Source organism: Pseudomonas sp. N040, assembly GCF_015637705.1.
In the GTDB taxonomy this organism is placed as follows: Bacteria; Pseudomonadota; Gammaproteobacteria; order Pseudomonadales; family Pseudomonadaceae; genus Aquipseudomonas.
In genome coordinates this window covers 113,415-318,910 of sequence record NZ_JADOBE010000005.1, presented here as the reverse complement: position 1 = coordinate 318,910, position 205,496 = coordinate 113,415, and the positions used below count along the sequence as shown (strand labels likewise).

At 62.9% G+C, this 205,496-nt stretch carries 194 protein-coding genes, 6 tRNA genes, 3 rRNA genes, 1 other RNA gene, 3 pseudogenes and 1 riboswitch (1 of these 208 only partly in view); of the genes and pseudogenes, 83 read left to right on the top strand and 124 right to left on the bottom strand.

Features of this window, described 5'->3' with window-relative positions:
* Positions 1-65 precede the first annotated feature (65 nt).
* From rrf to ISX93_RS10150, 9 genes are all read right to left on the bottom strand, one after another.
* A 5S ribosomal RNA gene (gene rrf, locus ISX93_RS10190) occupies positions 66-181 on the bottom strand.
* 142 nt (positions 182-323) lie between these two features.
* Positions 324-3,216, bottom strand: a 23S ribosomal RNA gene (locus ISX93_RS10185).
* Positions 3,217-3,458: 242 nt separating this feature from the next.
* Positions 3,459-3,534 (bottom strand) — tRNA-Ala (locus tag ISX93_RS10180).
* Between the two features lie 31 nt (positions 3,535-3,565).
* A tRNA-Ile gene (locus ISX93_RS10175) sits at positions 3,566-3,642 on the bottom strand.
* A 93-nt stretch (positions 3,643-3,735) separates the two neighbouring features.
* A 16S ribosomal RNA gene (locus ISX93_RS10170) occupies positions 3,736-5,272 on the bottom strand.
* The 16S, 23S and 5S rRNA genes sit together here with 2 tRNA genes alongside, the layout of an rRNA operon.
* Positions 5,273-5,778: 506 nt before the next feature.
* On the bottom strand, positions 5,779-6,621 hold the full coding sequence (pssA, locus tag ISX93_RS10165) for a CDP-diacylglycerol--serine O-phosphatidyltransferase (RefSeq protein ID WP_195778608.1): 843 nt from the start codon (positions 6,619-6,621) through the stop codon (positions 5,779-5,781).
* A gap of 157 nt (positions 6,622-6,778) precedes the next feature.
* The gene (gene ilvC / locus ISX93_RS10160; RefSeq protein ID WP_195778607.1) at positions 6,779-7,795 is read right to left on the bottom strand and encodes a ketol-acid reductoisomerase; all 1,017 of its coding nucleotides are present in this window, start codon (positions 7,793-7,795) and stop codon (positions 6,779-6,781) included.
* Between the two features lie 42 nt (positions 7,796-7,837).
* Entirely contained in the window at positions 7,838-8,329 is a 492-nt protein-coding gene (gene ilvN / locus ISX93_RS10155; protein WP_195778606.1) for an acetolactate synthase small subunit, read from the bottom strand.
* Between the two features lie 2 nt (positions 8,330-8,331).
* On the bottom strand, positions 8,332-10,056 hold the full coding sequence (locus ISX93_RS10150) for an acetolactate synthase 3 large subunit (protein WP_195778605.1): 1,725 nt from the start codon (positions 10,054-10,056) through the stop codon (positions 8,332-8,334).
* 441 nt (positions 10,057-10,497) lie between these two features.
* On the opposite strand from ISX93_RS10150, the gene ISX93_RS10145 reads away from it, so the two are divergent.
* Both ISX93_RS10145 and ISX93_RS10140 read left to right on the top strand, forming a co-directional pair.
* Positions 10,498-12,399: a pyrroloquinoline quinone-dependent dehydrogenase gene (locus ISX93_RS10145; RefSeq protein WP_195778604.1), complete on the top strand. Its 1,902-nt coding sequence runs from the start codon at positions 10,498-10,500 to the stop codon at positions 12,397-12,399.
* Positions 12,400-12,533: 134 nt separating this feature from the next.
* Positions 12,534-12,974, top strand: a complete 441-nt coding sequence (locus ISX93_RS10140) for a DUF4124 domain-containing protein (RefSeq protein ID WP_195778603.1) — start codon at positions 12,534-12,536, stop codon at positions 12,972-12,974.
* Positions 12,975-12,985: 11 nt separating this feature from the next.
* Here ISX93_RS10140 and ISX93_RS10135 read toward each other — a convergent pair whose 3' ends face one another.
* The 3 genes from ISX93_RS10135 to mrcB are packed head-to-tail and all read right to left on the bottom strand — an operon-like array spanning position 12,986 to position 16,366.
* Positions 12,986-13,318, bottom strand: coding sequence for a YqcC family protein (locus tag ISX93_RS10135; protein ID WP_195778602.1), 333 nt, complete (start codon positions 13,316-13,318; stop codon positions 12,986-12,988).
* Positions 13,318-14,013, bottom strand: coding sequence for a tetratricopeptide repeat protein (locus ISX93_RS10130; protein WP_195778601.1), 696 nt, complete (start codon positions 14,011-14,013; stop codon positions 13,318-13,320). The genes ISX93_RS10135 and ISX93_RS10130 overlap by 1 nt, the downstream gene beginning before the upstream one ends.
* A gap of 16 nt (positions 14,014-14,029) precedes the next feature.
* Positions 14,030-16,366 (bottom strand): penicillin-binding protein 1B, encoded by a 2,337-nt coding sequence (gene mrcB / locus ISX93_RS10125; protein WP_195778600.1) that lies wholly within the window; start codon positions 16,364-16,366, stop codon positions 14,030-14,032.
* Between the two features lie 115 nt (positions 16,367-16,481).
* On the opposite strand from mrcB, the gene ISX93_RS10120 reads away from it, so the two are divergent.
* The 4 genes from ISX93_RS10120 (at position 16,482) to ISX93_RS10105 (ending at position 20,176) form a co-directional block, all read left to right on the top strand.
* Positions 16,482-18,044, top strand: a complete 1,563-nt coding sequence (locus ISX93_RS10120) for a bifunctional aminoglycoside phosphotransferase/ATP-binding protein (RefSeq protein ID WP_195778599.1) — start codon at positions 16,482-16,484, stop codon at positions 18,042-18,044.
* A gap of 159 nt (positions 18,045-18,203) precedes the next feature.
* Positions 18,204-18,956 carry a class I SAM-dependent methyltransferase gene (locus ISX93_RS10115; RefSeq protein WP_195778598.1) on the top strand — a complete coding sequence of 251 codons (753 nt, stop codon included), beginning with the start codon at positions 18,204-18,206 and terminating at the stop codon, positions 18,954-18,956.
* 37 nt (positions 18,957-18,993) lie between these two features.
* On the top strand, positions 18,994-19,263 hold the full coding sequence (locus ISX93_RS10110; protein ID WP_195778597.1) for a TfoX/Sxy family protein: 270 nt from the start codon (positions 18,994-18,996) through the stop codon (positions 19,261-19,263).
* A 112-nt stretch (positions 19,264-19,375) separates the two neighbouring features.
* Positions 19,376-20,176, top strand: coding sequence for a Crp/Fnr family transcriptional regulator (locus ISX93_RS10105; RefSeq protein WP_195778596.1), 801 nt, complete (start codon positions 19,376-19,378; stop codon positions 20,174-20,176).
* A 47-nt stretch (positions 20,177-20,223) separates the two neighbouring features.
* On the opposite strand, the gene ISX93_RS10100 is transcribed toward ISX93_RS10105, so the two are convergent.
* The 6 genes from ISX93_RS10100 to ISX93_RS17300 all read right to left on the bottom strand — a co-directional run bounded on the left by ISX93_RS10100 (position 20,224) and on the right by ISX93_RS17300 (position 25,360).
* Entirely contained in the window at positions 20,224-21,114 is an 891-nt protein-coding gene (locus ISX93_RS10100) for a ChaN family lipoprotein (protein ID WP_195778595.1), read from the bottom strand.
* Between the two features lie 10 nt (positions 21,115-21,124).
* The gene (locus ISX93_RS10095) at positions 21,125-21,892 is read right to left on the bottom strand and encodes a heme ABC transporter ATP-binding protein (RefSeq protein ID WP_195778594.1); all 768 of its coding nucleotides are present in this window, start codon (positions 21,890-21,892) and stop codon (positions 21,125-21,127) included.
* A gap of 108 nt (positions 21,893-22,000) precedes the next feature.
* Positions 22,001-22,984, bottom strand: coding sequence for a FecCD family ABC transporter permease (locus ISX93_RS10090; RefSeq protein ID WP_195778627.1), 984 nt, complete (start codon positions 22,982-22,984; stop codon positions 22,001-22,003).
* A gap of 50 nt (positions 22,985-23,034) precedes the next feature.
* Positions 23,035-23,937 (bottom strand): heme/hemin ABC transporter substrate-binding protein, encoded by a 903-nt coding sequence (locus ISX93_RS10085; RefSeq protein ID WP_195778593.1) that lies wholly within the window; start codon positions 23,935-23,937, stop codon positions 23,035-23,037.
* Complete coding sequence (locus tag ISX93_RS10080; protein ID WP_195778592.1) at positions 23,934-25,004, bottom strand: hemin-degrading factor; 1,071 nt, start codon at positions 25,002-25,004, stop codon at positions 23,934-23,936. Before ISX93_RS10080 ends, ISX93_RS10085 begins: the two co-directional genes overlap by 4 nt.
* Before the next feature lie 14 nt (positions 25,005-25,018).
* Positions 25,019-25,360 carry an energy transducer TonB gene (locus tag ISX93_RS17300; RefSeq protein ID WP_195778591.1) on the bottom strand — a complete coding sequence of 114 codons (342 nt, stop codon included), beginning with the start codon at positions 25,358-25,360 and terminating at the stop codon, positions 25,019-25,021.
* A 586-nt stretch (positions 25,361-25,946) separates the two neighbouring features.
* Between ISX93_RS17300 and ISX93_RS10070 the strand changes: the two genes are divergently transcribed.
* Both ISX93_RS10070 and ISX93_RS10065 read left to right on the top strand, forming a co-directional pair.
* Positions 25,947-28,184 (top strand): TonB-dependent hemoglobin/transferrin/lactoferrin family receptor, encoded by a 2,238-nt coding sequence (locus tag ISX93_RS10070; RefSeq protein WP_195778590.1) that lies wholly within the window; start codon positions 25,947-25,949, stop codon positions 28,182-28,184.
* Between the two features lie 56 nt (positions 28,185-28,240).
* Positions 28,241-28,588, top strand: a complete 348-nt coding sequence (locus ISX93_RS10065; RefSeq protein ID WP_195778589.1) for a Rieske (2Fe-2S) protein — start codon at positions 28,241-28,243, stop codon at positions 28,586-28,588.
* 25 nt (positions 28,589-28,613) lie between these two features.
* Here ISX93_RS10065 and ISX93_RS10060 read toward each other — a convergent pair whose 3' ends face one another.
* The 4 genes from ISX93_RS10060 to ISX93_RS10045 all read right to left on the bottom strand — a co-directional run bounded on the left by ISX93_RS10060 (position 28,614) and on the right by ISX93_RS10045 (position 32,061).
* Positions 28,614-29,399, bottom strand: a complete 786-nt coding sequence (locus ISX93_RS10060; protein ID WP_195778588.1) for an MBL fold metallo-hydrolase — start codon at positions 29,397-29,399, stop codon at positions 28,614-28,616.
* A gap of 53 nt (positions 29,400-29,452) precedes the next feature.
* Entirely contained in the window at positions 29,453-30,346 is an 894-nt protein-coding gene (locus ISX93_RS10055; protein WP_195778587.1) for an acyl-CoA dehydrogenase family protein, read from the bottom strand.
* Positions 30,347-30,430: 84 nt separating this feature from the next.
* Positions 30,431-31,012, bottom strand: a complete 582-nt coding sequence (locus ISX93_RS10050; RefSeq protein WP_195778586.1) for an acyl carrier protein phosphodiesterase — start codon at positions 31,010-31,012, stop codon at positions 30,431-30,433.
* A complete protein-coding gene (locus ISX93_RS10045) occupies positions 31,009-32,061 on the bottom strand; it encodes an AraC family transcriptional regulator (RefSeq protein WP_195778585.1) in 1,053 nt (350 codons plus the stop codon). The genes ISX93_RS10050 and ISX93_RS10045 overlap by 4 nt, the downstream gene beginning before the upstream one ends.
* 122 nt (positions 32,062-32,183) lie before the next feature.
* Here ISX93_RS10045 and ISX93_RS10040 point away from each other — a divergent pair, with 122 nt between their 5' ends.
* Entirely contained in the window at positions 32,184-33,392 is a 1,209-nt protein-coding gene (locus ISX93_RS10040) for an alkane 1-monooxygenase (RefSeq protein ID WP_195778584.1), read from the top strand.
* 107 nt (positions 33,393-33,499) lie between these two features.
* Here the strand turns inward: ISX93_RS10040 and ISX93_RS10035 are convergent, their stop codons facing one another.
* Positions 33,500-34,315, bottom strand: a complete 816-nt coding sequence (locus tag ISX93_RS10035; protein WP_195778583.1) for an ATPase — start codon at positions 34,313-34,315, stop codon at positions 33,500-33,502.
* 200 nt (positions 34,316-34,515) lie between these two features.
* Between ISX93_RS10035 and ISX93_RS10030 the strand changes: the two genes are divergently transcribed.
* On the top strand, positions 34,516-35,580 hold the full coding sequence (locus ISX93_RS10030) for a saccharopine dehydrogenase family protein (RefSeq protein WP_195778582.1): 1,065 nt from the start codon (positions 34,516-34,518) through the stop codon (positions 35,578-35,580).
* Between the two features lie 217 nt (positions 35,581-35,797).
* Here the strand turns inward: ISX93_RS10030 and ISX93_RS10025 are convergent, their stop codons facing one another.
* Both ISX93_RS10025 and ISX93_RS10020 read right to left on the bottom strand, forming a co-directional pair.
* Positions 35,798-36,730, bottom strand: a complete 933-nt coding sequence (locus tag ISX93_RS10025; RefSeq protein ID WP_195778581.1) for an alpha/beta fold hydrolase — start codon at positions 36,728-36,730, stop codon at positions 35,798-35,800.
* A gap of 57 nt (positions 36,731-36,787) precedes the next feature.
* On the bottom strand, positions 36,788-37,690 hold the full coding sequence (locus tag ISX93_RS10020) for a LysR family transcriptional regulator ArgP (protein WP_195778580.1): 903 nt from the start codon (positions 37,688-37,690) through the stop codon (positions 36,788-36,790).
* Positions 37,691-37,795: 105 nt separating this feature from the next.
* On the opposite strand from ISX93_RS10020, the gene ISX93_RS10015 reads away from it, so the two are divergent.
* A complete protein-coding gene (locus ISX93_RS10015; protein WP_195778579.1) occupies positions 37,796-38,395 on the top strand; it encodes a LysE/ArgO family amino acid transporter in 600 nt (199 codons plus the stop codon).
* A 167-nt stretch (positions 38,396-38,562) separates the two neighbouring features.
* Positions 38,563-39,144 carry a superoxide dismutase [Fe] gene (gene sodB / locus ISX93_RS10010; protein WP_195778578.1) on the top strand — a complete coding sequence of 194 codons (582 nt, stop codon included), beginning with the start codon at positions 38,563-38,565 and terminating at the stop codon, positions 39,142-39,144.
* Between the two features lie 252 nt (positions 39,145-39,396).
* On the opposite strand, the gene ISX93_RS10005 is transcribed toward sodB, so the two are convergent.
* Both ISX93_RS10005 and ISX93_RS10000 read right to left on the bottom strand, forming a co-directional pair.
* Entirely contained in the window at positions 39,397-40,506 is a 1,110-nt protein-coding gene (locus tag ISX93_RS10005; RefSeq protein ID WP_195778577.1) for an NADH:flavin oxidoreductase, read from the bottom strand.
* A 45-nt stretch (positions 40,507-40,551) separates the two neighbouring features.
* Positions 40,552-41,145 (bottom strand): TetR/AcrR family transcriptional regulator, encoded by a 594-nt coding sequence (locus ISX93_RS10000; protein ID WP_195778576.1) that lies wholly within the window; start codon positions 41,143-41,145, stop codon positions 40,552-40,554.
* Positions 41,146-41,529: 384 nt separating this feature from the next.
* Here ISX93_RS10000 and ISX93_RS09995 point away from each other — a divergent pair, with 384 nt between their 5' ends.
* On the top strand, positions 41,530-42,354 hold the full coding sequence (locus ISX93_RS09995; RefSeq protein WP_195778575.1) for a lysozyme inhibitor LprI family protein: 825 nt from the start codon (positions 41,530-41,532) through the stop codon (positions 42,352-42,354).
* Between the two features lie 107 nt (positions 42,355-42,461).
* Positions 42,462-42,608: pseudogene (locus ISX93_RS09990) on the top strand (Txe/YoeB family addiction module toxin); the annotation flags it as partial.
* An 89-nt stretch (positions 42,609-42,697) separates the two neighbouring features.
* On the opposite strand, the gene ISX93_RS09985 reads toward ISX93_RS09990, so the two are convergent.
* The 5 genes from ISX93_RS09985 to ISX93_RS09965 all read right to left on the bottom strand — a co-directional run bounded on the left by ISX93_RS09985 (position 42,698) and on the right by ISX93_RS09965 (position 46,938).
* On the bottom strand, positions 42,698-43,435 hold the full coding sequence (locus tag ISX93_RS09985; protein WP_195778574.1) for a nitroreductase family protein: 738 nt from the start codon (positions 43,433-43,435) through the stop codon (positions 42,698-42,700).
* 249 nt (positions 43,436-43,684) lie between these two features.
* Positions 43,685-45,187 (bottom strand): GMC oxidoreductase, encoded by a 1,503-nt coding sequence (locus ISX93_RS09980; protein ID WP_195778573.1) that lies wholly within the window; start codon positions 45,185-45,187, stop codon positions 43,685-43,687.
* Between the two features lie 10 nt (positions 45,188-45,197).
* Positions 45,198-45,653: a DUF6632 domain-containing protein gene (locus tag ISX93_RS09975; RefSeq protein WP_195778572.1), complete on the bottom strand. Its 456-nt coding sequence runs from the start codon at positions 45,651-45,653 to the stop codon at positions 45,198-45,200.
* Positions 45,654-45,882: 229 nt separating this feature from the next.
* The gene (locus ISX93_RS09970; protein ID WP_195778571.1) at positions 45,883-46,365 is read right to left on the bottom strand and encodes a glutathione peroxidase; all 483 of its coding nucleotides are present in this window, start codon (positions 46,363-46,365) and stop codon (positions 45,883-45,885) included.
* Between the two features lie 87 nt (positions 46,366-46,452).
* Positions 46,453-46,938, bottom strand: coding sequence for an FKBP-type peptidyl-prolyl cis-trans isomerase (locus tag ISX93_RS09965; protein ID WP_195778570.1), 486 nt, complete (start codon positions 46,936-46,938; stop codon positions 46,453-46,455).
* Between the two features lie 133 nt (positions 46,939-47,071).
* On the opposite strand from ISX93_RS09965, the gene ISX93_RS09960 reads away from it, so the two are divergent.
* From ISX93_RS09960 to ISX93_RS09950, 3 genes are all read left to right on the top strand, one after another.
* Positions 47,072-48,259, top strand: coding sequence for an acetate kinase (locus tag ISX93_RS09960; protein ID WP_195778569.1), 1,188 nt, complete (start codon positions 47,072-47,074; stop codon positions 48,257-48,259).
* 12 nt (positions 48,260-48,271) lie between these two features.
* Positions 48,272-50,350, top strand: a complete 2,079-nt coding sequence (gene pta / locus ISX93_RS09955) for a phosphate acetyltransferase (protein WP_195778568.1) — start codon at positions 48,272-48,274, stop codon at positions 50,348-50,350.
* Positions 50,351-50,524: 174 nt separating this feature from the next.
* Positions 50,525-51,427: an acyltransferase gene (locus ISX93_RS09950; RefSeq protein ID WP_195778567.1), complete on the top strand. Its 903-nt coding sequence runs from the start codon at positions 50,525-50,527 to the stop codon at positions 51,425-51,427.
* 131 nt (positions 51,428-51,558) lie between these two features.
* Here the strand turns inward: ISX93_RS09950 and ISX93_RS09945 are convergent, their stop codons facing one another.
* Positions 51,559-52,143, bottom strand: coding sequence for a YajG family lipoprotein (locus ISX93_RS09945; protein ID WP_195778566.1), 585 nt, complete (start codon positions 52,141-52,143; stop codon positions 51,559-51,561).
* 412 nt (positions 52,144-52,555) lie between these two features.
* On the opposite strand from ISX93_RS09945, the gene mqo reads away from it, so the two are divergent.
* Positions 52,556-54,094 (top strand): malate dehydrogenase (quinone), encoded by a 1,539-nt coding sequence (mqo, locus tag ISX93_RS09940; protein WP_308705314.1) that lies wholly within the window; start codon positions 52,556-52,558, stop codon positions 54,092-54,094.
* Positions 54,095-54,239: 145 nt separating this feature from the next.
* Here the strand turns inward: mqo and ISX93_RS09935 are convergent, their stop codons facing one another.
* Together ISX93_RS09935 and ISX93_RS09930 are read right to left on the bottom strand one after the other, a co-directional pair.
* Positions 54,240-54,914 (bottom strand): OmpA family protein, encoded by a 675-nt coding sequence (locus ISX93_RS09935; protein ID WP_195778564.1) that lies wholly within the window; start codon positions 54,912-54,914, stop codon positions 54,240-54,242.
* Positions 54,915-54,991: 77 nt separating this feature from the next.
* Positions 54,992-55,636 (bottom strand): MBL fold metallo-hydrolase, encoded by a 645-nt coding sequence (locus ISX93_RS09930; RefSeq protein ID WP_195778563.1) that lies wholly within the window; start codon positions 55,634-55,636, stop codon positions 54,992-54,994.
* Between the two features lie 193 nt (positions 55,637-55,829).
* Between ISX93_RS09930 and ISX93_RS09925 the strand changes: the two genes are divergently transcribed.
* From ISX93_RS09925 to ISX93_RS09890, 8 genes are all read left to right on the top strand, one after another.
* Positions 55,830-56,435, top strand: a complete 606-nt coding sequence (locus ISX93_RS09925) for a TetR/AcrR family transcriptional regulator (RefSeq protein WP_195778562.1) — start codon at positions 55,830-55,832, stop codon at positions 56,433-56,435.
* 518 nt (positions 56,436-56,953) lie between these two features.
* On the top strand, positions 56,954-57,823 hold the full coding sequence (locus ISX93_RS09920; RefSeq protein ID WP_219841006.1) for an alpha/beta fold hydrolase: 870 nt from the start codon (positions 56,954-56,956) through the stop codon (positions 57,821-57,823).
* Positions 57,824-57,850: 27 nt separating this feature from the next.
* Positions 57,851-58,849: a VOC family protein gene (locus ISX93_RS09915; RefSeq protein ID WP_219841005.1), complete on the top strand. Its 999-nt coding sequence runs from the start codon at positions 57,851-57,853 to the stop codon at positions 58,847-58,849.
* An 11-nt stretch (positions 58,850-58,860) separates the two neighbouring features.
* Positions 58,861-60,585, top strand: coding sequence for a bifunctional 3-(3-hydroxy-phenyl)propionate/3-hydroxycinnamic acid hydroxylase MhpA (gene mhpA, locus ISX93_RS09910; protein WP_195778561.1), 1,725 nt, complete (start codon positions 58,861-58,863; stop codon positions 60,583-60,585).
* The gene (locus ISX93_RS09905; protein WP_195778560.1) at positions 60,582-61,382 is read left to right on the top strand and encodes a 2-keto-4-pentenoate hydratase; all 801 of its coding nucleotides are present in this window, start codon (positions 60,582-60,584) and stop codon (positions 61,380-61,382) included. The genes mhpA and ISX93_RS09905 overlap by 4 nt, the downstream gene beginning before the upstream one ends.
* A 63-nt stretch (positions 61,383-61,445) precedes the next feature.
* Positions 61,446-62,390, top strand: coding sequence for an acetaldehyde dehydrogenase (acetylating) (locus ISX93_RS09900; RefSeq protein ID WP_195778559.1), 945 nt, complete (start codon positions 61,446-61,448; stop codon positions 62,388-62,390).
* 11 nt (positions 62,391-62,401) lie between these two features.
* A complete protein-coding gene (gene dmpG / locus ISX93_RS09895; protein ID WP_195778558.1) occupies positions 62,402-63,424 on the top strand; it encodes a 4-hydroxy-2-oxovalerate aldolase in 1,023 nt (340 codons plus the stop codon).
* A gap of 42 nt (positions 63,425-63,466) precedes the next feature.
* Positions 63,467-64,339, top strand: coding sequence for a lysophospholipid acyltransferase family protein (locus ISX93_RS09890; protein WP_195778557.1), 873 nt, complete (start codon positions 63,467-63,469; stop codon positions 64,337-64,339).
* A 146-nt stretch (positions 64,340-64,485) separates the two neighbouring features.
* Here ISX93_RS09890 and ISX93_RS09885 read toward each other — a convergent pair whose 3' ends face one another.
* Together ISX93_RS09885 and ISX93_RS09880 are read right to left on the bottom strand one after the other, a co-directional pair.
* Positions 64,486-66,330 carry a DUF1302 domain-containing protein gene (locus tag ISX93_RS09885; protein WP_308705313.1) on the bottom strand — a complete coding sequence of 615 codons (1,845 nt, stop codon included), beginning with the start codon at positions 66,328-66,330 and terminating at the stop codon, positions 64,486-64,488.
* A gap of 80 nt (positions 66,331-66,410) precedes the next feature.
* Entirely contained in the window at positions 66,411-68,093 is a 1,683-nt protein-coding gene (locus ISX93_RS09880; RefSeq protein ID WP_195778555.1) for a fatty acid--CoA ligase, read from the bottom strand.
* Between the two features lie 180 nt (positions 68,094-68,273).
* Here ISX93_RS09880 and ISX93_RS09875 point away from each other — a divergent pair, with 180 nt between their 5' ends.
* A complete protein-coding gene (locus ISX93_RS09875; RefSeq protein WP_195778554.1) occupies positions 68,274-69,449 on the top strand; it encodes an acetyl-CoA C-acyltransferase in 1,176 nt (391 codons plus the stop codon).
* A gap of 827 nt (positions 69,450-70,276) precedes the next feature.
* Here the strand turns inward: ISX93_RS09875 and ISX93_RS09870 are convergent.
* Positions 70,277-70,906 carry a LysE family translocator gene (locus ISX93_RS09870; protein WP_195778553.1) on the bottom strand — a complete coding sequence of 210 codons (630 nt, stop codon included), beginning with the start codon at positions 70,904-70,906 and terminating at the stop codon, positions 70,277-70,279.
* A gap of 82 nt (positions 70,907-70,988) precedes the next feature.
* Here ISX93_RS09870 and ISX93_RS09865 point away from each other — a divergent pair, with 82 nt between their 5' ends.
* The 3 genes from ISX93_RS09865 (at position 70,989) to ISX93_RS09855 (ending at position 73,993) form a co-directional block, all read left to right on the top strand.
* Positions 70,989-71,942 carry a 2-hydroxyacid dehydrogenase gene (locus ISX93_RS09865; RefSeq protein ID WP_229732147.1) on the top strand — a complete coding sequence of 318 codons (954 nt, stop codon included), beginning with the start codon at positions 70,989-70,991 and terminating at the stop codon, positions 71,940-71,942.
* Between the two features lie 110 nt (positions 71,943-72,052).
* Positions 72,053-73,051, top strand: a complete 999-nt coding sequence (locus tag ISX93_RS09860; RefSeq protein WP_195778551.1) for a class I SAM-dependent methyltransferase — start codon at positions 72,053-72,055, stop codon at positions 73,049-73,051.
* A 146-nt stretch (positions 73,052-73,197) separates the two neighbouring features.
* Positions 73,198-73,314, top strand: a riboswitch (yybP-ykoY riboswitch).
* A gap of 91 nt (positions 73,315-73,405) precedes the next feature.
* The gene (locus tag ISX93_RS09855; protein WP_195778550.1) at positions 73,406-73,993 is read left to right on the top strand and encodes a TMEM165/GDT1 family protein; all 588 of its coding nucleotides are present in this window, start codon (positions 73,406-73,408) and stop codon (positions 73,991-73,993) included.
* A gap of 156 nt (positions 73,994-74,149) precedes the next feature.
* Here ISX93_RS09855 and ISX93_RS09850 read toward each other — a convergent pair whose 3' ends face one another.
* From ISX93_RS09850 to ISX93_RS09840, 3 genes are read right to left on the bottom strand one after another with little or no spacing between them, the layout of a single operon-like run.
* Positions 74,150-74,764 carry an SOS response-associated peptidase gene (locus tag ISX93_RS09850; RefSeq protein ID WP_195778549.1) on the bottom strand — a complete coding sequence of 205 codons (615 nt, stop codon included), beginning with the start codon at positions 74,762-74,764 and terminating at the stop codon, positions 74,150-74,152.
* A gap of 54 nt (positions 74,765-74,818) precedes the next feature.
* Positions 74,819-75,079 carry a putative signal transducing protein gene (locus ISX93_RS09845; protein ID WP_195778548.1) on the bottom strand — a complete coding sequence of 87 codons (261 nt, stop codon included), beginning with the start codon at positions 75,077-75,079 and terminating at the stop codon, positions 74,819-74,821.
* Positions 75,079-75,261, bottom strand: a complete 183-nt coding sequence (locus tag ISX93_RS09840) for a CPXCG motif-containing cysteine-rich protein (protein WP_195778547.1) — start codon at positions 75,259-75,261, stop codon at positions 75,079-75,081. The genes ISX93_RS09845 and ISX93_RS09840 overlap by 1 nt, the downstream gene beginning before the upstream one ends.
* Positions 75,262-75,362: 101 nt before the next feature.
* Between ISX93_RS09840 and ISX93_RS09835 the strand changes: the two genes are divergently transcribed.
* Positions 75,363-76,529, top strand: a complete 1,167-nt coding sequence (locus tag ISX93_RS09835) for a 1-acyl-sn-glycerol-3-phosphate acyltransferase (RefSeq protein WP_195778546.1) — start codon at positions 75,363-75,365, stop codon at positions 76,527-76,529.
* Positions 76,530-76,640: 111 nt separating this feature from the next.
* Here the strand turns inward: ISX93_RS09835 and ISX93_RS09830 are convergent, their stop codons facing one another.
* Positions 76,641-77,099, bottom strand: coding sequence for a flavodoxin (locus ISX93_RS09830; RefSeq protein ID WP_195778545.1), 459 nt, complete (start codon positions 77,097-77,099; stop codon positions 76,641-76,643).
* A 139-nt stretch (positions 77,100-77,238) separates the two neighbouring features.
* On the opposite strand from ISX93_RS09830, the gene ISX93_RS09825 reads away from it, so the two are divergent.
* Entirely contained in the window at positions 77,239-77,676 is a 438-nt protein-coding gene (locus ISX93_RS09825) for a PAS domain-containing protein (RefSeq protein ID WP_195778544.1), read from the top strand.
* On the opposite strand, the gene ISX93_RS09820 is transcribed toward ISX93_RS09825, so the two are convergent.
* The 4 genes from ISX93_RS09820 to secA form a co-directional block, all read right to left on the bottom strand.
* Positions 77,654-78,631 carry a Nudix family hydrolase gene (locus ISX93_RS09820; protein WP_195778543.1) on the bottom strand — a complete coding sequence of 326 codons (978 nt, stop codon included), beginning with the start codon at positions 78,629-78,631 and terminating at the stop codon, positions 77,654-77,656. The genes ISX93_RS09825 and ISX93_RS09820 overlap by 23 nt on opposite strands.
* Positions 78,628-79,254: a glutathione S-transferase family protein gene (locus ISX93_RS09815; RefSeq protein WP_195778542.1), complete on the bottom strand. Its 627-nt coding sequence runs from the start codon at positions 79,252-79,254 to the stop codon at positions 78,628-78,630. Before ISX93_RS09815 ends, ISX93_RS09820 begins: the two co-directional genes overlap by 4 nt.
* A 107-nt stretch (positions 79,255-79,361) precedes the next feature.
* Positions 79,362-80,579 (bottom strand): bifunctional glutamate N-acetyltransferase/amino-acid acetyltransferase ArgJ, encoded by a 1,218-nt coding sequence (gene argJ / locus ISX93_RS09810; protein WP_195778541.1) that lies wholly within the window; start codon positions 80,577-80,579, stop codon positions 79,362-79,364.
* A gap of 114 nt (positions 80,580-80,693) precedes the next feature.
* Entirely contained in the window at positions 80,694-83,447 is a 2,754-nt protein-coding gene (secA, locus tag ISX93_RS09805) for a preprotein translocase subunit SecA (RefSeq protein WP_195778540.1), read from the bottom strand.
* A 239-nt stretch (positions 83,448-83,686) separates the two neighbouring features.
* Here secA and ISX93_RS09800 point away from each other — a divergent pair, with 239 nt between their 5' ends.
* The gene (locus tag ISX93_RS09800) at positions 83,687-84,142 is read left to right on the top strand and encodes a DciA family protein (RefSeq protein ID WP_195778539.1); all 456 of its coding nucleotides are present in this window, start codon (positions 83,687-83,689) and stop codon (positions 84,140-84,142) included.
* 40 nt (positions 84,143-84,182) lie between these two features.
* On the opposite strand, the gene ISX93_RS09795 is transcribed toward ISX93_RS09800, so the two are convergent.
* The 3 genes from ISX93_RS09795 to ISX93_RS09785 all read right to left on the bottom strand — a co-directional run bounded on the left by ISX93_RS09795 (position 84,183) and on the right by ISX93_RS09785 (position 86,524).
* Complete coding sequence (locus tag ISX93_RS09795; protein ID WP_195778538.1) at positions 84,183-84,404, bottom strand: hypothetical protein; 222 nt, start codon at positions 84,402-84,404, stop codon at positions 84,183-84,185.
* Positions 84,405-84,579: 175 nt separating this feature from the next.
* Positions 84,580-85,851, bottom strand: a complete 1,272-nt coding sequence (locus ISX93_RS09790) for a sensor histidine kinase (RefSeq protein WP_195778537.1) — start codon at positions 85,849-85,851, stop codon at positions 84,580-84,582.
* Positions 85,841-86,524, bottom strand: a complete 684-nt coding sequence (locus tag ISX93_RS09785; protein ID WP_195778536.1) for a response regulator transcription factor — start codon at positions 86,522-86,524, stop codon at positions 85,841-85,843. The genes ISX93_RS09790 and ISX93_RS09785 overlap by 11 nt, the downstream gene beginning before the upstream one ends.
* 157 nt (positions 86,525-86,681) lie before the next feature.
* Here ISX93_RS09785 and ISX93_RS09780 point away from each other — a divergent pair, with 157 nt between their 5' ends.
* The gene (locus ISX93_RS09780) at positions 86,682-88,649 is read left to right on the top strand and encodes an LTA synthase family protein (protein WP_195778535.1); all 1,968 of its coding nucleotides are present in this window, start codon (positions 86,682-86,684) and stop codon (positions 88,647-88,649) included.
* Positions 88,650-88,772: 123 nt separating this feature from the next.
* Entirely contained in the window at positions 88,773-89,033 is a 261-nt protein-coding gene (locus ISX93_RS09775) for a YebG family protein (protein WP_195778534.1), read from the top strand.
* 110 nt (positions 89,034-89,143) lie between these two features.
* Here the strand turns inward: ISX93_RS09775 and ISX93_RS09770 are convergent, their stop codons facing one another.
* Complete coding sequence (locus tag ISX93_RS09770) at positions 89,144-90,922, bottom strand: acyl-CoA dehydrogenase C-terminal domain-containing protein (protein ID WP_195778533.1); 1,779 nt, start codon at positions 90,920-90,922, stop codon at positions 89,144-89,146.
* 175 nt (positions 90,923-91,097) lie between these two features.
* Positions 91,098-92,051, bottom strand: coding sequence for a MerR family transcriptional regulator (locus tag ISX93_RS09765; RefSeq protein ID WP_195778532.1), 954 nt, complete (start codon positions 92,049-92,051; stop codon positions 91,098-91,100).
* A 426-nt stretch (positions 92,052-92,477) separates the two neighbouring features.
* Between ISX93_RS09765 and folM the strand changes: the two genes are divergently transcribed.
* From folM to cysZ, 6 genes are all read left to right on the top strand, one after another.
* Entirely contained in the window at positions 92,478-93,188 is a 711-nt protein-coding gene (folM, locus tag ISX93_RS09760) for a dihydromonapterin reductase (RefSeq protein WP_195778531.1), read from the top strand.
* A 21-nt stretch (positions 93,189-93,209) separates the two neighbouring features.
* Positions 93,210-93,770 carry a GTP cyclohydrolase I FolE gene (gene folE / locus ISX93_RS09755; RefSeq protein ID WP_195778530.1) on the top strand — a complete coding sequence of 187 codons (561 nt, stop codon included), beginning with the start codon at positions 93,210-93,212 and terminating at the stop codon, positions 93,768-93,770.
* A complete protein-coding gene (gene folX, locus ISX93_RS09750; RefSeq protein WP_195778529.1) occupies positions 93,771-94,142 on the top strand; it encodes a dihydroneopterin triphosphate 2'-epimerase in 372 nt (123 codons plus the stop codon).
* Positions 94,143-94,162: 20 nt separating this feature from the next.
* Positions 94,163-94,459 carry a DUF1244 domain-containing protein gene (locus tag ISX93_RS09745; protein WP_195778528.1) on the top strand — a complete coding sequence of 99 codons (297 nt, stop codon included), beginning with the start codon at positions 94,163-94,165 and terminating at the stop codon, positions 94,457-94,459.
* Entirely contained in the window at positions 94,452-94,793 is a 342-nt protein-coding gene (locus ISX93_RS09740) for a HopJ type III effector protein (RefSeq protein ID WP_195778527.1), read from the top strand. The genes ISX93_RS09745 and ISX93_RS09740 overlap by 8 nt, the downstream gene beginning before the upstream one ends.
* A 90-nt stretch (positions 94,794-94,883) precedes the next feature.
* Positions 94,884-95,636: a sulfate transporter CysZ gene (gene cysZ / locus ISX93_RS09735; protein WP_195778526.1), complete on the top strand. Its 753-nt coding sequence runs from the start codon at positions 94,884-94,886 to the stop codon at positions 95,634-95,636.
* 48 nt (positions 95,637-95,684) lie between these two features.
* Here cysZ and lpxC read toward each other — a convergent pair whose 3' ends face one another.
* The 18 genes from lpxC to rsmI all read right to left on the bottom strand — a co-directional run bounded on the left by lpxC (position 95,685) and on the right by rsmI (position 115,005).
* Entirely contained in the window at positions 95,685-96,596 is a 912-nt protein-coding gene (gene lpxC / locus ISX93_RS09730) for a UDP-3-O-acyl-N-acetylglucosamine deacetylase (RefSeq protein WP_195778525.1), read from the bottom strand.
* 112 nt (positions 96,597-96,708) lie between these two features.
* Positions 96,709-97,905, bottom strand: coding sequence for a cell division protein FtsZ (ftsZ, locus tag ISX93_RS09725; RefSeq protein WP_195778524.1), 1,197 nt, complete (start codon positions 97,903-97,905; stop codon positions 96,709-96,711).
* A gap of 44 nt (positions 97,906-97,949) precedes the next feature.
* The gene (gene ftsA / locus ISX93_RS09720) at positions 97,950-99,194 is read right to left on the bottom strand and encodes a cell division protein FtsA (protein WP_195778523.1); all 1,245 of its coding nucleotides are present in this window, start codon (positions 99,192-99,194) and stop codon (positions 97,950-97,952) included.
* 14 nt (positions 99,195-99,208) lie between these two features.
* Positions 99,209-100,069 (bottom strand): cell division protein FtsQ/DivIB, encoded by an 861-nt coding sequence (locus tag ISX93_RS09715; protein WP_195778522.1) that lies wholly within the window; start codon positions 100,067-100,069, stop codon positions 99,209-99,211.
* Between the two features lie 3 nt (positions 100,070-100,072).
* Positions 100,073-101,020: a D-alanine--D-alanine ligase gene (locus ISX93_RS09710; protein ID WP_195778521.1), complete on the bottom strand. Its 948-nt coding sequence runs from the start codon at positions 101,018-101,020 to the stop codon at positions 100,073-100,075.
* Positions 101,017-102,486, bottom strand: a complete 1,470-nt coding sequence (murC, locus tag ISX93_RS09705; protein WP_195778520.1) for a UDP-N-acetylmuramate--L-alanine ligase — start codon at positions 102,484-102,486, stop codon at positions 101,017-101,019. Before murC ends, ISX93_RS09710 begins: the two co-directional genes overlap by 4 nt.
* A complete protein-coding gene (gene murG / locus ISX93_RS09700) occupies positions 102,479-103,549 on the bottom strand; it encodes an undecaprenyldiphospho-muramoylpentapeptide beta-N-acetylglucosaminyltransferase (protein WP_195778519.1) in 1,071 nt (356 codons plus the stop codon). The genes murC and murG overlap by 8 nt, the downstream gene beginning before the upstream one ends.
* Positions 103,539-104,750 (bottom strand): putative lipid II flippase FtsW, encoded by a 1,212-nt coding sequence (gene ftsW / locus ISX93_RS09695; protein ID WP_195778518.1) that lies wholly within the window; start codon positions 104,748-104,750, stop codon positions 103,539-103,541. The genes murG and ftsW overlap by 11 nt, the downstream gene beginning before the upstream one ends.
* Positions 104,750-106,096 (bottom strand): UDP-N-acetylmuramoyl-L-alanine--D-glutamate ligase, encoded by a 1,347-nt coding sequence (gene murD, locus ISX93_RS09690; RefSeq protein ID WP_195778517.1) that lies wholly within the window; start codon positions 106,094-106,096, stop codon positions 104,750-104,752. The genes ftsW and murD overlap by 1 nt, the downstream gene beginning before the upstream one ends.
* A gap of 6 nt (positions 106,097-106,102) precedes the next feature.
* Positions 106,103-107,185, bottom strand: coding sequence for a phospho-N-acetylmuramoyl-pentapeptide-transferase (gene mraY / locus ISX93_RS09685; RefSeq protein WP_195778516.1), 1,083 nt, complete (start codon positions 107,183-107,185; stop codon positions 106,103-106,105).
* Complete coding sequence (locus ISX93_RS09680) at positions 107,185-108,558, bottom strand: UDP-N-acetylmuramoyl-tripeptide--D-alanyl-D-alanine ligase (RefSeq protein WP_195778515.1); 1,374 nt, start codon at positions 108,556-108,558, stop codon at positions 107,185-107,187. The genes mraY and ISX93_RS09680 overlap by 1 nt, the downstream gene beginning before the upstream one ends.
* Positions 108,551-110,017 carry a UDP-N-acetylmuramoyl-L-alanyl-D-glutamate--2,6-diaminopimelate ligase gene (locus ISX93_RS09675; RefSeq protein ID WP_195778514.1) on the bottom strand — a complete coding sequence of 489 codons (1,467 nt, stop codon included), beginning with the start codon at positions 110,015-110,017 and terminating at the stop codon, positions 108,551-108,553. Before ISX93_RS09675 ends, ISX93_RS09680 begins: the two co-directional genes overlap by 8 nt.
* Complete coding sequence (locus ISX93_RS09670; RefSeq protein WP_195778624.1) at positions 110,017-111,750, bottom strand: peptidoglycan D,D-transpeptidase FtsI family protein; 1,734 nt, start codon at positions 111,748-111,750, stop codon at positions 110,017-110,019. Before ISX93_RS09670 ends, ISX93_RS09675 begins: the two co-directional genes overlap by 1 nt.
* Positions 111,750-112,043, bottom strand: a complete 294-nt coding sequence (gene ftsL / locus ISX93_RS09665; RefSeq protein WP_195778513.1) for a cell division protein FtsL — start codon at positions 112,041-112,043, stop codon at positions 111,750-111,752. Before ftsL ends, ISX93_RS09670 begins: the two co-directional genes overlap by 1 nt.
* Positions 112,040-112,981 (bottom strand): 16S rRNA (cytosine(1402)-N(4))-methyltransferase RsmH, encoded by a 942-nt coding sequence (rsmH, locus tag ISX93_RS09660; protein ID WP_195778512.1) that lies wholly within the window; start codon positions 112,979-112,981, stop codon positions 112,040-112,042. The genes ftsL and rsmH overlap by 4 nt, the downstream gene beginning before the upstream one ends.
* Positions 112,982-112,983: 2 nt before the next feature.
* Complete coding sequence (gene mraZ / locus ISX93_RS09655) at positions 112,984-113,439, bottom strand: division/cell wall cluster transcriptional repressor MraZ (protein WP_195778511.1); 456 nt, start codon at positions 113,437-113,439, stop codon at positions 112,984-112,986.
* A 309-nt stretch (positions 113,440-113,748) separates the two neighbouring features.
* Positions 113,749-114,107, bottom strand: an RNA gene (gene rnpB, locus ISX93_RS09650) — RNase P RNA component class A.
* Between the two features lie 40 nt (positions 114,108-114,147).
* The gene (gene rsmI, locus ISX93_RS09645) at positions 114,148-115,005 is read right to left on the bottom strand and encodes a 16S rRNA (cytidine(1402)-2'-O)-methyltransferase (RefSeq protein WP_195778623.1); all 858 of its coding nucleotides are present in this window, start codon (positions 115,003-115,005) and stop codon (positions 114,148-114,150) included.
* A 136-nt stretch (positions 115,006-115,141) separates the two neighbouring features.
* On the opposite strand from rsmI, the gene ISX93_RS09640 reads away from it, so the two are divergent.
* The 4 genes from ISX93_RS09640 to ISX93_RS09625 all read left to right on the top strand — a co-directional run bounded on the left by ISX93_RS09640 (position 115,142) and on the right by ISX93_RS09625 (position 118,573).
* The gene (locus ISX93_RS09640) at positions 115,142-116,938 is read left to right on the top strand and encodes a penicillin-binding protein activator (RefSeq protein WP_195778510.1); all 1,797 of its coding nucleotides are present in this window, start codon (positions 115,142-115,144) and stop codon (positions 116,936-116,938) included.
* Complete coding sequence (locus tag ISX93_RS09635; protein ID WP_195778509.1) at positions 116,938-117,306, top strand: YraN family protein; 369 nt, start codon at positions 116,938-116,940, stop codon at positions 117,304-117,306. Before ISX93_RS09640 ends, ISX93_RS09635 begins: the two co-directional genes overlap by 1 nt.
* Positions 117,307-117,449: 143 nt before the next feature.
* Positions 117,450-118,043, top strand: a complete 594-nt coding sequence (locus ISX93_RS09630) for a phosphoheptose isomerase (RefSeq protein WP_195778508.1) — start codon at positions 117,450-117,452, stop codon at positions 118,041-118,043.
* Positions 118,040-118,573 (top strand): BON domain-containing protein, encoded by a 534-nt coding sequence (locus tag ISX93_RS09625; protein WP_195778507.1) that lies wholly within the window; start codon positions 118,040-118,042, stop codon positions 118,571-118,573. Before ISX93_RS09630 ends, ISX93_RS09625 begins: the two co-directional genes overlap by 4 nt.
* Before the next feature lie 47 nt (positions 118,574-118,620).
* Here the strand turns inward: ISX93_RS09625 and ISX93_RS09620 are convergent, their stop codons facing one another.
* The 7 genes from ISX93_RS09620 to rplM form a co-directional block, all read right to left on the bottom strand.
* On the bottom strand, positions 118,621-119,031 hold the full coding sequence (locus ISX93_RS09620; protein WP_195778506.1) for a ClpXP protease specificity-enhancing factor: 411 nt from the start codon (positions 119,029-119,031) through the stop codon (positions 118,621-118,623).
* A 10-nt stretch (positions 119,032-119,041) separates the two neighbouring features.
* Positions 119,042-119,659 (bottom strand): glutathione S-transferase N-terminal domain-containing protein, encoded by a 618-nt coding sequence (locus tag ISX93_RS09615; protein ID WP_195778505.1) that lies wholly within the window; start codon positions 119,657-119,659, stop codon positions 119,042-119,044.
* Between the two features lie 87 nt (positions 119,660-119,746).
* On the bottom strand, positions 119,747-120,529 hold the full coding sequence (locus ISX93_RS09610) for a cytochrome c1 (RefSeq protein ID WP_195778504.1): 783 nt from the start codon (positions 120,527-120,529) through the stop codon (positions 119,747-119,749).
* Entirely contained in the window at positions 120,529-121,740 is a 1,212-nt protein-coding gene (locus tag ISX93_RS09605) for a cytochrome b (protein ID WP_195778503.1), read from the bottom strand. Before ISX93_RS09605 ends, ISX93_RS09610 begins: the two co-directional genes overlap by 1 nt.
* Positions 121,740-122,333 (bottom strand): ubiquinol-cytochrome c reductase iron-sulfur subunit, encoded by a 594-nt coding sequence (petA, locus tag ISX93_RS09600; RefSeq protein WP_195778502.1) that lies wholly within the window; start codon positions 122,331-122,333, stop codon positions 121,740-121,742. Before petA ends, ISX93_RS09605 begins: the two co-directional genes overlap by 1 nt.
* Before the next feature lie 246 nt (positions 122,334-122,579).
* Positions 122,580-122,972 (bottom strand): 30S ribosomal protein S9, encoded by a 393-nt coding sequence (rpsI, locus tag ISX93_RS09595; protein WP_195778501.1) that lies wholly within the window; start codon positions 122,970-122,972, stop codon positions 122,580-122,582.
* 14 nt (positions 122,973-122,986) lie between these two features.
* The gene (gene rplM / locus ISX93_RS09590; protein ID WP_195778500.1) at positions 122,987-123,415 is read right to left on the bottom strand and encodes a 50S ribosomal protein L13; all 429 of its coding nucleotides are present in this window, start codon (positions 123,413-123,415) and stop codon (positions 122,987-122,989) included.
* Positions 123,416-123,688: 273 nt separating this feature from the next.
* Here rplM and ISX93_RS09585 point away from each other — a divergent pair, with 273 nt between their 5' ends.
* Positions 123,689-124,726: an NADP(H)-dependent aldo-keto reductase gene (locus ISX93_RS09585; protein ID WP_195778499.1), complete on the top strand. Its 1,038-nt coding sequence runs from the start codon at positions 123,689-123,691 to the stop codon at positions 124,724-124,726.
* 49 nt (positions 124,727-124,775) lie between these two features.
* Here the strand turns inward: ISX93_RS09585 and ISX93_RS09580 are convergent, their stop codons facing one another.
* Positions 124,776-125,912: an acyl-CoA dehydrogenase family protein gene (locus ISX93_RS09580; RefSeq protein WP_195778498.1), complete on the bottom strand. Its 1,137-nt coding sequence runs from the start codon at positions 125,910-125,912 to the stop codon at positions 124,776-124,778.
* Positions 125,913-126,153: 241 nt separating this feature from the next.
* Between ISX93_RS09580 and ISX93_RS09575 the strand changes: the two genes are divergently transcribed.
* Entirely contained in the window at positions 126,154-127,080 is a 927-nt protein-coding gene (locus ISX93_RS09575) for a GlxA family transcriptional regulator (protein WP_195778622.1), read from the top strand.
* 5 nt (positions 127,081-127,085) lie between these two features.
* Here the strand turns inward: ISX93_RS09575 and zapE are convergent, their stop codons facing one another.
* The 3 genes from zapE to ISX93_RS09560 all read right to left on the bottom strand — a co-directional run bounded on the left by zapE (position 127,086) and on the right by ISX93_RS09560 (position 130,433).
* The gene (gene zapE / locus ISX93_RS09570) at positions 127,086-128,183 is read right to left on the bottom strand and encodes a cell division protein ZapE (RefSeq protein WP_195778497.1); all 1,098 of its coding nucleotides are present in this window, start codon (positions 128,181-128,183) and stop codon (positions 127,086-127,088) included.
* Between the two features lie 88 nt (positions 128,184-128,271).
* On the bottom strand, positions 128,272-129,618 hold the full coding sequence (locus ISX93_RS09565; RefSeq protein ID WP_195778496.1) for a tryptophan--tRNA ligase: 1,347 nt from the start codon (positions 129,616-129,618) through the stop codon (positions 128,272-128,274).
* Between the two features lie 185 nt (positions 129,619-129,803).
* On the bottom strand, positions 129,804-130,433 hold the full coding sequence (locus ISX93_RS09560; RefSeq protein ID WP_195778495.1) for an alpha/beta hydrolase: 630 nt from the start codon (positions 130,431-130,433) through the stop codon (positions 129,804-129,806).
* Between the two features lie 128 nt (positions 130,434-130,561).
* Between ISX93_RS09560 and ISX93_RS09555 the strand changes: the two genes are divergently transcribed.
* Positions 130,562-131,008, top strand: a complete 447-nt coding sequence (locus ISX93_RS09555; RefSeq protein ID WP_195778494.1) for a YhcB family protein — start codon at positions 130,562-130,564, stop codon at positions 131,006-131,008.
* Between the two features lie 79 nt (positions 131,009-131,087).
* On the opposite strand, the gene cysN is transcribed toward ISX93_RS09555, so the two are convergent.
* The 3 genes from cysN to ISX93_RS09540 all read right to left on the bottom strand — a co-directional run bounded on the left by cysN (position 131,088) and on the right by ISX93_RS09540 (position 134,785).
* Positions 131,088-132,989, bottom strand: coding sequence for a sulfate adenylyltransferase subunit CysN (gene cysN / locus ISX93_RS09550; RefSeq protein WP_195778493.1), 1,902 nt, complete (start codon positions 132,987-132,989; stop codon positions 131,088-131,090).
* A 1-nt stretch (position 132,990) separates the two neighbouring features.
* On the bottom strand, positions 132,991-133,908 hold the full coding sequence (gene cysD / locus ISX93_RS09545) for a sulfate adenylyltransferase subunit CysD (protein WP_195778492.1): 918 nt from the start codon (positions 133,906-133,908) through the stop codon (positions 132,991-132,993).
* A gap of 118 nt (positions 133,909-134,026) precedes the next feature.
* A complete protein-coding gene (locus ISX93_RS09540) occupies positions 134,027-134,785 on the bottom strand; it encodes a Nif3-like dinuclear metal center hexameric protein (RefSeq protein ID WP_195778491.1) in 759 nt (252 codons plus the stop codon).
* Positions 134,786-134,896: 111 nt separating this feature from the next.
* Here ISX93_RS09540 and ISX93_RS09535 point away from each other — a divergent pair, with 111 nt between their 5' ends.
* On the top strand, positions 134,897-136,045 hold the full coding sequence (locus ISX93_RS09535; protein WP_195778490.1) for a S1C family serine protease: 1,149 nt from the start codon (positions 134,897-134,899) through the stop codon (positions 136,043-136,045).
* A 16-nt stretch (positions 136,046-136,061) separates the two neighbouring features.
* Here ISX93_RS09535 and hisC read toward each other — a convergent pair whose 3' ends face one another.
* From hisC to ISX93_RS09485, 10 genes are all read right to left on the bottom strand, one after another.
* The gene (gene hisC / locus ISX93_RS09530; RefSeq protein WP_195778489.1) at positions 136,062-137,117 is read right to left on the bottom strand and encodes a histidinol-phosphate transaminase; all 1,056 of its coding nucleotides are present in this window, start codon (positions 137,115-137,117) and stop codon (positions 136,062-136,064) included.
* Positions 137,118-137,202: 85 nt separating this feature from the next.
* Positions 137,203-138,513 carry a histidinol dehydrogenase gene (gene hisD / locus ISX93_RS09525; protein ID WP_195778488.1) on the bottom strand — a complete coding sequence of 437 codons (1,311 nt, stop codon included), beginning with the start codon at positions 138,511-138,513 and terminating at the stop codon, positions 137,203-137,205.
* A 120-nt stretch (positions 138,514-138,633) separates the two neighbouring features.
* Positions 138,634-139,266, bottom strand: coding sequence for an ATP phosphoribosyltransferase (gene hisG, locus ISX93_RS09520; protein WP_195778487.1), 633 nt, complete (start codon positions 139,264-139,266; stop codon positions 138,634-138,636).
* Between the two features lie 72 nt (positions 139,267-139,338).
* Complete coding sequence (gene murA / locus ISX93_RS09515) at positions 139,339-140,604, bottom strand: UDP-N-acetylglucosamine 1-carboxyvinyltransferase (RefSeq protein ID WP_195778486.1); 1,266 nt, start codon at positions 140,602-140,604, stop codon at positions 139,339-139,341.
* Positions 140,605-140,630: 26 nt separating this feature from the next.
* Positions 140,631-140,870 carry a BolA family protein gene (locus tag ISX93_RS09510; protein ID WP_195778485.1) on the bottom strand — a complete coding sequence of 80 codons (240 nt, stop codon included), beginning with the start codon at positions 140,868-140,870 and terminating at the stop codon, positions 140,631-140,633.
* A 183-nt stretch (positions 140,871-141,053) separates the two neighbouring features.
* The gene (locus tag ISX93_RS09505; protein WP_195778484.1) at positions 141,054-141,362 is read right to left on the bottom strand and encodes an STAS domain-containing protein; all 309 of its coding nucleotides are present in this window, start codon (positions 141,360-141,362) and stop codon (positions 141,054-141,056) included.
* Positions 141,359-142,021: an MlaC/ttg2D family ABC transporter substrate-binding protein gene (locus ISX93_RS09500; RefSeq protein WP_195778483.1), complete on the bottom strand. Its 663-nt coding sequence runs from the start codon at positions 142,019-142,021 to the stop codon at positions 141,359-141,361. Before ISX93_RS09500 ends, ISX93_RS09505 begins: the two co-directional genes overlap by 4 nt.
* Complete coding sequence (gene mlaD, locus ISX93_RS09495; protein ID WP_195778482.1) at positions 142,021-142,494, bottom strand: outer membrane lipid asymmetry maintenance protein MlaD; 474 nt, start codon at positions 142,492-142,494, stop codon at positions 142,021-142,023. The genes ISX93_RS09500 and mlaD overlap by 1 nt, the downstream gene beginning before the upstream one ends.
* Positions 142,494-143,291 (bottom strand): lipid asymmetry maintenance ABC transporter permease subunit MlaE, encoded by a 798-nt coding sequence (gene mlaE, locus ISX93_RS09490; protein ID WP_195778481.1) that lies wholly within the window; start codon positions 143,289-143,291, stop codon positions 142,494-142,496. The genes mlaD and mlaE overlap by 1 nt, the downstream gene beginning before the upstream one ends.
* Positions 143,291-144,100: an ATP-binding cassette domain-containing protein gene (locus ISX93_RS09485; protein ID WP_195778480.1), complete on the bottom strand. Its 810-nt coding sequence runs from the start codon at positions 144,098-144,100 to the stop codon at positions 143,291-143,293. Before ISX93_RS09485 ends, mlaE begins: the two co-directional genes overlap by 1 nt.
* A 241-nt stretch (positions 144,101-144,341) precedes the next feature.
* Here ISX93_RS09485 and ISX93_RS09480 point away from each other — a divergent pair, with 241 nt between their 5' ends.
* From ISX93_RS09480 to ISX93_RS09435, 10 genes are all read left to right on the top strand, one after another.
* Complete coding sequence (locus tag ISX93_RS09480) at positions 144,342-145,316, top strand: KpsF/GutQ family sugar-phosphate isomerase (RefSeq protein WP_195778479.1); 975 nt, start codon at positions 144,342-144,344, stop codon at positions 145,314-145,316.
* Complete coding sequence (locus ISX93_RS09475) at positions 145,317-145,841, top strand: KdsC family phosphatase (RefSeq protein ID WP_195778478.1); 525 nt, start codon at positions 145,317-145,319, stop codon at positions 145,839-145,841.
* Positions 145,842-145,848: 7 nt separating this feature from the next.
* A complete protein-coding gene (gene lptC, locus ISX93_RS09470; protein ID WP_195778477.1) occupies positions 145,849-146,418 on the top strand; it encodes an LPS export ABC transporter periplasmic protein LptC in 570 nt (189 codons plus the stop codon).
* Positions 146,405-146,947, top strand: coding sequence for a lipopolysaccharide transport periplasmic protein LptA (gene lptA / locus ISX93_RS09465; RefSeq protein ID WP_195778476.1), 543 nt, complete (start codon positions 146,405-146,407; stop codon positions 146,945-146,947). The genes lptC and lptA overlap by 14 nt, the downstream gene beginning before the upstream one ends.
* Positions 146,947-147,672: an LPS export ABC transporter ATP-binding protein gene (gene lptB, locus ISX93_RS09460; RefSeq protein WP_195778475.1), complete on the top strand. Its 726-nt coding sequence runs from the start codon at positions 146,947-146,949 to the stop codon at positions 147,670-147,672. Before lptA ends, lptB begins: the two co-directional genes overlap by 1 nt.
* A gap of 132 nt (positions 147,673-147,804) precedes the next feature.
* Positions 147,805-149,304: an RNA polymerase factor sigma-54 gene (locus ISX93_RS09455; protein ID WP_195778474.1), complete on the top strand. Its 1,500-nt coding sequence runs from the start codon at positions 147,805-147,807 to the stop codon at positions 149,302-149,304.
* 82 nt (positions 149,305-149,386) lie between these two features.
* Positions 149,387-149,695: a ribosome hibernation-promoting factor, HPF/YfiA family gene (gene hpf / locus ISX93_RS09450; RefSeq protein WP_195778473.1), complete on the top strand. Its 309-nt coding sequence runs from the start codon at positions 149,387-149,389 to the stop codon at positions 149,693-149,695.
* A 15-nt stretch (positions 149,696-149,710) separates the two neighbouring features.
* Positions 149,711-150,175 carry a PTS IIA-like nitrogen regulatory protein PtsN gene (ptsN, locus tag ISX93_RS09445; RefSeq protein WP_195778472.1) on the top strand — a complete coding sequence of 155 codons (465 nt, stop codon included), beginning with the start codon at positions 149,711-149,713 and terminating at the stop codon, positions 150,173-150,175.
* Positions 150,176-150,186: 11 nt separating this feature from the next.
* On the top strand, positions 150,187-151,044 hold the full coding sequence (gene rapZ / locus ISX93_RS09440; RefSeq protein ID WP_195778471.1) for an RNase adapter RapZ: 858 nt from the start codon (positions 150,187-150,189) through the stop codon (positions 151,042-151,044).
* A 15-nt stretch (positions 151,045-151,059) separates the two neighbouring features.
* Positions 151,060-151,332 carry an HPr family phosphocarrier protein gene (locus tag ISX93_RS09435; RefSeq protein WP_195778470.1) on the top strand — a complete coding sequence of 91 codons (273 nt, stop codon included), beginning with the start codon at positions 151,060-151,062 and terminating at the stop codon, positions 151,330-151,332.
* A gap of 26 nt (positions 151,333-151,358) precedes the next feature.
* Here ISX93_RS09435 and pmbA read toward each other — a convergent pair whose 3' ends face one another.
* Positions 151,359-152,705, bottom strand: coding sequence for a metalloprotease PmbA (gene pmbA / locus ISX93_RS09430; protein WP_195778469.1), 1,347 nt, complete (start codon positions 152,703-152,705; stop codon positions 151,359-151,361).
* 94 nt (positions 152,706-152,799) lie between these two features.
* On the opposite strand from pmbA, the gene yjgA reads away from it, so the two are divergent.
* Complete coding sequence (gene yjgA / locus ISX93_RS09425; RefSeq protein WP_195778468.1) at positions 152,800-153,318, top strand: ribosome biogenesis factor YjgA; 519 nt, start codon at positions 152,800-152,802, stop codon at positions 153,316-153,318.
* Between the two features lie 58 nt (positions 153,319-153,376).
* Here yjgA and tldD read toward each other — a convergent pair whose 3' ends face one another.
* From tldD to mreB, 8 genes are all read right to left on the bottom strand, one after another.
* The gene (gene tldD / locus ISX93_RS09420) at positions 153,377-154,819 is read right to left on the bottom strand and encodes a metalloprotease TldD (protein ID WP_195778467.1); all 1,443 of its coding nucleotides are present in this window, start codon (positions 154,817-154,819) and stop codon (positions 153,377-153,379) included.
* Entirely contained in the window at positions 154,816-155,670 is an 855-nt protein-coding gene (locus ISX93_RS09415; protein WP_195778466.1) for a carbon-nitrogen hydrolase family protein, read from the bottom strand. The genes tldD and ISX93_RS09415 overlap by 4 nt, the downstream gene beginning before the upstream one ends.
* 30 nt (positions 155,671-155,700) lie before the next feature.
* A complete protein-coding gene (locus ISX93_RS09410; RefSeq protein ID WP_195778465.1) occupies positions 155,701-159,522 on the bottom strand; it encodes a YhdP family protein in 3,822 nt (1,273 codons plus the stop codon).
* Between the two features lie 45 nt (positions 159,523-159,567).
* A complete protein-coding gene (gene rng / locus ISX93_RS09405) occupies positions 159,568-161,025 on the bottom strand; it encodes a ribonuclease G (protein WP_195778464.1) in 1,458 nt (485 codons plus the stop codon).
* A gap of 12 nt (positions 161,026-161,037) precedes the next feature.
* A complete protein-coding gene (locus ISX93_RS09400; RefSeq protein ID WP_195778463.1) occupies positions 161,038-161,634 on the bottom strand; it encodes a Maf family protein in 597 nt (198 codons plus the stop codon).
* 38 nt (positions 161,635-161,672) lie between these two features.
* A complete protein-coding gene (mreD, locus tag ISX93_RS09395; RefSeq protein WP_195778462.1) occupies positions 161,673-162,158 on the bottom strand; it encodes a rod shape-determining protein MreD in 486 nt (161 codons plus the stop codon).
* Complete coding sequence (mreC, locus tag ISX93_RS09390) at positions 162,158-163,060, bottom strand: rod shape-determining protein MreC (protein ID WP_374987673.1); 903 nt, start codon at positions 163,058-163,060, stop codon at positions 162,158-162,160. The genes mreD and mreC overlap by 1 nt, the downstream gene beginning before the upstream one ends.
* A gap of 127 nt (positions 163,061-163,187) precedes the next feature.
* On the bottom strand, positions 163,188-164,228 hold the full coding sequence (gene mreB, locus ISX93_RS09385; protein WP_195778461.1) for a rod shape-determining protein MreB: 1,041 nt from the start codon (positions 164,226-164,228) through the stop codon (positions 163,188-163,190).
* 231 nt (positions 164,229-164,459) lie between these two features.
* Here mreB and gatC point away from each other — a divergent pair, with 231 nt between their 5' ends.
* The 4 genes from gatC to ISX93_RS09365 all read left to right on the top strand — a co-directional run bounded on the left by gatC (position 164,460) and on the right by ISX93_RS09365 (position 168,244).
* Positions 164,460-164,747 carry an Asp-tRNA(Asn)/Glu-tRNA(Gln) amidotransferase subunit GatC gene (gatC, locus tag ISX93_RS09380; protein ID WP_195778460.1) on the top strand — a complete coding sequence of 96 codons (288 nt, stop codon included), beginning with the start codon at positions 164,460-164,462 and terminating at the stop codon, positions 164,745-164,747.
* A 5-nt stretch (positions 164,748-164,752) separates the two neighbouring features.
* Positions 164,753-166,204, top strand: a complete 1,452-nt coding sequence (gene gatA / locus ISX93_RS09375; RefSeq protein ID WP_195778620.1) for an Asp-tRNA(Asn)/Glu-tRNA(Gln) amidotransferase subunit GatA — start codon at positions 164,753-164,755, stop codon at positions 166,202-166,204.
* 150 nt (positions 166,205-166,354) lie between these two features.
* Entirely contained in the window at positions 166,355-167,800 is a 1,446-nt protein-coding gene (gatB, locus tag ISX93_RS09370) for an Asp-tRNA(Asn)/Glu-tRNA(Gln) amidotransferase subunit GatB (protein ID WP_195778459.1), read from the top strand.
* A 72-nt stretch (positions 167,801-167,872) separates the two neighbouring features.
* Complete coding sequence (locus ISX93_RS09365; RefSeq protein ID WP_195778458.1) at positions 167,873-168,244, top strand: carboxymuconolactone decarboxylase family protein; 372 nt, start codon at positions 167,873-167,875, stop codon at positions 168,242-168,244.
* A gap of 77 nt (positions 168,245-168,321) precedes the next feature.
* Here the strand turns inward: ISX93_RS09365 and ISX93_RS09360 are convergent, their stop codons facing one another.
* Entirely contained in the window at positions 168,322-168,882 is a 561-nt protein-coding gene (locus ISX93_RS09360) for a response regulator transcription factor (protein ID WP_195778457.1), read from the bottom strand.
* A 19-nt stretch (positions 168,883-168,901) separates the two neighbouring features.
* Complete coding sequence (locus tag ISX93_RS09355; RefSeq protein WP_195778456.1) at positions 168,902-170,176, bottom strand: ATP-binding protein; 1,275 nt, start codon at positions 170,174-170,176, stop codon at positions 168,902-168,904.
* Between the two features lie 205 nt (positions 170,177-170,381).
* On the opposite strand from ISX93_RS09355, the gene ISX93_RS09350 reads away from it, so the two are divergent.
* On the top strand, positions 170,382-171,095 hold the full coding sequence (locus ISX93_RS09350; RefSeq protein WP_195778455.1) for an SIMPL domain-containing protein: 714 nt from the start codon (positions 170,382-170,384) through the stop codon (positions 171,093-171,095).
* Positions 171,096-171,121: 26 nt separating this feature from the next.
* On the opposite strand, the gene ISX93_RS09345 is transcribed toward ISX93_RS09350, so the two are convergent.
* The 4 genes from ISX93_RS09345 to ISX93_RS09330 form a co-directional block, all read right to left on the bottom strand.
* Positions 171,122-172,060 (bottom strand): biotin-dependent carboxyltransferase family protein, encoded by a 939-nt coding sequence (locus tag ISX93_RS09345; RefSeq protein ID WP_195778454.1) that lies wholly within the window; start codon positions 172,058-172,060, stop codon positions 171,122-171,124.
* Positions 172,057-172,734 (bottom strand): 5-oxoprolinase subunit PxpB, encoded by a 678-nt coding sequence (gene pxpB, locus ISX93_RS09340; RefSeq protein ID WP_195778453.1) that lies wholly within the window; start codon positions 172,732-172,734, stop codon positions 172,057-172,059. Before pxpB ends, ISX93_RS09345 begins: the two co-directional genes overlap by 4 nt.
* Positions 172,731-173,474: a 5-oxoprolinase subunit PxpA gene (locus ISX93_RS09335; RefSeq protein WP_195778452.1), complete on the bottom strand. Its 744-nt coding sequence runs from the start codon at positions 173,472-173,474 to the stop codon at positions 172,731-172,733. Before ISX93_RS09335 ends, pxpB begins: the two co-directional genes overlap by 4 nt.
* A 214-nt stretch (positions 173,475-173,688) precedes the next feature.
* Positions 173,689-174,852: a type III PLP-dependent enzyme gene (locus ISX93_RS09330; protein WP_195778451.1), complete on the bottom strand. Its 1,164-nt coding sequence runs from the start codon at positions 174,850-174,852 to the stop codon at positions 173,689-173,691.
* Between the two features lie 156 nt (positions 174,853-175,008).
* On the opposite strand from ISX93_RS09330, the gene ISX93_RS09325 reads away from it, so the two are divergent.
* Entirely contained in the window at positions 175,009-175,260 is a 252-nt protein-coding gene (locus tag ISX93_RS09325; protein WP_195778450.1) for a hypothetical protein, read from the top strand.
* Positions 175,257-176,840 carry a peptide chain release factor 3 gene (locus tag ISX93_RS09320; RefSeq protein ID WP_195778449.1) on the top strand — a complete coding sequence of 528 codons (1,584 nt, stop codon included), beginning with the start codon at positions 175,257-175,259 and terminating at the stop codon, positions 176,838-176,840. The genes ISX93_RS09325 and ISX93_RS09320 overlap by 4 nt, the downstream gene beginning before the upstream one ends.
* Here ISX93_RS09320 and ISX93_RS09315 read toward each other — a convergent pair.
* Entirely contained in the window at positions 176,773-177,243 is a 471-nt protein-coding gene (locus tag ISX93_RS09315; RefSeq protein WP_195778448.1) for an endonuclease domain-containing protein, read from the bottom strand. The two genes, ISX93_RS09320 and ISX93_RS09315, sit on opposite strands and share 68 nt — an antisense overlap.
* A gap of 60 nt (positions 177,244-177,303) precedes the next feature.
* On the opposite strand from ISX93_RS09315, the gene ISX93_RS09310 reads away from it, so the two are divergent.
* Both ISX93_RS09310 and ISX93_RS09305 read left to right on the top strand, forming a co-directional pair.
* The gene (locus ISX93_RS09310) at positions 177,304-178,119 is read left to right on the top strand and encodes a TatD family hydrolase (protein ID WP_195778447.1); all 816 of its coding nucleotides are present in this window, start codon (positions 177,304-177,306) and stop codon (positions 178,117-178,119) included.
* 56 nt (positions 178,120-178,175) lie between these two features.
* Positions 178,176-179,084, top strand: a complete 909-nt coding sequence (locus ISX93_RS09305) for an ROK family protein (RefSeq protein ID WP_195778446.1) — start codon at positions 178,176-178,178, stop codon at positions 179,082-179,084.
* Here ISX93_RS09305 and ampE read toward each other — a convergent pair.
* The 3 genes from ampE to ISX93_RS09290 all read right to left on the bottom strand — a co-directional run bounded on the left by ampE (position 179,077) and on the right by ISX93_RS09290 (position 183,055).
* A complete protein-coding gene (ampE, locus tag ISX93_RS09300; RefSeq protein ID WP_195778445.1) occupies positions 179,077-179,919 on the bottom strand; it encodes a regulatory signaling modulator protein AmpE in 843 nt (280 codons plus the stop codon). The two genes, ISX93_RS09305 and ampE, sit on opposite strands and share 8 nt — an antisense overlap.
* 16 nt (positions 179,920-179,935) lie before the next feature.
* Positions 179,936-180,484: a 1,6-anhydro-N-acetylmuramyl-L-alanine amidase AmpD gene (gene ampD / locus ISX93_RS09295; RefSeq protein WP_195778444.1), complete on the bottom strand. Its 549-nt coding sequence runs from the start codon at positions 180,482-180,484 to the stop codon at positions 179,936-179,938.
* Between the two features lie 243 nt (positions 180,485-180,727).
* Positions 180,728-183,055 (bottom strand): DUF1631 domain-containing protein, encoded by a 2,328-nt coding sequence (locus ISX93_RS09290; protein WP_195778443.1) that lies wholly within the window; start codon positions 183,053-183,055, stop codon positions 180,728-180,730.
* Positions 183,056-183,331: 276 nt separating this feature from the next.
* On the opposite strand from ISX93_RS09290, the gene nadC reads away from it, so the two are divergent.
* The gene (nadC, locus tag ISX93_RS09285; protein WP_195778442.1) at positions 183,332-184,180 is read left to right on the top strand and encodes a carboxylating nicotinate-nucleotide diphosphorylase; all 849 of its coding nucleotides are present in this window, start codon (positions 183,332-183,334) and stop codon (positions 184,178-184,180) included.
* 46 nt (positions 184,181-184,226) lie between these two features.
* Here nadC and ISX93_RS09280 read toward each other — a convergent pair.
* Both ISX93_RS09280 and ISX93_RS09275 read right to left on the bottom strand, forming a co-directional pair.
* Positions 184,227-184,302, bottom strand: a tRNA-Thr gene (locus tag ISX93_RS09280).
* Between the two features lie 103 nt (positions 184,303-184,405).
* Positions 184,406-186,235: a PglL family O-oligosaccharyltransferase gene (locus ISX93_RS09275; protein WP_308705318.1), complete on the bottom strand. Its 1,830-nt coding sequence runs from the start codon at positions 186,233-186,235 to the stop codon at positions 184,406-184,408.
* 136 nt (positions 186,236-186,371) lie between these two features.
* On the opposite strand from ISX93_RS09275, the pseudogene ISX93_RS17120 reads away from it, so the two are divergent.
* The 6 genes and pseudogenes from ISX93_RS17120 to yacG all read left to right on the top strand — a co-directional run.
* Positions 186,372-186,477, top strand: a pseudogene (locus tag ISX93_RS17120) (prepilin-type N-terminal cleavage/methylation domain-containing protein); the annotation flags it as partial.
* Positions 186,478-186,949: 472 nt separating this feature from the next.
* Positions 186,950-188,656 carry a type IV-A pilus assembly ATPase PilB gene (gene pilB, locus ISX93_RS09265; RefSeq protein ID WP_195778439.1) on the top strand — a complete coding sequence of 569 codons (1,707 nt, stop codon included), beginning with the start codon at positions 186,950-186,952 and terminating at the stop codon, positions 188,654-188,656.
* A gap of 3 nt (positions 188,657-188,659) precedes the next feature.
* On the top strand, positions 188,660-189,880 hold the full coding sequence (locus tag ISX93_RS09260; RefSeq protein ID WP_195778438.1) for a type II secretion system F family protein: 1,221 nt from the start codon (positions 188,660-188,662) through the stop codon (positions 189,878-189,880).
* 3 nt (positions 189,881-189,883) lie between these two features.
* A complete protein-coding gene (locus tag ISX93_RS09255) occupies positions 189,884-190,756 on the top strand; it encodes a prepilin peptidase (protein ID WP_195778437.1) in 873 nt (290 codons plus the stop codon).
* 56 nt (positions 190,757-190,812) lie between these two features.
* Positions 190,813-191,421, top strand: coding sequence for a dephospho-CoA kinase (gene coaE / locus ISX93_RS09250; RefSeq protein ID WP_195778436.1), 609 nt, complete (start codon positions 190,813-190,815; stop codon positions 191,419-191,421).
* Positions 191,418-191,618, top strand: a complete 201-nt coding sequence (gene yacG, locus ISX93_RS09245; protein ID WP_195778435.1) for a DNA gyrase inhibitor YacG — start codon at positions 191,418-191,420, stop codon at positions 191,616-191,618. Before coaE ends, yacG begins: the two co-directional genes overlap by 4 nt.
* On the opposite strand, the gene ISX93_RS09240 is transcribed toward yacG, so the two are convergent.
* The 3 genes from ISX93_RS09240 to ISX93_RS09230 form a co-directional block, all read right to left on the bottom strand.
* Positions 191,615-191,830, bottom strand: coding sequence for a hypothetical protein (locus tag ISX93_RS09240; protein WP_195778434.1), 216 nt, complete (start codon positions 191,828-191,830; stop codon positions 191,615-191,617). The two genes, yacG and ISX93_RS09240, sit on opposite strands and share 4 nt — an antisense overlap.
* Before the next feature lie 104 nt (positions 191,831-191,934).
* Positions 191,935-192,630 carry an energy-coupling factor ABC transporter permease gene (locus ISX93_RS09235; protein WP_195778433.1) on the bottom strand — a complete coding sequence of 232 codons (696 nt, stop codon included), beginning with the start codon at positions 192,628-192,630 and terminating at the stop codon, positions 191,935-191,937.
* The gene (locus ISX93_RS09230; protein ID WP_229732128.1) at positions 192,627-193,097 is read right to left on the bottom strand and encodes an FAD/FMN-containing dehydrogenase; all 471 of its coding nucleotides are present in this window, start codon (positions 193,095-193,097) and stop codon (positions 192,627-192,629) included. Before ISX93_RS09230 ends, ISX93_RS09235 begins: the two co-directional genes overlap by 4 nt.
* Positions 193,098-193,313: 216 nt before the next feature.
* On the opposite strand from ISX93_RS09230, the gene ISX93_RS09225 reads away from it, so the two are divergent.
* Together ISX93_RS09225 and ISX93_RS09220 are read left to right on the top strand one after the other, a co-directional pair.
* Positions 193,314-193,796, top strand: a complete 483-nt coding sequence (locus ISX93_RS09225) for an MOSC domain-containing protein (RefSeq protein ID WP_195778432.1) — start codon at positions 193,314-193,316, stop codon at positions 193,794-193,796.
* A gap of 42 nt (positions 193,797-193,838) precedes the next feature.
* Entirely contained in the window at positions 193,839-194,012 is a 174-nt protein-coding gene (locus ISX93_RS09220) for a DUF3094 family protein (RefSeq protein WP_195778431.1), read from the top strand.
* Between the two features lie 68 nt (positions 194,013-194,080).
* Here ISX93_RS09220 and ISX93_RS09215 read toward each other — a convergent pair.
* From ISX93_RS09215 to ISX93_RS09205, 3 genes are all read right to left on the bottom strand, one after another.
* Positions 194,081-194,156 (bottom strand) — tRNA-Lys (locus ISX93_RS09215).
* A gap of 5 nt (positions 194,157-194,161) precedes the next feature.
* A tRNA-Pro gene (locus ISX93_RS09210) sits at positions 194,162-194,238 on the bottom strand.
* Positions 194,239-194,248: 10 nt separating this feature from the next.
* Positions 194,249-194,324 (bottom strand) — tRNA-Asn (locus ISX93_RS09205).
* Between the two features lie 205 nt (positions 194,325-194,529).
* On the opposite strand from ISX93_RS09205, the gene ISX93_RS09200 reads away from it, so the two are divergent.
* Both ISX93_RS09200 and ISX93_RS09195 read left to right on the top strand, forming a co-directional pair.
* Complete coding sequence (locus ISX93_RS09200; RefSeq protein ID WP_195778430.1) at positions 194,530-196,875, top strand: DUF1631 domain-containing protein; 2,346 nt, start codon at positions 194,530-194,532, stop codon at positions 196,873-196,875.
* Between the two features lie 9 nt (positions 196,876-196,884).
* Positions 196,885-197,226 (top strand): PilZ domain-containing protein, encoded by a 342-nt coding sequence (locus tag ISX93_RS09195; protein ID WP_195778429.1) that lies wholly within the window; start codon positions 196,885-196,887, stop codon positions 197,224-197,226.
* Between the two features lie 178 nt (positions 197,227-197,404).
* Here ISX93_RS09195 and clpB read toward each other — a convergent pair whose 3' ends face one another.
* The 3 genes from clpB to rluD all read right to left on the bottom strand — a co-directional run bounded on the left by clpB (position 197,405) and on the right by rluD (position 201,804).
* Positions 197,405-199,969, bottom strand: a complete 2,565-nt coding sequence (gene clpB, locus ISX93_RS09190) for an ATP-dependent chaperone ClpB (protein WP_195778428.1) — start codon at positions 199,967-199,969, stop codon at positions 197,405-197,407.
* 120 nt (positions 199,970-200,089) lie between these two features.
* Positions 200,090-200,833, bottom strand: a complete 744-nt coding sequence (gene pgeF / locus ISX93_RS09185; protein ID WP_195778427.1) for a peptidoglycan editing factor PgeF — start codon at positions 200,831-200,833, stop codon at positions 200,090-200,092.
* Positions 200,830-201,804 carry a 23S rRNA pseudouridine(1911/1915/1917) synthase RluD gene (gene rluD, locus ISX93_RS09180; protein ID WP_195778426.1) on the bottom strand — a complete coding sequence of 325 codons (975 nt, stop codon included), beginning with the start codon at positions 201,802-201,804 and terminating at the stop codon, positions 200,830-200,832. The genes pgeF and rluD overlap by 4 nt, the downstream gene beginning before the upstream one ends.
* Positions 201,805-201,951: 147 nt before the next feature.
* Here rluD and ISX93_RS09175 point away from each other — a divergent pair.
* A pseudogene (locus tag ISX93_RS09175) lies at positions 201,952-202,876 on the top strand (outer membrane protein assembly factor BamD); the annotation flags it as partial.
* Positions 202,877-203,212: 336 nt separating this feature from the next.
* Here ISX93_RS09175 and ISX93_RS09170 read toward each other — a convergent pair.
* Positions 203,213-204,844 carry an NAD+ synthase gene (locus ISX93_RS09170; protein ID WP_195778424.1) on the bottom strand — a complete coding sequence of 544 codons (1,632 nt, stop codon included), beginning with the start codon at positions 204,842-204,844 and terminating at the stop codon, positions 203,213-203,215.
* A 165-nt stretch (positions 204,845-205,009) separates the two neighbouring features.
* On the opposite strand from ISX93_RS09170, the gene ISX93_RS09165 reads away from it, so the two are divergent.
* Complete coding sequence (locus ISX93_RS09165) at positions 205,010-205,240, top strand: PP0621 family protein (RefSeq protein WP_195778423.1); 231 nt, start codon at positions 205,010-205,012, stop codon at positions 205,238-205,240.
* On the top strand, positions 205,230-205,496 hold the start of the coding sequence (locus ISX93_RS09160) for a sensor histidine kinase (RefSeq protein ID WP_195778422.1). The gene runs 1,329 nt beyond the window's last position; 267 of the gene's 1,596 nt are visible here — the first part of the coding sequence; its start codon is at positions 205,230-205,232; its stop codon lies off the right edge, out of view. Before ISX93_RS09165 ends, ISX93_RS09160 begins: the two co-directional genes overlap by 11 nt.

Below are 205,496 nucleotides of genomic sequence, written 5' to 3'. Positions count from 1 at the left end.
TATAACCCTATCCTGCAAAAGCAAACCCCCGACCCGCTTACGCGGATCGGGGGTTTGGGATAGGTGCTTGACGATGACCTACTCTCACATGGGGAAACCCCACACTACCATCGGCGATGCATCGTTTCACTTCTGAGTTCGGGATGGGATCAGGTGGTTCCAACGCTCTATGGTCGTCAAGCAATTTTGTTGCTGTCTCGGGGTTAGCCGCTACAGCGAATCGGGTATGTGATATCGGTTGGTAATGCGTGTTCTGGCAAACTTTCGGTTTGTTGTCGACTTCAACCATCGAGCACGCAAACTACAAATTGTTTGGGTGTTATATGGTCAAGCCTCACGGGCAATTAGTATTGGTTAGCTCAACGCCTCACAGCGCTTACACACCCAACCTATCAACGTCGTAGTCTTCGACGGCCCTTCAGGGAGCTCAAGGCTCCAGTGAGATCTCATCTTGAGGCAAGTTTCCCGCTTAGATGCTTTCAGCGGTTATCTTTTCCGAACATAGCTACCCGGCAATGCCACTGGCGTGACAACCGGAACACCAGAGGTTCGTCCACTCCGGTCCTCTCGTACTAGGAGCAGCCCCTCTCAAATCTCAAACGTCCACGGCAGATAGGGACCGAACTGTCTCACGACGTTCTAAACCCAGCTCGCGTACCACTTTAAATGGCGAACAGCCATACCCTTGGGACCGGCTTCAGCCCCAGGATGTGATGAGCCGACATCGAGGTGCCAAACACCGCCGTCGATATGAACTCTTGGGCGGTATCAGCCTGTTATCCCCGGAGTACCTTTTATCCGTTGAGCGATGGCCCTTCCATACAGAACCACCGGATCACTAAGACCTACTTTCGTACCTGCTCGACGTGTCTGTCTCGCAGTCAAGCGCGCTTTTGCCTTTATACTCTACGACCGATTTCCGACCGGTCTGAGCGCACCTTCGTACTCCTCCGTTACTCTTTAGGAGGAGACCGCCCCAGTCAAACTGCCCACCATACACTGTCCTCGATCCGGATAACGGACCAGAGTTAGAACCTCAAAGTTGCCAGGGTGGTATTTCAAGGTTGGCTCCACGCGAACTGGCGTCCACGCTTCAAAGCCTCCCACCTATCCTACACAAACAAGTTCAAAGTCCAGTGCAAAGCTACAGTAAAGGTTCACGGGGTCTTTCCGTCTAGCCGCGGATACACTGCATCTTCACAGCGATTTCAATTTCACTGAGTCTCGGGTGGAGACAGCGCCGCCATCGTTACGCCATTCGTGCAGGTCGGAACTTACCCGACAAGGAATTTCGCTACCTTAGGACCGTTATAGTTACGGCCGCCGTTTACCGGGGCTTCGATCAAGAGCTTCGCTTGCGCTAACCCCATCAATTAACCTTCCGGCACCGGGCAGGCGTCACACCCTATACGTCCACTTTCGTGTTTGCAGAGTGCTGTGTTTTTAATAAACAGTCGCAGCGGCCTGGTATCTTCGACCGGCATGGGCTTACGTAGTAAATACTTCACCCTCACCGGCGCACCTTCTCCCGAAGTTACGGTGCCATTTTGCCTAGTTCCTTCACCCGAGTTCTCTCAAGCGCCTTGGTATTCTCTACCCAACCACCTGTGTCGGTTTGGGGTACGGTTCCTAGTTACCTGAAGCTTAGAAGCTTTTCTTGGAAGCATGGCATCAACCACTTCGTCATCTAAAAGACAACTCGTCATCAGTTCTCGATCTTGAACGCCCGGATTTGCCTAAGCATTCGATCTACCACCTTAAACACGGACAACCAACGCCGTGCTGGCCTAGCCTTCTCCGTCCCTCCATCGCAGTAACTAGAAGTACAGGAATATTAACCTGTTTCCCATCGACTACGCTTTTCAGCCTCGCCTTAGGGACCGACTAACCCTGCGTCGATTAACGTTGCGCAGGAACCCTTGGTCTTTCGGCGTGGGTGTTTTTCACACCCATTGTCGTTACTCATGTCAGCATTCGCACTTCTGATACCTCCAGCCAGCTTCTCAACTGACCTTCACAGGCTTACAGAACGCTCCTCTACCGCATCACTTACGTGATACCCGTAGCTTCGGTGTATGGTTTGAGCCCCGTTACATCTTCCGCGCAGGCCGACTCGACTAGTGAGCTATTACGCTTTCTTTAAAGGGTGGCTGCTTCTAAGCCAACCTCCTAGCTGTCTAAGCCTTCCCACATCGTTTCCCACTTAACCATAACTTTGGGACCTTAGCTGACGGTCTGGGTTGTTTCCCTTTTCACGACGGACGTTAGCACCCGCCGTGTGTCTCCCATGCTCGGCACTTGCTGGTATTCGGAGTTTGCATCGGTTTGGTAAGTCGGGATGACCCCCTAGCCGAAACAGTGCTCTACCCCCAGCAGTGATACATGAGGCGCTACCTAAATAGCTTTCGAGGAGAACCAGCTATCTCCGAGCTTGATTAGCCTTTCACTCCGATCCACAGGTCATCCGCTAACTTTTCAACGGTAGTCGGTTCGGTCCTCCAGTTAGTGTTACCCAACCTTCAACCTGCCCATGGATAGATCGCCCGGTTTCGGGTCTATACCCAGCGACTAAAGCGCCCTATTAAGACTCGCTTTCGCTACGCCTCCCCTATTCGGTTAAGCTCGCCACTGAATATAAGTCGCTGACCCATTATACAAAAGGTACGCAGTCACCCAACAAAGTAGGCTCCCACTGCTTGTACGCATACGGTTTCAGGATCTATTTCACTCCCCTCTCCGGGGTTCTTTTCGCCTTTCCCTCACGGTACTAGTTCACTATCGGTCAGTCAGTAGTATTTAGCCTTGGAGGATGGTCCCCCCATATTCAGACAAAGTTTCTCGTGCTCCGTCCTACTCGATTTCACTTCTAAGACCTTTTCGCGTACAGGGCTATCACCCACTATGGCCGCACTTTCCAGAGCGTTCCGCTAAAATCAAAGAAGCTTAAGGGCTAGTCCCCGTTCGCTCGCCACTACTAAGGGAATCTCGGTTGATTTCTTTTCCTCAGGGTACTTAGATGTTTCAGTTCCCCTGGTTCGCCTCTTGCACCTATGTATTCAGTACAAGATAACCATCTTATGATGGCTGGGTTCCCCCATTCAGACACCTCCGGATCAAAGTCTGTTTGCCGACTCCCCGAAGCTTTTCGCAGGCTACCACGTCTTTCATCGCCTCTGACTGCCAAGGCATCCACCGTATGCGCTTCTTCACTTGACCATATAACCCCAAGCAATCTGGTTACTGTCTCGAACGTGAAGACGACATTCGCCGAAAATTTGCACTTGAGAACACGCAAATTTTACCTTGACTCAAACAATCACCAGTGAAAGAGATTGTTTGGTCACTTCTATCACATACCCAAATTTTTAAAGAACAGTTCTGGCGCAAAGACCAGAACTCAACATCTCAGCCTATCCAGGCAGATGCTCAGTTCTGAGCTTTCAGCGATTTCGAGTTAATGGTGGAGCCAAACGGGATCGAACCGTTGACCTCCTGCGTGCAAGGCAGGCGCTCTCCCAGCTGAGCTATGGCCCCATCTAATGATCTGGCCACGACCCTTGACAATTGGTGGGTCTGGGCAGATTCGAACTGCCGACCTCACCCTTATCAGGGGTGCGCTCTAACCAACTGAGCTACAGACCCAATCGTCTCTCTCGGGTCTATTAACCCAATCGCTTTTCGCAAGTGAATCAAGCAATTCGTGTGGGTGCTTATGAAGAAGCTGAAGTCTTCGATTAAGGAGGTGATCCAGCCGCAGGTTCCCCTACGGCTACCTTGTTACGACTTCACCCCAGTCATGAATCACTCCGTGGTAACCGTCCCCCTTGCGGTTAGACTAGCTACTTCTGGAGCAACCCACTCCCATGGTGTGACGGGCGGTGTGTACAAGGCCCGGGAACGTATTCACCGTGACATTCTGATTCACGATTACTAGCGATTCCGACTTCACGCAGTCGAGTTGCAGACTGCGATCCGGACTACGATCGGTTTTGTGGGATTAGCTCCACCTCGCGGCTTGGCAACCCTCTGTACCGACCATTGTAGCACGTGTGTAGCCCTGGCCGTAAGGGCCATGATGACTTGACGTCATCCCCACCTTCCTCCGGTTTGTCACCGGCAGTCTCCTTAGAGTGCCCACCATAACGTGCTGGTAACTAAGGACAAGGGTTGCGCTCGTTACGGGACTTAACCCAACATCTCACGACACGAGCTGACGACAGCCATGCAGCACCTGTGTTCGAGTTCCCGAAGGCACCAATCTATCTCTAGAAAGTTCTCGACATGTCAAGGCCAGGTAAGGTTCTTCGCGTTGCTTCGAATTAAACCACATGCTCCACCGCTTGTGCGGGCCCCCGTCAATTCATTTGAGTTTTAACCTTGCGGCCGTACTCCCCAGGCGGTCAACTTAATGCGTTAGCTGCGCCACTAAGTCCTCAAGGAACCCAACGGCTAGTTGACATCGTTTACGGCGTGGACTACCAGGGTATCTAATCCTGTTTGCTCCCCACGCTTTCGCACCTCAGTGTCAGTATCAGTCCAGGTGGTCGCCTTCGCCACTGGTGTTCCTTCCTATATCTACGCATTTCACCGCTACACAGGAAATTCCACCACCCTCTACCGTACTCTAGCTTTGCAGTTTTGGATGCAGTTCCCAGGTTGAGCCCGGGGATTTCACATCCAACTTACAAAACCACCTACGCGCGCTTTACGCCCAGTAATTCCGATTAACGCTTGCACCCTCTGTATTACCGCGGCTGCTGGCACAGAGTTAGCCGGTGCTTATTCTGTCGGTAACGTCAAATCAGCAACGTATTAAGCTACTGACCTTCCTCCCAACTTAAAGTGCTTTACAATCCGAAGACCTTCTTCACACACGCGGCATGGCTGGATCAGGCTTGCGCCCATTGTCCAATATTCCCCACTGCTGCCTCCCGTAGGAGTCTGGACCGTGTCTCAGTTCCAGTGTGACTGATCATCCTCTCAGACCAGTTACGGATCGTCGCCTTGGTGAGCCATTACCTCACCAACTAGCTAATCCGACCTAGGCTCATCTGATAGCGTGAGGTCCGAAGATCCCCCACTTTCTCCCGTAGGACGTATGCGGTATTAGCGTCCGTTTCCGAACGTTATCCCCCACTACCAGGCAGATTCCTAGGCATTACTCACCCGTCCGCCGCTCTCAAGAAAAGCAAGCTTTTCTCTACCGCTCGACTTGCATGTGTTAGGCCTGCCGCCAGCGTTCAATCTGAGCCATGATCAAACTCTTCAGTTCAATACTGATCGGGTTTTGAGAAAACCCTAAACTTGGCTCAGCAATCGCAAAAAACTCTCAAATTAACGAGTGTTACTTGTGATGCTGATAATCTTGCGATCCTCAGTCTTACTACACAAGCACCCACACGAATTGCTTGATTCAGTTGTTAAAGAGCGTTTGGCTGATTCGTTCGTCTCAACCAAGGCCGCGCATTCTACAGCAGCCTCTACTTCCGTCAAGCCTATTTCAAAGAATTTTTCGTTTCTTCTCAACCGCTTGCGCTACTAACACCAACACTGCATGCCGGTAGCGGGAGGCGAATTCTACAGACTTAACCACCCGTGTCAACATAACCGATCACTTTTGTTTAGGAATAGCACAAGAGTCAGTCAACGGCCAATTCAACAGCCAGCAGCCACAGGGCATCCACCCTACAACCCAACCACTGGATGCGCCGGCCCCCATCCGAAGCTCCTTCGCAGCCCCCTAAGCTACCGGCGAATTAATCACGACAGCCCGGACAGCTATACCTGCGACCTATTACGCTTACGCAGCCGCAACAAGTACTGAAGAGGCCCTGATGTTGCGTACGCCAGAAACGCCAGCAACAAAATCCGCGCGGGATCGCTAAAGACCACAGCAAACCCCAACACAATGGCCAGTATCGCCACGAAGGGCACTCGCCCCCGCAAATCAAGTTTCTTGAAACTGCTGTACTTGAAGTTGCTGACCATCAGCAGGCCAGCAGCAGCAACCAGTAAAGCAAACAGGACTACCACCACGATGGGCAGGTCTTGACCCGCAACGCCGCTTTTCTCGCCGAGCGTCCAGACCGCCCAGACCGTCCCGGCAACCACGCCCGCCGCCGCAGGACTGGCCAGGCCAATAAAATAGCGGCTATCCGCCTTGCCTATCTGGGTATTGAAACGAGCCAGGCGCAGCGCAGCGCAAGCCACATAAATGAACGAGACTGCCAGCCCGACATTCCCCAGCGCGGAAAGCGCCCACTCGTATGCCAGGATGGCCGGAGCCACGCCAAAGGCAACCATATCGGACAGGGAGTCATATTCAGCGCCAAAAGCGCTTTGCGTATTTGTCAGCCTGGCGACTCGGCCGTCAAGACTGTCCAGCACCATTGCGACGAAGACCGTTATGGCTGCAACCTCGAAGTTGCCGTTGACCGCATTGATGATCGCGAAATAGCCAGCAAACAAATTCGCCGTGGTGAACAGATTCGGCAACAGATACACGCCGCGATGGCGAACCTTGCGCCCCTCGGCATCACAGCCTTCTTCTACATGCTCATCAACGGGCAGCAACCTTTCCGAATCAGCAGCTTTGGGAGCACCTTCGGGACGTTCGTTCATCAACAGCACCTTTCGACGATTTGAGAAAAACAGACGATGGAATCTGTGCCATGGACCCGACAAATCTGAATCCAGCGTTACAGCTTTATACCAGAAGCCGGGGCAGACAATAAAAAACGCGGCATTCGCCGCGTTTTTATGACCTCGACAGTCGCGCTTAGTTCTTGCTCTTGTCGACCAGCTTGTTAGCCGCAATCCAAGGCATCATGGAGCGCAGTTTCTCGCCAACCACTTCAATGCCATGGGCTGCATTGTTGCGCCGATAGGCTGTCATCGATGGATAGTTGGAAGCACCCTCCAGGATGAACATCTTGGCGTACTCGCCGTCCTGAATGCGCTTGAGTGCATTGCGCATAGCCTGACGCGACTCGGCGTTGATCACTTCAGGGCCGGTCACGTACTCGCCATACTCGGCATTATTGGAGATCGAATAGTTCATGTTGGCGATACCGCCTTCGTACATGAGGTCAACGATCAGCTTCAACTCGTGCAAGCATTCGAAATAAGCCATTTCCGGCGCGTAGCCTGCTTCAACCAGCGTCTCGAAGCCGGCCTTGACCAGCTCGACACAACCACCACAGAGCACCGCTTGCTCACCGAACAGATCGGTTTCGGTTTCATCCTTGAACGTGGTCTCGATGATGCCGGTACGACCACCGCCGACGCCGGAAGCGTAGGACAGCGCAACATTCTTGGCATTGCCGGAAGCGTCCTGGAAGATCGCAACCAGGTCAGGAATACCGCCACCCTTGACGAACTCGGAACGAACGGTGTGGCCCGGGGCCTTGGGCGCGATCATGATCACGTCGAGGTCGGCACGCGGCACCACCTGATTGTAGTGAATGGCGAAACCGTGGGCGAAGGCCAGGGTGGCGCCTTTCTTCAGATTCGGCTCAACCTCATCACGATACAGACGACTCTGGAACTCGTCCGGCGTCAGGATCATCACCAGATCGGCAGCAGCCACTGCTTCGGGAACACTCTTCACCGTCAGGCCATGGGCTTGCGCCTTGGCAACAGTGGCGGAACCCGGACGCAGGCCAACCGTAACATCCACGCCCGAATCCTTGAGGTTGCATGCATGCGCATGGCCCTGGGAGCCGTAACCGATGATGGCGACTTTCTTGCCGCGGATGATCGAAAGATCACAGTCTTTGTCGTAATACACTTTCATGGATATTCCCCTATTCGACCCCTAGGGTCAGTTGTAAATGGTTTAAATGCTCAGAACCTTGTCGCCACGGGCAATGCCTGTAACGCCACTGCGTACGGTTTCCAGAATCGAGGCAGCGCCGATCGCCTCGATAAAGCTGTCCAGCTTGTCCGTCGTCCCGGCCAGCTGGATGGTGTAGACGCTGGTGGTCACATCCACGATCTGGCCGCGGAAGATATCGGTAGTGCGCTTGATCTCTGCGCGCTGGGCCCCAGTCGCCTTGACCTTGACCAGCATCAATTCACGCTCGATGTGTGCGCTTTCCGACAGGTCCACCAGCTTGACCACTTCAATGAGCTTGTTCAGGTTCTTGGTGATCTGCTCAATGACTTCATCGTGCCCGACCGTGGTCAGCGTCAGCCGCGACAGGGTCGCATCCTCGGTCGGCGCCACGGTGAGGCTTTCGATGTTGTAATTGCGCTGGGAAAACAGGCCTACCACGCGGGACAGTGCGCCTGGTTCATTTTCCAGCAAAAGCGAAATTATATGTCGCATATTCAGGTCCGCTCCGTCTTGCTCAGCCACATGTCGCGCATGGAGCCATCTCTGATCTGCATCGGATAGACGTGCTCACTGGTATCAACCTTGATATCGAGGAACACCAGGCGATCCTTCATGGCAAACGCTTCTTCCATCTTCGGCTTGAGATCCTTCAGCTCGGTGATCCGCATGCCCACATGGCCATAGGCTTCAGCCAGCTTGACGAAATCCGGCAGCGACTCCATGTAGGAGTGCGAATGACGGCTGCCGTACTGCATGTCCTGCCACTGGCGCACCATGCCCAGCGCACCGTTGTTCAGGTTGATGATTTTCACGGGCAGGCCGTACTGCAGGCAGGTAGACAGCTCCTGAATGTTCATCTGGATACTGCCTTCTCCGGTAACGCAGGCAACATCGGCATCCGGGAAGCTCAGCTTGACCCCCATGGCCGCCGGAAAACCGAAACCCATGGTGCCCAGACCGCCGGAGTTGATCCAGCGATTCGGCTTGTCGAACCGGTAGTACTGCGCCGCGAACATCTGATGCTGACCGACGTCCGAAGTAATGAATGCATCACCGCGGGTGACCTCGCACAGCACTTCAACTGCCGTTTGTGGCTTGATGATCGAGCCATCACCACGGTCATACGGGAACATCCCGCGACTGCCGCGCCATTCGTCAATCTGCTTCCACCAGCTGGCCTGAACCTCTTGATTGGGCTTCTCGCCAATCTCCTTCAGCGTTGCAACCATCTCGCTCAAGACACTGTCAACCGGGCCAACAATCGGGATGTCAGCCTTGATGGTCTTGGAAATCGAGGCAGGGTCGATATCGATATGGATGATCTTGGCGTTCGGACAGAACTTGCTCGGGCCGTTGATGACACGATCATCGAAGCGCGCGCCAACCGCCAGAATCACATCGGCATGATGCATCGCCAGATTGGCGGTATAGCTGCCGTGCATGCCCAGCATCCCCAGGAACTGGCGATCGGTTCCAGGATACGCACCAAGCCCCATCAGGGTATTGGTAACCGGCAGGTTCAGCGCCTTGGCCAGTTCGGTCAGGGGCGCCGAAGCACCGCCCATGATCACGCCACCACCGGAATAGATGATCGGACGCTTGGCGGCGAGGAGCATTTCCACAGCCTTGCGAATCTGCCCGGAGTGACCGCGGACAGCCGGGCTGTAGGAGCGCAGCTTGACCTTTTTCGGGTACACGTATTCGAACTTGTCGACCGGGTTGGTCATGTCCTTCGGAATATCGACGACAACCGGACCAGGACGACCGGACTGGGCGATATAGAAAGCCTTCTTCATGACTTCCGGAATTTCCGACGGGTGCTTGATCATGAAGCTGTGCTTAACGATCGGCCGGGAAATCCCGACCATGTCGGTTTCCTGGAACGCATCGGTACCAACCAGATTGCTGGGAACCTGACCAGACAGGATCACCATTGGAATGGAATCCATATAGGCGGTCGCAATACCGGTGATCGCATTGGTGGCGCCAGGGCCGGAAGTTACCAGCACGACGCCGGCTTTGCCGGTAGCACGCGCATAGCCATCAGCCATGTGCGTGGCGGCCTGCTCATGGCGCACGAGGATATGGGTCACCTCGGGCTCTTTGAACAAGGCATCGTAGATGTGCAGAAGGGCACCACCCGGGTACCCATAGATGTATTTAACGCCTTCGTCACGCAAAAAGCGGACGACCATTTCAGCGCCGGATAAAAGCTCCACGTTGTTCACCTCTAGAACGCCAGAATACCGCCCGAACCGAACGGCTATCGAATAGGTTTACTGCCAGACAGCAAGCATGAGCGACGGATGGTCACTGACTACGTCAGCTACTGAATGAGCAAGCACGGGAGCTACCAGAGTGTTGCGGAAGCATCCCACCCAGCGCGAGGTAACGCGTTGCGGGTGTTGCGGATCGGTGCGGGTACGCACCTCTATGTACAAGTGGCACAGGCGCGTGACGCCCCCATGTCCATCGAACCCGTAATTCTTCCGATTCAGGCAGTTGAAGTCAAGTTAATGTGCTCTGCCAAGGCCACCAGCACGCACCCCGAACTGCAACCCGCACGCAATGCCAACACCGCTGAAAGAGACTGATAATCCATTCCGATGCGAATAGACTGCAGCAAATATTGCCTTGCGCGCCGCAGCGACCCGGAAGCCATGACTGAAGCACAATCGATATTGACTGCCGTTCTGTGCAGCCTGACCCTGCTCTCCACCGCGCCAGCCCAGGCCGGCGGGATGCCTGATCCGTCGCTTGGGCAACACTACAGCCCGCTGGCGCTGATCAATCCTGACAACGTGGGGCAGCTTGTTCCTGCCTGGATTCACCAGAGTGGCGACCTCGCCAGCAACCCGGAAGCGATGAGCAACAGTGCCGGCCAGTCGACCCCGCTCCTGCTACCCGAAGCAGCAGGAGAATCTCTGGTGTATTGCACTCCGTTCAATCGCGTGATCGCCCTGGATCCGGGAACGGGCGCGGTGCGCTGGGAATTCGACCCGCAGATCAATCGGGACAACTCCCGCCCGTTTCGCTGCCGCGGCGTCAGTTACTGGGCAACCCCCGACAACCACCAGGACAAAACCTGCCGGCAGCGCATCTTCACACTAACGGCCGATCGCCGACTGATAGCGCTGGACGCCCTGGATGGCAAACCCTGCCCTGGCTTCGGCAGGAACGGTGAAGTGGCCCTGGCCGAACATGGCCGCTACAAGCCGGACGAAGTCGCCAGCAGCTCGCCTCCCGCGGTCGCCAATGGCGTGGTGGTGGTTGGCTCCTCAATCATTGACTTCGCCCTGGCCAAGGCACCGCGCGGCATCGTCGCCGCCTTTGACGCGATAAGCGGCGAGCCGCGCTGGCAGTTCGACCCGCTGGAAGGCATCGCCAACACCGGTGGGGCCAATGTCTGGGCGCCGATAGCCATCGATGCCGCGCGGGATCTGGTATTCCTGCCGACCAGCGCCCCATCGCCGGATTACTACGGCGTGCTGCGGCCCGGCAGCAACGGTAATGCCAATGCCGTGGTTGCCCTGCAACTGAGCACCGGCAAGCACGTCTGGAGCTTCCAGCACTCGCATCATGACCTGTGGGATTTCGATACGCCGGCACAGCCCATCCTGTTTGACTGGCCGGGCACCAACGGAACCATCCCCGCCCTGGTCCAGTTGACCAAGCAGGGCCTGGTCTTTGTCCTGGACCGCCGCAATGGCAAGCCGCTGCTGGGAATCGAGGAACGCCCGGTACCTTCCAGCACCATCCCGGGAGAAACCACCTCTCCGACCCAGCCCTTTCCGCTAAAGCCGCCACCACTGATGCCGGTATCACTGCGCCCCGAGGACGCCTGGGGCCTGACGTTCTGGGACCGCCAGAAGTGCCATGACAAGATTGCCGCACTGAACAATCAAGGCCTGTTCACCCCCCCTTCGGAGCAGGCCACCCTGATGTTCCCGGGCAGCCTGGGCGGAGCCAACTGGGGCGGTGGCGCCTACCTGCCGGCGAAACAGCTGCTGATGGTCAACGTCAATGCGGTGCCCTTCACCGGCCAGCTGATCCGCAATGTCGAGGCGTCAGGCACCCGCGACCATCCGACTGCCGGACAGACCATGCACGTGCGCATGCAAGGTACCCCCTACACCGTGGCCATCGGCGCCCTGATGTCCCCCCTCGGCATCCCCTGCAGTTCGCCGCCCTGGGGGCGGCTGGTGGCCGTCGACCTGGCCAGGGGCGAAATCGCCTGGAGCGTGGCCCTGGGTTCGGTACATGAAATGGGCCCGGTCAGCGCGCCCTTCCGTATCAACTGGGGCACGCCCAACCTGGGTGGCGGACTGGCCACCGCCAGCGGCATCCTGTTCATTGGCGCCACCATGGATCGCCTGTTCCGTGCCTTTGACGCCGGGGACGGGCGTGAACTGTGGAGCTACCAGCTGCCGGTGGACGCCACTGCCACACCGATGACCTATGTTTACCGGGGCCGCCAGTACGTGCTGGTCAATGCCGGCGGCCATGTCATGTTCAATCGCGCCGCAGGGGACTACCTGTACGCATTTGCCTTGCCCGAGTGAGGCCGGCAATCATCCAACCCGGAAAACCTGTACTGACTCCACAGTTTTACTGGCGCAGCCGCAAGAGCAGCATGCAGCTCAGCCGCTTTTGGTTATAGTAACCGCCTATACCGCATCGACTTTAAGGAACCAGCATGCGCCGCATCGCCCTTACCGGCAGTCTCCTGCTTGCCTTGTCCACCCAGCTCATGGCCGCGCCGCCGATTTACCAGTGGCTGGATGCCGCCGGCCAGCCCCATTACGGCGCACAACCACCGCAAGGCGTGCAGTCCACCCTGGTCAAGGCCGGCTCGGCCAAGCCGAAGCCTGCCCCCACAGCAGCACCCGCCGTGGCAAACCCGACCACAGCCGAAGACCCGCAGGCCGCGATTGACGCCAGGGTCAAGCAGGACGTGGCCAAACAGCAGGCAGAACAGCAGAAGCGCTGCGAATCACTGCGCACCAACCTGGCCCAACTGCAGAACAATCCGCGCATCAGCGTTGAGGACAAGGGCCAGGTCCGCCGCCTGGGCGAAGACGAGCGGCAGGCAAAAATTGCCCAGACGCAGAAAGCGATCCAGGAAGAGTGCCACTGAGGCCGTTGTACTTACACCGCGGAGCCAGCGATCAGCCGGTCAAAGGCTCCGAGCAACGCCAGCAGCGCCCTGGCCTGTTCTGGCCGATCGACGTAGACCATCTCACCCATCTGCTGAATTCCCGACACCGCGGGTAGCGGGTAACCCTGCTCGATGATCTCTTTCATGCGCGGCAGGAAAATCCACTGCAGCCATTGTTCGAAGGCCAGCGTATCGACACAGAAGGGTTGCTGGCTGGATAGCGCCTCGCTGCTCGGCGCCTCGGCAGACCACCAGCCCTGCACTTGCAGTTCATGCTCGATCAGCAGCAGATGATCGACCAGTTGCAGCACCCGCAAATCCATCAGAGAGCGACCTTGGCCCGCTCGCGGGCCTGCGCCGCCCCCTGCGGATCAGCCTGCCGCTCACGGGCCTGGGCAATCAGCTCCCACAGGCTGGCCTGCAGTTGTGGACGACCTCCGGCATAGGTCAGGCCGCGCCGTGCCAGCTGCTCGGCCTGCGCCGCATCACCCTGGGCTAGGCGAACTTCGGCCAGGCGATACAGCACCTGCGGTTCGCGCGGCGCAATCCGCTGGGCGCGCTCCAGGCTGGAGGCCGCACCGTTCAGATCACCACTGCCCTGCTGCTGCTGCGCGGTGGTCAACAAGGCCAGCACCGGCCCGTCCAGCTGCTCATCCGCACTCAGGCTGCCGGCACTGGGAATACCCGTGGGCGCCGCCGGGACAGGTGCCGCCGGCATGGCGTAGCCACCCACCGGCAGGGGCTCGCTGCTCAGTGGCGCCGACGTGCTTGACCCTGGCGCCGGGAAACTCTGGATCGGTGCCGAACTACTGGCCCCGGGCACCATCACCACCACGCCGGAATCCTGCTCCAGGCTTTGCCCGTCAGGTATCGAACTGCCACCGCCGGCAGCCGCATCGCCTTGGGCGGACAGCGGCCCGCCGGCATCGACCACCGGAATGGAGCCACGCTGCGGGCTGGCACAACCGGCCGCCAGCAATGCACTGATGCCCACCACGAAAAACCAGCTTCTGTTCACATGCAGTCCTCTTTGATCATTCAATCCAGCCACGCACCCAGTCCATCGCGGACTCTACGGGGGCGGACAGGCCACACGGCGAGCCGGCTGCAGGCTGACTGCCACGAATATAGGGTATCTGCACGGCATTCGGACAGCTCGGATCGGAGCCCTGCCCAGTCGTGGCATCGACCCAGGCCTGGATCACATTATCCGGCAACGGCATATCCAGCGACATCGGTTCGGCCTTGCGCATGAAGCTGGCCCATACCTGCAGGGCACCGGTCGCGCCGGTCAGCGGTGTCTTGCCATTGTCATCGCGCCCCAGCCAGACCACCGCGAGCAGGTCCTGGCTGAAACCGGCAAACCAGCTGTCGCGCGAATCATTGCTGGTACCGGTCTTGCCGGCCAGGTTGAGCGCAGCCGGCAACTGGCTGTAGACCGAGCGGCCGGTGCCCTCGCGCATTACCTTCTGCATGGCATTTTGCAGCAGGAAAATCGCCCCCGGATCAAAGCGTTGCTGGATCTGGAACGGATAACGCTTGAGTGGCTGGCCATCGGCGGTCAGTACGCTGCGAATACCGCGCAACGGTGTATTGAAGCCGCCATTGGCGATGGTCTGGTACATCGTCGCCACCTGCATCGGGCTCAGCCCGCCGGCGCCCAGCAGCATGGACGGGTAGGCCGGCCAGTCCTGCTCGACCCCCAGCCGGTCGAGGGTATTCAGTACCTTGGGTACGCCCAGCTCGAGCCCGAGCTTGGCGGTCGACAAGTTGTAGGAGTTGGCCAGCCCCTGATACAGGTAAATGTTGCCATGCGCGAGGTGATCATAATTCTGTGGCCGCCAGACCTGACCGTCCGCGCCCTTGATGGAAAACGGTTCGTCGACCAGCCAGCTGGTCAGGGTGTACTGGCTCGGGCGCTCCAGCGCGGTGAGGTAGACTGCCGGCTTGATCAGCGAACCGATCGGCCGCACGGCATCGATGGCCCGGTTGAAGCCGGCAAAGCGCGGCAGGCGGCTGCCGATCAGCGCCTGCACCTCGCCGGTCTCGGGATTGGTCACCACCATGGCCGCCTCGACTTCATCCACACCCTTGCGCGACCCCAGGCGCTTGAGCGTCTCGCCCAGGGCGGACTCGGCCTCCATCTGCCGGATCGGATCGAAGCTGGTGAAGATGCGCAGCCCCTCTTCGGTCAGGTCATCCTCATGGTAGTCCTGCCGCAGCTGGCGCTTGACCAGATCCATGAACGCCGGATAGGTGCTGTTGGCCAGGCTGCCGCGCTGGGTCACGCCCAGCGGTAGCTGCTTGGCCGCCGTGGCTTGCGCCGCCGTGATGACACCCTGTTCGACCAGCAGGTCGAGAACCAGGTTACGCCGCGCCAGTGCCCGTTCCGGATGGCGCCGCGGGCTGTAATAGGACGGCCCCTTGACGATGCCGACCAGCAAGGCCACCTGATGCAGCTTCAGCTCCGAAAGTGGTTGGCTGAAATAATGCTGGCTGGCGAGGCCGAAGCCATGCACGGCGCGCTGGCCGTCCTGGCCGAGGAACACCTCGTTGAGGTAGGCCTCGAGGATTTCCTGCTTGCTGTAGTGCATCTCCAGCAGCAAGGCCATCAGCGCCTCGGTCGCCTTGCGCGTCAGGCTGCGCTCGCTGGTCAGGTAGAAGTTCTTCACCAACTGCTGGGTCAGGGTACTGCCACCCTGGCGCAACTGGCCGGCCGCCGCATTGACCCAGATGGCCCGGGCAATCGACTTGGGCGAGACGCCAAAGTGGTTGAAGAACTCGCGATCCTCCACCGCCACCAGGGTTTCCAGCAGATAGGGCGGCGCCTGGTCGAGCTGGATCAGCACGCGATCCTCGTTGTGCGCCGGGTACAGACCGCCCATCAGCAGCGGCTCGAGCCGGGCTACCGCCAGCTTGCCGCCATTGGCGCGGCTCAGCTCGGCCACATAGTTGCCGGAAAAGCGCACGCGAACCTTTTGCGCAGGCTCCGCGCCTTCGTAGAACTGGAAGCCGCGCGTGTTCAGCTCGATCGTGCTGCCCGCCACCGAAACCGCACCCGGACTGCCGGCCACCGCCTCGCGACGATAGCCGAGGGCATCCAGCTCGGTAAGAAAGTCCTGCTTGTCCAGTTTCAGCCCGACGAACAACTCGAGCGGCCGGGCATAGACCTTGGCCGGCACTGTCCAGCGTTTCCCGGAAAATTTCTCCTGCACCACGGCATCGAAATAGACCATCAACCCGGCCAGCAAAACCGCGCCTACCAGCCCCAGCTTGAGCAGCCAGCCCACCCAGGCACGCGAGCCCGCAGGCTTGCGTCTGGAACGTGAGGGGGCTTTGCGGGAGGTGCGAGGGGGGCGGGGTCGTGTCATGGCGCGGCATTATACGCACTTTAACCCAGCCAAGAAGGCGCCTTCCGGCGGTTTGCAGGTCCCGTCACAAGCGCCATAATGCCCCGCTCAAACCGACGCCAAGCAAGGACTTACCGTGAGCCAGCAGCTGATCGACGCGCTACAGAACCCGGCCCTTTACCCGCACCCGGTAGACGGCTTCCAGCTGATCGAAACGCACATCTCCTGGGTTCTGCTCACCGGCCCCTATGCCTACAAGATCAAGAAGCCGGTGAACTTCGGTTTTCTCGACTTCACCACCCTCGAGGCGCGCAGGCATTTCTGCAACGAAGAGCTGCAGCTCAACCAGCGCCTGACCCAGGGCCTGTACCTGCAGGTGCTGCCGATTACCGGCAGCGTCGCAACGCCGCAACTGGGCGGTGACGGTGCGGTGATCGAGTACGCCCTGCAGATGCGTCAGTTCCCGCAAAGCCAGTTGCTGACCAATGTGCTGGCGCGCGGCGAGTTGCTGCCCAGCCATATCGACGACCTCGCGCGGCAGATCGCCACCTTCCACCAGCAAACCCCGCGCGTACCGCTCGAGCACCCGCTGGGCAGCGCCGAGGCGGTGATGGCGCCGGTACGGCAGAATTTCGAACAGGCCCGCGCCATGCTCAGTGACAAGAGCGACCTCGAGCAGCTGACTGCCCTGGAAGACTGGGCCGAAATCACCTTCGCCCGCCTGCGGCCGCTGCTCGAGCAGCGCAAGGCCGAAGGCTTCATCCGCGAATGCCATGGCGACATTCACCTGGGCAACGCGACCCTGCTCGACGGCCGGGTCGCGCTGTTCGACTGCATCGAATTCAATGAACCGTTCCGCCTGATCGACATTGTCAGCGACGCCGCCTTCCTCGCCATGGACCTCGAGGACCGCGGCCTGCACGCCCTGTCCCGGCGCTTTGTTTCGCAGTGGCTGGAACACACCGGCGACTATGCCGGCGTCGAACTGCTGAACTTCTACAAGGCCTACCGGGCCATGGTGCGCGCCAAGGTCAGCCTGTTCAGCCTGGCCCACCAGAGCAGCACCGAAGGCCGCGCGACCACCCTGCGCCAGTACCGCAGCTACGCCAACCTGGCGGAAAGCTACAGCAGCATCCCGGCGCCATTCCTGGCGATCACCCACGGTGTCTCGGCGGTCGGCAAAAGCCATGTCGCCATGCGCCTGGTCGAGGAGCTGGGCGCCATTCGCCTGCGCTCGGACGTCGAACGCAAGCGCCTGTTTGGCGAACAGGCCGGCGCGGCTACAGGCCAGCTGGACGTCGGCATCTACACGGCCGACGCCAGCGCCGCCACCTACCGGCGCCTGCATGAACTGGCCGCCGGCATCCTGCACAGCGGCCGGCCCGTGGTGATCGATGCCACCTACCTGAAGCAGGTGCAGCGCGATGCCGCCTGGCAGGTTGCCGAAGCCGCGGCGCTGCCGTTCCTGATCCTCGACTGCCGGGCACCGGATACGGTGATCGCGCAGTGGCTGGCGCAACGCACCGCGGCAGGCGGCGATCCCTCGGATGCGACCATGGCGGTCATCCAGGCCCAGCAAACCAGCCGCGAAGCGCTGAGCAGCGCGGAACTGGCCCATTGCAAGACGATTGACACCCATGACCGCGCCAGCCTTGACAGCTTGGTCAGCCGCATCCGGCAACACCTCGGCGGCCACTGAGCGCCCCGCCCATGCCGCCCCGCCGCCGGGTCGAGCGTTCTATACTGAGCGCTGGACCCCGCGAGGAGAACGCTCCGTGAAGCAGGCCTGCCACCTTGACGCCCGGCCAGCGCGCCGGCGCACACGACAGTACCGTACACCGGTCAGGCGGCAGCACCCATGAGCGATGTAACCAGGCTGTTCGGCGAAAAGGCCGGGGCCTATGCCAGCTTTCGCCCCGCCTATCCGGCCCAGTTGTTTGACTGGCTGGCCGCGCACAGCCCTGGGCGGCAGCGCGCCCTGGATATTGGCTGCGGCAATGGCCAGGCCAGCCAGGCACTACTCTCGCGCTTTGACCAGGTACTGGCCTGCGACAGCAGCCTTGCGCAACTGGCTGAAGCGCGGCGCCAGCCAGCCCTGCAGCTGTTTGCGGCGGATGCACGCAAGCTCCCGCTGCAGCCTGCCAGCCTTGAACTGGTGATTGTCGCCCAGGCCCTGCACTGGTTTGCCGGCCCCGCTTTCTTCGCCGAAGTCGGCCGGGTGCTCAAGCCCGGCGGGCTGTTCTGCGCCTGGTGCTACAGCCTGATGCAGATCAATCCGGCGCTGGATGCGCTGATCGAGGAACTGCATGGCGAACTGCTGAAGGGCTACTGGCCGGCAGGGCGCGCCAGCGTGGATGCCGGCTACAGCGATATCCAGAGCGGCTTTGCGCAGATTCCGGTACCACCCTTCAGCATCCAACTAGACTGGAGTTTCGCCCACATGCTGGGCTACCTGCGAACCTGGTCGGCAGTCCAGCTCTGGCAGCGCGAACACGCCAGGGATCCCCTGGCGTTATTTCGCACCCGGCTGAGCGAAGCCTGGGGTGACACGCAACAGCGGCATTTGGTCAGTTGGCCACTACACTTCGTGGCAGGACATCCGGGTAACTGAGCAGCGCGTTCTGCCAGACGGCACAAGGAGGGGATCGATGCACGATGAGTTGCAGGACCTGAAGAACCTCGGCAAGACTTCTGCCCAATGGCTGCATGCAGTAGGCATCCACAATGTCTCCGACCTGCGTCGGCATGGCTCCGTGTGCGCCTACCAGGCGGTAAAGTCGCGCGGCTTCCACGCCTCCAAGGTATTGCTGTATGCCATTGAAGGCGCCCTGCTGAATGTACACTGGAGCCAGCTGTCGCCCAGCCTCAAGGAAGCGCTCAACCGGCAACTGGATGACTTTTCCGCTCGCGGCAACTAGAGCCAGCTCACAACCAGCGCGATCAAGGATTTACCTGCAGCCCCGCGCGCCCTATTGTTAGGGGCGCTTATTCCACCCACTTTCTGCCAAGCCAGTTCAAGGAATTGCTGACATGTACTTACTCGGGGAGCAACCGGCCGACGCCGACCAGCTGATCAGTCGTCTCCAGGCCATTCCGGCGCAACTCCTCGCGGGACTCGATCCTTCGGGCGAGCCGATCACCATCGAAGAGAACCAAGACCTCGGGGCGAGCCTGCCGGGCAACCAGCTGTTTCTGATCGAGCAGGGACTGGTCAACGCGCTGATCGACGGCCGGCCGCTGTTCTACATGCAGGAAGGTGATCTGCTCGGCCTGCGCCAGGGCGTCGAGCTGCCGGGCTGCCGCTATGCCAGTGACGAAGCGGTCACGCTGATTCCCTACTCGCGCAGTGAAGTGTTCAAGCACATCTACGCCAACGAGGAGCGCCAGGAGCTGTTCGTGCAGTACCTGGCCGGGCAGACCGCCCTGCTGTCCAACGCCCTGGCCCTGCTCAAGCATTCCGAAGTTCGCCCGGCTACCGGCTTCCAGAGCTTCGCCGCCGGCGAAGAGCTGATCCTGCAGGGTGATAACGCCGAGCACGTATTCATCATCATCGAAGGCCATGCCGAAGCCTATGTCGACGGACACAAGGTCGGCGATGTGGAGAAGGACGAGATCTTCGGCGCGATGGCGGTGTTCACCCGTGAAAAGCGCAGCGCCACGGTGATTGCCAGCGAACCCTGCACGGTCATGGTGATTCCGAAGGAGCAGTTCCTCAGCCTCATGCAGAGCAATACGCGGATCGCCCACAGCCTGATCGAAAGCATGGCCAAACGCATCAACCTGCTGAACAAGGAAGTCACCCAGCTACGGCAGAAAGTCCTCGACAACTGAGCGGCAGATTGCACGGAAAACCCGGCCAGCGTGCCGGGTTTTTCATTTCAGCGGCGCAACTTCGCGCAGTGATCCTGCTCCGGCTGCGCGGCGGTGAACCAGACGAAATCGGCCTCGGCAGCGGTGACCGGCTGGCCGGCCTCGGCCAGCAGCAGCACCTGTGCACCGTCGGCACTGCCCAGGTCCTGCAGGTGCAGCGGCACCCCGAGATCGCGCCGTACATGAAACGCCCCGGCCAGCAGCAGCGCCGGCTGGGGGGCATCGTGCAGCTGCTCGGCCATGCGCCGGTCGCGTTGCTGCTGGACAGCCAGCATCGCCGGCAACTGGCTTTCCGGCAGCAGGCCGCAGTGCGACTGGCGGATCTGTTCCAGCAGCGCCGCGCGTACCGCCGGTGCGGTCGAAGCCCTACCCGCCAACGGCGGTGGCGCAGCGTAGATGGTCATTATTTCGCTGCGATCCAGGTTGGCTGACTGCAATGGCCAGGGCTGCTGCAGCGCATAAGCGACGATCGCCCCGTACAGTCCCCAGTCCCAGTTCGCCTGCCAGGCCAGCGCCTGATACAGATCGGCCGGAGGCTGGCCATTCGCATAATCCGCATGCACCTGGTCTACCGCCGCCTGCTGGTTCGGGTTAAGCATTTCCAGCAGCAGGCTGCCCTGTGGGCGCTGCGCAGCCAGCGCGCGCAGCAACCAGAGTTGCAGGGCGTGATGATCCGGGTTGTCGTGCTGCTCGCCGACCAGTAGCCGTGGCGCAGCAGCCAATTGCTCGACCAGTTGCAGCGGGGTCAGGCGCTGGCCGCTGCGCAGATCGAGAATAACGCCCAGATCGGCATGCTCGCGCGCTTCGGGCGCCTGCCAGGCCGGCAGCAGCGGCAGTTCGGGCGTCTGGGACTGGCAAGCAGCCAGCAAACCGGCCAGCGCCAGTAAAAGAATGCGCATAGGAATGACCTCAGCGAGCAATGATCAGCGGATGACCCAGCTCAGGATGGGTGTGAACCAGAACCTGCAGACCGAACACCGCTTCCAGCAGATCCGCCTGCAGGACTGCATGTGGACTGCCCAGTGCCTGTGCCTGCCCATCTGCCAGCAGCAGCAGGCGATCACAGTAACGCGCGGCCAGATTGAGATCGTGCAACACCACCAGCACCGCACAACCCGAAGCGGCGATTGCCCGCACCGCCCGCAGAGTGATGTGCTGGTGCAGCGGATCAAGCATCGAGGTCGGCTCATCCAGCAGCAGCACCTGTCCGCCCTGCCCCGGCCACAGTTGCGCCAGTACGCGCGCCAGATGCACCCGCTGCCGCTCACCACCTGATAGTTCCAGATAGTTACGTCCGCTCAGGTGTCCGGCATCTGCCGCGCGCAGCGCCGCCGCGACGATTTCGCTGTCCAGATGCGCCCCGCTGGCATGCGGCAGTCGGCCCATGCCCACCACAGCTTCGACACTGAAGGCAAAATTCAGCGTCGAACTCTGTGGCAACACGGCCAGACGCTGCGCACGCAATTGGCCATCCCACTGCGCCAGCGGGCGCCCGTCCAGACTGACCACGCCGGCGCTGGGCAGCAGCTCGCCACACAGTGCAGCGAGCAGGCTGCTCTTGCCGGCACCGTTAGGCCCGAGCACACCGAGCACCTCGCCGGGCTGCAACGCCAGATCAATGCCGGAAAGCACCAGACTGCTGCCACGGGTTACCGACAGACTTTCAGCGCGCAACATCGCAAGCCTCCGCAGGGCGGAAAACCGCGCAGCGCTTGCCACCGTCAACACCCAGGTGGAAAAGACCTGTGGCCGTTTTCCACCCTACAGTTAGGTCCAGACAGCACATCAACCACGCCCCCGCATCAACAGATAAAGGAAGAACGGCGCGCCCAACAGTGCCGTGACAATACCGATCGGCAGCTCTGCCGGCGCCAGCAGCAAGCGCGCCAGCAAATCGCTGAATAGCAGCAAGCTGGCACCCGCCAGCAACGAGGCCGGCAAGAGCACACGGTGATCGGGGCCGACCAGCAGACGCACCAGATGCGGCACCACCAGTCCGATAAAACCGATCATGCCGGCTGCCGCCACCGCCGCGCCCACACCCAGTGCGGTACACAGCACCAGTTCGCGTTTCAGCCGTTCGACATCAAAGCCCAGATGCCGTGCTTCGGATTCGCCGAGCAGCAGTGCATTCAGTGCCCGCGCCCGACGCGGCAACCACAGCGCCACGGCAATGGTCACCAGCAGCAGCGGCCACAAGCGCGCATAGCTGGCGCCATTCAGGCTACCCAGATTCCAGAAGGTCAGACTGCGCAGCGTGGCGTCATCCGCCAGATAGGTCAGCAAACCGATCACCGCGCCCGATAAAGCCGTCAGCGCCACTCCCGCCAGCAGCATATACGCCACGCTGGTCTGCCCTTCCCGCCGACCCAGGCGAAACACCAGACTGGTGACCAGCAGTCCGCCGGCAAACGCACTGGCCGACAGCAGATACGGCGCCAGCATTTCCGGTATCCCGCCCCAGGCCGCGCCCAGCACAATCGCGAAGGCCGCACCCATGGCGGCGCCACTGGAGACACCGACCAGCCCGGGATCGGCCAGCGGATTGCGAAACAAACCCTGCATGCTCACGCCGGTCAGGGCCAGCACCGCACCGACCGCCAGCCCGAGCAGGGTGCGCGGCAGGCGGATCTGCCCGAGGATCAGCTCGGCACGTTCCAGTCCGCCGCCGTCCAGCGGTACACCCAGCAGGCGCAGGCCAGCCCGCAGGGTCTCGCCCAGCGGCAGGCTGACCGGCCCGAGTGCCAGCGACAGCCAGATTGCCAGCAGCAACAACAGGCCCAATGCGATCAGCAGCAGGCGGGGATGAACAACAGGTTTCATGGTTGGTTCGACGCTTCAGCAACGGCGGGCGGGAGTGCAGGATAAAAGGCTGCTGTCAGGACTGCCAGCTGATCCGGCAGTCGCGGCCCTAGTCCGCCAACAAGCAAGGTCGGATCGACCAGCAACACGCGACCGTCACGCACAGCGCGCGTACTGGCCAGCGCCGGGTTCTGCTGCAACAGCGCAACCCGTGCCGCCTCACCCTGCAGGCTGCGATCCGCGATCAGCAGCACCTCGGGATCGAGCGCCACCAGCGCTTCCACGGACAGTGCCTTGTAGCCCTGATGCCTGGCCAGGTTGTGCCCGCCAGCCTGCGCGATCAGCCAGTTGCCCAGACTCGCCTGCCCGGCCGCCAGCGGACTGGCGCCGGCGTGCCCGAGCAACAGCAGCACACCGGGAGCGGGTTGCTGCTGCGCGGCTTGCGCAGTCCTGCGCTGTTGCTGCTGCAAACGGCCAGCATAATCCGCCGCCGCTTGCGCACCGCGTTGCGGCTCGCCCAGCAATTCGCCCAAACGCTGCAAGTTACTCTGCAACACCGCCATGTCTGCGCTGGCCGGCATGATTTCGACCTGCACCCCGGCGGCGCGTAGCTGCTCCAGCACCGGCAGCGGCCCCATTTCCTCGGAGCCCAGCAGCACATCCGGGGCGAGGGCAAGAATCCCCTCAGCCGCCAGTTGGCGCTGGTAACCGATCACCGGCAATTGTTGCAGCTGTGGCAGATGGCGGCTGGTGGTATCCACCGCCACCAGCCGGTCGGCGCCGCCCAGTTCGACCACCCATTCGCTCAGCGCACCACCGGCACTAATCCAGCGCTGCTCCGCTGGTTCAACTGCGTGCGCGGGCAGCCCCAGCAGCACACTGGCGAACAGGCTGCCAGCCGCAAACCATCCCTGCTTCATGCTGGCAGCGCCGCAAAGGATTCAGCCAGCTCACGCCAGTCAGCGCGCTCAGGGATACCCGGCTTACGCGCACCAAACAGCTGCACGATCATTTCGCCATTGGCATCGAAGGCTTCCCAGCTGGTGACGATGCCATCGCTGCTGGGCTTGCGCACCCGCCACAACGAAGCGACCGAGGTGGTTTTCAGGTGCAGGTTGAATTCAGGGTCCATGACATTGAACCAGGCATCCAGCCAGCGCAGGTTGCGCACCGGGCCACTGTGAATCTGGATGCAATGCTGATTACCGACGAACACCATGATCGGCACCTCGTCCGCACCGGCCTGTTCCAGCAATTGCGGCAACAACTCCGGCGCCAGCGGCTCGGCCCACTCGCGGCCAGCCAGACGCAAGGCCTGAGTACGTGCCGTACCGTACTTGCGCAGCAAGGCAAAGAAATGGTGGGTGTCCTTGAGTTGCGACCAGGCTTCACGCAGCGCGCCAACCTCAATCAGCTCGTCGGCCTTGATTGGCTCGGCCGCCGGCAGCGGCTGCAGATCCAACGCAGCGTTTTGCTCTTCCGCACGGAAGCGCTCGACCAACGGCGCCCAGGCTTCCAGCTGACTACTGGCGGTGAGGAACACCTTGTGCACCGCCGTACCCTGACGATCAAAAATCTGGATGCTGCGCTGGGTGCCACGCACGGTTTCTTCCTCGACCGCAAATACGCTGTCCCAGCCACCCATGAACAGACGCAGGTCGATGTCAGCAGAAACCACCATACCCATCTGACCATTGGGCATGACGCTTACTTCCCGGTAGTGGCCCTTGCGCTCATGCACGCAATGCTCATTGCGCGTCAGCGCCATCACATAACCCAGTGCTTCCAGCGCTGGCAGCAAGTCCGCCCACTCCGGGCGCAGACGCACGCTATCGATACCGATGCGCGAAGCGGTCAATTCCGCCTCACTGACCGACAAGCGCGCAGCGGCGTCACGAGCACGCAGCCCTGACTGCTGGCTGCGCAATTGTTGCCAGGCCTGGTACAGGGGAGTAGCGGTTGGCGTCAGCGGGGTTTGTGTTTGCATTTTTTGCTCCTTGATTAGCGACTCGCCAGCAGGGCGAACTCGATGGGTATTTGCACACGGCTGGGCACGCCCTTGCCGTTGATGGTTTCCGGGTGAAAGCGCCAGCCAGCGACAGCCTCCAGCGCCGCGCTATCCAGACTGGGGAACCCGGAAGAACGCAGCAGCTGGATGTCACGCTGAGCGCCCCGCTCATCCAGGCGCACCTCCAGCAGCACCACACCTTGCTGATTGCGCCGCCGTGCTTGCGCCGGATAACGCGGCTGCTGGGGCGGCAGGCGAAAGGCCGGCTGCCGGCTGAAGACCTCTGCCGGAGCAGATTGCCCGGCGACTTCGTGGTTTTTTGTGGGGGTCGGCACCTGCGACTTGGCCGCGACTTGTGGCGTGGCCGACGCCGCGGGTTTCGCTGCAGTTGCTGGAACTGAGGCCGCAGCAACTGGTTTTGGCCGCGGCTTGACGGCCGCTGTTTGCGCTTTTTCTGCTTTGGGCTGCAGCAACTGCTTTGCTGGACGTGGCGGCTGGCTGACTGGCGCAACTGGTTTGACCGCCAGCGCTGGCTGCACAGGTGCCGGCGCCAGCATCACCTGCACGACAGCCAGCTGCTGCGCGGCGCGGGCAGGTTGCGCAGCTGTAGCAACCGCCATATCACGCCCCAGCAGGAAAAATCCCGCGGCCGCATGCAGCAGCAATGACAACATCAAAAACAACGGAAGTAGGGGCATATGCAGCAAATCCACACAATGTAAACGCATTTGATAATGATTTGCATTTAGATGTCAAGCCGATTAAGGTCTGCCCCGAAATCAACCAGCCACCGTCATCCGACAGGCAGATTTACCGGGCAAGCCTCACGCAGCGCGCCAGTCCCGCAGATCTGATTTGCTTCACGCAAACCTCAAGCGTGCAGCGGTGGCCAATAACCCTGCCGTTCCGAGGAGCCCTTGCATGTACCCACCCTTCCCACGCCGCCCATGGCTGGCCCTGCTGTTGCTTTCACCGTCACTGGCGCTGGCCGCCGAGCCTGTCGCTGAAGATGAAAGCGCCCGTCCGACCCAGTTCGATACAGTCACTGTCACCGCGACTCGTAATGAAACCAGCGTGGGTGAAGTACCCAACGTGGTGTCCGTGATCAGTGAACGGCAGATCGACCAGGGCAACGTGAACAACATTGAAGACCTAGTGCGCTACCAGCCAGGCGTGTCCGTCAGCGGCACCGGCAGCCGTTTCGGCTTGTCCGGTTTCAACATCCGCGGCATCGACGGCAACCGCGTACTGACCCAGGTGGATGGTGTCAGCGTGCCGCAGGGTTACAGCTTCAGCCCGTTCCAGGACGTGCGTCGCGACTACATCGACCTCGACAGCGTCAAGCAGGTCGAGATCATCCGCGGTCCGGCCTCCTCGCTGTATGGCAGCGACGCCATCGGTGGTGCGGTGAGTTTCATGACCAAGGATGCCGCTGACTATCTGGATGAAGGCGATGATGCCTACGCCCGCCTGAAAACCGGCTACGACGGCAGCGATAACAGCTGGCTGACCAGCGGCACCGTGGTCGGCCGGCAGGACAACCTTGATGGATTGCTGCATATCGGCCAGATCAAAGGACACGACACCGAGACCTACAGTGATCGAGGTGGGATCGGCCTGCAGCGCGGCGAAGCCAACCCGCTCAACTACACCACCAATAACCTGCTGACCAAACTGGGCTGGGACTATGCCCCCGGCAGCCGCCTGCAACTGACCTATGAGCACTATCAGGATGATGCCGACAGCAATCTGCTGAGCAACGTGAACACTACCGCCACCATGGTCAGCCCGGCGATTCTCGATTCACAGGCCAAAGACAATATCGACCGCGACCGCTTCAGCCTGGAACACCGGATGCAGCTGGATGCGGCCTGGGCCGACAGCCTGCGCTGGCAACTCAGCCATCAGGACAGCGATAACCGTCAGCAGACCGCGCAGATCCGTGAAACCCTGTTTGGCGTCGAGCGTTACCGTTATCGCGACTCGCACTACAACGAAAAACTCTGGGATCTGAATGCCCAGCTGGACAAGGCATTCACCGCCATCGACAGCCAGCACCTGCTGGTCTGGGGCTTTGACGCCAAGCGCATCGACAGCAGCAACCTGCGTGAAGGCTACGAAGTACGCCTGGACACCGGCGCCACGGTGAATCCGCCAGAGAATTACCCGGTCAGCGACTTCCCGGACCCGACCAGCCATACCTATGGCCTGTTCGCTCAGGACAGCATCGAACATGGCCGCCTGACCCTTATCCCTGGCTTGCGCTACGACCACTACGAACTGAGCCCGGACGCCACTGACGAATACCTGCGCGGTAATCCACCGGAAACCGATCCATCCAGCACCAGCGACCATCACCTGTCGCCCAAACTTGGTGCCACCTGGCAGCTGACCAGCACGGAGAGCCTGTTCGGCCAATACGCCGCCGGCTTCCGCGCACCCAGCCCGGTGTACATGTTCGGCGAGTTCGACAACCCGGGGCTGGGTTACAAGCAGATCGGCAACCCCGATCTGCAGCCGGAAACCAGCAACAGCTATGAAGTTGGCGTGCGTGGTCAGCACCAGATCGGCAGCTATGAGCTGGCCGCTTTCTACAACCAGTACGATGACTTTATCGAGCAGGAACTGACTGCCGCGCCGGGTTACTACATCGGTCAGTACCAGTGGGTGAACGTCGACCGCGCAACTATCCGTGGCGCCGAAGCCAAGGGCGAACTGTTCCTTGACCGCTTTGCCCTGCCGAGCGGCAGCAAGGCCGTGGCCAGCATTGCCTATGCGCGCGGCAAGGATGAAGAAAGCGGCGCACCACTGAACAGTGTCGATCCACTGAAGGCCGTGCTGGGTGTCGCCTACGATGCCCCGAGTGGTGACTTCGGCGGCGCGTTGAACTGGACCCTGGTGCAGAACAAGACGCGCATCGACTACGCCGACAACCCCAACGGCACGCAGTTCGCCACCCCCGGTTACGGCACGCTGGATCTCAGCGGCTGGGTGCAGTTGACCGAGCAGGTATCGATGAATGCCGGGCTCTACAACCTGACCGACAAGCAGTACTGGCAATGGGGTAACGTGCAAGGCCTGACCGATACCAGCGCCAGTCTGGATCGCTTCACCCAGCCGGGACGCTATGCCGCAGCCAATCTGATCTGGGAAATCTGACTATCGCGCGCCCGCTGCGGGCGGGATAATCCCCCCCGCAGCCACAGGGTGAACCCATGCAGTTTATTTGTCCCGGCGCGGCACTGGGCGAAGGCCAGAGCCTCGGCCTCAAGCTCGCCGACCAGTCCCTGCTTGCCGTGCGCAAGCACGGCCAGGTCTATCTATACGAAAACCGCTGCCCGCACCGTGGGGTGCCGCTGGAGTGGCAAGCCGACCGCTTTCTCGACCACAGCGGCAGCCTGATCCAGTGCGCCACCCACGGCGCGCTGTTCCTCATCGACAGTGGTGAATGCGTCGCCGGCCCCTGTGCCGGTCAGGCGCTGCGCGCCCTGCCCTGCCGCGAAGACGCGCAGGGCATCTGGCTGCTGAAGCAGCCGCAGGCTGGTTCAGGCCAGCGGCCGTAACCCGCCAGACTTGGCCGTCCGCGCCTCAGCGCGGCAGCTGGTAGTCGTCCTGCGTCAGCAAATCCATGCCGCACTCCAGGCCGGCGATCCACTCGAGGAAGGCCTTGATCATCTGCGGGCCGACAAAAGGCCGCCCATGTTGCGGCACGATCATCGCCACATCCATGCCGCTGACCATCTGCGCCCACAGCCGGCAGACCTTGTTGCTCGCCATGTAGCGGCGGTGAAAGCCTTCCATGCTCGGCAGGTGCTGGGCAAAATCACTGACCGGCGAGGCATCCTCCACCAGCGAGGCGCCCATGTCGCCGGAGAACAGGATCTTGCTCACCGGGTCATACAGCTGGAAGTTGCCGACCGAATGCAGGAAGTGCGCCGGCACCGCCTTCAGCTCGGACTTGCCCAGGGTGATCGACTGGCCGCGATCCGGCAGGGCAATGACGCGGTCGAAGGTGTTCACGCCCATGCTCTTGGACAGGTAGCTGGCCGTCAGGTGCGGCAGGAAGCGCGCCCACAGCTTGGAGCAGATCACCCGGGCGCGCGTGTGCAGCAGCCACTTGTCCAGCGAGGCGATGATGTCCGGGTCCTGGTGCGAGGCGAAGATGTAGGTCAGGTCCTGCAGCGGGATGTGCTTGGACAGCTCCATCGACAGCGGCGCGTAGGTCAGGTCGCCGCCCGGATCGAGCAGCAGGTGCTGGTCGTGGTCGATGATCAGGAACTGGTTGGACTGGATCCCGTCACCGCTGACCAGGTCGTCGAACATCAGGCATTGGTGACTGCCGTTATCAAACAGCACTATCGGTTCACGACGCATGGCAAGCTCCCGGAAAAAGACCGGGCGCAGTAAAGCGGTTTGTGCGGGGCGGCTTACTGACCTGCATCAATACCGAGTGTTGCCAGCGCCTTCTGCAGACGCTTGGCACGCGCCGCCGCGGCCACCGTCAGCAGGTGCTGGTCGCGCTGCCAGAGCCGCGCCCAGTGCGGCGGGCCACCGGCAAAGGCGGCCTCCAGCTCGGGCTTGAGCGTCTGCTGCTGGGCAAACAGCCCGGCCAGCAGCAGGTGGGTGGCGGCCGCGGACGGGTCCTGCCGGGCCACTTCGGCACAGCCGGCAAGCAAGGCCAGCAGACGCAGCTGCAAGGCCTGCGGCCAGCCACACTCGCGGCCCAGGCCGTAATGCCAGGCAGTCAGCGCCGCCAGCACATGCAGGTCCTCGATGCTGCGGAACGGCTTCACGTAAGCGTCCCAGCCATCACCGGCCAGGCGTTCGCACTGGGCGTCGCGCAGGTGCAGGCGGGCATGGCCGATGTCGAGCATCAGCGGCAGCGCCGGCAGGTTTTCCACCTCGATACCCGGTGCCCCGGCCCGCAGCACCGCCAGCGCCAGGCGCGGCGCTTCACCGGCGGGCTCTTCGCGGGCAGCCACCAGCAACCAGTCGGCAGCATCCCCGGCGGTGACGAAATCCTTGCGCCCGTTCAGCCGCAGGCCATCCAGCCGCGTGCGCATGTCCGCCGGGCGGGTGCTCTTGTTCTCGGTCACGCAGAGCGCACCGAGGCTGGCCGGCGCCGATGGCCAGAGCACGCGCAACGCGCCCTGGTAACCGGCAAGAAACGCCAGCCCCGGGGTGGCCGCCCGGCAGCCGCCAAGCACTGCCAGCTCGAACGGCCCGGCCGTCGGGCATGCCAGCAACAGGCTGGCGAACCAGTCCTGCAGCGGCTCGACAAACAGACGTGGCTGGTCTTCCAGCAAGCGGGTCCAGGGCATCGCGGTTCTCCAAAAAGATATACATGCACAGTACCGCAGGCTGGGCTGAAACCCACCCGGCGGTTTGTCCCACGCGTCTGCCCATCATGCCGGTTGGCGCTGCCTCGCGGCAAACTCCTGCAGTTGCGGATAGAACTCGCGGAAATCCGCCAGCAGCGGCTCGTACAACTGCTCCAACTCAACCAGTGCGCCATCCAGGCCGGCCGGGCGCGACAGCCGGCGCTGCATGCCGGCCAGCACCTGTTCCAGGGTGGCAAACTCGCGATAGCTGCCGAGCCAGTCCTGAGCGGCCATGCGCGGCGCAATCAGGGCCAGGTGCCCGGGCAGTTGTGGCTCGTCGAGCAGGACCCGATACACCCGGCGGCTGAAGTGTGCCAGCGGTTCGTCGGCATAGTCCTGCCAGTGGCACGCCAGGCAGTGATCGAAGAACAGGTCGAGCAGGATCCCGGCATAGCGCCGCCGCGCCTGCGGAAAGCGCGCGCGGGAAGCCGCCAGCAGCGGGTGGCTGTCGGTGTAGGCATCGATCTGCCGGTGCAGGCGGATGGCCGCCTCGATGTCCGCCGGCCACTGGCCGCTCAACCAGCCCTTGACGAAGTCGCCGTACAGGCTGCCGAGCAGCTGCGCCGGCTGCGCGCCGCCCAGGTGCAGATGGGCCAGATAATTCATGCCCGCCCCGACGCCAGCGCCGGCGCCTTGCGGCTGGCGCGGAACAGGTTCGGCGGCATGCCCAGCCAGCGGCGGAAGGTCCGGCTGAAGTTGCTGGTGTCGCTGTAGCCGAGCCGCTCGGCCACCGCCTCCACGCTCAGCTCGGTATGCACCAGCAGCCAGCAGGCCAGCTCCTGACGGACCTGGTCGAGCAACTCCTGATACTGGCTGCCCTCCTCGCGCAGCCGGCGGATCAGGGTGCGCGTCGACAGGTGAAACTCTTCGGCCAGTTCGTCGAGTGTCGGGTAACGCCCCTCCGCAGACAGCAGGCGCTGGCGCACCCGGCCGCTCCAGCCATTGGCCTGGTCGAGGTGCTGCAGCTGGTATTCGCAATCGCGCAGCGCCAGGCGGGCCAGCTCGGCATCGGCGGTCAGGCAGGGCCAGTCGAGCCACTCCAGCGGCAGGCTGAAGCGGTACACCGGCGCATCAAACTCGACATTCGGCCCCAGCAACCGCTGGTACTCCGCCGCCCACTGCGGCCTGGCGAAGGGGAAGGCAAAGCGCAGCTGCTGCAGGTCAAGGGTGCCGCTGGCGGTCTCCAGCAGGCGCAGGGAAATCGTCGCCAGGTTGCCGTAGATGAATTCGCGGATGCGCTGCATTTCGAAGCGTTCCAGCGCCAGCAATTCGAAGCGCTCGCCGCGCTCGCCACCCTGCAGATGCAGGCCGCTCAGGCGCAGCGGGCTGAAGCGCTGGATGACCCCGATCAGGCTGCGCAGGTCCGGGCTGGCCACCGCCGCATAGCCCAGCTGGCCATGTGCCGCGACCTGGGTCATGGCACCGACCTCCAGCCCCAGCCATGGGCAGCCGCTGAGGGTTTCCGCCTGCAGCACCAGGCGGCCCATCTGCTCCAGGCTGAGCAGGCGGTTCTCGCTGTGCAGGGTCTGCCAGTCCAGCTGGCTGCCGGCCAGGATCTGCTCCTGGCTAAAGCCGCGCTTGCGCAGGTCCATGCACAGCAAGCGGGCGTAGACCGGATGCAGGGTCGGTTGCAGGTAATCGGCAGCGCGCGGCATGGTGACTCCGGGAGGAACAGCAGGCTGTCACAATATGACGATAAATTGCCCGGCACAACGGTGATCTTCCGTGCGCGGCAGGGGTCTACTCTGCAGACAAGCAGAGCATCAGGAGATGCCCCATGAGCACATTGACCGCAAGCCACACCACCGGCGGCGTTGCCTACCGTGACCGCAAGCGCTACCTCTGGCTGTTTTCCCTGCTGTCACCGGCACTGGCACTGGCCGGTCCGGCGCTGTACGTGCTGGTCGAACCGGCAGTGCTCTGGTTGTGGCTGGCGCCGGGCTTCTTCTATCTGGCGGTGCCACTGCTCGACTACCTGCTTGGCGAAGACCTGAGCAACCCTCCCGAAGAAGCGGTGCCGGCACTCGAAGCGGATCGCTACTACCGTCTGATTACCTACGCGCTGGTGCCCCTGCTGTGGCTGAACTTCATCGTCAGCGCCGCCTTTGTCGGCACCCAGACACTGCCCTGGTACGGTGTATTGGCCGTGGTCTTGAGCGCCGGCGGCACCCTCGGCTACGGGCTGAATCTGGGACACGAACTGGGCCACAAGAAATCCGCGCTGGAACGCTGGCTGGCGAAGATCACCCTGGCGCTGGGCTGCTATGGGCACTTCTTCATCGAGCACAACCGCGGCCATCACCGCGACGTGGCGACCCCGATCGATCCGGCATCCTCGCGCATGGGCGAAAGCATCTGGCGTTTCCTCTTCCGCGAAATGCCCGGCGGCTTCTTCCGCGCCTGGGACCTGGAAAGCGAGCGCCTGGAACGTGCCGGCAAGCCGGTCTGGAGTCTGCAAAACGAGATACTGCAACCGGCGCTGATCAGTCTGCTGCTGTACAGCGCGCTGCTCGCCAGCTTCGGCCTGCAGTTGCTGCCGTTCCTGCTGATCACCGCGTTCTGGGGGGCCTTCCAGCTGACCTCGGCCAACTACGTCGAGCATTACGGATTGCTGCGGCAGAAGCTGGCCAACGGCCGCTATGAACAGTGCCAGCCGCACCATTCATGGAACAGCAATCACCTGTTTTCCAACTGGGCGACCCTGCACCTGCAGCGGCACTCCGATCACCACGCCCATCCGACCCGGCGCTACCAGTCGCTGCGCGATTTCCCCAACCTGCCGACGCTGCCCAACGGCTACTTCGGCATGTTCCTGCTGGCCTATATTCCACCGCTGTGGTTCCGCGTGATGAACCCGCGGGTGATCGCCGCCTGCAACGGCGATGTCAGCCGTATTCACTTCGAGGCGGCCAAGCGCAACCGGCTGCTGCGCCAGTACGGCCTGAGCGAGGCGCCGGCACCAGCCGCCAGCAACGCCGCCGCGTAAATAGATCGACTCTGTGTGGGAGCCCGCTTGCTGGCGATGCTCTTCGAGCACCGAATTGCCAGCAAGCGGGCTCCGCCATCCAGTTCGGCAACAGTGGCCGGTATGGCTCAGGGACGCGGGGCGTTCTGCTGTTGCAGGGTCTGGATCTGCGCCTGCAGGGTATTCAGGTTGCGCGTGATCTGCGCGCGGAAGGCGTCGAACTCGGCGGTGCTGTTGCCCTTGGCCGCCTGGTTGTCCAGCTCGCTGCGCAAGATCAGCAGATCCTGCTCGATACGCGCAACACTCTTGCCCTGCTGCCTGAGCGCGGCGATCTCGCCGGCCTGGGCCTTGAGCTGGGCATCCATGGCGGCCAGCGCCGCCTGCGCTGACTGCAGCTTCTGCTGGGCGGCGGCCAGTGTCTGCAGCCGCGCATCCGCCTGCTGGAGATCGGCCTGCTGGGTTTTCACCTCCGCCGCCAGGACATCGCCGCGCTTCAGTTGCGTCGACTGCTGGGTGAGCAGGTTCTGCTGCTGCTTGCCGAGTTCGGCCAGCTTGCCCTCCAGTTGCTTGACACGCAGCTTGAGCGACTCACTTTCGCTGGTCACGCTGGATTCGGTCGCCACCACCTTGCCGGTGATCGCCTTGATCCGCCCGGCGGCCTCCTCGCTGATCTGCGCGAAGCTTTCCTGGGTTGCCACCAGCTGCAGGTTGAGCTGGGCAATCTGCTGGAAGCTCCACCAGGCCAGCCCGGCAAAGGCAATCAGCACGGCCCCGAGCAGCGCCCACAATGGCGCGGTACGCGCGGCCGCCGGCCGGCTGCCGGCGGGGGCTGCGGCATGCGCCGGGGCTTCGGGTTTCGCCGCATGGGCATAGTCGACGCGGTCGCGCGCATCGTTGGCCAGGCTGGGCACGACTTCCAGCTCATCGAGTGCATCGTTACGCATGGAGCAAACCTTCGGCCGGGGCCGCCAAACAGACAGGCGCGCAGTATACCGGCTTCGCCGCCTGTGCAGGCGCTGGCGGACGGCCCGGGATGACGAAGGGCAGCAACCTGCAAACGCAACGCCGGACGGTCGCCTGGCAGCGGCGCAGACGCTATGCTGCCGGGCTGAATCAACAGCGGCCTGGCCGCAGGAGCAGCAACATGACCGACAAAACTGCCTGGATGATCTACGGCGCCAACGGCTACACCGGCCGCCTGCTGGCCAGCGAGGCCCGAAACCAGGGTCTGCGGCCGATCCTCGCCGGGCGCAACCCCGCCGAACTGCAGGCCCTGGCTGCTGAACTGCAACTGGAGTGCCGGGTGTTCGACCTGCAGGACCGCGAGGCCAGCGTGCAGGCTTTGCAGGATGTGCGGGTGGTGGCGCACTGCGCCGGGCCGTTCAACGCCACCAGCCAGGCCATGATCGATGCCTGTCTGGCCAGCGCCTGCCATTACCTCGACATCACCGGCGAGGTGTCGGTGTTCCTCGCCGCCGAAGCCCGCGATGCCGAGGCCCGCCAGGCCGGCGTGGTGCTCTGCCCCGGCGCCGGCTTCGATGTGATGCCCACCGACTGCCTGGCCGCCACCCTGAAGCTGGCACTCGCGGATGCCACGCACCTGGCGCTGGGTTTCGACATGCAGGCCGGCATGTCCCCGGGCACCGCCAAGACCACCATCGAGGGCCTGGGCAATGGCGGCCTGGTCAGGGAAAACGGCCTGCTGCGCAGCACCGCCCTGGCCAGCGACTGCCGCGATATCGACTTTGGCCGCGGAGTCAGGCACGCCGCCTGCATTCCCTGGGGCGATGTGGCGACGGCCTATGTCTCAACCGGCATCCCGAACATCGCGGTGTATTTCGCCACGCCCAAGCCTGTGGCGCTGCTGATGCGCTGGCTGCTCAATCCGCTGCGCCCGCTGCTCCGCTCCGCCAGGGTGCAGGACTGGCTGAAGCAACAGGTCGAGCGGCGCATCAAGGGTCCGGACGAAGAGACGCGCCGGCAATGCCGTACCTGGCTCTGGGGCGAAGCACGCAACCCGGCCGGCCAGGTGGTCCGCGCCCGGCTGGAAACCGCCAACGGCTATGACGTGACGGTGCATGGCGTGCTGCTGGGCGTGCGCCACTTGCTCGACTACCAGGGCGCGGGAGGCTACTTCACCCCGTCGCGCCTGCTCGGGCCGCGCTGCATCGAGCAATTGCCCGGCAGCAGCCAAATCGTGCTGAGCTGAGCACCCGTTTTCCGGCCCGGCGCCAAAGGGGCGCACAGCAAGGATCAGGCCCCGCATGGCACTGACTCAAGGCGCTGTCTTGGCAAGTGGTTGAACGTGCTTGGTGCTGTGCAGGGTGGGCGTAGGGTGGGCTTCAGCCCACCATTTACGCGGCCTGTTTCGGTGGGCTGAAGCCCACCCTACGCCCAGCCTACGGCAAGCGGTTCTTCAACCCCATTCAGTCCTGGATGCCGGCGAGAAACGCCTTGTAGTCGGTCGCGGTTTCTTCGGCCCGCTCGATCATCGGCGCATGCCCGCAATCCTTCAGGACCACCACGCTGGGCTGCTTGAGCAGGGGCTGCATCACCTCGATGCTGGAGACATCCAGCAGGCGGTCCTGCTCCCCCCAGAGCAGCAGGGTCGGCACCTGGATCTTCGCCAGCTCGGGCTCCAGCGCGACGTAGTTGTCCATCAGCTGCTGGAAGATCTTCTCGTTGAACGCATGATTGGCGATGGCGCGCTCGGCGAAGTGCTGCTTGAGCGAGGCAGGAATCTCCGGCTGCTCGACGAAGACAAAGCGCATCAGCCGGTCGAAGTCTTCCGCACTGGTCACCACCAGCGGGTTGGGCTCGCCGCGCTGCAGGATCTGCATCAGCTCACTGGGCTTGGGCGAGGTGATGCCGGCATTGGCGAACAGCGCCAGGCTGCGCAGCTGGTCCGGATAGCGCGCCGCATACAGGGCAACGATATGGCCGCCCATGGAGTTGCCCACCAGGTTCGGCTGGCGCAGCCCCAACTGCTGGATGAAGGCCGCCAGGCGCTCTGTCTGTGCGCTTACGTCGTAGCTGGCGGCGGGCAGCTTGCTGCTCTCGCCAAAGCCCGGCAGGTCCAGGGCAATCACGTGGTACTGGTCGGTCAGCAGGCCGGAGAAACGCAGCCAGTTGTCCTTGTCGGCGCCAAAGCCATGCACCAGCAGCACGGTTTCGGCGTCCTGCGGGCCGCCTTCGTAGTAATGGATGTCGAACTCGCCCACCTGCACCTGGCGGGCGCTCAGCCCGGCTTGCTGCCGTTCGGCAAACTGCACCGTAGCCAGCAGCGCGGAGGGTGACAGGTAGAGAGTTCCGGCCGCAGCCGCGAGGAGTAGCACCAGCCCGATCAGCAGTTTTTTCATGGCAACGCCTTATTCCGAATGGTTGGTCAGAACGGGGGAAGTTAGCAGAGATGGCGGCTAATCGGCAGCCGCTAGCGGAATCAGGCGGTCGGCGGTGGCCTGGCGCAAATGCCGGGTGAGCGTGTCGAGCAATGCGCCACCCTGGCGCCAGTGATGCCAGTACAGCGGCACATCGACATGCCGTCCCGGCAGCAGCTCCAGCAGTTCGCCGCGCGCCAGCTGCTCGCGCACCTGCAGCGCCGGCATCAGCCCCCAGCCCAACCCGGCGCTGGCCAGCTGCACAAAGCCTTCGGAGGACGGGCACAGATGGTGGATGAAGCCGCCGGCCAGGCCCAGCGCGGCCAGGTAGCGGTGCTGCAGGCGGTCATCGGCACCGAACACGATGGCCGGGACCTGCGGCAGGCGCGCGGGCTGCAGGCCGTCCGGAAAGTGGCTGGCGATAAACCGCGGGCTGGCCAGCGCCAGGTAGCGCATCGCCCCCAGCGGCTCGCAGCGGGCGCCGCTGACCGGCACCCCGCTGTCGCACACGCAGCCAGCCACATCGCCGGCGCGCATGCGCTTGAGGCCCACCGCCTGATCCTCCATCACCAGCTCCAGCAACACCCGCTGGCTGGCGCAGAACTGGCTGACCGCCGGCGCCCACCAGGTCGCCAGGCTGTCCGCATTCAGGGCGATGCGCAGCCGCTCGGGCATGCCCTCCTCTGCCACTCCCGGCACCTGCCCCTGCAGGTTGCGTTCGAGCAGGCGCACCTGCTGCACATGGTTGAGCAGATGCCGGCCGGCTTCGGTGGGTTGCGGCGGCGTGCCGCGCAGCAGCACCGGCTGTCCCAGGCGCGCCTCGAGCAGCTTGATGCGCTGCGACACGGCCGACTGCGACAACCCCAGTGCCTGCGCCGCCCGCTCGAAGCCGGCCTGCTCGACAACGGCAGCCAGGGCGCTGAGCAATTTGTAGTCAAACAAATCAGTTTTCCTTATGACCGATCAGCAACATTTGTTTTCCTTATACTCGCCCGGCCCGCAGACTGACCAGCAGTAAAAACCTGACAGCGATGAAGGATTGAACAGATGGGGCAGAGTTACCTGAATGGCCTGCTGGTGTCGGTAGGCCTGATCATGGCCATCGGCGCGCAGAATGCCTATGTGCTGGCGCAAAGCCTGCGCCGCGAGCATCACTTGCTGGTCGCCAGCGTCTGCCTGGTCTGCGATGCCCTGCTGGTCGCCGCCGGGGTGTTCGGCCTGGCCAGCCTGCTGCTGCAAAGCCCGCTGCTGCTGGGCCTGGCGCGCTGGGGCGGGGCGGCGTTCCTGCTGTGGTATGGCGGCTGCGCCCTGTACCGCGCCCTGCGCCCGCAAAGCCTGGTGCAGGAGGAACGGCCAGCGGCGCAATCCCGGCGGGCGGTGCTGCTGACGACGCTGGCCGTCACCCTGCTCAACCCGCATGTGTACCTGGACACCGTGCTGCTGATCGGCTCGCTCGGCGCCCAGCAGGCCGAACCGGCCGCCTATGCGCTGGGCGCGGCGAGCGCCTCGCTGCTGTGGTTCTTCAGCCTGGCCCTGGGCGCGGCCTTCCTCGCGCCCTGGCTGGCCAGGCCGGCCACCTGGCGGGTGCTGGACATTCTGGTGGCGCTGATGATGTTCAGTGTCGCCGGGCAGTTGCTGCTCGGCTGAGACCCGGCTGCCAGCCGGGCCTTGCGGCTTTGACCACACAGTTGTGGCGTGGATATGCCCCCGGGCCAGGTGTATGATCTGGCCCTCGCGGTGCCCGGGGCAACCCGCGCGGCCCGCTGAACGGCCCCGCCACAGCCTTACCATCCAGATTTGTTAGGAGATCGACCATGGCTTTCGAATTGCCGCCGCTGCCCTATGAGAAGAACGCCCTCGAGCCGCACCTGTCCGCCGAGACCCTGGAATACCACCATGACAAGCACCACAACGCCTATGTGGTGAACCTGAACAACCTGGTGCCGGGCACCGAGTTCGAAGGCAAGTCCCTGGAAGAGATCATCAAGACCTCCTCGGGCGGCATCTTCAACAACGCCGCACAGATCTGGAACCACACCTTCTACTGGAACTGCCTGAGCCCGAACGGCGGTGGCCAGCCGACTGGCGCCCTGGCCGACGCGATCAACGCGGCTTTCGGTTCGTTCGACAAGTTCAAGGAAGAATTCAGCAAGACCTCCATCGGCACCTTCGGCTCCGGCTGGGGCTGGCTGGTGAAGAAGGCCGACGGTTCCCTGGCCCTGGCCAGCACCATCGGCGCCGGCTGCCCGCTGACCAGCGGCGACACCCCGCTGCTGACCTGCGACGTGTGGGAACACGCCTACTACATCGACTACCGCAACATGCGGCCGAAGTACGTCGAGGCGTTCTGGAACCTGGTCAACTGGGAGTTCGTGGCGAAGAACTTCGCCGCCTGATCCAGGCCCTGCAGCCACTGGCAACCTCCAGCGGTTGCCCTGCCGCCAAACAAAAAGCCCCGCCGAAGCGGGGCTTTTTGTTGGCTATTTACCCGTTATGGGTTGAAGCCCCGCTTGCCGTAGTGCGGGCGTAGGGCGGGCTTCAGCCCACCGCAACTATGTGTCTGGCATTGGTGGGCTAAAGCCCACCCTACGCGGGAAAAGCACGTTCAACCCCTAACGCAGACAGCGTCTTTTTGTTGGCACCCAGACTCAGGCCAGGGTCATCAGCGCCTCGCGGCTGAACGGCAGGATGTCGTCCTGGCGGCCGTCACGCACCTTCACCGCCCAGTCCGGATCGACCAGCAGGGCACGGCCCACCGCCACCAGGTCGAATTCCCGGTTGTTCAGGCGGGTCAGCAGCGCGCCCAGATCAGCCGGCTTGGCCACCTTGTCGGTGTTGACCATGAACTGCAGGAACTCGCCATCCAGACCGACACTGCCCACGGTGATGGTTGGCTTGCCGGTGAGCTGGCGGGTCCAGCCGGCCAGGTTGAGGTCGGAACCTTCGAACTCGGGCTCCCAGAAGCGCCGCTGCGAGCAGTGGAAGATGTCCACGCCGGCATCCGCCAGCGGCTGCAAAAACTCGCCCAGCGCTTCCGGGGTTTGCACCAGACGCGCGCTGTAGTCCTGCTGCTTCCACTGCGAGAACCGCAGGATGACCGGGAAATCCGGGCCGACCGCGGCACGCACCGCCTTGATCAGCTCGATGGCAAAGCGCGAACGGTTGGCCAGGCTGCCACCGTATTCATCGGTGCGCTGATTGGTGCCTTCCCAGAAGAACTGGTCGATCAGGTAGCCGTGCGCGCCGTGAATTTCCACGCCGTCCATGCCGATGGCCTTGGCATCCGCTGCGGCCTGAGCAAAGGCGGCAACGCATTCGTCGATATCAGCCTTGCTCATGCCGTGCACGACTTCCTTGCCGTCCTTGAGCTTTTCCATCGGACCATAGCCGGGCACGTCGCCGTCCGGTTCGGTACCGAGCTTGCGCACATTGCCCACATGCCAGAGTTGCGGAACGATCTTGCCGCCTTCGGCGTGCACCGCCTCAACGACTTTCTTCCAGCCAGCCAGGGCGTCCTCGCCGAAGAAGCGCGGCACGTTCGGATAACCGTTGGAGGCCTTGTGCCCAACCGTGGTGCCCTCGGTGATGATCAGGCCGACACCGGCCGCCGCGCGACGCCGGTAGTACTCGATGACCTTGCTGTTGGGCACGCCGCCGGGGGAGAAGGACCGGGTCATCGGCGCCATCACCACGCGGGTGGGCAGCTCCAGGGTACCAAGGCGAAAGGGTTCAAACAGGGCGGTTACAGTAGCGGTCATGGGATTTCCTTTGATGTCATCACGCAATAGGTGAAGGTTGAAAGATCAGGCCGTGAGCAAGCGCTCAAGGCGTTTTACGAAAGCTTCGACAGGTTCGGTCTGGCTGCCGACCTTGAGCCGGGTCAGCACGCCCTGCCAGGCATTGGCGATGAAGGCCGCGAGGTTGGCGCAATCCTCGCCGGCGGACAGCTCGCCGGCCCGTTGAGCCTCTTCCAGACAGCGCTGCAGAATCAGCGCGGACTCCTGCAGGATGGCTTCAACCTGCTCGCCGATCGCCGGCAGCAGCTCGCTCATCTCGAAGCTCAGGCTGCCAATGAAGCAGTGGTATTCCAGGCGTTCCTGCTGGCTGAAATGCTGCAACAGCCCGCCGTAATAGCCGAGGATGCGCGCCCGCGGACTCACTGCCGGATTGCCCAGCGCCTGGGCATAGCGCTGCAACCGCGGCTGGTAGGTGAAGGCCAGCGCCTGCAGGGCAAAGTCTTCCTTGCTGGCGAAGTAGTGATAGAACGAGCCCTTGGGGATGCCGGCGGCCTGCACGATCTCCTGCACCCCGGTGCCGTGATAACCGCGACGGGTCATCACCTGCGCGCCCTTGGCAAGAATCAGTTCACGCTTGTCGAGTCGAATGCTGGTTTTCATGGCGCAAGAATATGACCGGTCGTCTCGCCTGCCCAGCACTATTGATTTGCGTGATTGGCGGGCATGCACCCAGCAGCGGACAGGACGCCAGCCAGTCATGGCCACAAGCCGCCGGCCATCCTGGCAATAGACCGGCGCGAGGCGAATGAAGTAGTGTTCGAGGCGAACTGGCTCGCGCATCTGCACACAGCCGTGGCTTTGCATCCATGGCGTATAACTTCCCTTATACGGTCATCCTGACCGCTGCAACGCCCGGCCTCAGAGGTAATGCAAGGTAATGGGGTCAGACTCGATTTACAGGAATGAGCGAAAATCGAGTCTGACCCCCATTTCACTTTCAGCCCCTGCAACCGCCCATTCTCATTTCCACTGGTGACAAAACAAATGAAGAACATTGCGCCGGTATATCCGCTACTGCTTCTCGTATCTCTCGCCGCGAGTGCGCAAACGCCATCCGAATTTGATGCCCTGTATGGAAAATGCCTGGACAGGGCTGGATATATAAACAACGGGGTGGTTACAGAGTGTTCTGCTGAGGTTTCAGAAAAAGCAAAGAGCGAAATTACACGAAACTACAAATCAATCTATGCTCGGATTCTTGCCGAGAAACCGGAGGACGCAAAGAGATTTGAGTCCTCACAAAAAGCATGGCTTCAGTACCGGAACACTCACTGTGATTTGGCTGGCGCTTACATTGGTTCTCCAATGTATGCCTACTGCCCAATGAACTTGAATTCGGCAAGAGCACTTGAGTTACGTGAGCTCAACGGCGCATATCCCTCTGAAGACCCTAGCTCACTTGATGACGCAAACACTCTTACGGAGTCCAAAGAAGCGATAGCCAGTGCTGAACTGGTCCGCAAGGCACAAGAGCAGCAGGTCGAGAAAGATCAACGTTACGCTCAAGAAAAAGTCGAAGAAGAAACTCGGGCGCAAGAACGCCTTATGGCGGATTTCCCGAAGTGCGACAGTGAAGAAGCACAGACGGAGGTTTCCAGCGCTCTTGAGAACGCCCCGCTCGGCAGGGTCGCCGGTCTCTCCATTATCAAGATCAGAGACGCAAAGCAGGTGATCGGTTCCGCCGCCTCTCGCAATTGCACAGGCACAGCGTTGATGAACAATGCAGAGGCTTATCCTATTACCTATCGCTTCTACCTTGATGGCGATGATCCCATGATTGAGGCACAGGTGCATGGCATTGACGAGTAACGGGAGTTGAAGGGGGCGGAATGATTTATTTTCAATCCGCCACAACAGCACAAAGAGCGCAAACTAAATAACTCCGACCTTTTTATTTTGTTGCACTCAACCCGTTTCAGAACCCTCCCCCATACGAAAAGCTTGTCGGCGATTAGGCCGGCGCCTATTCGCGCCGCAGCAACATTCAGCACCGCATCGTGTATCAGGTCCTTGAGCATGAGCAGGTGGTCAAGGTGCTGCGGTTATGGACGCACTACGAATAATGCTGGCCGCGACCTCCCCACATTTGAGTAGCACGCCGCTTTAGAGCGCCTTCAACATACCCCCGGCACACCCCGGGAGAGCCTGACACTCACAGCCAGGTGACATGCTGCTCCAGCGGAAAGCGCAGGCGCGGATTGTAGATGCCCTTCTCGCCCTGCCGGCCGACTGCCAGCAGCATGATCGGCAGCGCCTGGCGCGGAATATCCAGGACCTTGCGCAGGCGTACCTCGTCGAAGCCTTCCATCGGGCAGGTCGCATAACCATGACTCTGGAACGCCAGCATCAGGTTCTCCGCTGCCAGCGCGGTCGACTTGACCGCCCACAGGCGCATCTGCGCCTTGCTGTTGGGCGTGCGCATCAGCGGCTTGCGCAGGGCCAGCAGGCGCACCAGCTGGCGCTTGAACAGGCCGAGCAGGCCGAGCGGGCCCTGGTTGTACTGGAACGGCGCGGTCTTGGCGTAGAAGCGGCTGATCCGCTGCGGTACCTGCGGCTCGGGCCAGTAGGTGACGATGTTCTGGCAGGCCTGTTTCCAGGTATCCGGCCGCGCCAGCACGGCAATGATCAGCGGCGCCAGGGCGGCGTTCTGGCTCATGCACACCAGGTGCAGCTGCTTCAGCAACGCCGGATCGCGGATCACCTGGAAGCTCCACGGCTGCAGGTTGCAGGAGTTGGGCGCCAGCACGGCCATTTCCAGGCAATCGCGAATCACCGCGTCCGGTACTTTTTCATCGGTGAAACGGCGCACCGCCCGGCGGCTTTCGATCAGCGCACGCAAGGCGGCGGGTGAGGCACAGGCGACCGGCGGGTCAACGGCTAAGTGGGTCATGGCGGAAGCGCTCCTCGGCAGGTCGGCGCATTAAGCCGCACCCTCCCCGCCGCGGCAAGCCATGCCGGCAAAGCAGCGGCTGGCTTGGCGCATATGGCCTGCACGACAGCGCTCAAACAGTTCCGGGCTGCTGGCCTTCAAGGATTTTTCAGCGGGTTGAGCACTGCAAGCGGTCAGGCGTCGAATACCATCCCGCCGCTGCGGCAGGCCCGGATAGCGGCAGGGACTGCCTTGAGCGGTTGCGGTGCTTCAGCAACCGCGCCGGGCGATGCCGTCGGCGACGTGGTGCGCCCAGGCGGCAATCGTGACCGAGGGCGGCCCGCCTGGCGCGGCGGGCAGGGCGGCGCCATCGACCACATACAAGCCGGGATTGCCGTACACCTCACCGCAGTGGTCGATGACGCCTTCGCTGGCGTTGGCGCCCAGACGCGCACCGCCGCCCATGTGCGGACTGAGGGGCTTGCGCAGCGGATAGGCCTTGTGCCCGCTGACCTCGCTGATGATGCCGAAGGCCTGGCGCAAGCGCGCATAAATCGGCTCCTGGCGGTAATCGTAATCGGAGCGCAGCCGACCCTTGACCCAGGTCACCGAGGCGCGGGTACTGTCGGCGCCCATGGCATAGACGAAAAACACCTTGGCCAGGAAGCGCTTGACGAAGCCGGGCAATGGCCAGGTTTCGAAGCCGGGCAGACCGCCGATGCCTATGACGTAGTCCTCATAGCCGGCGAGCGTCAGCGCGCCTTGCACCGGTGGCGAGTCGAAGCTCGGCAATCTGGCCGCGCGATTTACCCAGGCGCCGAGCATGTCGCCATTGGCGAAAAAGCCCCGGCCCAGCGCCGGCATGGGCGCCAGTCCCGCCTCTGCCTGCGCTCCGGCAAACAGCAGTTTCAGGGTGTTCAGGGTGCCGGCGGCGAGCACTACGCTCGGTGCGCGGACGCTGTGCGTGGTGCCCGCGGCCAGGTCCTTGTAGCTCACGCTATAGCCGCCATGGCCGTCCCGGGCCGGCGCGAGGTGCGTCACTTCGCACAGGTCGCGCACGCTCAGTCCCTTGCCCAGCACGGGCGCCAGGTAGATGAAATCGACCGAGGCCTTGGCCCCGCCGGGCGAACCGAGAAAGCTGTCGCCCCGGAAGTTGCAGTACTCGCGGGGCAGGCTGCCGGGAGGCTGCGGCGCCAGCGTGCCGGCCAAGGCGGCCGTGGGCGGGATCAGGCTGGCCAGCAGCGGCTGCGGGTCGGCAGGCTGACAGCGCGGATCGTTCGTAGGGAAGTGCTCCCAGACAGTTTGCGGCAGCGGTTGCGCCCTCGATATGGGCGCACCGCCCAGATCGCTGATCACTTTGGCGTAGTAGCGCTCAACCGCCTCCGCCTGCAACTGCGGATGCCGGTCATGCCACATCGCCGTGTTGCGCGGCGGTTCAACCAGCCCGCCATAGGCCAGGCTGCCGCCACCCACCGACGCCGCGGCGAGCGTGTAGAGCCCGGCCAGCGAACCGATCTCGTAAAACCCATTCTTGTTCAGGCGCAGACTGCAGCGCTGCCCATGCAGGGAATGCAGGAAGTGCGTCAGCGCCTTGCGCCCGTAGGGAAAGGGCGCGCGCCGGCTGATGCCCAGCGCCCGTACCGGCAACGAATCGCGCCAGGGCCCGCGTTCCAGCAACAGCACGCGCTTGCCGGCGAGGGCCAGGCGGTTGGCGGCGACAGCACCGCCAAACCCGCTGCCGATTACCAGAACATCGATGGACTCATCACTCATGGCGGCTGGCTCAGGCGGCGGCCCGGACTTCGGCCTTCTTCGGGTGCCAGATGATCAGCAGGATCGCGACCAGCGCGGCGAAGGGAATATCGGCCCACATGTGCGCATGTTCGTTCGGGTAGTAGAAGGCCATCGGGATCATGATGCCGCCATGCAGGATGCTCGAGTAGATGCCGTAATCGAACAGCCCGACATTGCGCAGCGGGTCGCGCGCACCGCGCAGCATCAGGAAGCCGAGCGCGATGTACATCGAGGCGAGCATGAAAAAGTACGGATGCAGGCCGTTATACGGCGACAGCGGATGCGCCGGGCCGATGTTGGGGAAGCAGACCTCGGGCGACACCTGGCCCCAGAGAACGCCCGGAGGATACAGCACGGCTGCTAGCGGCAGGCCGAGCAGGCAAGCCCAGCCGACGATCTTCATGGCCAGCGCTGCGCGCTGCAGGTGCTTTTCGGGGTTTTCCATGCGGTTTCTCCGGTTGTCGTCAGTGACACTTATGCTCAGCTGCCCAATCTAGGCGCTCGTAATGTGTCTGGCACCACTCGCGGAGAGTGGGATGACGACAGGCTGGCGCACGCTCAGGGTTGCGGATGGCAGCCGCAGCGATCTGCGCGGCGGGCTCGCGCAGCGGCGGAGAGGCGGGCGCCGGCGAGGACGCCGGCGATAGCGGGGCCGGCAAATGCCGCCGGCGGTTTCAGCCCAGTGCCTGCTCGATGGCCTGGATCAGCGCCGGATCATCCGGCGGGGTGCGCGGCGCGAAGCGCGCCAGTACCCGGCCATCCTTGCCGACCAGGAATTTCTCGAAGTTCCAGCTGATCTCGCCCGGAAACTCGGCGCCCTCGCCCGCCAGCAGGGTGTACAGCGGGTGACGCTCATGCCCGTTGACTTCGAGCTTGGCTGACAGCGGAAAGCTGACCCCGTAAGTGCTGCTGCAGAAGGTCTGGATCTCCTCCGCGCTGCCTGGCTCCTGGCCGGCAAACTGGTTGCACGGCAGGCCGAGCACACTGAACCCGCGCGCCTGGTAATCCTGCTGCAACTGTTCCAGGCCGGCGTACTGCGGGGTCAGGCCGCACTTGGAGGCGACATTCACCAATAACAGAACCTTGCCCTTGAACGGCGCCAGCGGCAGCTCGCGACCATCCAGACCCTGCAGAATCAGCTCGTGTATGGCACTCATGAGAACTCCTCGCACGCATCAGTTAAAAAGCACAGAGGGCAAAAAGGTGCCCTCAGGCACCCTTCTGTTGCAGCGGAAAACCAGCGATCAGTGGTGATGACCGCCTTCACCGTGCACATGGCCATGGGCCAGTTCTTCGGCATGCGCATCGCGCACATCAATCACCTTGACCTGGAAGGTCAGGCGCTGGCCAGCCAGCGGGTGGTTGCCGTCGACGGTCACTTCATCGCCATCCAGATCACGGATGGTCACGATCTGCATGCTGCCATCCGGGCCGGAGGCATGGAACTGCATGCCGACTTCCAGCTCGTCGACGCCCTCGAACATGTCGCGACCGAGCACGGCCACCAGTTCGGCGCTGAATTCGCCGTAGGCATCCTGCGGTTCAACGACCACCTTCAGCTCGTCACCGGCGCGCTTGCCTTCCAGGGCTTTTTCCAGCCCGACGATGATATTGCCGGCGCCATGCAGATAGACCAGCGGGGTACCACCGGCAGAGCTGTCGATGACCTCCCCGGCGTCGTTGGTCAGGGTATAGTCGATGGAGACAGCTTTATTGACAGCAATCAGCATGGGGCAAGACCTTTGCACTGGATAAGTAGAGCTTGCAAGTTTACCTGCGCAAACGTCTGATTGCGAACCAGGGCCGGATGGACGGCCAGCTGCGCGCTCTACTGTCATTCTTTCCAGCCGCCAAGGAGCCCCGATGCCGGCACGTCATATCCTGGTCATCAACTGTGGCAGTTCGTCGATCAAGTTCGCCCTGCTCGGGGAAACCGCCGAGCAGCCGCTGTTGCACGGCATCGCCGAGCGCCTGGGCAGCGCCGATGCCGTGCTGCGCTGGCAGTCCGCCGCGGGCCAGCAGCAACAAGCCGTCCCCGCCGCCGATCACCGCCAGGCCCTGGCCCGACTGCTGCCGCTGGTCGAGGCGGAGGCCGCCGGCAGGCTCGGCGGCATCGGCCATCGCGTGGTGCACGGCGGCGAGCATTTCACCGCCGCCCACCTGCTGGACCAGCCGACGCTGGCCGCAATCCGCCAGGTGTCGGCGCTGGCGCCGCTGCACAACCCGGCCTGCCTGCAGGGCATCGAGGCGGCGCTGAGCCTGTACCCCGCACTGCCGCAGGTGGCGGTATTCGACACCGCGTTTCACCAGAGCATGCCGCCACACGCCTTTCGCTACGCCGTGCCGGAGGCGTTGTATCGCGAGCACGGGGTGCGTCGCTACGGCTTCCATGGCAGCAGCCACCGCTACGTCAGCCGTCGCGCCGCGGAGCTCTGCAGCCTGCCGCCGAACCGCAGCAGCTGGCTGGTCGCCCACCTCGGCAATGGCTGCTCGACCTGTGCCGTCGTCGATGGCCACAGCCGCGACACCAGCATGGGCCTGACGCCCATGGAAGGGCTGGTGATGGGCACCCGCAGTGGCGATGTCGATCCGGGCCTGCACGGTCATCTGCTGCGCGAGTTGGGCTGGAGCGCGGAGCAGGTCGACTGCATGCTCAACCAGCAGAGCGGGCTGCTCGGCCTGTCCGGCCTGTCCAACGACATGCGCAGCCTGGAGCAGGCACGCAGCGCCGGTCACCCCGGCGCCACGCTGGCCATCGAGGTGTTCTGCTACCGCCTGGCCAAATCCCTGGCGGCCATGAGCTGCGCCCTGCCGCAACTCGACGGACTGGTCTTCACCGGCGGCATCGGCGAGAACTCCGCGCTGGTCCGCAGCAAGACCGTCGCGCACCTGCGCCTGCTGAACCTGGCGCTCGACCCCGAGGCCAACGCCCGCTGCGTCGGTGGCCCGGATGGCGAGATCCAGGCCGGCGGGCATCCGCGCGTGCTGGTGGTCGCCACCAACGAAGAGCGCCAGATTGCCCTCGACACCCTCGCCCTGTTGCCGAACTGACCGGAGTTTTCCATGCACACTTTCATCATCGTGCCGACCGGCTTTGGCGTCGGCCTTACCTCGATCAGCCTGGGCCTGGTCCGGGCCCTGGAACGCACCGGCCTGAAGGTCGGCTTCTGCAAGCCGATCGCGCAGAACCCTGCCGGCGACAATGGCCCGGAGCGCTCCTCCGAGCTGATCAGCCGCACCCACGCCATCCAGCCGCCCACCCCGCTGCCCCTGGCGCAGGTCGAGCGCATGCTCGGCGATGGCCAGCTCGACGAACTGCTCGAGCAGGTGGTGCACCTGTGCCAGCAGGCCCGGCTCGGCAAGGATGTGCTGCTGGTCGAGGGCATGGTCACCAACCGCCAGGCCAGTTATGCGGCACAGGTCAATGCGCGCCTGGCGCAGGGGCTGGATGCCGAGGTGATCCTGGTCGCGGCGCCGGACAGCGAGAGCATCAAGGAACTCACCGACCGCATCGACATCCAGGCCCAGCAATTCGGTGGCTGCGACAATCCGCAAGTGCTCGGGGTGATTTTCAACAAGGTCCGCGACAGCGACTTCACCACGCGCCTGCAGAACGAGTCGCCGTTGTTCCGCGACGCGCATTTCCGCCTGCTCGGCAGCATTCCCTGGAAAGACGAACTGAATGCGCCGCGCACCAGTGACGTGGCTGAACTGATGCATGCGCGGATTCTCAACGCCGGCAACCTCAAGGAACGCCGGGTGCAGGAAATCATCCTGTTTGCCCGCGCCGTGCACAACTCGGTCGAGCTGCTCAAGCCGGGAGTGCTGGTGGTGACGCCGGCCGACCGCAACGACATCATTCTGGCCGCCTGCCTGGCCGCGATGAATGGCGTGCCGCTGGCCGGCCTGCTGCTGTGCGGCGACTTCGCGCCCGACCCGCGGATTCTCGAACTCTGCCACGCGGCACTGGAAGCCGGCCTGCCGTTGCTGGAAGTCAGCACCGGCTCCTACGCCACCGCGCACAATCTGCAGCAGATCAACCGGGAGATTCCGCTGGACGACCTGCAACGCGCGGAGAAAGTCACCGAGTTCGTCGCCAGCCACCTGGACCACGTCTGGCTGCATGAACGCTGCGGCACCCCGCAGGTCAGCCGCCTGTCGCCGCCGGCGTTCCGCTACCGCCTGGTCCAGCGCGCGCAGGCAGCCAACAAGCGCATCGTCCTGCCCGAGGGCAGCGAGCCACGCACCGTGCAGGCCGCGGCCATCTGCCAGGCGCGCGGGATTGCCCGCTGCGTGCTGCTGGCCAAGCCGGAAGCGGTGGCGGCGGTGGCCCGGGCCCAGGGTATCGAGCTGCCGACCGGGCTGGAAATCCTCGATCCCGACCTGATCCGCATGCACTACGTCGCGCCGATGGTCCGGCTGCGCCAGGGCAAGGGCCTGAATGCCCCGATGGCGGCTGCCCAGCTCGAGGATCCGGTGGTACTGGGGACCATGATGCTGGCGCTGGGCGAGGTCGACGGGCTGGTCTCCGGCGCCATCCACACCACCGCCAACACCATCCGCCCGGCCCTGCAGCTGATCAAGACCGCGCCGGGCTACCAGCTGGTGTCGTCGGTGTTCTTCATGCTGCTGCCGGAACAGGTGGTGGTGTACGGCGACTGCGCGGTGAATCCGGACCCGACGGCCGCCGAACTGGCGGAAATCGCCCTGCAGAGCGCCGCATCGGCGGCCGCCTTCGGCATCGAGCCGCGGGTGGCGATGATCAGCTACTCCACCGGCGACTCGGGCAGCGGTGCCGAGGTCGACAAGGTGCGCGAAGCCACCCGGCTGGCGCGGGAGAAGAATCCGCAACTGCTGATCGACGGCCCGCTGCAGTACGACGCCGCCGCCATCGACAGCGTCGGCCGCCAGAAAGCCCCGGACAGCCCGGTGGCCGGACGTGCCACGGTGTTCGTGTTCCCCGACCTGAACACCGGCAACACCACCTACAAGGCGGTGCAGCGCAGTGCCGGGGTGGTCAGCGTCGGGCCCATGCTGCAGGGCCTGCGCAAGCCGGTGAATGACCTGTCGCGCGGCGCCCTGGTCGACGACATCGTCTACACCATCGCCCTCACGGCGGTGCAGGGCGATGTCCAGCCATAGGCGGAGCGCCCCTGCCGGCGGCGGCATAGCTGCGCGCATGGGCCGGCGCAGCGGGAGCGCGCGACCGGATGGTCACAATCAAGGCTTGCAGGTCGGTGTACAAGCGTTAACCTTTGGTCAGCCGCCGGCCTTGATGGCAGGCTTCCAACCGCCACCGAATGAGGCTGCCGCCCCATGTTGCGTTTTCTCCCCGCCCCGCTTCGCGGCGTTATCGCCACCCTGATCCTGGCCAGCAACACCCTGATTCTCTGCTGGCCGCTGTTCATCGGTGCGCTGTTCAAGGCCGCCCTGCCGTTTGCCGCTGCGCGCAAGGTCATCAACCACGTAATGCACCGGGTGGCCGAGACCTGGATTGCCATCAACAAGGGCTGGATGGACCTGGTGCAGCCCATCCAGTGGGACGTGCAGGGCCTGGAAAGCGTCGACCTGCGCCACTCCTACCTGATCACCAGCAATCACCAGAGCTGGGTGGATATCCTGGTGCTGCAATACCAGCTCAACCGCAAGGCGCCGTTCCTCAAGTTCTTCCTCAAGCAGGAACTGATCTGGGTGCCGGTGATCGGTCTGTGCTGGTGGGCGCTGGAGTTTCCGTTCATGCAGCGCTTCAGCAAGCAGTACCTGGAAAAGCACCCGGAAAAGCGCGGCCAGGACATGCTCACCACGCGCAAGGCCTGCGAGCGCTTCAAGACCAACCCGGTATCGGTGTTCAACTTCCTCGAAGGCACCCGCTTCACCACGGCCAAGCATGACCAGCAGGACTCGCCGTTCCGCTACCTGCTCAAGCCCAAGGCCGGCGGCATCGCCTTCGTGCTGGATGCGATGGGCGAGCAGCTCAGTGCGCTGATCAATGTGACCATTCATTACCCCGCCGGCAAACCCACGTTCTGGGACCTGCTCAGCGGCCAGGTGCAGAAGATCGTGGTGCGCTTCGAGAAGCTGGAGATCCCCGCCCAGTTCATCGGCCAGAGTTATGACCAGAGCGACGAGTACCGGCTGGAATTCCAGCAATGGGTCAACCAGCTGTGGGAACAGAAGGATGCCCTGCTGGACCGGCTGCATCGCGACTATCCGGCCTGACGGGCGCCGGCAAGGCGCCGGGTTGCTCGCGCAATTGCGGGAATGGTGGTGAGCTGTATCGGATTGGAAGTCCGGCACAAAAAAGCCCCGGCAGCGCTGGCTGCCAGGGCCTTTCCCTGCGCGCGGAAAACCTACGGCAGCAGCGCGCTGCCGATGGCCGGATCGCGCACCAGCTTGGTCAGGGCATCGCTGAGCACTTCGCTGACCAGTTCATTGTTGGTTTCCTCGTTCGGCGCCATTCCGGAACGCTGGTTCAGCGAGGCTGAATAACGACCGTTGTAGCGCCGACTGCCATTCTGCACATCCACGCCGAGGACGGTGCTGATGTTCGCCTCGGTCACATAGGCCTCATCCTTGGGCGACTGGTAGGTCAACGAACTGAGGGTAACGGTCAGTGACGGCGCATTGTAGGCGCCGGGTGACGGGGTAAAGCCCATCAGCCGCACCGCCGCCTCAACCTGGGCCTGCAGCTTGGGCAGGACGGTCGGCCCGGCGACACTGATGGTGCTGGTCTCGGGATACAGGCCGCCACGGGTGCCGAGCACCGGGGAAGGACGCCCATCGACTACCCGGACCTGAACCGGTTGGCCCTGGCCGACCGCGACAATGGCGCCCTTGATGACTGGCTGCGGGTTCAACTGCTGCGGGCTGAGACCGCAACCGGCCAGGGACAGTGCAGACAACACGAGGAGTGCGGACAACAGGCGGTGCAACATGCAGGAATCTCCAGATAAACCATGAAAGCGCAGGCAGTATAACCGTCGGGCGGCAGTGACCGACAGTAACGCCACAGAACTCCGAACCGCACAAGGGCAAAGGGTTCCTGGTCGCCGAGTACCGCACCCGTGTGCTCCGACCAAAGATAAAGCGCGGACACGGCGAAATTTGCCGATTTCATCGTTATAATCGCCGCCCAAATGACTGGACGATTTCCGCTCAGGCTTGTCCACAGGCCCTGCATGCTGCAGAGTTCGGAACAATTGAGCGGATTGCGCCAGCGCGCGCAGGCCCAACCGGCCGACCGCACACCTCCACCCTCCGTGCACGCTCCTGATCCGGTGCCACGCAACCCGTGCGACCGTAGCTGCAACGGCAGGGCAGAATTAGGATTCACGTTTCCAAAAGAGCGTGAGAAAACGGTTTTACACAACTTCAAAAGAGTGTGACTGGCAAATGGCAAACGACAACGCAACGGTAGATGTACTGCTGGTAGGTGCGGGAATCATGAGCGCAACCCTGGGCACCCTGCTCAAGGAGCTGGATCCCGGCCTCACGGTGGAACTGGTCGAACTGCTCGATCGCAGCGCGGCGGAAAGCTCCAACCCCTGGAACAACGCCGGTACCGGCCACGCCGGGCTGTGCGAACTGAACTACACACCGGCCGCGGCCGATGGTTCGGTCCCGTTCGGCAAGGCGGTGAGCATCCACAGCATGTTCGAGGTGTCCAAGCAGTTCTGGGGTCACCTGGTCGCCCAGGGCAACTTTGGCGACCCGAAGAAATTCATCAACCCGGTGCCGCACATGAGCTTTGTGCGCGGCAGCGACGGGGTGGCCTACCTGAAGAAGCGCTTCGAGACCCTGAAGAGCCATCACTGCTTCAGCAACATGGAATACACCGAAGACCGCAACACCCTGGCCGAATGGGCGCCGCTGCTGGTTCCGGGGCGCGACCCGGCCGAACCGGTAGCCGCCACCCGCGTCACCAGCGGCACCGACCTCAACTTCGGCGCCCTGACCGGCCAGCTGCTCAAGTACCTTGACCAGAAGCCCGACACCACCATCGACTACCACCAGCGCGTGGTCGGTCTGGAACGCAGCGAAGGCGGCTGGGAAGTCGACATCAAGGACCTGGAAAGCGGCAAGACCCGCAGCATCACCGCGCGCTTCGTGTTCCTCGGTGCCGGCGGCGCGGCCCTGCCGCTGCTGCAGAAGTCCGGCATCCCCGAAGGCAAGGGCTACGGTGGTTTCCCGGTCAGCGGCCAGTGGCTGCGTTGCGACAACCCGGAAGTGGTGGCCAGGCACCAGGCCAAGGTCTACAGCCAGGCCGATGTCGGCGCACCGCCAATGTCCGTACCGCACCTGGACACGCGCATGGTCGATGGCCAGAAGTCCCTGCTGTTCGGACCCTATGCCGGCTTCTCGACCAAGTTCCTGCGCCACGGCTCCTACATGGACCTGCCCAAGTCGATCCGCCCGGGCAACATCGTGCCGATGCTCGCCGTGGCCCGCGACAACATGGACCTGACCCGCTACCTGATCAAGGAAGTCATGCAGTCCACCGATTCGCGCCTGGATGCCCTGCGCAAGTTCTACCCGCAAGCCCGGGACGCCGACTGGCGCCTGGAAACCGCCGGCCAGCGCGTGCAGATCATCAAGAAGGACGAGAAAACCGGCGGCAAGCTGGAATTCGGCACCGAGATCGTCGCCTCGGCGGACGGCAGCATCGCCGCCCTGCTGGGCGCCTCGCCGGGCGCCTCGGTGTCGGTCTCGGCCATGCTCGACCTGCTCTACCGCTGCTTCCCCAACCAGATGGCTTCGGCCGCCTGGAAGGAGCGCCTGCACGGCATGTTCCCGGCTTCGGCCCAGCAACTGCAGGATGACGCCGAGCTGTACCGCACGGTGCGCACCGAGTCGGACCAGCGCCTGCAACTGACGCCAGCCGTCTGAGCCAACCTGGAAACGAAAAAAGCGCCCCCGGGGCGCTTTTTTCATGGGCCTTGCGCAGGGTGGAAAACGCCGCTGGCGGCTTTTCCACCGGACAGGGCCCTGATGGGTATCGCTACGCGCCACCCATCCTACGGTTGCCGAGCAGTTACTGCGCGCCGGGAATCGGCGTCAGATTGACCTCCACCCGACGATTGGCCGAACGTCCTTCGGCGGTGGCATTACTGGCAATCGGCTGGTCCGGGCCGGCGCCGCGGGTGGTCATGCGTGCAGCGCTGACCCCCTGGCCCTGCAGGTAACTGGCCACGCTCTGGGCGCGGCGCTGCGACAACTGCAGGTTGTAGCTGTGCGAGCCGGTACTGTCGGTATGCCCGACGATCTCGATATTGTTCTGCTGGTACTGCTGCATCGAGCTGGCAACGCTGTTCAACGGGCCGTAGAAGTTGCTGGCAATCTCCGCCGAATCGGTGGCGAAGGTGATGTTGCCCGGCATGATCAGCTTGATGTTATTGCCGTCGCGCTGCACCTCGACCCCGCTGCCCTGCATGCTCTTGCGCAGCTCGGCTTCCTGCTTGTCGGCGTAATAGCCATAGCCGGCGCCGGCGGCCCCCCCGGCGGCGGCGCCGATCAAGGCACCCTTGCCGCGGTTGTCATGGTTGATCAGCGCGCCGGCGGCGGCTCCGGCAATGGCGCCGATAGTGCCGTAGGTGGCGGTCTTGTTGGTGCTGCCGTCCTGGTCCTGGTAGGGATTCTGCGTTGTCGCGCAGCCAGCCAGCAGGGCGCCTGCGGTAGCGGCGGCGATCAGATGTTTATGCATGAACATGAACTGCACTCCTGTGAAATTCCACGCCCCTCATGGGGCCGCGGATTAGAGCATGGCCAAGCCGATAAATTCCTTGCTCAGGCCCGCACAAACGGATTTTCGCGCATCTCGTCACCCAGCCGGGTTTCCGGACCATGCCCGGTAACCACTGTGGCCTCCTCGTCCAGGGTGTACAAGCGCTGCCTGATCGAACGCTCGATGGTCGGGTAATCGCCGCCCCACAGGTCGGTACGGCCGATGCCGCGCTTGAACAGGGTATCGCCGGCAATCAGCAGCTTCGCTTCGGCAAACCAGAAGCTCATCGAGCCCGGCGTATGCCCGGGCGTATGCAGGGCCACACCACAACCGCAGGCCAGCTCCTCGTCATCGGCCAGCCAGCGGTCTGGCGCGGGTACCGGCGTATAGGGCACGCCGAACATGCGGCACTGCATTTCCAGATTGTCCCAGAGGAACTGGTCTTCCTTGTGCAGGTGCAGGGTGGCGCCGGTCTTCTCTTTCATCTGTCCGGAGGCGAGGAAGTGGTCCAGATGCGCATGGGTATGGATGATGCTGACCACCTGCAACCCGTGCTTCTCCAGACGCGCCATGATCAGCTCCGGGTTGCCGCCCGGATCAACCACTATGGCTTTTTTCGTCAGCGGGTCGCCAATGATGGTGCAGTTGCACTGCAAAGGCCCGACCGGGAAGGTTTCACGGATGAGCGCTGGCTGTTCGACTTGCATGGGTATTCCTTCAGCAGGATTAAGCGCGTGGCGCAGGGAGCGAATGTGAAAGTTCACCCCAAGCGTCCCTGCGTTTCAACACCTCTGTGCTTATTTCGCAGCGCAGCCAGCGCTGGCATGGAAAGGGTTTCTTGATTATCATTGAACACATATGTTCAACAGTCGACACGATTTTTTCCAAGAGTCCGCAATCATGACCCCGGTCCAGAAACGCCTGCACACCGCCGCCCTGCAACTGTTCGCCGAGAAGGGCGTCAGCGAGATCACCGTCAGCGAGCTGGCACAGGTGGCCGGCGTGGCGCGCGGCACCGTCTACAACAACCTCGGCTCGATCGAGTCGCTGTTTGCCGATGTGGCCAACCAGCTGAGCGCGGAGATGAACCAGCGCGTGGTGAAAAGCGCCGATCCGCAGCTGGAACCGGCCCAGCGTCTGGCCAACGGTATTCGCTTCTATATCCGTCGCGCCCATGAGGAGCCGCAGTGGGGCGGCTTCATCATCCGCTATGCCTCCTGCACCCAGTCCCTGCAGGAGCTCTGGACCGGCCCGCCGGTGCAGGACGTCCTCGCCGGGCTGGCGCTGTCGCGCTACACCTTCGACCAGTCGATGCTGACCAGCGTGATGTCAATGATCGGTGGTTCGGTGATGGCTGCCATTCTGCTGGTGCTCGACGGGCGCAAGACCTGGCGCGATGCCGGCAGCGAAACCGCCGAGCTGATACTGCGCGCCCTCGGCCTTGACCCGGCAGAAGCGCACCGCCTGGCCCACCTCGAGCTGCCGCCGCTGGCAGCCGCCGACTGATAAAAACCCTCCGTACCTGTTAGGTGTTGCATGAGTCCCCCCTACCCGAGCGGGAGAGGGCTGGGGAGAGGGCATTAGTCGGTGGCTGTTGCACTCCCCTCTCCCTAACCCTCTCCCCAAAGGGGCGAGGGGACAATATGCAGCTGTAGCCCGGATGCAATCCGGGACAATTGTCCTTGGCGGCGCTGACCCCGGAATGCCGGGCTACGCGGCTGACTGATACTCCCCTTGCTGCGCCTGCCTGACTCGCCGGCACCACACAGTTGACTGGCGCCCCCGCCAGCCTTGCGACATGCCTGCCCTGCGCGCCTGAAAGCCCTCCCCCGCCGCACTTCCCCCGATTGGCCCGAGCACTGCTCGCAGCCCTTCCGGACGGCTGACACTTTTATTTTTAAATGAACACTTGTGTTCAATTATGATCGTGTTAGTATTTTTAAATGCACTGGTGATCAGACGGCAATTCAGCCCAGCCCCGCCAGTCGCACCCCATGACCACCACCGCGATACTGGAGCCAAACATGAACCAAGCCGTAACCATTCCAGGGATGACCTCCCGCACCGTCACTGTCGGCAAACGGCAGATCTTCGTCAGCGAAGTCGGCACGGGCTATCCGCTACTCATGCTGCATGGCGGCGGCGGCGGTGCTTCGGGGCTGTCGAACTACTCGCGCAACATCGAGGCACTGTCGCGCCACTTCCGTGTGGTGGTGGCCGACATGCCCGGCTACGGCCAGTCGACCAAGGGCGTTGACCGCAATGACCCCTTTGGCGATCTGGCGCAGTCGATGCTCGGCCTGCTGGATGCGCTGCAGATCAAGCGTGCCCATGTGGCGGGCAACTCCCTCGGCGGCGCCTGTTCCCTGCGCATGGCGCTGGAGGCACCGAATCGTGTATCCGCGCTGGTGCTGATGGGGCCCGCCGGCGTCGGCATTACCCGCGCCCTGCCGACAGCCGGCCTGAAGCATTTGCTCAACTACTACAAGGGCAGCGGCCCGTCGCGGGAAAAGCTCACCACCTTCATCCGCGACTATCTGGTCTACGACGGCAGCCTGGTTTCCGACGCCATGATCGAAGAGCGCTACCTCGCCAGCATCGATCCGGAAGTGGTCGCCTCCCCGCCGCTGCGTTCGCCCAGCAGCCTGAAAATCGCCATACGCATGGACTTCACCCGTGATCCGCGGCTGCACACCTGTCCAGTGCCGACCCTCGCGCTGTGGGGCACCGAAGACAAGGTCAACCGTCCCAGCGGCGGCAAGGCCCTGCAGGAGCGCATGCCCGACTGCGACCTCTACCTGTTCTGCAAGACCGGCCACTGGGTGCAGTGGGAGCGCGCTGAAGAGTTCAACGGCGTGGTCACCAGTTACCTGATGGCGCGCACACCGCGCTAATCCATCGACGGCAGGAGTAGATGAACCATGGCAAAAGTGAACACCCCGCGTCCTGACCTGTTCGGCAAGGTCCGCATGGGCTATGTGCTGGTCGAGTCGCACAAGCTCGATGACTGGCAACGCTTTACCCGCGACGCCCTCGGCCTGGACGTGCAGCAGGACGGCGACAGCCTGGTCTGCCGCCTCGACGAACATGCCCGGCGTCTGGTCATCAGCCCCGGCGCGCTGGAAGACGTGGCGGCGCTCGGCTATCAGCTCGACGACCAGGCCAGCCTGGAAACCGTGCTGCAGCGTCTGCACCAGCACGGTGTGGCCGTGGAAAAAGGCGATGCCCGTGGCGCCGCCCTGCGCGGGGTCGAAGCCTACTGGCGCTGCATCGGCCCCAAGGACCTGCCGGTCGAGTTCTATGTCACGCCACTGCTGAGCGCTGCACCGCTGTCGATGCTGGCCAGCGGCTACCTGACCGGCAGCGCCGGCATGGGCCACGTGGCGATCACCTCGCGCAAACCGGAGGCCATGCTGGCGTTCTGGCAGGAAATTCTCGATGCGCGGCACAGCGACGACATCGAGCAGCAGATGGGCGGCCTGATGCTGGATATCCGCTTCCTGCGCCTGAACCAACGTCATCATTCGGTGGCTGTAGCCTGCACCCGCGGCAGGCGCATGGACCCGATACGCACCCGCGTCCAGCACATGAACATCCAGTGCGCGACGCTGGAGGACATGACCGCGGCGTTCCAGCGCTGCCGCAAGCTGGGCTACCGCATCATGATGGGCGTTGGCCAGCACACCAACGACCGCGAGCTGTCGTTCTACGTGCAGAGCCCGTCCGGTTTCGAGATCGAATACGGCTGGGACCCCATCGCGGTCGACGAGCAAAACTGGCAGCCGACCCTGCACCAGGGCATCAGCACCTGGGGCCACAAGCCACTCGACCACAACCTGCTTGATGAACTGCGCCAGGCCGCGCGCGCCGTGCGCTCGCTGCTGCGCCGCGAATACACCCCATTCGAACCCAAGCACTGAGGGTCCTGCACATGAACACTACACACCCTGATCAAACTGTTGACGTCGTTATCTCCGGGCTCGGCCCGACCGGCCTGACCTTGGCTCACCTGCTCGGCAAGCGCGGCCTGTCGGTCGTGGTGCTGGAGCGCGAGCCGCAGTTCTACGGCAATGCCCGCGCGGTCTACACCGACGACGAATGCCTGCGCATCTTTCAGGCCGCCGGCATCGCCGAAGAGCTGACCAAAGACATGCTGCTCAATGCCACCTTCCAGTGGGTGCTGCCCGATGGCGAGGTGCTGCACCAGCTGATCCAGACCGCCCGCCCCTATGGCTGGCCGGCCAACAACCTGTTCTATCAGCCACTGCTGGAAACCAGCCTGGCTGACGGACTGGCGCGCTACCCGCAGGTCAGCGTACGTCGCGGGCGCGAATTTACCCGTTTCACCCAGGATGCCAACGGCGTCAACGTGATGCACATCGCCAGTCGTGGCGCGCAGTACAGCAAGCAGGCGCCGGTGCAGGGCGAAACACCGGCAGCGCAGGAGGGCGAAGAAGTGCTGCGCGCCCGCTACTTCGTTGCCTGCGACGGTGGCCGCAGCGCCGTGCGTGCGCAACTGGGCATCAACATGACCGGCAAGAGCTTCCCCAACCCGTGGATCGTGGTCGACATCAAGCAGAAAGACGGCGAGGACTGCCTGCGCCACCTGCCCTATTTCAGCTTCATCTGCGACCCCGAGTGCCCGACCGTCAGCTGCCGCCAGCCCTACGGCCATCACCGCTTCGAGTTCATGCTGATGCCCGGCCAGACCAGGGAGTACATGGAGCAGCCGGAAACCGTGCGCGCCTACCTGAGCAAGTACGTGGACGTGAGCAAGGTCGAGATCCTGCGCAGCCTGGTCTACACCTTCAACGCGCTGGTCGCCGAGCAGTGGCGCGACGGCCGCGTGTTCCTCGCCGGCGACGCCGCGCACATGACCCCGCAGTTTGTCGGTCAGGGCATGAACGCCGGGGTGCGCGATGCCTACAACCTGGCCTGGAAACTCGACGCCGTGCTCCGTGGTCAGGCCCGCGACAGCCTGCTCGACAGCTACCAGAGCGAGCGCCGGCCGCATGCCAAGGCGATGATCGACCTGTCGATCCACATGAAGAATTTTGTCTCCACCGCCAACCCGCTGCTCGGTGCGCTGCGTAATGTCGCCACCCGCACGGCACGGCGCACCCCCGGCCTGCGCGAGTTCCTCAGCGAGGCCAAGTTCAAGCCGCGGCCACGCTACGAGGCGGGAGCGTATTTCGGTCTGCCGCGCCAGCGCCGCGCCGGGCTGGAAGGCGAGCAACTGCCACAGCCGACAGTGGTCGACCGGGAGAATCGCCCGCTGCTGCTGGATGAAGCCCTGGGCCAGGGCTATGCACTGATCGGTTTCGCCGTCGATCCGCGGCAGTCGCTGTCGGCTGCCGACCTGCAACAGCTGGCGCAACTGGATACCCGTTATCTGACCCTGTTCCCGGCCGGCGGCCGGCCACAAGGCAAGGCGGCCGCCAGCACCCCGGCCGGGCTCGGCGAGTGGGAAGACATGAGCGGCGAATGCATCCGCCGCTTCCGCGAAGCCGGTTATGCCGAAGGTGCCGTCGCCATCGTGCGGCCCGACCGTTTCGTGTTTGCCATGGCCAAACCGGGGCAGACGCAATCCGCAGTCCACAGCCTGCTCGAACAACTCGGTCTGCAGGCAGCCAGCCGCCAACAGGAGGCCTCATGAGCCAGCACTCTTCAGCCAGCGCAGCACAGATCGAAGCTGCCGCTTTGGCCTTGCGCGCCGCCCGTGCGGCACAAGCGCCCATTGCACCGATCGCCAGCACCTTCGGTATCACCAGTCTGGCCGACGCCTATGCCGTGCAGGAATTCAACACCCGCGCGGCGCTGAGCCAGGGCCGCCGGCTGGTCGGCCGCAAGATCGGCCTGACCTCGACCGCCGTGCAGCAGCAACTGGGCGTCGACCAGCCGGACTTCGGCATGCTGTTCGCCGACATGGAAGTGCTGGATGGCGGCGAGATCGACTGCAGCCGGCTGATCCAGCCCAAGGCCGAAGGCGAGATTGCCTTTGTCCTTGGCCGCGATCTGCTGCGCGAAGACACCACCCTGGCCGAACTGATGAGCGCGGTGGACTACCTGCTGCCGGCGCTGGAGATCGTCGACTCGGCCATCGAGAACTGGAAGATCAGTCTGGCTGACACCGTCGCCGACAACGCCTCCTCGGCGCTCTATGTGCTGGGCAAGCAGCCGACCCGCCTGTCGGCGCTGGACCTGCGTCTGGAAGGCATGTTGCTGGAAAAGAACGGCGCCCAAGCCTCGATCGGGGTTGGCGCCGCCTGTCTGGGCAACCCGCTGGACGCCTGTCTGTGGCTGGCCCGCACCATGGCCGCCGCCGGGCGCCCGCTGCTGGCCGGTGATGTGCTGCTGTCCGGTGCGCTCGGCCCGATGACCCCGGTGGTTGCCGGCGACCGTCTGCAGCTGCGCCTGACCCGCCTCGGCGAAGTCGGTTGTCGCTTCGTCTGACCCATTCCATTTTCTGACTGGCGCTGTGGAACCAACACGGCGCCGACACAGGAGGCTCACCCCATGAGCAGTCACCGCAAACTGAAAGTCGCCATCATCGGCTCCGGCAACATCGGCACCGACCTGATGATCAAGATCATGCGCAACGCCAAGCACCTGGAGATGGGTGCCATGGTCGGCATCGACCCGTCCTCCGACGGTCTGGCGCGCGCCACCCGTCTTGGTGTGGCGACCACTCATGAAGGCGTCGAAGGTCTGACCCGCCTGCCGGTGTTCGACGACATCGACTTCGTCTTCGATGCCACCTCGGCCACCGCCCACGTCAGCAACGATGCCCTGCTGCGCCAGCTCAAGCCGAGCCTGCGCCTGATCGACCTGACGCCTGCCGCCATCGGCCCGTATTGCGTGCCGGTGGTCAACCTGGACGCACACCTCGACCAGCCCAACGTCAACATGGTCACCTGCGGCGGCCAGGCCACCATTCCGATCGTCGCCGCCATCTCGCGGGTGGCCAAGGTGCACTACGCCGAGATCATCGCCACCATCAGCAGCAAGTCGGCCGGCCCCGGCACCCGCGCCAATATCGACGAATTCACCGAAACCACCTCCAAGGCCCTTGAGCAGGTCGGTGGTGCCGGCAAGGGCAAGGCGATCATCGTGCTCAACCCGGCCGAACCACCGCTGATGATGCGCGACAGCGTGTTCGTCCTCAGCGAAGCCGCCGATCAGGCCGCCATCGCCGGCTCCATCGAGGCCATGGTGCATGCCGTGCACAGCTATGTGCCGGGCTACCGCCTCAAGCAGGCAGTGCAGTTCGACGTCATTCCCGCGTCCGCACCGCTGCATATCCCCGGGCTGGGCAGCTTCTCCGGGCTGAAGACGTCGGTGTTCCTCGAAGTCGAGGGCGCCGCCCATTACCTGCCGTCCTACGCCGGCAACCTCGACATCATGACCTCCGCCGCGCTGGCCACCGCCGAGCGCATGGCCGAGTCGCTGATCAACCTCTGAGGAGAAGCGCCATGACCTTCAACCCCGGCAAGAAACTCTATATCTCCGACGTCACCCTGCGCGACGGCAGCCATGCCATCCGCCACCAGTACTCGATCCAGAACGTGCAGGACATCGCCCGCGCGCTGGACAAAGCCCGCGTGGACTCCATCGAAGTAGCCCATGGCGACGGCCTGCAGGGCTCCAGCTTCAACTACGGGTTTGCCGCGCACACCGATCTGGAGTGGATCGAAGCGGCTGCCGACGTCATCAGCCACGCGAAGATTGCCACCCTGTTGCTGCCCGGCATCGGCACCATCCACGACCTCAAGGCCGCCTATGATGCCGGTGCCCGCGTGGTGCGCGTGGCCACCCACTGCACCGAGGCGGACATCTCGCGCCAGCACATCGACTACGCCCGCGGCTTGGGCATGGACACCGTCGGCTTCCTGATGATGAGCCACATGATTCCGGCCGAGGAACTCGCCCGCCAGGGCAAGCTGATGGAAAGCTACGGCGCCCAGTGCATCTACATGGCCGACTCCGGCGGAGCGATGAACATGCAGGACATCCGCGAGCGCATGCGCGCCTTCAAGGCCGTGCTCAACTCGGATACACAAACCGGCATGCACGCCCACCACAACCTCTCCCTCGGCGTGGCCAACTCGATCACCGCCGTCGAGGAAGGCTGCGACCGCATCGACGCCAGCCTCTCCGGCATGGGTGCCGGCGCCGGCAACGCGCCGTTGGAAGTGTTTATCGCTGCCGCCGAACGCCTTGGCTGGAACCATGGCACCGACCTCTACACCCTGATGGACGCCGCCGACGACATCGTCCGGCCGCTGCAGGACCGTCCGGTACGGGTCGACCGCGAAACCCTCGGACTCGGCTATGCCGGGGTCTACTCCAGCTTCCTGCGCCACGCCGAGGCGGCCTCGGCCAAGTACGGCGTGAAGACCCTCGACATCCTCGTCGAACTGGGCAAACGGCGCATGGTCGGTGGTCAGGAAGACATGATCGTTGATGTGGCGCTGGATCTGCTGGCACGGCGCTGAATCGCCCCCAGACACCCCATTAAACTTCACCCAGGAGCAGCCATGCACAAGTCCAGCGTCCCTTTAGCAGAGATTCCCGGAGTCACCGATTTTCAGCCGCCACCGGTCAAGTCAATGCAGCGCACCCTGCGTGTGGCCAACGCCTACTTCAATCCGCTATTCCTCGGTCTGGATCAACTCGACCTGAGCAAGCCGGCACTCTGGGTAGGCAACCACACGCTCTATGGCTTGCTTGATGTACCGCTGATGTCCGAACACCTGTACCGCGAGCACGGCGTGTTCCTGCGCGGATTGGGTGACCGCGGGCATTTCGCGGTCCCTGGCTGGAGCAAATTGCTGGTCAGCGCCGGCATGGTGCTGGGTACCCCGGAGAACTGCGCCGCGCTGATGCAAAGCGGCCAGCATGTTCTGGTATTCCCCGGCGGCGGGCGAGAGGTGATGCGGCGCAAAGGAGAGGACTACCAGCTTATCTGGAAGAAGCGCACGGGTTTTGCCCGCATGGCCATCGAGCATGGCTACGACATCATCCCGTTTGGCTCGCTGGGAGCAGATGAGAACTTCGACATTTTGCTGGACGCCAAGGACGTGAGCAGTTCGAAACTATGGAAGTTGCTCGACGGCTACCTGAAGCTCAGCGAACGCACCCGCGGCGGCGATATGATTCCGCCGCTTGCCCGTGGCATTGGTGTCAGCCTGATGCCGCGCCCGCAGCGTTACTACTTCGGTTTCGGCAAGCGCATCTCCACCGCGCGTCTGCGCGGCAAATCCGATGACGCCAAGCGCGTCTGGGCGCTGCGAGAGAAGGTTGCCAAAGCCATCGAAGAGCAGCTGGACATGCTGACCGCCTACCGTGAGCAAGACCGCCCGCAGAACTGGAGCGCTTTACGCCGTTTTCTCGCACCCGTGCGCAAATAGCCCGCTATCAATGAGTCATTCGACCGGGTTCTGGACCTGATAGCGGCGAGCCCAGCATGTGCGCGCCGCAGTTCCTAGCCCAGATGCAATCCGGGGGAAATAGATCCTGAGGTGATTAACCCGGACTTCATCCGGGCTGCTCTGACTTAAATGTCTATGCCCAGGCTGAACAACAGAAAGTCCCGATCAGCTCGGGTGTTGAAGTCGCCGCCGAAGAAACTGCTGTAAGTCAGGCTGGCGCGGTAAATGTTCTGGTACTCGGCCTCAAGGCCGATGCTGGTGGCCTTGGCCCCTTCGCTGAGCAGCTCATCCGGGCCATAGCCGGCAACGTCCTGCGACCAGGCCAGATTGGGCTTCAGGGTCAGGCGGGGCAACACCTGCTGGTATTCCCAAGTGGCGCGGGTGCGGTAACCCCAGGCGGTTGAGGTGATGAAACCGTCACCTGAGCAATAGCGCGAAGCATTGTTCAACGGCGCACCGGCTGCATTCAGTTCGTTGGTATTGCGCATCACACAGCTATTGCCCGGCAGGCTGCCGGGGCCGTACACCGGATCGCGCCCGTAACGGGCCTGACTGCGGCTTTCCAGCCCTCCCACCCGCACCAGCGCCACCTCACCTTGCACGGTCATGTGCTGCGCGCCCAGTACCTGATCGAAGGTCTGGCTGAGCGAGCTCTGCAGCTGGCTGATGTCCTTACGCCGGTAGCCGGAGAGTGACTGACCGGGGGCCAGTTGCAGCGGCGACTGGCTGCTGTCGAGTGGCGTTTGTGCTGCGGCCAGCAGATCGACCGTGCTCAGTTGCAACGGCGCATTCGGCCGGTAGCTCAGCTCGCCGGCCCACAGCGTGCCGCTGCGCAGCAAGCTGGAAAAACTCAGGCCCCAGGTCTGCAAGTCTTGCGGATAGCCCATGAAGTACTGGCTGTTGCCGGCCACCACCAGCGGCGCCAGTGCGCCCTGCCCCTGCGCCGCGGTGTAGGTCGCCTGATCCGGCGCACGGATGCCCAGATACGCCTGCCGGCTGTGCACATGCAGGGCATACAAGCCGAAATGGGTGTCCAGCGGTTCGGCGAAATAATGCAGCGCCAGACCGAACTGGCCGCTGGCCGGGGCATCCTGATCGGCCGCACGCTGCACCAGCACCCCTTCATCGGGCACATTCCACTGCACGCCCAGACTTTCCAGCGTTGCCAGCGCGGGTTGACCGTACAGACCGGCGACCTGCTGGCGGGTTTGCAGTACGGCCAGATTGTCGTCACAGCCCTGCGCCAGATAATCCGCTTGAGCAAAGAACGTGCTGCAGTTTTCCGCCACATCCTCCGCACGGCTGAGTTGATAGAAGCCTTCCAGTTCCCAGCGCTCGTTCAGTGCCTGCGACAGATGCAGCAGATTGCTGGGCAGGAACCCCTCACCTAATGGTGTAACCGGCAAGCGATACGCAGAAGCCTGCTGCGGATTCAGCTCATTTAACGCATTGCTGATGAACAGTCCCTCGCCCCAGTTCAGCGTCTGCCGGCCAACACGTACTTCGCCGGGTTGCTGCTCCAAGGCATAGCGCTGGTAAGCGAAGGCTTCCAGCCATTCGCCGCCGGAGGATTTGGCACCCTGCTGACGTCCGCTGTTATCGATCTGGCGGAATGGCAGATGATCGTCCTGCAGGGCGAAGTCATACCAGTAGCGACCGCGCACATAGGCACCGCTGTCCTGATAGCGCAACTCAAGCGCACTGATGCCGCTGAGCTGGCGGCTGATGCTGTCGCCACTGGCATAGTTCAGGCGCGCATCGTCGGAGGCAGTGGACAAGCCACGACCACCGTTATTGGCGCCGATCAGATCTGCGTCCGGGCCCTGGGTTGACCACAGCAGCGCATAGTCCAGCGAGGTATCGAGCTGCGCTTCGACAGCGCCGATATTGAAGGGCACGCCCGCCATGCCAGGCGGACAGACAGCCGACAGCAGGAGCGCAGAAAGGTGGAGGGGAAAAGAAGGTTTCATCACAACCAGAAAGGTAACCGGCCGCATCCCGATGATGCGGCCGGCCCAGTTTACCGCGAAGACGGCTGTAACAAAGATGCTTAGAGCGAAGAGATCACCGAGCTCCCTTCTGTCTGCCACTGCGCGATCTGCAGGCGAATGACCTTCTTGTCGAGCTTGCCGACACTGGTCTTGGGAATTTCGCTGACCAGCGCGATCGAGCGCGGGATGCCCCACTTGTTGATCCGACCCTGGTCGACGAACGGCAGCATGTGCATCTGCAGGCTGGCAGCATCCAGGCTCTCGCCGTCACGCAGCACCACCAGGGCAAAGGGCGTCTCGCCCCAGCGCTCGTCGGGGATGCCGACCACCGCCACCTCCCGTACCGCCGGATGCCGACTGATCAGGTCTTCCAGCTCCAGCGAGGAAATCCACTCGCCACCGGTCTTGATCACGTCCTTGATGCGGTCGCGAATCTCGATCGCACCGCCGGTGCCGATGGCCGCCACGTCGCCGGTATGCAGCCAGCCGCCTTCCCACAGCTCGGCGCTCTTTTCCGGCTCGTTGAAATACGCCATGGTCAGCCAGGGCGCACGCAGTACCAGCTCACCCTGAGCATGGCCGTCGTGCGGCAACGACTTGCCCTCGGCATCGATGATGCGTGCCTGCACCAGCGGTACTGGCACGCCGGCCTTGAGCAGGCTGGCGGTGCGCTGGTCTTCAGTACCAGCCAGATCGCCATCATTGAGGTAGGCACCCGAGATGATCGGGCCGGTTTCCGACATGCCGTAGGCAGTGGTCAGGTGCATGCCGCGTTCCTTGGCGTTCAGGAACAGCGAACGATTGAGTGCCGAGCCACCGATGATCAGCTTCCAGCCCTTGAAGTCGACGCCCTGCGCGGCCTTGGCGTTGAGCACCATCTGCAGGATGGTTGGTACACAGTGGGAGAAGGTTACCTTCTCTTTCTTCCACAGCTCGACCAGAAACTCGGGATCGTAGCGCCCCGGATAGACTTGCTTGAGGCCCAGCATGGTCGCCGCAAATGGCATGCCCCAGGCGTGCACATGGAACATCGGCGTGATCGGCATGTAGACGTCGGAGTTACCCATGATCCGGTTGCCGTCCAGCGAACCGAGGGTAGTGCTGACCGCCAGGGTATGCAGCACCAGTTGCCGGTGGGTGAAGTACACGCCCTTGGGATTGCCGGTCGTGCCGCTGGTGTAGAAGGTGGTGGCCACCGAGTTCTCGTCGAAATCCTGGAAGTCGTAGCACGGGCTGGCGGCCGCGAGCAGGCTTTCGTATTCACCCACCAGGTTGAACAGGTCTGCGGTTTTTTCTTCGCCGTCAGTCAGCAGGATGGTCTTCTGCACTGAATGCAGGTGCGCAGCAATGCCATTGAACACCGGGATGAACTCACTGTTGCACAGGACGAATTTTGCCCCGGCGTGATTCATGGTGTAGGTGATCTGCTCGGGCGACAGACGGATATTGATGGTTTGCAGCACGGCACCGAGCATCGGAATGGCGAACATGCATTCCAGGTAGCGGTGGCTGTCCCAGTCCATCACACCAACCGTATCGCCAGCCTTGACGCCGGCCGCGCTGAGCACGTTGGCCAGCCGCGCGACACGCTCGATCAGGGTCGGATAGGTGTAGCGCACCTTGTCGCGGTAGACGATCTCGCGGTTGCGCTCGTAGCGCACACCGGAGAGCAGCAGGCTCTTGATCAGCAATGGGTACTGGTAGGCATTCTCGGCCGGAGGAATAACGCGCGTCTGCAGCATGACGGTCACCTTTGCATGGAGTTCTTGTTTGGAAGGCGTTACAAAAAAATGCACCGTACACCAATTTGGCGTTGGTTAAAACGAGGTTTTTGGGCGTGACTCTTTTTGCTTTTCCAGTCACATGATAGGATCAAGGCGCAAAACCAGTTTCGCATTCACCCCTTTAAGAGGTAATCCCAGATGTCCGATATCGTTATCGTCAGCAGCGTCCGCACCCCGATGGGCGGTTTCCAGGGCAGCCTTTCCAGCGTCCAAGCCGTCGACCTGGGCGCCATCGCCATCCGCGAGGCCGTTGCCCGCGCCGGCATCCAGCCTGCGGACGTGGAGGAAGTCATCATGGGTTGCGTACTGCCGGCCGGCCTCAAGCAGGGCCCGGCCCGTCAGGCCTCGCTGAACGCCGGCCTGCCAGCGGCCACCGGTTGCACCACCATCAACAAGCTCTGCGGTTCGGGCATGAAGGCGGTGATGCAGGCGCATGATGCGTTGAAAGCCGGCAGCAACACGGTGATGGTCGCCGGTGGCATGGAAAGCATGTCCAACGCGCCCTACATCCTGCCGAAAGTCCGCACCGGCCTGCGCATGGGCCATGCCGAGGTCAAGGACCACATGTTCCTCGACGGCCTGGAAGACGCCCGCACCGGTCGCTTGATGGGCTCCTTCGCCCAGGACACCGCCGACAAGTACGGCATCACTCGCGAGGATATGGACGCCTACGCCATCGAGTCGCTCAAGCGCGCCCAGGCGGCGATCGCCGACGGCTCGCTGGACAGCGAAATCGTTCCGGTCACCGTCGCCGGGCGCAAGGGCGATGTCGTGGTCAAGGACGACGAGCAACCGCTGAATGCCAATCTGGACAAGATCCCCACGCTCAAGCCAGCCTTCAAGAAGGACGGCACCGTTACCGCGGCCAACGCCAGCTCGATCTCCGACGGCGCCAGCGCACTCGTGCTGATGACCGCTGCCGAAGCAGCCAAGCGCGGCCTCAAGCCGGTGGCCAGGATTGTTGCGCATGCCACCCAGAGCCAGGACCCGAGCGAGTTCACCATCGCCCCGGTCGGCGCCTTGAGCAACCTGTTCAAGAAAACCGGCTGGAGCAAGGACGACGTGGATCTGTTCGAGATCAACGAAGCCTTCGCCATGGTCACCATGCTGGCCATGCGCGAGCACGGGCTGGATCATGCCAAGGTCAACGTGTTCGGCGGCGCCTGCGCCCAGGGTCACCCGGTCGGTTCCACCGGCTCGCGGCTGATCGTCACCCTGATCAACGCCCTGCAGCGCAAGGGCGGCAAGCGTGGCGTGGCGTCGCTGTGCATCGGCGGCGGCGAAGCGACGGCGGTGGCCATCGAGCTGCTGTAAGTCTTATCCGTGCATGACAAAGCCCGGCCATTGACCGGGCTTTGTCGTTTCAGGGCATCGCTGATTGTTGCCTCGCACCTGCAGATGTCCACGGATTGGCAATCCGGTGCTGATTTCTGTTCTGTGCCTGGCTGATTATTGCGGTTGATTGACTGTTCTTGTTGCGCCCCGCCGGGCGCCTCACTTTTCTTTGCTTGTGCAAAGCAAAGTAAGCAAAAGAAACACACCCCGGCATACGGGTCTTCGCTGCGCTCAGACTCCCCTCGCTCCGGTGCTGTTCCGAGGGTCGTCTCGAAGGGCCATCCATGGCCCATCGTTCCTCATTTGGCATCCATGCCAAATGCCCCTCTACACAGCACCTGCGCTCGGCCTTCTGACGGGGATGATCCGACTACCGAAACATTTGCGTAGGGTGGAAAACGCCGCTTGCGGCTTTTCCACCGGGCGCGTTTTTGGTGGATAACGCTGCGCGGTTATCCACCCTACTTTCGAATCTGCACGGACTGAAAGTCCCGTCAGGAGGGTGAGCGGAATCGGTGTGGAGGGGGTTGAGCGGCATGGATGCCGCGAGAGCTGCGATGGGCCATGGACGGCCCTTCGCAGCGGGCCCCTGAAGCGCCGATGGAGCGAACGAACCCGGAATGCAGCGAAGCGAAATGAAGGGCCGTATGTCGGGTGCGTTTTCTCTTTGCTTACTTTCTCTTTGCGCAAACAAAGAGGAAGTGAGGCGCCGTGCAAGGCGCAACCAGAGGTCGGGCATCGGAAAAAGCGCGGAGGTCTAGCTCGCAGATGCCAGTCAATAAAGCACCGGATTGCCAATCCTCACCTCAACCCACCTCACTAAACACCAGCCGCACCGCCAGCCCCACCAGCACCAAGCCCATCAGCCGGTCAAACCAGTGGCCCATGCGGGAAAAGCCGCTGCGTACCCGTGAATGACTGAACAGCATTGCTACCAGCGAAAACCAGGCTGCCGTGGCGCAGGCCAGATAAATTCCATAGCCGGCCTGGATCAGCAGCGGCGTGTGCGGATCAATCACCAGCGTAAACAGTGACAGAAAGAACAGCGTCGCCTTGGGATTCAGGCCGTTGGTAATAAACCCGCTGACAAAGGCCCCTCGCGGACTGCGCGCAACCTCCGGCAATTGCGTGCTGGCATCGGCTGCGACGCTCGGCCCGCTGCGCAGTGCCTTGATGCCCAGATACAGCAGATAAGCGGCCGCCAGCCACTTCAGGACATTGAACAGTACAGCCGACTGCGCCACGACCAGACCGATGCCCAGCAGCGAATAAGTGACATGCACGAGAATACCGGCACCGACGCCCAGCGCCGTCCAGGTCCCGGCAGTGCGGCCATGGCTAACGCTTTCGCGCACCACAATGGCAAAATCCGGTCCCGGACTGGCTACGGCCAGCAAATGCACAAACGCGACGGTTAGAAACTCTGTCCAGTACACCAAAGGCTCCTGCTTAAATGTGACGGCTGGCAGGCTAACCTACGCGATCACCCCGCAGCAGGTAAAACCCGTGAGCCAAAATATGCATGCCGTATTTCTCGACCACGCCTCACTGGACCTTGGCGACCTTGATCTGAGCCCGCTGCAGCAATGCTTCGCCAGCCTGCAATTGCACGCACAGAGCAGCCCGGAGCAAGTCAGCGCACGCCTGCACGGCGCCAGCGTGGCGATCAGCAACAAGGTGCCGCTGACGGCCGCCAGCTTTGCCGCCAACCCGCAACTCAAGCTGGTACTGGTTGCGGCTACCGGCACCAACAATGTCGACCTCGCCACCGCACAAGCGCATGGGGTAACTGTCTGCAACTGCCGCGCCTATGGCACGCCTTCGGTGGCGCAGCACACCCTGCTGCTGTTGCTCGCCCTGGCCACCCGCCTGACCGATTACCAGCAGGCGGTGCGCAACGGCGCCTGGCAGCAGGCCAGCCAGTTCTGCCTGCTGGATTTCCCGATCATGGAACTCGAAGGCAAAACCCTCGGCCTGCTCGGCCACGGTGAACTGGGCAGTGCGGTAGGACGCCTGGCCGAAGCCTTCGGCATGCGCGTGCTGCTGGGCCAGCTCCCCGGCCAACCGTTGCGTGAAGATCGCTTGCCGCTGAATGAGCTGCTGCCGCAAGTGGATGCCCTGAGCCTGCACTGCCCGCTGACCGAACAGACCCGCCTGATGATCGGTGCCCGCGAACTGGCCCTGATGAAGCCCAATGCACTGCTGATCAACACCGCGCGCGGGGGATTGGTCGACGAGCAGGCATTGGCTGACACGCTGCGGGCCGGGCATCTGGGCGGTGCCGCCTTCGACGTGCTCAGCGAAGAGCCGCCGCGCCACGGCAACCCACTGCTGGCCGGCGATGTCCCGCGTCTGATCATCACCCCGCACAATGCCTGGGGCAGCCGCGAAGCCCGCCAGCGCATCGTTGGTCAACTGGCTGACAATGCAACCGCCTTCATAGCCGGTGCGCCGGTGCGGATGGTCGGTTAATCTGGTCCAATACATTCAAGCCTGTTCCCTCTCCCCCAGCCCCTCTCCCACAAGTGGGCGAGGGGCGCAAAATACCATCGCCCCTTCAAACCCAACTTTCAGGAAGTTTCATGGACCCACGCAGTGAAGTGCTGCTCCGCCAGGCCGAACTGTTCGCCGGCAATGTCTTGCTCGCCGGGCTGCCCGCCGATGATTTGCTCGGCCGTCTGCCTGAAGCCCATGGGTGGAGCTGGCATGCCGGCGAGCAGGCACAACTGGAAGCACGCTTCCCCGGCCGTAGCCGCTTCGGTACGGCTCCCGACGCAGAGGATTTCACTGCTGCAGTGCTGTTTCTACCAAAATCCCGCGAGCTGACCGATTATCTGCTGCAGGCCCTGGCCTGCCGCCTGCCGGGCCGCGAGCTGTTTCTGGTCGGCGAAAAGCGCGCCGGTATCGAGAGCGCCAGCAAGCAGCTGGCAGCGTTCGGCAAGCCACGCAAGCTGGACAGCGCACGGCATTGCCAGCTATGGCAGGTAACCGTCGAGCAAGTCCCGGCGCAGCCTGTGCTGGAAACGCTGGGGCAACACTTCAGCCTTGAACTGGAAGACGGCCCGCTGCAGGTCATCAGCCTGCCCGGCGTATTCAGCCACGGCCGGCTGGATCGCGGTACAGCCTTGCTGCTCCAGCACCTTGACCGGCTACCCAGCGGGCACCTGCTGGATTTCGGCTGCGGTGCCGGGGTACTCGGCGCCGTACTCAAGCGCCGCTACCCGGCCAGCCAGGTCAGCCTGCTGGATGTGGATGCCTTCGCCATCGCCAGCAGCCGCCTGACCCTGGCGGCCAACGGCCTGCAGGCCGAAGTGCTGGCGGGTGACGGCATCCATGCCGCTCCGAGCGGCTTGGCGGCGATCCTCAGCAATCCGCCGTTCCACCAGGGCGTGCACACCAGCTACGCGGCCACCGAGCAGTTGCTCCGCGAAGCGGCCAGCCACCTGCAGGGCCGCGGCGAAATCCGCCTGGTGGCCAACAACTTCCTGCAATATGCGCCACTGATCGAGAAGCACCTGGGCCCCTGCCGCACCCTGGCGGCGGCCGACGGCTTTCATGTCTACCGGGCCGTGCGCCCTTGATGGGACAGCTGTCAGTCGGCAAAACCCGCCAGGCGCCCGCCTGCTGGCGATGTTTCACCGCACCTGATCGCCAGCAAGCTGGCTCCTGCAGGGGCGCTGTTGACGGTTAGGCGACCTTGCCGCAAGCCCACGGGCCGGGCATAATCCGCACCGTCCTAGGGGAGTAGTCTCCCGTGAGCGCCCGCTCACCCGGCATGCGTCAACATACTTGGTCAGCCGACCATGGTGCATGCGACCCCTGGCTCCTCGAGAGCCTTGGGTTTGACCAGACCTATGACACGCACACCTCACCCGGGGCGGGAAGGTCGTACGTGTCATAGCCAATCGTCAAACCCGCCCCCGAGGAACACCCTGATGCTCGAATCCCTGTTCGTTCCCACCGGCATCGTTGCGCTGGCCGAAATCGGCGACAAGACCCAACTGCTCGCCTTGCTGCTGGCCGCGCGCTTTCGCCGGCCCTGGCCGATCATCTGGGGCATAGCACTGGCCACCCTGGCCAATCACTTTGCCGCCGGCGCGCTTGGCAGCTGGGTCGCCAGCCTGTTCAGCGCCGCCACCCTGGCCTGGATCCTCACCGCCAGCTTTGCCGCGGTGGCTGCCTGGATGCTGGTACCGGACCAGCTCGACGCCGACAGCGAAGAGTCCATCCTGCGCCAGCACGGCCCCTTCGTCGCCACCCTGATCACCTTCTTTCTCGCCGAAATGGGCGACAAGACGCAGATCGCCACGGTGATGCTGGCCGCGCAGTACCCGCATCTGCTGATGGTGGTGCTGGGCACCACACTGGGCATGCTGCTGGCCAACGTGCCGGTGGTGCTGGCCGGGCACTTCAGCGCCGAGCGCCTGCCGCTGACCCTGATCCACCGCGTCGCCGCCGGCGCCTTCGTCCTGCTGGCCCTGTATGCCGGCTGGCAGGCCGCGCAGCTGAGTGGCCTGGTCTAGTTGAAGCGGTCTGCATTGTGCGAGAAGGCCGGGCTATTGATCCGACCCTTAATATGTAAGCGGCGCGCCGCAGCGAACCATCAGGCAACAGCAAAAGCTCGCGCCGAGGGCGGCGCGCCTACAGGCCGGGATGCTTTTGTAGGAACCGCGCACCGTTCAGGCCGGGGTCAGGCATTCCGGCCCATCCACCCGCGGATCATTGACGATGCCGGCCAGCGCCCGTTCGAACAGCGCTGGCCGGGCATCCTGCAACAGTTGCAGGAGTGCCGCGCTGCTGGTGTCCGCGGCCAGCCAGGCCTGCTGTTCGGCGGCAGCGAGCACGATCGGGCGCCGCTGCGCGCCCGCTTCGCGGGTCAGCATGGCCACGCTCAGGTATTCCGCATCGCCTGCCGGATAGGCTTCCCAGATTGCCGCGAAATACAGCAGCGGCTCGGCCACGCTCAGCCAGTAAGGCCGCTTGCGCACACCGCGCCACTCGAAGAAACCGTTGGCCGGCAGCAGGCAGCGGCGCTTGCTGAAGGCTTCGCGAAACATCGGCTGCTGGGCGACGGTTTCCAGCCGGGCATGCGCCGGGGTGCGCGACAGGTCGGTGAGCCAGGCCGGGGTAAGCCCCCAGCGCGCCAGATCGACCCGCTGGCCGGCGGCCGTCTCGCGCAGCATCGGCACCCGGGTGGCAGGCAGCAGGTTCCAGTGCGGTTGCTGGTCAGCCGGAAAGCCCGGCACGGCAGTCAGTTCGGCCGTCCAGCGAAACAGGGCGTAGCGTCCACACATGGCTAAACGGGCTCGATGGAGTGTTCACGGAGAAGGGCTGCCAGGACGCAGCCATCAGCACAGCAGGCTGCCCTCACCTTCTGGCGGAGCTTCGCCCGGCAAGGGTTGCGCGGCATTGTACGCAGCGATCAGGCCGCTGGCGCGCTGCACCTCATCATCGGCCACCAGCAAGCCGAGCAGGCCGGCCACCGGCAACTCGCCGATCGCACCGAGCAGGTGGGTGCCGGTCAGGTGCGCACTGACCCCTTCGCTGGCCAGCATGCCCAGCAGCATCTGGGCTTCCAGCAGGTTTTCCGGCTCGTAGATACGCTGCATCAGTCATCCTCCCGGCGCACTTGAAGCTGCCAGCTTTCACCGTCGGTACGCAGTTCGAACAGGATTGGCCGGCAACACACCGGGCAATCCTCGATGTACTGCTGGTCACCGCCGGACAGATCGAGCAGGGCCTCGACCCACTCGCCACAATACGGACACTGGTAATCTTCGCTTTCCAGCATGCGCTTCTCCCAAGTGACTTGCGCCTATAATTGGCGCTCGCAATGACGTTCTAACCGGCGCAGCTCCTGCGCTCAACCCGGCCTCCTGCCACACAGAGATCATGATGGGCGAATTCGACAGTATCCGACCTTACCGTGATGACGAAGTCTCCGCCGTACTGGCGCGGCTGACCAGTGATCCGACCTTGCTGGGCTTGCTCACGCGCTTTCGCTTTCCGCGCCTGGCCGGTCCGCTCGGCTGGCTGCTGCGCCCGCTGGTGGCCTTCCGCCTGCGCCGCGAATGCGCCGGGATCGACTGCGTGGCCAAGCTGCAGGACAAGGTCGAGCCCTATGTCGACCGTACCATCGAAAAGGCCACCGACGGCGTCACCTACTCGGGCCTGGAGCAGATCCCGGCCGGCAAGGCCTGCCTGTACATTGCCAACCACCGCGACATCGTCATGGACCCGGCCTTCGTCAACTATGCGCTGTACCACACCCAGCACCCGACCGTGCGCATCGCCATCGGCGACAACCTGCTGCAGAAGCCCTTTGTCGGCGACCTGATGCGCCTGAACAAGAGCTTCATCGTGCCGCGCTCGATCAGCAACCGCCGCGAGAAGCTCGCCGCCTTCCAGCAACTCTCCGCCTATATCAATCACTCCATCTGCAGCGACCACGAGTCGGTCTGGATTGCCCAGGCCGAGGGCCGCGCCAAGGACGGCAACGACCGCACCGATCCGGCGATCCTCAAGATGTTCCACATGAGCCGCAAGGAGCAGCCGTTCAGCGAGGTCATCGGCCAGCTGCACGTGATCCCGGTGGCGATCAGCTATGAGTACGACCCTTGCGACCTGGCCAAGGCCCGGGAACTGTCGATCCGCGCCAGCACCGGCAGCTACGAGAAAGCCGTGGGCGAGGACGATGCCAGCATCGCCCTGGGTATCACCGGCTACAAGGGCCGCGTGCACCTGCACTTCGGTAGCGAGATGGGGGGTGAGTTCGCCGATGCCCGGCAGCTGGCGAGCGCCATCGACCAGGTGATCCTGACCCATTACCGGCTGTTCCCGGTGCACTACCTGGCCTATGCCCAGTGGGACAACCAGGACCCGGAAATCCAGGTACCGCCGCTGGTCGAGCTGTTCCCCGTCGATGAACTGCGCCGCGCCGAAGGCGAATGGCAACGCCGCCTGGACAAGTGCCCGGCCGAGCATCGCCCCAGCCTGATCCTGCAGTACGCCAACCCGGTACGCAGCCATTACCGCAGCAAGGCCGGCCTGCCGCTGTGAAGGACAGCCTCTGCCCCAATAGTTCCCACGCTCGAGCGTTGTAATCCAGTCCGTAGAGTGGGCTTCAGCCCACCGCAGTCAGCCGCTAAAACCGGTGGGCTGAAGCCCACCCTACGCGCAGCCCTGCAGCAGACTGATTAGTTCATCCAGCCACGGCTCGGCATCGGCCTCCGGATTGACACTCTCGCTGGCATCCAGACGCAGCATCGGCAGCACCTCGCGGATGCCCAGTTCGGCATACAGCTCGCGGAGCATCTCGCCGCCGGCACAGAAGGTCTCGCCATAGCTGGAATCGCCCAGCGCCAGCACCGCCCCGGGCATGCCGCGCCAGTCCGGCAGCTGCTCGCGAAGCGCGAAGTACAGCGCTTGCAGGTTGTCCGGCAGTTCGCCCATGCCGGTGGTGGCGGTCACCCCGAGAAACGCTTGCGGGGCGAAGGCCAGCAGCTCGTCCAGGGTCATCCGGGCCTGGTGCCAGGCCTCGAAACCGGCCGCCCGCAAGCGCTTCTCGGCGTGACGGGCCACTTCTTCGGCGGTGCCGTAAACCGAGCCGGATAAAATCGCTACCTTCATGCAAACTCCTGAAACAGAGGATCTGGCCCGGCATTATGCCGCAAGTGGACAGTCTGCTCCGATGCCTTAGAATGCAGCGCATAGTTATCATGCAGCGCACAGCCCTGATGCAGCGCATACCGAGCCGGAAGCCGCCCCAATGATCAATGCCAAACTGTTGCAACTGGTAGTCAATGCATCGAACGATGGCATCGTCGTGGCCGAGCAGGAAGGTGACGACAACATCCTGATCTATGCCAACCCTGCTTTCGAGCGCCTCACCGGCTACAGCGCCGACGACATCCTCTATCAGGACTGCCGCTTCCTGCAGAGTGGCGACCGCGACCAGCCGGGCTTGCATGCGATCCACGCGGCGATCCTCAACAACCAGCCGTGCCGGCAGATCATTCGCAACTACCGCAAGGACGGCAGTGCCTTCTGGAACGAACTGTCGATTACCCCGGTGTTCAACGAAGCGGACCAGCTGACCTACTACATCGGCATCCAGAAGGATGTCACTGACACGGTGGAGGCCCGCCAGCGGGTGGTCGAACTGGAAGCCGAAGTCGCCGCACTCAAGGCCCGCCTGGGCGAATGACTGCCTGGCTGGCGGCGTCCGGCCAGAAGGCACGGATGCCTGCCACGCCCTGGGCTCCCGCCTGCCAGGCCCGGTCCAGCTGCTCCGGACCAATGCCGCCGAGCAGATAGGCCGGCCGGTTGCAGCCGGCGAGCAGCTCTGCCGCCAGATCCCAGCCCAGCGCCGCAGCCCCCGGATGACTCTGCGTCGGCTGCACGGGCGACAGGGTGACGAAGTCCACACCCATCTGCTGCGCCAGTTCGAGCTCTTCAGCACTGTGACAGGACGCGGCCAGCCAGCGTTCCTTCGGGAACGGCCGGCCGGCGGCGGCATACTGGCGCAGCTGCGCGGCACTGAGGTGCCAGCCGGCTGCCGGGAAATCCCCCAGCCACTCCAGCGGCCCCTTGAGCATCAGCTGCGCCTTGCCGGCACACAGGCCCTGGGCGTCCAGCGCCAGCTCGCGATACTCCGGGCTGTACATGTTCGGCGCGCGCAACTGCACCAGGCGGATGCCCGCGGCCAGCGCCTGCCGCAACCCCGCCAGCAACTCGCCGTGACTCAGCCCGGTGGGGGTAATCAGGTACTGCTCGGGCAGGCGCGCGGCCGCCACGATCGGCTGGTTGGCGGCAGGAAAGGCATACTCCGGCAGTTGCCGCGGCGTGACCCAGGCCAGTGGCTGGCCCTCGGCGCCGTGCGGCTCGCCGCTGAAGCGGCTGACTTCCCAGACATCCAGCAGTACCTGCTTGTCCGGGTAATCATGGCTGACCTTGAGCAGCGGCCGTGCCTGCTGCACACGAATTCCCAGCTCCTCCAGCAGTTCGCGCACCAATGCCGCGCGGACGCTCTCGCCGGCCTCGACCTTGCCGCCGGGGAACTCCCACAAGCCACCCTGATGCAGGTGCTGCGGACGCCTGGCAATCAGGATCCGCCCCTCCGCGCCGCGAATCACCGCCGCTGCCACATGCACCCGCTTCATCCGCTGGCCTCCTCACGCGCCGCCTGCAGCCAGCGCTTGAAGGCCGGCCACTGATAGATGGTCTCGACATAGGCCGCCGCCACGGCCGGCAGTTCGATGCGGTAGCTGCGCAGGCGGCTGGCCACCGGCGCGTAGAAGGCGTCGGCGATGCTGGCATGGCCGAACAGGAAAGGACCGTCCGCGCCGAAACGCGCCCGGCAGTCGGCCCACAGCGCACAGATGCGCTGGATGTCCGCCTGCGCCTCCGCCGGCAATGCCTCCAGCGCCTGGTCCCGACAGAGGTTCATCGGCAGGTGCGTGCGCAGGGCAACAAAGCCGCTGTGCATCTCCGCGCAGGCACTGCGTGCGACTGCCCGCGCATATTCGCCGCGGGGCCACAGATGGGCTTCCGGATAGGTCTCGGCGAGGTATTCGGCGATCGCCAGGGAATCCCATACCGGACCTTCCTCGGTCTTCAGCAGCGGCACCTTGCCGGTTGGCGAGTGGGCGAGGATCTGCGCGCGGGTATCGGCCTGGTACAGGCGCACCGGCACCTCCTCGTAAGGCTCGCCGGTCAGCTCCAGCGCCAGCCAGGCGCGCAGCGACCAGGAGGACAGGTTCTTGTCACCGATGACCAATTGCATGGCTCACTCCTCGCACTGCTAGGGTGGAAAACGACCACAGGTCTTTTCACCATTATCCCGCCGCGTGGAAAAGCGCTGCGCGCATTTTCCACCCTACACCCCGCCACTCAGCTGCGGTATTCGGCGTTGATCCGCACATACTCATGGGACAGGTCGGTGGTCCAGATGGTTTCGCTGCAATCGCCGCGACCCAGCTCGATGCGGATGCCGATTTCCTCGCGCGCCATCACCGCCGCGCCCTGCGCCTCGGTATAGCTGGCCGCGCGACCGCCCCGGCTGGCGATGCAGACTTCGCCGAGGAACACGTCGATCTTGCTCACATCCAGCTCGGGCACCCCCGCGTAGCCGACAGCGGCGAGGATGCGCCCCCAGTTCGGATCGGAGGCGAACAGTGCAGTCTTGATCAGCGGCGAATGCGCCACGGCATAGGCCACGTCGAGGCATTCCTGATGATTGCCGCCGCCGTTGACCTGCACGGTGACGAACTTGGTCGCGCCTTCGCCGTCACGCACGATGGCCTGGGCCACCTCCATGCACACCTCGAACACCGCCTGCTTGAGCTTGGCATACAGCTCGCCGGAGGCGCTGGTGATTTCCGGGAGGGCGGCCTGGCCGGTGGCGATCAGCAGACAGCAGTCGTTGGTCGAGGTGTCGCCGTCGATGGTGATGCGGTTGAACGACTTGTTGGCCGCGTCGAGCACCAGATCCTGCAGCACGTCGCGAGCCACTTTCGCATCGGTGGCGATATAGCCGAGCATGGTCGCCATGTTCGGCCGGATCATCCCGGCGCCCTTGCTGATGCCGGTCACGGTGACGGTCACGCCGTCGTGCTGGAACTGCCGGCTGGCGCCCTTGGGCAGGGTGTCGGTGGTCATGATGCCTTCGGCCGCCTGCGCCCAGTGGTCCGGGGCCAGGTCAGCCAGCGCCGCCGGCAACGCCGCTTCGATCTTCTCCACCGGCAGCGGCTCGCCGATCACCCCGGTGGAGAACGGCAGCACCGCCGTTTCGGCTACGCCGGTCAGCGCAGCCAGCGCGGCACAGCTGCGCCGGGCGTTGGCCAGGCCGTCCGCGCCGGTGCCGGCGTTGGCATTGCCGGTATTGGTCAACAGGTAGCGCACCGCCCCCTGAAAGCGCTCGCGGGTGACGAGCACCGGCGCGGCACAGAAGGCATTGGTGGTGGTCACCGCAGCCACTCGCGAGCCTTCGGCACAGCGCATCACCACCACATCCTTGCGCCCGGGGCGCTTGATGCCGGCAGAGGCGATGCCGAGTTCGAAACCGGGTACCGGGTACAGGGTGGGCAAAGGACCAAGACCAACAGCCATGAGTGCGCTCCTTGAGCAAGACAGTTCGATCAATGCGCAGCAGGCTGCGCAGGTTGGAAAAACGCCGCGAGCGGCAGGGCCGGTCGCGGCGTTGTCAGCAGCCGGCGACGCGGATCAGCCCAGCTGCCCGTGGCAATGCTTGTACTTCTTGCCCGAACCGCAAGGGCAAGGCTCGTTACGCCCGACTTTCGGCTCGCTACGCACCGGCGCAGCAGCCACAGGGGCCGCGGCTTCCTGCTCGGTTTCCGCCGGCGGCGCCAGTGCCGAAGCGGCTTCGGCGTGCTGGAACTGCATGCGCTTGGCCATTTCCTCGGCCTCGCGGCGCAGGCGCGCCTCTTCCTCGGCCGGGTCTTCGCGGCGCACCTGGACGAAGGACAGCACGCGAATGGTGTCGTGCTTGATCGAGGCCAGCAGTTCCTGGAACAGGGTGAAGGACTCGCGCTTGTACTCCTGCTTCGGATTCTTCTGCGCATAGCCGCGCAGGTGAATGCCGTGGCGCAGGTGATCCATGGTCGACAGGTGATCCTTCCACAGGTCGTCCATCACCCGCAGCAGCATCTGCTTCTCGAAGGTGCGCAGGCCGTCGGCGCCCGCCAACTCTTCCTTCTCCTTGTAGGCCTTCACCAGCTCCTCGAGGATGCGCGCGCGCAGCGGTTCCTCGTAGAGATGCTCATCCGCGTCGAGCCACTGCTGCACCGGCAGCTTGGCGTTGAATTCGGTGAACAGCGCCGACTCGAGGCCGACGATGTCCCACTGCTCGGGCAGCGACTGCGGCGGAATATGCGCGTCGATGGCCCGGTTCAGGACCTCCTCGCGGAACTCGGCGATGGTCTCGCCGATGTCGTCGGCAGCCAGCAGGCTGTTGCGCATGTGGTAGATCACCTTGCGCTGCTCGTTGGCCACGTCGTCGAATTCGAGCAACTGCTTGCGCATGTCGAAGTTGCGCCCTTCGACCTTGCGCTGCGCCTTTTCAATGGCGTTGGACACCATGCGATGCTCGATGGCCTCGCCCGGCTTCATGCCCAGGGCCTTCATGAAGTTCTTCACCCGGTCAGAGGCGAAGATGCGCATCAGGTTGTCTTCCAGCGACAGGTAGAAGCGGCTGGAACCCGGATCACCCTGGCGCCCGGCACGGCCGCGCAGCTGGTTGTCGATGCGCCGCGATTCATGGCGCTCGGAGGCGATCACGTGCAGGCCGCCGGCCTGGATCACCTGCTGGTGGCGCTTCTGCCACTCGCTCTTGATCTGCGCGATCTGCTCTGAACCGGCCTGCTCCTGGCTGGCCAGCTCCAGCGCCGCCACTTCGGACTCCCAGTTGCCGCCGAGCAGGATGTCGGTACCGCGACCGGCCATGTTGGTGGCGATGGTGACCGCGCCCGGACGACCGGCCTGGGCAATGATCTCGGCTTCCTTTTCGTGGTACTTGGCGTTGAGCACCTTGTGCTCGATGCCGGCCTTGACCAGCAGTTGCGAGACATGCTCGGAACTGTCGATCGAGGCGGTGCCGACCAGCACCGGGCGACCCTTGGCCTGGCAGTCCTTGATGTCGACGATGATCGCCTCGAACTTCTCTTCCTGGGTCAGGTACACCAGGTCATTGAAGTCGGTCCGCGCGACCGGCCGGTGCGGCGGAATCACCACCACGTCCAGGCCGTAGATCTGGCGGAACTCGAAGGCCTCGGTGTCGGCGGTACCGGTCATGCCGGAGAGTTTCTTGTACAGGCGGAAATAGTTCTGGAAGGTCGTCGAGGCCAGGGTCTGGCTTTCGGCCTGGATCGGCAAGCCTTCCTTCGCCTCGATCGCCTGGTGCAGGCCTTCGGACAGGCGACGGCCGGGCATGGTCCGCCCGGTGTGCTCGTCGACCAGCAGAACCTGGCTGTCCTGCACGATGTACTCGACATTGCGCTGGAACAGCTTGTGCGCGCGCAGGCCGGAGTAGACGTGGGTCAGCAGCCCGAGGTTGTGCGCCGAATAGAGGCTCTCGCCTTCGGCCAGCAGGCCGGCCTGGGTCAGCAGCTCCTCGATGAACTGGTGCCCCTGCTCATTGAGTTCAACCTGGCGGGTCTTCTCGTCGATGCTGTAGTGGCCTTCCTGGGTGACCTGGCCTTCGACTTCTTCAATGTGCTGCTTGAGGCGCGGGATCAGCTTGTTGATCTCGATATACAGCCTGGAGCTGTCCTCGGCCTGGCCGGAGATGATCAGCGGGGTACGCGCCTCGTCGATGAGAATCGAGTCGACCTCATCGACCACCGCGAAATTCAGGCCGCGCTGGAATTTCTCTTCCAGGGCAAAGGCCATGTTGTCGCGCAGGTAGTCGAAGCCGAATTCGTTATTGGTGCCGTAGGTGATGTCGGCGGCGTAGGCGGCGCGCTTGTCTTCCGGGGCCTGGAACGGCACCACCACGCCGACGCTCAGGCCGAGGGCTTCGTACAACGGCCGCATCCAGTTGGCATCGCGACGGGCCAGGTAGTCGTTGACCGTGACCACGTGCACGCCATCACCCGACAGCGCGTTCAGGTAGACCGCCAGGGTAGCCACCAGGGTCTTGCCCTCGCCGGTGCGCATTTCGGCAATCTTGCCTTCGTGCAGGGTCATGCCGCCGATCAGTTGCACGTCGAAGTGGCGCATGCCCATCACGCGCTTGCCGGCCTCGCGGGCCACGGCGAAGGCTTCGGGCAGCAACTGGTCGAGGGTCTCGCCTTTGGCGATGCGCGCCTTGAACTCTTCGGTCTTGCCCCGCAGCTGCTCATCGGACAGCGCAATCATCTGCTCTTCGAGGACACTGACCGCCTGCACCGCCTTCTGCATGCGCTTGACTTCGCGGTCGTTCTTGCTTCCAAAAATCTTTTTCAACAGAGGGGCGAACATATGGACAGTATCTTCCAAGCTACAAAGGGGACGGCGGGCCGGTCGACACAGCCGTGCGGCCTGCTGGCCACGTGCAAGGGGCGCATTCTACTCGGATTCGCTGCTCTGGAAAGTAGCCAGCGATTCCGGCTGAGCGGACTCCCGCCAGACGGCGCGACAACCCGACTCGACGGCGCCGGACAATCCGCGGAATCTCCGGCTCTGTTAGCATGACGGTCACACCCGCTCGGCCCGCTCAGATGACTTATCGTCCGTTACCCGCCAAGGCTCCAGGCGCATTGTTGCGCGATGCCCGACCGCTGCAGTCGCTGTTCAAGGAGGCGCAGCGGATTTCCCAGTTGCAGCAACTGCTGGAGAGCCAGTTGCAACCGGCTGCGCGCGAGCATTGCAAGGTTGCCAGCTGGAACGCCGGCAAGCTGCTGCTGATCGTCAGTGACGGCAACTGGGCGACCCGCCTGCGCTATCAGGAGAAACGCCTGCTGCGGCAACTGCTGACCCTTGCCGAGTTTTCCGGCCTGCAACGGATCGTCTTCAAGGTGCGGCCGCTGCCCAGCCAGGCAGCGGCGTCGGGACACCAGGCAAACCTGTCGGCCAGTGCTGCCCGCTCGATCCAGGCCAGCGCCGAAGGCATCTCCGACCCGCGCCTGCGCGCGGCCCTGGAACGCCTTGCCAGCCACGCCAAGGCAAGCGACTGACCAGGCAACGCCGCAAGCACGGCCACTCAGGCATTGCCGCTCAGGCGCCGCGCCCCTGCGACAAACCGTACATCAGCAACAGCAGGTCCGGACCGGCCTGCAGGTCGACCACCCGCACCTGCGTTGCAGGAACCGGGCAGTAGCCACGGCCGTTTTCGGCGGAAAGCACGGTAAGGCCGGGCTCACTCCAGAGCATCGCGGCAGACGCGCAGACGGCGATCGCCAGGAGCCCCGCAAAAGCTCCAGTAGTTTCTAGCTTCATGACTATAACCCTATGATACAAATATAAAATGCAACATCATGACTCTAGTCCAGAGCCATGCCCTGGACGTTCCGCCGCGACGAACGGTCAAGCTCCCGCCCCGGCATCTGGCGACTGCCGGCGCAGACTAGGCGGGCACACGTGAGAATCCGGTCATGGCCAGGTGAAATTTGCGTCAAGGCACCTGCAGCCCGACCGCAAACCGGCAACCATGCGGTTGCACCGCAGACAACTCGATAGACCAGCCCTGGACGGCGCAGATCCGCCTGACGAGCGACAAGCCGACACCACTACCCTGCTCGATCGTCGTATGCCGGACAAACGACTCGAACACCTCGCTGCGCGCCTCGGCGGGAATGCCCTCGCCGCTATCGCTGACCACAAAGCCGCCACTGTTCAGCTCCAGCGAAATGCTGCCGTGGGCGGTGTAATACAGTGCATTGCGCAACAGATTGAGCAGCACCGTGCGCAGGAATACTTCATCGAACTCGCCCGCTGGCGCGTCATTCGCCTGATAGCTGAAGCGCAGCCCCTTGCCTTCGATCGTCTCGCGCCACTGTTCCACCAGCTCATCGGCAACGGCGCGCAGGCTTTTGCGGGCGGCCGTGCCAGGGCGGCCATGCTCGGCACGCGCCAGCAACAGGAAGGCCTCGGCCAGCAGCTTCATGTCGGCGCTGGCCTTGGCGATACGACGGACCTGCTGCTGCGCCTGGAGCGGGAGGGCCGGCTGGGCCTCGAGCAGCTCGCAGGAGCTGGCGATGACCATCAGCGGTGTGCGCAACTCGTGACTGACGTCGCTGGTAAACATCCGTTCACGCCCCAGGGCGCTGCGCAATTGCGCCAAAGCATGGTCAAAGGCCGTGGCCAGCTCGCCCACCTCGTCCTGCGCATAATCGGGTGCCAGCTGCGGCGTCACGGTCAGCATCTGCTCGCGATTGCGCACCTGCCCGGCCAGCCTGGCCAGCGGCTGCAGCACGCGGCGCGCGAGCAGCCAGCCAATCACTGCGGCCAGCAGGCTGCTGAGCAGGAAACCGCTGAGCACCACCATGAACAGCAATTGCTCGCGCGCCTCGAAGTCGCTCTGATCCTGCAGCAGGAAGTAGCGGCGCCCATCCACCTCGCGGACGATCATGTGATACGCCGAGTGGCCGCGGAACACTTCATGGAAGCCGGCGGCATAAGGCGCCAGGTCTTCGGGCATGGCAAAATCGCCCTGCCCTCCGCTGAAGTAGAACAGCTGTCCCGGGGCCGGTTTCAGGCTCCAGCCTTCCATGCTCTCCATGCGCAGCAGGCTGTCGAGCTCGCCACCCAGGTCGCTGGAAATCAGGCTCTCTTCGAGCATGTACACGGACGCCACGATACCGAGGGCGAAGATCCCCGCCACCATCACGGTCATCCCGGTAAAGGCGATGACGATACGCCGGGCCAGGCTGCGCTTAAATTTCATCGGGCTGTTCCAGCAGGCGGTAACCAAGGCCGTGCTGGGTATGCAGCAAGGGGCGGGCAAAGGGTTTGTCGATGGCCTGGCGCAGCTGGTGAATATGGCTGCGCAGGCTGTCGCTGTCGGGCAGGTTGTCGCCCCACAGGGCATCTTCCAGGGCTTCGCGGCGAACCAGTTGCGGGCTGCGCTGCATCAGCACGGCCAGCAACTTCAGGCCGATCGGATTGAGCTTGATCGGCTGACCGGCGCGCCTGACCTCCAGCGTGTCCAGGTCATAACTGAGATCAGCAACCTCCAGACGCCGCTGACTGTTGCCCTGGCTGCGGCGCAGGACCGCCTCGATCCGCGCCACCAGCTCGGACAGGGCAAAGGGCTTGACCAGATAGTCATCCGCGCCGCTCTGGAAGCCGAGCAACCGGTCGTCCAGGGTGTCGCGCGCAGTAAGCATGATCACCGGCGTGGCGATGCGCGCCTCGTCGCGCAGGCGGCGACACACACCATAACCATCCAGGCCGGGCAGCATCACGTCCAGCACGATCAGGTCGAACGGCTGGGACACCGCCAGATGCAAGCCGGACAGGCCATCCTGCGCGCAATCCACGCTATAGCCCTTGAGCTGCAGGTAATCGGCCAGGTTGGCCAGAATGTCGCGATTGTCTTCCACCAGCAGAATGCGCATCTGTTGCTCCGCAAAATTCGGAAAGTATGCCCGCCGATAGTTAACCGGCGCTTAACCCGGATGCCCGCGGGCACACGTTTTTTTCACACCTTACTGACAAACCCGTCACGCCGCCTTGGGCAGGCTGTTACGCAAATGACTGCCGCTTGGATTGCCCATGCCCCTGTTTCGTTCCGCACCCGTGCGCTACCTGTTGCTGCTCCTCGGCAGTTGGCTGGGCATCTTCCTGCTGACCCGCGGGGTGTTGCTGCTCAAGGACTGGACCAGCAGCGAGCCAGACCCTGTCGGGCTGCTGGGGCTGTTCGCCAGTGGCCTGACCTATGATCTCGGTTTTCTCGCGTATGCCGCCCTGCCACTCGGCTGCTGCCTGCTGCTGCTTCCGGCAAGCGGGTGGCGGCGCAGCAGTTTTCGCCTCGGCCTGGAACTACTGCTATTGGTCAGTCTATGCGTAATGCTGTTCAGTGCTCTAGCCGAATGGCTGTTCTGGGATGAGTTCTCGGTGCGCTTCAACTTCATCGCGGTCGACTATCTGGTCTACTCCGATGAAGTCCTGAACAACATTCTGGAGTCCTACCCGGTCTACGCACTGCTCTCGGCAATCGTCTGCCTGGCGCTGGCGCTCCTCTGGCTGCTGCATGCCCCGCTGCAAGCGGCACTTGCCAGCAGCCTGCCCGACTGGCGCGGGCGGGTTGCCGGCTTGCTCGGCCTGCTGCTGGCCGCCACCGCCAGCAACCTGCTGCTGGACCAGCAGTACCCGCGCGGACTCGACGGCAATACCATCCGCCGCGAACTGGCAAGCAACGGGCCCTACCAGTTCTTCGCGGCCTTTCGCAACAACGAGCTGGATTATCAGCAATTCTTCGCCAGTCTGCCGGCAGCGAGTATCGGTCCCGGCATCCGCAGCGAACTGCAAGGGCCTCGCGCGCGCTTCACCGGCAGCGACCCGCTGGATATCCGCCGGCTGATCGACAACCCCGGCCAGCCGCGCCAGCTGAACATCGTCCTGGTCACCATCGAAAGCCTCAGCGCCAAGTACCTCGGCAGCGTCGGTGACCGCCGCGGCCTGACCCCGAATCTCGACCGGCTGCGCCGGGAAAGCCTGTACTTCAGTAACTTCTATGCCACCGGCACCCGTACCGACCGTGGACTGGAAGCACTCACCCTGTCCGTGCCGCCGACCCCGGGACGCTCCATCGTCAAGCGCATCGGCCACGAAAGCGGTTTCGCCAGCCTTGGCCAGCAACTTGCGGCGCGCGGCTACGACAGCGTATTCGCCTATGGCGGGCGCGGTTATTTCGACAACATGAATGCGTTCTTTGCCGGCAATGGCTATCGCATCGTTGACCAGAGCAGCGTCCCCGAGCAGCAGATCAGCTTCAAGAATGCCTGGGGCATGGCCGACGAGGATCTCTACCGCCAGGCCATCAACCTCGCCGATAGCGACTATGCCCGCGGCAAACCGTTCCTGCTGCAACTGATGACCACCTCCAACCATCGGCCCTATACCTATCCGCAGGGACGCATCGACATCCCCTCGGGCGACGGCCGCGAAGGGGCGGTGAAATACACCGACCATGCCATCGGCCAGTTCCTCGCCGAGGCACGCCGCAAGCCGTGGTTCGACAAGACGATTTTCGTGTTCGTCGCCGATCATTGCGCCGGCAGTGCCGGCACCCAGGACCTGCCGGTGGCGAACTACCAGATTCCGCTGTTCATTTATGCCCCGGGCTTGATTGCCGCAACCGATGACCAGCAGCTGGCCAGCCAGATCGATCTCGCCCCGACGCTGCTCGGCCTGCTCAACATCGATTACCAGTCGACCTTCTTTGGCCGCGACCTGCTCGACCCGCAGACCCGCCAGCTACCGGCGCGCGCGCTGCTCGGCAACTACCAGCACCTGGGCCTGTTCGACGGCGAGAACCTGGCGATCCTCAGTCCGCAAAAACGCATGCGCCGGCACAACGCCGCGCTTGGCGCCAGCCAGGAGCAACGCCTGCGCAGCGCCGATCCGCTGCTGAGGCGCGACATCGGCTATTACCAGAGCGCCAGCCATGCCTTGCACAACCAGTTGCTCGCCTGGCAGCCGTTGCCGGATGCCAGGGCGAGCGCCACCGGGCTGCGCTAGGCCCTGCGGCGGCTGCCGGAGCGCTGCGCCGGGTACCTGCACGCGCCACTGGCCGGCAGGCGGATGCGCCCGTATACTGTACGAACAAACAGTATTTTCGTTGATAAAGGTATGGGGTGATGAATGGCCGTCGAAGTGGTGTACCGCAGCAGTCGCGATCCGGAGCGCTTGTTCATGGATAAGGCCGAAGCCGATCGGCATGACCGCATGCTGGAATTGGCCGAGAGCCTGGCGGCCGCGCTGCACAAGGCCGTGCCCTCGCTGGGCGAGGACCAGCTGGAAGAACTGGGCATCTACATGGCCCGTCATCGGGAAATCTTTGCCCGGGCCTTCAAGAACCAGCCCGAAGCGCTGACCGAACTGGGCAGCGACAAAGCCGAGTAAGCCTCCCGGCCCGCTGGCCGGCAGGCGCCGCAGGCAATTGCGCGGCAAAAAAACCGGCGATCGCAGGGGTGACGAGCGCCGGACCGTGCAGACAAACTGCAAGCAAGCATTCAGGCAGCAAACTCCTCCTCGCCGAAGGCCATCAGGGTAGCTTTGCCGGACAGCACCTCGGCCAACAGCGCCTCGGTCTCCACCAGCATGCGCGCCACGAAGAAATCCGCAGACTTGAGCTTGGCACCATAGAACAGGGTCTCAGCACTGCCCTGCTCGAGCTGCAGCTGCGCCACGGCGGCCATGCGCGACCACAACCAGCCCAGGCAGGTCAGGGCAAACAGGCGCAGATAGGGCGTGGCTGCGGCACCCGCCTGCTCCGGATCCTGCATGCCCTGCGTGGCAATCCACCCGGTGGCCTGTTGCAAGCGCGCCAGCGCCTGGCTCACCGCAGCGTGGTGCGGGGCAGCGGGATTGCTCTTCAGCCAGGCTTCAACCAGGGCAAAGAAGCCGCGCACGGCGCGCCCGCCACCCAGGGCCAGCTTGCGCCCCACCAGGTCCAGGGCCTGAATGCCGTTGGTGCCTTCGTAGATCATGGTGATGCGCGCGTCACGCACCAACTGTTCAATACCCCAATCCTGGGTGTAACCAGAACCGCCCAGCACCTGCAGCCCGTCGTTGGCGCATTGGAAGCCCTCGTCGGTGAGAAACGCCTTGACCACCGGCGTCAGCAACTGCACCAGGTCATCCGCCTGCTGGCGAACGGCCACATCCGCATGGCCATGGGCAATATCGGCATGCAGCCCGGTAAAGTAGGCCAGCGCGCGACAACCTTCGATCATGACTTTCTGCCGCAACAGGTTGCGCCGGACATCCGGATGCACAATGATCGGATCAGCCGGTTTATCGGCCGCCTTGGGCCCGGACAGCGAACGGCTCTGCAGGCGTTCCCGGGCAAAGCCAAGGCTGATCTGGTACGCCCTTTCGGCAATGCCCAAGCCCTGCAACCCGACCATCAGGCGTGCCGAGTTCATCATGGTGAACATGCAGCGCAGCCCTTCATTGGGCGCGCCGACCAGCCAGCCGCGGGCGCCTTCGAAGTTCATCACGCAGGTGGCTGAACCCCTGATGCCCATCTTGTGCTCGAGACCGCCACAGAAAGCCGGGTTGCGACTGCCATCCTGCAGAATCTTGGGTACCACGAACAGCGATATGCCCTTCACGCTGTCAGGCGCGTCGGGCAACTTGGCCAGCACCAGGTGCACGATGTTCTCGACCAGGTCATGTTCACCGCCGGTAATCCAGATCTTGGTGCCGCTCAGGGCATAACTGCCATCGGCCTGCGGTACCGCGCGGGTGCGAATCAGGCCCAGGTCGGTTCCGCATTGCGGTTCGGTCAGGCACATGGTGCCCGTCCACTTGCCACTGATCAGGTTCGGCAGGAAGCGTTCCTGCAAATCGCGGGCGCCGTGCTGGGTCAGGGCGTTGATCGCACCATGGGTCAAGCCGGGGTACATGCCCAGCGACAGGTTGGCGGAACAGACCATCTCTTCCACCATCATGTTCAGCACATGGGGCAGGCCCTGGCCACCGAACTCGGTGGCACACGCCAGCGCCGTCCAGCCGCCCTCGGCGAACTGGCGATAGGCTGCGGCAAAGCCGGCCGGGGTGCTGACCGTCCTGCTCGCGGGATGGAAATCACAGCCCTGCTTGTCGCCCGGGCTGTTAAGCGGCGCCAGGACATTTTCCGCCAGCCGGGCGGCCTCCTCGAGGATCGCCCCGCCCAGATCGGCACTGAACTCGGCTTGTTCGGGCAGCGCCTGCAAGGCCGAATAAGCGTCCAGCACTTCGTCGAAAACAAACTTCATGTCGCGCAGGGGAGCACGGTAGGCAGCCATACAAAGACCTCACTTCTATACAAAAACCATTAATGTACAGTTCTTGTATAGATATAAGCCGCACTTTGCAAGCCATCAAGCAATTCTTGTACAACTTTTAGCAAGCCAACCCAAGCCATGCACCGAGTGGCGGCCAGCAGCAAGCCTGTTGCGGCACACTCGGCGTGAGCCGGACTCAGGTATCCAGATGCCCTTCGAGAAACTGCTGCAGGCGCCGCTGCATGACCACGCCATCGCTGCCCAGACAGCCCACCAGAGAACCGGCCAGAATCTCGGCCGCCAGGTCAGCCGCCTCGCCGGCCAGTGCCACCGGACACTCCAGGCCCTGCGCCAGGCGCGCCAGACTGCGCTGCAGCTCTTCATCCGGCGCATGGTTGGAAAAAAGCACCAGGGCGCGCGGCTCAACCTTCTCGCACACCAGTGGCAGTTCGAGCAGCGGCTGACCCGGCGCCAGCACCATGACCGCGAGCTCCGCGCTGGCCAGCAGCAAGCCGGTCACCAGCAACTCCAGCTCATGACAATGCCCGGGGATCGCCACCAGCAGCACGCGCCGGCTCAACGCCGGCTGTCCCAGGGACAAGCGTGCGAGCACCCGCGAGCGCAGGAAGCTGTCGAGAAACAGCCATTCGCTGGTCTGACCAAAGTTGTCCTTGCGCACCAGCAGCTCGCGCCAGAGCGGCAGCAGGATCTGCTCGAACACCACGGTCAACGGATAGGTGGAAAACACATGGCCGTACAGCCGTGCGAGACCGGCATCATCAAAGTTGCCGACCGCGACCCGAAACTGCTCCTGCCAGTCATCCCACTCACTGCCCTCAGCCTCTTCGCCGCGCGGCGCGGCGACTGACCTGGCGGCATCCGCGCGGGCCAGAATCTTGCCGACCTTGCTCACCGCTACGCCACGCTCGATCCAGGCGAGAATGCTGCGCACGGCCTCGATATCGGCCTGGGAATACAGCCGGTGGCCACTGTCCGTGCGGGTCGGCTGGATCAGGCCATAGCGCCGCTCCCAGGCCCGCAGGGTCACCGGATTGACCCCGGTCAGCCGCGACACCTCGCGAATCGGAAACAGATCTTCCTGCTTGAAGGAAGCAGCAACGAAACTGGGTATTCCGGCGATATCAGTCATGGCAGCACATCAGGAGGACAGGGGTGGGCGGGATTCTAACCCAGGCTTACCGAGCTTACATTGTACAAGCCCTATACAGCTAACGAGATCAGTGCATGGATGCTCACCGCTCGCGGGCTCCTCAGGCCGCCTGGCGACCGCTGCCGGCTGGCTGCGCTGGCATCCGGACAGACCTGCCACGCACTAGCCCTGCCAGAAGCCGTCACAATACCTGTACAGTTAAAGCCGGTACGTACAAGATTTACCGTGATTCAACTGTCATCAGATTTATTTATAATTTCTATTTATTACAATGGATTAGAGCAGTTTACGGATGTCTACCGGGTTTTCCGTACAACTCGCATGGTTGTACAGATTGAAATTCTGGTATAAGTTTCAATCAAGCCTACGCACAAACACCCTTGTTCAACTACCGAGTCATCCTCCATGAGTCAACTTAATGCACCGGTGCTGATAACCGGCGCCAGCCAGCGCGTCGGCCTGCATTGCGCCAGGCGCCTGCTGCAGGATGGCCAGCGGGTGATCGCCAGCTATCGCAGCGAACGCAGCGGCATCCGCGAACTGCAGCAGCTTGGCGCAACAGTCCTGCATGCCGACTTTTCCAGTGAAGCCGGGATCCAGACGTTCATTACAGAACTGCACGCCAGCACCGACTCCCTCCGCGCAATCGTGCACAACGCCTCCGCCTGGCTGCCGGAACAGGACGCGGACCCGGCCGAGACATTTCGCCAGCTGTTCAGCGTGCACATGCTCGCGCCCTACCTGATCAACCTGCAGTGCGCCGACCTGCTGCGCCAGTCCACGCCCGCCGACATCGTGCATATCAGCGATGACGTGGTGCGCAAGGGCAGCAGCAGGCACATGGCCTACTGCGCCAGCAAGGCCGGCATGGAAAACCTGACACTGTCTTTTGCAGCGCGCCTTGCTCCGCAGATCAAGGTCAACGCGATTGCACCGGCCCTGGTCCAGTTCCACGCAAACGACACTGCCGAGTACCGGCAAGCGGCCCTGGCCAAGTCTGCCCTGGGCATAGAGCCCGGCGCGGAAGTGATTTACCAGAGCCTGCGCTACCTGCTCGACAATCCCTATGTAACCGGAACCACCCTGACCGTTAATGGCGGCCGCCACCTCAAGTAGGCTCGCTGCGAGGATCACTCCATGAATCAAGAACTCTCCACGCACTACCAGCAGATACTGGTCGGTCTCGGTGAAAACCCCGAGCGCGAAGGCCTGCTGGATACCCCCAAGCGCGCCGCCAAAGCCATGCAGTACCTGTGCAACGGCTACAGCAAGAGCCTCGACGAAGTCGTCAACGGCGCGCTGTTCGAATCCGACAATGACGAGATGGTGATTGTCCGTGACATCGAGCTGTATTCGCTGTGCGAACACCACCTGCTGCCCTTCATCGGCAAGGCGCATGTCGCCTATATCCCGACGGGCAAGGTACTGGGCCTGTCGAAAGTCGCACGCATCGTCGACATGTTCGCCCGGCGCCTGCAGATCCAGGAAAACCTGACCCGGCAGATTGCCGATGCCATCCAGCAGGTCACCCATGCCGCCGGGGTTGCCGTGGTGATCGAAGCCCAGCACATGTGCATGATGATGCGCGGGGTGGAAAAGCAGAACTCGGTGATGAGCTCCTCGGTAATGCTTGGCGCCTTCCGCGAGTCCTGCAACACTCGGCACGAATTTCTGCAACTGATCGGACGAGGCCGCTAAATGCCACGACTTGAACCTGGAATGGCACGGATTCGCGTCAAGGATCTGCGCCTGCGCACCTATATCGGCATCAAGGAAGAGGAAATCCTCAACCAGCAGGATGTCCTGATCAACCTGACCATTCTCTACCCTTCGGTCGAGGCGGTACGCGACAACGATATCGACCACGCGTTGAACTACCGGACCATCACCAAGGCGATCATCCGTCATGTGGAAGACAACCGCTTCGCCCTGCTGGAACGACTGACCCAGGAAATCCTCGATATCGTCATGCAGCATCAGGCCGTCAGTTATGCCGAAGTGGAAGTCGACAAGCCGCATGCCCTGCGTTTTGCCGAGTCCGTGTCTATCACCCTCGCCAGCCATCGCTGAACCTTGCCGGGAGCCCGCGCATGAACGAACAAGACCGCGTCAACCTGGAGGCAGCGGCCTTTCGCCGGCTGCTCGAGCACCTGCGCTCACGCCCCGACGTGCAGAACATCGACCTGATGAATCTGGCCGGATTTTGCCGCAATTGTCTGGGCAAATGGTACAAGGCGGCAGCCGATGAGCAGCAGATCGAACTGAGCGCGGAGCAGGCGCGGGAGCAGATCTACGGCATGCCCTATGCGCAATGGAAAGCCCTTTACCAGCGCGAAGCCTCGGCGGCGCAACTCGACGCCTTCGACAAGAGCAAACCCAATGACTGAGCTGCAGGATTTCCGCGCGCGCCTGCATGGCAATCAGCATCTGTTCAGCAACACGCTGCAATTCATCGCGGCGCACTACGACTACACGCCCAGCGCCTTCCGCAATGGCGCACTGCACAACCCTGCGGGCCAGAACGAGGGTTCCTGCAAACTGCTAGGCCTGGCACAGCTCGAAGGCCTGAGCCTTGAGGAAACCCTGCTGGCGTTCGGTGAGCACTATCGCAGCGTGCTGGACGCTCCGGAGGGGCAAGACCATGGCAACATCCGCGCCCTGATGAACAGCGGCCTGGCCGGGGTGCGCTTCGATACGCCACCCTTGAGACGCAGGACCTGACCCGGGATGCGCCCAGGCGCGGCGGATGGCTAGGCGTGATCCGCTAAAGCCGGTATGTTCTGCCGCACTCAACCGGTCCCGGAGCCCATCATGCAAGCACCCGTCCTGCGCGGACCCGACTACTTTACCGCCGGCTTGCGCCTGGTCATGCAACCGCGACTGCGCCTGTTCGTGCTGCTCCCGCTGAGCATCAATGTGCTGCTGTTCATCGGCCTGATCGGCCTGGCGGTGCAGCAGTTTGACCGCTTGCTCGAAGCCTTCATGCCGAGCCTGCCTGACTGGCTGGGATTCTTGCAGTGGCTGATCTGGCCGCTGTTTGCCCTGCTCGTGCTGGTGATCCTGTTCTTCAGCTTCACCCTGCTGGCCAACCTGATCGCCGCGCCGTTCAACGGGTTCCTCGCGGAAAAGGTCGAGGAGGTGCTTCGCGGCAACGCTGCCGCACCGCCCTTTTACTGGCGCGAACTGCTGGCCATGGTGCCGCGGACCCTTGGCCGAGAACTGCGCAAGCTGGCCTACTTCCTGCCGCGCGCCCTGGCCCTGCTGGTGCTCTCGCTGATACCCGGTATCAACTTTATCGCCACGCCCCTGTGGATCCTGTTCGGCGTCTGGATGATGGCGGTGCAGTACATCGACTATCCGGCCGACAACAACAAGCTGGGCTGGGACGAGATGCTCGCCTGGCTGCGCGAGCGGCGCTGGCAGTGCCTGGGCTTTGGCGGCATGACCTACCTGATGCTGCTGATTCCGCTGGTCAACCTGCTGGCCATGCCGGCGGCCGTTGCCGGCGCCACCCTGTTCTGGGTGCGCGAAGGCAATCCGCTGGAGCAACCGCCGCAGGCATGAAAAAGGCCACCCGCGGGTGGCCTTGAAGGTGTCGCGAGAGGGTCTTGCCTAACCTGCTGCCACGGGCCGCACGTAGGAAATCGGCGCCTGCGAGGCATCGTCAAAGGTGACGACTTCCCAGGCATCCTTCTGCTCGATAAGCAGCCGCAACAGCCGGTTGTTCAACTCGTGTCCCGACTTCACGCCGCGGAACTCGCCGATCAGGCTGTTGCCCAGCAGGTAGAGATCGCCGATTGCATCGAGGATCTTGTGCTTCACAAATTCGTCTTCATAGCGCAGGCCGTCCTCGTTGAGGACGCTGAACTCGTCCACGACAATCGCGTTATCCACGCTGCCGCCGAGTGCCATGTTCTGCGAACGCAGGTACTCGATATCGCGCATGAAGCCAAAGGTACGCGCCCGGCTGACTTCCTTGACGAAAGAGGTGCTGGAGAAATCGACACTGGCGGTCTGCGTGCGGCCGGCAAAAGCCGGGTGATCGAAGTCGATGGTGAAGCTCACCTTGAAACCATCGAAGGGCACAAAGGTCGCGCTCTTGTCGCCGTCCTGAATGCTGACTTCACGCAGCACGCGGATGAACTTCTTCGGCACATCCTGCTCTTCCAGGCCGGCCGACTGGATCAGAAACACGAATGGCCCGGCACTGCCGTCCATGATCGGCACTTCCGAGGCAGAGAGTTCGACGTAGGCGTTATCGATGCCCAGCCCGGCCATGGCCGATAGCAGATGCTCGACGGTATCCACCCGCACATCGCCCTTGACCAGGGTCGTCGACATGGTGGTCTTGCCAACGTTGCCAGCCAGCGCAGGAATCTGCACCACCGGGTCAAGGTCGGTACGACAGAACACGATCCCGGTATCGGCCGGCGCGGGTTTCAGGGTCAGGTAGACCTTTTCCCCCGAGTGCAAGCCAACTCCGGTAGCCCGAATAGTGTTCTTCAGTGTGCGTTGTTTGATCATGGATTCAGTCGACTTCAGGCGAGTTGAGAAAAGTTATCAACAATGGCCGGGAAATATAGCAGACCCGGCCTTTGCTGAACACCAATTGAACTGAACTCGTCTATAGAGAAAACTAATCCGCCTGTCGCCGCAGGAAGGCCGGGATATCCAGATAATCCAGGTCATCGTGCGGATTCAGCTTGGCCGCAGTAGCCGCACCGGGATGGCTCTGGCGCTGCACTGTGGGACGATCGTAGTCCTTGTAGTTGATCGTGGTTTCCTGACGAGCGGCAGGTTGCTGGGCTACTGCAGGAACCGCAGAAATCACCGGCACATGGACAGTGTTGTCGACCACCTTGACCGGCTTCTCGATGCGCGGCCCGAGTCCGGTAGCCACCACGGTCACATGCAGCTCATCGCGCATTTCCGGATCGATCACCGCGCCCACCTTGACGGTGGCATGCTCGGAAGCGAACGCCTCGATGATTTCACCGACCGCACCATACTCACCCAGCGACAGGTCCAGACCCGCCGTGATGTTGACCAGGATGCCGCGTGCGCCCTGCAGGTTCACATCTTCCAGCAGCGGATTGCGGATCGCCTCCTCAGTCGCCTCGCGCGCACGGTTGGGACCACTGGCGCAGCCGGTGCCCATCATCGCCATGCCCATCTCGCCCATCACGGTCTTGACGTCGGCAAAGTCGACGTTCATCAGGCCGGGACGCTGCATGATGTCGGAAATGCCGCGCACCGCGCCGGCCAGCACGTCATCCGCCTTGGCGAAGGCGGACAGCAGGCTGGCATCCTTGCCGAGGATGGTCAGCAGTTTCTCGTTGGGGATGGTGATCAGCGAATCGACGCATTCACCCAGCGCGCGAATACCGTCATCCGCCACCTGCATGCGCTTCTTCCCCTCGAAGGGGAACGGACGGGTGACCACGGCAACGGTGAGAATCCCCATTTCCTTGGCCACCTGGGCAATGATCGGCGCCGCACCGGTGCCGGTGCCACCACCCATGCCGGTGGCAATGAAGACCATGTCGGCGCCGGCCAGGATCTCGGCAATCCGCTCGCGGTCTTCCATCGCCGCCTGGCGGCCGATTTCGGGGTTGGTGCCGGCACCGAGTCCCTTGGTTACGCCTGGGCCAAGCTGCAGCACGCGTTGCGCGCCGACGTTCTTCAACGCCTGCGCATCGGTGTTGGCACAAATGAACTCCACGCCCTCAATGTTGCTGCGCATCATGTGATTGACAGCATTGCCACCGCCGCCGCCCACGCCAATGACCTTGATAACTGCACTTTGCGGGATATTGTCTACGAGTTCGAACATGGCCCCTCTCCTTCTTCTAGTTTTATAGCCTACAGCAACCGCGGTTAAAAATTGCCCTGGATCCAGCGTTTGAGCCGATCCAGAACGGGTGTCTTGGGTTCTTCACTGTACTGCCCGGCAGCCGCGGGAATGCCGTCGGCCTGCTTTTGCAGGCCGTAGAGCAGCAGACCGACGCTGGTTGAATAGATAGGGTTGCGCACCACGTCGGCCAATCCCTTGACTCCGTGCGGAATCCCCAAGCGCACCGGCATGTGAAAGATCTCTTCGGCCAGCTCGACGGCACCTTCCATCTTGGCGGTACCGCCGGTGAGGACGATCCCGGCCGGAATCAGGTCCTCGTAGCCGCTGCGCCGCAGCTCGGCCTGAATGAGGGTGAACAGCTCGTCGTAACGTGGCTCCACAACCTCGGCCAGAGCCTGGCGGGACAGCTCCCGCGGTGGCCGGTCGCCGACGCTGGGAACCTTGATGGTTTCCCCTGCACCGGCCAGTTTGGCCAGGGCACAAGCATACCGAATCTTGATTTCCTCGGCATACTGGGTGGGCGTGCGCAACGCCATCGCAATGTCATTGGTCACCTGGTCGCCAGCGATCGGAATCACCGCCGTGTGGCGAATGGCACCTTCGGTGAAGATGGCGATATCCGTGGTGCCACCACCGATGTCGACCAGGCAGACGCCAAGCTCCTTTTCATCATCGGTCAGCACCGAATAGGACGAGGCCAGTTGCTCCAGGATGATGTCGTCGACTTCCAGGCCGCAACGGCGCACGCACTTCTCGATATTCTGCGCCGCGTTGACCGCACAGGTGACTACATGCACCTTGGCCTCCAGGCGCACGCCGGACATGCCCAGCGGTTCGCGGATGCCTTCCTGGTTATCGATCACGTAATCCTGCGGCAAGGTGTGCAGTACCCGCTGGTCGGCCGGGATAGCCACGGCCTGTGCGGCATCCAGCACCCGCTCCAGATCGGCAAAACTCACTTCGCGGTCGCGAATCGCCACGATGCCGTGCGAGTTGAGGCTGCGAATATGGCTGCCGGCAACGCCGACAAAGGCCGAATGAATGCGGCAACCGGCCATCTGCTGGGCCTCGTCGATCGCCCGCTGGATGGACTGCACGGTGGATTCGATATTGACCACCACACCCTTTTTCAGCCCGCGCGACGGATGACTGCCGATTCCGACAATTTCCAGCTCGCCGTCGGCATTCAATTCGCCGACCAGGGCTACCACTTTCGAGGTGCCGATATCCAGGCCAACGATCATCTTGCTGCTATGTACAGTTGCCATGCGTTCCCTACTCCTCAATTCACAACTGCAGCAGGTGCTGCCGCGGGTACTGCTGGCACACGCCAGGCAACCGCCAAACCATTCGGGTAGCGCAAATCAACACGTTCGATACTGGCGAGCCGGTCCTTGAGCGCCTTGTTGTAAATGGCCACGAACCGCTGAACCTTTTCCACCAGATGGTCACGTCCCAGCAGCAACTCCACCCCCTGCGCCGTCGAGACGAACCAGCTGCCGCGCTCGCGCAGCTCCAGGCGGGTGATCGAAAAGCCCAGCGGGCGCAGCATCTGGCTGAGCATCTGGTACTGCTGCATGACCTGCGCCTGCGCCCGTTGCGGTCCCTGCAGCAGGGGCAGGTTCTGGTAAGGTTCCAGATCCTGCGGGGTAAAGGCTTCGCCGCTGTTGTTCAGCAGCGCAGCAGCGCCCCAGCGGGCCACCGGCAGCTGCTCTTCCAGCTGCACCAGCACCTGGTCGGGCCAGACCCGGCGCACTTCTGCCTGGGCAATCCACGGCATCTGCTCCAGCTCGCGGCGCAGGCGGGTCATGTCGGAGGCGAAGAAACTGGCGCCGGCATACGGGGCTACCAGTTGCTGAATGACCTGCTGGTTGGCCGGGCCGAGTTCGCCACGGACGCTGATCTTGCTGATCGGCCGGTCGACAAATGGCAACAGCTGATCGGGCAACTGAAAGGCGCCCACCACCAGCAACACCATCAGCACCGGCCAGACCAGGCGCTTGAGTGCGGAAAAATTGGTCTTGGGCACAGTCAGCTTGCGCGGTTCCTTGACCACCATGCGGCTTGCCCCGCGCGGCGCGGGCTTGCTGCGCAGGGGCGCGCGCAGTGGTGCGGCTGGATAACGAAGCGTTGCGCTGCTCATCGCCTACCCCCTCGCCTCGACGCTGTCGGCCAGGATCGCCAGCACCAGCTGCTGGAAATCCAGCCCGGCCGCCCGTGCCGCCATCGGCACCAGGCTGTGATCGGTCATTCCCGGCACGGTATTCACTTCCAGCAGCCAGAAGCGTCCGCTGGCATCCTGCATCACATCGGCGCGCGCCCAGCCGCGGGTACCGACAGCCTCGCAGGCGCGGGCGGTCAGCTCGATCAGCTCGGCTTCCTTGGCCGGTTCCAGCCCGCACGGAATCTGGTACTGGGTATCATCGGCCAGGTACTTGGCGTCGTAGTCGTAGAAGCTGTGCGTGGTCCCCAGACGGATGGGCGGCAACACCTGGCCGCGGAGCATGGCGATGGTGAACTCGGGGCCATTGATCCACTGCTCGACCAGCACCTGATCGTCGTACTGGCTGGCGCTTTTCCAGGCCGCCACCAACTCGTCGACGCTGCCCACCTTGGCCATGCCGATGCTGGAACCCTCATGCGCCGGCTTGACGATCAGCGGGAAGCCCAGCTCGGCGGCGGCCGCCTGGCAATCGGCCTCACTGCTCAGCGCCGCATGCCGCGGCGTGGATAGCCCGAGGCTCTGCCAGACCTGCTTGGTGCGCAGCTTGTCCATGGCCAGCGCGGAGGCCAGCACACCGCTGCCGGTGTAGGGAATCCCCAGGCACTCGAGCAGCCCCTGCATGGCGCCGTCTTCTCCGCCACGGCCGTGCAGCACGATAAAGGCCCGATCAATCTTCTCCGCCGCCAGGCGCTGCAGCAGGTCATCGCCCACATCCAGCGCAAAGGCATCCACCCCGGCGGCCAGCAAAGCCTCCAGCACTGCCTGCCCGGACTTCAGGGATACCTCACGCTCGGCGCTCTTGCCGCCAAACAGCACGGCAACACGGCCGAAGGCGCCGGGAGCCAGGGTCGACTTCAACTCGCCACTCATTTCGACTTCCTCTTCACTGCCGTTTTGCCGGCAGGCTTCGCTGCCTGGAACAAGGCACTCTGCACCAGCTGTGGGGCAACCCCGCCAATATCCCCGGCGCCCTGGCAAAGCAGGATGTCGCCGGGCCGCAGCAGGGGCTTGAGCAGCGGCGCCAGATCCACCCCGCGCTCGACATAGATCGGATCCAGCTGGCCGCGCTGGCGGATGCTGTGGCACAGGTGGCGGCTGTCGGCACCCGGTACCGGGGCTTCGCCGGCCGGGTAGACTTCCATCAGCAGCAGCACGCTGGCATCACCCAGCACCTGCACGAAATCGTCATACAGGTCGCGGGTACGGCTGAAGCGATGCGGCTGGTAGACCATCACCAGGCGCCGCTCGGGCCAGCCGCCGCGCACGGCCTTGATCACCGCCGCCACTTCGCGCGGATGGTGGCCATAGTCATCCACCAGCATCACGCTGCCACCGTCGACCGGCAGGTCGCCGTACACTTGAAAGCGCCGGCCAACACCCTGGAAGCCCGAGAGCCCGGCCACGATCGCGGCATCGGCGATGCCCTCGTCGGTCGCAATGGCAATGGTCGCCAGGGCATTCAGCACGTTGTGGTTACCCGGCATGTTGACCGAGACATCCAGCGGCGGATGATCCGGGCGCAGCACGGTGAAATAGGTCTGCATGCCCTGCTGGCGGACATTGATGGCGCGTACATCGGCCGCTTCGGCGAAACCGTAGGTAACGGTTGGCCGGCTGATCTGCGGCAGTATCTCGCAGACCACCGGATCATCGATGCAGACCACGGCCAGGCCGTAGAACGGCAGGTTGTGCAGAAACTCGACGAAGGTTTTCTTCAGCTTGTTGAAGTCGCCGCCATAGGTACTCATGTGGTCGGCATCGATGTTGGTCACCACCGACACCATCGGTTGCAGGTGCAGGAAGCTGGCATCGCTCTCGTCGGCTTCGGCGACCAGGTAGCGGCTGGCACCGAGCTGGGCATTGGTGCCGGCGGCATTCAGCCGGCCACCGATGACGAAGGTCGGATCCAGGCCGCCGGCGGCAAACACCGAGGCAATCAGACTGGTAGTGGTGGTCTTGCCGTGGGTGCCGGCCACCGCGATGCCGTGGCGATAGCGCATCAGCTCGGCCAGCATCTCGGCGCGCGGCACCACCGGAATGCGCCGTTCCAGGGCACAGGCGACTTCCGGGTTGCTCGTGTTGACTGCACTGGACACCACCAGCACATCGGCGCGGGCAACGTTCTGCGCCTGGTGGCCGATGAACACCTGCGCACCGAACTTTTCCAGGCGCTCGGTGACCGGGGAGGCCTTCAGGTCGGAACCAGACACCGAGTAGCCCATGTTGAGCAGCACTTCGGCGATACCGCACATGCCGGCCCCGCCAATCCCGACGAAATGGATGTTGCGGATCCGGCGCATTTCCGGCTGCTGGTAGGCTGCTGGTTGCTTAGGCATGCGCCACCTCCAGGCAGATGCTGACCACCGTCCGGGTTGCGTCGGGTTTTGCCAGGCGGCGCGCAGTGGCGCCCATGGTCTTGAGTTTTCCCGGCTGCATGAGCACCTCGGTCAGCTGCGCGGCCAACTGGTCCGCGTCGGTCTTGTGTTGCGGCAGCAATACGGCGGCGCCGGCATCGGCCAGGTAGGCAGCATTGCGGGTCTGGTGATCATCGATGGCATGCGGCAACGGAATCAGCAGGGCCGGCAATCCGGCAGCCGCCAGTTCGCTGACCGTCAGGGCACCGGCGCGGCAGATCACCAGGTCCGCCTGGCCATACGCCGCCGCCATGTCGCTGATGAACGGAGCCACTTCGGCCTCGACCTGCGCCTGCCGATAGCGTTCGGCGGTGATCTGCGCATGCTGCTTGCCGGCCTGGTGGAACACCTGCGGACGCAGTTCTTCCGGCAGTTTGGCCAGGGCCGCCGGCAACAGCTGGTTCAGCGGTTCGGCGCCCAGGCTGCCGCCAAGTACCAGCAGCCGCGGCCGGCGTCCGGCCAGGGGCGGCCGCGGAGTCTCCAGAAACAGTTCCTCGCGTACCGGGTTGCCCGTGGTGCAGAGCTTGGCGCTGCTGGCGAAGGTATTGGGGAAGGCTTCGCAAATGCGCTTGGCGAAAGCCGCCAGGCTGCGATTGGCGGTACCGGCCACGGCATTCTGCTCGTGGATGATCAGCGGTGAGCCGTTCAGCCAGGCCGCCAGGCCGCCCGGGCCGGTGACATAGCCGCCCATGCCGAGCACGCAGACCGGCTGCAGCTGGCGCACGATGCGGCGCGCCTGCAGCAGCGCAAGCAACAGCTGCAGCGGCGCCTTGAGCAGGGCCAGCAGGCCCTTGCCGCGCAGGCCGCTGATGCTGATGCGGTGCAGCGGCAGCCCGGCCGCCGGCACCAGTTCATTCTCGATCCCGCGCGGGGTACCCAGCCAGTGCACGCTGTAGCCGCGCGCCTGGAACTCGCGGGCACAGGCCAGGGCGGGGAACACGTGGCCGCCGGTGCCGCCGGCCATGATCAGGACATTACCGGGCATGGGTCAGCTCCTCCACGGTAAAGTCTTCTTCGCTGAACTCGACTTCGGCGCTGCCCAGGTAGGTCCGGCTCTCCCACTCGATGCGCAGCAACATGCCCAGGCTGGCACAGCAGATGATCAGCGAGCTGCCGCCGTAACTGAGGAACGGCAGGGTCAGGCCCTTGGTCGGCAACAGGCCGATATTCACCCCGATATTGATCAGGATCTGGCCGATCCACAGAAAGGCCAGGCCATAGGCCACATAGGCCGAGAAGAATTGCCGCGAGCGCTCGGCCCACAGGCCGACATACAGCGAGCGCACCCCGACGAAGACAAACAGCGCCACGGTCAGCAAGGCGCCAACCAGTCCCAACTCTTCGGCCAGCACGGAGAACACGAAGTCGGTATGCGCTTCCGGCAGATAGAACTGCTTCTGCACACTGTTGCCCAGCCCCACCCCCAGCCATTCGCCGCGGCCGAAGGCAATCAGGGCCTGGCTCAACTGGTAGCCGGCGCCGAACTGGTCGGCCCAGGGGTCGGAGAAGTTGGTGATCCGCGCCCAGCGATAGGGGTCCTGGACCAGCGCGTAAACCGCGGCAGCCGCCAGCAGAATCAGCAGGCCGAAGCGGAACAGCCCGACCCCGCCGAGGAACAGCATGCCGGCCGCGGCCGCGAGCATCACCACGGTGGCGCCAAAGTCCGGCTCCAGCAGCAGCAAGCCGGCGACCGGCAGGAGCACGAAAAACGGCGCGAAGAAGCCCATCCAGCTCTCGCGTACCTGCTTCTGCCGACGCACCAGATAAGAGGCGAGGAAGGTCACCGCAAACACCTTGGCCAGCTCGGAAGGCTGCACATTGAACAGGCCCACGCCGATCCAGCGCTTGGCCCCGTTGACTTCGCGGCCAAGGCCCGGCAGCAGCACCAGAACCAGCAGCACTATGGCAACCAGCAGCAGGCTGCCGCTGCGCTTTTGCACTTCGGCCATCGGCACCATCATGGTCAGCCCGCACGCAACCAGGCCCAGCGCCAGATAGACCAAGTGGCGAATGGTGTTGTAGTGGGTATTGCCCATATTCACCGCGGCAATTTCCGAGGAGGACGAGGCGATCATCACCAGGCCGAGGCCGAGCAGGGCCAGGCAACCGGCCAGCAGCGGGAAGTCCAGGTCGATCCCGCGCGAACTGAACAGTGGTGAGGGCGCATTGAACAGGGATGGCAGCATCAGCCGAGCCCTCCCACGGCCTGGGCGAACAGCCGCCCGCGTTCTTCGAAATTCTTGAACATGTCCAGGCTGGCGCAGGCCGGCGAGAGCAACACCGCATCGCCCGGCCGGGCCAGTTCGGCGCTGCGCCGCACGGCCTCCTCCAGGCTGCTTACCCGCACCTGCGGCACGCTGCTGCCGAGCGCCTCGGCCAGGCGGCCGGCATCACGACCGAGCAGCACCACGGCGCGGCAGAAGCGCGCCACCGGCGCCTGCAGCGCGGAGAAATCGGCACCCTTGCCGTCACCGCCGGCGATCAGCAGCAGCTTGCCGCTGATATCCGCGCCAAGGCCTTCAATGGCGGCCAGCGCGGCGCCGACATTGGTGGCCTTGGAGTCGTCGTAATAAGCGGCACCCTTGTGTTCGCCAACCCACTGGCAGCGATGGGCCAGGCCGGTGAACTGCTGCAGGGCCACGAGCATCGGCGCGAACGGCAGGCCGACGGCGTGGCCCAGTGCCAGCGCCGCCAGTGCATTGCTCTGGTTGTGCGCACCGCGGATCTTCAGTTCGCGCACCGGCAGCAGGGGCTCGAACTGGAATGCCAGCCATTTCTCGCCAGCCTCCTCGATCAGGCCAAAGCCCTTGAAATCCGGCTTGCCCAGGCCGAAGGTCCAGCACGGCAGCTGATCGGCCAGCAACGGCCGTGACAGCGCATCGTCACGGTTCACCACCACCTGGCGGGCACCCCGGAATATCCGGTGCTTGGCCAGATGGTACTGCGGCATGCCGGCGTAGCGGTCCATGTGGTCTTCGCTGATATTCAGGCAGGTCGCCACTTCTGCATTCAGCGATTCGGTGGTCTCCAGCTGGAAGCTGGACAACTCGACGACATACAGCTCGACGTCAGCGGCCAGCAGATCCAGTGCCGGCAGGCCGAGATTGCCGCCGACCGCCACCCGCTTGCCGGCCGCCCGGGCCATCTCACCGACCAGGGTGGTCACGGTGCTCTTGGCGTTGGAACCGGTTATCGCCACGATCGGCGCCTGCGCGTAGCGGGCAAACAGGTCTATGTCACCGGACAGCTTGACGCCACGCGCCGCCGCCACCTGCAGCGCCGGGGTGGCCACGGCCAGGCCAGGGCTGACATACAGCTCCGAGGCGCGGCAGAGGAACTCCGCGTCCAGCTCGCCGCAACGCACTTCCACCTGCGGATAGTCGCGCTGCAGGGTCGCCAGCTCCGGCGGGTTCGCGCGCGTGTCGGCCACGGCGAAGCGCACGCCCTGCTGCGCGAGGAAGCGCACCACGGACATGCCGCTCTTGCCGAGGCCGACAACGATACGGAACTGGTCGGAAGCGATCAGTGACACTGTCTATTACCTCAACTTCAGGGTGGCCAGGCCAACCAGGACGAGAATCACGGTGATGATCCAGAAGCGCACTATCACCCGCGGCTCCGGCCAGCCCTTGAGTTCGAAGTGGTGATGAATCGGCGCCATGCGGAACACCCGCTTGCCGGTCAGCTTGAAGGACGCAACCTGGATGATCACCGACAGGGTTTCCATGACGAACACCCCACCCATGATGAACAGCACGATCTCCTGCCGCACGATCACCGCGATGGTGCCCAGCGCGGCGCCCAACGCCAGCGCACCGACGTCCCCCATGAACACTTGCGCCGGATAGGTGTTGAACCAGAGGAAACCCAGCCCGGCACCGACCATCGCCGCGCAGAACACGATCAGCTCGCCAGCACCCGGCACGTAGGGAATCAGCAGGTATTCGGCAAACTTCACGTTACCCGAGAGGTAACAGAAGATGCCCAGCGCGCCACCGACCATCACTGTCGGCATGATCGCCAGGCCATCCAGGCCATCGGTCAGGTTGACCGCATTGCTGGTGCCGACGATGACGAAGTAGGTCAGCACGATGAAGCCGGCGCCCAGCGGAATGCTGACATCCTTGAGCATCGGCACGATCAGGGTGGTTTCCACCGGGCTCTGCGCGGTCATGAACAGGAAGCCGGCGGCGGCAACCCCGAACACCGACTGCCAGAAATATTTCCAGCGGCTCGGCAGCCCGCGCGAGTTCTTCTCGATTACCTTGCGGTAGTCGTCGACCCAGCCAATCGCGCCGAACAGCAGGGTGACCACCAGCACGACCCAGACATAGCGGTTGGACAGGTCCGCCCAGAGCAGCGTGCTGATGGCGATGGCCGACAGAATCAGCGCACCACCCATGGTCGGCGTACCCTTCTTCGACAGGTGCGATTGCGGGCCGTCATTACGCACGGCCTGGCCGATCTGGCGGATCTGCAGGGTGCGAATCATCCACGGCCCCAGCCACAGGGACAGGGCCAGCGCGGTCAGCACGCCCAGAATCCCGCGCAGGGTCAGGTACTGGAACACGCCAAAGCCCTTGTAAAACTGTTGCAGGTACTCCGCCAGCAGCAGCAGCATTAGTGATTCTCCTCGGTGGATGCGCAAAGTGCGGCGACGACCTTGTCCATGGCCGCACTGCGCGAACCTTTGATCAGAAGCGTGGTGGAGGGTCCCTGCTCGGCCGCCAGCGCCGCGATCAGGCTGGCCTGATCGGCAAAGTGGCGGCCTTCGGCGCCGAATGCCGCCACGGCATGGCGCATCAGCGGGCCAACGGCATACAGCGCGCTGACTTTGCCGGCGGCATAAGCGCCGACATCGCGATGGCCCTGCTCGGCCCACTCGCCCAACTCGCCCATGTCCCCGAGGACCAGAACGGTGCGCCCGGGGAAGGCGGCGAGTATATCAACCGCGGCACACATCGAAATCGGGTTGGCGTTGTAGGTATCGTCGATCAATCGCACGCCATTCGTCGCCAACTGCGCTACGGCGCGGCCTTTGACCGGTTGCAGGCTTTCCAGGCCCTGGCGGATTCCGACCAGCGGCACCTTCAGGGCATGGGCGGCGGCGGCGGCGGCCAGGGCGTTGGCGACATTATGCCGGCCCAGCAGATTGAGCTGGATCCGCACCTCGTCCGCCAGCCCCTGCAGGGTAAACGCCGGGCAACCGCGGGCATCCAGCCGGATATCGCTGGCATGCAGGTCGGCTGCCGGGTTGTCCAGGGCAAAGCTGAGCACACGCCGGACGCCGGCCCGCGCGGCCCAGCGGGCAAAGGCCGGGTCATCCAGGTTGAGCACGGCCACCCCATCGGCAGCCAGCCCGTCAATGATCTCGCCCTTGGCCTCGACAATTTTCTCGGGGCCGCCAAACTCGCCGACATGCGCGTTGCCGGCATTGTTCAGAATCGCGACCTGCGGTCTGGCCAGGGCTACGGTGTAGGCAATCTCGCCGACATGGTTGGCGCCCAGCTCGATGACTGCTGCCACGTGCTGGCGGTCCAGTTCGAGCAGGGTCAGCGGCACGCCGAGATCGTTGTTCAGGTTGCCGCGGGTGGCCAGCACCGCACCACCCAGGCTGGCGCGCAGGATGCTGGCGAGCATTTCCTTGACCGTGGTCTTGCCGCTGGATCCGGTAATGGCCACCAATGGCCCGCTGTAGGCCTGGCGGTTGAGGGCGCCGAGCTGGCCGAGGGCGATGCGCGTATCGGCGACCTGCAGTTGTGGCAGGTCGACACCCGCCACCGGACGTTCGACCAGCGCGGCAACCGCGCCCTTCTCCGCGACGTCGCGCAGGTAGTCATGGCCGTCGAAATTCGGCCCGCTCAGGGCAATGAACAGCTGCCCCGGGGCAATCTTCCGGCTGTCGGTGGAAACTGCCGAGAACTGCACATCACGGCCCAGCAGGCGGCCGTTCAGGCTGGCCGCGATTCGGCTCAGGGTCAGCGCCTCAAGCATGCGCCACCTCCCATGCAGCCAGGGCCAGGGCGGCCTGCTGCAGATCCGAAAACGGCAGGCGTTGGCCGTTGATTTCCTGGTAATCCTCATGGCCCTTGCCGGCCAGCACCACCACGTCGCCCAGCCGGGCAGCGCCAACCAGCGCGTCGATGGCCTCGGCGCGACCATGCTGGAAGGTCACCGCCTGCGGTCGGGCAAAACCGCTGCGAATATCACTGAAAATCCGTGCCGGATCTTCGCTGCGCGGATTGTCGTCGGTGACCAGCACGCGGTCGGCCAGCCGCTCGGCAACTTCCGCCATCAGTGCGCGCTTGCCGCGGTCGCGGTCGCCACCACAGCCGAACAGGCACAGCAGCTCGCCACTCACCTGCGGGCGCAAGGCAGCCAGGACTTTCTCCAGGGCATCCGGGGTATGCGCGTAGTCGACCACCACCAGCGGCTGTCCAGCCCCGCCCAGGCGCTGCATGCGCCCGGCCGGGCCCTGCAGGTGCGGCATGGCAGCGAGGATTTCATCCTGCGGATAACCCATGCCGATCAGGGCGCCGATGGTGGCCAGCAGGTTGCTCAGATTGAAGCGCCCGAGCAGGGAACTGCGCAGCAAGCCATCGCCCTGCGGCGTGACGATGCGCGCCTCGATGCCCTGGTCGCTGAAGCGGGCATCCAGGCAATAGAGATCGGCGGCAGTATTTTCCAGGCTGTAGCCAATCAGCCGCGAAGGCAGCTTCTGGCCGGCCAGTGTGCGACCGAACGGATCATCCAGGTTGATCACCCGGCACTTGAGCTGCGGCCAGGCAAACAGCCGCGACTTGACCGCGGCATAGCTGTCCATCGAGCCGTGGTAGTCGAGGTGATCACGGGTCAGGTTGGTGAACACCGCCACTTCGAAATCGAGTGCCGCCACCCGGTCCTGATCCAGCCCGTGGGAGGAAACTTCCATCGCCACCGCACGCGCACCGGCTTGCTTGAGGTCAGCCAGGGTCGCCTGCACCGCCAGTGCATCCGGCGTGGTGTGACGACCGGCCTGCAGGGCACCATGAAAGCCGCAGCCCAGGGTGCCGACGATGCCGCACGGCTCGCCCAGACGATCCAGCGCCTGGGCAATCAATTGGGTCACGCTGGTCTTGCCGTTGGTGCCGGTGACCCCGACCAGGCGCATGGCCCGGCTCGGCTCACCATAGAAGCGCCCGGCGATCGCCGACAGCTGGGCCGACAATCCCTTGACCGGTATCAGCGCCACGCCGGGATTCGCCAGGACAAACTGCGCACCCTCGGCCTCATACACCACTGCCGTCGCGCCACGGCCGATGGCATCGCCGATATGCTCGCGGGCATCATGCAGGGCCCCGGGTACCGCGAGGAACAGGTCGCCCGGCAGCACCTTGCGGCTGTCCAGGGTCAGCTCGCGAATCAGCACCGAAGTCTCGGCCTGGGGCAGCAACTGGTTGAGCGGCATCGGCATCAGATCCGCCCCCCCTTGGCTGGCTGGGCTGCGCCCTGGTCTTCGGCGGCCAGCACCGGCAGGTTGTCCGGCGGCACATTCATCAGCCGCATGGCACTGGCCACGACCTTGCCGAACACCGGCGCCGCGACAAAGCCTCCGTAGTACTGACCGAATACCGGGCGCGGCTCGTCAATCACTACCACGCAGGCAATCCGCGGGTTGGAAATCGGCGCCAGGCCGGCAAACACCGAGCGGTACTGCTTCTCGGCATAGCCGCCGCCGGCGATGGTCTTGTGCACGGTGCCGGTCTTGCCGCCGACCTGGTAGCCGGGCACCCGTGCCTTGGAGCCGGTACCGCCGTCCTCGTCGACCACGGTGCGCAGCATCTGCAGGACCTGCCGGCTGACGTTGGCATCCAGCACCCGCACACCGCTTGCCGGCTGATCCACGCGACTCATGGACAGCGGCACGCTGATACCGTTATTGCCCAGCACGGTATACGCGTGGGCGAGCTGCACCGCGGTGACTGACAGCCCGTAGCCATAAGACATCACTGCCGTTTCAATCGGCTTCCAGACACGGAAGTTGGGCAGATTGCCGGCCCGCTCGCCGGGAAAGCCGAGGCCGGTATCCTGGCCCAGACCGACCTGCTGCAGGGTGTTGTACAGCTGGTCGCCACCGACCTCCAGGGCAATCTTGGCCACCCCGACGTTGCTCGACTTCTTGATCACCCCGGTAATGTCCAGCACCCCGTAGTTGTGCACGTCTCGCACGGTCTTGCGCCCAACCTGGAGCGAGCCGGGACGGGTATCCATGATGGTCTCCGGCTGGTACTTGCCGGAGTGCAGACCCATCGCCACGGTGAACGGCTTGACCGTCGAGCCCGGCTCGAACACATCGATCATCGCGCGGTTGCGCATCGCCGCCGGTTGCAGGTTGCGCCGGTTGTTCGGGTTGTAGGTCGGCTGGTTGACCATCGCCAGCACTTCACCGGTCTTGACGTCGACCATCACCAGGCTCCCCGCCTTGGCGCCGAACTCGACCAGGGCATTGCGCAGCTCGCGATGGGCCAGGTACTGCAGGCGCAGATCGATCGACAGCGCCAGGGTCTTGCCCGGCTTGGCGTTCTGGGTGACCTGCACATCCTTGATCAACCGTCCGCGACGGTCCTTGAGCACCTGCCGCTTGCCCGGCACGCCGGCCAGCCACTGGTCGAAGGCCAGCTCGACCCCTTCGCGGCCATGGTCATCCACATCGGTAAAGCCCACCACATGCGCGGCAACTTCGCCGGCCGGATAGAAACGGCGGAATTCTTCGATGCCATACACGCCAGGAATCTTCAGCTCCAGCACCTGCTGGCCCTGCTCGGGGATCAGGCCGCGCACCAGGTACATGAACTCGCGGCCCTTGTTGTCATTCAGGCGCTTCGCCAGCTCGGCCGGATTCTGCCCGACGGCAGCAGCCAGCTCGGTCCAGCGCGACTTGGCAGCCGCCAGCTCCTTCGGGTTCACCCACAGCGTGATGACCGGGGTACTGACGGCCAGCGGCTCGCCATTGCGGTCGGTGATCAGCCCGCGGTGCGCCGGGATCGGCAAGTGGCGCATGCTGCGGGCATCGCCCTGCTCCTGGAGGAACGCGCGATCCAGCACCTGCAGATCAACGATGCGCCAGACGATGGCCGCCACCATCAGCGCCAGCAATACCAGCACTAGGCGCAAGCGCCACGGATACATCGCGCCCTCGAGCCGCATCATGGCTGCACCAACTGCACTTCGGCCGGCTCCGGAATACGCATCTGCATCTGGCCGACGGCCAGATTCTCGATCCGGCTGTGCGCCGTCCAGGTGCTCTGCTCGAGAATCAGCCGGCCCCACTCGGCCTGCAGCTTGTCGCGCTCGCTGAGCTCGGCAAACAGCGCATTGAGCAGCTGGCGATGCACATGGGCGCTGTAGGACACCGACAGCGCGGAGACCAGCACGCCGACAAACAGCAGCAACAGCAGCAGGCTGCCGGCCGGCAATGGCTTGGCCAGACGGCGGCTCATCGCAGCTTCTCCGCTACACGCATGACCGCGCTACGCGAACGCGGGTTGGCGCGGGTTTCGGCATCACTGGCAAACTGCGGCTTGCCGAGCAGCTTCAGGCGCGGCTCGAAGGCCTGCGGAATGATTGGCAGGTTGCGCGGCAACTTGTCTGCCTCACCCTTTGCCTGCACCCGCATGAACTGTTTGACCATGCGGTCTTCCAGCGAATGGAAGCTGATCACCACCAGGCGGCCACCGATCGCCAGCACATCCAGGGCGGCCTGCAGGCCACGCTGCAAGTCGTCCAGTTCGCTGTTGACGTAAATGCGCAGCCCCTGGAACGCCCGGGTCGCCGGGTTCTTGCCCTTTTCCCAGGCGGGATTGGCTACCGTCAGGACCTTGGCCAGGTCGGCGGTACGCGCAAACGGCTGCTCGCTGCGCCGCAACACCACCGCACGCGCCATGCGCCGGGCAAAGCGCTCCTCCCCGTATTCCTTGAACACATGGGCGACCTCTTCTTCGCTGGCGCTATTGATCCACTGTGCCGCGCTGATCCCGCGCGATGGATCCATGCGCATGTCCAGCGGACCGTCATTCATGAAACTGAAGCCCCGCTCGGGGTCATCCAGTTGCGGCGAGGACACCCCCAGATCGAGCAGGACACCATTGATCTTGCCGGTCAGGCCAAGCGCCGCCACTTCTTCGGCCAGCTCGGCAAAACTCCGTTGCACAACGACAAAGCGGCCATCCTCGGCCGCCAGTTGCTGTCCCGCTGCAATCGCTTGCGGGTCCTTGTCAAACCCCAGCAACCTGCCCGCGGAGCCGAGCTGCCGGAGAATCAGCCGGCTATGTCCGCCACGCCCGAACGTCCCGTCCAGATAGCAGCCAGCCGGCGTTATGGCCAAGGCATTCACAGCCTCGTCAAGCAGCACGGTCACATGGTTATAGCTATTGGTCATCATCACAGGATCAGGTCGCGAAGTTCTTCCGGCAGGCTGCCGGATTGCTTGATTGCCGCCAGGTCTGCATCGGCCACAGCAGTCCAGGCAGCCTCATCCCACAACTGAAACTTGTTCAACTGGCCAACCAGCATGGCGTGCTTGTCCAGGCGCGCGTAGTCGCGCAGACGCGGCGGCACCAGGAAGCGGCCATTGGCATCCAGCTCGACATCCACGGCATTGCCGATCAGCAGGCGCTGCAAGCGGCGACTTTCCTCGCGCAGGGAAGGCAGTTCGCGCAACTTGGCCTCGATCAACTCCCACTCGGCCAGCGGATACACGCACAGGCAGGGGTCAATCGCATCAATGGTCACGATGAGCTGGCCGGCACAACGCGCAACGAGCTCATCGCGATACCGGCTTGGCATCGCGAGGCGCCCTTTGGCGTCGAGACTGATGGCGTTAGCTCCACGAAACACTGCTGCATTTCCCCTTATTTGACGGCTTTAGCGATCACAAAAACCACTTCAACCCACTTTTCACCACTTCCGCACACTATAGGAATGCAAAGGCCCCACCGTCAAGGCACTGAAATGAGGAAAAATCCTTACAGGACGGTGATTTAGCGAGGGGAAAGAAGGGATATACGGGGTTTTGACAGGGTGGTTTTCGAGCAAAAACCAGCGAACACAGGGCAATGAATCACGAACTTAAAGTGATTTGTTAAGAGTAAGATTTTTTTGGTATTAACTCAGTGGAAATGCAAGCGAAGCGGAAGGAGCAAAAAGGAGGAGAGTCGATCTGTAAGCCGGGTTCTGTCGAGGACAGTCATTCCTCTACGACGTACATCACTGCACGTCTTTAGCAACCTACCCGGTTCCAGCGCGGGCCACGCCAATGGAACCCTATTTGGTCTTGCTCCGAGTGGGGTTTGCCTAGCCACGAACTGTTGCCAGTCGTGCGGTGCGCTCTTACCGCACCTTTTCACCCTTACCGGCACTTGCGTGCTTAGGCGGTTATTTTCTGTGGCACTTTCCGTAGGCTCGCGCCTCCCAGGCGTTACCTGGCACTCTGCCCTGTGGAGCCCGGACTTTCCTCCCCCGCCTGTTGCAGAACAACCAGCGGCAGCGACTGTCCGATCGACTCTCCGGCAGCCAGAGTAACGGCTGAGCGGTCACAGGACAAGGTCAGGCGTCGCCCTGCCGCTCAAGCGCGGCCTGATACAGCAGATTCTTGCGCACCCCGCTAATCTCGGCAGCCAGCGCCGCCGCACGCTTGAGCGGCATTTCGGCGAGCAGCAGATCGAGCACGCGCAAAGCCTCGGTGCTGACTTGCGCGTCGCCCTCCGGCGCCTCCCAGCCCGCCACCAGCAGTACGCATTCGCCACGCTGCTGGTTGCTGTCAGCCGCCACCCAGGCGCACAACTCGCCCAGCGGCAGGCCCTTGAGGGTCTCGAAGGCCTTGGTCAGCTCGCGCCCCAGTACCGCCTGGCGCTCCGCTCCGAAAATCACCTGCAGATCCTCGATGCATTCAAGAATCCGGTGCGGCGCCTCGTAGAAAATCAGCGTGCGCGGCTCCTCCCTGAGCAATTCGAGCCGGGCACGGCGCGCCGCCATCCTGGCTGGCAAAAACCCTTCGAAGATAAACCGGTCCGACGGCAAACCTGCCGCGGACAGGGCAGCGATCAGCGCACAGGCACCGGGCACCGGAACCACCCTGATACCGGCGGCGCGGGCCTGACGTACCAGGTGATAGCCCGGATCGGAAATCAGCGGGGTGCCGGCATCCGAGATCAGCGCAACATCCTCCCCCGCCTGCAGGCGGCCGATGAAGCGTCCGCCCTGCTCGCGCTCATTGTGCTCATGGCAGGCCTGCAGGGGGGTGGCAATCCCGAAGTGCTGCAGCAGGCGTGCGGAGTGGCGGGTATCTTCGGCGGCGATCAATGCGACATCGGCGAGAATGCGCAGGGCTCGCGCGCTGATGTCGTCCAGGTTGCCGATTGGCGTGGCCACCACGTACAGGGTGCCGGCGGGCTTGCCGGGCATAGCGGAATCTTTCACCAGACACCTCGGTAAATCTGAAAATTGCGCCATTGTAGCCACAACTGTCACAGCAAGATCGCACCGGAGGCAGTGCTTGGGTACAATCGCCGATTCTTCAAGCGAGTAGCGGAATAGCTCAATGATCGTCAACCTGCGCCCCCTGACAGCACTCTTCCTGACCTGCCTGCTGGCTGCCTGCGCAAGCAAGCCAGGCCCCACCATCGGCGAGCTGCCGCGCACACCCGAAGGCAACATCGAACAGATCCTCGAGCAGGCTGCCGACAGTGATCCCGAAGAAGCCAATCCACTGCGCCTGTCCGCTGCCGACCTCGCTTACCAGCAGAAGGACTTCAACCGCGCCAGCAGCATTCTTCTGCAAGTCCCGCTGCAAACCCTGCCCCCCGCGGAGCAGATTTATGCCCTGACCCTGCAAGCCGAGCTGGAACTGCAGCGCAAAAAGCCCAAAAGCGCGCTCAACAGCCTCGACCACCCCAGTTTCCAGTACCTCGCACAGCTGCCTGTCGAGCAGCAGATCCGCAGCGCCATGGTCCGCGCCAATGCGCTACAGGCCGACAACCAGAACCTCGCCGCAGCCCGCGAGCGTGTGTTCATCGCGCCCCTGCTGAGCGGTCAGGCGGCCAGCGGCAACCACGAACGCATCTGGGTACTGGTTTCCTCCCTGCCTGACGATCAGCTTGCAGCCGGTAGCGATGCCGACCTGAACGGCTGGCTGGAGCTGGTGCGGATCTCCCGCGGCAGCATCAGCCTCGAGCAGCAACAAGCCGCCATCGATAGCTGGCGCAGCAAAAACCCCCAGCACCCCGCGGCAAAGCAGCTACCCCAGCCCCTGACTGAAATCGAGGCCCTCGCGGCACAGACGGTTACCAAAGTCGGCCTGTTGCTGCCTCAGGAAGGCCAGCTGGCCACGGTTGCCGAGGCCCTGCGCAACGGCTTCATGGCGGCCTACTATCAGGCACTGGCCAGCGGCGCCGCGGCGCCGGAAATCATTTTCTACGACAGCAGCCGCCTGACATCGATGGACGAGTTCTATCGGCAAGCCCAGCAAGACGGCATCCAGCTGGTGGTCGGCCCACTGGAAAAACCGCTGGTCAGGCAGCTGAATGCCCAAGCGAACCTGCCCATCACCACACTGGCACTCAACTACAGCGACACCGCCGAGCCTGGCCCGGCTCAGCTGTTCCAGTTCGGCCTGTCGGCCGAAGACGAAGCCCGCGAAGTCGCTCGTCGCGCCTGGGCCGATGGCATGCGCCGTGCGGTGGCGCTGGTACCCCGCGGCGAATGGGGCGACCGCACCCTGGCCGCTTTCCAGCAGGCCTGGCTGGCGCAAGGCGGCACCCTGATCGCCGCCGAACACGTGGAGCAGCCAGTCGAACTGGCGCAGCAAATCGCCAGCCTGTTTCAGCTACGCGATAGCGAAGCGCGAGCCAAGCGCCTGCAGTCGCTGCTGGGCGAAGAAGTTGCCTCGCAACCAGCCAGACGCCAGGACATCGATTTCATCTTCCTCGCCGCCACACCACAACAGGCACAACAGATCAAACCAACCCTGGCCTTCCAGTACGCTGGCGATGTGCCGGTCTATGCAACCTCGCACCTGCTGAGTGGAACCATTACTCAGCCACAGCCGGCAGACCTGAACGGGATTCGCTTCTGCGAGACGCCCTGGCTGCTCAATAGCGCGGCACCGCTGCAGCAACAAGTCATCGGGCAGTGGCCACAGGCTGCCGGCAGCATGGGCCGCCTGTTCGCCATGGGCAGCGATGCGTACCTGCTGACTTCGCGCCTGAACCAGCTCAAGAGCCTTCCCGAGAGCAACGCCCAGGGACTTTCCGGCCTGCTTAGCCTGAGCCAGACGCAACGTGTCGTGCGCCAGTTGCAATGGGCCGAGTTCCGCGACGGGCTGGTGCAGCCGCTGTAATGTCCAGCAGCCAGACGCGTGGGCAAACAGCTGAAAACCTTGCCCGCCAACACTTGGAAAGCCACGGCCTGACCCTGGTTGCGCATAACTGGCGCGGTCGCCGTGGCGAGCTCGACCTGATCATGCTGGACGGGACAACCCTGGTATTTGTCGAAGTGCGCATGCGCCAGCACCTTGGCTGGGGTGGTGCACTGGAAAGTGTCGACTTGCGCAAGCGCGGCAAACTGATCCTGGCTGCACAGCAGTTTCTGCAGAGCGAGCCGCGCTGGGCCAAGTCGCCCTGCCGCTTCGATGTCGTCGCCATTGAGCCCGCCCAGCAACAGGCAGCCCTGCGATTGAACTGGTTGAAGAATGCATTTGAGTGCTAAATGCGATTGATTGATTTTTTGCTGCTGGCCCGGAACATGAAGAGTCAGGTAAAAAGAGAGTCAAACATCTGCTGCAACACTGCCAGTGACCGCGCAAGCCAGCTAACCATGGCTGTATAAACCACTTACTAAGGTTAAACGTGATGGAAGTGCAAACCCGCATTCGCCAGCTTTTCCAGGCCAGCATCGAGACCAAACAACTGGCCATTGAAGTGCTGCCTTCAAGCATTGCCGATGCTGGCCTGCTGATGGTCAATACGCTGCTCAACGAAGGAAAAATCCTCTGCTGTGGCAATGGCGGCTCCGCCGGTGATGCGCAGCACTTCTCCTCGGAACTGCTGAACCGCTTTGAACGCGAGCGTCCCAGCCTTCCGGCGATCGCACTGACCACTGACAGCTCCACGATTACGTCGATCGCCAACGATTACAGCTACAACGAAATCTTCTCCAAGCAGATTCGCGCACTGGGCCGCCCCGGCGACGTATTGCTGGCGATCTCCACCAGTGGCAACTCGGCCAACGTGATCCAGGCCATTCAGGCGGCCCACGACAGGGAAATGCTCGTAGTAGCACTGACCGGCCGCGATGGCGGAGGCATGGCATCCCTACTGCTGCCGGAAGACGTGGAAATCCGCGTGCCCTCAAAAGTCACGGCACGGATCCAGGAAGTGCACTTGCTGGCCATCCACTGCCTGTGCGACCTGATTGATCAACAACTGTTCGGGAGCGAAGAATGATCCGTAATAGCCTGGTAATCGCCACTCTTGCCTGCAGCCTAGCCTTGGCCGGCTGCAGCAACCGCAGCCTTGGCAACAAGATCGATGACCAGTTTCTCGATCCGGATGTAAGCGCCGCCATCAGTGATGCCGCGCCCGACCTTTCCAGCCCGACATCCCACATCGTCACCAGCAGCTATAACGGTGTGATCCTGATTGCCGGACAAACGCCACGCCAGGAACTCAAGGACCGCGCAGGGCAGGCTGCACGTTCGGTGCAAGGCGTGAAAAAGGTCCACAACGAGCTGCAAGTTCAGGAGCCTACTTCCCTGCTGGTGCGCAGCAACGACTCGCTGATCACCTCCAAGATCAAGACATTGATGCTGGCGGATGCCAGCGTGCCAAGTGGACGCATCAAGGTCATCACCGAAAACGGCGTGGTTTTCCTCATGGGCATAGTGACCCGCCAGGAAGGTGCCAACGCCACCCGCGTGGTGGAAGACGCCGATGGCGTGCAAAAGATCGTCAAGTTGTTCGAATACAGCAATTAAGTGCTCTACAACCAAATAAAAAGGCGGCCTTTTGGTCGCCTTTTTATTTACTTGACCACTTTCAGGCTCGGGCGCCCGCTTGGCTTGGGTGGCTCACCGCCAGGCGGCTCATCGTGCGGACCAGCTGAATCCTCGAGGCCGGCATCTGGTTGCTCGAGCTCGAAGACCATGCCCTGACCATTTTCCCGGGCATAGATCGCCATGATCGCTGCTACCGGAATAAACAGGCTCTGCGCCACCCCGCCAAAACGCCCCTCGAAACTGACCGCCGCATTATCCATCAGCAGATGACGCACCGCGCTGGGGGAAACATTCAGGACAATCTGACCATCACTGGCGTAACCAGCCGGCACCTGCACGCCCTTGTAGTCGGCATTGACCAGCAGGTGAGGCGTGCAGTCGTTTTCAACGATCCACTCGTAAAGTGCACGAACCAGATAGGGCCGACTCGAGTTCATCTCTACCTCCTCAACGCAGAACACGCTCAGCAGCAGAAAGGCTGGTCTGGAAACCTGGACGCGCAAAACTGCGCGCCATGTAATCCAGCAAAGGTTTGGCGGGACGGGGCAGCTCGATCCCCAATTGCGGCAAGCGCCACAGGATCGGCAACAAGCAGCAATCCACCAGGCTGAACTCTTCACTCAAAAAGAACGGTTTGTCGGCAAACAGGGGCGAAACCCCCGTGAGGCTTTCGCGTAACTCCTTGCGCGCCTGAACCCTGGCGGGTTCCTTGGTCTTCGGATTGAGGATCAGATCCACCGCCGCACACCAGTCCCGCTGGATTCGATGAATCAGCAGGCGGCTGTTGGCTCGCGCCACCGGATAGACTGGCAACAACGGCGGATGCGGGTAACGCTCATCCAGATACTCCATCACCACGGTTGACTCATAAAGAGCCAGGTCCCGATCTGCCAGAGTAGGCAAGGTTCCATAGGGATTGATCTCTGCCAACTGCGGAGGGCACTGCCCGGCGGCAACCTCGATGTTGATGCAAGTAACCCCCTTTTCGGCCAGCACCAAGCGCACCCGATGACTGTAATGGTCTGTCGGATCAGAAAAACAGGTCAACTTGTTAATGGCGCCCACGACGCTCCTCCTCGAATTTACAGCTTTTGGGAGGCAGAAAGACAAGCGCGCCCCGAGGGGCGCGCGCTTCGAACGGCCAGTGTGTGCTTAGTGCACGTCCTTCCAGTACTCGCGCTTGAGCAGGTAGGCGAACACGAAGAAGAAGGCCAGATAGAGCAGAACGTAGACACCGATACGCTGGCTTTCCAGCTTGACCGGGTTTGCCGAGTAGGCAAGGAAAGTCACCAGATTCTTGATGGTTTCATCAAACTCGGCGGCAGTTTGCGACCCACTGTTCGGCACGATAGTAAGCTGATCACACGCTTCCTGAGTGATGGGCGTACCTGTCAGCGGATCGTACTGCTTCTTGCCATGCTCGACGACCTGAACCTGCTTGCAACCCAGCACCTGACGCCCCTGCAGGCCGGCGAGAACATTTGGCATGCCCACATTGGCAAAAACCTTGTTGTTCACACCCCATGGCCGCGCAGGATCCTCATAGAAGGTTCGCAGATAGGTATACAGCCAGTCATTGCCGCGTACACGCGCAACCAGCGTCAGGTCCGGCGGAGCTGCACCAAACCACACCTTGGCATCCTGCGGTCGCATGCCGATCTTCATGTGTTCGCCAATCTTTGCGCCGGTGAACACCAGATTTTCCAGCATCAAGCCTTCCGGAATGCCGAGGTCCTTGGCGACACGCTCATAGCGCTGATACTGGGCGCTATGGCAACCCATGCAGTAGTTGGCAAAGGTACGTGCGCCATCCTGCAGGGCAGCCTTGTCACTCAGGTCGATAGCGACAGGATCGTTTGGATACTCGAGGGCGGCCTGAGCCAAAGCAAAGGCTGGCAGTACAGCGAGTATCAGTGCGAGAAATTGCTTTTTCATCAGCCAGTCACCCTTTCCGGAACCGGTTTAGTCTTCTCCATCCGGGTGTAGAACGGCATCAGGATAAAGAAAGCGAAATACAGGATAGTGCAGGTACGCGACATCAACGTACCAAACTCCGATGGCGCCTGGGATCCGAAGTAACCCAGAATTACAAAGGACACCGTGAACACTGCCAACCAGATCTTGCTCAACAAACCTTTGTAACGGATCGATTTGACCGGACTGCGATCAAGCCACGGCAGCACGAACAGGATCGCGATTGCTGCCCCCATGGCCACCACACCCATCAACTTGTCGGGAATGGCACGCAGAATTGCGTAATACGGCGTGAAGTACCAGACCGGGGCAATGTGCGCAGGAGTCTTGAACGGGTTGGCCGGCTCAAAGTTCGGCTTCTCGAGGAAGTACCCGCCCATCTCCGGGAAGAAGAAGATCACCGCACAGAACACAAACAGGAAAACCACTACACCGACAATGTCCTTGACCGTGTAGTACGGATGGAAGGCAATGCCGTCCAACGGTACACCGTTGGCGTCTTTCTTTTTCTTGATGTCCACGCCATCCGGGTTGTTGGAACCTACTTCGTGCAACGCCAGGATGTGCAATACCACCAGCCCCAGCAGGACGATCGGCAGCGCAATCACATGCAGGGCGAAGAAGCGATTCAGGGTGATCCCGGAGATCAGGTAGTCACCGCGAATCCACATGGTCAGGTCATCGCCGATTACCGGTATGGCGCCAAACAGGGAAATGATCACCTGCGCACCCCAGTAGGACATCTGCCCCCAGGGCAGCAGATAGCCCATGAAGCCTTCGGCCATCAGGCATAGATAGATCAGCATGCCGAAGACCCAGACCAGTTCGCGGGGCTTCTGGTAGGAACCGTAGAGCAGGCCGCGGAACATGTGCAGATAAACCACGAGGAAAAACGCCGAGGCGCCGGTGGAGTGCATGTAGCGAATGATCCAGCCATAGTCGACATCACGCATGATGTATTCGACCGAGGCAAACGCCTCTTCGGAAGATGGCGTAAAACTCATCGTCAGCCAGATACCGGTGAGTATCTGGTTAACCAGCACCAGCAAGGCCAGCGAGCCAAAGAAGTACCAGAAGTTGAAGTTTTTCGGGGCGTAATACTTGCTGAGGTGCTCTTCCCACATCTTGGTAGCGGGGAAGCGGGCATCTACCCATTCCATGAACTTGCTCATCACGCTTTCTCCTGAGCCACGCCGATGACGATGACGTCATTCGACTCAAATGAGTAGTCGGGCACCGGCAAATTCAAGGGTGCTGGCTGACCCTTGTAGACCCGGCCGGACAAATCATAGCGGGAGCCATGGCATGGGCAGAAATAACCGCCCACCCAGTCAGCACCCAGATCAGCCGGGGCAACTTCGGGACGGAAAGTTGGAGAGCAACCCAGGTGCGTGCAAAGCCCGACCACTACCAGCAACTCTGGCTTGATGGAGCGCTGGGCAGGATTGACGTAGGCCGGCTGCACCGAATCCTTCGATTCCGGATCGGCAAGCTGGGGAGTAATTTTATCCAGACTACCCAGCATTTCCTGGGTGCGGTTGAGCACGAATACCGGCTGACCGCGCCATTCAGCAACGATCTGCTGTCCTGGCTGGATCTTGCTGACATTCACCTTAACCGGTGCACCTGCGGCCTTGGCCTTGGCACTCGGGAACCACGACCCCACAAACGGGACCGCGGCACCCACCGCTCCTGCTGCACCCACCACGGAGGTGGCTGCAACCAGGAAGCGACGCCGGCCAGCATTCACGCCGTCATTGCTCATTAAGTTGTCTCCCATCGGCTATGTCGCCTGAAACTCAGGCATCCACTAAGAAAATCTTGTTGCAGGAAATTTTTTGAATGGTAAAGAAAAGCCCCTTTGCTGACAAGGTAATAGCTGGAAACAAAATGGCTACATTCCCCGCCAGATCAGGCAGAACAGGCCGCGACACGCTGTCGCAGGCAAAAATCGAAGATAAAAAAAACGCCCAGTTCCGCAAGGACACTGGGCGTTCTTTTACAAGCGCAATTAACGCTTGGAGTACTGAGGACGCTTGCGCGCTTTGCGCAGACCGACCTTCTTACGTTCAACTTCACGGGCATCGCGAGTAACGAAGCCAGCTTTGCGCAACGAGCTGCGCAGGGTTTCATCGTACTGGATCAGTGCACGGGTAATGCCGTGACGGATCGCGCCAGCCTGACCGCTGACACCACCACCCAGAACGGTGACGTAGATATCAAACTTTTCGGTCATCTCAACCAGCTCCAGCGGCTGACGAACTACCATGCGGGCAGTTTCGCGACCGAAGAAACCGTCGAGGGTACGGTTGTTGATGGAAATCTTGCCAGTACCCGGACGCAGGAATACGCGTGCGGTTGCAGTCTTGCGACGGCCAGTGCCGTAATTTTGAGTCGCCGACATAATCAACTATCCCGTTAAATCTTGAGTTCTAGGGGCTGCTGTGCGGTGTGCGGGTGAACAGCACCCTTGTACACCTTCAGCTTGCGATACATGTCGCGACCCAGCGAGTTCTTCGGCAGCATACCCTTGACCGCAGTCTCGAGCACACGCTCCGGGGCCTTGGCGATCAGCTTTTCAAAGTTGATCGACTTGATCCCACCCGGGAAGCCGGAGTGCGAGTAGTACATTTTGTCGGTAGTCTTGGCACCGGTTACGCGCACCTGCTCTGCATTGATCACAACGATGTAATCGCCAGTATCAACGTGAGGGGTGTACTCGGGCTTGTGCTTGCCACGCAGACGGCTGGCAATTTCAGTGGCCAGACGACCCAGGGTCTTGCCGGCAGCGTCGACGACATACCAGTCGCGCTTAACAGTTTCCGGTTTTGCAGTAAAAGTCTTCATTCGCTATAGCCTCAGGGGCCGCCCTGAAAAATAAGACGGCGGATCTTACTGAATAGTGCTTGCTTTGACAAGTCAAAGACGGCCGATTACAGACGCTATCGGGGGCTCGAGTCAGCGCATCCGCTACGGCAGGGTTCGGCAGGCTAGGCATCCCTACCTTCCTTCTCAACGAGCTAGGCATCCCCGTCGAGAAAGGTGCGGAATTATGCCGATTGCGCAAAAAATAGCAACCTGCTTTGATCAACTAAGGCTAAACAAACCGGGAGCATGCAGATGAAATACCGAAAACTTGGCAGAACGGACCTGCAAGTCAGCGCTTTATGCCTTGGCAGCATGACCTGGGGCGAGCAAAACACCGAACAGGAAGGCTTTGCACAAATTGACTGTGCCAGGGCCTCCGGCGTCAATTTCATCGACACCGCAGAGATGTATCCGGTACCGCCGCGCAGCACCACCTACGGGGCCACCGAAACGATTATTGGCAACTACTTCCGGCAAAGAAAGAATCGCCCCGAATGGATTGTCGCCAGCAAAATTGCCGGACCAGGCAATGGCATTGATTACATTCGTGACGGCAAGCCAAGACACAATCGGGCTCACATTATGCGCGCGGTAGATGCCAGCCTGCGACGCCTGCAAACCGACTGGATCGACCTTTATCAATTGCACTGGCCGGAGCGACCGACCAACTACTTCGGCCAGCTAGGCTACCAGCACCGCGATGCGGACTTTACCCCGCTGGAGGAAACTCTCGAGGCGCTCGCCGAGCAGGTGAGCGCCGGCAAGATTCGCCACATTGGCCTGTCCAACGAAACACCCTGGGGCATGATGCGCTTCCTGCAGCTGGCGGAATCCCGCGAATGGCCGCGAATGGTCTCGATTCAAAACCCCTATAACTTGCTGAATCGCACGTTCGAGGTTGGCCTGGCAGAAGTTGCAATGCGCGAAGACTGCGGCTTGCTCGCGTACTCGCCAATGGCCTTCGGCATGCTCTCCGGAAAGTACGCCAACGGCGCACGCCCCGCCAACGCGCGCATCAGTCTGTTCAGCCGGTTTTCGCGCTACACTAACCCGCAAGCCGAAGCCGCCTGTGAGCGCTACGTGACACTGGCGCGCGAACACAATCTGGATCCGGCGCAGATGGCCCTGGCCTTCGTGACTGCCCAGCCCTTCGTTACCAGCAACATCATCGGCGCAACTTCGCTGGAACAGCTGGCCAGCAACCTGGCAAGCAGCGAACTGCAGCTCAGCGCCGAACTGCTGCAGTCGATCGAAGGCATTCACCGCCAGCAACCCAACCCTGCCCCCTGAAAAGGTCAAAGCCCGGCAATGGCCAGGCTTTGACAGTGCAACCGAACAGTTACAGCGCGCGGGAAATGATTTCCTTCATGATCTCGTTGGTCCCGGCATAGATTCGCTGCACCCGTGAATCCGCCCAGGCACGGGCAATCGGATACTCCCACATGTAGCCGTAACCACCATGCAACTGCACGCACTCATCGAGCACCTTGCACTGCATGTCGGTGGTCCAGTACTTGAGCATCGCGGCAGTAGGCACATCCAGCTTGCCCTGCAGGTGCAACTCGAGGCAGCGATCGACAAAGATCCTCCCGACCTGAACCTCGGTAGCGATTTCAGCCAGCTTGAAGCGGGTATTCTGGAAATCCGCGATGGACTTGCCGAACGCCTTGCGCTCACGGGTGTACTCAAGCGTCCACTGCAACCCCGCCTCCGCCGAGGCCAGCGCTCCCAGCCCCACAGTCAGACGCTCCTGTGGCAACTCCTGCATCAGGTAGATGAAGCCCATGCCTTCCTTGCCCAGCAGGTTTTCCTTGGGTATGCGCACATCCTGGAAAAACAGCTCGGAAGTGTCCTGCGCCTTCATGCCGACCTTCTCCAGACGCTTGCCCTTGGCAAAGCCCGGGGTTCCTGCCTCGACAAGGAACAGACTGGTGCCCTTGGCACCGGCCTTGGGATCGGTTTTGGCTACCACGATCACCAGGTCAGCCAGGAAGCCGTTGGTGATGAAGGTTTTCGAGCCATTGATCACATACTCGTCGCCATCCAGCACGGCCGTGGTCTTCACGCCCTGCAGATCGGAACCCGCACCAGGTTCGGTCATGGCGATTGCAGTGACCATTTCCCCCGAGACCAGTTTGGGCAGGTATTTCTGCTTAAGCGCCTCCGAGCCGTAATGCAGGATGTAGGGCGCGACAATATCCGAGTGCAGCGAAAACCCGATCCCGCTCAACCCGAGACGCCCAACTTCCTCGATCACCACCGCGCTGTAAAGAAAGTCCGCCGCCATGCCGCCATATTCCTCCGGCAGATGCGAGCAAAGCATCCCCGCCTCACCGGCCTTGTTCCATAGCGCGCGATCTATATGACCGTCCTTTTCCCATTGATGGTGGTAGGGCACTGCTTCCTGCTCGAGAAACTTGCGGACGCTATCGCGGAAAAGCTCATGGTCAGAGCTGAACAGGGTTCTGGGAATCATCGTGGCTCCTTGTGAATGCAGGGTGAAGAATCGACGAATGACTGTAGGCCCAACGACGAACGAAATGCACTGGACACATCCGCCAAAAAATAAGACGATCCAGCCGCCCGATGGCCAATTAACCCTAAAGCGTAACCTTATGCTTCCAACTACCCCGACCCAAACGCTGCATCGTGTCAGCATCCTGGCGACCGAAGGTGTGTTTGCCTCGACCCTGCTCCTGGCCAAGGACTTTTTTCATATGGCCAGCCTGCGCCATGCAAAGCAGCAGGGCCTGGGGCTCCAGCCTTCCTTCGAGATACATCTGGTCAACCCGGACGGATTGCCAACCAATACTTTCAGCAACGTGTTGATGCCGATCGATGGCGGTCTTGACGCCGCCGACCTGATCATATTGCCGGCATTCTGGGGAGACTTTGAAGCGCTGCGCACAAGGCATCCGCAGGTGCTCGACTGGCTGCGCGAGCGACACGCCTGTGGCAGCGTCATCTGCGGCGAAGCTGGCGGCGTCTTCTGGATGGCCGAGGCCGGCTTGCTCGACGGCAAGGAAGCCACCACCTACTGGCGTTTCTTCAGCGAATTTGCCGCGCGCTTCCCGAAGGTTCAACTGAATCAGGAAAAGCACCTGACGGATGCCGACAACCTGTACTGCGCCGCCGGCCCCACTTCTGCCTGCGACCTCTACATTTACCTGATCGAGCGCTTCTGCGGCGCTGCAGTGGCCCAGGCGGTAGCCCGGGAAATACTGCATGAGGTGCAACGCAGCTATTCACCCGGCCGAATTGGCTTCGGCGGGCAGAAGCTGCACCAGGACGTGGCCATCCTGCAGATCCAGCAATGGCTGGAAGAACACTTCACCGAGAAGTTTCGCTTCGAAGACATGGCTCGCGATCACGGCATGAGTATCCGCAACTTCATGCGCCGCTTTCAGGCGGCCACCGGCGATAAACCCTTGCACTACCTGCAGCGCCTGCGTATCGAGACTGCCAAGAACCTGCTTTCCGCCACACGCAAAAGCATCAAGACCATCAGCTATGAGGTGGGCTATGACGACGCCAGCTTCTTTGCCCGACTATTCCGCCAGCACACCGAGCAGTCGCCAAACAACTATCGCCGGCAATTCCAGCAGAAGGATATTTCCGCAACAGACAAGCGCTCCAGCAACTGAGCGCGTCAGGGCTTGTGCGGCCGGGAAAGAAACTCGTGGGACTGCATTTCCAGCAGACGGCTGAGGGTGCGCTGAAACTCGAACGCCAGCCGCCCTCCCGTGTAGAGGGCAGGCAACTCGACTTCTGCCGAGAGGATCAGCTTGACGTTACGGTCGTAGAACTCGTCAACCAGATTGACGAAGCGGCGCGCCATATCATCCTTGGTGGAATCCATCTGCTCGACATTGGCCAGCAACACGGCATGGAATATCTTTCCCAGCTCGATATAGTCGTTCTGGCTGCGCGGGCCATCACACAGCTCGCGAAAGTCAAACCAGGCCACGTCCTCGCCAAGCTTGCGCGCCAGAATCTGGCGATTCTCGATCATCAGCGGTTCGTTATCCTGCACCTCGCAGTGCTCGGGAATCAGGCTGCGGAAGCTTTTCTCCAGGCTGAGCTCGGCTGCTGCGTCCAGCGGCCAGTGATACAGCTCCGCCTGCTCCAGGGCACGCAGCCGGTAATCGACGCCACTGTCGACGTTGACCACCTCGGTGTGCTGCTTGATCAGCTCAATGGCCGGCAGAAAGCGTGCCCGCTGCAAGCCATCCCGATACAGGCCGTCCGGCACGATGTTGGAGGTTGCGACCAGCGTTACGCCGTTCTTGAACAGCTCCTCGAGCAGGGTGGCGAGAATCATCGCATCGGTAATATCCGAGACAAAGAACTCGTCGAAGCAGATCACCCGGGTTTCCGCGGCAAAGCGCTTGGCGATGATGACCAGGGGGTTCTTTTCACCCTTGAGAGTGGTCATTTCCTCATGCACGCGCTTCATGAAACGGTGAAAGTGGGTGCGCATTTTCTGCGGAAACGGCAAGGCATCGAAGAAGGTATCAACCAGATAGGTCTTGCCACGACCCACACCGCCCCAGAAGTACAGTCCCTTTACCGGCACCGGCTGCTTCTTGCCAAACAATTTCTGCAGCAGGACGCCAGGGCCACCCTGGGACTGCCGCACCAGATCTTCATACAGCCGCTGCAAATGGCGAACGGCATTTTCCTGGGCAGCATCGTGAAAAAAACCCGGACGCTGCAGGTCGGCTTGATAGAGGGAAAGTACCGTCATTTTGGGTAATTCGGTAACAGCAGGGGCGCACACTTTAGCCGCGACCCGCCCGCTTGGCAATCAGACCTCTGTATAACGCCTACACCGCTCACTCGCGAGGCGTCAATGCCTCACGCAAGCGGTCAATCGCCGCAGCGCAACCAGGCGCGTCGGCAAACTCCGGGCTGGTTGCCACGCACGCCTCATCCAGCCATAGACTGAAGCCACAGCCTTGCTGGCGAATATCCAGCGCCGATCCCGACTGCAAGCGCTTGCTGACCTGCCCCGCCGCCTTGCCATCGGCAAAGGCCACCGACAGCAGCAACTGCTCGCCCTCCGCATCCAGCAGGCGAAAGCGAAAGCTGCCATCCTCCTCGCGAAAGCTGACGAAGCGCGCACTCTTGGCGACCTTCTTCTGCGCCGTAGCGCCGGCCACCACCCGCTCGCGAAACGAACGCAGACCAACCGCCTCGCGCAACTCACCGAGGAACGGCGTGGCGATGCTCCGGGCCTTGGCGGCACCGGCCAGCAGGATGTCCTCGAGTTCGGCCGGACGCTCAATCAGCGCCTGGTAGCGTTCCCGCGCCTCGCCCAGCTCCCCTTCGAGCAGCTTGAACAGCGCTTGCTTGGCATCGCCCCAGCCCAGCCCGGCAATCAGTTCGGCGCGGAACTCGGCCTGCTGGGCGGCACTGGCAAAGGCCTGATAGAGGGTGAACAGGTGCGAGTTGTCCGGATCCTTGGCTTCACCGGGCAGCCTGGAGTCGGTGACGATGCGCGCAATCGCATCCTTCAACTGCCTGGCACTGCCAAACAGCGGAATGGTGTTGTCGTAGCTCTTCGACATCTTGCGCCCATCGAGCCCCGGCAAGGTCGCCACGCCCTCCTCGACCACTGCCTCGGGCAGGGTGAACAGCTCCTTGCCGTTGCCGAACAAGTGGTTGAAGCGCTGGCCGATATCACGCGCCATTTCCACATGCTGGATCTGGTCGCGCCCGACCGGCACCTTGTGTGCGTTGAACATCAGGATGTCCGCCGCCATCAGCACCGGATAGCTGAACAGGCCCATGGTGATCCCGGCATCCGGATCGACGCCTTCGGCGAGGTTCTTGTCCACCGAGGCCTTGTAGGCATGCGCGCGGTTCAGCAGGCCCTTGCCGGCCACGCAGGTAAGCAGCCAGGTCAGCTCGGTGATTTCCGGGATATCGGATTGCCGGTAGAAGGTTGCCCGGTTCACATCCAGGCCGCAGGCCAGCCAGGTCGCGGCAATTTCCAGGCGCGAGCGTTGAATGCGCAGCGGGTCATCGCACTTGATCAGCGCATGGTAGTCCGCCAGGAAATAGAAGGATTCCGCGCCAGGATCACGGCTGGCGATGATCGCCGGCCGGATGGCGCCCGCATAGTTGCCCAGATGCGGGGTGCCGGTGGTGGTGATGCCGGTAAGGATACGGGTGGTCATGGCTGAATCGCTTTGTTTGGAATCCGATAGGTAGTCTTGCGCGCCTGAGCCGGACAAGGCGCCACGTAGTAACCGCCAAGGGCTGGTCAAAACGGCGAGACAGTGGAGTTTACTAACGCTAAACGAGCATTCCGACCCCGCTTTGACGCAGGCCGGCCAGCGCGCAGCAGGTCATGGGCAGGCACTCAGAGGCGCGCCTGGACCAGCTCCTTCAGCTCGACCAGCTTGCCGTGAAAAAAGTGGCCGCATTCTGCCACTTTCAGTAGCTCATGGTCACGCGACAAGCCGGCCGACCAGGCATACACCTGGTCGGCACTGATGACCTCATCCTGTTCGGGTTGAATCAGGGTCAGGCGCATCTGCGCCGGCAACCCGACATCGGCGGGCAGGCGGCCAACCGCCGGCGCGACCATGATCAGGTGCTGCACTGTCTCTCCCCGTTGCGCCAGCCTTGCTGCCAGGGCGGCGGCTACATACCCGCCAAAGGAGAACCCGAGCAACGTCACCGGCAAGTCCGCCTGCTGCGCGCACAGCCAGGCCAGCGCCGTCTCGGCGTCATCCACCTCGCCGGTTGCCAGGCAGTGTCTGCCGGAACTGGCACCAACGCCGCGATAGTTGAAACGCAACGTACTGTAGCCAGCATCCCGGGCAGTGCGCTGCAGGGTTGAAACAACCTTGTTGAGCATGCTGCCGCCCTGCACCGGATTGGGATGGCACACCAGGGCAAGACCTTTGGCCTGGGGGTTATTCTGATAGCGCGCCTCCAACTGCCCGCAAGGGCCATCAAGCAGAAGCGGAACTTCCTGACTGGTCAAAACGACTACTCCGTGACCCCGACCCGGGGCAAAACGTCTTGGATTGGCACAATTGGACTTGCGTCGCGGTATACAGCGCAGGGATCAGACGCTAACGTAAAGCAAAGCCGTTGAGAGAGGAAGGATACGTGGAACAGTCATATAACATCTGGTTGCTGCTTGTACTCGCATTGGCAGCCGGGGCCGCGATCGGTTTTTTTATTTCCCGCCAGATTGCTGCAAGCAACCCCGAGCGCACCCAGCAACGCCTGGACGAGCTGCAAGAGCGTTTTGACAACTACCAGACCGACGTGATCACGCACTTCAACACCACCGCCACGCTGGTAGGCAAGCTGACGCAAAGCTACCAGGATGTGCAGCAGCACCTCGCGGACGGCGCCGATCGACTGGCACTGGACGAACTGACACGCCAGCGCCTGCTGGAATCATTGCGGGTGGATACCGCGCTGCCGGCTGCCCGCGAGCGCCTGTCGCTGCCGAAAAACGCCGAGCCACCGAAGGACTATGCCCCCAAGGACAAGGATGAGCCCGGCACGCTGGACGAGAGCTTCGGCCTGAAGGGCCACAGCAGCTGACCCCGCCGCGCATGCACACTGACAGATAAAACAAAGCCCCTGACGGGGCTTTGTTTTTAGCGCAGCAAACAGCTGCCGATCAGATCAGGCCGCGGCTGCGCAGCAGCTCGAGGACCTGCTTGACCCCCTCCTCCAGCGTGACCGCCTGAGTATCGATCAGCAGATCGGCGTTCAACGGGACATCATACGGGAACGACTCGCCCGGAATGTTGTCCTTGCCGGCGGCATACAGCCCCTGCGGGTCGCGCTCGCGGCACACTGCCGGGGACGCCTGGACATACACCGTCAGCAAGCGATCAGCACCAATCAGCGCCTTGGCCTGCTCACGCCCTTCGGCATCCGGGGCGACGAAAGCCGCCAGGGTCAGCAGACCCGCCTCGTTGAACTGGCGTGCCACATGCGCCGCACGCCGCCAGTTCTCCGTTCGCCCGGCGCGATCCTGCGGCAGGCCCTTGTTCAGGTCTTGGCGCAGGTTCTGGCCATCCAGCACATAGACCGCACGGCCCAGGTCAAACAGCTTGCGCTCCACGGCATAGGCCAAGGTGCTCTTGCCGGCGCCGGACAGACCGCTGAACAGCACGGTAGCCGGCTGCTGGCCGAAGCGCAGGGCGCGCTCCTCGGTCGACACATGGGCCAGCTGACCATGATGACTGCTGCCGTCCTGGCCACCCAGCGGGGCGGCGATGATCATGCCGGCGCCGACGGTACCGTTGGTCAGCCGGTCGATGACGATAAAGGCACCGGTGGTGCGATTGCTGGCGTAGCCGTCGAGGGCAATCGGCGCATCCAGGGCAACCTTGACCTTGCCGATTTCGTTCAGTTGCAAGGCGCTCGCCGGACCTTCTTCGAGCGTGTTCACATCGACACGGTTGACGATGCTGGCGATCGACCCCGGCACATAGCTGGTGGCGCGCTTGATGTCGTATTTCTTGCCCGGCAGCAGCGGCTCTTCGGCCATCCACACCAGCATGGCCTCGAAGCTGTCGGTCACCCGCGGCTGGTTGTCGGCGTGCACCAGCAGGTCGCCACGGGATACGTCGATCTCGTCTTCCAGGGTCAGGGTCACGGCCTGGCCTGGGCCGGCGTGCTCCAGCTCACCATCGAAGGTGACGATCGACTTGATCTTGCTGCCCTTGCCCGACGGCAGGACGACGATTTCGTCGCCCTTGCGCACGATGCCACTGGCCAGGGTGCCGGCGAAGCCGCGGAAATTCAGGTTCGGCCGGTTGACGTACTGCACCGGGAAACGCAGGTCGGTGAAGTTGCGGTCACCGGCCACTTCCACGGTCTCGAGAATCTCCATCAGCGACTGGCCGCTGTACCATGGCGAGCGCTCGGACTTGTTGACCACGTTGTCGCCCTTCAGCGCCGACATCGGCACGAAGTGCAGCGAGCTCGGCTTGAGCGCGATACCGTCGGCAAAGGCGAGGTAGTCGGCCTTGATCTGCTCGAACACCGCTTCGTCGAAGTTCTTCAGGTCCATCTTGTTGATGGCCACGACGATGTGCTTGATCCCCAGAAGACTGGCGATAAAGCTGTGGCGCTTGGTCTGGGTCTGCACGCCGTAGCGGGCGTCGATCAGAATGATCGCCAGGTCGCAGGTGGAGGCGCCAGTGGCCATGTTGCGGGTGTACTGCTCATGGCCGGGGGTGTCGGCAATGATGAACTTGCGCTTGGCGGTACTGAAATAACGGTACGCCACGTCGATGGTGATGCCCTGCTCGCGCTCGGCCTGCAGGCCATCGACCAGCAACGCCAGATCGATATCGTCTCCAGTGGTGCCGACTTTCTTGGAGTCTCGGGTGATGGCTTCCAGATGGTCTTCGTAGATCATCTTGGAGTCGTGCAGCAGGCGCCCGATCAGGGTGCTCTTGCCGTCATCGACGTTGCCGCAGGTAAGGAAACGCAGCAGCTCCTTGCGCTCATGCTGCGCCAGGTAGGCCTGAATGTCTTCGCTGATCAGCTCGGATTGGTGCGACATGTTAGAAGTACCCCTGACGTTTCTTGTCTTCCATGGAACCCGCACCATCGTGGTCGATCACTCGCCCCTGGCGCTCGGAGGTCCGGGTCAGCAGCATTTCCTGGATGATGTCGGTCAGCGTGGTCGCCTCGGACTCCACTGCGCCGGTCAGCGGGTAGCAGCCAAGGGTGCGGAAGCGCACCTTCTTCTTGACGATGCGGGCCTTGTCTTCATCGCTGAGGTACTCAAGGATGCGCTCGTCGTCGATCATGATCAGCGTGCCGTCCTTCTCGATCACTTCGCGCTCGGCGGCGAAGTACAGCGGTACGATCGGGATGCCTTCCAGATAGATGTATTGCCAGATATCCAGCTCGGTCCAGTTCGACAGCGGGAACACGCGAATCGATTCGCCCTTGTTGACCTTGCCGTTGTACACGTTCCACAGCTCGGGACGCTGGTTCTTCGGGTCCCAGCGATGCTTGCTGTCGCGGAACGAATAGACACGCTCCTTGGCGCGGGACTTTTCTTCATCACGGCGTGCCCCACCGAAGGCGGCATCGAAGCCGTACTTGTCCAGGGCTTGCTTGAGGCCCTCGGTCTTCATGATGTCGGTGTGCTTGGCACTACCGTGGGTAAACGGGTTGATGCCCTGCGCCACGCCATCGGGGTTGACGTGGGTGATCAGCTCGAGACCGTATTCCTCAACCATCTTGCTACGGAATTTGTACATCTCCTGAAACTTCCAGCGCGTATCCACATGCAATACCGGGAACGGCAGCTTGCCGGGGAAGAACGCCTTGCGCGCGAGGTGCAACATCACGGCGGAATCCTTGCCGATGGAATAGAGCATCACCGGGTTATCGAACTCGGCGGCGACCTCGCGGATGATGTGGATGCTTTCCGCCTCCAACTGTTTCAGATGCGTCAATTTGTCGAGCATGGCTACTCACACTGGCAATAGGACGGCCGACGGGCCGTGGACGAGGCGCGCACTTTATCACGGCTACATCTTCTAATCAGGCGCCTGGTTAGACCTAAAGGTTCTACTTATATGCCGCTTAAATGGGATTCGGACAATCAATGAACTGGTGTTCGAGGGCAAATCGCCGGGCCAGGTAATCGCCCAGCGCCTGGACACCGAAACGCTCGGTGGCATGGTGGCCGGCGGCAATGAAGCCGATCGCGTTTTCCCGGGCGCTATGGAAGGTCTGCTCGGAGGCTTCACCACTGAGAAACACGTCCACGCCAGCCGCAATCGCCTGCTCGATATAACCCTGGCCGCCACCAGTGCACCAGCCAATCCGCCGAACCAGCTCGGGTCCCTCGATGACCAGCGGCTGCCGCCCCAGCACCTGCTGCACCCGCCGCGCGAAATCGCTCATGCGCATGGGCTGCTCGAGCCCCCCGACGAGGCCCACGGTGCGTGGATTGCCCGGCTCCAGATCGCCCTCGATGGTGATCCCCAGCAGCCGCGCCAACTGCACGTTGTTGCCCACCTGCGGATGGATATCCAGCGGCAGGTGATAGGCCAGCAGGCTGATGTCATGACTCAGCAGGGTTTTCAGCCGGCGCTGCTTGATGCCGGTGATGCAGGCATCCTCGCCTTTCCAGAAATACCCGTGATGCACCAGCACGACATCCGCCTGCGCTGCAACGGCAGCATCCAGCAGCGCCTGGCTGGCGGTTACGCCACTGACGATCTTCTGCACCTGCGGCCTTCCCTCGACCTGCAGCCCGTTAGGGCAGTAGTCGGCGACAGCCGCGATATTCAGGTAACGATTGGCTTCTTCGACCAGGCTGGTCAGGGCAATGGCCATGGCATTTCTCCGCTGCAACAGGGCTGACTGCCATTTACCCGGCAGCCTCGTATAATGGCGCCACCTTAAAGGGGCGTGCGACGCTCCGACAACCCTCTGGACCGACACTCAATGCTCAAGGCAGCACGCTTCATCGGCTGGCCATTGCTGGCTGGCGTTCTCCTGGCCCTGCTGATCATTCAGCGCTACCCGCAATGGGTTGGCCTGCCGGACCAGGCGGTGCACCTGCAACAGGTGCGCCCCGCCGCCGCCAGCGGCCAGGGCCAGGCGTCCTATGCCGATGCCGTGAGCAGCGCGGCGCCGGCAGTCGCCAACCTCTACAGCACCAAGCTGGTGAACAAGCCGGCACAACAGCAGCCAACCAAGCCGGGACTCTACAGTGACGACGTGCCCAAGCAGCGGCGCATGGAATCCAGTCTGGGTTCGGCCGTCATCATCAGCCCGGAAGGCTACCTGCTGACCAACAACCACGTTATCGAGGGTGCCGACAAGATTGTCGTGGCGCTCATGGATGGCCGTGAAACCCTGGCCCATGTGGTCGGTACCGATCCGGAAACCGATCTGGCCGTCCTCAAGATCGACCTTGCCGACCTGCCCGTCATCACGCTCGGGCGCTCGGACCAGATTCGCATTGGCGATGTCGCCCTGGCCATCGGCAACCCGTTCGGCGTCGGCCAGACTGTCACCATGGGTATCATCAGCGCGACCGGGCGCAACCAGCTGGGCATCAACACCTACGAAGACTTCATCCAGACCGACGCAGCCATCAACCCCGGCAACTCGGGCGGCGCGCTGATCGATGCGCAGGGCAACCTGCTGGGCATCAATACCGCGATTTTCTCCAAGTCCGGCGGCTCCCAGGGCATCGGCTTCGCCATCCCGACCAAGCTGGCCATGGACGTGATGCGCGCGATCATCCAGCAGGGCCGGGTCATCCGTGGCTGGCTGGGCATCGAGATTCAGCCGATGACCCCGGAACTGGCGGAATCCTTCGGCATGGAAGGCCGCCCGGGAATCATCGTCGCCGGCCTGTATCGCAACGGCCCGGGCTATCTGGCCGGCCTGCAACCCGGGGATGTCATCCTCAGCATCGATGGCGAGCCGGCCAGCAATGGGCGCCGCTCGATGAACCAGGTGGCGCGCAGCAAGCCGGGGGAAAGCGTGGTGCTAGAGGTGTTGCGCAACGGCAAGCCGCTGCAATTCAAAGCGGAAGTCGGCCTGCGCCCGCAACCCAAGGCGCAGGACAGCAGCACCGACTAACAGGCTGCCGCCCTGCTCAGACAATCTGCCCGAGCGCCGCCAGCAAGGCCTGATTCTGCGCTGCGGAACCGATGCTGATGCGCAGGAACTGGGCAATCCGGGCCTGCTGGAAGTGCCGCACGATAATGCTGCGCTCGCGCAATCCGGCGGCCAGCTGCGCCGCATCGTGCTGCGGGTGCCGGGCAAAAATGAAGTTGGCTGCCGAAGGCAGCACCTCGAAGCCCAGTTGCTGGAGGCCGCTGACCACCGCCTCGCGGCTGGCAATCACCTGCTGACAGGTCTGCTGGAAATATGCTTCGTCCTCAAACGCCGCCGCCGCGCCGGCGATGGCCATGCGGTCCAGCGGATAGGAATTGAAGCTGTTCTTGATCCGCTCCAGCGCCTCGATCAGGTCAGGATGGCCTACCGCCAAGCCCACCCGCAGGCCAGCCAGCGAGCGCGACTTGGACAGGGTCTGGGTCACCAGCAGGTTGGGATAGCGTTCGACCAGGCTGATGGCGCTGGTGCCGCCGAAGTCGATGTAGGCCTCATCCACCAGCACCACCGAGTGCGGATTGAGTTGCAGCAGACGCTCGATCGCCTCCAGCGCCAGCAGGCAGCCGGTCGGCGCATTCGGATTGGGAAAGACAATCCCGCCGTTGACCCGCTGATAATCCTCGACGCGGATCTGGAACTGCTCATCCAGCGCAATCGCCTCGAACGGTATGCCATACAGGCCGCAGTACACCGGATAAAAGCTGTAGCTGATATCCGGAAACAACAGCGGACGGCCATGCTGGAACAAGCCGTGAAAGGCATGCGCCAGCACTTCATCGGAGCCGTTGCCGACAAACACCTGCGCCGCAGTCACGCCGTAGTAGGCCGCTACCGCCTGCTTCAGGCGCTCGCTGTTGGGGTCCGGGTACAGGCGCAGGTTATCGCCGAGTTCGGCCTGCATGGCGGCCAGCGCCCTGGGCGAAGGGCCATAGGGATTTTCGTTGGTGTTCAGCTTGACCAGATTGGCCAGCTTCGGCTGCTCGCCCGGCACATAAGGCACCAGTTGCTTGACGAAGGGACTCCAGAACCTGCTCATCTACCCTTCTCTCCTCGAGTTCGTTGCGGTTATCGGCGGCGCTGATGGGTATCGCTGCGCTCAACCCATCCTACGCACCCTACATTCAGTTCTTGATGCGGTACTCGGCGCTGCGCGCGTGCGCCGTCAGCGACTCGCCACGGGCCAGTACCGAAGCCGTCTTGCCCAGCTCGGAGGCGCCCGCCGCCGAGCAATGGATGATCGACGAGCGCTTCTGGAAGTCGTAGACCCCCAGCGGTGAGGAGAAGCGCGCGGTGCCAGAGGTCGGCAACACATGGTTCGGCCCGGCACAGTAATCGCCCAGCGCTTCCGCGGTGTATCTGCCCATGAAAATCGCCCCGGCGTGGCGGATCTGCGGCAGGTACTGCTCGGGATTGGCCACCGACAGTTCGAGGTGTTCCGGAGCAATGCGGTTGGCCACCTCGACGGCCTGGGCCATGTCCGCGACCTGGATCAACGCACCCCGGGCACCGAGCGAGGTCGCTATGATCCCGGCGCGCTCCATGGTCGGCAGCAACTTGTCGATACTGGCGGCCACCCGGTCGAGGAACCCGGCATCCGGACTGAGCAGAATCGACTGCGCATCTTCATCATGTTCGGCCTGGGAAAACAGATCCATGGCGATCCAGTCCGGGTCGGTCTGGCCATCACAGACCACCAGGATTTCCGACGGCCCGGCAATCATGTCGATGCCCACCTTGCCGAATACATGGCGCTTGGCGGTGGCTACATAGATATTGCCGGGACCGACGATCTTGTCCACCGGCGGCACGCTTTCGGTGCCGTAGGCCAGCGCGGCGACGGCCTGCGCACCGCCGATGGTGAACACCCGGTCGACACCGGCAATACAGGCTGCCGCCAGCACCATCTCGTTGATTTCGCCACGCGGGGTCGGCACCACCATCACCACCTCGGCGACACCGGCCACCTTGGCCGGAATGGCATTCATCAGCACCGAGGACGGGTAGGTCGCCTTGCCGCCCGGCACATAGAGGCCGGCACGATCGAGCGGGGTGACCTGCTGCCCCAGCAGGGTGCCATCGGCTTCGGTGTAGCTCCAGGAGTCCTGCTTCTGCCGCTGGTGGTAGCTGCGCACCCGCTCGGCTGCGACTTCCAGGGCCTGGCGCTGTGCCGGCGAAATTCGCGTCAGGGCCAGCTCCAGGCGCGCGCGCGGCAGGATCAGGTCGGCCATGGCGGCCACCGCCAGTCCGTCGAAGCGCTGCGTGTATTCAACCAGCGCCGCATCGCCGCGCGTACGCACGGCCCGGATAATCTCCAGCACCCGCTGATTGACCGCCTCGTCCGACACGCTTTCCCAGCTCAGCAGCTGATCGAGCTCGGCGGTAAAGTTCTGGTCGGTGGCGTTCAGTCGGCGAATCGTGATCGGAGCGGTCATGACAAATCTCGTGTTAGGCAATTCTCAGGCGCCACTAGAGTAACAAGCCCACCGTGCAGGCACCTGAGAAATTGGCTATGACACGGATAGGCTGCCGCGATCAGCGTCGCGGTGAGTGATTCAGTGGCGGTGGGACTCGACGGCTTCGCGCAGGGTATCGATCAAGGCCTGGATGCGGGCATGCTGGGTCTTCATCGAGGCTTTGTTGACGATCAGCCGCGAGCTGATTTCGGCAATCAGCTCCTGCGGTTCCAGCCCGTTGGCACGCAGGGTGTTGCCGGTATCCACCACGTCGATGATCTTGTCCGCCAGGCCCACCAGCGGCGCCAGCTCCATCGAACCATAGAGCTTGATGATGTCGACCTGACGGCCCTGCTCGGCATAGTAGCGCTTGGCCAGGTTGACGAACTTGGTCGCCACGCGCAGGCGTCCGCGCGGCTCGACAGCGCCAACCGCGCCAGCGGTCATCAGCTTGCAGCGGGCAATTTTCAGATCGAGCGGCTCGTACAGGCCCTGGGCACCGTACTCCATCAGCACGTCCTTGCCGGCCACGCCCAGATCGGCGGCGCCATGCTCGACGTAGGTCGGCACATCGGTCGCCCGCACGATCAGCAAGCGCACATCATCCAGCGTGGTGGGGATGATCAGCTTGCGGCTCTTGTCCGGGTTTTCGGTCGGTACGATACCGGCGACAGCCAGCAACGGCAGGGTATCATCGAGAATCCGGCCTTTCGACAGGGCAATGGTCAGCATGGATAAACTTCCTTAAAACGGGAACCTGCCCTCGCGGGCTGGTGGTCGGGCTTCGCCAGGCGCAGCCCGGACCTATCCCGGCACGCGCCGAATCTTGGCGCCGAGCAATTGCAGTTTTTCCTCGATGCACTCGTAGCCACGGTCAATGTGGTAAATGCGGTCGATCAGGGTATCGCCATCTGCCACCAGGCCGGCAATGACCAGGCTGGCCGAGGCGCGCAGGTCGGTTGCCATTACCGGTGCCGCCTTCAGTCGCGGTACACCGGTAACCACTGCCGTATTGCCCTCGACGAGGATCTGCGCACCCATGCGGTTCATTTCATAGACATGCATGAAGCGGTTCTCGAACACCGTCTCGATCACGGTGCCGGTACCCTCGGCAATCGCGTTGAGGGAAACGAACTGCGCCTGCATATCGGTCGGGAATGCCGGATATGGCGCCGTGCGCAGATTGACCGCCTTGGGCCGCTTGCCTTTCATGTCCAGCTCGATCCAGTCCTTGCCGGTGGTGATCTCGGCGCCAGCCTCCTGCAGCTTCGACAGCACCGCCTCGAGAATGGTCGGATCGGTGTCCTTGAGCTTGACCCGGCCGCCGGTCGCGGCAGCCGCAACCAGGTAAGTGCCGGTTTCAATCCGGTCGGGCATCACGCTGTAGCGCCCGCCACCCAGGCGTTCAACCCCGTCAATGACGATGGTGTCGGTACCGGCTCCGCTGACCTTGCCGCCCATCGAATTGATGAAGTTGGCCAGGTCGACCACCTCCGGCTCGCGCGCGGCGTTCTCCAGTACGGAGCGACCCTTGGCCAGCGAGGCCGCCATCATGATGTTCTCGGTGCCGGTCACGCTGACCACATCGAAGAAGAAATGCGCGCCCCGCAGGCCGCCGGCCGGGGCTTTGGCCTTGATGTAGCCACCCTCGACCGTGATCTCGGCACCCATCGCCTCCAGGCCGCGGATGTGCAGATCAACCGGCCGCGAACCGATCGCGCAGCCCCCGGGCAAGGCCACTTCGGCCTCGCCAAAGCGCGCGACCAGGGGGCCGAGCACCAGGATCGAGGCGCGCATGGTCTTGACCAGGTCGTAGGGTGCAACCAGCGTCTTGATGGTGCTGGCATCGACTTCGACGCTGAGCTTTTCGTCAATCACCGGCTCAACACCCATGCGGCCAAACAGCTCGATCATGGTGGTGATGTCATGCAGGTGCGGCAAATTGCACACCGTCACCGGATGATCGACCAGCAGGGTCGCCGCGAGAATCGGCAAGGCCGCATTCTTTGCGCCGGATATGCGGATTTCGCCATTGAGCGGAACGCCGCCGGTAATAATCAGTTTGTCCATGGAATAGGTTCTCGCTGCCAGTGGGCTCAGGTGCGCGCGGCCCAGGCGGCGCGACTGAAGAATTTCATGGTGACGGCATGGATGCTGCCATCGGCGATCCAGGCATTCAGATGGGCATATACCTGTTGCTGCCGTTTAACCGGACTCAAACTGGCAAGTTCGTCGCTGATCAGGTTCAGCTGAAAGTTGCAGCCCTCGCCCTCCACTTCGACCTGGACGCCCGGCAACCTGGCCTGGAGGAAATCTCTTACTTCTAGCGCCTGCATGCTTAACCTCGCTCTGCACTTCGGTGATCGGGCGCGCCGCGTTACCCCGGCAGACACCGCCGGCGGCGGGTCAGGTGAAGGGCAAGCAAGGCCCGCAAGCCCCGAAGTGTGGAAATCCTAATGCGCCGCCAGGGCGCTGAGGGCCGCCATGATACAAAAAACCGAAGCAGCCGGCGAATCGGCTCACGCCTGAACCGGCAGCAGCTCTTCCAGACCGGACACCTGCGCGATCTGGCGCATGTCTTCAGGCAAGCCGCGCAAGAGCAGTGTCTTGTCGGCTGCGGCGGCATCACGCATGAACGCCAGCAGCAGGGAAACACCCACGCTGCTGGACTTTTGTACGGCCGTACAGTCAAGCAGCAGCTCCCGGGCCTGGCTGGCAGCAATCACCTTCTTGCCGCTCTCGCGCAGTTGCGGCCCCGAGCGGAAATCGATCACACCCGACAGCTGCAGTTGGCCCGGGGCGGTCTCGACAATCGCTGCGCCGCTCACGCTGGCTCCTTGGTGGCTTGCTTGGCCTTGGACACGGTTTCCGCCCAGGTATCGATGACCTTGTCCAGATCGTTGCCATGATCCTTCATCGACTGGGCAAACTGGTCGCGAAACAGCTTGCCGATATTGATGCCATTGATGATGACGTTACGCATCCGCCAGCTGCCATCCAGCTCGACCATGGTGTAGGACAGCGGATAGACAGTGCCCTTGCCGTCCTTGATTTCCATGTTCACCGCCTCACGCCCCGGCTCCTGCTTGCCGCCAGCCGGCAGGACACGAATCTCCTGGTTGTCATACTCGAGCAGGGCGTTGCCATAAAAACGCATCAGGCTGATCTTGAAGCTCTCTTCGAAACGCTTCATCTGCTCAGGCGTAGCCGCGCGCGAATAGCGGACGGTCATCACCCCCTTGGAGAGCCCCTCGAGGTCGACCACCGGCCCAAGAATCCGGTCCAGCGCGCCATAGAAAGCCGAGGGGTTCTGCTTGTACAGCTGCTTGTTGGCTTTCAGGTCTGCCAGCAGGCCATCGGTAGTCTGCTGCACCACCTCGACCGCGGTCTGGGATGCCTGGGCTGGCACACACACGAGCGCAAAGGCCAGCAGCAGGCAAGCACGGCGAATTGCGGCAAAAAAATCCAGGGAACGCTGCAGGCTCATTAGTCTTTCTCCTCGTCCTTGTTAACCGAATTAAGCAGGAACTTGCCGATCAGGTCCTCCAGGACCAGCGCCGACTGGGTGTCGCGAATCACTCCGCCATCCTTCAGCACGGCCTCTTCGCCACCGATGCTGATGCCGATGTATTTCTCGCCCAGCAGGCCGGCGGTCAGCACCGATGCAGTGGAGTCTTCCGGCAGGTTATCCACCTGATCGTTGATTTCCATGGTGACGCGTCCGGTATAGCTGTCCCGATCCAGATCGATGGCAGTGACCTTGCCAATGATCACGCCAGCCATGGTTACCTTGGCGCGCACAGTCAGCCCGGCAATATTGTCGAAGTAGGCGTAGACCTTGTACGACTGGTCAACACTGCTGACGGTCAGGCCGCTGACGCGCAGCGACAGCAACAGCAATGCCAAAAAGCCGGCCATGATAAACAGGCCAACACCGATTTCCTGGGTGCGGGTTTGCATCAGAAGTCTCCAAACATCAAGGCGGTAAGAATAAAGTCCAGGCCCAGAACAGCCAGCGAAGCGTAAACCACGGTTCTGGTGGTCGCGCGGCTGATGCCCTCCGAGGTCGGATCGCAGTCATAGCCCTGGAACACGGCAATCCAGGTCACGACGAAGGCAAAAACCACACTTTTGATCATGCCATTGAGTACATCTTCCTTGAACTCGACACTGTTCTGCATATTGGCCCAGAACGAGCCGTCATAAACACCCAGCCAGTCCACGGCGACCATGGCGCCGCCCCAGATTCCCACCACGCTGAAGATCGCGGCCAGCAACGGCATGGAAATGAAGCCCGCCCACAGCCGTGGCGCAATGATGTACTTCAGCGGGTCCACCCCGATCATTTCGAGGCTGGACAATTGCTCGGTCGACTTCATGTTGCCAATCTCTGCGGTCAGCGCCGAGCCGGCACGGCCGGCAAACAACAAGCCTGTCACCACCGGCCCGAGTTCGCGCAACAGGGTCAGCGCCACCATCTGCCCGACCGCCTGCTCGGAACCGTAATCGACCAGGATGTTGTAGCCCTGCAGGGCCAGCACCATGCCAATGAACAGACCGGCCACCACGATGATCGGCAGCGACAGCACACCAACGAAGAACAGCTGCTTGATCAGCAGGCGGAAACCATTGCCCAGGCCGGTACGGCCAAACAGGGCACGCAGCAGAAACAGCACCGAGCGCCCCAGCGCCTCAACCACCTCGAGTCCCACACGCCCGATCAGGGCAATCCTGTCCAGATAAGAAATCTTGCGCATCAACCCTGCCCCAGCAAGTCTGTACGGTAATCCGCTGCCGGAAAGTGGAATGGTACCGGACCATCCGGCGTGCCCTGCATGAACTGGCGGATCTGCGGATTATCCGAATGCATCAACTGATCCGGGGTACCGTAGCCAAGCACCCGGGAATCGCCGACCACATAGATGAAGTCAGCGATGCTCGCGGTTTCCGCCAGGTCGTGGGAAACCACGATGCTGGTGATCCCCAGCGCATCATTGAGCAAGCGGATCAGCCGCACCAGCACGCCCATGGCGATCGGATCCTGGCCAACGAAGGGTTCGTCATACATGAGAATCTGCGGATCCAGCGCGATCGCCCGGGCCAGTGCAACGCGGCGCTTCATGCCGCCGGAGAGCTCGTCCGGCATCAGGTCATAGGCACCCCGCAGACCGACCGCCTGCAGCTTCATCAGGACGATATCGCGGATCATCTCGCCGGGCAGCTTGGTATGCACCCGCAACGGAAAGGCCACGTTCTCGAATACATCCAGGTCGGTAAACAAGGCGCCGCTCTGAAACAGCACGCCCATCTGCTTGCGCATATCGAACAGCTCGGATCGCGACAGCCCCGGCAAGTTCTCGCCATTGACCCAGACCCCGCCGCTACTCGGCATCAGCTGCGCAGCAATCAGGCGCAGCAAGGTGGTCTTGCCGCAGCCGGAAGGGCCCATGATGGCGGTAATTTTGCCTCGCGGGATATGGATATCGACGTTATCAAAGATGGTGCGCGAGCCACGCTTGAAGGTTACCCCGCGCAACTCCACCGCATTAACGCTTTCGCTACTCATCTGCACTCCCTGGATACGGTAGCCCCGGCCACCTCCCGCATATCAAGGAGGCCCCCTAAAAAACCGGCGAACCGAACAAGCGCCGCAATATAGCATCGACCCGCCGCCATCCCAAAGTATCTAAACCACCGTTGTGCAACACCGCGAAGCGTGCAGCCGGCTCATTTGCAGCGCCTAGTGTAAGGTCGCTGCGGATTGTCGGTATAATCACCAGCCCTGAACTAACGCAATCGCCGCCGCCATGACCCAGCCAAACGCACTGATTCAGTCCGCCCAGCGCACCGTGCGCCTCGAACTGGAGGCGATAGAAGCCCTGCTGGAACGAATCAATGCCGATTTCGTGCACGCCTGCGAGCTGTTGCTGGCCTGCCGCGGCAGGGTCGTGGTGGTCGGCATGGGCAAGTCCGGACATATCGGCAACAAGATTGCAGCCACGCTGGCCAGCACCGGCACACCAGCCTTCTTTGTGCACCCGGCGGAAGCCAGTCATGGCGACATGGGCATGATTACCCGGGATGACGTGGTACTGGCCCTGTCCAATTCGGGATCTACCGCAGAAATCATCACCCTGCTGCCGTTGATCAAGCGCTTGGGCATCCCCCTGATCAGCATGACCGGCAATCCTGACTCGCCGCTGGCACTCGCAGCTGAAGCCAACCTGGACGCCAGGGTCGCGCACGAAGCCTGCCCGCTAAACCTTGCGCCCACCTCGTCGACCACGGCATCCCTGGTGCTGGGTGATGCCCTGGCAATTGCGTTGCTTGAAGCGCGCGGCTTCACCGCCGAAGATTTCGCCTTCTCTCACCCCGGCGGCGCCCTCGGCCGGCGCCTGCTGCTCAAGGTTGAACATGTCATGCATGCCGGCGACGCCCTGCCCCGGGTTGTCCGCGGCACCCTGCTCAGGGATGCCTTGCTGGAAATGACCCGCAAGGGACTGGGCATGACCGTGGTCCTGGAGCCCGACGGTCGTCTGGGCGGAATCTTCACCGATGGCGACCTGCGCCGCACACTGGATCGCGGCATCGATGTGCGCAACGCCAGCATCGACAGTGTCATGACGGTACACGGCAAGACGGCCAGAGCCGAGATGCTGGCCGCTGAAGCCCTGAAGATCATGGAAGACCACAAGATCAACTCACTGGTGGTGGTGGATGCCGCTGACCGCCCGGTGGGCGCCCTGAACATGCACGACCTGTTGCGCGCCGGAGTAATGTAAATGTCCACCGACCTGCTGCAACGCGCACGCGCCGTAAAGCTGGCCATCTTCGACGTGGATGGCGTGCTGACCGATGGCAAGCTGTACTTCCTCACCGACGGCAGCGAATTCAAGACCTTCAACACGCTGGATGGCCACGGCATAAAAATGCTGATCGCCTCCGGCGTCAGCACGGCAATCATCTCCGGCCGGACAACCCCGGTGGTCGAGCGCCGCGCACAAAATCTCGGCATCCAGCACCTGTACCAGGGCCGCGAAGACAAACTGGTGGTACTCGATGAACTGCTGGCACAACTGGACCTGGATTACACCCAGGTCGCCTACCTGGGCGATGACCTGCCCGACCTGCCGGTTATCCGGCGCGTAGGCCTGGGCATGGCGGTTGCCAGCGCTGACGCGTTTGTCCGCCAGCATGCACACGGCGTAACCCTGGCCCGCGGCGGCGAAGGTGCCGCACGCGAATTTTGTGAGCTGATCATGCGCGCACAAGGTAGTCTTGATCGCGCCCAAGCTGCCTATCTGTAGAACTGCCATGTCGAACAACCTACGCCAAGCCCTGCTCTTCCTGCCCATCGCGGCGCTGCTGATCGCGCTTGGCTACTGGAATATTCGTCCGGAAAGCTTCGGCGAAGCGCAAATCGGCGACAGCCCGGAAGCGTCGATTGATTTTTTCGTGGTGAATCCGCACACCCGGCAATTCAAGGCAGATGGCAGCCTCAATTACCGGGTCGAGGCCGACAAGCTGGAGCATGTCAAGGCCACCGACATCACCCTGATGAGCCAGCCTGACCTGTTGCTGTACCGCAAGGACGAGCAACCCTGGCATGTGCAAAGTCAGCTTGGCGAAGTTGCGCCAGGCGGAAAGCAGGTAGAATTGATCGATGCGGTCAGTGTTCAGCGTACCGACCTCCAGGGCCGCCAGACGCTGCTGACAACCAGCCGCATGACAGTATTTCCTGACCAGGAATATGCCGAGACCAAGCAAGCCGTTAAAATCGAGGCCGCCAATGGCGTAACCACGGCAAACGGAATGAAAGCGTATCTGAATGAAGGCAGGATGCTCCTGCTCTCCAACGTAAGAGGCCAGCATGAGCTTCGTTAAAACCCTTCCCCTGTTGCTTGTCAGCCTGGGCAGCCTGATTTCCGCCCCTGCAGCCCTGGCGCTGCCTACCGACCGTGACCAGCCGATCCGGGTCCAGGCCGACAGCGCCGAACTGGACGACAAGCAAGGCGTGGCGATCTATCGCGGCGCCGTGGTGATCACCCAGGGCAGCCTGAAGATCACCGGCAACCAGGTCACCATTACCCAGGATCAGCAGGGTGACATCGAAGTCTTCACCGCAGTCGGCGAGCCGGCCTATTACGAGCAGCAACCCTCGACGGACAAAGCCCTGGTAAAGGCTTACGGCAAGACCATCCAGTATTTTGCACCGACCGAGCGCATCGTCCTGATAGACCAGGCCAAGGTCGTTCAGGAAGGCAACACGTTCAGGGGCGAGAAAATCGTCTATGACACCCAGCGCCAGATCGTGAATGCCGGCAGGGCCAAGGACACTTCGATCAGCAGCCCGCAGCCGCGCATCGACATGGTCATCCTGCCGAAGAAAAAACCCGAACAAAAGGCTCCCTGATGGCGACTCTGAAAGCCCAGCACCTGGCAAAAAGCTACAAGGGTCGGCAAGTTGTCCGCGACGTCAGCCTGTCCATCGACAGTGGCCAGATCGTCGGCTTGCTGGGACCCAATGGTGCAGGGAAAACCACCTGCTTCTACATGATCGTCGGCCTGGTCCAGGCCGACCAGGGTCGCGTGCTGATCGATGACCTCAATCTCAGCCATCTGCCCATGCATGGCCGTGCCCGCGCCGGTATCGGCTACCTGCCGCAGGAAGCCTCGATTTTCCGCAAGCTCAGCGTGGCCGACAACATCATGGGTATCCTCGAGACACGCAAGGACCTGGATCGCGCAGGACGGCAGCTGGCCCTGGAAAACCTGCTGGAAGAGTTCCACATCCACCACATCCGCGACACCCTGGGGATGAGCCTCTCGGGCGGCGAGCGGCGGCGGGTGGAAATCGCCCGGGCACTGGCCACTTCGCCCAAGTTCATCCTCCTCGACGAGCCGTTTGCCGGGGTTGACCCGATCTCGGTCGGGGATATCAAGCAGATCATCCACCACCTCAAGTCCAAGGGTATCGGCGTGCTGATTACCGATCACAACGTGCGCGAAACCCTGGACATCTGTGAAATCGCCTACATTGTCAACGACGGCCAGCTGATTGCCGAAGGCGATGCGGAAACCATACTGGCCGATCAACTGGTCAAGGACGTCTACCTGGGGCACGAGTTCCGCCTGTAAACCCAGCGAACCATCAGCCCGGCCCGGGGAATACAGCCTGATAACGGCATATACTTTCCCCCAGCCCGGCAGCCAGCGACTCGAACCGGTTGACCACTATCCGTCAGCAAACAAGGCGTACCCATTCAAGTTATGAAACCTTCGCTAGTCCTCAGGATGGGCCAGCAGCTGACCATGACTCCGCAGCTGCAACAGGCAATCCGTTTGCTCCAGCTGTCGACCCTGGACCTGCAACAGGAAATCCAGGAAGCGCTGGAAGCGAACCCGATGCTCGAGCGCCAGGAAGAAGGCGAAGACTTCGACAATGACGATCCCCTGGCCGACCACGGAGAAACCGCCGCAGCGGCTCCCGCGGCCAACCAGGAAAACACCTTCCAGGAGCAGGCAGACAATGCCGAGCGCTTCGAAGAAGGCGACTGGAACGAGCGCATTCCCAGCGAATTGCCGGTAGACACCGCCTGGGAAGACATCTACCAGACCAGCGCCAGCAGCCTGCCCAGCAACGACGATGACGAGTGGGACTTCACCACCCGCACCTCAGCCGGCGAAAGCCTGCAAAGCCACCTGCTCTGGCAGCTGAACCTGACCCAGATGTCGGAAACCGACCTGCTGATCGCCGTCACCCTGATCGACTGCATCAGCAACGATGGCTATCTGGAAGAGTCCTTGCAGGAAGTGCTGGAAGCCTTCGATCCGGAACTGGATATCGAGCTGGACGAGATCGAAGCCGTGCTGCACCGCATCCAGCTGTTCGAGCCGATCGGCTGCGGCGCCCGCGACCTGCGCGAATGCCTGCTGATCCAGCTGCGCCAGCTGCCGGGCGACACCCCCTGGCTAGCCGAAGCGCAGCGCCTGGTGAGTGACTATCTCGAATTGCTCGGCAGTCGCGATTACACCCTGCTGATGCGCAAGATGAAGATCAAGGAAGCCGAACTCAAGCCGGCCATCGAGCTGATCCAGCAACTCAACCCGCGCCCCGGTTCGCAGATCGAGGCCAGTGAAGCGGAGTACGTGATACCCGATGTACTGGTGCGCAAGCACAATGACCGCTGGCTGGTGGAGCTCAACCAGGAAGCCGTCCCGCGCCTGCGGGTGAACCCGCAGTACGCCAGTTTTGTGCGGCGCGCGGATTCCAGCGCGGACAACACCTTCATGCGCAACCAGTTGCAGGAAGCACGCTGGTTCATCAAGAGCCTGCAAAGCCGCAACGAAACCCTGATGAAGGTTGCCACGCAGATTGTCGAACACCAGCGGGGCTTCCTCGAATACGGCGATGAGGCCATGAAACCACTGGTCCTGCATGATATTGCCGAGGCCGTTGGCATGCATGAGTCGACCATTTCGCGGGTGACCACGCAAAAATTCATGCATACGCCGCGCGGCATTTACGAGCTGAAATACTTTTTCTCCAGCCATGTGAGCACCGCCGAAGGCGGAGAGTGCTCGTCTACGGCGATCCGGGCCATAATCAAGAAACTGGTGGCTGCGGAAAGTCAGAAAAAGCCGTTGAGTGACAGCAAGATTGCAGGTCTACTGGAAGCACAAGGCATTCAGGTAGCTCGCCGGACTGTCGCAAAATATCGTGAATCCCTTGGCATTGCGCCTTCCAGCGAGCGCAAGCGCTTGATGTGAACTGGCTTGATCCAAGGCAACAGTGTCCCGGTGGCAGATTCAGTAATCTGTCACCAATACACGGCAACAAGGAGAATGCGGTATGCAAGTGAACATCAGTGGACATCAACTGGATGTGACCGACGCCATGCGTGACTACGTCGGGGAAAAACTTGGCAGACTTGAACGCCATTTCGACAAAATTACCAACGTACAAGTGATCATGCAGATCGAAAAGCTCAAGCAGCAGATCGAAGCGACCCTGCATGTCGCTGGACGCGAAGTCGTGGCCAGTGCCGAACACGAAGACATGTACGCCGCCATCGACCTGCTCGCCGACAAGCTCGATCGTCAACTGATCAAGCACAAGGAAAAGCAGCTTGACCACAAGCAGGGCGTTACCGCCCGATAAGCCCATATCCTACCCATGATCTCAATTGAGCAAATCCTGACCCCCGGCCGTTCTCTGGTGAACGTGCCGGGCGGCAGCAAAAAGCGTGTACTCGAACAAATCGCCAGTCTCGTCGCCCGTGACCTTCCGAACCTGGATACCCAGGATATTTTCGAGAGCCTGATTGCCCGCGAAAAACTTGGCTCCACCGGTTTCGGCAACGGCATTGCCATCCCGCATTGCCGCCTGACAGGCTGCCCGACGCCGATCTGTGCGGTATTGCGCCTGGATGCCCCGGTAGACTTTGATGCCATCGACGGCGCACCGGTTGATTTACTGTTCGTCCTGCTGGTACCCGAAACCGCCACCGATGCCCACCTGGAACTGCTGCGGCAGATTGCCAGCATGCTCAATCGCAGTGAAGTACGCGAGCGCCTGCGCCAGGCACAAAGCAGCGAAAGGCTTTATCAGCTGATTGTGGACGCGCAAAACGATCAATAAGGAGCAATGCCATGCGCCTGATCATCGTTAGCGGCCGCTCCGGATCGGGGAAAAGCACCGCTCTGGATGTGCTTGAGGACAACGGTTTCTATTGCATCGACAACTTGCCTGCCGGCCTGCTTATCGAACTGGCCGAGCGTGCGCTACTCAATACAGACCTCATGCAGCCGCAGGTAGCGGTATCCATCGATGCCCGCAACCTGCCCAGTCAGCTCGAACGTTTTCCCGAACTGCTCGAGGAAGTCCGCGCCAAGCATATCCACTGTGACGTGGTCTATCTGGACAGCGACGACGACACCCTGCTCAAGCGCTTTTCCGAAACCCGTCGCCGCCACCCGCTGACGTCGGATACCCGCTCGCTGGCCGAAGCCATCAAGGATGAGAGCATCCTGCTCGGCCCGATCGCCGATCTGGCCGACCTCAAACTCGACACCACCCACCTGAACCTCTACCAGCTGCGGGACAGCATCAAGCTGCGCCTGCTGAACAAGCCGGAACCCGGTACCGCCTTTCTCGTCGAGTCTTTCGGCTTCAAGCGCGGCATGCCGGTGGATGCGGACCTGGTGTTTGACGTGCGCTGCCTGCCCAATCCGTACTGGAAGGCAGACCTACGCAACCTATCGGGCAAGGATCGCGAGGTGATCGACTACCTGAACGGGCAGGCAGATGTGGAGGAAATGTTCGATGACATTTTTGCCTACCTGAGCAAATGGCTGCCGCGCTTTGCCGCCAGCAACCGCTCCTATGTCACCATTGCGATTGGCTGCACCGGCGGCCATCACCGCTCGGTCTATCTTGCCGAAAGGCTCGGCGCAGCGCTCAAGCCGGGCCTGAAGAACATTCAGGTCCGCCACCGCGACCTCAGCTAAGGAACAGCCCCGGCAATGCTCGCCTGCGAAATCACCATCATCAACAAGCTCGGCCTGCACGCCCGTGCCGCCGCCAAATTCGTCGGCGTTGCCGGACGCTATCCCTGCCAGATCAAGGTTGGCCGCAACGCGGATAACCTGGTCGACGGCAAGAGCATCATGGCGGTCATGATGCTGGCTGCCGGCAAAGGTACCAACATTCACCTGCAGACCGACGGCGAACAGGAAGCTGAAGCCCTGGCGGGGCTGAGCGAACTGATCAACAACTACTTCGACGAAGGCGAGTAAGCTCGCCCAGCCTCCGGCCGCCAGGGTCAGCTGCCGGCCACCGTCATCCGCTCGATCAGTACCGAACCGCTGCGAATGTTGCTGCGCATTTCCAGGTCGCTGCCCACTGCGACAATCTGGCGGAACATGTCGCGCAGGTTGCCGGCAATGGTCACTTCCTGCACCGGATACTGGATCTCGCCATGCTCGACCCAGAAACCGGCGGCACCCCGCGAGTAATCGCCGGTCACCAGGTTCAGCCCCTGCCCCATCAGCTCGGTGACCAGCAGGCCGCGGCCCATGCGCTTGAGCAGCGCGCGCTGATCCTCATGGCCATGGCTGACCAGCAGGTTATGCACGCCGCCGGCATTGGCCGTGCTCGGCAGGCCCAGCTTGCGCCCGGAGTAGGTGCCCAGCACGTAGGAGACAATCACGCCGTCCTGGACGAAGGGCTTGGCATAGGTCGCCAGGCCATCGGCATCGAACGCGGCGCTCGCCAGGGCCCTCGGAATATGCGGATTCTCGTGCAGGCTCAGCCACTCGGGGAACAGCTGCTGGCCCAGGGAATCCTCCAGAAAGGATGATTTGCGATAGAGGTTGCCACCGGAAACCGCCGCCAGGAAATGCCCGAACAGACCGCCCGCCAGCTCTGCGGAAAACACTACCGGTACCTCGCAGGTGGCTACCGGCCGCGCGCCCAGGCGGGCGACCGTGCGCTGCGCGGCACGCTGGCCAATGCTGGCCGCTGACGCCAGCGCCTCGCCCTGGCGGCTGACGTCGTACCAGTAGTCGCGCTGCATCTGGCCAGCGCTTTCGGCGATCATCACGCAACTCAGGCTGTGCCGGGTACTCGCATAGCTACCCAGAAAGCCATGGCTGTTGCCGTAGACCCGGCAACTGCGGTGAGTACTCAACGAGGTCCCGTCGGCATTGCTGATCCGCGCATCGCTGGCAAAGGCCGTCGCCTCGCACTCCAGGGCCAGCTCGACCGACTGCTCCGGAGTGATCGACCAGGGGTGGTAGAGGTCCAGATCAGGCAGTTCGCGGGCCATCAGGCCAGGCTCGGCCAGCCCGGCAAACGGGTCTTCCGAAGCATGCTCGGCGATCGCCAGTGCGGCACCGACGGTTTCGCGGATCGCCTCGGCGCCACTGGCCGAAGTGCTCGCCGAGCCTTTGCGCTGGCCGACATACAGGGTGATGCCAAAGCCCTGGTCGCGATTGAACTCGACGGTCTCGACCTCACGCTGGCGTACCGTGGTCGACAGCCCCTGCTCCAGGGAAACCGCCACCTCGCAGGCACTGGCTCCCTGCCGGCGGGCTTCGGCAATGATCTGCTCAACCTGCTCCTGCAACTTGGACAGCGCTTCCGGGCCTACATTTTCTACCGCACTCATCTGTTACTCCATCCCTCTGCAACGCTAGGCGGGCAAGCCGGACAAGCGGCCCCCGAGTGGTTATCATGGCAGCGTTATCTTCTGGATACGTCCCATGTCTGAAAAAAACGATGACTTCTCCGAGGAGAAGAGCAAAACCCAGGTCAAGCGCGAGTTGCACGCCCTGCAGGACCTGGGCGAGCGCCTGACCACGCTCAAGCCGGATCTGCTGGCCAAGCTGCCACTCACCGAGCCCTTGCAAAAAGCCCTGGCCGATGCGCCCAAGCACAAGGCGCATATTGCCCGCAAACGGCACCTGCAATACATCGGCAAGCTGATGCGCGATGCGGATGTCGAAGGCATCAGCGCGCTGATCGACCAGCTGGACGCTTCAACCCGCCAGTACAACGAACGTTTCCATGGCCTAGAGCGCTGGCGCGACCGCCTGATCGGCGGGGACGACGCCACCCTGGAAGCCTTTGTTGCCGAATATCCGGCGACCGACCGGCAGCAACTGCGCAGCCTGATCCGCCATGCCCAGCACGAAGCGGCCCACAACAAACCGCCGGCCGCCGCACGCAAGGTGTTCAAGTACATTCGCGAACTGGATGAAGTGCAGCGCGGGCTGCGTTAATTACTGCAGGGCGGGTTGGCCGCGCCGTCGCGCCGGCCAGCGCTACGCTCGACCCCGTCTACGCCCCGGTGCCACCCACGGTGATCGCATCTATCTTCAGGGTTGGCTGGCCGACCCCCACCGGTACCGACTGGCCATCCTTGCCGCAGGTGCCCACGCCGCTGTCCAGCGCCAGGTCATTGCCGACCATCGACACCCGGCTCATTGCCTCCGGCCCATTGCCGATCAGGGTGGCGCCCTTGACCGGCGTGGTGATGCGGCCGTTCTCGATCAGGTAGGCCTCGCTGGTGGAAAACACGAACTTGCCGCTGGTGATATCGACCTGGCCACCGCCCAGGTTGGCGCAGTAGATGCCGCGCTGCACCGAGGCGATGATCTCTGCCGGATCGCTGGCGCCGGCCAGCATGTAGGTATTGGTCATGCGCGGCATCGGCAGGCAGGAATAGGATTCGCGCCGGCCGTTGCCGGTTACCGCCACGCCCATCAGGCGGGCATTCAGCTTGTCCTGCATGTAGCCCTTGAGCACGCCGTTCTCGATCAGCGTGGTGCACTGCGTCGGCGTGCCCTCGTCGTCCAGACTCAGCGACCCGCGGCGTCCGGCCAGGGTGCCGTCATCGACGATGGTGCACAGGCTGGATGCGACCCGCTCGCCGATACGGCCACTGTAGGCCGAACTGCCCTTGCGGTTGAAATCACCCTCCAGGCCGTGGCCGACCGCCTCGTGCAGCAGCACCCCGGACCAGCCCGGGCCGAGCACCACCGGCAGGCTGCCGGCCGGCGCCGGCAGCGCTTCGAGGTTGACCAGGGCCTGACGCAGCGCTTCGCGCGCGTACCCCATGGCCCGATCCTGCTCCAGAAAGTAGCGATAATCACTGCGCCCGCCGCCACCGTGGCTGCCGCGCTCGCGTCGGCCATTCTGCTCGACGATCACCCCGACATTGAAACGCACCAGCGGCCGCACATCGGCGCCCAGACTGCCATCACTGGCGGCGACCAGGATGCGCTCCCAGACCCCCGAGAGACTGACGGTGACCCGCTGGATGCGCGGATCCAGTGCCCGGGTGGCGGCATCGATGCGCTTGAGCAGATCAACCTTTTCCGCGCGGCTGAGGACTTCCAGCGGATTCTGCGCCGGATAGAGGGGCACACAGGCTGCGTGGCGCAGCACCTCGACGCGGCCGTTCTGGCCGGCGCGGGCAATCGAGCGCGCGGCCTGCGAGGCTTCGCCGAGCGCCTTGCGGCTGATGGTATTGCTGTAGGCAAAGCCGGTCTTCTCGCCAGACTGGGCGCGCACCCCGACGCCCTGATCCAGATTGAAACTGCCTTCCTTGACGATACCGTCCTCAAGTACCCAGTTTTCCGAAATCTGGCTCTGGAAGTACAGGTCGGCGGCGTCGATGCCGGGACCGGCAAGTTCGCCCAGCACGTCGGGCAGCTGCTCGATGCTCAGCTCGCCGGGGTTCAGCAGATGCGCGCTGACCGATGACAACAAATCACTCATGGGTTCTCCTGGTCCACCGGCAAGGGAGCGCCTGGTGGAGAAAAGCGTCGCTGGCTGGCCAGCGGCATGTTTTGCCGAATGGCCTGCTGGGCGGCCGGATCACGCGCGGCCAGCAGCACTGCCTCACCCAGCGGCTGCTCGGCAAGGACCCGCCCCCAGGCATCGACAATCGCCGAGTGGCCGAAGGTCTCGCGTCCGCCGGGATGCTGCCCACCCTGATTGGCGGCGAGCAGGTAGCACTGGGTTTCGATGGCGCGGGCGCGCAGCAATACCTGCCAGTGCGCGGCCCCGGTAACCGCGGTGAAGGCGGCCGGGACACTGATCAGCTCGGCGCCGGCGGCACGCAGGGCCAGGTAAAGTTCGGGAAAGCGCAGGTCATAGCAGACGCTCAGGCCAAGGCGCCCGACCGGCGTATCGGCCACCACCACCCGCGCGCCATGGAGGTAATCCTCCGACTCGCGATAACGCCCGCGGCTGTCGGCCACCTCGACATCGAACAGGTGCAGCTTGTCATAGCGCGCTACCCGCTCGCCGTGCTCATCGATCAGCAGCGAGGTTGCGTGCGGCCGACCCAGCGGCTGCTCATCGGGTGGCAACGGTAGCGTCCCGGCCACGATCCACAGGCCAAGGTCGCGCGCCGCCTGCCGCAGCCAGGGCAGCAGGGGGCCCTCGCCGGCCGCTTCGGCACGCGCCAGCCCGGCCAGGTCACGACGGCCCATGGCGGCGAAGTTTTCCGGCAGCACTGCCAGCCGGGCACCGCTCTCCGCCGCACGCTCCAGCAGCCGCCGGGCAGCCAGCAGGTTGGCCGGTACAGCCTCCTGGCTGACCATCTGCAACACCGCCAGACTCATGAAAGCGCCCCTCCCGACATGCACGTCATCTCATGGCTTGAAGAAAGTGATCTGCGGATTATCCATGCTGCCCTGCACTTGGTACTGCACCCGGGCCAGGCTGGAAGTGCTGGTGCCAAACAGCTTGTCGGCGACCTTGTCGACGACGAAGAAGGCCCCGGCCACCGCCGGGCCGCCGGCCAGCAGCGCCGCCATGGTAACGGTATTGGACACCGGCAGGGTCACAAAGAGCTTGGCGTTGATTTTCTGGGTGACCATATCCAGCGTGCCATCCAGCTCCAGCTTGGCGGAAGGCCCCTTGACCTCCATCGGCTCGCGGGTAACGAACACCCCATCGTTGCCGACCAGCAGCACACCCACCCGGTCGTAGGCCATGCCCGTGCCAAACAGGTCGGAGAAATCCAGGCGTAACCGGCGACCGATCGCGCTCAGGTTGAGCAGGCCGAACACCCGCAGGGCATTGCTGCCGCCGCCCTGGACCTCGACGAAGCGGCCATTGTGCATGCTCCCGTCCAGGCTGCCGGACAGCCGGGCCAGGCTGACCCACGCCGGCGAACCCGGCCAGCGGGTATCGGCATCCACCCGGAAACGCTCGCTGGTGACCGAGGGCGCGAAGTTCCAGGCCTGCAGCACAGTCCCCAGATCCGCCCCCTGCAGCCGGCCCTTGTACCAGGAGCGCGTCGCCCCGAGCGGACCCTCCCAACCGGCAGCGCCAGTGACCAGCAAGCCCTTGAGGTTCAGCTTCAACTGGCTGAAGCGCACACCACCGGGAGCCGGACGCACCTTGAACGAGCTGGCCCCCAGTGCTTCGCCGCCGAGCAGGACCTGGTCGATCTTCACATCCATCGGTGGCAGGCTGGCGGGGGCAATCGCGGCCAGCGGATCAGGCTTGGCAATGGCCTCGGCATCGGTGCTGGCCGGTTCGGGCAGGCTGACACGCTTGAAGTCCAGGGCAACCGGCAGGTCGGCCTGGTCTGGCAGGCTGACCTGTCCCTCGGCTATCTCGCTGTTCAGCCCGACCAGCCAGGCGGCGTTCTGCCGGCTGAGGCTGAGGGCCAGATCACGGGCATCCAGGCCGAAACCGCTGAAATGGTCGACCTGCAGACTGGCCGAGCGCAGCATCGACGGATCGAGACCGGCGCCCTGGCTGGCGTAGCGCTTGGCCAGTGCCTGCCAGGCTGCGACATCCAGCTCGGCCAGCCGGCCACGCACTGCCAGCCCGGTGTCTGCCGGCAAACGCGCCGCCTGGCCACCCAGCACCAGCTCGGCGCGCGCGGCGTCCAGCTTGCCGCCAGGGATGGCCAGCGCCAGGCTGGCCAGCTCGGCATACTTCACCCAGTAGCTCGGGTCCCTGGCGCTGAGGGGCATGCGGAATTGCGTGGCGCGGATCTCACCGGCGGTCTTGCCGAACGGGGCCGGCAGCTCAACCGCCAGGCCCTGCAGGTTGGAATCCACCTGCAGTTGGCTGTTTTCATCGAGAATTACATTCAAACGGTACGGTATGCTGCCGCTCAGCGGCAACGGCTGTGCGGCGATACCCAGCCAGCCGGTCAGGTCGCCGAGGGCAATCTTGCTGTTGACCTCGATGCGGGTGCGGGTCCGCCCGCGCGCCCCTTCGGCGACGATCCTGCCACTCAGCGCCTCACCGAAGGCGCGTGCGCGCAGGCGCGGGGAGCTCAGGCCGGTGGCCGTGTTGTAGCGAAATGCCGCGCTGATCTGGGTCAGCTGCAGGGCCGGGGCGGGAATGCTCAGCTGTGCGCCATCCGCAGCAAAATCCACCACCGCCTGGGGCGCCGAGTGGCCATCCAGCGGAATATCCAGGGCCAGCTTGCCGGCCAGCGCACCCTCGCCGCGCCAGCCGGCAAAGGTCTGCGCGGCACCCAGCGGCGCCGTTTGCAGAATCGCCAGGCCATCCTTGACGCTGCTTTGCAACTGGGCGCTGACCTTCAGCCGCGGCGCCTGGCCGTTGCTTGCCGGCGCCACGCTGGCCAGCACCTGGCTGACCTGGCTATCCAGAACCTGTGCGCTGCCGACCTCCACCCGCACCCCGTTGGCGCCGACAAACACTTCGCCGGCCGCCTCGCGCAGGGCCGGCCAGCCCGGCTGATAGGCCAGCTCCAGGCCATGCAGCTTGAAGTACAGGCTCAGCGTGCTGGAATTGGCTGGCGCGCTGGCACTCAGCGTGCCCTGGTACTGGAAGATGCCCTCATCGATGGCGCCACTGACGAGCGCGCTTTTCAGCCAGCCGGCCAGCTCTGCGGAAAACTGCGCCGACGGCAGCGGCAGGTACTTGCTGGTAAAGGCGGCATTTCCCTCGCGCAGACCGACCCGCAGGTCCATGTAGCTGAACTGATCTGCCGCCAGCGGGATGGCAATCTTCAGGTCACCGGCAATCCGCCCCTCGTCGCCCTCGAGGCGGATATACGGGCTGTGCAGGGTGAACGCCTGCTCATCCAGGGTCCAGCTGAGCAACGCGCCAGCCTGCCGGTACTGCCAGGGCGCGGGAAATATCCCGGCCAGGTCGAGCACGAAATTCTCCGCGGCCAGGCGCAGTGCACCCTGGGCCAGATCGCCACTGATGCTGCCACTGACGTTTTCCAGCCCCGGGACATCGGCATGCGCCGTGATCCCCACGGCGGCAAGACTGGTCGCGAACTGCACGCGGTCGGCTGTGCTTTTCTGCGGTTCGAAGCTCACCTGGAGGTTGCGCAGCTGGCCATGCGGCTTGAGCCCGACCAGCCACTCATCGACTGCCGGCGCTGCTGGCGCCAGGGCCAGCGCCAGGCTGGCGAGCGGCGCCAGGTCCAGCCGGTCCGCCTGCAGGCGCCAGGTCTGACCGGAGGACGCAGTTGCCCCGCGCTGCTGCAATTCCAGTTGCACCGGGCCGAAGCGGGTCGGCCCGAGGCTCAGGGCCAGGGACTCCAGGCGCAGATCGTAGCCCTCGGGGCGCCGGTCCAGGTAGGCGGTCACCGCCAGATCCTCGACCGTCACGGCACTGCGCCCGTCTGCTGCGGCGATCAGCTCGGGCGCGTTCAGCCGCGCCACCACACGCTGCAACTGGCCGCCCTCGGCCGCCGCCCAGAACTCGCCACCGGCGACTAGCCGCGCAAGGCTCCAGCCGTGCAGCAGCGCCGCCGGGATACGTGCCGACCAGTCGCTCTGCGGCAGGCTCAGATAGAGCTGCGCCGGGCTGCTGCGCCAGTCCGCCGGGTTCAGCTTGCCGCGCAGGCTGAAGCTCGCGGGCAGGCCATCGGGCAGGGTCAGGTGACCATCCAGGCGCTGCTTGCGCCCATTGCGCAATTCAAATTCGACGTAGGTCAGGCTGACCGACGGCTCGGCATACGGCTGCAGGGTGATCTGGCTGTCCAGCAGCAGCAGCTGGGAAATCCCCAGCAGGTTTTCCAGCAGCGCCTGCGGGCCCGTGGCAGGGGCCGTCGCTGACGGCAATCCGGGGACCGACCAGGCGCCTTCCGCCGATTGGCGCAGGACCAGCTGCAAGCCTTCGACTTCAACCCGCTGAATTTCCAGGCGGCGCTCAAGCAAGCCGGTGAGCAGGTCCGGCTTGATGCGCAGGGTCTGCACATGCAAGCGTCCCTCGCCCACCCCCAGTTCGACGTCGTGCGCCACCAGCAGCGGCCCGAAGCCGCGCCAGCTGCCCTCCAGGCGGCCGATTCGCAGCGGCAGGCCGAGTGCCGCCTGCGCCTGCTGCTCGACCTCGGGTTGATACTCGGCGAGCAACGGCATCAGCTCGCGGCCGAGGCTGACATACAGCGCGAGCAGCACCAGCAGCAGCGCGCCGAAACCGATGACGGCACGCAGCAGGGCATTGAGCAGACGCAGCAGTCCGGCCATTCAGCGACTCACTCGCCTGAACCGCTCAGGCCCGCAGGCCGCGCATCACAGCAGAACGACATCGTATTGCTCCTGGGAATACATGGCTTCGACCTGAAAGGTGATGGTACGCCCGATAAACGCCTCGAGATCGGCGACATTGGCCGACTCCTCGTCAAGCAGGCGGTCGACTACCCGCTGGTTGGCCAGCACCCGGTAGGCGCCGGCCTGGTAGGCCCGGGCTTCGCGCAGGATCTCGCGGAAGATCTCGTAGCAGATGGTCTCCGGGGTCTTCAGCTTGCCGCGCCCCTGACAGCTGACGCAGGGCTCGCAGAGGATCTGCTCGAGGCTTTCGCGGGTGCGCTTGCGGGTCATCTGCACCAGCCCCAGCTCGGTGATGCCGATGATGTTGGTCTTGGCGTGATCACGCTCCAGCTGCCGCTCCAGGGTACGCAGCACCTGGCGCTGGTGTTCCTCGTCCTGCATGTCGATGAAGTCGATGATGATGATCCCGCCCAGGTTGCGCAGGCGCAGCTGGCGAGCAATCGAGGTGGCCGCCTCGAGGTTGGTCTTGAAGATGGTTTCTTCCAGGGTGCGATGGCCGACGAAGGCGCCGGTATTCACATCGATGGTGCTCATCGCTTCGGCCGGGTCGACCACCAGATAGCCGCCGGACTTGAGCGGTACCTTGCGCTCCAGGGCCTTCTGGATTTCATCCTCAACGCCATACAGGTCGAAGATCGGCCGCTCGCCCGGGTAGTGCTCGAGCCGGCTGGCAATTTCCGGCATCAGCTCGGCGACGAACTGCGAGGCCTTCTGGAAGGTTTCCCGCGAGTCGATGCGGATCTTCTCGCTGCGCGGATTGACCAGGTCACGCAGGGTCCGCAGTGCCAGCGAAAGATCCTCGTAGATCACCGAAGGCGTCGGCGCGGTTTGCCGCTGGCTGGCGATCTGCTCCCAGAGCCGCCGCAGGTAGCGGATGTCGGCGATGATGTCATCGGCGCCGGCACCCTCGGCGGCCGTGCGCAGGATGAAGCCGCCAGCCTCCTCGATGGCTTCCGTAGCCAGGCAACCAGTGACTATCGCCTTGAGCCGCTCGCGCTCGGCCTCATCCTCGATGCGCAGCGAGATGCCCACATGGCTGGTGCTGGGCATGTACACCAGGTAGCGCGAGGGGATCGACAACTGGGTGGTCAGCCGGGCGCCCTTGCTGCCAATCGGATCCTTGGTCACCTGCACCACCAGGCCCTGCCCTTCGCGCACTAGCTGGCTGATGCACTCGATGGCGCTGCCTTCACGGCTGGAGATTTCCGCCGCATGGATGAACGCCGCGCGCTCCAGGCCGATGTCGACGAACGCCGCCTGCATGCCCGGCAGGACGCGCACCACCTTGCCGCGATAGATATTGCCGACGATGCCGCGCCGCTGGGTGCGCTCGACATGCACTTCCTGCAGCACGCCGTTCTCCACCACGGCCACGCGCGACTCCATCGGCGTGATGTTGATCAGTATCTCTTCACTCATGTCACGCTTCGCTCATGCGTTATCGGGCAACTGCCAGCAGGAAATCCCGCGGCCAGCCAGTAACTCGGCAGTTTCGCACAAGGGCAGCCCGACGACAGCTGAATAACTGCCTTGCAGCTGGCGGACAAAGATCGCCGCCAGACCCTGGATGGCATACCCGCCAGCCTTGTCCTGCGGTTCGCCGGTAGCCCAGTAGGCGTGCATTTCCGCGCTGGTTATGTGCCGAAAGCTCACCCGGCTGGCCACCGTTCGGGACTCGCAGCCCAGCGCACTGGCCAGCGCCACGGCGGTGAGCACCTGGTGCTCGCGCCCGGACAGCGCCTGCAGCATCTGCCGCGCTTCCTCCCGGTCTGCCGGCTTGCCGAGGATCCGGCCATCCAGCACGACAGCGGTATCGGCCCCCAGCACACAGGCTTCGCCGGGTGCCTCGAGCATGTCCAGCCCGGCCTGCGCCTTGGCCCGCGCGAGGCGCTCGACGTACTGCTCGGGCGCCTCGCCGGGCAGTAGGCTTTCATCAACACTGGAAGACAGGAGCCGGCAGGGCACGCCGATCTGGGCGAGCAGTTCACGCCGGCGCGGTGAGGCCGAGGCCAGATACAACGGGGGCATGCGGGTACCTCCTGGAAAGGAACAGGCCCGGCGCACGGTCAATAGACGTGAAAGCGCTTGCTGAGGCCGCGCAGGATGGCGAACACCCACGGCCAGAGCAGCGCGCTGACCAGTGCTGGCAACAGGAACAGCAGGGTCGGCGGGCGGTTGCCGGACAGCGTGTACAGCCACAATTGCAGCAACTGGGCCAGGCCGAACACCACCAGCAGCACCATGGCCTGCTGCCACAGCGGGAACATGCGCAGGCGCCGGTGCAGGGTCATCACCAGGAAGGTGATCAGGGTCAGGATCAGCGCATTCTGGCCCAGCAGCGAACCGTACAGGACGTCTTCCGCCAGACCGAGAACCCAGGCCCTGGCCAGACCGAAACGGTGCGGCAGGAACATGGTCCAGAAGCTCAGGATCAGCGCCAGCCAGAGTGGCCGGCCGACTTCCATGAAACCCATTGGCAGCACGCTGAGCAGCATGCCCAGGGCAATGCTCAGCCAGATCAGCCAGCCGTTGTGGTAGCGCGCGCCGACCATCAGTGTGCCCCTTCTGTGGCTGTTGGCTGTGCCGGCGCTGCCGCGGTGCTGCCAGGTTGCACAGGCGCCGCCTGCAGGTCCGCCCGTTCCTGGGCCTGCGCGGCATCCTCGGCACGCTGCTCCGGTGAACGCTGGTCACTGACCACCAGCAGCACGTAGCGGCTGCGGTTCAGGCCCGCCGTGGGCTTGGCGCGGACCACGGCAAAGGGTTGTCCGGGATCATGGGTAACCCTGGTCACGATGGCCACCGGGTAGCCCGCCGGGAAACGCTGCCCGAGCCCGGAACTGACCAGCAGGTCGCCTTCCTTGATATCGGCGGTATCCGCCACGTGGCGCAATTCCAGGCTTTCCGGATTGCCTACGCCGGCGGCGATGGCGCGCAGCCCGTTGCGATTGACCTGCACCGGAATGCTGTGGGTCGAATCGGTCAGCAGCAGCACCCGCGCGGTATACGGCATGACTTCGACCACCTGGCCCATCAGGCCGCGCGCATCGAGCACCGGCTGGCCGATGAACACCCCATCCTTTTCACCCTTGTTGATCAGGATGCGATAAGTGAACGGATTGGGATCGACGCCGATCAATTCGCCAACCAGCACCTTCTCATCGACCAGTTCCGCCGAATTGAGCAGCTCGCGCAGACGCACATTCTGCTCGGTCAGGGTGGCCAGCTTCTGCAGGCGCCGCTCCAGCAGCAGGGCTTCGGCCTTGAGTTTCTCGTTCTCGGCCAGCAGCTCGCTGCGGCTGCTGATCGTCTGGGTCATGTCGCTCCACAGCCGCCCGGGCAGATCCGCCATCCAGTAGAACGGCGTCAGCACCAGGCCCAACTGGCTGCGCAGCGGCTTTAGCGTGTCAAAGCGGGCATCCACCACCATCAGCACAATGGACAGCACGCTGAGCACCAGCAGGCGCGTAGCAAGCGAAGGTCCCTTGGTAAATAGCGGGTTGATGATGGCGCCCTCATTGCGGTACGGCACAAATGCAAAGCCGGAAGATCAGGCTTCCGGCTTTGCTGTTACAGCGACAGGCTTACTCCGAGGAGAGCAGGTCCATGGAATGGCGATCCATCATTTCCAGCGCCTTGCCGCCGCCACGGGCCACGCAGGTCAGCGGGTCCTCGGCAATGATCACCGGCAGACCGGTCTCATGCGACAGCAACTTGTCCAGGTCACGCAGCAGCGCACCGCCACCGGTGAGCACCAGGCCGCGCTCGGCGATATCCGAGGCCAGCTCCGGCGGCGACTGCTCGAGGGCGCTCTTGACCGCCTGGACGATGGCGGCGAGGGATTCCTGCAACGCCTCGAGCACTTCATTGGAGTTCAGGGTAAAGCTGCGCGGCACGCCCTCGGCCAGGTTGCGGCCACGCACATCCAGCTCGCGCAGTTCGCCACCGGGGAACGCCGTACCGATTTCCTGCTTGATGCGCTCGGCGGTGGATTCGCCGATCAGCGAACCATAGTTGCGCCGTACGTAGGTCACGATGGCTTCGTCGAAGCGGTCGCCGCCAACCCGCACGGATTCGGCATAGACCACGCCATTCAGGGAAATCAGGGCGATTTCGGTAGTGCCGCCGCCGATATCCACGACCATCGAACCGCGCGCCTCATCGACCGGCAGGCCGGCGCCGATCGCTGCAGCCATCGGCTCCTCGATCAGGAACACTTCACGCGCGCCGGCACCCAGGGCCGATTCGCGGATGGCGCGGCGCTCGACCTGGGTCGACTTGCAGGGCACGCAGATCAGCACGCGCGGCGATGGTTGCAGGAAGCTGTTTTCATGCACCTTGTTGATGAAGTACTGCAGCATCTTCTCGCAGACGCTGAAGTCGGCGATCACGCCGTCCTTCATCGGACGAATGGCCTGGATGTTGCCCGGGGTGCGACCGAGCATGCGCTTGGCATCAGTACCGACGGCAACCACGCTTTTCTGGTTGTTGGCGCTGGTGCGGATGGCCACCACGGACGGCTCATTCAGCACGATACCGCGCTCACGCACATAAATAAGGGTGTTGGCCGTACCCAAATCGATCGACAGATCGCTGGAAAACATGCCGCGCAGCTTCTTGAACATGGGGAAACCCTAAGACTGAGCGTTTAGAACAAAACGCTGGGTGTAAAAGTGCGGCGAACTCTACCAACCATGAGCCTTTTGGGCAAGGTGCCCGATGTGTTAGATTGCCCGGCTTCCGCACTGAAACGCCCGCCGGCACGGCTGCAAACCGCCCGTCAAAAAAGCGACTTTTACCTGTTTCCCGTTCGCCCCGCCGGTTTTCAGCTGCCCGCTCAAATTCTGGAGACCCCAATGGCGCTCGAACGCTCCGACGTGGAAAAAATCGCCCACCTGGCCCGACTCGGCCTGAGCGAGGCGGATATTCCGCAAACCACCAGCACCCTGAACAACATCCTCGGCCTGATCGACGCCATGCAAGCCGTGGATACCGCCGGCGTCGAGCCGCTGGCGCACCCGCTGGAGGCCACCCAGCGCCTGCGGGCCGACGTGGTGACCGAAAGCAATCAGCGCGAGGCCTACCAGGCCATCGCCCCCGCCGTGGAAAACGGCCTGTACCTGGTGCCCAAGGTGATCGAGTAATGGACATGCAGCAACTGACACTCGCCGAGATCGGCCGTGCCCTGGCCGCCAAACAGTTTTCCGCCGAGGAACTGGCGCAAACCCTGCTGGCGCGGATCAAGGCCGTCGACCCGCAACTGAACAGCTTCATCAGCGTGACCGAGGAACTGGCGCTACAGCAGGCCAGGGCTGCCGACAGCCGCCGCGCCGCCGGCGAGAGCGGCGCCCTGCTTGGCGCGCCGATCGGCCACAAGGACCTGTTCTGCACCCAGGGCGTGCTGACCAGCTGCGGTTCGAAGATCCTGACCGGCTTCAAGGCCCCGTACAACGCCAGCGTGGTGGAGAAACTGGCCGCCGCCGGCAGCGTGACCCTCGGCAAGCTGAACATGGACGAGTTCGCCATGGGCTCATCCAACGAATCCAGCCACTACGGCCCGGTGAAGAACCCCTGGGACCTGACCCGCGTACCCGGCGGCTCCTCCGGCGGCTCGGCGGCGGCGGTGGCGGCACGCCTGATTCCGGCGGCCACCGGCACCGACACCGGCGGCTCGATCCGCCAGCCCGCCGCGCTGACCAACCTCACCGGGCTCAAGCCGACCTACGGCCGCGTGTCGCGCTGGGGCATGATCGCCTACGCCTCCAGCCTCGACCAGGGCGGGCCGATGGCGCGCACCGCGGAAGACTGCGCCCTGCTGCTGCAGGCCATGGCCGGCTTCGACCCGAAGGACAGCACCAGCGTCGAGCAGCCGGTGGATGACTACCTGGCCGCCCTCCACCAGCCGCTGGCAGGCCTGCGCATCGGCCTGCCGAAGGAGTATTTCGGCACCGGCCTCGACCCGCGGATCGCCGACAAGGCCCTGGCTGCAGTGGTGGAGCTGAAAAAACTCGGCGCCACGGTCAAGGACATCAGCCTGCCGAACATGCAGCACGCCATCCCGGCCTACTACGTGATCGCCCCGGCCGAGGCCAGCTCCAACCTGTCGCGCTTCGACGGCGTGCGCTTCGGCTACCGTTGCGCGGACCCGCTCAACCTCGAAGACCTGTACAAGCGCTCGCGCGCTGAAGGCTTCGGCGCCGAGGTCAAGCGGCGCATCATGGTCGGCACCTACGCGCTGTCCGCCGGCTACTACGATGCCTACTACCTGAAGGCGCAGAAGATCCGCCGGCTGATCAAGAACGACTTCGTCAAGGCGTTCAGCGAGGTCGACCTGATCCTCGGCCCGACCACGCCAAACCCGGCCTGGAAGCTCGGCGAGAAGAACAACGACCCGGTCGCCCAGTACCTGGAAGACATCTACACCATCACCGCCAACCTGGCCGGCATCCCCGCCCTGTCGATGCCGGCCGGCTTCGTCGACGGCCTGCCGGTGGGCGTGCAACTGCTCGCCCCGTACTTCCAGGAGGCCCGCCTGCTCAACGTGGCCCACCAGTACCAGCAGGTGACTGACTGGCATCAACAGGCGCCGGCCGGGTTTTAAGGCCTGACGCCGCCGCAGGATGGGTTGAGGCGCTTGCGCCGATACCCATCGCGGCTGGCTGATGGGTATCGCTGTGCTCAACCCATCCTACGGGCTTACCCTCGTCGGCGGGCCAAGGGCAGACCGCAATACATTTGAGGGACGTTCAAGATGCAATGGGAAACCGTAATCGGGCTGGAAATCCACGCCCAGCTCAGCACCCGCTCGAAGATTTTCTCCGCCAGCGCCACCACCTTCGGCGCCGAGCCCAATACCCAGGCCAGCCTGATCGACCTCGGCATGCCCGGCACCCTGCCGGTGCTGAATGCCGAAGCGGTGCGCATGGCCTGCAAGTTCGGCCTGGCGATCGACGCGCAGATCGCGCCGCAGAACGTCTTCGCCCGCAAGAACTACTTCTACCCGGACCTGCCCAAGGGCTACCAGACCAGCCAGATGGACCACCCCATCGTCGGCAAGGGGCATCTGGATATCACGCTGGAAGACGGCACCACCAAGCGCATCGGCATCACCCGCGCACACCTTGAAGAGGATGCCGGCAAGAGCCTGCACGAAGACTTCCACGGCATGAGCGGCATCGATCTGAACCGCGCCGGCACGCCGCTGCTGGAAATCGTATCCGAGCCGGACATCCGCAGTGCCAAGGAAGCTGTGGCCTATGTCAAGGCCATCCACGCGCTGGTGCGCTACCTGGGTATCTGCGACGGCAACATGGCCGAAGGCTCGCTGCGCTGCGACTGCAACGTTTCGGTTCGCCCCAAGGGTCAGGCCGAATTCGGCACACGTGCCGAGATCAAGAACGTCAACTCGTTCCGCTTTATCGAAAAAGCCATCAACCACGAAGTGCAGCGGCAGATCGAGCTGATCGAGGACGGCGGCAAGGTGGTGCAGGAAACCCGCCTGTACGACCCGAACAAGGACCAGACGCGCTCCATGCGCAGCAAGGAAGAAGCCAACGACTACCGTTACTTCCCCTGCCCCGACCTGCTGCCGGTGCTGATCGAGCAGAGCTTCCTCGACGAGGTGCGCGCGACCCTGCCGGAGCTGCCGGTGCAGAAGCGCGAGCGTTTCCAGGCGCAGTTCGGCCTGTCCGCCTATGACGCCGACGTGCTGGCCGCCAGCCGCGAACTGGCCAACTACTTCGAAGCCGTGAATGCCGTATGTGGCGACGCCAAGTTGGCCGCCAACTGGGTGATGGGCGAGCTCTCCAGCCTGCTCAACAGTGGCAATCTGGACATCGAGCAATCGCCTGTGTCTGCCGAGCAGCTGGGCGGCATGATCCTGCGCATCAAGGACAACACCATCAGCGGCAAGATCGCCAAGATGGTCTTTGAAGCCATGGCCAATGGTGAAGGCAGCGCCGACCAGGTAATCGAGGCCAAAGGTCTCAAGCAGGTCACCGACAGCGGCGCCATCGAGTCGATGCTCGACGAAGTGCTGGCGGCCAACGCCGAGCAGGTCGAGCAATACCGCGCCAGCGATGAGGCCAAGCGCGGCAAGATGTTCGGCTTCTTCGTCGGCCAGGCGATGAAGGCTTCGAAAGGCAAGGCCAACCCCGGCCAGGTCAACGAACTGCTGAAGAAGAAACTCGAGGGTTAAGCCCCACGCAGTCAATACGACCAGCAACGCCGGGCCTGCCCGGCGTTGTCACATCTACTCAGGAGAACAGCGATGAGCGACAGCTACGAACAAGGCCTGAAAACCCGCCGCGAAGTGATGGGTGACGCCTTTGTCGATCGCGCCCTCGGTAACGCCACCGAGTTCACCCAGCCACTGCAGGATTACGTCAGTGAGCATGGCTGGGGCGCCGTGTGGACCCGCGAAGGGCTGGAGCGCAAGACCCGCAGCCTGATCACCCTGGCCGCGCTGACCGCGCTGAAGTGCCCGCAGGAACTCAAGGGCCATGTGCGCGGCGCGCTGAACAACGGCTGTACGGTCGCGGAAATCCGCGAGACGCTGCTGCATTGCGCGGTGTACGCCGGCATCCCGGCCGCCGTCGACGCCTTTCGCGCCGCGCAGGAAGTGCTCGACGAGCAGCCGTAGGCTGGCTTGAGCGCAGCGCTACCCATCAAGCAGCGATGGGTAGCGGCGCCAAGCGCCTCGACCCATCCGACAGGTTCCTAGCGCCGCACCGGGCGCTTCTGCAGCTTGCGCTGCAGGGTGCGCCGGTGCATGCCCAGCGCGCGGGCGGTGGCGGAGATATTGCCTTCGTGATCGGCCAGCACGCGCTGGATATGCTCCCACTGCAGGCGGTCCACCGACATCGGGTTTTCCGGCACCAGGGTTTCCAGGTCGGCATGCTGGGAGATCAGCGCCGTCAGCACGTCATCGGCATCCGCCGGCTTGCACAGGTAGTTGCAGGCGCCGCGCTTGATCGCCTCGACCGCCGTGGCAATGCTCGAATAGCCGGTGAGGATGAGCACGCGCATCTCCGCATCCAGCTCCAGCAGCCTGGGCAGCAGCAGCAGGCCGGAATCGCCCTCCATCTTCAGGTCAAGCACCGCATAGTCCGGCAGGTCCTCGCGTGCCAGCGCCAGGCCCTGTTCCGCCGAATTTGCCACGCTGACGCGCAAGCCGCGGCTGGCCATGGCGCGCGCCATGACCCGGGTGAAGGTCGGGTCGTCATCGACCAGCAACAGGTGCGGCTGTTCTTCGTCGTCCAGCTGGGGTTCTTCGCTCATCGGTTCTCCTTGGGCCCGCTCAGGGCAGGGCAAATGCATGCGGCAACTTCATTTCGGTGAGGGTGCCACCTTCCTCCAGGTTGTACAGCTTCACCGTGCCGCCGGCACGCGCCACACTCGCCTGGGTGAGAAACAGACCAAGGCCGAAGCCGCGCCCCTTGCCCTTGGTGGTGAAAAATGGCCGACCGAGCTGTTCGGCGATAGCCAGCGGCACCCCGGCACCGCGGTCGCGAATCCCCAGCACCAGCCACTGGTGATCCCAATCCAGCTGAATGTCCAGCTTGTCCGGGCAGGCATCGGCGGCGTTGTTCAGCAGATTCAGCAGCGCCTGGGTCAGATCCGCCGGCGGCATCAGCCGTGGCGGTGCGCCAACCCCGACCAGCCGGTAGCGGTAGCTCGCCTCCGGGCGCATCAGGTGCCAGCGGTTCAGGCTGGTTTCCAGCCACTCGATGGCGGTTTGCTCGACCACCGACTGGCGGCGATCGGCCTCGGCCGCCCGCACCAGCTGTTGCAGGGTGTCCTTGCACAGCTTGACCTGCTCCTGCAGCAGCGCCAGGTCATCCTGCAGCGACGGGTCGTTGCGGTGCTCGCGGCGCAGCTCCTTGAGCAGCACGCTGATGGTCGCCAGCGGCGTACCCAGCTCGTGAGCCGCGCCGGCGGCCTGGGTCGCAACGGCGAGCAGCTGCTGGTCGCGCAGGCTTTCCTCGTGCCGCTGGGCGCGCAGCTGATCCTGGCGGCGCAGGGTATCGGCCATCTTTACCACAAAGAAAGTGATGAAGGCGGCGGACAGGGCAAAGTTCAGCCACATGCCGAACAGGTGCAGGCTGATCAGCGTGGCTTCCTGGTGATTGCCGCTGAGGTGCAGCGGGTGATACCAGATCAGCAGTGCGGTATAGCCACTCAGCGCCAGCCCGCTGAGCAGCATCGAATAGACCCAGGGCAGGGTCGCCGCCGCAATCGTCAGCGGCACCAGGTAATAGGACACGAACGGATTGGTCGAGCCACCCGAGTAGTACAGCAAGGCGCTGTGGATCAGCAGGTCGCAGCCCAGCTGCACGGCGTATTCGAGCTCGGTGACCGGCCAGGGGCCGCGCAGGCGCAAGGCGGTCAGCAGGCAGACCCCCAGCGACACGCAGAGCGTCATGCCCAGGGACAGCCAGGGCAGCGGCAACAGGTCGGACTGATAGGCGAACCCCAATGCCCCCGCTTGCGCTGCCAGCACCAGCAGGCGGATAAAGGTCAGGCGCCAGAGATTCTGCCGACTGGCGGACAACAACTGCACGGGGGTAATCATGAGCGCTCCAGGAAAACCAGCCCGGCGAGTATACCCAAGCGGCAACCTAGGCTGCTGCGCTGCGTCAACCCGCCACACGCTGGCGGAACCCTGCAGCCGTTCGCCAGTCAGAGCTGACGCCCGGCGTTCACGCCAAGACTGGCGAGTCTGCTTTAATCGCCTTGTCTGCCGTGACGACCGACTCCCAACCCGCAAAGGAAATCCCATGCGCAATTGCACTTCCGCTGCTGCCTGCCTGGCGTTCGCCAGCGCTGTCCTGCTGAGCCTGCCGGCAGTCGCCGACGACCTCCCGTACAACCAGGTCGCCCTGCGCGCCGAAGTCAGCCGCACGGTGGCCCATGACGACATGCAGGTGATCCTCTACAGCGAGGCCCAGGACCGCGATCCGGAGCAGCTGGCCAGCCTCACCAGCAAGACCATGAACAGCGCACTGAGCAAGGCCCGCGCGGTCAAGGACGTGCGGGTCAGCCTCGGCAGTCGTCACAGCTATCCGCTGTATGACGCCAAGACGCAGCAGCTCACTGGCTGGCGTGAACGCGCCGAACTGCGCCTGGAAAGCAGCAACTTTGCCGCCCTCGCGCAACTCGCGGCCGAGCTGGTCGGTGAGCTGAAGATGGGAGGAATGAGCTTCAGCATCGCCGCCGGAACCCGCCAGGCCACCGAGGACCTGCTGCTCAAGGATGCCATCCAGGCCTTCAACGCGCGCGCCGCACTGGTCAGCCAGGCACTGGGCGGCAAAAGCTTCCGCCTGGTCAGCCTGAACCTCAACAGTGCCGGCTTCCAGCCGCCTATGCCGATGCGCATGAGCGCCATGAAAGGCATGGCCATGGCGGACGCGGCACCGCCCCAGGAAATCGAGGCCGGCAGCAGCGAAGTACTGGTCACCGCCGATGGCGTGATCGAAGTGCTGATGCCATAGGCTGGTGTAACCCGGCGTGGCTGTCGTCAGGCAGCGCCGCGGAAGAACCGGTAGAAGCGCAACAGCTCGGCCTGCGCCTCGGCCAGGCTGACCGGGACGAAATTCAGCGAATGATGGGCCGGACACTGCGCCAGCCGGCCAAGGTCGAGCGGATGCAGCCAGCCCAGCAGCGGGTAGCCGCCCATGCTCTGGCGATCGGCCAGCAGGATGATCGGCTGGCCATCCGCCGGCAGCTGGATCGCCCCGTTGCTGACCCCCTGTGACCACTGGCGCGCTTGCGGCAAGCCGGGCAGCGTCAGGGCGGCACCATACAGACGGGCACCCATGCGGTCCGAGTGCGGGCTGAGGCGCCAACCGTGGGCAAAGAAACCCTGCAGCTGCGCCTCGGCAAACAGCGCGGCATCGCCACCGAGGATCACCCTCAGGGTCGGCGCCAGGCGGTAGTCCGGCTGGTAGCGGGCCGGCACGCTGGCGGCTGCCGGCAGTGCGCGCGATGCAAAGACCAGCCGATCCCCGGCTTGCAGGGCACGGCCGTCAGCGTGCAAACCACCAAGGCCTTCGCGTTGCTGGGTGGCCACACTGCCAAGCTGCGCCGGGGCGGCAAAGCCACCAGTCACGGCCAGATAGCCGCGCTGGCCACTGCGCGCCGACCCCAGCTGCAGGTGCTGGCCGGCATGCACGGCAAAGCGCGACCAGTTCAGCTGCGCCTGGCCGTCGAGGCTGATTGGCAGGTCGGCCCCCGTCACGGCAACCCAGCCGTCAGCCTGGCACTCCAGGCTCAAGCCGCCCAGCGCCACCTCCAGCAACGGGCTGCCCCAGGGGTTGCCCAGCAGGTGATTGGCCCAGGCCGCCGCGTGCAGGTCCGCCGGACCGCAGGGCGAGACCCCCAGATGCTGCCAGCGCGCCCGCCCGGCATCCTGCAACAGGCTCTGCGGCCCCGGCCGCAGTACCAGAAAACCGCTCACGGCTGGCCGCCCTCGGTCAGATAGGTGGCGTGATCGACCGGGACGAAACGCACCCGGTCGCCAATCGCCAGCCGGCAGGCCGGGCTGGCCTGCAGGTCGAACAGGCGCCACGGGCACAAGCCGAGCAGATGCCAGCCACCGGGCGATGCCTGCGGGTAGATTGCCGTCTGCCGCTCGGCGATCGCCAGGCTGCCGGCGGGCACGCGCAACCGCGGGGTGCTCCGGCGCGGCATGGCCAGGCGTGCATCCAGTTCGCCCAGGTAGGCAAAGCCCGGAGCAAAGCCGATGGCACCCACCCGGTACTCGACGGCACTGTGCAGGCTGATCACGGCGTCCACGCTCAGGCCGCACTGCTGCGCCACCAGGGGTAGATCCTCCCCGGCATACCACACCGGCAATTCCAGCAGCGGGCCGGGTTCGGTGCTGGGCGTCTCGCCCAGCCAGGTTTCGAGCAGCGGCTGGAGCTGTTCGAGCAGCTGCGTTTGGCTGATCTGCAGCAGGTCGTAATGCAACAGCAGGCTGGTCCAGGCCGGCACCAGGTCGACCAGCGCCGGCCCCAGCTGCGCCCGGATGCGCGCCGCCAGTGCGTTGATCCGCAGCGGCAGCGCGGCATCCGGCTGTTCTGCCAGCACCAGCAGCAAGGCTTCGGCGCCGGCCGGCTCGATACGGATCACAGGCTGTCCAGCAGCGCCCGCAACCGCCGCAGCACCGCCAGCGCGTGTGGATTGTCGCCGTGCACGCACAGGCTGTCGGCCTGCAGCCGCAGCGGCTGGCCGTCGATAGCGGCAAAGGCCGCGGCATGGGCGATGGCGCAGGCTTGGGCCAGGATCCGCTCGGCATCCTGATGCAGCGCACCCGCCTGCTCGCGCGGCGCCAGCCGACCGTCGGCCAGATAGGCGCGGTCGGCGAAGGCTTCGAACAGCAGCGGCACGCCCGCGACAGCAGCCAGTCGCTGCTCACGCCGGTTATCCGGCAGCGCCTGCAGCATCAGCGGCAAGTCCGGCCGCACGCAGGCGCACGCCCGCAGCACCGCCGCCAGCAGTTCATCACTGCGTTGCAGGTCGTGGTACAGCGCGCCGTGGGGTTTGACATAGTCGACACGCGTCCCGGCAGCACGGCAAAAGGCCTCCAGCGCGCCCAGCTGATAGAGCACCAGGGCTTCGACTTCCGCCGCCGAGCAGGCCAGGTGGCGCCGGCCGAAACCGGCCAGGTCCGGATAGGCCGGATGCGCGCCGATGCTCACCCCGTGCTGCACCGCCAGCGCCACGCTGCGTTGCATGGTCAGCGGATCGCCGGCATGGAAGCCGCAGGCCAGGTTGGCCTGGTCGATCAACGGCATGGCGTGCACATCGTCGCCCATTTGCCAGGCGCCGAAGCTTTCGCCCATGTCGCAATTGAGCTGTATTCGTGGCATTCAAATCCCTCCTTGATCGCCTAAGCACGATAGACCAGCACTACGGGCAAAAAGCACAAGGCCCGCAATAAAAGCGGGCCTTGTTGGTTGCACGGAACTTCGCAGGTTGGGTTGAGCGTAGCGAAACCCAACATGGCGGCACGACATCCCCGTGCGATCACTGCCGTTGGGCTACGTCGCTACGCGACTCAATCCAACCTACACGACACCCGCTTTACAAGTAGTAGGACTTCAGCGGCGGGAAGCCATTGAACTCCACCGCACTGTAGCTGGTGGTGTAGGCGCCGGTGGACAGCCAGTACAGGCGATCACCGATGGCCAGGTTGAGGGGCAGGCCGTACTTGTAGTTCTCGTACATGATGTCGGCGCTGTCGCAGGTCGGGCCGGCGATCACCACGTCTTCCATCTCGCCTTTCTTCTCGGTCCAGATCGGAAACTTGATCGACTCGTCCATGGTCTCGATCAGGCCGCTGAACTTGCCCACATCGACATACACCCAGCGCTCCACGGCGGTCCGCGACTTGCGCGCGACCAGCACCACTTCGCTGACCAGGATGCCGGCGTTGGCAATCAGCGAGCGACCCGGCTCGAGGATGATTTCCGGCAGGTCATCACCGAAGTCTTCCTTGAGGAAGCGGATGATTTCCTCGGCGTAGGTTTCCAGGCTGTTGGTGCGGGTGATGTAGTTGGCCGGGAAGCCGCCGCCCATGTTGATCAGCTTGAGTTCGATGCCGTCTTCTTCCTTGAGGCGCTCGAAGATCACCTTGACCTTGGCAATCGCCGCATCCCACACGGAGATGTCGCGCTGCTGCGAACCGACGTGGAAGGACAGGCCATAAGGCACCAGGCCGAGGTCACGGGCGAGGATCAGCAGGTCCATGGCCATGTCGGTCTGGCAACCGAACTTGCGCGACAGCGGCCAATCGGCGGTGGTCGAGCCTTCGGTGAGAATGCGTACATAGACTTTCGAGCCCGGCGCAGCCTTGGCTATGTTGCGCAGGTCGGCTTCCGAGTCGGTGGCATACAGGCGCACACCCTTCTCGTAGAAGTAGCGGATGTCCTTGGATTTCTTGATGGTGTTGCCGTAGCTGATGCGCTCCGGACCAACGCCGCGGCTCATCACCTTGTCCAGCTCGTAGATCGAGGCGATGTCGAAGCTCGAACCCTTGTCCTTGAGCAGATCGATGATTTCCACCGCCGGATTGGCCTTGACCGCGTAATACACCTTGGCGAACTCGAAACCGGCGCGCAGGTCATCGTAGGCCTGGCTGATGGTTTGGGTGTCGATCACCACGAACGGGGTTTCATGCTGGTCGGCGAATGCTTTCATTCGCTGGAAGGTTTCGCGCGGGTAGTAGTCTTCGACCTTGATAGGCATAGGGAACGCTCCATTGGCAGAACAATGTTGATTGAGGGGTGGCCGGCAATTGCCGGGCCGCGAACGCCTAATCCGTTTCCCCACTTTGGTTCGCCTACTTCCCAAGGCATGTCGCCGAGAACCCTGCGGGTCTCTCGTCGGCAGTACTTGAGCCGCATGGATCGTTTCCAGCATGGACGTTCGGGCGCGAACTTTAGGACCATGCTCCCGCGAGATCAATCAAAAATTGCCGCTTTTTGCGTACCGGTTGTCACCTGCCTGACCGGCTGTTTTTCATATCGCACAAGACGTTACGGAATACTGCACAAGCCGCAGCCATCAAGGCTTGCACGCATCCGCCTGCAGCGCCCGATTTACCGCTATAATCGCCGCCATTTTGCCATTCCAGACCAGGTTTTCCGCCCATGAGCATGCAGGCCGCCGAAGTTGCCAAACGCCGCACCTTCGCCATCATTTCCCACCCCGACGCCGGCAAGACCACCATCACCGAAAAGCTCCTGCTGATGGGCAAGGCGATTGCCGTGGCCGGCACCGTGAAGTCGCGCAAGTCCGACCGGCATGCCACCTCCGACTGGATGGAGATGGAAAAGCAGCGCGGCATCTCGATCACCACCTCGGTCATGCAGTTCCCCTACCGCGAGCAGATGATCAATCTGCTCGACACCCCCGGCCACGAGGACTTCTCGGAAGACACCTACCGCACCCTGACGGCGGTGGACAGCGCGCTGATGGTGCTCGACGGCGGCAAGGGCGTCGAGCCGCGCACCATTGCGCTGATGGAAGTCTGCCGCCTGCGCGATACGCCGATCGTCAGCTTTATCAACAAGCTCGACCGCGATATCCGCGACCCGATCGAACTGCTCGACGAGATCGAGGCGGTGCTGAAAATCAAGGCGGCACCGATCACTTGGCCGATCGGCTGCTACAAGGACTTCAAGGGCGTCTACCACCTGGCCGGCGACTACATCATCGTCTACACCCCGGGCCACGGCCACGAGCGCACCGAGGTCAAGATCATCCAGCATCTGGACTCCGACGAAGCGCGCGCCCACCTGGGCGACGAATACGAGCGCTTCCTCGAGCAGCTGGAGCTGGTGCAGGGCGCCTGCCACAGCTTCGACCAGCAAGCTTTCTACCAGGGCCAGATGACCCCGGTGTTCTTCGGCACCGCACTGGGCAACTTCGGCGTCGACCACGTGCTCGACGCCATCGTCGACTGGGCGCCACGGCCGTTGCCGCGGGTTGCCAACGAGCGGGTCGTCGAACCGACCGAGGAAAAGTTCAGTGGCTTCGTGTTCAAGATCCAGGCAAACATGGATCCCAAGCACCGCGACCGCATCGCCTTTATGCGCATCTGCTCGGGCAAGTACGAGAAAGGCATGAAGATGCGCCATGTGCGCCTGGGCAAGGACGTGCGCATCGGCGATGCGCTGACCTTCTTCTCCAGCGAGCGCGAGATGCTGGAAGAGGCCTACGCCGGCGACATCATCGGCCTGCACAACCACGGCACCATCCAGATCGGCGACACCTTCACCGAGGGCGAGACGCTGGGCTTCACCGGCATCCCGCACTTCGCCCCGGAACTGTTCCGCCGCGTGCGCCTGAAAGACCCGCTGAAATCCAAGCAATTGCGCCAGGGCCTGCAACAGCTGGCCGAGGAAGGCGCGACCCAGGTGTTCTTCCCCGAGCGCAGCAACGACATCATCCTCGGCGCGGTCGGTGTGCTGCAGTTCGACGTGGTCGCCAGCCGCCTGAAAGAAGAATACAAGGTCGAGTGCGCCTACGAGCCGATCACCGTGTGGTCGGCACGCTGGATCGACTGCAGCGACAAGAAGAAGCTCGAAGACTTCAAGGCCAAGGCGGTGGAGAACCTCGCCATCGACGGCGGCGGCCACCTCACCTACCTGGCCCCGACCCGGGTCAACCTGGCGCTGATGGAAGAACGCTGGCCGGATGTGAAGTTCCGCGCCACCCGCGAGCATCATTGAGCGCTAAAGCCCCTCTCCCCAGCCCCTCTCCCGCAGGCGGGAGAGGGGCTGGGGGAAAGGGCAGCTCTTGCTCCAGCCACAAGCGAATGGACTCCAGCACAGCCTCCCCCTGCTGCAACACATCGTCATTCCAGAATCGCAGCACCTGATAGCCCTGCGCATTCAGCCTGCGCGTTCGACTGTCATCATATTCAGCGCAATCCGCATGCTGCCCGCCATCCAGCTCAATGATCAGCCCGCGGGCATGACAGACAAAATCGACGATATAGGCGCCCATCGGCACCTGCCGTTTGAATTTCAATTCCATGCAGCGATGACCACGCAACTGCCGCCACAACCACCTTTCCGCATCGGTTTGCCGACTACGCAACCGGCGTGCGCGCTCCCGCTTCCGCTCATCCATGAGTTAACCTCTTTCCAGGCCTTCCAAGGCCATACCTCAACCTCAAAGCCAGCCCAACCCATGCACCTGATCGACACCCACACCCACCTCGACTTCCCCGACTTCGATGCCGATCGCAGTGAAGTCCTGGCGCGCAGCCGGGCGGTCGGGGTGCGGGAAATCGTCCTGCTCGGGGTCTATCAGGCCAACTGGCAGCGCCTCTGGGAGCTGGCGCTGACGGATGAAGGGCTGTATGCCGCCTTCGGCCTGCATCCGATCTACCTGCAGCAACATCGCGCCGAGCATCTGCGCGAGCTGCGCGACTGGCTGCAACGCCTGGTCGGCCATCCCAAGCTGTGCGCCGTGGGCGAAATCGGGCTGGATTACTTTCTGCCGGAACTGTCGTCGGCTGACCAGCAAAGCCTGTTCGAGGCGCAGCTCGGCCTGGCCGCGGAATTCGACCTGCCAGTCCTGCTGCATGTGCGCCGCGCCCACGCGGCAACCATTGCCACCCTCAAGCGCTACAAGCTCAAGCGTGGCGGCATCGTCCACGCCTTCGCCGGCAGTCTCGAAGAGGCGCGGGAGTACATCAAGCTGGGCTTCAAGCTCGGCCTCGGCGGCGCCCCCACCTGGCCGCAGGCCAACCGCTTGCGCAAGGTGGTCGCACAATTGCCGCTGGACGCCATCGTACTGGAAACCGATGCGCCGGACATGGCCCCGGCCATGCACCCGCAGCAACGCAACAGCCCGGAATACCTGGCGGACATCTGCGCCGCGCTGGCGCTGCTGAAGAATATCGACAGCGAAGAGCTGGCCCGGGCCAGTTCGCAGAATGCGCTGGCTGTATTCGGCTGGCCGCCCCGGTCTGATCACCCCGCACGAGAAGTGGCGGACTGAAAGAGCCGGCCGCAGGCACTAACCATTTACCACTGGCAGCAGACTCGAGGGCACGCATGCGAACCTCCCCACAGCTGGGCATCGACCTGGGTGGCAGCAAGATCGAAATCATTGCCCTGCAGGACGGCAAGCCGTTGCTGCGCGAACGCATCGGCACACCGCAAGGCGATTATCCGGGCACCCTGGCGGCGCTCTGCGGCCTGGTCAGGCGTGCCGAACTACAGTTGGGCGCCACCTGCAGCCTGGGTGTTGGCATCCCCGGCAGCCGCTCACCGGCGGATGGCCGGATCAGGAATGCCAATTCCGTGTGCCTCAACGGCCAGGACCTGCTGGGTGACCTGCAACAGGCCTTGCAACGTCCCGTGTGCCTGGCCAATGACGCCGACTGTTTCACCCTCTCGGAGGCCACCGATGGTGCCGGCGCCGGAGCGCCGAGTGTGTTCGGGGTGATTCTGGGCACCGGCGTTGGCGGTGGGCTGGTGGTCCATGGCCGCCTGCTGCAGGGCCCGAACGCCATCGCCGGCGAATGGGGGCATAACCCGTTGCCCTGGCGCACTGCCGCGGACGGTCCCGCACTCGCGTGCTATTGCGGACTGCAGGATTGCATCGAGACCTTTCTCTCCGGCCCCGGCTGGGCAGCGCGCAGCGGACTGGGGCTGGATGCCAGCCAACTGGCGCTGGCGGCCAGACAGGGCAATCCTCCGGCGAGACTGGCCCTTGAGCATTACTGCGAGCAACTGGCCCGCAGCCTGGCCACAGTCATCAACCTGCTGGATCCGCACGTGATCGTGCTGGGCGGCGGCCTGTCGAACATGCCCGAACTTTACCAGAGCGTTCCCTCGCTGCTGCCGCGCCATGTGTTCGCCGACCAGCTCAACACGCGCCTGCTGCCGGCCCGCCACGGTGACTCCAGCGGTGTGCGCGGCGCCGCCTGGCTCGGCGCAAAAGCTCGCTCGGCTATCTGAGCCAGAGCAGGGTCGCAATCGCCAGAGCGCCATACCAGACCACAGCGCAACGGATCAGCAGCTGCCAGATCGCATCAAGGCTGGCGACGCCCGCGTCGCCAGGCGCGGGCTCGGCAACTTCTGCACCGGCCAAACCGGTGTCGAGCAACAATCTGGCGGCCGGGATCTCCCAGCTGAGCAGCTCGTGCAGCAAGGTCTGCATCACCGCAACAAAATTACCCGCCAGACCAAAACTGAGCGCCAGCACCCGCACAGGTAACCAGTCCAGTGCATGCCGCAAGGCCATGGCCTGCTGGCGCAATGGTGGCTGGGCGGCATGCGCCTCGGTCATGGCCAGCAGACGGTAGGCCAGTGCCGGCAAAGGCCCGAGCAAGGCGTACCAGAAAATGACGGCGAAGAAGCCCTGATAGCCCTCCCACAGCAGATAGCCCTGAACATTGCGCAACAACTGGGCATCATCCTCGCCGTCGACCCCCAGATCACGCGCGGCAACCAGATAGGCCGCCTCCTCATCGCCACGCCGCCAGGCATCCCTGAACGGGCCCAGGGTAGCCAGTACATCGCCCCGCCCCAGGCAATACATCATCACCAGCAGATGCACCGGCAGCGCCAGCCAGCCATACAGCAGCGGTGCCAGGGCCAGCAAGAGCAAGCCGAGCAGGGCAACCGGAACCAGCACCAGCAAGCCCAGCGTCAACTCCGGGGCGCTGGCGAGCCGCGAGTTGGCTTCGCTACTGGCCAGCCAGTGCAGCCACAGGCCATCCCGCTGGATACGCTGGCGCCAGCCGGAGAATTTCTCCACCAGCAAGGCCAGCAAAAGCACCAGAAAGCTCATCGGTAATTCTCCTCAGTCAGGCCGGCAAGGAACTGAACAGTCGCGACCAGTCAAACGCCGGGCCGGGATCCGTCTTGCGCCCCGGCGCGATATCGCAGTGCCCGCAGATACGCTCGGCGGTGAGTTGTGGATAGTAGCTTTGCAGCTCTCGGATCAGGTTGCTCAGGGCAGCATACTGGAGATCGCTGTAAGGCTGCTCGTCCGTCCCTTCCAGCTCTATGCCGAGGGAGAAATCATTGCAGCCCTGCCGTCCGGCAAACGCTGACACGCCAGCATGCCAGGCGCGATCCAGGCATGACACGAACTGTATGAGCGTACCGTCGCGCTCGATCAGAAAATGCGCAGAAACCTGCAAGCTGGCAATCGCGGAAAAATACGGGTGCTCGCACGGATCCAGCCGGTTACAGAACAGCTCCTCGACCTTGCCCGTACCAAACTGGCCAGGCGGCAGGCTGATGTTGTGAATTACCAGCAGGGAGATCTCGGCGGCCGGGCGGGCGTTGAAGTTGGGTGAAGGACAATGCCGGATGCCTGCGCACCAGCCTGTCCGGGGATCCAGCTGCATAGTTGCTCCTTTGACAGGTGACAGGTGCTTACTCCAGGGTCTGTTGGCCCGGTCCCTGATTGGCAGGAGCGTCACCCTCGACGCGATGGGCCGGTAAGAGCTCGCGCCGGGGCCGGCGCTAGAAATCGCATGAATGTTCAACCTATTTAAGGGCCGGATCAATACGGCAGCGCATCCTGCAGGCCAAGCCGCAGAAACAACAAGGCCCGGCATGCACCGGGCCCTGCGACGGCCAGCAGAACGTCAGGCACCCTTGAGGCGTCGCAAGTTGCCGATCACCGACTCCAGCGCACGGTCAAACAACAGCGCATCATCCAGCAAGCGTACCGCTCCCCGGCGAAATTCCACGGCCAGGCCCATGCGGGTCTTTTCCAGGACCTTCATGCCCGCGCGGTTAACAAAGATGTATTTGCCCGAGTGTTTGAGAACGGTCGCCAGTTTGCAGCGAAGCTTGCGCTCGCCGGCTTCCTGCAACTCTACCCAGCTGCCTACATGCAGGTTATCTACCCGCTGCAGGGCTTCATCTTCGACACCCAGCACGATGTCCGGCTCAGTGTTACGCACTTCCCCAGGTGCCAGCAGGACGATTTCTTCCAGCACTTCGACCATTACCGGAGGCGCAGCCGCGACCAGGTGCATGGCCATGCCGACGAAGGCCAGGTCACCCTTGGCGAACTCATCCGGCACCTCGGCGTCCAGCGCCTCGACAGCAGATACCGGCTCATCCGCCACGCCCTCGCCCGTCAGATCTGCCGGCATGTCGCGGCGGAAGCCCTGAAACGCCTGCGCATGCAAGGCTTCCAACTGGGCAAAATAGTCACCATCGGCAACTGGGTCGAGCGCCGCGTCGGCCATCCCGGCGCGCAACGACTTCAACAGGTTCGGTACCAGCTGCAACAGGCGCAAGCGTACTTCCGCACCGCCGTCATGCGGCTCGACGCTCCAGATCAGATCATCCATGGTCTGCAGCGCGCCCTGCCATTCCGCAGAGTCCTGACCATGCTTGAGGCACGCCAGGAGCATGACCTTGCTCCAGGCCTCGTGCAGCAACGACACCACCACTTGCGGCAGCGTCCTGCCCACCAGCCTTGCGTTCAGCTCCTGCTCGACCTGCAAGCGCGCCACCTCGGCCTTGGCTCGTCCTTCCTCGGCATCCCTGGTGCGTTGCTCCAGCAAATCGGAACGCCGGCGTTCGTTACCGGTAAAGGCAATAAAGTCGGCTAGCAATTCGGAAAAGATCGCCGGATCGTCGACAAACTCGTTGAGCAGCCGGACCACCACCTGCTCGATCTTCAGGTACAGGCTGTCACGCCGGGTGTCGTCCTGATCGGCCCAGCCCAGCGAGGCCGAGGCAATTTCATTCAGCAGGCGGCGCGCCGGATGGCTGCCACGGCCAAAGAAAGTCTTGTCCAGCACCGCCACCTTGAGCATGGGAATCTGCAAGCGGCTGATCAGTGCCTTCAGCGAATCGGGCAGGCTGCGATCATCGAGAATGAACTCGAACAGCATGGCGACCAGATTGATCACATCGTCATCGACCCGCCCGACCACGCGCGCACGGCCGCTCTTGGCGCTGGCGCGGACCAGCAGCTGATCCAGGTGATCGCGCACATCCGCTTCCGCGGCATCCGCGGGCAGGCGCTGCTGCAGATGCGAAAGCAGGCGCATCAGGTCATTGCTGGAAATCGGCGCGGCATCGGCGGGCTGTGCCCGCTGCGGCAATGCCGTCCCGCGCACCTGCGACAGCAACTCCTGCAACACCCCGAAGGCATGCTGCATGCTGCTTTGATCTCCATCGGCAGGTGTTACTGCGGTCATGCCTGCTGCCGGGACCGATGCGTCAGCAGTGCGCGCCTCCTGAGTCTTGCGCGGCGGAGCCGACTTCAGGTCCGGCAGCACACCGGCTTCTGCCAGCAACTGGTTGGACTGTGCATACAGTTCCCCCAACTGGCTGAGCACATACTTCTCGAACAACTTGAAAATGATCAGCTTTACGCGGATCTCCACGCCCAGGCCACTGCAGGCCGCAAGAAAGCTCTCACACAGGGCTGCCGGACCAAGCGGATTGTTCTTGTCATCCAGCTTGCGGCTGATCAGCGCATTGAAACGGGTGGTAAGGTGTCCGAGGGCAACACCGTTAGCGCACAAGGCCTTGGTCACCATGGCATCGACTGCCACCGTTTCCTCGAGCACGTCGGTATTCATCAGCGACAGGTTGTCGAAGGAAATACTCTCGAGCACCGGGGGCCTGCCGATTTCGACCCGATTGAGCGCGGCGAAATTCTCGCGCACCTTATTCAGGAAGCCCTGCTCGATACCCTTGCGCTTGAGGCGCAAATCACGCATCGCCTCGAAGAAATCATTCTGCTCGCCGTTACTGTCAGCGCGGTCGACCATCTGGAACAAGGTGTCATCCGCGTTATCGAACAGCGCCTGGAGCGACTGCTTGAGCTGCTGGGTCGCCTTGTCACCAACCGACATGAGGGCCACGGGCAATCTGCCCACGGCTGAGGCACCCGGATGATCAGGGGCAACGCTACTGAGTTGCACCACTTTCGCGTCAGTCTGCATTGCAGTCTCCCGCAAACCATAGCCACCGATGGGTAGCCAAGGTCAGCATAGCATTCGAACAAAATCCCATAATCGCCATAAAATTGGCGTCAAAATAATTTACAACTGCATTATAGGCGGATCACGCAGGCGACCAAGCAGCAAGCAGCACTTCCATGCGCCAGATCACAAAATCGAGATAATTATTCCTTGCTCAACACACAAGAAACCCGGCGGACTCGCCGCATCAGCCATCCGGCGTACGTATAATCTGCCCCAAACCCAGCGGAGCACAGCATGCCCAACCTTACCCTTGCCGACCTGGCCAGCGAGATCCGCCTCAATGCGCAGCTCGCCCTGCAGGAAGACATCGGCAGCGGCGACATTACCGCCCAGCTGATCCCGGCCGAGCGCCAGGCCAAAGCCACGGTCATCACCCGCGAGAACGCCACCATCTGCGGCACCGCCTGGGTCGACGAAGTCTTCCGCCAGCTTGATCCGCACACCCGGGTCATCTGGCACGTCCGGGACGGCGACCAGGCCCGGGCCAACCAGACCCTGTTCAGCCTGGAAGGCCCCGCCCGCGTCCTGCTCAGCGGCGAACGCTGCGCGCTGAATTTCCTCCAGACCCTGTCCGCCGTAGCCACCCACTGCCACCACTACGCCGCGCTGGTGGCCGACACCCCGGTAAAACTGCTGGACACCCGCAAGACCCTCCCCGGCCTGCGCCTGGCCCAGAAGTACGCGGTCACCTGCGGCGGCTGCCACAACCACCGGATCGGCCTGTATGACGCCTTCCTGATCAAGGAAAACCATATCGCCGCCTGCGGTGGCATCGCCCAGGCAGTGGCTGCCGCCCACCAACTCGCGCCAGGCAAACCGGTCGAAGTGGAAGTGGAAAACCTTGCCGAACTGCAACAGGCGCTGGACGCTGGCGCCGATATCATCATGCTCGACGAACTCAGCCTGGCCGACATGCGCACCGCTGTCGCCCTCAGCGCCGGCCGCGCCAAGCTCGAAGCCTCCGGCGGCATCAACCAGGACACGTTGCGCAGCATTGCCGAAACCGGCGTCGACTATATATCGATGGGCACCCTGACCAAGGACATAAAGGCCATCGACCTGTCGATGCGGCTGTCGATGTGATCCATCCAGAAATGCCAAGGCCCCGCATGCGGGGCCTTGGTACATATGGTGCCGGAGACAGGAATCGAACCTGCGACCTTCGCGTTACGAGTGCGCTGCTCTACCGACTGAGCTACACCGGCGGCGGGGCATAACTTAGCAGCCAGCAGCAGGACAGGCAATTCCCGGGCCCGGCAAATCACCCGCCAATGCAAATCCGGCAATGCCGGACAGCACTCTGAATATCTAGCGCGCCGGCTCCTCACTGTCAGCCGGCAGCCCAGCCAGGAGAAAATCGAAGCCTGCGGATGGTTGCGCCCTAATCACTGCCTCGATCTGCCTGCGAAATTCATCCTTCGACTTGGGAAATACCGCTAGCATCTGGTCGCGAACGCGCAGGGCTTCCTCCTTGCGTCCCGCCATGGCCAAGGCCATCGCGTAACGTGAGCTGACCCTGTAAATGGGCCGATAGCGATACATTCGCGCCAGCTCTTCAAGCTCGATCGAGAGCATTCTCGGACTGAGCTCGTAGTACTTGTAATAAAGCTTCAAACCATCCGGCGCCAGCAGGGGATCCTGCACCATCCGGTCAATGAAGCGAAAATCCACCGCAATCGCATCGCCTGCCTTGAGTTCAGGGTTCAGGCCAGCGAAGTAAAACCTGACCAGTTCTGCAAAAATCCACATATAGAAGAAAAGCGCAGCCAGCGCCGCGACAATTACCCCGGCACCCAGCAGCCGGCCGCCTGAAACCTCGCGCGAAGGCATGCCCGCAGCCAGGACGAAAAAGCCCAGAACGAAAAACGACATCAGCCACAAGGGAAATTCGAAAAAGCTGTAGACCAGCAAGGCACTCAAAATGATCGCCTGAATCGGTTGATCCAGGCCTATCGCCCGCCATAACACACTGGCAATCATCACCCCCATGCCGAGCATCCAGAGCAAGCCGGGTATGCCGAATTCCAGCAAGAGCTGCAGGTAGGAGTTGTGCGAATGATTCCACAGCAGCGTCAGCGGGGCCTGCGCTTGCAAATGCATGGTGTAGCTGGCTCCTGCATACCCACCGGGCCCAACGCCCCAGGGCAAAGCCTCAAGCATTACCTGCCAGGCTATTCTCAACTCGCCAAAACGACTGTCGGCAAGAAATCCTTCGCGCGCCTTGAACAGATCAGCGGAAATCCCCGGCCAGGGCATCAATCCAATCGACTTCAGGTAAATCGTCAACTGCTGATCAAGCTCGAATACAGCTGGCCGGACCAACACAAACAGCAAGGCAAAAGCCAGCAACCAGCCAACCAAGCCATAACGCCTCACCCTTGACGCCTGAATCACTGCGATCAACACCACCACGGCATAGATCAGGTAGATCACCCGCGTCCCGCTAAGCACCAGGCCGTAGCAGTACAGAAGCCCCAAGGGCGCAGACAGCCAAACCGGTAGCTGGCGGACGTGCAACAGCCAGAGTCCGCTCACCCCGCCCAGCAACAACAACACCGCGAAATAGTTGCTCTGGCCGATCAGCCCCTGTAACCGCCCCGTACCTGGGTCTGGAAAGTAGAGCGCCAGCCACGCCCATACGCCATAAAACTTGGCCAGCCCCAGCACCAGCGACAGCAACGACAATCCGAACAGGAACCACGCCATGCGCCCTGCGAACAGCTGCGGCTCATGCTGCCAGCCATAGCAACCACCGAGCTGGATCACCGCCATGCCGACGATCCAGAATCCGGCATAGGCATACAGCGACGAGTCGAACGGATGAGCAACAGTGACACTGGAAACCAGCAACAACCCGCCGAAACCCAGCCACCACAGGCACAGGGCATTGACCAGGAAGCGACCGCGCAGCAACAACAGCACCCCGGCAAGCACCACTACGGCGGCACCCAGACCGATGTTTTCCAGGTGATTGGCGAACGGCCAGATATGCAGGGGCTGCAGGAATGCCAGAGCCACCACCAGCAGAAATGCCCATAGACACCAGACCACCGATACCGATTCAGGAGCAAAACTGCCGTTTTTTGTCACATCAACCTTGACCATTCCCCGCTTGACTCCCTGATAATTGCTCGCCACAGCCTCCAATCCCTGCCACCCAGGCCGGATTGGCCTGAATCGAAAGAAAACCACAAAGCTGGCAAGCTTTGTGCAATGACGTAATGGCCAATCGGCACTACGCCTAACCTAGAATGCTAACTAGCGGAGACTTCACATGAAAGCACAAAAGGGTTTTACCCTGATCGAACTGATGATCGTTATTGCGATCATCGGTATCCTGGCCGCCATCGCCATCCCCCAATACACTGACTACCTGACCCGCTCCTCCGAGCGCGCCTGTCTGGCCGAAACCAAGACTGCCGCCAACCAGGTAGCTGCGGCCCGCGCCGACGGCCAGTCCGATCCAACCACCTTCCAGACTGCCGCTTGCTCCGGAATCGTAGCTGCGAACACCACAGTGACTGGCACCCCAGCGCGTGCTGGCACAGCGGCCCAAGTCATCACTGTACCGGCTCCATGATGCATGCCTGACCACTCAAGTGGTCAGATTGCTTCACGCAGGTACAAGACAAGACCGCTTCGGCGGTCTTGTCTTTTCGATCAGTCTGTGCCGACTGGCCCACCCCATGCACAAGCCCACCCGACAGCCCGACATAGCTGCGGTGAAAACCGCCCGCTGCTGCAATACCCGCCAAGCTGCTAGGATGCGCCCATACACAGCAAGCAGAGCTACCCAGCACCCCATCTTGCCGATAAGCTCCTGCAAAAGCGCAGCAAACATCCGGGCCTCCTATGAACGATACCGTGACTACCCTCTCCGGCCTGGCAAGACAGATTGTGCTTGCCGAACTGCTTGACGAGAAATCCACCCTGACGGCGCAGAACCAGGCGCTGCGCAACAAGCAGTCGCTGGTGACCTATCTGGTGCAGAACAAGCTGGTCAAGAGCCGCGCGATCATCAGCGTGGTCGCCGAGCAGTTTGGCTCGCCCTTTCTCGACCTGAGCAGCGTCGAGCCCGACAACCAGCCGAAAGACCTGGTCAGCGAAAAACTGATTCGCCAGCATCGCGCCCTGCCGCTGTTCCGCCGCGGCAACAAGCTGTTTATCGGCGTATCGGACCCGACCAATCACCAGGCGGTCACCGACATCCAGTTCTCCACCGGCCTGACCACCGAATCCATCCTGGTCGAGGACGACAAGCTCGGCGATGCCATCGAAAAGTTTTTCGACCAGGCCAGCAGCGGCATGGACGATCTGGGCGACGTCGACCTCGACGGCCTGGATATCCAGGCTGTCGATGACGAAAAAAACGATGCCGGCGAGGGCAACGCAGCCGATGACGCCCCAGTGGTGCGCTTCGTCAACAAGATGCTGCTGGATGCCATCAAGTCCGGCTCCTCCGACCTGCACTTCGAGCCCTACGAAAAAACCTACCGGGTACGTTTCCGTACCGACGGCATACTCAGCGAAATTGCCCGGCCGCCGATCCAGCTGGCACCGCGGATCTCCGCCCGCCTCAAGGTCATGGCCAGCCTGGACATTTCCGAACGGCGCAAGCCGCAGGATGGCCGGATCAAGATGCGCATCTCGAAAAACCAGTCGATCGATTTCCGCGTGAGCAGTTGCCCGACCCTGTGGGGCGAAAAGATCGTCATGCGGATCCTCGACCCCTCGAGCGCGAAGATGGGCATCGATGCCCTCGGCTACGAGGAAGTGCAGAAAGATCTGTACATGAGCGCGCTCAAGCAACCCCAGGGCATGATCCTGGTGACCGGCCCCACCGGCTCGGGCAAAACCGTATCGCTGTATACCGGGCTGAACATCCTCAACACCGCCGACGTCAACATCTCGACCGCCGAGGATCCGGTTGAAATCAACCTGGAGGGGATCAACCAGGTCAACGTCAACCCCAAGCAGGGCATGGACTTCACCGCCGCCCTCAAGGCATTCCTGCGCCAGGATCCGGACATCATCATGGTTGGGGAAATCCGCGACCTGGAGACTGCCTCGATTGCGATCAAGGCGGCACAAACCGGCCACATGGTCATGTCCACCCTGCACACCAACAGCGCCGCGGAAACCCTGACCCGCCTGCGCAACATGGGCGTGCCCTCGTTCAATATCGCCACCTCGGTCAACCTGATCATTGCCCAGCGCCTGGCCAGAAAGCTCTGCAGCCACTGCAAGAAAGTGCTGGACATTCCGGCCAAGGCGCTTCTCGAAGAAGGTTTCCCCGAAGACCAGATTGGCACCTTCAAGATTTATGGTCCGGTCGGCTGCGATAATTGCAATGGCGGCTACAAAGGCCGTGTCGGAATATATGAAGTGGTTAAAAACACGCCGGCCCTGCAACGAATTATCATGGAAGAAGGCAACTCGATTGATATTTCAGTGCAGATGCGCAAAGACGGCTTTAATGATCTGCGAACCTCTGCGTTATTGAAGGCGATGCAGGGCATTACCAGCCTCGAAGAAGTAAACCGCGTAACCAAGGAATAAGCCATGGCCGTAAAAGCGACTCAACCCAGCACCTTCAGCTGGGAAGGCACCAACAAGTCCGGCGCCAAGATGAAGGGCGAAATGCGCGGAGAAAATCCGGCGCTGGTCAAGGCTCAACTCCGCAAGCAAGGCATCAGCGCGACCAAAGTCCGCAAGAAATCCGCCTCCCTGTTCAGTGCCGGAAAAGCAATCAAGCCGATGGACATTGCGCTGTTTGCCCGGCAAATGGCCACCATGATGAAAGCCGGTGTCCCGCTGCTGATGTCATTCGACATCATCAGCGAGGGTCTGGAAAACCCGAACATGCGTGTCCTGGTCGAGGAGGTTAAACAAAACGTAGCGGCTGGCAATAGTTTCGCCGCCTCGCTGCGCATGCATCCACTGTACTTCGATGACCTTTTCTGCAACCTGGTGGAAGCCGGGGAGCAGGCTGGCGCGCTGGACACCCTGCTGGATCGGGTGGCCACCTACAAGGAAAAGACCGAAGCACTCAAGGCCAAAATCAAGAAGGCCATGAAATACCCGATTGCCGTACTGGTGGTCGCGACGATAGTAACCTGCATTCTGCTGCTTAAAGTGGTACCCACCTTTGCATCGGTATTTAGCGGTTTCGGGGCCGAACTCCCGGCCTTTACCCTCTTCGTGGTCGGCTTGTCTGATGGCCTGCAGGAGTACTGGTATCTATTTATCGGCGTTATCGGTGGCTCCATCGTGGGATTCAGCGAGGCGCGCAAGCGCTCGGAGAAATTTCGTGACCAGCTCGACCATTTGATTCTCAAGATGCCGATTGTAGGCGACATCACTTTCAAATCTTCAGTCGCCCGCTTTGCGCGGACCCTGGCGACTACCTTTGCAGCTGGCGTCCCCTTGGTTGAAGCGCTGGACTCGGTGGCCGGCGCCACCGGCAACGTAGTCTTCAAAAATGCCGTACTCAGAATCAAGCAGGAAGTGAGTTCCGGCATACAGCTGAACTTCTCCATGCGCAGTACCGGGGTGTTCCCGTCCATGGCGATCCAGATGACCTCCATCGGCGAGGAGTCTGGCGCCCTGGATATCATGCTGGACAAGGTGGCCAGCTTTTACGAGGCGGAAGTGGATAACGCGGTTGACGGCCTGACCAGCCTGATGGAGCCGATCATCATGTCGTTCCTCGGCGTGGTGGTTGGCGGGCTGGTGATTGCCATGTATCTGCCAATCTTCCAAATGGGCAACGTCATCGGATAACCAATGAACCTACTTGATCTGCTGGCCGGCAATTTGCCGGCCTTTGTATTCCTAACATTCGTCTTCGGCCTGCTGATCGGCAGCTTTCTGAACGTGGTGATTTATCGACTGCCGAAGATGATGCAGCGCGATTGGGAAAATCAGGCGCGCGAATACCTGCAACTGCCCGAACAGGCCAGCGCTACAACCTTCAACCTGATTCTGCCGAACTCGCAATGCCCGCATTGCGGGCATGAAATCCAGGTATGGGAAAACATCCCGCTGCTCAGTTGGCTGGCCCTGCGCGGCAAATGCTCTGCCTGCAAGGCGCCGATCAGCAAGCGCTACCCCGCCGTTGAGCTGGCCTGCGGGTTGTTATCCGCGTATGTGGCCTGGCACTTCGGCTTCACCTGGCAAGCGGGCGGAATGCTGCTGCTTAGCTGGGGACTGTTGACCATGAGTCTGATCGACGCGGATCATCAGTTGCTGCCTGACGACCTGGTGCTGCCACTGCTCTGGCTGGGCCTGATCGTCAACAGCTTCGGCCTGTTCACCTCGCTGCCCGAAGCACTCTGGGGAGCAGTAGCCGGCTACCTGAGCCTGTGGCTGGTGTACTGGCTGTTCAAGCTGGTTACCGGCAAGGAAGGCATGGGCTATGGCGATTTCAAGCTGCTGGCCATGCTGGGTGCCTGGGGCGGCTGGCAGGTGTTGCCGCTGACCATCTTGCTGTCGTCACTGGTCGGCGCCGTGCTCGGGGTGATCATGCTGCGCTTGCGCAATGCGGAAACCAGCACACCTATCCCCTTTGGCCCCTACCTGGCCATAGCCGGCTGGATTGCCTTGATCTGGGGTGAGCAGATCACCGCCAGTTACCTGAAATTTGCCGGGTTCAACTAAGCGCCAGTTTCGCTAACGTTTGGCCGCAGCCATATCCCCAACGCGTGGAAGCCCCGATGAAACCCTGGATACTTGGCCTGACTGGCGGGATTGGCAGCGGCAAGAGCGCAGTCGCGAAACATTTCAGCGAACTGGGCGTGCACATGGTCGATGCCGATCACGCGGCACGCTGGGTAGTCGAGCCGGGGCGACCTGCACTGGAAAAAATTGCGCAACATTTCGGCCCCCGCATCCTGCAAGTCAATGGCCAGCTGGATCGCGCCGCCCTGCGCGAGGAAATCTTCCGCAACCCTGAGCAGCGCCGCTGGCTGGAAGCCTTGCTGCACCCACTGATCAGCGAGGAAATCAGCCAGTATCTGGCCAAGGCAGAGTCACCCTATGCCATCCTGGTTTCACCACTCCTGATTGAATCAGGCCAGCACCAACTGGCTCAGCGCATCCTGCTGGTAGACACCCCGGAGCAGCTGCAAATCCAGCGCACCGTTGCCCGTGATCAGGTAAGCGAGCAGCAGGTGCAGGCCATTCTTCAGGCGCAAGCCAGCCGGGAGCAGCGCCTGCGCATGGCCCACGACATCCTGCTCAATGATCGCGATCTTGGCTGGCTGCAGAACGAAGTCCAGCGCCTGCATGACTTTTACTTGAACCTGCGCGGAGGCCAGCCATGAACAAACCCACTACCGTTGAATGCCCGACCTGTGGCGCACCGGTTGAATGGGGTGCGCAAAGCCCCAGCCGACCGTTCTGCTCCGAACGCTGCAAGCTGATTGACCTGGGTGCCTGGGCCGCGGAGGAGCACGCTATTGCCGGCGACCTGGTGGATGATGAATTGTTTTCCAACGACCTGCCGCCACAGCGGCACTAAGGCCGCATGAAGCCATAGTCGCGTTCAGCGTCGAGATTCTCCGCCAGGAACAGCAATTCCTGGCGCAGGTCCTCGCAGTCACGCACCTGGCTGCTGCGCTCCACCAACACCCCAAGCAGCGCGCGCAGCGCCAGCGCCTCATCAAAGCCGGCAGCCCGCGCTTCCTCCAGTTGCTGCGCCAGCACCTGGCGCGCCCAGCCATGAACACTCATTGCCATCTCCCGAGAAACAGTACCCGCGCATGATCAGTTCGGCGCCAGGCCATGGGTTGACCCAGATCAAGCCGCAAGCCTGCATTCGGACCCCGAATCAGGCCTTATAACCGAGGCCGGCCCTCGTCTTTCCAGGGCGCCTGCAGGTAACGACTGCGATTGAAGGTCTCCAGCCAGTCCGGATAGAACACCACCAGCGCGCTGATAAAAGTGCCATTGATGAATGCTTCGGGAAACATCACCAGCAGGAGGTACGCGGCAAAGTCTTCCGGATCGGCGGCGGGCAACGCGTACACCCCGCCCCAGCAGAGCAGTAGCCAGCCAGACACACTGCACAGCGCCGCCACCAGGGCCGCCGGGAAAAAGCCGGCGCAGAAGATGAACACAAACAGATTGCGCGGCTGGAAGCGCTCGACCCAGCGCGCGCAACCCTGGGTAAGCAGAACCGGCAGGCCGACCAGCAGCAAGCCATTGACGCCAAGCGCAATTAATTCCTGGCGCCCCAGCAGCAGCAGGCCAAGTTGCGCCATAAATCCTGCGAGGATCGCCAGCGGCCAGTCGAGCAACAGCACAACCGCTGTCATGCCGATGAAATGGAACGACACGCCGGAGGGAAAGTCGCGGCGCAACAACCAGAGCAGAAAGAGCACCAGCACCGTGCCAAACAGCAGATGCTGGCGGCGCAGATCACTGAACAGCTCGACCCATGGCGCACGCCACAACGCCCACAGCAGTATCGGCAGGTACAACACCCAGCCACCCAGCAGGCTGGCTGGCGCCAGCAGCTGGGCTGCAATCATTGCCCTGCCTGCTGCAGCGCTTTCTCCAACTCAATCGGGTCGGAATACTCGCGCTGCGCCTTGACCAGACCATCCTGCAGGTCGACCCACAGCACAGTGTCGCTGGCGCCCGGGTAGCGCGTTACCACCCGCGGCTGCCGATCGAGCAGAACACGATAGGTGTAATCCTGCATCGCCGGAATGGCGAATAAAGTGGCAATCAACCCGGGCATCTGGCTCACATCCGCGACAAAGATTGCATTGCGCGCCTCAAGGTAGCCTTTGGTTTTACCTTCCAGCGCCTGCTTGAGGATTTTGGCGCCATCCATGCTGCGTGCGACCAGCAGGATGTGTAGCTCATCGTTCAAGGTATAGGCTTGATCGAACTGATCCAGCAGCGTCCAGGGCGCCCGCACCACGGCGGCTTCCTGGGCATGCAGCAGTCCGCTCAGCAAGATCAGGCCAACAGCGCCTGCTACTCGTTTCATCTTTAGCTCCTTTTGCGCAATGCGCCGCGACAGACTGTTGCAGTCTACAACGCGACGACCCTCCAGCCATTGCGGCAAATCAGCCTGGCGCGGCTAAACTGCCGACATGAACAGATCCGCGCACCTTTCACTGATGACATCCCCGCTACAACAGCACAACGGGTTTTTGCTCTGTCCATTGAACCACGCCTGCCGGCCCGCTGTGGGCGAACACCCGTGAGCCCACTGCAGGAGTTGCTCGCCGCTGTCCCGCAAAGGGGACACGTGCAATGGCTCGGCGTACGGCCGGCGGCGCACAATGACATGCTCGAAGTGGACGCGGTTGAAGCCCGCCATGCGGCTGGACTAACTGGCGATCATGCGCGGCCAGGCCCAGGCAACAACCGGCAAGTAACGCTGATCCAGTGGGAGCATCTGGCAGTGATTGCAGGTTTGCTGGGAAAGCCAGTCTCGGCAGCTGATCTGCGCCGCAACATCGCCGTTGCAGGAATCAATCTGTTCAGCCTGAAAGGTCGCAGGTTTCGTATTGGCAGCACGCTCCTCGAAACCACCGGCTGGTGCCAACCTTGCGCACGCCTGGAGGAACGGCTCGGAAGGGGCGCCTTTCAGGCCGTACGCGGTCATGGCGGCATTACTGCCAGGGTGCTACAAGGTGGAATAATTCGTCTTGGCGATCCAGTAATCGTCGAACCGGACTGAACCACCCAGCCTGAACATCGACCCCCAACATCGAGAGCCCGCATGACCAGTCGCCTTACCCCAGAAGACCAGTTGAAAGTAGACAGTTACCTGGCCGCCCCGCAGCATCAGGTGGAGCGCAAGCCCTTCCGACCGTGGCGGCTGCTGCTGATTGTACTGTTCATTGTCGTTGCGCTGGGCGTGGCCAGCCGGCTGTTGAGCCGACTGGTGACCTGACAACTGGCGGAACGCCAGCGCAAAGCCAAAAATAAAAAAGCCCCGACCTGATGGTCGGGGCTTTTATATGGTGGGTCGTGCGGGATTCGAACCTGCGACCAATTGGTTAAAAGCCAACTGCTCTACCAACTGAGCTAACGACCCAAAAATGGTCGGGGTAAGGGGATTCGAACTCCTGACATCCTGCTCCCAAAGCAGGCGCGCTACCGGACTGCGCTATACCCCGGTGAAAGTTTTGGCTCCACGACCTGGACTCGAACCAGGGACCCAGTGATTAACAGTCACTTGCTCTACCAACTGAGCTATCGCGGAACTTATGCTTCCTTCTCCTTTGCAGAACCGGGTAACCGTTTCCCGCATCAGAGGCGCGCCATTTTACGTTTCCACAGACTGCTGTCAAGCCTGAAAGACGTTAAAAGACTCAAGGATTTGCAGTTGCCATGCTCACTGGTATATGTGTCAATAGTTCGTCTCCATTGCAGAACGAGTCGCCGCAAGGCTTAACGCAGGGCAGTCCATGAGCAACCAGGACACTCCAAATACCCAACCTGGCGGCTATTCGTCACTGGCCAGTCGCGCAATACAGCCGCGCTTTACCTCCCTGGTGCAAAACTGCAAAAAACTGGTCTTGAACCAGCTCGCCGAACACCTCACCACGCTATTCAGCCACGTCGACGACACCCTGTTCGAGTGCGCCGAGAAAGCCGAGAACAATCAGATCCAGACCCTGTTCTTTGACAACATGCGTGACCTTCGCCGGTTGCGACCACAAATCGAACGCACCTATCACCAGCAGATCGCCCGCAACCTTGCGGCCTTCATGGATGGCAAGCTGAAACCGGCGACCAAGCCCACCCCAGCCGAGGCGAACGAACTTTCCCTGCTCGAGAATGAGGACTATGAGGAAAGTATCCAGCTGAGCAACATGGTCAACCGTGTGCGCACCCGGGCGGCCCAGTCGATTTACCCCTTGGAGCAACGCCTGGCCCTGCTGAATAACGGTCAGAAATTACTGGAAGACAGCAATCCCTTTGGGCCCCTGGCCATTATCGAAGCCTTTCGCACCGCCCTGGCCCCGCATTGCCTGCCGCTGCGGATCAAAACCATTCTCTATCTGCTGTTTGACCAGCACGTCATGGGCGGCTTGGATGCGCTCTACGCTGAGCTGAACAAGCTTCTGATCGAAGCCGGGGTACTGCCCAACCTCAAATACACTGCTCGGCGCCCGCCCGCCAAGCCGCGCCAAGCCCCTACTGCCCGCGCGACAAGCGCAAGTCCCGGGCAGGCGCCCGCCGACACGACAGCTGCAGTGCGCAGCACGCCAACTGCTGGCCGGCAACGCAAGACCGGCCCTGCCGATTCAGGCCTTGCGCCAACCGATCCAGCCGGGTTGTTCGCCGACTTGAGCAGCTTGCTGAAAGAGAATCGCCAGCACAGCACAGGCCTCCAGCTACCAGGCGGCACACCCAGCATCACCAGCTTTGCACCCACCGGCGCCACTCGAACCTATAGCGCCGATGAACTGCTGGACGCGCTGAACCGCCTACAGGCAGAGTCTGCGCACGACCTCACACAGCGCATGCACGAACCGCAGAAGGTCATAAACCTCAAGGCCAGCTTGCAGCGACAGCTCGAGATACACAGCCGCAATCCAGGACAGCAGAAACTGGCCGATCCCGAAGCCGATGTGATTGATCTGGTGGGCATGCTGTTTGACTTCATTCTGGATGACACCAACCTGCCAGACAGTTGCAAGACCATCCTGTCGCACCTGCACACCCCGTATCTGAAAGTTGCCCTGCTGGACAAGGCCTTGTTCACCCAGCCCGAACACCCGGCCCGCAAACTGCTCAATGCCATGGCTCAAGCGGGCGCACTGTACGGCAGCGAAGGCGATGCGCGCGGCCTGGTAGCGAAAATGCGCTGGGTCGTGGAGCGTGTCATTGCTGATTTCGCCGGCAACCTCACGCTGTTTGACGTACTGCTGGACGAATTCACCGAGCATGTTGCCACCCTGCAACACAAGGTCGAGTTGCGCGAGCGACGTGCCGTGGAAGCCGCCAAGGGCCGGGACAAGTTGCTCGGCGCCCGCCAGCAAGCTGCCGAGGTCATTACCCGGGCACTGCAGGAGCGCCAGCCACCGGCCCTCATTCGTGACTTTCTGGAACTGACCTGGATTGATGTCCTGGTATTCGTTTTGTTGCGTCACGGCACTGACAGCGCAGAATGGCAGCGTACTGGCGAAGTGGCCGAGCAACTGGCCTGGAGCGGAACCCTGCTGGATGCCGGCGGACTGCTGCGCCTGCAGGAATTGCGTCTGGCCTTGCTGGAAGATCTGCGCATGGGGCTGGAGCTGCTTGGCGGCCACCATCAGGACGGCATTCGCCAGCTCCTCAAGGACATCGTGGCCTGCCAGCAGGCGGTTCAGTCCAAACAGCCGGAAGTTGCGGCCAACCTGCATGCCACGCTGCCGGAAAGCCCCCTTGGCGCCATGCTCGGCGAGGATGCTGCATTGATGAAAGCGACAGCGCAGACGCCGATGCTGTCCTCCCGGACCCAGGCACTGATCCAGGAGCTGGAGCAGGTCGAACCCGGCACCTGGTTCGAGCTGACCGAAAACGGCAAAACCCGCATCCTCAAGCTTTCATGGCTAAGCCCTGGCACCCGCAACTACATGTTTGTCGATGGCAGCGGCCAGCGGGTCGCGATCAAGCCCGTTGCCCAGCTGGCCATCGAAATGGAGAACGGTGAAGCACGCATTATGCCGCAGGAACGCAACCTGCCCCTGGTTGACCGTGCGCTCACCGCCATTTACCGGATCCTGCAACGCCTGACTGTCCGCACCAAGGGTGACAGCAAATAGGGAGCCACCATGGACAACCGTCGCCAGCATGACCGGTACACCCTGAACCTGCAGGTTGAAGCCTACGAGCTGCATTCCGGCGAGCGCCTGGGACGCCTGGCAGATCTATCCAGCGAAGGCTTCATGCTGTTCTGTGAAGCGCCGGTAGAGGCCGACGCCGTGCTGCAGTTTCGCCTGGTGCCGGCACGTCCAGTGGAAGGCATTGGCTCGGTCACCCTGGAGGCTGACTGCCTGTGGAGCCGTGAGGGCGCTCACTCGCAGCATGGCTGGGCAGGCTTCCAGATCATTGACATGACGGGCGAGCAGGCAACCGCCTGGGGTGTGCTGCTACGCCATCTCGGCCAACCATGAGACGCTGTACCCGTTAACTGTTGCACGCGCCTCTGCAGGGGCGATGCCTTTTGCATCGATGGTGGGTTACGCCGCTTTGCGGCTAACCCACCCTACAGCACCGCTGCAAGCCAACACTTAACGATGACCTAGTCAAAACCCCGGCCCTGCCAACGGCGTGACCAGGGGAGCCCAGCACTCAGCTGAAGACGATTTCATCACCCTGAACCGTGCCGCTGATCAGCGTTTCCGGGGCAAACTTGCCCTGCAGGATCAGTTGCGCCAGCGGGTTTTCCACCCAGCGCTGCAGGGCCCGCTTCAGTGGCCGGGCCCCATAGACCGGGTCGTAACCGACGGCCACCAGCTTGTCCATCGCCTCGGGGCTCAGCTGCAGCCGCAGGTCACGCTCGGCCAGACGCTTGCGCAGGCGCTGCAGCTGGATGTCGGCGATACCGGCAATCTGTTCGCGGGCCAGCGCGTCAAAGACCACCACTTCATCGATACGGTTGATGAATTCCGGACGGAAGTGCTGGCTGATGGCATCCATGACGGCCGCTCGCTGTGCTTCGCGATCACCGACCAGCTCCTGGATCTGCGAGGAGCCCAGGTTGGACGTCATCACCACCACCGTATTGCGGAAATCAACCGTGCGTCCGTGACTATCCGTCAGCCGGCCATCTTCGAGCACCTGCAGCAGCACATTGAACACATCCGGGTGGGCCTTCTCGACCTCATCCAGCAACACTACCGAATAGGGCTTGCGCCGTACCGCTTCGGTCAGATAACCACCTTCTTCATAGCCGACATAGCCGGGCGGAGCACCGATCAGCCGCGCCACCGAATGCTTCTCCATGAACTCGGACATGTCGATACGAACCATCGCCTCCTCGGTGTCGAAGAGGAATTCGGCGAGCGCCTTGCACAGCTCGGTCTTGCCCACCCCGGTCGGACCGAGAAACAGGAAGGAACCGCTGGGGCGGTCAGGATCGGCCAACCCGGCGCGCGAGCGGCGTACCGCATTGGACACGGCCACTACTGCCTCATGCTGGCCGATCACCCGGGTGTGCAGCATGTCTTCCATGCGCAACAGCTTGTCCCGCTCGCCTTCGAGCATCTTGGCAACCGGAATGCCGGTCCACTTGGACACCACCTCGGCAATTTCCTCGTCGGTGACCTTGTTGCGCAACAGCTGATTCTCGGCCTTGCCATGCTGCTCAGCCATCTGCTGGCTGCGCTCGAGGTCCGGAATGGTCTGGTACTGGATGCGCGCCATGGCCTCCAGGTCGCCCTTGCGCCGGGCCGCCTCCATTTCCTGGCGGGCCTGCTCGATCTTCTGCTGAATCTGCGCAGAACCCTGCACCTCGGCTTTTTCGGCTTTCCAGATTTCTTCCAGGTCAGCGTACTCCCGCTCCAGCCGCGCAATGTCATCCTTGAGCTTTTCCAGGCGCTTCAAGGCCGCTTCGTCTTCTTCGCGCTTCAGCGCTTCACGCTCGATCTTCAGCTGGATCAGGCGACGTTCCAGGCGATCCAGTTCTTCCGGCTTGGAGTCGATCTCCATGCGGATGCGGCTAGCCGCCTCATCGATCAGGTCGATCGCCTTGTCCGGCAGCTGGCGGTCGGTGATATAGCGATGCGAGAGTTTGGCCGCGGCAATGATCGCCCCGTCGGTGATGGTGACCCCGTGGTGAACCTCGTAGCGCTCCTTGAGGCCGCGCAGGATGGCGATGGTGTCCTCCTCGCTCGGCTCGTCCACCAGCACCTTCTGGAAGCGGCGCTCGAGCGCCGCATCCTTCTCGATGTACTGGCGATACTCATCCAGCGTGGTAGCGCCGACGCAATGCAGCTCGCCGCGCGCCAGCGCCGGCTTGAGCATGTTGCCGGCATCCATGGAGCCTTCGGCCTTGCCGGCACCAACCATGGTATGCAGCTCGTCGATGAACAGGATTACCTGCCCTTCCTGCTTGCCCAACTCGTTGAGCACCGCCTTCAGGCGCTCCTCGAACTCGCCGCGGAACTTGGCGCCGGCGATCAGCGAACCCATGTCCAGCGAGAGCAGGCGCTTGCCCTTGAGGCCATCCGGCACCTCGCCATTGATGATGCGCTGGGCCAGGCCTTCGACAATCGCCGTCTTGCCCACACCGGGCTCGCCGATCAGCACCGGGTTGTTCTTGGTGCGCCGCTGCAGCACCTGGATGGTCCGGCGGATTTCATCATCGCGGCCGATCACCGGATCCAGCTTCCCCTCTTCGGCACGCTTGGTCATGTCGACGGTGTACTTGTCGAGGGCCTGACGGGACTCCTCGGCATTCGGGTCATTCACCGCATCGCCGCCGCGCAGGTTGGCAACGGCATTTTCCAGGGCTTTTTTCGACACGCCCTGGGCGAGCAGCAGCTTGCCCAGCGTGGTGCCCCCGTCCATCGCGGCCAGCAACACCAGTTCACTGGAAATGTACTGGTCGCCCTTCTGCTGGGACAGGCGGTCGGCCTGGTTCAGCAGGCGTGACAGATCCTGCGACAGGTTCACGTCACCGGTGGGGTTCTGGATCTTCGGCAGACGGTCGAGCTCGCGGGTCAATGCGCTGCGCAGCGCGTTGATGTCAAAGCCGACCTGCATCAGCAGCGGCTTGATGGCGCCGCCCTGCTGCTCGAGCAGAGCCTGCAGCAGATGCACCGGCTCGATGGCCGGATGATCCATACCGACAGCCACGGATTGCGCATCCGACAACGCCAGTTGCAGCTTGCTGGTCAAACGATCGATTCGCATGTAGTCACCCTCAGGTTATGGGCAGGCTGGAACGATGCGTGCTCCACACGAAAACCCGCCAAGATGAACACTAGATGAGGATGATTCTGCGCTATTCAAGCCGGAGGCTTTTGATATGCGTCAGTTGGCCAGCCAGATCAGGCTGGCAAAACGCCCGGTACGCGCCGCGCGCCGATAGGAGAAGAAGCGTGGATCCGAGTAAGTGCAGCCGCCGCCACCATAGATGGCGCTGACGCCGCAGGCCGCCAGCCGGATGCGTGCCAGCTGGTAGATATCCGCCATGAAGCGCCCCGGATTGCGGCTGGCAACGAACGCTTCGGCAGCCTGGGGGTGTTGGGCCAGGAAGATGTCGCGCACTTCGCCACCCACCTCGAATGCCTGCGGGCCAATCGCCGGGCCGAGCCAAACCAGCACCTGCTCTGCCGGCACCCCGAGGGCGTCGAGGGTTGCCTCCAGCACGCCAGCGGCCAGCCCGCGCCAGCCGGCATGGGCCGCGGCGACACGGGTACCGCCACGGTCACAGAACAACAGCGGCAGGCAGTCTGCGGTGAGCACCACGCTGGCAATCCCGGGGGTAGCCGTCCAGCTGGCATCAGCCTCGGCAACCCGCAGCGGATCAGCTTCGACGACCCGGATGCCGTGGACCTGCTCCAGCCAGGCCGGCTGACAGCCCAGCGTCGTAGCAAGCCGGCGCCGGTTCTCGGCAACGGCCTGCGGCTGGTCATCCACATGCGAGCCGAGATTGAAGGTAGCGAAGGGGGGCAAACTGACGCCGCCCGCCCGCGTGGTAATGCAACTGCGCACCCTGGCTGGTGCCGGCCAGTCGGGAATCAGCAGGTTGCCGCGCTCAAGCCCGAGGCTCATCCGACGAAGGCTTCACGATCCTGCCGCAACAGGGTCAGCAACCAGACAAAATCTTCCGGCAGAGGCGATTCCCACTTCATCCGCTCACCAGTCAGCGGATGCTCGAGTTCGAGGAAGCGCGCATGCAGGGCCTGGCGCGGAAACTCCTTGAGCGCCTGCAGCATGGTCGGATTGGCCGCGGGCGGGATGCGGAAACGGCCGCCATACAACTGATCACCTACCAAAGGGAAGCCGACGTGGGTCATGTGCACGCGAATCTGGTGGGTGCGGCCGGTTTCCAGCTTGACCCGTGCATAGGTATGCGAGCGAAAGCGTTCCAGCACGCGGTAATGACTGACGGCCGGCTTGCCGCCATCGCTGATCGCCATGCGCTGGCGCTGCGACGAACTGCGGCCGATCGGCGCATCAATCTTGCCGCCCGAGGTGATCACGCCGATCACGATGCATTCATAAATCCGGCTGACCGTGCGCTTTTGCAGCTGATCAACCAATTTGGTCTGCGCCTGCAGGGTCTTGGCCACCACCATCAACCCGGTGGTGTCCTTGTCCAGACGGTGCACGATTCCGGCGCGCGGCACATTGATGAGGTCCGGCACATGGTGCAGCAAGGCATTCAGCAAGGTGCCGTCGGCGTGCCCGGCAGCCGGATGCACAACCAGCCCGGCCGGCTTGTCGATCACCAGCAGATGCTCGTCCTCATAGACGATGTTCAGCGGAATGTCCTGCGCTATCCACTCGCCCTGTGCTTCCTGTTCGGCCTGCAGGCACAGCACGGCGCCGCCATGCACGATATCGCGCGGCCGCAGCACCGCACCATCCACCGTCAGCCGCCCGTCCTTGATCCAGCCGGACAGGCGCGAGCGCGAGTACTCGCCAAACAGCTGCGCAGCTATCTGGTCGAGGCGTTGACCACCCAGTGCAGTGGGCACTTCGGCGGTAAGTTCAATAAGCTGATCGGGGTCGTTGGGCATGGGCTACTGCGGAGGGAGGCGCAGCTTTTGGTTTCGGCCGCACGCTGTGGTTAAATACTGCGTCTTTGTCCCGGCGAGCCCGGGGCGCACATCATAACAGGACGGCACAGGCCAATATAGCCGACCGTCACAGGGACAACAGCCGCCATGCAAGTGAAACACCTGCTGCTTCTTGCCTTCATCGCCCTGACAGCTGCCTGTTCAAGCAGCGAGGTCGACGAGAACCTGAGCGAAACCGAACTCTACCAGCAGGCCATGGACGAACTGGATAGCGAAAGCTACACCACCGCCATCACCCGGCTCAAAGCCCTGGAGTCGCGTTACCCGTTTGGCCAATATGCTGCACAGGCCCAGCTGGAGCTTATCTACGCCTACTACAAGAACTCCGAGCCTGAAGCCGCACGCTCGTCGGCTGACCGTTTCATCCGCCTCAATCCACAGAACGCCAACGTCGACTACGCCTACTACCTGAAAGGCCTGGCGGCTTATGACCAGGACAGCGGCTTGCTGGCGCGCTTCCTGCCACTGGACATGACCAAGCGCGATCCTGGCGCGGCGCGTGACTCCTTCAACGACTTCGCCCAGCTGACCAGCCGCTTTCCCAACAGCCGTTATGCGCCCGATGCCAAGCAGCGCATGATTTACCTGCGCAACCTGCTGGCAGCCTATGAAATCCATGTTGCCGACTATTACATCCGCCGCGGTGCCTATGTGGCGGCTGCCAACCGCGGGCGCTATGTGGTCGAGAACTTCCAGGAAACCCCTTCGGTTGGCGACGGCCTGGCGGTGATGGTCGAGGCGTACCAGAAGCTGGGCATGGATGACGTTGCCGCCACCAGCCTGGCTGTCCTGAAACTCAACTACCCGGACAACCCAAGCCTGGTAGACGGCCAGTTTGTCCCGCGCGAGACGCCGGAAAGCGAACGCTCCTGGCTGGCCAAGACCACGCTGGCGCTGATCGAGAGCGATGAACCCCTGCCGCCGGGCGAAACCCGCGCCAGCCGCGACGTGATCCGCCAGTACGAAAATGCCCAGGAAGAAATCCCGGACGAACTGCAGCCGGAAAACCGCGAAGAGCTGCAGAAGAATGTCGAAGAGGCCGGTGAAGACATTGAGATGGAGGACTACAACATCCAATGGTTCGATGTCCTGACCTTCGGCCTGTTCACTGATGAGCCGGAAGAAGTGCAGGGCGTCACCGTTGAGGACCCCAACTTCGACGACGACCTCAACACCGAGACCGAACTCGACGAGAGAACCGGAGAGTAAAAAGAAGGGAGGCCGCGGCCTCCCTTCTCCATTCTCGACGCATGGCTTAGCGCAGTCTGGTTGTCAGCCGATGGACAAAGCAGACGCTCGCCCTGCCAAGCCACGCAAGACCCTGCCCCTTTCCAGCCCGAGTTCCGCCTCAGTCGCCCAGGCGCCAGCCAGAGGTGATCGGGTAGCGGCGATCCCGGCCAAAGCCACGCTGGGTCACGCGCACGCCAACCGCCGCCTGGCGGCGCTTGTATTCGTTCAGGTCGACCAGCCGCAGCACCCGGCGCACGGTGTCCTCGTCAACCCCCTCGGCGATGATGGCATTGGCGGACAGATCAAACTCGATATACAGCTTGAGGATCTCGTCGAGTACCGGATACGGCGGCAACGAGTCTTCGTCCTTCTGGTCGGGAGCCAGTTCGGCAGACGGCGGCCGATCGATTACCCGCTGCGGTATCACCGCACCCAGCGTATTGCGGTATTCAGCCAGGCGGAACACCAGCGTCTTGGGCACATCCTTGAGCACATCGAAACCACCGGCCATGTCGCCGTAGAGGGTGGCGTAACCGACGGCCATCTCGCTCTTGTTGCCGGTTGTCAGCACCAGGTAACCCTTCTTGTTGGACATCGCCATCAGCAGCGTGCCGCGACACCGTGCCTGCAGGTTTTCTTCCGTGGTGTCGCGCCCCAGCCCGCTGAAAACCGGCGCCAGCGTGGACATGAAAGCCTCGACCATCGGCGCGATCGGCAGCACCCGATAGGTCACGCCCAAGGCATGGGCTTGCGCTTCGGCATCTTGCAGGCTGATCTGGGCTGTGTAGTGATACGGCATCATCACCGCTTCCACGCACTCGGCGCCCAGCGCATCCACCGCCACGGCCAGCGTGAGTGCTGAGTCGATGCCGCCAGACAAGCCAAGCAGCACGCCCTTGAAGCCATTCTTCTGCACATAGTCGCGCACCCCGACAACCAGCGCCTGATAAACGCTTTGTTCCAGTTCCGGCAGTGCCGCACAACTGGCCTGCCGCGGACTCAGGCGCCCCCCTTCCACCAGCAGGTCAACCGGATGCAGGCCTTCGGCAAAACCCGGTGCGCGCTGGCGGATACAGCCATTGGCGTCAACCGCGCAGCTGCCACCGTCGAACACCAGCTCGTCCTGCCCGCCCACCTGGTTCACATAGATGATCGGCATACCGCCTTCGCGCGCCCGCTGCGCCAGCACCTCTTCGCGTTCGCGCTGCTTGTCCAGATGGAACGGCGAGGCATTCAGGCTGAGCAGCAGACGGGCGCCGGCTTCACGGGCCTGACGCACCGGCTCGGCAAACCAGATGTCCTCGCAGATGGTCAACGCCACCGGCACGCCCTTGATATCAACCACGCAAGGCTGATTGCCCGGAACGAAATAACGCTTCTCGTCAAACACCCGGTAATTCGGCAGGTTCTGCTTGAAATAGCTGGCCAGCAACTCGCCATCGGCAATCACTGCACAGGCGTTGAAGCGCTTCTCGTCCTCCAGCCAGGGATAACCAACCACCAGGTAAATGCCGTGAACCTCCTCACGCAGGCGCAGCAAGCCTTGTTCAATGCGACGCTGCATGCTCGAGCGCAACAGCAGATCTTCCGGCGGATAGCCACACAGCGAGAGCTCGGGGAACACAATCAGGTCTGCCTGCCACTGATCGCGCGCAGTCACCGCCGCCTCGATCATGCGCTCGACGTTCCCGTGCACATCACCGACCCGAAGATTCAGCTGGGCCATCACCACCCGCAAGATCTTGCTCATGAACCTCTCCATCAATGACCGCGGCAGCCGTAGAACAGCTGCTCCTGATCTGTGCATTGTCCCGCATCGTCGACCGCTTGAACAACGGCGCGTGCAGAAGCCTGTGCTGCGCCATGCAGCTTCGCTACACTGCGACCATCCCCCCCCACGAAAGGTCTTAGACCGATGTTTCGCCTGCTAATCTGGATTGCTCTCATTGTTGCCGCCGTCTGGCTCTGGCGACGCCTCAAGAACCCGGCAGCCGCTCAGCCGCCGAGCCAGAGCGAGACGCAACCGATGGTGCGTTGTGCCCATTGCGGCCTGCATGTACCGCAGCGCGAAGCGCAGGAAAGCGCCGGTAACTGGTACTGCAGCACCCGGCACCTGGAACTGGGTCCGCGCCAGAGTGACCAGTGAAGTCCTGACGCTGAGTGGTGAGCAAGGCCGGCGCGTCCTGCGCCTGTCGCATCTGTACCGGCTGATCATCGGCGCCGCACTGGTCGCCCTGACTTCGAGCAACTTCGATCTGGAGCTGCTCAACCTGACCAGCGCCAACCTGTTCCGCTATGGCAGCTGGGCTTACCTGATCAACAGCCTGCTGTTCACCATCGCACTGCGCAAGCCCGGCCACCTGCTGGCGGTTTTCAGCATGGCGCTGGTCGATGTGCTGCTG

Excerpts from the sequence above, each read along its gene's own strand:
- ISX93_RS10070 (WP_195778590.1), top strand. The coding sequence starts at position 25,947 with ATGTACCCACCCTTCCCACGCCGCCCATGGCTGGCCCTGCTGTTGCTT.
- ISX93_RS09710 (WP_195778521.1), bottom strand. The coding sequence starts at position 101,020 with ATGAGTGGCGAGTTGAAGTCGACCCTGGCTCCCGGCGCCTTCGGCCGT.
- ISX93_RS09790 (WP_195778537.1), bottom strand. The coding sequence starts at position 85,851 with ATGAAATTTAAGCGCAGCCTGGCCCGGCGTATCGTCATCGCCTTTACC.
- ISX93_RS09835 (WP_195778546.1), top strand. The coding sequence starts at position 75,363 with ATGATGGGCGAATTCGACAGTATCCGACCTTACCGTGATGACGAAGTC.
- ISX93_RS09905 (WP_195778560.1), top strand. The coding sequence starts at position 60,582 with ATGAGCCAGCACTCTTCAGCCAGCGCAGCACAGATCGAAGCTGCCGCT.
- ptsN (WP_195778472.1), top strand. The coding sequence starts at position 149,711 with ATGATCTCAATTGAGCAAATCCTGACCCCCGGCCGTTCTCTGGTGAAC.
- ISX93_RS09980 (WP_195778573.1), bottom strand. The coding sequence starts at position 45,187 with ATGAGTGATGAGTCCATCGATGTTCTGGTAATCGGCAGCGGGTTTGGC.
- ISX93_RS09740 (WP_195778527.1), top strand. The coding sequence starts at position 94,452 with ATGACTGAGCTGCAGGATTTCCGCGCGCGCCTGCATGGCAATCAGCAT.
- rpsI (WP_195778501.1), bottom strand. The coding sequence starts at position 122,972 with ATGTCGGCGACTCAAAATTACGGCACTGGCCGTCGCAAGACTGCAACC.
- ISX93_RS10005 (WP_195778577.1), bottom strand. The coding sequence starts at position 40,506 with ATGACCGCTACTGTAACCGCCCTGTTTGAACCCTTTCGCCTTGGTACC.
- ISX93_RS09400 (WP_195778463.1), bottom strand. The coding sequence starts at position 161,634 with ATGCCCCCGTTGTATCTGGCCTCGGCCTCACCGCGCCGGCGTGAACTG.
- ISX93_RS09915 (WP_219841005.1), top strand. The coding sequence starts at position 57,851 with ATGGCAAAAGTGAACACCCCGCGTCCTGACCTGTTCGGCAAGGTCCGC.
- ISX93_RS10035 (WP_195778583.1), bottom strand. The coding sequence starts at position 34,315 with ATGCGTAACGATGCACTCGATGAGCTGGAAGTCGTGCCCAGCCTGGCC.
- mlaD (WP_195778482.1), bottom strand. The coding sequence starts at position 142,494 with ATGCAAACCCGCACCCAGGAAATCGGTGTTGGCCTGTTTATCATGGCC.
- ilvN (WP_195778606.1), bottom strand. The coding sequence starts at position 8,329 with ATGCGACATATAATTTCGCTTTTGCTGGAAAATGAACCAGGCGCACTG.
- ISX93_RS09795 (WP_195778538.1), bottom strand. The coding sequence starts at position 84,404 with ATGAAGCTAGAAACTACTGGAGCTTTTGCGGGGCTCCTGGCGATCGCC.
- ISX93_RS10055 (WP_195778587.1), bottom strand. The coding sequence starts at position 30,346 with ATGCCCTGGACCCGCTTGCTGGAAGACCAGCCACGTCTGTTTGTCGAG.
- ISX93_RS09325 (WP_195778450.1), top strand. The coding sequence starts at position 175,009 with ATGGATCGTTTCCAGCATGGACGTTCGGGCGCGAACTTTAGGACCATG.
- ISX93_RS09960 (WP_195778569.1), top strand. The coding sequence starts at position 47,072 with ATGCCGGCACGTCATATCCTGGTCATCAACTGTGGCAGTTCGTCGATC.
- ISX93_RS10065 (WP_195778589.1), top strand. The coding sequence starts at position 28,241 with ATGCAGTTTATTTGTCCCGGCGCGGCACTGGGCGAAGGCCAGAGCCTC.
- ISX93_RS09540 (WP_195778491.1), bottom strand. The coding sequence starts at position 134,785 with ATGGCCATTGCCCTGACCAGCCTGGTCGAAGAAGCCAATCGTTACCTG.
- ISX93_RS10115 (WP_195778598.1), top strand. The coding sequence starts at position 18,204 with ATGAGCGATGTAACCAGGCTGTTCGGCGAAAAGGCCGGGGCCTATGCC.
- murA (WP_195778486.1), bottom strand. The coding sequence starts at position 140,604 with ATGGACAAACTGATTATTACCGGCGGCGTTCCGCTCAATGGCGAAATC.
- ISX93_RS09605 (WP_195778503.1), bottom strand. The coding sequence starts at position 121,740 with ATGAGCAAGTTCATGGAATGGGTAGATGCCCGCTTCCCCGCTACCAAG.
- hisC (WP_195778489.1), bottom strand. The coding sequence starts at position 137,117 with ATGAGCAGGTTCTGGAGTCCCTTCGTCAAGCAACTGGTGCCTTATGTG.
- hpf (WP_195778473.1), top strand. The coding sequence starts at position 149,387 with ATGCAAGTGAACATCAGTGGACATCAACTGGATGTGACCGACGCCATG.
- ISX93_RS09335 (WP_195778452.1), bottom strand. The coding sequence starts at position 173,474 with ATGCCACGAATACAGCTCAATTGCGACATGGGCGAAAGCTTCGGCGCC.
- mreD (WP_195778462.1), bottom strand. The coding sequence starts at position 162,158 with ATGGTCGGCGCGCGCTACCACAACGGCTGGCTGATCTGGCTGAGCATT.
- ISX93_RS09585 (WP_195778499.1), top strand. The coding sequence starts at position 123,689 with ATGAAATACCGAAAACTTGGCAGAACGGACCTGCAAGTCAGCGCTTTA.
- ISX93_RS09235 (WP_195778433.1), bottom strand. The coding sequence starts at position 192,630 with ATGATTGCAGCCCAGCTGCTGGCGCCAGCCAGCCTGCTGGGTGGCTGG.
- ISX93_RS09170 (WP_195778424.1), bottom strand. The coding sequence starts at position 204,844 with ATGAGCAAGATCTTGCGGGTGGTGATGGCCCAGCTGAATCTTCGGGTC.
- zapE (WP_195778497.1), bottom strand. The coding sequence starts at position 128,183 with ATGACGGTACTTTCCCTCTATCAAGCCGACCTGCAGCGTCCGGGTTTT.
- ISX93_RS09900 (WP_195778559.1), top strand. The coding sequence starts at position 61,446 with ATGAGCAGTCACCGCAAACTGAAAGTCGCCATCATCGGCTCCGGCAAC.
- ISX93_RS09965 (WP_195778570.1), bottom strand. The coding sequence starts at position 46,938 with ATGCTGATTGCTGTCAATAAAGCTGTCTCCATCGACTATACCCTGACC.
- ISX93_RS10140 (WP_195778603.1), top strand. The coding sequence starts at position 12,534 with ATGCGCCGCATCGCCCTTACCGGCAGTCTCCTGCTTGCCTTGTCCACC.
- rapZ (WP_195778471.1), top strand. The coding sequence starts at position 150,187 with ATGCGCCTGATCATCGTTAGCGGCCGCTCCGGATCGGGGAAAAGCACC.
- pgeF (WP_195778427.1), bottom strand. The coding sequence starts at position 200,833 with ATGAGCCTCGGGCTTGAGCGCGGCAACCTGCTGATTCCCGACTGGCCG.
- folE (WP_195778530.1), top strand. The coding sequence starts at position 93,210 with ATGAATCAAGAACTCTCCACGCACTACCAGCAGATACTGGTCGGTCTC.
- ISX93_RS09670 (WP_195778624.1), bottom strand. The coding sequence starts at position 111,750 with ATGCGGCTCGAGGGCGCGATGTATCCGTGGCGCTTGCGCCTAGTGCTG.
- ISX93_RS09815 (WP_195778542.1), bottom strand. The coding sequence starts at position 79,254 with ATGCAATTGGTCATCGGTGACAAGAACCTGTCCTCCTGGTCGCTGCGC.
- lptA (WP_195778476.1), top strand. The coding sequence starts at position 146,405 with ATGAGCTTCGTTAAAACCCTTCCCCTGTTGCTTGTCAGCCTGGGCAGC.
- ISX93_RS09620 (WP_195778506.1), bottom strand. The coding sequence starts at position 119,031 with ATGAACTCGAGTCGGCCCTATCTGGTTCGTGCACTTTACGAGTGGATC.
- ampD (WP_195778444.1), bottom strand. The coding sequence starts at position 180,484 with ATGCAGCTGGATCCCCGGACAGGCTGGTGCGCAGGCATCCGGCATTGT.
- ISX93_RS09780 (WP_195778535.1), top strand. The coding sequence starts at position 86,682 with ATGCCCCTGTTTCGTTCCGCACCCGTGCGCTACCTGTTGCTGCTCCTC.
- cysZ (WP_195778526.1), top strand. The coding sequence starts at position 94,884 with ATGCAAGCACCCGTCCTGCGCGGACCCGACTACTTTACCGCCGGCTTG.
- secA (WP_195778540.1), bottom strand. The coding sequence starts at position 83,447 with ATGTTCGCCCCTCTGTTGAAAAAGATTTTTGGAAGCAAGAACGACCGC.
- rsmI (WP_195778623.1), bottom strand. The coding sequence starts at position 115,005 with ATGCCCGGCAAGCCCGCCGGCACCCTGTACGTGGTGGCCACGCCAATC.
- ISX93_RS09625 (WP_195778507.1), top strand. The coding sequence starts at position 118,040 with ATGATCCGTAATAGCCTGGTAATCGCCACTCTTGCCTGCAGCCTAGCC.
- ISX93_RS09610 (WP_195778504.1), bottom strand. The coding sequence starts at position 120,529 with ATGAAAAAGCAATTTCTCGCACTGATACTCGCTGTACTGCCAGCCTTT.
- ISX93_RS09475 (WP_195778478.1), top strand. The coding sequence starts at position 145,317 with ATGTCCACCGACCTGCTGCAACGCGCACGCGCCGTAAAGCTGGCCATC.
- ISX93_RS09355 (WP_195778456.1), bottom strand. The coding sequence starts at position 170,176 with ATGATTACCCCCGTGCAGTTGTTGTCCGCCAGTCGGCAGAATCTCTGG.
- ISX93_RS09220 (WP_195778431.1), top strand. The coding sequence starts at position 193,839 with ATGACCAGTCGCCTTACCCCAGAAGACCAGTTGAAAGTAGACAGTTAC.
- pilB (WP_195778439.1), top strand. The coding sequence starts at position 186,950 with ATGAACGATACCGTGACTACCCTCTCCGGCCTGGCAAGACAGATTGTG.
- ISX93_RS10085 (WP_195778593.1), bottom strand. The coding sequence starts at position 23,937 with ATGAAGCAGGGATGGTTTGCGGCTGGCAGCCTGTTCGCCAGTGTGCTG.
- mraY (WP_195778516.1), bottom strand. The coding sequence starts at position 107,185 with ATGCTGCTGCTGCTGGCGGAGTACCTGCAACAGTTTTACAAGGGCTTT.
- ISX93_RS09745 (WP_195778528.1), top strand. The coding sequence starts at position 94,163 with ATGAACGAACAAGACCGCGTCAACCTGGAGGCAGCGGCCTTTCGCCGG.
- ISX93_RS09360 (WP_195778457.1), bottom strand. The coding sequence starts at position 168,882 with ATGAGCGAAGAACCCCAGCTGGACGACGAAGAACAGCCGCACCTGTTG.
- ISX93_RS09255 (WP_195778437.1), top strand. The coding sequence starts at position 189,884 with ATGAACCTACTTGATCTGCTGGCCGGCAATTTGCCGGCCTTTGTATTC.
- rluD (WP_195778426.1), bottom strand. The coding sequence starts at position 201,804 with ATGCCCAACGACCCCGATCAGCTTATTGAACTTACCGCCGAAGTGCCC.
- ISX93_RS10045 (WP_195778585.1), bottom strand. The coding sequence starts at position 32,061 with ATGCCGCGCGCTGCCGATTACCTGCAACCGACCCTGCATCCGGTCTAC.
- ISX93_RS09630 (WP_195778508.1), top strand. The coding sequence starts at position 117,450 with ATGGAAGTGCAAACCCGCATTCGCCAGCTTTTCCAGGCCAGCATCGAG.
- mreB (WP_195778461.1), bottom strand. The coding sequence starts at position 164,228 with ATGTTCAAGAAGCTGCGCGGCATGTTTTCCAGCGATCTGTCGATCGAT.
- cysD (WP_195778492.1), bottom strand. The coding sequence starts at position 133,908 with ATGCTCGACAAATTGACGCATCTGAAACAGTTGGAGGCGGAAAGCATC.
- ISX93_RS09945 (WP_195778566.1), bottom strand. The coding sequence starts at position 52,143 with ATGTTGCACCGCCTGTTGTCCGCACTCCTCGTGTTGTCTGCACTGTCC.
- mlaE (WP_195778481.1), bottom strand. The coding sequence starts at position 143,291 with ATGCGCAAGATTTCTTATCTGGACAGGATTGCCCTGATCGGGCGTGTG.
- ISX93_RS09480 (WP_195778479.1), top strand. The coding sequence starts at position 144,342 with ATGACCCAGCCAAACGCACTGATTCAGTCCGCCCAGCGCACCGTGCGC.
- lptB (WP_195778475.1), top strand. The coding sequence starts at position 146,947 with ATGGCGACTCTGAAAGCCCAGCACCTGGCAAAAAGCTACAAGGGTCGG.
- ISX93_RS09860 (WP_195778551.1), top strand. The coding sequence starts at position 72,053 with ATGGACCCACGCAGTGAAGTGCTGCTCCGCCAGGCCGAACTGTTCGCC.
- ISX93_RS09865 (WP_229732147.1), top strand. The coding sequence starts at position 70,989 with ATGCATGCCGTATTTCTCGACCACGCCTCACTGGACCTTGGCGACCTT.
- ISX93_RS09535 (WP_195778490.1), top strand. The coding sequence starts at position 134,897 with ATGCTCAAGGCAGCACGCTTCATCGGCTGGCCATTGCTGGCTGGCGTT.
- mrcB (WP_195778600.1), bottom strand. The coding sequence starts at position 16,366 with ATGACACGACCCCGCCCCCCTCGCACCTCCCGCAAAGCCCCCTCACGT.
- rsmH (WP_195778512.1), bottom strand. The coding sequence starts at position 112,981 with ATGACCAATAGCTATAACCATGTGACCGTGCTGCTTGACGAGGCTGTG.
- dmpG (WP_195778558.1), top strand. The coding sequence starts at position 62,402 with ATGACCTTCAACCCCGGCAAGAAACTCTATATCTCCGACGTCACCCTG.
- ISX93_RS09880 (WP_195778555.1), bottom strand. The coding sequence starts at position 68,093 with ATGCTGCAGACGCGCGTTATTCCTCCGGCCGAGAATGCCTACCAGTAC.
- ampE (WP_195778445.1), bottom strand. The coding sequence starts at position 179,919 with ATGAGCTTTCTGGTGCTTTTGCTGGCCTTGCTGGTGGAGAAATTCTCC.
- ISX93_RS09975 (WP_195778572.1), bottom strand. The coding sequence starts at position 45,653 with ATGGAAAACCCCGAAAAGCACCTGCAGCGCGCAGCGCTGGCCATGAAG.
- tldD (WP_195778467.1), bottom strand. The coding sequence starts at position 154,819 with ATGAGTGATTTGTTGTCATCGGTCAGCGCGCATCTGCTGAACCCCGGC.
- ISX93_RS09770 (WP_195778533.1), bottom strand. The coding sequence starts at position 90,922 with ATGGCTGCCTACCGTGCTCCCCTGCGCGACATGAAGTTTGTTTTCGAC.
- pta (WP_195778568.1), top strand. The coding sequence starts at position 48,272 with ATGCACACTTTCATCATCGTGCCGACCGGCTTTGGCGTCGGCCTTACC.
- murG (WP_195778519.1), bottom strand. The coding sequence starts at position 103,549 with ATGCCCGGTAATGTCCTGATCATGGCCGGCGGCACCGGCGGCCACGTG.
- ISX93_RS09165 (WP_195778423.1), top strand. The coding sequence starts at position 205,010 with ATGTTTCGCCTGCTAATCTGGATTGCTCTCATTGTTGCCGCCGTCTGG.
- ISX93_RS10100 (WP_195778595.1), bottom strand. The coding sequence starts at position 21,114 with ATGCGCATTCTTTTACTGGCGCTGGCCGGTTTGCTGGCTGCTTGCCAG.
- ISX93_RS09320 (WP_195778449.1), top strand. The coding sequence starts at position 175,257 with ATGAGCATGCAGGCCGCCGAAGTTGCCAAACGCCGCACCTTCGCCATC.
- ISX93_RS09230 (WP_229732128.1), bottom strand. The coding sequence starts at position 193,097 with ATGAAACGAGTAGCAGGCGCTGTTGGCCTGATCTTGCTGAGCGGACTG.
- ISX93_RS09195 (WP_195778429.1), top strand. The coding sequence starts at position 196,885 with ATGGACAACCGTCGCCAGCATGACCGGTACACCCTGAACCTGCAGGTT.
- ISX93_RS09925 (WP_195778562.1), top strand. The coding sequence starts at position 55,830 with ATGACCCCGGTCCAGAAACGCCTGCACACCGCCGCCCTGCAACTGTTC.
- ISX93_RS09875 (WP_195778554.1), top strand. The coding sequence starts at position 68,274 with ATGTCCGATATCGTTATCGTCAGCAGCGTCCGCACCCCGATGGGCGGT.
- rng (WP_195778464.1), bottom strand. The coding sequence starts at position 161,025 with ATGAGTGAAGAGATACTGATCAACATCACGCCGATGGAGTCGCGCGTG.
- mhpA (WP_195778561.1), top strand. The coding sequence starts at position 58,861 with ATGAACACTACACACCCTGATCAAACTGTTGACGTCGTTATCTCCGGG.
- ISX93_RS09920 (WP_219841006.1), top strand. The coding sequence starts at position 56,954 with ATGAACCAAGCCGTAACCATTCCAGGGATGACCTCCCGCACCGTCACT.
- ISX93_RS09365 (WP_195778458.1), top strand. The coding sequence starts at position 167,873 with ATGAGCGACAGCTACGAACAAGGCCTGAAAACCCGCCGCGAAGTGATG.
- ISX93_RS09675 (WP_195778514.1), bottom strand. The coding sequence starts at position 110,017 with ATGCCGATGCCGCTCAACCAGTTGCTGCCCCAGGCCGAGACTTCGGTG.
- lptC (WP_195778477.1), top strand. The coding sequence starts at position 145,849 with ATGTCGAACAACCTACGCCAAGCCCTGCTCTTCCTGCCCATCGCGGCG.
- ISX93_RS09765 (WP_195778532.1), bottom strand. The coding sequence starts at position 92,051 with ATGACTGATATCGCCGGAATACCCAGTTTCGTTGCTGCTTCCTTCAAG.
- hisG (WP_195778487.1), bottom strand. The coding sequence starts at position 139,266 with ATGCTGACCATTGCCCTGTCGAAAGGCCGGATTCTCGATGATACCCTG.
- cysN (WP_195778493.1), bottom strand. The coding sequence starts at position 132,989 with ATGTCGCACCAATCCGAGCTGATCAGCGAAGACATTCAGGCCTACCTG.
- ISX93_RS09845 (WP_195778548.1), bottom strand. The coding sequence starts at position 75,079 with ATGCAGCGTATCTACGAGCCGGAAAACCTGCTGGAAGCCCAGATGCTG.
- ISX93_RS10145 (WP_195778604.1), top strand. The coding sequence starts at position 10,498 with ATGACTGAAGCACAATCGATATTGACTGCCGTTCTGTGCAGCCTGACC.
- ISX93_RS09580 (WP_195778498.1), bottom strand. The coding sequence starts at position 125,912 with ATGATTCCCAGAACCCTGTTCAGCTCTGACCATGAGCTTTTCCGCGAT.
- ilvC (WP_195778607.1), bottom strand. The coding sequence starts at position 7,795 with ATGAAAGTGTATTACGACAAAGACTGTGATCTTTCGATCATCCGCGGC.
- ISX93_RS09435 (WP_195778470.1), top strand. The coding sequence starts at position 151,060 with ATGCTCGCCTGCGAAATCACCATCATCAACAAGCTCGGCCTGCACGCC.
- pssA (WP_195778608.1), bottom strand. The coding sequence starts at position 6,621 with ATGAACGAACGTCCCGAAGGTGCTCCCAAAGCTGCTGATTCGGAAAGG.
- ISX93_RS09305 (WP_195778446.1), top strand. The coding sequence starts at position 178,176 with ATGCGAACCTCCCCACAGCTGGGCATCGACCTGGGTGGCAGCAAGATC.
- ISX93_RS09840 (WP_195778547.1), bottom strand. The coding sequence starts at position 75,261 with ATGCTGGAAAGCGAAGATTACCAGTGTCCGTATTGTGGCGAGTGGGTC.
- ISX93_RS09575 (WP_195778622.1), top strand. The coding sequence starts at position 126,154 with ATGGCCAGCCTGCGCCATGCAAAGCAGCAGGGCCTGGGGCTCCAGCCT.
- ISX93_RS09715 (WP_195778522.1), bottom strand. The coding sequence starts at position 100,069 with ATGAGCAGCGCAACGCTTCGTTATCCAGCCGCACCACTGCGCGCGCCC.
- ISX93_RS10000 (WP_195778576.1), bottom strand. The coding sequence starts at position 41,145 with ATGAAAACCAGCATTCGACTCGACAAGCGTGAACTGATTCTTGCCAAG.
- pmbA (WP_195778469.1), bottom strand. The coding sequence starts at position 152,705 with ATGAGTGCGGTAGAAAATGTAGGCCCGGAAGCGCTGTCCAAGTTGCAG.
- clpB (WP_195778428.1), bottom strand. The coding sequence starts at position 199,969 with ATGCGAATCGATCGTTTGACCAGCAAGCTGCAACTGGCGTTGTCGGAT.
- ISX93_RS09800 (WP_195778539.1), top strand. The coding sequence starts at position 83,687 with ATGACTTATCGTCCGTTACCCGCCAAGGCTCCAGGCGCATTGTTGCGC.
- ISX93_RS09950 (WP_195778567.1), top strand. The coding sequence starts at position 50,525 with ATGTTGCGTTTTCTCCCCGCCCCGCTTCGCGGCGTTATCGCCACCCTG.
- ISX93_RS09315 (WP_195778448.1), bottom strand. The coding sequence starts at position 177,243 with ATGGATGAGCGGAAGCGGGAGCGCGCACGCCGGTTGCGTAGTCGGCAA.
- ISX93_RS09890 (WP_195778557.1), top strand. The coding sequence starts at position 63,467 with ATGCACAAGTCCAGCGTCCCTTTAGCAGAGATTCCCGGAGTCACCGAT.
- ISX93_RS09410 (WP_195778465.1), bottom strand. The coding sequence starts at position 159,522 with ATGGCCGGACTGCTGCGTCTGCTCAATGCCCTGCTGCGTGCCGTCATC.
- ISX93_RS10050 (WP_195778586.1), bottom strand. The coding sequence starts at position 31,012 with ATGAATTATCTGGCCCATCTGCACCTGGGCGGCGCGCAGCCGGCGCAG.
- ISX93_RS10025 (WP_195778581.1), bottom strand. The coding sequence starts at position 36,730 with ATGAAAAAACTGCTGATCGGGCTGGTGCTACTCCTCGCGGCTGCGGCC.
- yacG (WP_195778435.1), top strand. The coding sequence starts at position 191,418 with ATGAACAAACCCACTACCGTTGAATGCCCGACCTGTGGCGCACCGGTT.
- ISX93_RS10060 (WP_195778588.1), bottom strand. The coding sequence starts at position 29,399 with ATGCGTCGTGAACCGATAGTGCTGTTTGATAACGGCAGTCACCAATGC.
- argJ (WP_195778541.1), bottom strand. The coding sequence starts at position 80,579 with ATGGCTGTTGGTCTTGGTCCTTTGCCCACCCTGTACCCGGTACCCGGT.
- ftsW (WP_195778518.1), bottom strand. The coding sequence starts at position 104,750 with ATGCTGCCATCCCTGTTCAATGCGCCCTCACCACTGTTCAGTTCGCGC.
- yjgA (WP_195778468.1), top strand. The coding sequence starts at position 152,800 with ATGTCTGAAAAAAACGATGACTTCTCCGAGGAGAAGAGCAAAACCCAG.
- nadC (WP_195778442.1), top strand. The coding sequence starts at position 183,332 with ATGCCCAACCTTACCCTTGCCGACCTGGCCAGCGAGATCCGCCTCAAT.
- sodB (WP_195778578.1), top strand. The coding sequence starts at position 38,563 with ATGGCTTTCGAATTGCCGCCGCTGCCCTATGAGAAGAACGCCCTCGAG.
- ISX93_RS10080 (WP_195778592.1), bottom strand. The coding sequence starts at position 25,004 with ATGCAAACACAAACCCCGCTGACGCCAACCGCTACTCCCCTGTACCAG.
- ISX93_RS09500 (WP_195778483.1), bottom strand. The coding sequence starts at position 142,021 with ATGAGCCTGCAGCGTTCCCTGGATTTTTTTGCCGCAATTCGCCGTGCT.
- hisD (WP_195778488.1), bottom strand. The coding sequence starts at position 138,513 with ATGACCGCTCCGATCACGATTCGCCGACTGAACGCCACCGACCAGAAC.
- ISX93_RS10030 (WP_195778582.1), top strand. The coding sequence starts at position 34,516 with ATGACCGACAAAACTGCCTGGATGATCTACGGCGCCAACGGCTACACC.
- ISX93_RS09855 (WP_195778550.1), top strand. The coding sequence starts at position 73,406 with ATGCTCGAATCCCTGTTCGTTCCCACCGGCATCGTTGCGCTGGCCGAA.
- ISX93_RS09820 (WP_195778543.1), bottom strand. The coding sequence starts at position 78,631 with ATGAAGCGGGTGCATGTGGCAGCGGCGGTGATTCGCGGCGCGGAGGGG.
- ISX93_RS10135 (WP_195778602.1), bottom strand. The coding sequence starts at position 13,318 with ATGGATTTGCGGGTGCTGCAACTGGTCGATCATCTGCTGCTGATCGAG.
- ISX93_RS09415 (WP_195778466.1), bottom strand. The coding sequence starts at position 155,670 with ATGAGTCTGGCGGTGTTGCAGATGGTCAGCCAGGAGGCTGTACCGGCC.
- ISX93_RS09510 (WP_195778485.1), bottom strand. The coding sequence starts at position 140,870 with ATGCAGGCGCTAGAAGTAAGAGATTTCCTCCAGGCCAGGTTGCCGGGC.
- gatB (WP_195778459.1), top strand. The coding sequence starts at position 166,355 with ATGCAATGGGAAACCGTAATCGGGCTGGAAATCCACGCCCAGCTCAGC.
- ISX93_RS09885 (WP_308705313.1), bottom strand. The coding sequence starts at position 66,330 with ATGAAACCTTCTTTTCCCCTCCACCTTTCTGCGCTCCTGCTGTCGGCT.
- ISX93_RS10040 (WP_195778584.1), top strand. The coding sequence starts at position 32,184 with ATGAGCACATTGACCGCAAGCCACACCACCGGCGGCGTTGCCTACCGT.
- ISX93_RS09290 (WP_195778443.1), bottom strand. The coding sequence starts at position 183,055 with ATGCAGACTGACGCGAAAGTGGTGCAACTCAGTAGCGTTGCCCCTGAT.
- ISX93_RS09825 (WP_195778544.1), top strand. The coding sequence starts at position 77,239 with ATGATCAATGCCAAACTGTTGCAACTGGTAGTCAATGCATCGAACGAT.
- ISX93_RS09985 (WP_195778574.1), bottom strand. The coding sequence starts at position 43,435 with ATGACCCACTTAGCCGTTGACCCGCCGGTCGCCTGTGCCTCACCCGCC.
- ISX93_RS09565 (WP_195778496.1), bottom strand. The coding sequence starts at position 129,618 with ATGACCACCCGTATCCTTACCGGCATCACCACCACCGGCACCCCGCAT.
- ISX93_RS10015 (WP_195778579.1), top strand. The coding sequence starts at position 37,796 with ATGGGGCAGAGTTACCTGAATGGCCTGCTGGTGTCGGTAGGCCTGATC.
- gatC (WP_195778460.1), top strand. The coding sequence starts at position 164,460 with ATGGCGCTCGAACGCTCCGACGTGGAAAAAATCGCCCACCTGGCCCGA.
- ISX93_RS09240 (WP_195778434.1), bottom strand. The coding sequence starts at position 191,830 with ATGAGTGTTCATGGCTGGGCGCGCCAGGTGCTGGCGCAGCAACTGGAG.
- lpxC (WP_195778525.1), bottom strand. The coding sequence starts at position 96,596 with ATGATCAAACAACGCACACTGAAGAACACTATTCGGGCTACCGGAGTT.
- ISX93_RS09640 (WP_195778510.1), top strand. The coding sequence starts at position 115,142 with ATGATCGTCAACCTGCGCCCCCTGACAGCACTCTTCCTGACCTGCCTG.
- ftsA (WP_195778523.1), bottom strand. The coding sequence starts at position 99,194 with ATGGCAACTGTACATAGCAGCAAGATGATCGTTGGCCTGGATATCGGC.
- ISX93_RS10105 (WP_195778596.1), top strand. The coding sequence starts at position 19,376 with ATGTACTTACTCGGGGAGCAACCGGCCGACGCCGACCAGCTGATCAGT.
- coaE (WP_195778436.1), top strand. The coding sequence starts at position 190,813 with ATGAAACCCTGGATACTTGGCCTGACTGGCGGGATTGGCAGCGGCAAG.
- ISX93_RS09680 (WP_195778515.1), bottom strand. The coding sequence starts at position 108,558 with ATGCTTGAGGCGCTGACCCTGAGCCGAATCGCGGCCAGCCTGAACGGC.
- ISX93_RS09485 (WP_195778480.1), bottom strand. The coding sequence starts at position 144,100 with ATGAGTAGCGAAAGCGTTAATGCGGTGGAGTTGCGCGGGGTAACCTTC.
- ISX93_RS09200 (WP_195778430.1), top strand. The coding sequence starts at position 194,530 with ATGAGCAACCAGGACACTCCAAATACCCAACCTGGCGGCTATTCGTCA.
- ISX93_RS09995 (WP_195778575.1), top strand. The coding sequence starts at position 41,530 with ATGAAGAACATTGCGCCGGTATATCCGCTACTGCTTCTCGTATCTCTC.
- ISX93_RS09935 (WP_195778564.1), bottom strand. The coding sequence starts at position 54,914 with ATGTTCATGCATAAACATCTGATCGCCGCCGCTACCGCAGGCGCCCTG.
- ISX93_RS09350 (WP_195778455.1), top strand. The coding sequence starts at position 170,382 with ATGCGCAATTGCACTTCCGCTGCTGCCTGCCTGGCGTTCGCCAGCGCT.
- ISX93_RS09330 (WP_195778451.1), bottom strand. The coding sequence starts at position 174,852 with ATGCCTATCAAGGTCGAAGACTACTACCCGCGCGAAACCTTCCAGCGA.
- ISX93_RS09455 (WP_195778474.1), top strand. The coding sequence starts at position 147,805 with ATGAAACCTTCGCTAGTCCTCAGGATGGGCCAGCAGCTGACCATGACT.
- ISX93_RS09970 (WP_195778571.1), bottom strand. The coding sequence starts at position 46,365 with ATGAGTGCCATACACGAGCTGATTCTGCAGGGTCTGGATGGTCGCGAG.
- ISX93_RS09260 (WP_195778438.1), top strand. The coding sequence starts at position 188,660 with ATGGCCGTAAAAGCGACTCAACCCAGCACCTTCAGCTGGGAAGGCACC.
- ISX93_RS09930 (WP_195778563.1), bottom strand. The coding sequence starts at position 55,636 with ATGCAAGTCGAACAGCCAGCGCTCATCCGTGAAACCTTCCCGGTCGGG.
- ISX93_RS09635 (WP_195778509.1), top strand. The coding sequence starts at position 116,938 with ATGTCCAGCAGCCAGACGCGTGGGCAAACAGCTGAAAACCTTGCCCGC.
- murC (WP_195778520.1), bottom strand. The coding sequence starts at position 102,486 with ATGCCTAAGCAACCAGCAGCCTACCAGCAGCCGGAAATGCGCCGGATC.
- ISX93_RS10095 (WP_195778594.1), bottom strand. The coding sequence starts at position 21,892 with ATGTTGCGCGCTGAAAGTCTGTCGGTAACCCGTGGCAGCAGTCTGGTG.
- ISX93_RS09850 (WP_195778549.1), bottom strand. The coding sequence starts at position 74,764 with ATGTGTGGACGCTACGCCCTGTTTCGCTGGACGGCCGAACTGACTGCC.
- ISX93_RS09785 (WP_195778536.1), bottom strand. The coding sequence starts at position 86,524 with ATGCGCATTCTGCTGGTGGAAGACAATCGCGACATTCTGGCCAACCTG.
- ISX93_RS09775 (WP_195778534.1), top strand. The coding sequence starts at position 88,773 with ATGGCCGTCGAAGTGGTGTACCGCAGCAGTCGCGATCCGGAGCGCTTG.
- ftsL (WP_195778513.1), bottom strand. The coding sequence starts at position 112,043 with ATGAGCCGCCGTCTGGCCAAGCCATTGCCGGCCGGCAGCCTGCTGCTG.
- gatA (WP_195778620.1), top strand. The coding sequence starts at position 164,753 with ATGCAGCAACTGACACTCGCCGAGATCGGCCGTGCCCTGGCCGCCAAA.
- ftsZ (WP_195778524.1), bottom strand. The coding sequence starts at position 97,905 with ATGTTCGAACTCGTAGACAATATCCCGCAAAGTGCAGTTATCAAGGTC.
- rplM (WP_195778500.1), bottom strand. The coding sequence starts at position 123,415 with ATGAAGACTTTTACTGCAAAACCGGAAACTGTTAAGCGCGACTGGTAT.
- folX (WP_195778529.1), top strand. The coding sequence starts at position 93,771 with ATGCCACGACTTGAACCTGGAATGGCACGGATTCGCGTCAAGGATCTG.
- ISX93_RS09830 (WP_195778545.1), bottom strand. The coding sequence starts at position 77,099 with ATGAAGGTAGCGATTTTATCCGGCTCGGTTTACGGCACCGCCGAAGAA.
- folM (WP_195778531.1), top strand. The coding sequence starts at position 92,478 with ATGAGTCAACTTAATGCACCGGTGCTGATAACCGGCGCCAGCCAGCGC.
- ISX93_RS09310 (WP_195778447.1), top strand. The coding sequence starts at position 177,304 with ATGCACCTGATCGACACCCACACCCACCTCGACTTCCCCGACTTCGAT.
- petA (WP_195778502.1), bottom strand. The coding sequence starts at position 122,333 with ATGAGCAATGACGGCGTGAATGCTGGCCGGCGTCGCTTCCTGGTTGCA.
- ISX93_RS10110 (WP_195778597.1), top strand. The coding sequence starts at position 18,994 with ATGCACGATGAGTTGCAGGACCTGAAGAACCTCGGCAAGACTTCTGCC.